220 protein-coding genes, 2 other RNA genes and 1 pseudogene (2 of these 223 running past the window's edge) are annotated in these 230,686 nt (G+C 49.7%); 135 read left to right on the top strand and 88 right to left on the bottom strand.

Annotation, left to right across the window (positions count from 1 at the left end; translation table 11 throughout):
* The 5 genes from QN379_RS01870 to QN379_RS01850 form a co-directional block, all read left to right on the top strand.
* On the top strand, positions 1 to 469 hold the end of the coding sequence (locus QN379_RS01870; protein ID WP_322235468.1) for a pyridoxal-phosphate-dependent aminotransferase family protein. It extends 752 nt beyond the left edge of the window; only the last 469 of its 1,221 coding nucleotides appear in the window; its start codon lies off the left edge, out of view; it ends in the stop codon at positions 467 to 469.
* Between the two features lie 210 nt (positions 470 to 679).
* Entirely contained in the window at positions 680 to 1,921 is a 1,242-nt protein-coding gene (locus tag QN379_RS01865; protein ID WP_322240405.1) for an MFS transporter, read from the top strand.
* Between the two features lie 131 nt (positions 1,922 to 2,052).
* Positions 2,053 to 2,847 (top strand): fumarylacetoacetate hydrolase family protein, encoded by a 795-nt coding sequence (locus QN379_RS01860; protein ID WP_323505835.1) that lies wholly within the window; start codon positions 2,053 to 2,055, stop codon positions 2,845 to 2,847.
* A gap of 89 nt (positions 2,848 to 2,936) precedes the next feature.
* Entirely contained in the window at positions 2,937 to 5,942 is a 3,006-nt protein-coding gene (locus QN379_RS01855; RefSeq protein ID WP_323505834.1) for an FAD-binding and (Fe-S)-binding domain-containing protein, read from the top strand.
* Positions 5,943 to 6,600: 658 nt separating this feature from the next.
* Entirely contained in the window at positions 6,601 to 7,476 is an 876-nt protein-coding gene (locus QN379_RS01850) for a hypothetical protein (protein WP_322235475.1), read from the top strand.
* Positions 7,477 to 7,514: 38 nt separating this feature from the next.
* On the opposite strand, the gene QN379_RS01845 is transcribed toward QN379_RS01850, so the two are convergent.
* Positions 7,515 to 8,045, bottom strand: a complete 531-nt coding sequence (locus tag QN379_RS01845) for an isochorismatase family protein (RefSeq protein WP_323505833.1) — start codon at positions 8,043 to 8,045, stop codon at positions 7,515 to 7,517.
* Between the two features lie 236 nt (positions 8,046 to 8,281).
* On the opposite strand from QN379_RS01845, the gene QN379_RS01840 reads away from it, so the two are divergent.
* The 4 genes from QN379_RS01840 (at position 8,282) to QN379_RS01825 (ending at position 11,840) form a co-directional block, all read left to right on the top strand.
* Positions 8,282 to 8,953, top strand: coding sequence for a glutathione S-transferase (locus QN379_RS01840; protein WP_322235479.1), 672 nt, complete (start codon positions 8,282 to 8,284; stop codon positions 8,951 to 8,953).
* Positions 8,954 to 9,095: 142 nt separating this feature from the next.
* On the top strand, positions 9,096 to 9,794 hold the full coding sequence (locus tag QN379_RS01835; RefSeq protein WP_323505832.1) for an aspartate/glutamate racemase family protein: 699 nt from the start codon (positions 9,096 to 9,098) through the stop codon (positions 9,792 to 9,794).
* Between the two features lie 315 nt (positions 9,795 to 10,109).
* Entirely contained in the window at positions 10,110 to 11,603 is a 1,494-nt protein-coding gene (locus tag QN379_RS01830; RefSeq protein WP_322235483.1) for an AMP nucleosidase, read from the top strand.
* A gap of 30 nt (positions 11,604 to 11,633) precedes the next feature.
* Entirely contained in the window at positions 11,634 to 11,840 is a 207-nt protein-coding gene (locus QN379_RS01825) for a DUF1653 domain-containing protein (protein ID WP_322235485.1), read from the top strand.
* Positions 11,841 to 11,929: 89 nt separating this feature from the next.
* Here the strand turns inward: QN379_RS01825 and QN379_RS01820 are convergent, their stop codons facing one another.
* Together QN379_RS01820 and QN379_RS01815 are read right to left on the bottom strand one after the other, a co-directional pair.
* Positions 11,930 to 13,147 carry a YbfB/YjiJ family MFS transporter gene (locus QN379_RS01820; protein WP_322235487.1) on the bottom strand — a complete coding sequence of 406 codons (1,218 nt, stop codon included), beginning with the start codon at positions 13,145 to 13,147 and terminating at the stop codon, positions 11,930 to 11,932.
* The gene (locus QN379_RS01815) at positions 13,147 to 13,347 is read right to left on the bottom strand and encodes a hypothetical protein (protein WP_322235489.1); all 201 of its coding nucleotides are present in this window, start codon (positions 13,345 to 13,347) and stop codon (positions 13,147 to 13,149) included. Before QN379_RS01815 ends, QN379_RS01820 begins: the two co-directional genes overlap by 1 nt.
* 359 nt (positions 13,348 to 13,706) lie before the next feature.
* Here QN379_RS01815 and QN379_RS01810 point away from each other — a divergent pair, with 359 nt between their 5' ends.
* From QN379_RS01810 to tatC, 28 genes are all read left to right on the top strand, one after another.
* Entirely contained in the window at positions 13,707 to 13,925 is a 219-nt protein-coding gene (locus QN379_RS01810; RefSeq protein ID WP_322235491.1) for a VF530 family protein, read from the top strand.
* Between the two features lie 150 nt (positions 13,926 to 14,075).
* Positions 14,076 to 14,456, top strand: coding sequence for a glutaredoxin (locus QN379_RS01805; RefSeq protein WP_322235493.1), 381 nt, complete (start codon positions 14,076 to 14,078; stop codon positions 14,454 to 14,456).
* A 188-nt stretch (positions 14,457 to 14,644) separates the two neighbouring features.
* Positions 14,645 to 15,352, top strand: coding sequence for a transposase (locus QN379_RS01800; RefSeq protein WP_322235495.1), 708 nt, complete (start codon positions 14,645 to 14,647; stop codon positions 15,350 to 15,352).
* A gap of 262 nt (positions 15,353 to 15,614) precedes the next feature.
* Positions 15,615 to 20,306, top strand: coding sequence for a glutamate synthase-related protein (locus QN379_RS01795; RefSeq protein WP_323505900.1), 4,692 nt, complete (start codon positions 15,615 to 15,617; stop codon positions 20,304 to 20,306).
* A 184-nt stretch (positions 20,307 to 20,490) separates the two neighbouring features.
* A complete protein-coding gene (locus QN379_RS01790) occupies positions 20,491 to 21,954 on the top strand; it encodes a glutamate synthase subunit beta (protein WP_322235497.1) in 1,464 nt (487 codons plus the stop codon).
* 391 nt (positions 21,955 to 22,345) lie between these two features.
* Positions 22,346 to 23,149 (top strand): ABC transporter ATP-binding protein, encoded by an 804-nt coding sequence (locus QN379_RS01785; protein ID WP_322235499.1) that lies wholly within the window; start codon positions 22,346 to 22,348, stop codon positions 23,147 to 23,149.
* The gene (mlaE, locus tag QN379_RS01780; protein WP_416186861.1) at positions 23,149 to 23,925 is read left to right on the top strand and encodes a lipid asymmetry maintenance ABC transporter permease subunit MlaE; all 777 of its coding nucleotides are present in this window, start codon (positions 23,149 to 23,151) and stop codon (positions 23,923 to 23,925) included. The genes QN379_RS01785 and mlaE overlap by 1 nt, the downstream gene beginning before the upstream one ends.
* A gap of 132 nt (positions 23,926 to 24,057) precedes the next feature.
* Positions 24,058 to 24,531 (top strand): outer membrane lipid asymmetry maintenance protein MlaD, encoded by a 474-nt coding sequence (gene mlaD, locus QN379_RS01775; protein WP_322235503.1) that lies wholly within the window; start codon positions 24,058 to 24,060, stop codon positions 24,529 to 24,531.
* Positions 24,528 to 25,223, top strand: a complete 696-nt coding sequence (locus QN379_RS01770; RefSeq protein ID WP_322235505.1) for a VacJ family lipoprotein — start codon at positions 24,528 to 24,530, stop codon at positions 25,221 to 25,223. The genes mlaD and QN379_RS01770 overlap by 4 nt, the downstream gene beginning before the upstream one ends.
* A gap of 177 nt (positions 25,224 to 25,400) precedes the next feature.
* Positions 25,401 to 26,030, top strand: a complete 630-nt coding sequence (locus QN379_RS01765; RefSeq protein WP_322235507.1) for an ABC transporter substrate-binding protein — start codon at positions 25,401 to 25,403, stop codon at positions 26,028 to 26,030.
* 164 nt (positions 26,031 to 26,194) lie between these two features.
* Positions 26,195 to 26,497, top strand: coding sequence for an STAS domain-containing protein (locus tag QN379_RS01760; RefSeq protein WP_323505831.1), 303 nt, complete (start codon positions 26,195 to 26,197; stop codon positions 26,495 to 26,497).
* 254 nt (positions 26,498 to 26,751) lie between these two features.
* The gene (locus tag QN379_RS01755) at positions 26,752 to 27,696 is read left to right on the top strand and encodes an ABC transporter ATP-binding protein (RefSeq protein WP_322235511.1); all 945 of its coding nucleotides are present in this window, start codon (positions 26,752 to 26,754) and stop codon (positions 27,694 to 27,696) included.
* Positions 27,693 to 28,448 carry an ABC transporter permease gene (locus QN379_RS01750; RefSeq protein WP_322235513.1) on the top strand — a complete coding sequence of 252 codons (756 nt, stop codon included), beginning with the start codon at positions 27,693 to 27,695 and terminating at the stop codon, positions 28,446 to 28,448. The genes QN379_RS01755 and QN379_RS01750 overlap by 4 nt, the downstream gene beginning before the upstream one ends.
* Before the next feature lie 255 nt (positions 28,449 to 28,703).
* Positions 28,704 to 28,967: a BolA family protein gene (locus QN379_RS01745; protein WP_322235516.1), complete on the top strand. Its 264-nt coding sequence runs from the start codon at positions 28,704 to 28,706 to the stop codon at positions 28,965 to 28,967.
* A gap of 11 nt (positions 28,968 to 28,978) precedes the next feature.
* Positions 28,979 to 30,229, top strand: coding sequence for a UDP-N-acetylglucosamine 1-carboxyvinyltransferase (gene murA, locus QN379_RS01740; protein ID WP_322235518.1), 1,251 nt, complete (start codon positions 28,979 to 28,981; stop codon positions 30,227 to 30,229).
* A 71-nt stretch (positions 30,230 to 30,300) separates the two neighbouring features.
* Positions 30,301 to 30,954 (top strand): ATP phosphoribosyltransferase, encoded by a 654-nt coding sequence (hisG, locus tag QN379_RS01735; RefSeq protein ID WP_322235521.1) that lies wholly within the window; start codon positions 30,301 to 30,303, stop codon positions 30,952 to 30,954.
* A 21-nt stretch (positions 30,955 to 30,975) separates the two neighbouring features.
* Complete coding sequence (gene hisD, locus QN379_RS01730) at positions 30,976 to 32,301, top strand: histidinol dehydrogenase (protein ID WP_322235524.1); 1,326 nt, start codon at positions 30,976 to 30,978, stop codon at positions 32,299 to 32,301.
* 28 nt (positions 32,302 to 32,329) lie between these two features.
* Positions 32,330 to 33,115 (top strand): site-specific DNA-methyltransferase, encoded by a 786-nt coding sequence (locus tag QN379_RS01725; protein ID WP_322235526.1) that lies wholly within the window; start codon positions 32,330 to 32,332, stop codon positions 33,113 to 33,115.
* 293 nt (positions 33,116 to 33,408) lie between these two features.
* Positions 33,409 to 34,005, top strand: coding sequence for an imidazoleglycerol-phosphate dehydratase HisB (gene hisB, locus QN379_RS01720; RefSeq protein ID WP_322235528.1), 597 nt, complete (start codon positions 33,409 to 33,411; stop codon positions 34,003 to 34,005).
* Between the two features lie 247 nt (positions 34,006 to 34,252).
* Positions 34,253 to 34,891 carry an imidazole glycerol phosphate synthase subunit HisH gene (hisH, locus tag QN379_RS01715; RefSeq protein ID WP_322235530.1) on the top strand — a complete coding sequence of 213 codons (639 nt, stop codon included), beginning with the start codon at positions 34,253 to 34,255 and terminating at the stop codon, positions 34,889 to 34,891.
* Between the two features lie 158 nt (positions 34,892 to 35,049).
* A complete protein-coding gene (hisA, locus tag QN379_RS01710) occupies positions 35,050 to 35,865 on the top strand; it encodes a 1-(5-phosphoribosyl)-5-[(5-phosphoribosylamino)methylideneamino]imidazole-4-carboxamide isomerase (protein WP_322235532.1) in 816 nt (271 codons plus the stop codon).
* Complete coding sequence (gene hisF / locus QN379_RS01705; RefSeq protein ID WP_322235534.1) at positions 35,862 to 36,626, top strand: imidazole glycerol phosphate synthase subunit HisF; 765 nt, start codon at positions 35,862 to 35,864, stop codon at positions 36,624 to 36,626. The genes hisA and hisF overlap by 4 nt, the downstream gene beginning before the upstream one ends.
* A complete protein-coding gene (gene hisI / locus QN379_RS01700) occupies positions 36,623 to 37,021 on the top strand; it encodes a phosphoribosyl-AMP cyclohydrolase (protein WP_322235536.1) in 399 nt (132 codons plus the stop codon). Before hisF ends, hisI begins: the two co-directional genes overlap by 4 nt.
* 16 nt (positions 37,022 to 37,037) lie before the next feature.
* The gene (locus QN379_RS01695) at positions 37,038 to 37,439 is read left to right on the top strand and encodes a phosphoribosyl-ATP diphosphatase (RefSeq protein WP_322235539.1); all 402 of its coding nucleotides are present in this window, start codon (positions 37,038 to 37,040) and stop codon (positions 37,437 to 37,439) included.
* Positions 37,440 to 37,531: 92 nt separating this feature from the next.
* Positions 37,532 to 37,903, top strand: a complete 372-nt coding sequence (locus tag QN379_RS01690; protein WP_322235542.1) for a histidine triad nucleotide-binding protein — start codon at positions 37,532 to 37,534, stop codon at positions 37,901 to 37,903.
* A gap of 208 nt (positions 37,904 to 38,111) precedes the next feature.
* A complete protein-coding gene (gene tatA / locus QN379_RS01685; RefSeq protein WP_322235545.1) occupies positions 38,112 to 38,330 on the top strand; it encodes a Sec-independent protein translocase subunit TatA in 219 nt (72 codons plus the stop codon).
* A gap of 68 nt (positions 38,331 to 38,398) precedes the next feature.
* Positions 38,399 to 38,896: a Sec-independent protein translocase protein TatB gene (gene tatB / locus QN379_RS01680; protein ID WP_322235546.1), complete on the top strand. Its 498-nt coding sequence runs from the start codon at positions 38,399 to 38,401 to the stop codon at positions 38,894 to 38,896.
* A 108-nt stretch (positions 38,897 to 39,004) separates the two neighbouring features.
* Positions 39,005 to 39,772, top strand: a complete 768-nt coding sequence (gene tatC, locus QN379_RS01675) for a twin-arginine translocase subunit TatC (RefSeq protein WP_322235548.1) — start codon at positions 39,005 to 39,007, stop codon at positions 39,770 to 39,772.
* 172 nt (positions 39,773 to 39,944) lie between these two features.
* On the opposite strand, the gene QN379_RS01670 is transcribed toward tatC, so the two are convergent.
* Complete coding sequence (locus QN379_RS01670) at positions 39,945 to 40,625, bottom strand: DUF2461 domain-containing protein (protein ID WP_323505830.1); 681 nt, start codon at positions 40,623 to 40,625, stop codon at positions 39,945 to 39,947.
* A gap of 10 nt (positions 40,626 to 40,635) precedes the next feature.
* On the bottom strand, positions 40,636 to 41,805 hold the full coding sequence (locus QN379_RS01665; RefSeq protein WP_323505829.1) for a Do family serine endopeptidase: 1,170 nt from the start codon (positions 41,803 to 41,805) through the stop codon (positions 40,636 to 40,638).
* 15 nt (positions 41,806 to 41,820) lie between these two features.
* Here QN379_RS01665 and QN379_RS01660 point away from each other — a divergent pair, with 15 nt between their 5' ends.
* The 10 genes from QN379_RS01660 to QN379_RS01615 all read left to right on the top strand — a co-directional run bounded on the left by QN379_RS01660 (position 41,821) and on the right by QN379_RS01615 (position 54,851).
* Complete coding sequence (locus QN379_RS01660) at positions 41,821 to 42,603, top strand: Nif3-like dinuclear metal center hexameric protein (RefSeq protein ID WP_322235552.1); 783 nt, start codon at positions 41,821 to 41,823, stop codon at positions 42,601 to 42,603.
* Between the two features lie 62 nt (positions 42,604 to 42,665).
* Positions 42,666 to 43,052 carry an RNA-binding S4 domain-containing protein gene (locus tag QN379_RS01655; RefSeq protein ID WP_322235554.1) on the top strand — a complete coding sequence of 129 codons (387 nt, stop codon included), beginning with the start codon at positions 42,666 to 42,668 and terminating at the stop codon, positions 43,050 to 43,052.
* A 510-nt stretch (positions 43,053 to 43,562) separates the two neighbouring features.
* Positions 43,563 to 44,234 (top strand): TetR/AcrR family transcriptional regulator, encoded by a 672-nt coding sequence (locus QN379_RS01650; protein ID WP_323505899.1) that lies wholly within the window; start codon positions 43,563 to 43,565, stop codon positions 44,232 to 44,234.
* A gap of 25 nt (positions 44,235 to 44,259) precedes the next feature.
* Complete coding sequence (locus tag QN379_RS01645; RefSeq protein ID WP_323505828.1) at positions 44,260 to 46,050, top strand: acyl-CoA dehydrogenase C-terminal domain-containing protein; 1,791 nt, start codon at positions 44,260 to 44,262, stop codon at positions 46,048 to 46,050.
* An 83-nt stretch (positions 46,051 to 46,133) separates the two neighbouring features.
* The gene (locus QN379_RS01640; protein ID WP_323505827.1) at positions 46,134 to 48,521 is read left to right on the top strand and encodes a 3-hydroxyacyl-CoA dehydrogenase/enoyl-CoA hydratase family protein; all 2,388 of its coding nucleotides are present in this window, start codon (positions 46,134 to 46,136) and stop codon (positions 48,519 to 48,521) included.
* A 14-nt stretch (positions 48,522 to 48,535) separates the two neighbouring features.
* Positions 48,536 to 49,732, top strand: a complete 1,197-nt coding sequence (locus QN379_RS01635) for an acetyl-CoA C-acyltransferase (protein WP_323505826.1) — start codon at positions 48,536 to 48,538, stop codon at positions 49,730 to 49,732.
* A gap of 176 nt (positions 49,733 to 49,908) precedes the next feature.
* Complete coding sequence (locus tag QN379_RS01630; protein WP_322235562.1) at positions 49,909 to 50,673, top strand: enoyl-CoA hydratase; 765 nt, start codon at positions 49,909 to 49,911, stop codon at positions 50,671 to 50,673.
* A 472-nt stretch (positions 50,674 to 51,145) separates the two neighbouring features.
* Positions 51,146 to 52,705: a sugar ABC transporter ATP-binding protein gene (locus QN379_RS01625; RefSeq protein WP_323505825.1), complete on the top strand. Its 1,560-nt coding sequence runs from the start codon at positions 51,146 to 51,148 to the stop codon at positions 52,703 to 52,705.
* 26 nt (positions 52,706 to 52,731) lie between these two features.
* A complete protein-coding gene (locus tag QN379_RS01620) occupies positions 52,732 to 53,715 on the top strand; it encodes an ABC transporter permease (protein WP_322235565.1) in 984 nt (327 codons plus the stop codon).
* Positions 53,716 to 53,897: 182 nt separating this feature from the next.
* Positions 53,898 to 54,851 carry an ABC transporter substrate-binding protein gene (locus tag QN379_RS01615; RefSeq protein ID WP_323505824.1) on the top strand — a complete coding sequence of 318 codons (954 nt, stop codon included), beginning with the start codon at positions 53,898 to 53,900 and terminating at the stop codon, positions 54,849 to 54,851.
* Here the strand turns inward: QN379_RS01615 and QN379_RS01610 are convergent.
* Positions 54,848 to 54,982: a hypothetical protein gene (locus tag QN379_RS01610; protein WP_322235569.1), complete on the bottom strand. Its 135-nt coding sequence runs from the start codon at positions 54,980 to 54,982 to the stop codon at positions 54,848 to 54,850. The genes QN379_RS01615 and QN379_RS01610 overlap by 4 nt on opposite strands.
* Before the next feature lie 96 nt (positions 54,983 to 55,078).
* Between QN379_RS01610 and QN379_RS01605 the strand changes: the two genes are divergently transcribed.
* The 7 genes from QN379_RS01605 to QN379_RS01575 all read left to right on the top strand — a co-directional run bounded on the left by QN379_RS01605 (position 55,079) and on the right by QN379_RS01575 (position 61,213).
* Positions 55,079 to 56,089, top strand: coding sequence for a zinc-binding alcohol dehydrogenase family protein (locus tag QN379_RS01605; protein ID WP_322240413.1), 1,011 nt, complete (start codon positions 55,079 to 55,081; stop codon positions 56,087 to 56,089).
* Positions 56,090 to 56,346: 257 nt separating this feature from the next.
* The gene (locus QN379_RS01600) at positions 56,347 to 57,243 is read left to right on the top strand and encodes a GntR family transcriptional regulator (protein ID WP_322235571.1); all 897 of its coding nucleotides are present in this window, start codon (positions 56,347 to 56,349) and stop codon (positions 57,241 to 57,243) included.
* Between the two features lie 121 nt (positions 57,244 to 57,364).
* Positions 57,365 to 57,697: a UxaA family hydrolase gene (locus tag QN379_RS01595; RefSeq protein WP_322235573.1), complete on the top strand. Its 333-nt coding sequence runs from the start codon at positions 57,365 to 57,367 to the stop codon at positions 57,695 to 57,697.
* 5 nt (positions 57,698 to 57,702) lie between these two features.
* Positions 57,703 to 58,914, top strand: coding sequence for a UxaA family hydrolase (locus QN379_RS01590; RefSeq protein ID WP_322235575.1), 1,212 nt, complete (start codon positions 57,703 to 57,705; stop codon positions 58,912 to 58,914).
* 103 nt (positions 58,915 to 59,017) lie between these two features.
* Complete coding sequence (locus QN379_RS01585) at positions 59,018 to 60,031, top strand: aldo/keto reductase (protein ID WP_322235577.1); 1,014 nt, start codon at positions 59,018 to 59,020, stop codon at positions 60,029 to 60,031.
* Positions 60,032 to 60,046: 15 nt separating this feature from the next.
* Positions 60,047 to 60,874, top strand: a complete 828-nt coding sequence (locus tag QN379_RS01580; protein WP_322235579.1) for an amidohydrolase family protein — start codon at positions 60,047 to 60,049, stop codon at positions 60,872 to 60,874.
* A gap of 24 nt (positions 60,875 to 60,898) precedes the next feature.
* Positions 60,899 to 61,213: an L-rhamnose mutarotase gene (locus QN379_RS01575; RefSeq protein ID WP_323505823.1), complete on the top strand. Its 315-nt coding sequence runs from the start codon at positions 60,899 to 60,901 to the stop codon at positions 61,211 to 61,213.
* 145 nt (positions 61,214 to 61,358) lie between these two features.
* On the opposite strand, the gene QN379_RS01570 is transcribed toward QN379_RS01575, so the two are convergent.
* The 4 genes from QN379_RS01570 to QN379_RS01555 all read right to left on the bottom strand — a co-directional run bounded on the left by QN379_RS01570 (position 61,359) and on the right by QN379_RS01555 (position 63,755).
* Entirely contained in the window at positions 61,359 to 61,508 is a 150-nt protein-coding gene (locus tag QN379_RS01570) for an entericidin A/B family lipoprotein (RefSeq protein ID WP_322235583.1), read from the bottom strand.
* A gap of 196 nt (positions 61,509 to 61,704) precedes the next feature.
* Positions 61,705 to 62,382: a MarC family protein gene (locus QN379_RS01565; RefSeq protein ID WP_322235585.1), complete on the bottom strand. Its 678-nt coding sequence runs from the start codon at positions 62,380 to 62,382 to the stop codon at positions 61,705 to 61,707.
* Positions 62,383 to 62,487: 105 nt separating this feature from the next.
* Positions 62,488 to 63,336 carry an FAD-dependent oxidoreductase gene (locus QN379_RS01560; RefSeq protein WP_323505822.1) on the bottom strand — a complete coding sequence of 283 codons (849 nt, stop codon included), beginning with the start codon at positions 63,334 to 63,336 and terminating at the stop codon, positions 62,488 to 62,490.
* 59 nt (positions 63,337 to 63,395) lie between these two features.
* Positions 63,396 to 63,755 carry an FAD-dependent oxidoreductase gene (locus QN379_RS01555; protein ID WP_323505821.1) on the bottom strand — a complete coding sequence of 120 codons (360 nt, stop codon included), beginning with the start codon at positions 63,753 to 63,755 and terminating at the stop codon, positions 63,396 to 63,398.
* A 297-nt stretch (positions 63,756 to 64,052) separates the two neighbouring features.
* Here QN379_RS01555 and rnpB point away from each other — a divergent pair.
* Positions 64,053 to 64,380, top strand: an RNA gene (gene rnpB, locus QN379_RS01550) — RNase P RNA component class A.
* Positions 64,381 to 64,598: 218 nt separating this feature from the next.
* On the top strand, positions 64,599 to 65,153 hold the full coding sequence (locus QN379_RS01545) for a fasciclin domain-containing protein (protein WP_322235589.1): 555 nt from the start codon (positions 64,599 to 64,601) through the stop codon (positions 65,151 to 65,153).
* Between the two features lie 328 nt (positions 65,154 to 65,481).
* Here QN379_RS01545 and QN379_RS01540 read toward each other — a convergent pair whose 3' ends face one another.
* From QN379_RS01540 to QN379_RS01525, 4 genes are all read right to left on the bottom strand, one after another.
* A complete protein-coding gene (locus tag QN379_RS01540; protein ID WP_323505898.1) occupies positions 65,482 to 67,425 on the bottom strand; it encodes an aconitase family protein in 1,944 nt (647 codons plus the stop codon).
* On the bottom strand, positions 67,425 to 68,099 hold the full coding sequence (gene leuD / locus QN379_RS01535; RefSeq protein ID WP_323505897.1) for a 3-isopropylmalate dehydratase small subunit: 675 nt from the start codon (positions 68,097 to 68,099) through the stop codon (positions 67,425 to 67,427). Before leuD ends, QN379_RS01540 begins: the two co-directional genes overlap by 1 nt.
* 11 nt (positions 68,100 to 68,110) lie before the next feature.
* Positions 68,111 to 69,511: a 3-isopropylmalate dehydratase large subunit gene (leuC, locus tag QN379_RS01530; RefSeq protein ID WP_323505820.1), complete on the bottom strand. Its 1,401-nt coding sequence runs from the start codon at positions 69,509 to 69,511 to the stop codon at positions 68,111 to 68,113.
* Between the two features lie 176 nt (positions 69,512 to 69,687).
* Entirely contained in the window at positions 69,688 to 70,623 is a 936-nt protein-coding gene (locus QN379_RS01525; protein WP_322235593.1) for a LysR family transcriptional regulator, read from the bottom strand.
* A gap of 374 nt (positions 70,624 to 70,997) precedes the next feature.
* Between QN379_RS01525 and QN379_RS01520 the strand changes: the two genes are divergently transcribed.
* The 9 genes from QN379_RS01520 (at position 70,998) to QN379_RS01480 (ending at position 78,896) form a co-directional block, all read left to right on the top strand.
* Positions 70,998 to 72,158 carry an acyl-CoA dehydrogenase family protein gene (locus QN379_RS01520; protein ID WP_323505819.1) on the top strand — a complete coding sequence of 387 codons (1,161 nt, stop codon included), beginning with the start codon at positions 70,998 to 71,000 and terminating at the stop codon, positions 72,156 to 72,158.
* A 20-nt stretch (positions 72,159 to 72,178) separates the two neighbouring features.
* Positions 72,179 to 73,321: an enoyl-CoA hydratase/isomerase family protein gene (locus QN379_RS01515; protein WP_323505896.1), complete on the top strand. Its 1,143-nt coding sequence runs from the start codon at positions 72,179 to 72,181 to the stop codon at positions 73,319 to 73,321.
* Between the two features lie 295 nt (positions 73,322 to 73,616).
* On the top strand, positions 73,617 to 74,084 hold the full coding sequence (locus QN379_RS01510; protein WP_323505818.1) for a DUF2244 domain-containing protein: 468 nt from the start codon (positions 73,617 to 73,619) through the stop codon (positions 74,082 to 74,084).
* Positions 74,085 to 74,116: 32 nt separating this feature from the next.
* Positions 74,117 to 75,286, top strand: coding sequence for a cytochrome c oxidase subunit II (coxB, locus tag QN379_RS01505; protein WP_322235599.1), 1,170 nt, complete (start codon positions 74,117 to 74,119; stop codon positions 75,284 to 75,286).
* A gap of 18 nt (positions 75,287 to 75,304) precedes the next feature.
* The gene (gene ctaD / locus QN379_RS01500) at positions 75,305 to 76,921 is read left to right on the top strand and encodes a cytochrome c oxidase subunit I (protein WP_322235601.1); all 1,617 of its coding nucleotides are present in this window, start codon (positions 75,305 to 75,307) and stop codon (positions 76,919 to 76,921) included.
* A 34-nt stretch (positions 76,922 to 76,955) separates the two neighbouring features.
* The gene (locus tag QN379_RS01495; RefSeq protein WP_322235603.1) at positions 76,956 to 77,063 is read left to right on the top strand and encodes a cytochrome oxidase small assembly protein; all 108 of its coding nucleotides are present in this window, start codon (positions 76,956 to 76,958) and stop codon (positions 77,061 to 77,063) included.
* Positions 77,063 to 77,641 carry a cytochrome c oxidase assembly protein gene (locus QN379_RS01490; RefSeq protein ID WP_322235605.1) on the top strand — a complete coding sequence of 193 codons (579 nt, stop codon included), beginning with the start codon at positions 77,063 to 77,065 and terminating at the stop codon, positions 77,639 to 77,641. The genes QN379_RS01495 and QN379_RS01490 overlap by 1 nt, the downstream gene beginning before the upstream one ends.
* A gap of 127 nt (positions 77,642 to 77,768) precedes the next feature.
* The gene (locus QN379_RS01485) at positions 77,769 to 77,981 is read left to right on the top strand and encodes a DUF2970 domain-containing protein (protein WP_322235607.1); all 213 of its coding nucleotides are present in this window, start codon (positions 77,769 to 77,771) and stop codon (positions 77,979 to 77,981) included.
* Between the two features lie 54 nt (positions 77,982 to 78,035).
* Complete coding sequence (locus QN379_RS01480; RefSeq protein WP_322235609.1) at positions 78,036 to 78,896, top strand: cytochrome c oxidase subunit 3; 861 nt, start codon at positions 78,036 to 78,038, stop codon at positions 78,894 to 78,896.
* A gap of 246 nt (positions 78,897 to 79,142) precedes the next feature.
* On the opposite strand, the gene QN379_RS01475 is transcribed toward QN379_RS01480, so the two are convergent.
* The gene (locus QN379_RS01475; RefSeq protein WP_322235611.1) at positions 79,143 to 79,343 is read right to left on the bottom strand and encodes a twin transmembrane helix small protein; all 201 of its coding nucleotides are present in this window, start codon (positions 79,341 to 79,343) and stop codon (positions 79,143 to 79,145) included.
* A gap of 39 nt (positions 79,344 to 79,382) precedes the next feature.
* Between QN379_RS01475 and QN379_RS01470 the strand changes: the two genes are divergently transcribed.
* From QN379_RS01470 to QN379_RS01450, 5 genes are read left to right on the top strand one after another with little or no spacing between them, the layout of a single operon-like run.
* Positions 79,383 to 80,141, top strand: a complete 759-nt coding sequence (locus tag QN379_RS01470) for an SURF1 family protein (protein ID WP_323505817.1) — start codon at positions 79,383 to 79,385, stop codon at positions 80,139 to 80,141.
* On the top strand, positions 80,107 to 80,769 hold the full coding sequence (locus QN379_RS01465) for an SCO family protein (RefSeq protein WP_416186803.1): 663 nt from the start codon (positions 80,107 to 80,109) through the stop codon (positions 80,767 to 80,769). The genes QN379_RS01470 and QN379_RS01465 overlap by 35 nt, the downstream gene beginning before the upstream one ends.
* Positions 80,769 to 82,040, top strand: coding sequence for a COX15/CtaA family protein (locus tag QN379_RS01460; protein ID WP_416348508.1), 1,272 nt, complete (start codon positions 80,769 to 80,771; stop codon positions 82,038 to 82,040). Before QN379_RS01465 ends, QN379_RS01460 begins: the two co-directional genes overlap by 1 nt.
* Positions 82,041 to 82,047: 7 nt before the next feature.
* Entirely contained in the window at positions 82,048 to 82,932 is an 885-nt protein-coding gene (gene cyoE, locus QN379_RS01455; protein WP_322235615.1) for a heme o synthase, read from the top strand.
* Between the two features lie 32 nt (positions 82,933 to 82,964).
* The gene (locus QN379_RS01450) at positions 82,965 to 83,645 is read left to right on the top strand and encodes an SCO family protein (RefSeq protein WP_416348507.1); all 681 of its coding nucleotides are present in this window, start codon (positions 82,965 to 82,967) and stop codon (positions 83,643 to 83,645) included.
* Positions 83,646 to 83,810: 165 nt separating this feature from the next.
* Here QN379_RS01450 and rpoH read toward each other — a convergent pair whose 3' ends face one another.
* The 7 genes from rpoH to QN379_RS01415 all read right to left on the bottom strand — a co-directional run bounded on the left by rpoH (position 83,811) and on the right by QN379_RS01415 (position 92,180).
* Complete coding sequence (gene rpoH, locus QN379_RS01445) at positions 83,811 to 84,710, bottom strand: RNA polymerase sigma factor RpoH (RefSeq protein WP_322235617.1); 900 nt, start codon at positions 84,708 to 84,710, stop codon at positions 83,811 to 83,813.
* 414 nt (positions 84,711 to 85,124) lie between these two features.
* A complete protein-coding gene (locus QN379_RS01440) occupies positions 85,125 to 85,553 on the bottom strand; it encodes a GTPase (protein ID WP_323505816.1) in 429 nt (142 codons plus the stop codon).
* Positions 85,554 to 85,559: 6 nt separating this feature from the next.
* Positions 85,560 to 86,276 (bottom strand): response regulator, encoded by a 717-nt coding sequence (locus tag QN379_RS01435; protein ID WP_322235621.1) that lies wholly within the window; start codon positions 86,274 to 86,276, stop codon positions 85,560 to 85,562.
* 499 nt (positions 86,277 to 86,775) lie between these two features.
* Positions 86,776 to 89,106: a sensor histidine kinase gene (locus QN379_RS01430; protein ID WP_323505815.1), complete on the bottom strand. Its 2,331-nt coding sequence runs from the start codon at positions 89,104 to 89,106 to the stop codon at positions 86,776 to 86,778.
* A 1-nt stretch (position 89,107) separates the two neighbouring features.
* Positions 89,108 to 89,638, bottom strand: a complete 531-nt coding sequence (locus tag QN379_RS01425) for a DUF4390 domain-containing protein (protein WP_323505893.1) — start codon at positions 89,636 to 89,638, stop codon at positions 89,108 to 89,110.
* Between the two features lie 340 nt (positions 89,639 to 89,978).
* On the bottom strand, positions 89,979 to 91,517 hold the full coding sequence (gene rsmB, locus QN379_RS01420) for a 16S rRNA (cytosine(967)-C(5))-methyltransferase RsmB (RefSeq protein WP_323505814.1): 1,539 nt from the start codon (positions 91,515 to 91,517) through the stop codon (positions 89,979 to 89,981).
* A gap of 18 nt (positions 91,518 to 91,535) precedes the next feature.
* On the bottom strand, positions 91,536 to 92,180 hold the full coding sequence (locus QN379_RS01415; protein WP_323505813.1) for a LysE family translocator: 645 nt from the start codon (positions 92,178 to 92,180) through the stop codon (positions 91,536 to 91,538).
* 391 nt (positions 92,181 to 92,571) lie between these two features.
* Here QN379_RS01415 and QN379_RS01410 point away from each other — a divergent pair, with 391 nt between their 5' ends.
* The gene (locus tag QN379_RS01410) at positions 92,572 to 93,813 is read left to right on the top strand and encodes an MFS transporter (RefSeq protein WP_322235629.1); all 1,242 of its coding nucleotides are present in this window, start codon (positions 92,572 to 92,574) and stop codon (positions 93,811 to 93,813) included.
* Between the two features lie 188 nt (positions 93,814 to 94,001).
* Here QN379_RS01410 and QN379_RS01405 read toward each other — a convergent pair whose 3' ends face one another.
* The 6 genes from QN379_RS01405 to ftsY form a co-directional block, all read right to left on the bottom strand.
* On the bottom strand, positions 94,002 to 94,346 hold the full coding sequence (locus QN379_RS01405) for a DUF1840 domain-containing protein (protein ID WP_322235631.1): 345 nt from the start codon (positions 94,344 to 94,346) through the stop codon (positions 94,002 to 94,004).
* Positions 94,347 to 94,527: 181 nt separating this feature from the next.
* On the bottom strand, positions 94,528 to 95,046 hold the full coding sequence (locus QN379_RS01400; protein WP_323505812.1) for a hypothetical protein: 519 nt from the start codon (positions 95,044 to 95,046) through the stop codon (positions 94,528 to 94,530).
* A gap of 127 nt (positions 95,047 to 95,173) precedes the next feature.
* Positions 95,174 to 96,127, bottom strand: coding sequence for a DMT family transporter (locus QN379_RS01395; protein ID WP_323505811.1), 954 nt, complete (start codon positions 96,125 to 96,127; stop codon positions 95,174 to 95,176).
* A 157-nt stretch (positions 96,128 to 96,284) separates the two neighbouring features.
* Positions 96,285 to 97,211 carry a permease-like cell division protein FtsX gene (gene ftsX, locus QN379_RS01390; RefSeq protein ID WP_322235636.1) on the bottom strand — a complete coding sequence of 309 codons (927 nt, stop codon included), beginning with the start codon at positions 97,209 to 97,211 and terminating at the stop codon, positions 96,285 to 96,287.
* A complete protein-coding gene (locus tag QN379_RS01385) occupies positions 97,208 to 97,891 on the bottom strand; it encodes a cell division ATP-binding protein FtsE (RefSeq protein ID WP_322235638.1) in 684 nt (227 codons plus the stop codon). The genes ftsX and QN379_RS01385 overlap by 4 nt, the downstream gene beginning before the upstream one ends.
* A 68-nt stretch (positions 97,892 to 97,959) precedes the next feature.
* Complete coding sequence (gene ftsY / locus QN379_RS01380; RefSeq protein ID WP_322240434.1) at positions 97,960 to 98,886, bottom strand: signal recognition particle-docking protein FtsY; 927 nt, start codon at positions 98,884 to 98,886, stop codon at positions 97,960 to 97,962.
* 645 nt (positions 98,887 to 99,531) lie between these two features.
* Between ftsY and rsmD the strand changes: the two genes are divergently transcribed.
* The 3 genes from rsmD to QN379_RS01365 are packed head-to-tail and all read left to right on the top strand — an operon-like array spanning position 99,532 to position 101,083.
* Positions 99,532 to 100,200, top strand: coding sequence for a 16S rRNA (guanine(966)-N(2))-methyltransferase RsmD (gene rsmD / locus QN379_RS01375; RefSeq protein ID WP_322235640.1), 669 nt, complete (start codon positions 99,532 to 99,534; stop codon positions 100,198 to 100,200).
* Positions 100,201 to 100,259: 59 nt separating this feature from the next.
* Positions 100,260 to 100,766, top strand: a complete 507-nt coding sequence (coaD, locus tag QN379_RS01370; protein ID WP_322235642.1) for a pantetheine-phosphate adenylyltransferase — start codon at positions 100,260 to 100,262, stop codon at positions 100,764 to 100,766.
* A 50-nt stretch (positions 100,767 to 100,816) separates the two neighbouring features.
* Entirely contained in the window at positions 100,817 to 101,083 is a 267-nt protein-coding gene (locus QN379_RS01365; RefSeq protein ID WP_322235644.1) for a YfhL family 4Fe-4S dicluster ferredoxin, read from the top strand.
* Positions 101,084 to 101,284: 201 nt separating this feature from the next.
* Here QN379_RS01365 and QN379_RS01360 read toward each other — a convergent pair whose 3' ends face one another.
* Together QN379_RS01360 and QN379_RS01355 are read right to left on the bottom strand one after the other, a co-directional pair.
* The gene (locus QN379_RS01360) at positions 101,285 to 102,154 is read right to left on the bottom strand and encodes an MOSC domain-containing protein (RefSeq protein ID WP_323505810.1); all 870 of its coding nucleotides are present in this window, start codon (positions 102,152 to 102,154) and stop codon (positions 101,285 to 101,287) included.
* Between the two features lie 66 nt (positions 102,155 to 102,220).
* On the bottom strand, positions 102,221 to 102,685 hold the full coding sequence (locus QN379_RS01355; RefSeq protein WP_323505809.1) for a LysR family transcriptional regulator: 465 nt from the start codon (positions 102,683 to 102,685) through the stop codon (positions 102,221 to 102,223).
* A gap of 113 nt (positions 102,686 to 102,798) precedes the next feature.
* Between QN379_RS01355 and QN379_RS01350 the strand changes: the two genes are divergently transcribed.
* Positions 102,799 to 104,025 (top strand): MFS transporter, encoded by a 1,227-nt coding sequence (locus QN379_RS01350; protein WP_323505808.1) that lies wholly within the window; start codon positions 102,799 to 102,801, stop codon positions 104,023 to 104,025.
* Between the two features lie 169 nt (positions 104,026 to 104,194).
* Positions 104,195 to 105,097, top strand: a complete 903-nt coding sequence (locus QN379_RS01345) for an SMP-30/gluconolactonase/LRE family protein (RefSeq protein WP_322235652.1) — start codon at positions 104,195 to 104,197, stop codon at positions 105,095 to 105,097.
* A 27-nt stretch (positions 105,098 to 105,124) separates the two neighbouring features.
* On the opposite strand, the gene QN379_RS01340 is transcribed toward QN379_RS01345, so the two are convergent.
* From QN379_RS01340 to moaC, 6 genes are all read right to left on the bottom strand, one after another.
* Positions 105,125 to 105,388, bottom strand: coding sequence for a DUF2164 domain-containing protein (locus QN379_RS01340; RefSeq protein WP_322235654.1), 264 nt, complete (start codon positions 105,386 to 105,388; stop codon positions 105,125 to 105,127).
* Between the two features lie 397 nt (positions 105,389 to 105,785).
* Positions 105,786 to 105,983: a hypothetical protein gene (locus QN379_RS01335; protein WP_322235656.1), complete on the bottom strand. Its 198-nt coding sequence runs from the start codon at positions 105,981 to 105,983 to the stop codon at positions 105,786 to 105,788.
* Positions 105,984 to 106,311: 328 nt separating this feature from the next.
* Entirely contained in the window at positions 106,312 to 106,524 is a 213-nt protein-coding gene (locus tag QN379_RS01330) for a hypothetical protein (protein WP_322235657.1), read from the bottom strand.
* Between the two features lie 301 nt (positions 106,525 to 106,825).
* Complete coding sequence (locus QN379_RS01325; protein ID WP_323505807.1) at positions 106,826 to 107,443, bottom strand: phasin family protein; 618 nt, start codon at positions 107,441 to 107,443, stop codon at positions 106,826 to 106,828.
* 85 nt (positions 107,444 to 107,528) lie between these two features.
* Positions 107,529 to 108,137 (bottom strand): hypothetical protein, encoded by a 609-nt coding sequence (locus QN379_RS01320; RefSeq protein WP_323505806.1) that lies wholly within the window; start codon positions 108,135 to 108,137, stop codon positions 107,529 to 107,531.
* A gap of 614 nt (positions 108,138 to 108,751) precedes the next feature.
* On the bottom strand, positions 108,752 to 109,276 hold the full coding sequence (gene moaC, locus QN379_RS01315) for a cyclic pyranopterin monophosphate synthase MoaC (protein ID WP_322235663.1): 525 nt from the start codon (positions 109,274 to 109,276) through the stop codon (positions 108,752 to 108,754).
* 283 nt (positions 109,277 to 109,559) lie between these two features.
* On the opposite strand from moaC, the gene QN379_RS01310 reads away from it, so the two are divergent.
* Complete coding sequence (locus tag QN379_RS01310; protein ID WP_416348512.1) at positions 109,560 to 111,080, top strand: M48 family metalloprotease; 1,521 nt, start codon at positions 109,560 to 109,562, stop codon at positions 111,078 to 111,080.
* A gap of 27 nt (positions 111,081 to 111,107) precedes the next feature.
* Here QN379_RS01310 and QN379_RS01305 read toward each other — a convergent pair whose 3' ends face one another.
* The 5 genes from QN379_RS01305 to QN379_RS01285 form a co-directional block, all read right to left on the bottom strand.
* Complete coding sequence (locus tag QN379_RS01305; RefSeq protein ID WP_322235665.1) at positions 111,108 to 111,707, bottom strand: DUF2946 family protein; 600 nt, start codon at positions 111,705 to 111,707, stop codon at positions 111,108 to 111,110.
* A gap of 217 nt (positions 111,708 to 111,924) precedes the next feature.
* Positions 111,925 to 112,896, bottom strand: coding sequence for a YheT family hydrolase (locus QN379_RS01300; RefSeq protein WP_322235667.1), 972 nt, complete (start codon positions 112,894 to 112,896; stop codon positions 111,925 to 111,927).
* A gap of 417 nt (positions 112,897 to 113,313) precedes the next feature.
* Entirely contained in the window at positions 113,314 to 113,745 is a 432-nt protein-coding gene (locus QN379_RS01295; protein WP_322235669.1) for a YybH family protein, read from the bottom strand.
* A 128-nt stretch (positions 113,746 to 113,873) separates the two neighbouring features.
* On the bottom strand, positions 113,874 to 114,074 hold the full coding sequence (locus QN379_RS01290) for a zinc-finger domain-containing protein (protein ID WP_322235670.1): 201 nt from the start codon (positions 114,072 to 114,074) through the stop codon (positions 113,874 to 113,876).
* A 109-nt stretch (positions 114,075 to 114,183) separates the two neighbouring features.
* Positions 114,184 to 115,104 carry a branched-chain amino acid transaminase gene (locus tag QN379_RS01285; RefSeq protein WP_322235672.1) on the bottom strand — a complete coding sequence of 307 codons (921 nt, stop codon included), beginning with the start codon at positions 115,102 to 115,104 and terminating at the stop codon, positions 114,184 to 114,186.
* Between the two features lie 529 nt (positions 115,105 to 115,633).
* On the opposite strand from QN379_RS01285, the gene QN379_RS01280 reads away from it, so the two are divergent.
* The 10 genes from QN379_RS01280 (at position 115,634) to QN379_RS01235 (ending at position 127,224) form a co-directional block, all read left to right on the top strand.
* Positions 115,634 to 116,827, top strand: coding sequence for a phosphoglycerate kinase (locus tag QN379_RS01280; protein ID WP_322235674.1), 1,194 nt, complete (start codon positions 115,634 to 115,636; stop codon positions 116,825 to 116,827).
* A gap of 271 nt (positions 116,828 to 117,098) precedes the next feature.
* A complete protein-coding gene (gene pyk, locus QN379_RS01275) occupies positions 117,099 to 118,532 on the top strand; it encodes a pyruvate kinase (RefSeq protein ID WP_322235676.1) in 1,434 nt (477 codons plus the stop codon).
* A 42-nt stretch (positions 118,533 to 118,574) separates the two neighbouring features.
* Positions 118,575 to 119,639, top strand: coding sequence for a class II fructose-bisphosphate aldolase (gene fba / locus QN379_RS01270; RefSeq protein ID WP_322235678.1), 1,065 nt, complete (start codon positions 118,575 to 118,577; stop codon positions 119,637 to 119,639).
* A 286-nt stretch (positions 119,640 to 119,925) separates the two neighbouring features.
* Positions 119,926 to 120,822, top strand: a complete 897-nt coding sequence (locus QN379_RS01265; protein WP_323505805.1) for a phosphoribosylaminoimidazolesuccinocarboxamide synthase — start codon at positions 119,926 to 119,928, stop codon at positions 120,820 to 120,822.
* A gap of 2 nt (positions 120,823 to 120,824) precedes the next feature.
* A complete protein-coding gene (purE, locus tag QN379_RS01260) occupies positions 120,825 to 121,331 on the top strand; it encodes a 5-(carboxyamino)imidazole ribonucleotide mutase (RefSeq protein WP_323505891.1) in 507 nt (168 codons plus the stop codon).
* Between the two features lie 39 nt (positions 121,332 to 121,370).
* Positions 121,371 to 122,576 (top strand): 5-(carboxyamino)imidazole ribonucleotide synthase, encoded by a 1,206-nt coding sequence (locus tag QN379_RS01255; protein WP_322235681.1) that lies wholly within the window; start codon positions 121,371 to 121,373, stop codon positions 122,574 to 122,576.
* A complete protein-coding gene (locus QN379_RS01250; protein ID WP_323505804.1) occupies positions 122,576 to 123,712 on the top strand; it encodes an L-threonylcarbamoyladenylate synthase in 1,137 nt (378 codons plus the stop codon). Before QN379_RS01255 ends, QN379_RS01250 begins: the two co-directional genes overlap by 1 nt.
* Positions 123,713 to 124,004: 292 nt before the next feature.
* Positions 124,005 to 124,730, top strand: coding sequence for an OmpW/AlkL family protein (locus tag QN379_RS01245; RefSeq protein WP_322235685.1), 726 nt, complete (start codon positions 124,005 to 124,007; stop codon positions 124,728 to 124,730).
* A gap of 213 nt (positions 124,731 to 124,943) precedes the next feature.
* Positions 124,944 to 125,474: a peptide-methionine (S)-S-oxide reductase MsrA gene (gene msrA, locus QN379_RS01240; protein ID WP_322235687.1), complete on the top strand. Its 531-nt coding sequence runs from the start codon at positions 124,944 to 124,946 to the stop codon at positions 125,472 to 125,474.
* A gap of 115 nt (positions 125,475 to 125,589) precedes the next feature.
* On the top strand, positions 125,590 to 127,224 hold the full coding sequence (locus tag QN379_RS01235) for a PAS domain-containing protein (protein ID WP_322235689.1): 1,635 nt from the start codon (positions 125,590 to 125,592) through the stop codon (positions 127,222 to 127,224).
* A 213-nt stretch (positions 127,225 to 127,437) separates the two neighbouring features.
* Here QN379_RS01235 and QN379_RS01230 read toward each other — a convergent pair whose 3' ends face one another.
* The 3 genes from QN379_RS01230 to QN379_RS01220 all read right to left on the bottom strand — a co-directional run bounded on the left by QN379_RS01230 (position 127,438) and on the right by QN379_RS01220 (position 129,960).
* Positions 127,438 to 128,649: a cyclopropane-fatty-acyl-phospholipid synthase family protein gene (locus QN379_RS01230; protein ID WP_323505803.1), complete on the bottom strand. Its 1,212-nt coding sequence runs from the start codon at positions 128,647 to 128,649 to the stop codon at positions 127,438 to 127,440.
* A gap of 115 nt (positions 128,650 to 128,764) precedes the next feature.
* Entirely contained in the window at positions 128,765 to 129,427 is a 663-nt protein-coding gene (pdxH, locus tag QN379_RS01225) for a pyridoxamine 5'-phosphate oxidase (protein WP_323505802.1), read from the bottom strand.
* Positions 129,424 to 129,960, bottom strand: coding sequence for a hemerythrin domain-containing protein (locus QN379_RS01220; protein ID WP_322235695.1), 537 nt, complete (start codon positions 129,958 to 129,960; stop codon positions 129,424 to 129,426). The genes pdxH and QN379_RS01220 overlap by 4 nt, the downstream gene beginning before the upstream one ends.
* A 487-nt stretch (positions 129,961 to 130,447) precedes the next feature.
* On the opposite strand from QN379_RS01220, the gene tcdA reads away from it, so the two are divergent.
* From tcdA to QN379_RS01205, 3 genes are all read left to right on the top strand, one after another.
* The gene (tcdA, locus tag QN379_RS01215; protein WP_322235697.1) at positions 130,448 to 131,317 is read left to right on the top strand and encodes a tRNA cyclic N6-threonylcarbamoyladenosine(37) synthase TcdA; all 870 of its coding nucleotides are present in this window, start codon (positions 130,448 to 130,450) and stop codon (positions 131,315 to 131,317) included.
* A 524-nt stretch (positions 131,318 to 131,841) separates the two neighbouring features.
* Positions 131,842 to 132,546, top strand: coding sequence for an MgtC/SapB family protein (locus QN379_RS01210; RefSeq protein WP_322235699.1), 705 nt, complete (start codon positions 131,842 to 131,844; stop codon positions 132,544 to 132,546).
* Positions 132,547 to 132,559: 13 nt separating this feature from the next.
* Entirely contained in the window at positions 132,560 to 132,916 is a 357-nt protein-coding gene (locus tag QN379_RS01205) for a hypothetical protein (RefSeq protein ID WP_323505801.1), read from the top strand.
* 39 nt (positions 132,917 to 132,955) lie between these two features.
* Here QN379_RS01205 and QN379_RS01200 read toward each other — a convergent pair whose 3' ends face one another.
* A complete protein-coding gene (locus tag QN379_RS01200) occupies positions 132,956 to 133,519 on the bottom strand; it encodes an NAD-dependent epimerase/dehydratase family protein (protein ID WP_323505800.1) in 564 nt (187 codons plus the stop codon).
* Here QN379_RS01200 and QN379_RS01195 point away from each other — a divergent pair.
* Entirely contained in the window at positions 133,433 to 133,837 is a 405-nt protein-coding gene (locus QN379_RS01195; RefSeq protein WP_323505890.1) for a LysR substrate-binding domain-containing protein, read from the top strand. The genes QN379_RS01200 and QN379_RS01195 overlap by 87 nt on opposite strands.
* A gap of 182 nt (positions 133,838 to 134,019) precedes the next feature.
* On the opposite strand, the gene QN379_RS01190 is transcribed toward QN379_RS01195, so the two are convergent.
* Genes QN379_RS01190 through QN379_RS01175 form a run of 4 tightly spaced genes read right to left on the bottom strand, consistent with a single transcriptional unit; the run spans position 134,020 to position 138,120 of the window.
* Positions 134,020 to 134,493 (bottom strand): spore coat U domain-containing protein, encoded by a 474-nt coding sequence (locus QN379_RS01190; RefSeq protein WP_322235705.1) that lies wholly within the window; start codon positions 134,491 to 134,493, stop codon positions 134,020 to 134,022.
* The gene (locus QN379_RS01185; RefSeq protein ID WP_323505799.1) at positions 134,490 to 136,919 is read right to left on the bottom strand and encodes a fimbria/pilus outer membrane usher protein; all 2,430 of its coding nucleotides are present in this window, start codon (positions 136,917 to 136,919) and stop codon (positions 134,490 to 134,492) included. The genes QN379_RS01190 and QN379_RS01185 overlap by 4 nt, the downstream gene beginning before the upstream one ends.
* The gene (locus QN379_RS01180; RefSeq protein ID WP_323505798.1) at positions 136,831 to 137,595 is read right to left on the bottom strand and encodes a molecular chaperone; all 765 of its coding nucleotides are present in this window, start codon (positions 137,593 to 137,595) and stop codon (positions 136,831 to 136,833) included. The genes QN379_RS01185 and QN379_RS01180 overlap by 89 nt, the downstream gene beginning before the upstream one ends.
* Positions 137,596 to 138,120 (bottom strand): spore coat protein U domain-containing protein, encoded by a 525-nt coding sequence (locus QN379_RS01175; RefSeq protein ID WP_323505797.1) that lies wholly within the window; start codon positions 138,118 to 138,120, stop codon positions 137,596 to 137,598. It lies immediately after the preceding gene.
* 1,089 nt (positions 138,121 to 139,209) lie between these two features.
* On the opposite strand from QN379_RS01175, the gene QN379_RS01170 reads away from it, so the two are divergent.
* The 5 genes from QN379_RS01170 to QN379_RS01150 all read left to right on the top strand — a co-directional run bounded on the left by QN379_RS01170 (position 139,210) and on the right by QN379_RS01150 (position 145,784).
* Positions 139,210 to 139,962 (top strand): TetR/AcrR family transcriptional regulator, encoded by a 753-nt coding sequence (locus QN379_RS01170; RefSeq protein ID WP_322235714.1) that lies wholly within the window; start codon positions 139,210 to 139,212, stop codon positions 139,960 to 139,962.
* A 1,006-nt stretch (positions 139,963 to 140,968) separates the two neighbouring features.
* Positions 140,969 to 141,937: a branched-chain amino acid ABC transporter permease gene (locus QN379_RS01165; RefSeq protein ID WP_323505796.1), complete on the top strand. Its 969-nt coding sequence runs from the start codon at positions 140,969 to 140,971 to the stop codon at positions 141,935 to 141,937.
* Positions 141,930 to 143,780: a branched-chain amino acid ABC transporter ATP-binding protein/permease gene (locus QN379_RS01160; protein ID WP_323505795.1), complete on the top strand. Its 1,851-nt coding sequence runs from the start codon at positions 141,930 to 141,932 to the stop codon at positions 143,778 to 143,780. Before QN379_RS01165 ends, QN379_RS01160 begins: the two co-directional genes overlap by 8 nt.
* A complete protein-coding gene (locus tag QN379_RS01155; protein ID WP_323505794.1) occupies positions 143,764 to 144,471 on the top strand; it encodes an ABC transporter ATP-binding protein in 708 nt (235 codons plus the stop codon). Before QN379_RS01160 ends, QN379_RS01155 begins: the two co-directional genes overlap by 17 nt.
* Before the next feature lie 62 nt (positions 144,472 to 144,533).
* Positions 144,534 to 145,784, top strand: a complete 1,251-nt coding sequence (locus tag QN379_RS01150) for an ABC transporter substrate-binding protein (protein ID WP_322235722.1) — start codon at positions 144,534 to 144,536, stop codon at positions 145,782 to 145,784.
* Between the two features lie 101 nt (positions 145,785 to 145,885).
* On the opposite strand, the gene QN379_RS01145 is transcribed toward QN379_RS01150, so the two are convergent.
* Complete coding sequence (locus tag QN379_RS01145; protein WP_322235724.1) at positions 145,886 to 146,779, bottom strand: LysR substrate-binding domain-containing protein; 894 nt, start codon at positions 146,777 to 146,779, stop codon at positions 145,886 to 145,888.
* Positions 146,780 to 147,026: 247 nt separating this feature from the next.
* Here QN379_RS01145 and QN379_RS01140 point away from each other — a divergent pair, with 247 nt between their 5' ends.
* The 3 genes from QN379_RS01140 (at position 147,027) to QN379_RS01130 (ending at position 150,678) form a co-directional block, all read left to right on the top strand.
* On the top strand, positions 147,027 to 147,839 hold the full coding sequence (locus tag QN379_RS01140; RefSeq protein ID WP_322235726.1) for a class II aldolase/adducin family protein: 813 nt from the start codon (positions 147,027 to 147,029) through the stop codon (positions 147,837 to 147,839).
* Positions 147,840 to 148,134: 295 nt separating this feature from the next.
* Positions 148,135 to 149,436: an MFS transporter gene (locus QN379_RS01135; RefSeq protein ID WP_322235728.1), complete on the top strand. Its 1,302-nt coding sequence runs from the start codon at positions 148,135 to 148,137 to the stop codon at positions 149,434 to 149,436.
* 336 nt (positions 149,437 to 149,772) lie between these two features.
* A complete protein-coding gene (locus QN379_RS01130; protein WP_322235730.1) occupies positions 149,773 to 150,678 on the top strand; it encodes a LysR substrate-binding domain-containing protein in 906 nt (301 codons plus the stop codon).
* Between the two features lie 138 nt (positions 150,679 to 150,816).
* Here QN379_RS01130 and QN379_RS01125 read toward each other — a convergent pair whose 3' ends face one another.
* Positions 150,817 to 152,346 (bottom strand): Rieske 2Fe-2S domain-containing protein, encoded by a 1,530-nt coding sequence (locus QN379_RS01125; RefSeq protein ID WP_322235732.1) that lies wholly within the window; start codon positions 152,344 to 152,346, stop codon positions 150,817 to 150,819.
* Between the two features lie 374 nt (positions 152,347 to 152,720).
* Here QN379_RS01125 and QN379_RS01120 point away from each other — a divergent pair, with 374 nt between their 5' ends.
* On the top strand, positions 152,721 to 153,737 hold the full coding sequence (locus QN379_RS01120) for a PDR/VanB family oxidoreductase (protein WP_322235734.1): 1,017 nt from the start codon (positions 152,721 to 152,723) through the stop codon (positions 153,735 to 153,737).
* A gap of 98 nt (positions 153,738 to 153,835) precedes the next feature.
* Here QN379_RS01120 and chrA read toward each other — a convergent pair whose 3' ends face one another.
* Complete coding sequence (chrA, locus tag QN379_RS01115) at positions 153,836 to 155,209, bottom strand: chromate efflux transporter (RefSeq protein ID WP_322235736.1); 1,374 nt, start codon at positions 155,207 to 155,209, stop codon at positions 153,836 to 153,838.
* A gap of 695 nt (positions 155,210 to 155,904) precedes the next feature.
* Here chrA and QN379_RS01110 point away from each other — a divergent pair.
* Positions 155,905 to 157,524, top strand: coding sequence for a glucan biosynthesis protein D (locus QN379_RS01110; RefSeq protein ID WP_323505793.1), 1,620 nt, complete (start codon positions 155,905 to 155,907; stop codon positions 157,522 to 157,524).
* A gap of 200 nt (positions 157,525 to 157,724) precedes the next feature.
* On the opposite strand, the gene QN379_RS01105 is transcribed toward QN379_RS01110, so the two are convergent.
* Entirely contained in the window at positions 157,725 to 159,323 is a 1,599-nt protein-coding gene (locus QN379_RS01105; protein ID WP_323505792.1) for a sensor histidine kinase, read from the bottom strand.
* A 212-nt stretch (positions 159,324 to 159,535) separates the two neighbouring features.
* Between QN379_RS01105 and QN379_RS01100 the strand changes: the two genes are divergently transcribed.
* From QN379_RS01100 to QN379_RS01085, 4 genes are all read left to right on the top strand, one after another.
* On the top strand, positions 159,536 to 159,967 hold the full coding sequence (locus QN379_RS01100) for a hypothetical protein (protein ID WP_322235742.1): 432 nt from the start codon (positions 159,536 to 159,538) through the stop codon (positions 159,965 to 159,967).
* 240 nt (positions 159,968 to 160,207) lie between these two features.
* The gene (locus QN379_RS01095; RefSeq protein WP_322235744.1) at positions 160,208 to 160,495 is read left to right on the top strand and encodes a hypothetical protein; all 288 of its coding nucleotides are present in this window, start codon (positions 160,208 to 160,210) and stop codon (positions 160,493 to 160,495) included.
* 164 nt (positions 160,496 to 160,659) lie between these two features.
* Complete coding sequence (locus QN379_RS01090; RefSeq protein ID WP_322235746.1) at positions 160,660 to 160,950, top strand: type II toxin-antitoxin system RelE/ParE family toxin; 291 nt, start codon at positions 160,660 to 160,662, stop codon at positions 160,948 to 160,950.
* Positions 160,951 to 160,959: 9 nt separating this feature from the next.
* A complete protein-coding gene (locus QN379_RS01085) occupies positions 160,960 to 161,253 on the top strand; it encodes an addiction module antidote protein (RefSeq protein WP_322235748.1) in 294 nt (97 codons plus the stop codon).
* A 10-nt stretch (positions 161,254 to 161,263) separates the two neighbouring features.
* Here QN379_RS01085 and QN379_RS01080 read toward each other — a convergent pair.
* The 14 genes and pseudogenes from QN379_RS01080 to QN379_RS01015 all read right to left on the bottom strand — a co-directional run.
* Positions 161,264 to 161,506, bottom strand: a pseudogene (locus QN379_RS01080) (phage virion morphogenesis protein); the annotation flags it as partial.
* A gap of 71 nt (positions 161,507 to 161,577) precedes the next feature.
* Entirely contained in the window at positions 161,578 to 162,180 is a 603-nt protein-coding gene (locus QN379_RS01075) for a PEP-CTERM sorting domain-containing protein (RefSeq protein WP_322235750.1), read from the bottom strand.
* A 142-nt stretch (positions 162,181 to 162,322) separates the two neighbouring features.
* Positions 162,323 to 162,814: a phage virion morphogenesis protein gene (locus tag QN379_RS01070; RefSeq protein ID WP_323505791.1), complete on the bottom strand. Its 492-nt coding sequence runs from the start codon at positions 162,812 to 162,814 to the stop codon at positions 162,323 to 162,325.
* Complete coding sequence (locus tag QN379_RS01065; RefSeq protein ID WP_323505790.1) at positions 162,787 to 163,272, bottom strand: phage tail protein; 486 nt, start codon at positions 163,270 to 163,272, stop codon at positions 162,787 to 162,789. Before QN379_RS01065 ends, QN379_RS01070 begins: the two co-directional genes overlap by 28 nt.
* Positions 163,250 to 163,477, bottom strand: coding sequence for an Rz1-like lysis system protein LysC (lysC, locus tag QN379_RS01060; RefSeq protein ID WP_323505889.1), 228 nt, complete (start codon positions 163,475 to 163,477; stop codon positions 163,250 to 163,252). The genes QN379_RS01065 and lysC overlap by 23 nt, the downstream gene beginning before the upstream one ends.
* Positions 163,371 to 163,790, bottom strand: a complete 420-nt coding sequence (locus QN379_RS01055; RefSeq protein ID WP_323505904.1) for a hypothetical protein — start codon at positions 163,788 to 163,790, stop codon at positions 163,371 to 163,373. The genes lysC and QN379_RS01055 overlap by 107 nt, the downstream gene beginning before the upstream one ends.
* Positions 163,781 to 164,248 (bottom strand): D-Ala-D-Ala carboxypeptidase family metallohydrolase, encoded by a 468-nt coding sequence (locus QN379_RS01050; protein ID WP_323505789.1) that lies wholly within the window; start codon positions 164,246 to 164,248, stop codon positions 163,781 to 163,783. Before QN379_RS01050 ends, QN379_RS01055 begins: the two co-directional genes overlap by 10 nt.
* Positions 164,232 to 164,525 (bottom strand): phage holin family protein, encoded by a 294-nt coding sequence (locus QN379_RS01045; protein WP_323505788.1) that lies wholly within the window; start codon positions 164,523 to 164,525, stop codon positions 164,232 to 164,234. Before QN379_RS01045 ends, QN379_RS01050 begins: the two co-directional genes overlap by 17 nt.
* The gene (locus QN379_RS01040) at positions 164,518 to 164,874 is read right to left on the bottom strand and encodes a putative holin (protein ID WP_323505787.1); all 357 of its coding nucleotides are present in this window, start codon (positions 164,872 to 164,874) and stop codon (positions 164,518 to 164,520) included. Before QN379_RS01040 ends, QN379_RS01045 begins: the two co-directional genes overlap by 8 nt.
* A gap of 26 nt (positions 164,875 to 164,900) precedes the next feature.
* Entirely contained in the window at positions 164,901 to 165,110 is a 210-nt protein-coding gene (locus QN379_RS01035) for a tail protein X (RefSeq protein ID WP_322236783.1), read from the bottom strand.
* A gap of 11 nt (positions 165,111 to 165,121) precedes the next feature.
* Positions 165,122 to 165,613 (bottom strand): head completion/stabilization protein, encoded by a 492-nt coding sequence (locus QN379_RS01030; protein ID WP_323505786.1) that lies wholly within the window; start codon positions 165,611 to 165,613, stop codon positions 165,122 to 165,124.
* A gap of 97 nt (positions 165,614 to 165,710) precedes the next feature.
* Positions 165,711 to 166,415 carry a phage terminase small subunit gene (gpM, locus tag QN379_RS01025; RefSeq protein ID WP_323505785.1) on the bottom strand — a complete coding sequence of 235 codons (705 nt, stop codon included), beginning with the start codon at positions 166,413 to 166,415 and terminating at the stop codon, positions 165,711 to 165,713.
* Between the two features lie 2 nt (positions 166,416 to 166,417).
* Positions 166,418 to 167,452 carry a phage major capsid protein, P2 family gene (locus QN379_RS01020; RefSeq protein WP_323505888.1) on the bottom strand — a complete coding sequence of 345 codons (1,035 nt, stop codon included), beginning with the start codon at positions 167,450 to 167,452 and terminating at the stop codon, positions 166,418 to 166,420.
* A 53-nt stretch (positions 167,453 to 167,505) separates the two neighbouring features.
* Positions 167,506 to 168,348 carry a GPO family capsid scaffolding protein gene (locus QN379_RS01015; RefSeq protein WP_323505784.1) on the bottom strand — a complete coding sequence of 281 codons (843 nt, stop codon included), beginning with the start codon at positions 168,346 to 168,348 and terminating at the stop codon, positions 167,506 to 167,508.
* A 144-nt stretch (positions 168,349 to 168,492) separates the two neighbouring features.
* Here QN379_RS01015 and QN379_RS01010 point away from each other — a divergent pair, with 144 nt between their 5' ends.
* The 6 genes from QN379_RS01010 (at position 168,493) to QN379_RS00985 (ending at position 174,450) form a co-directional block, all read left to right on the top strand.
* Complete coding sequence (locus QN379_RS01010) at positions 168,493 to 170,262, top strand: terminase ATPase subunit family protein (RefSeq protein WP_323505887.1); 1,770 nt, start codon at positions 168,493 to 168,495, stop codon at positions 170,260 to 170,262.
* On the top strand, positions 170,259 to 171,338 hold the full coding sequence (locus tag QN379_RS01005; protein ID WP_323505783.1) for a phage portal protein: 1,080 nt from the start codon (positions 170,259 to 170,261) through the stop codon (positions 171,336 to 171,338). Before QN379_RS01010 ends, QN379_RS01005 begins: the two co-directional genes overlap by 4 nt.
* Positions 171,335 to 171,544, top strand: a complete 210-nt coding sequence (locus tag QN379_RS01000) for a DUF2116 family Zn-ribbon domain-containing protein (protein ID WP_323505781.1) — start codon at positions 171,335 to 171,337, stop codon at positions 171,542 to 171,544. The genes QN379_RS01005 and QN379_RS01000 overlap by 4 nt, the downstream gene beginning before the upstream one ends.
* Positions 171,545 to 171,653: 109 nt before the next feature.
* Entirely contained in the window at positions 171,654 to 171,842 is a 189-nt protein-coding gene (locus QN379_RS00995; protein WP_323505780.1) for a hypothetical protein, read from the top strand.
* 267 nt (positions 171,843 to 172,109) lie between these two features.
* On the top strand, positions 172,110 to 173,534 hold the full coding sequence (locus QN379_RS00990) for a hypothetical protein (protein WP_323505779.1): 1,425 nt from the start codon (positions 172,110 to 172,112) through the stop codon (positions 173,532 to 173,534).
* Position 173,535: 1 nt separating this feature from the next.
* On the top strand, positions 173,536 to 174,450 hold the full coding sequence (locus QN379_RS00985; protein ID WP_323505778.1) for a DNA adenine methylase: 915 nt from the start codon (positions 173,536 to 173,538) through the stop codon (positions 174,448 to 174,450).
* A 58-nt stretch (positions 174,451 to 174,508) separates the two neighbouring features.
* Here QN379_RS00985 and fic read toward each other — a convergent pair whose 3' ends face one another.
* A complete protein-coding gene (fic, locus tag QN379_RS00980) occupies positions 174,509 to 175,645 on the bottom strand; it encodes a protein adenylyltransferase Fic (protein ID WP_323505777.1) in 1,137 nt (378 codons plus the stop codon).
* A 646-nt stretch (positions 175,646 to 176,291) separates the two neighbouring features.
* Positions 176,292 to 176,654: a transfer-messenger RNA gene (gene ssrA, locus QN379_RS00975) on the bottom strand.
* A gap of 289 nt (positions 176,655 to 176,943) precedes the next feature.
* Here ssrA and QN379_RS00970 point away from each other — a divergent pair.
* Positions 176,944 to 177,417: a hypothetical protein gene (locus tag QN379_RS00970; RefSeq protein ID WP_322235816.1), complete on the top strand. Its 474-nt coding sequence runs from the start codon at positions 176,944 to 176,946 to the stop codon at positions 177,415 to 177,417.
* Positions 177,418 to 177,768: 351 nt separating this feature from the next.
* On the opposite strand, the gene QN379_RS00965 is transcribed toward QN379_RS00970, so the two are convergent.
* The 6 genes from QN379_RS00965 to QN379_RS00945 form a co-directional block, all read right to left on the bottom strand.
* Complete coding sequence (locus tag QN379_RS00965) at positions 177,769 to 181,515, bottom strand: DUF748 domain-containing protein (RefSeq protein WP_322235818.1); 3,747 nt, start codon at positions 181,513 to 181,515, stop codon at positions 177,769 to 177,771.
* 273 nt (positions 181,516 to 181,788) lie between these two features.
* Entirely contained in the window at positions 181,789 to 182,460 is a 672-nt protein-coding gene (locus QN379_RS00960) for an HAD-IA family hydrolase (RefSeq protein ID WP_322235820.1), read from the bottom strand.
* 174 nt (positions 182,461 to 182,634) lie between these two features.
* Entirely contained in the window at positions 182,635 to 183,333 is a 699-nt protein-coding gene (gene ubiG / locus QN379_RS00955; protein ID WP_322240451.1) for a bifunctional 2-polyprenyl-6-hydroxyphenol methylase/3-demethylubiquinol 3-O-methyltransferase UbiG, read from the bottom strand.
* A gap of 341 nt (positions 183,334 to 183,674) precedes the next feature.
* The gene (gene ompA / locus QN379_RS00950) at positions 183,675 to 184,307 is read right to left on the bottom strand and encodes an outer membrane protein OmpA (protein WP_322235822.1); all 633 of its coding nucleotides are present in this window, start codon (positions 184,305 to 184,307) and stop codon (positions 183,675 to 183,677) included.
* Between the two features lie 295 nt (positions 184,308 to 184,602).
* Positions 184,603 to 184,890 (bottom strand): OmpA family protein, encoded by a 288-nt coding sequence (locus QN379_RS23630; RefSeq protein ID WP_416348511.1) that lies wholly within the window; start codon positions 184,888 to 184,890, stop codon positions 184,603 to 184,605.
* Positions 184,891 to 185,021: 131 nt separating this feature from the next.
* On the bottom strand, positions 185,022 to 185,276 hold the full coding sequence (locus QN379_RS00945; RefSeq protein WP_323505776.1) for a hypothetical protein: 255 nt from the start codon (positions 185,274 to 185,276) through the stop codon (positions 185,022 to 185,024).
* A 470-nt stretch (positions 185,277 to 185,746) separates the two neighbouring features.
* On the opposite strand from QN379_RS00945, the gene gyrA reads away from it, so the two are divergent.
* The 16 genes from gyrA to cysM all read left to right on the top strand — a co-directional run bounded on the left by gyrA (position 185,747) and on the right by cysM (position 207,993).
* Entirely contained in the window at positions 185,747 to 188,458 is a 2,712-nt protein-coding gene (gyrA, locus tag QN379_RS00940) for a DNA gyrase subunit A (protein WP_323505775.1), read from the top strand.
* A 188-nt stretch (positions 188,459 to 188,646) separates the two neighbouring features.
* Positions 188,647 to 189,768, top strand: coding sequence for a 3-phosphoserine/phosphohydroxythreonine transaminase (gene serC / locus QN379_RS00935; protein WP_323505774.1), 1,122 nt, complete (start codon positions 188,647 to 188,649; stop codon positions 189,766 to 189,768).
* A 308-nt stretch (positions 189,769 to 190,076) separates the two neighbouring features.
* A complete protein-coding gene (gene pheA, locus QN379_RS00930; RefSeq protein ID WP_323505773.1) occupies positions 190,077 to 191,150 on the top strand; it encodes a prephenate dehydratase in 1,074 nt (357 codons plus the stop codon).
* Between the two features lie 146 nt (positions 191,151 to 191,296).
* On the top strand, positions 191,297 to 192,403 hold the full coding sequence (gene hisC / locus QN379_RS00925) for a histidinol-phosphate transaminase (protein WP_323505772.1): 1,107 nt from the start codon (positions 191,297 to 191,299) through the stop codon (positions 192,401 to 192,403).
* Between the two features lie 56 nt (positions 192,404 to 192,459).
* Positions 192,460 to 193,359, top strand: a complete 900-nt coding sequence (locus QN379_RS00920; RefSeq protein WP_322235835.1) for a prephenate dehydrogenase — start codon at positions 192,460 to 192,462, stop codon at positions 193,357 to 193,359.
* Positions 193,359 to 194,711, top strand: a complete 1,353-nt coding sequence (gene aroA, locus QN379_RS00915; protein WP_323505771.1) for a 3-phosphoshikimate 1-carboxyvinyltransferase — start codon at positions 193,359 to 193,361, stop codon at positions 194,709 to 194,711. Before QN379_RS00920 ends, aroA begins: the two co-directional genes overlap by 1 nt.
* A gap of 6 nt (positions 194,712 to 194,717) precedes the next feature.
* A complete protein-coding gene (locus QN379_RS00910) occupies positions 194,718 to 198,314 on the top strand; it encodes a DEAD/DEAH box helicase (RefSeq protein ID WP_323505770.1) in 3,597 nt (1,198 codons plus the stop codon).
* A gap of 166 nt (positions 198,315 to 198,480) precedes the next feature.
* A complete protein-coding gene (gene cmk, locus QN379_RS00905) occupies positions 198,481 to 199,161 on the top strand; it encodes a (d)CMP kinase (RefSeq protein ID WP_322235841.1) in 681 nt (226 codons plus the stop codon).
* A 424-nt stretch (positions 199,162 to 199,585) separates the two neighbouring features.
* Positions 199,586 to 201,301, top strand: coding sequence for a 30S ribosomal protein S1 (rpsA, locus tag QN379_RS00900; protein WP_205322108.1), 1,716 nt, complete (start codon positions 199,586 to 199,588; stop codon positions 201,299 to 201,301).
* A gap of 23 nt (positions 201,302 to 201,324) precedes the next feature.
* A complete protein-coding gene (locus tag QN379_RS00895) occupies positions 201,325 to 201,630 on the top strand; it encodes an integration host factor subunit beta (protein WP_168051627.1) in 306 nt (101 codons plus the stop codon).
* Between the two features lie 348 nt (positions 201,631 to 201,978).
* Positions 201,979 to 202,293: a LapA family protein gene (locus tag QN379_RS00890; protein WP_322235845.1), complete on the top strand. Its 315-nt coding sequence runs from the start codon at positions 201,979 to 201,981 to the stop codon at positions 202,291 to 202,293.
* 230 nt (positions 202,294 to 202,523) lie between these two features.
* Positions 202,524 to 203,699 carry a lipopolysaccharide assembly protein LapB gene (gene lapB / locus QN379_RS00885; protein WP_322235847.1) on the top strand — a complete coding sequence of 392 codons (1,176 nt, stop codon included), beginning with the start codon at positions 202,524 to 202,526 and terminating at the stop codon, positions 203,697 to 203,699.
* A 207-nt stretch (positions 203,700 to 203,906) separates the two neighbouring features.
* On the top strand, positions 203,907 to 205,289 hold the full coding sequence (locus QN379_RS00880) for a UDP-glucose/GDP-mannose dehydrogenase family protein (RefSeq protein ID WP_323505769.1): 1,383 nt from the start codon (positions 203,907 to 203,909) through the stop codon (positions 205,287 to 205,289).
* Positions 205,290 to 205,300: 11 nt separating this feature from the next.
* Positions 205,301 to 206,266 (top strand): D-glycero-beta-D-manno-heptose-7-phosphate kinase, encoded by a 966-nt coding sequence (rfaE1, locus tag QN379_RS00875; RefSeq protein ID WP_322235851.1) that lies wholly within the window; start codon positions 205,301 to 205,303, stop codon positions 206,264 to 206,266.
* 122 nt (positions 206,267 to 206,388) lie between these two features.
* A complete protein-coding gene (locus QN379_RS00870) occupies positions 206,389 to 206,730 on the top strand; it encodes a helix-hairpin-helix domain-containing protein (protein ID WP_323505768.1) in 342 nt (113 codons plus the stop codon).
* Between the two features lie 360 nt (positions 206,731 to 207,090).
* Entirely contained in the window at positions 207,091 to 207,993 is a 903-nt protein-coding gene (gene cysM / locus QN379_RS00865) for a cysteine synthase CysM (RefSeq protein ID WP_323505767.1), read from the top strand.
* 102 nt (positions 207,994 to 208,095) lie between these two features.
* Here the strand turns inward: cysM and QN379_RS00860 are convergent, their stop codons facing one another.
* Positions 208,096 to 208,428: a hypothetical protein gene (locus QN379_RS00860; protein WP_322235856.1), complete on the bottom strand. Its 333-nt coding sequence runs from the start codon at positions 208,426 to 208,428 to the stop codon at positions 208,096 to 208,098.
* Between the two features lie 718 nt (positions 208,429 to 209,146).
* The gene (locus tag QN379_RS00855; RefSeq protein ID WP_322235857.1) at positions 209,147 to 209,716 is read right to left on the bottom strand and encodes a DUF1415 domain-containing protein; all 570 of its coding nucleotides are present in this window, start codon (positions 209,714 to 209,716) and stop codon (positions 209,147 to 209,149) included.
* Between the two features lie 265 nt (positions 209,717 to 209,981).
* Here QN379_RS00855 and QN379_RS00850 point away from each other — a divergent pair, with 265 nt between their 5' ends.
* Positions 209,982 to 210,518, top strand: a complete 537-nt coding sequence (locus QN379_RS00850) for a YaeQ family protein (protein WP_322235861.1) — start codon at positions 209,982 to 209,984, stop codon at positions 210,516 to 210,518.
* A gap of 171 nt (positions 210,519 to 210,689) precedes the next feature.
* Here QN379_RS00850 and mltB read toward each other — a convergent pair whose 3' ends face one another.
* Positions 210,690 to 211,721 (bottom strand): lytic murein transglycosylase B, encoded by a 1,032-nt coding sequence (gene mltB / locus QN379_RS00845; protein WP_323505886.1) that lies wholly within the window; start codon positions 211,719 to 211,721, stop codon positions 210,690 to 210,692.
* Here mltB and QN379_RS00840 point away from each other — a divergent pair.
* The gene (locus QN379_RS00840) at positions 211,690 to 211,866 is read left to right on the top strand and encodes a hypothetical protein (RefSeq protein WP_322240771.1); all 177 of its coding nucleotides are present in this window, start codon (positions 211,690 to 211,692) and stop codon (positions 211,864 to 211,866) included. The two genes, mltB and QN379_RS00840, sit on opposite strands and share 32 nt — an antisense overlap.
* A 79-nt stretch (positions 211,867 to 211,945) precedes the next feature.
* Here QN379_RS00840 and QN379_RS00835 read toward each other — a convergent pair whose 3' ends face one another.
* The 3 genes from QN379_RS00835 to QN379_RS00825 form a co-directional block, all read right to left on the bottom strand.
* Positions 211,946 to 214,096 carry a DUF3488 and transglutaminase-like domain-containing protein gene (locus QN379_RS00835; protein ID WP_323505766.1) on the bottom strand — a complete coding sequence of 717 codons (2,151 nt, stop codon included), beginning with the start codon at positions 214,094 to 214,096 and terminating at the stop codon, positions 211,946 to 211,948.
* Positions 214,093 to 215,085 (bottom strand): DUF58 domain-containing protein, encoded by a 993-nt coding sequence (locus QN379_RS00830; RefSeq protein WP_323505765.1) that lies wholly within the window; start codon positions 215,083 to 215,085, stop codon positions 214,093 to 214,095. The genes QN379_RS00835 and QN379_RS00830 overlap by 4 nt, the downstream gene beginning before the upstream one ends.
* A gap of 79 nt (positions 215,086 to 215,164) precedes the next feature.
* Entirely contained in the window at positions 215,165 to 216,091 is a 927-nt protein-coding gene (locus QN379_RS00825) for a MoxR family ATPase (RefSeq protein ID WP_322235867.1), read from the bottom strand.
* A gap of 259 nt (positions 216,092 to 216,350) precedes the next feature.
* Between QN379_RS00825 and QN379_RS00820 the strand changes: the two genes are divergently transcribed.
* The 3 genes from QN379_RS00820 to QN379_RS00810 all read left to right on the top strand — a co-directional run bounded on the left by QN379_RS00820 (position 216,351) and on the right by QN379_RS00810 (position 220,057).
* Positions 216,351 to 217,304, top strand: coding sequence for a histone deacetylase family protein (locus tag QN379_RS00820; protein WP_322235869.1), 954 nt, complete (start codon positions 216,351 to 216,353; stop codon positions 217,302 to 217,304).
* A gap of 93 nt (positions 217,305 to 217,397) precedes the next feature.
* Positions 217,398 to 218,363 carry a ribosome biogenesis GTPase YlqF gene (ylqF, locus tag QN379_RS00815; RefSeq protein ID WP_322235871.1) on the top strand — a complete coding sequence of 322 codons (966 nt, stop codon included), beginning with the start codon at positions 217,398 to 217,400 and terminating at the stop codon, positions 218,361 to 218,363.
* Between the two features lie 386 nt (positions 218,364 to 218,749).
* Positions 218,750 to 220,057, top strand: a complete 1,308-nt coding sequence (locus tag QN379_RS00810) for an MFS transporter (protein WP_323505764.1) — start codon at positions 218,750 to 218,752, stop codon at positions 220,055 to 220,057.
* A gap of 58 nt (positions 220,058 to 220,115) precedes the next feature.
* Here QN379_RS00810 and QN379_RS00805 read toward each other — a convergent pair whose 3' ends face one another.
* Complete coding sequence (locus tag QN379_RS00805; RefSeq protein WP_322235874.1) at positions 220,116 to 220,859, bottom strand: TetR/AcrR family transcriptional regulator; 744 nt, start codon at positions 220,857 to 220,859, stop codon at positions 220,116 to 220,118.
* 100 nt (positions 220,860 to 220,959) lie between these two features.
* Here QN379_RS00805 and QN379_RS00800 point away from each other — a divergent pair, with 100 nt between their 5' ends.
* Positions 220,960 to 222,528: a 4-hydroxyphenylacetate 3-hydroxylase family protein gene (locus tag QN379_RS00800; RefSeq protein ID WP_322235876.1), complete on the top strand. Its 1,569-nt coding sequence runs from the start codon at positions 220,960 to 220,962 to the stop codon at positions 222,526 to 222,528.
* Between the two features lie 203 nt (positions 222,529 to 222,731).
* On the opposite strand, the gene QN379_RS00795 is transcribed toward QN379_RS00800, so the two are convergent.
* From QN379_RS00795 to QN379_RS00775, 5 genes are all read right to left on the bottom strand, one after another.
* Positions 222,732 to 223,532 (bottom strand): MetQ/NlpA family ABC transporter substrate-binding protein, encoded by an 801-nt coding sequence (locus tag QN379_RS00795; RefSeq protein ID WP_323505763.1) that lies wholly within the window; start codon positions 223,530 to 223,532, stop codon positions 222,732 to 222,734.
* A gap of 201 nt (positions 223,533 to 223,733) precedes the next feature.
* Positions 223,734 to 224,387, bottom strand: coding sequence for a methionine ABC transporter permease (locus QN379_RS00790; protein ID WP_322235880.1), 654 nt, complete (start codon positions 224,385 to 224,387; stop codon positions 223,734 to 223,736).
* A complete protein-coding gene (locus tag QN379_RS00785; RefSeq protein WP_323505762.1) occupies positions 224,377 to 225,426 on the bottom strand; it encodes a methionine ABC transporter ATP-binding protein in 1,050 nt (349 codons plus the stop codon). Before QN379_RS00785 ends, QN379_RS00790 begins: the two co-directional genes overlap by 11 nt.
* Before the next feature lie 547 nt (positions 225,427 to 225,973).
* Positions 225,974 to 227,626 (bottom strand): chaperonin GroEL, encoded by a 1,653-nt coding sequence (groL, locus tag QN379_RS00780; RefSeq protein ID WP_322235884.1) that lies wholly within the window; start codon positions 227,624 to 227,626, stop codon positions 225,974 to 225,976.
* Between the two features lie 96 nt (positions 227,627 to 227,722).
* Entirely contained in the window at positions 227,723 to 228,016 is a 294-nt protein-coding gene (locus tag QN379_RS00775) for a co-chaperone GroES (protein ID WP_322235886.1), read from the bottom strand.
* 387 nt (positions 228,017 to 228,403) lie between these two features.
* Here QN379_RS00775 and QN379_RS00770 point away from each other — a divergent pair, with 387 nt between their 5' ends.
* Positions 228,404 to 229,054, top strand: a complete 651-nt coding sequence (locus QN379_RS00770; RefSeq protein WP_323505761.1) for a DUF1345 domain-containing protein — start codon at positions 228,404 to 228,406, stop codon at positions 229,052 to 229,054.
* Positions 229,055 to 229,248: 194 nt separating this feature from the next.
* On the opposite strand, the gene mgtA is transcribed toward QN379_RS00770, so the two are convergent.
* On the bottom strand, positions 229,249 to 230,686 hold the 3' portion of the coding sequence (gene mgtA / locus QN379_RS00765) for a magnesium-translocating P-type ATPase (RefSeq protein ID WP_322235890.1). 1,325 nt of this gene lie beyond the right edge of the window; 1,438 of the gene's 2,763 nt are visible here — the last part of the coding sequence; its start codon lies beyond the right edge, outside the window; the stop codon is at positions 229,249 to 229,251.

Raw genomic sequence — 230,686 nt, 5'->3', positions numbered from 1 at the left:
GCCGTACACCCCCAATACCAATCTTTTGTATGCGCTGTCCGAGGCACTGGATATGATTTTGGGCGAGGGTCTTGATAACGTGTTTGCACGCCATCAGCGTCTTGCCGCGGCATGTCGTGCAGCAGTTCAGGCGTGGGGACTGGAAGTGCAGTGCGCTGATCCCGCCGTGTATTCGCCCGTGCTGACCGGCGTGATGACACCAGTTGGTTTTGATGCGGATGCGATTCGCAAGACGATCTATGAAAATTTTGATATGTCGCTGGGTACCGGACTAGGCAAGATGAAAGGCCGTATGTTCCGCATCGGTCACTTGGGCGAAGCCAATGATTTGACCTTAATGGCGACGCTTTCCGGTTGCGAAATGGGGCTGAAACTTGCTGGCGTGACATTGGCGGGTAGTGGCGTCCTGGCGGCGATGGATTATCTCTCCACGCACAAGAGCGCATCCATGCTGAAAGCGGGCACATAACAAGCCACAAACCACAAACCATAAGTCACATCATTACTGCCCGAACCAAGCAGCCCACGTGCTCCATTAGCGACGCTGCCCGTTGACCACAAAATCGCAGAGACGATTTATGGTGAGCGGCAAGAAAAAACGCTTTAGCTTGACGACCAATACATATTGGAGACAACCTTGAAACACCTACGCTTTCGCGCGACCACCATCGTGCTTCTCATGCTTTGCCTGATGTATTTCATCACTTATCTGGATCGTGTGAATGTGAGTACCGCCGCGGCAGGATTCGGCAAAGAGTTCAATCTTTCTAAAACCGAAATCGGTCTAGTCTTTTCCGCCTTTGCTTATCCTTACCTTGTATTCCAAATTATTGGCGGCTGGGTCAGCGACAAATTTGGCGCGAAGCGAACGCTGATTTATTGCGGTATTTTGTGGGCCATTGCAACCATTCTGACCGGCTTTGCTGGCGGTCTGACGTCTCTATTGTTGGCGCGTCTTTTGCTCGGATTGGGTGAGGGCGCAACATTTCCCGCCGCGACCTCAGCGATGGCACGCTGGATACCGAAAGAGAAACGCGGATTTGCGCAAGGTATTACGCACGCATTCGCCCGTATCGGTAACGCAGCCGCGCCAGCGGCAATCGTTTTCGTCATGGTGCAATACGGATGGCGAGAATCGTTCTACATCTGCGGCGCGTTAAGCCTGGTTTGGGTGCTTGTATGGGCTTTTGTATTTACCGAAGATCCCACCAAGCACCCGCGCATAACGCCCGAAGAATTGGCTGCGATGCCAGCGCCCAAAACAGGCAATACCAAAACGCCGTGGGGGCCGCTCTTTAAGCGAATGTTGCCTGTCACTATTGTGTATTTTTGCTATGGCTGGACGTTGTGGTTATTCCTGAGCTGGATTCCGCAGTACTTTTTGCACAGCTATAACCTCGACATGAAGAAATCCGCTATCTTCGCCTCCAGCGTCTTTTTTGCCGGTGTCGTCGGCGATACGCTGGGCGGGATTGTCAGCGATAAATTGTTGATACGCACCGGCAATCTGAAGATCGCCAGAAGTTACATGGTGTCTGTCTGTATGTTGCTCACCTTGTTGTCGTTGCTGCCGATCATCTTTACCCATAACCTTTATGTCTCGATAATCTGTCTCAGCGCGGGCTTCTTCTTTGCGGAAATGACGATTGGTCCGATGTGGGCTATTCCAATGGATATCGCCCCCGAATCGGCGGGTACAGCCAGCGGCATGATGAATACGGGTTCGGCACTGGCAGCGATTATTTCACCGGTTTTGTCGGGCTATTTAATTGACCGATATGGTAGTTGGGAATTGCCATTTGTCGGCAGCATGATCTTGATGGCGGTAGGTGTGGTGCTGGCGTTCCGTATGCAGCCAGAGGCGAAGTTTGCCTCGGCCGATGGGCTCAAGGCGACGATGGCATCCAAAGTGCAGGTTTAGTCTGCACGCGTACGATGATTAGGTGGCAATATGACGTCCGGGGTGAGCGTGGCAGGAATAATGTTTTGCACGTTTTCCCGCTCGTTTCATCCGACCATTCAACCATCCACCATCTAATGTAGAGAGATTTTATGAGCACAATATCCGCGACCGATTCTGCGACTGATTCTGTAAATGCGTTAGCCGATATCTTGAGCGTCGCGTATAACGGCAACACCACAATATCGGTACCAGCAGCGCTGGAACCAGAGAATAGTGACCGCGCTTACGCGGTTCAGCAACGCATTCTGAAGAACTGTCATGTCAGCATCGGCGGGTGGAAAATCGGAGCGAAGTCCGATATCGGACCGATTCAGGGCGCGCCGTTGCCACAGCTGCGCATCTATGCGGCATCTGCTTCAACACCTGTTTCAATTGCGCGAAAAGACTATCCCGTGCTTGGTCTTGAACTGGAGATATTCTTTTCATTTAACAGGGATTTCTTGCCGCAATCTGAGCCGATTCCAGAGCAAGAAGTATTAGAAAGTATCAGCGGGTTTGGTGCTTCCATTGAGATCGTTTCAAGCCGGGTAAATGGTTGGCGCGATGCGCCCAAGCTAGTCCAGCTTGCAGACTTGCAAAATCACGGTGCATTGATGATTGGTCAGATGGTCGCATACCGTGGGGATTTTTCTACGTTGAATCCGGTTGTTGATTTGCGTCTCGACGGCGTTCCTCTGTTTAGCGGAGTCGGTCAAAATCCGGCTGGTGATCCGCGGCGATTGTTAAGCTGGCTAGTCAATCATTGCAGCCAGAAAGGGCTAGGATTGTTAGCCGGGACCATCATCACCACGGGTTCTTATACTGGCGTGGATTTTCCTACAAAAGGCGGCACGGTGGCTGGTGAAATTGCTGGACTTCCTGCCGTTACTTTCGAACTGATTTAGGCAATTTTTTAGCGCCAGTCTAAAGCTAATTTTGACCGCGCTTTGACGTTGCTTGCTTGTGGCTTTTTATTTATATCGTGAGTCCAATTATGTTGATTAAGCCTATTTTCCTCGCTCCACCAAGCAGTGGTAATGGTTCGGCAATAGCGACTCTATTGAAGCGTGAAATGCGTGGTGATGTTTTGTTTGGAAAAGCAGACCGTGGCAGATACGCTACGGATGCCTCCATTTATCAAATCATGCCGATCGGAGTGGTCGTGCCGCGCGATCAGAAGGATCTCTTGCTGGCACTCGACATCGCGCGTAGCCATAAGATGCCGATTTTAGCGCGGGGTGCTGGCACTAGTCAGTGCGGGCAAACAGTCGGTGACGCGCTGATTATTGATAACAGCAAGTGGCTCAATAATGTGATTGACTTTGATCTGGAAGCGCGCACTGTCACGGTCGAGCCGGGAATTGTGCTCGATCATCTGAATGCGTGGTTAAAACCGCATGGGTTATGGTTTCCTGTCGATGTATCGACCGCGGCCCAATGTACATTGGGCGGCATGGCGGGTAACAATTCTTGCGGTTCGCGCTCGATTGAATACGGCAATATGGTACATAACGTGCTGGCAATCGACGCGGTACTTGCCGATGGCGTGCAAGGTCGGTTTGGCCGGCTGGATCAGATGCCCGATAGCGGGCGCCTGCACGACATCGTGCTGGGTCTGCAACGGATTGCGCAACGTGAGCGAGATGAAATTATTGAACGCACACCAAAGGTTTTGCGTCGCGTGGCCGGTTATAACATCGATATCTTTGATTGCCAGAATCCACGGGCGTATACCGATGATGGCATGGCTAATCTGGCGCAGATTCTCGTGGGTTCTGAAGGCACGTTGGCCTATACCCGACAGATCACGTTAGCTCTGCTGCCGATACCGGAACACAAAGTATTGGGCGTGGTGAATTTCCCCACCTTTTATCAAGCCATGGATATGGCGCAGCACATCGTCAAGCTTGGACCGACCGCTGTGGAGCTGGTAGACCGCACGATGATTGATCTGGCGATCAGTAATCCGGCGTTTCGTCCAGTGATAGAAAAGGCATTGATAGGAAAGCCCGCAGCGATTTTGCTGGTTGAGTTTTCGGGCGAAGATCTGGATGTGCAGCGGAAAAAATTATCTGCGCTGGCGGAGTTGATGAGCGATCTGCATTTGCCCGGTTCAGTGGTGCAGATGTCGCAGGCTGGTGAACAGAAAGCTTTGTGGGAAGTACGCAAGGCGGGATTAAATATCATGATGAGCATGAAGGGCGATGGCAAGCCAGTGTCCTTCATCGAAGATTGTGCTGTGCCGCTTGAACATCTGGCCGAGTACACAAGTCAACTTACTGAAGTCTTTCATCAATATGGGACGGAAGGCACGTGGTACGCGCATGCCAGCGTAGGAACCCTGCACGTTCGGCCGATTCTGGATATGCGGCGAGAGGGCGCAAAGGACATGCGCGAAATCGCCGAAGCGGCATCGGCATTGGTGCGCCAATACAAAGGCGCGTACTCAGGAGAGCACGGCGACGGACTCTGTCGCGGTGAGTGGGTGGCGTGGCAATATGGGCCAAAACTGAATGCAGCCTTTGCCGAAATCAAAGATTTGTTCGATCCTGAGAATCGCTTCAATCCCGATAAAATCGTTCGTCCACCAAAAATGGATGACCGTAGAAATTTCCGTTACGCGCCGGGTTACCGTGAATTGTCTTTGGTTCCCGCACTTGATTGGTCACAGTGGAACGTCAACCGTGATCCGCTTACAGGCGAAGAGACTGCGCCCGGCACTGGCGATGATCGCACAGGCGGATTGGCCAAGTTGGTAGAAATGTGTAATAACAATGGCCATTGCCGTAAGTTCGATGCAGGAACAATGTGCCCAAGTTATCGTATTACCAAAGACGAAAAGCATGTGACGCGCGGTCGCGCTAACACTTTACGTTTGGCAATGTCTGGTCAGTTAGGAGAGGACGGTCTTGCTAGTGAGGAAGTGAAGGAAGTATTAGATCTGTGTGTTTCTTGCAAGGGATGTAAACGCGATTGCCCAACCGGCGTGGACATGGCTAAGATCAAGATTGAAGCGCGCGCCGCATGGACCAGAAAAAACGGTCTGCAACTACGCGATCGTCTGGTTGCTTTCATGCCACGCTATGCGCCGTATATGCGTAACGTTGGCGGAGCGCTGGCGCTGATAGAAGGGGTTCCGTATCTTTCCGGGTGGATAAAAAAATCGCTGGGATTGGCACCGCAGCGGTCCTTTCCACGCTTCCGAAAATCGTTTTTGGGCAATGCAAAAACGAGTACGCCGGACGTCCATCAGCGTAAAGAAGTTCTCTTGTTTGTGGACACGTTTAATAACTATATGGAGTCGGAGAACGCTGTTGCCGCACAGCAGGTTCTGGAAGCCGCTGGATATACCGTGCGGTTTAATATTGTTCCCGGTCAGCGACCGTTATGTTGCGGTCGGACCTATTTATCTGCGGGATTAGTCGAAGAGGCAAAGGCCGAGGCGCGGCGTAGTCTGGATGCATTGATGCCGTTTGTTAATCGGGGTGTACCGATAATTGGTCTGGAACCGTCCTGTTTGCTCACGCTGCGCGATGAGTTTTTGAGCTATGGTTACGGCGAGGAGGCAGAGAAGTTATCAGGCTCCGCTTATTTACTTGAAGAGTTTTTGGTAAAAGAGCAAAAGGCGGGGCGCTTCACGCTGGACCTGAAACCGCTACCGACTAACAAAGTATTGCTGCACGGTCATTGTCATCAAAAGGCATTTGATGCTTTTAGTCCGGTGCAGACTGTCCTAAAATGGATTCCCGAAGTTCAATTGTCGGTGGTGGAGTCGTCCTGTTGCGGAATGGCAGGAAGTTTCGGTTACGAAGCGGAGCACTATGAAGCATCACTGGCGATGGCGGAACTGGCATTGCTTCCTGCGGTGCGCAAGGCGGGTAAAGGCGCGATTATCGTGGCCGACGGGACCAGTTGCCGTCATCAGATTCATGACGGGACCGAGGGAGAAGCGATGCATGTCGCGTGCGTTCTTGCGCTGGCGTTGGCTGGTAGTCAATGATCGCAGGCTCGCCAGAAGTCCGTCGGACCTGCGCGGCGCGATTTCATGGGTCACCCGTATAACATAAATATCAGAGAAAACGGAGATTGCTTCATTTAGCGATCATCGTCGTGTTTTTTGGCTTCTCCTTCCCACATCAGGGTGATGCGCATCAACTTTTTGTTTGCCCTTGATCAAATAGATAGCTTCCAATTCCGGCGTCAGATCGTTGGATGCCGCGACTAGCGTATACTTTCCTATTCCAGGCAGGGTTAAGCGGTCTCACGTCGGCATTCCAAAAAATCCCAAGATAGCTAACTTCTCAGTAAATTCCGTATTAAAGCAATGTTATTTCGACATCGATCCTACGACCGAATTTTTTCAAGAGTTTCCTCTGCTACTATCATGTCCGAATTGTTCAATAGTCACCACGTTCCTAACTTTTTTAGCGTTTATTGCAGGGAGAAAAACCTGGTGAGGATGTGATTGATGGAAATTTTCGTTGGTGTAATCATTTTTTAGGCCCATTTAGGGGCTGAGCACGCAGCTACACTATGTTTCACAATTTAACGTGAAGAATTTTTGCGAATTGTTTAAAATCCATTTTTCGGATTTACTTAGACATTTCGAATAACATTTGTTCGGTCCCCATCAGGGGCAGTTGACCTCCATCGGTAAAATGAGTAAAAAGACAACGCAAACAACCAGTTCGCTGAAAGTACGTGCACGGCGCAGGACAGTGATCGGTATTGCCTTGTCGGTTTTACTTCATGTGGGTCTGCTGACGTTTGTATGGTTTCAGATGGATGAGGATGTGCCGCCTCTGAAGCCAGACGCCGCGCCGCTGGTGGTTTCGCTTATAAAAAGTAAGCAGGAGACACCTTCCAGAGTGGTTTCGTTGCCGCAGCCGAAAGCCGTGCCGCATCCGCCCGCCAAGCCGGTTGTTCGGCCTAAAACACCGCCTAAACTCGCCGCACGTCCTTTACGTCGCCCAACGCGTCCGACCTCGACAGCGCGGATAACGCCTGCACCCTCGCCAATACAGGCAACGTCACCGACCGATACGATTAAACCCGCGCCGCCAGAAATGGATATGAGCACGATGCTCAACTCCGCCCGTGATCGCCGACGTGCTGAAGCCGAAGCCGAGGGACGCCCTGACCCTGATCCGGGTGCGCCAGCAGAAAGCAATGCACCTGCTGATAATGCGGTTGCAAAGGCGAATATTCAATTTTTAGCGCGTAAAGGCGAAGGCGGTGGCGGAATATTCCAGATCATCAGCAAAGGGCCACGCGTCGCGCAATACGTATTCCGTGGGTGGGGCGCAACCGCCCGCGAGAGCCGCCGTCAGACGATTGATGTGGATGCTGGTTTAAATGGCGATATCAATGCCGCTATTATAAAGAGCATGATCGAACTGATTCGCAAGCGCTATCCGGGCGACTTCCAGTGGGACTCGCAACGATTGGGGCGGGTCATCACGCTGTCAGCCAGAGAAACTGACGCCCAGGCTTTGCAGGCATTCCTAATGCTGGAATTTTTCGGCCGGCCTTAAGCGTGATGGTGGGTCAGCACCAACCTACCAGTGGCGGGCTACTTGATCAACGGCAATAGTTGACGAAAAGCCGGGTGTTCACTATCGCGTACCCATTCGTAAGCCACCATTTCGACCGTAACGAGTTGCGCCCCGGCTTGCTGTAACCGCGCCAGTGCGGCGTCGCGGTCGCTTTCCCGGCGCGATCCGACGGCATCAACCACAACCCGTACCACAAAACCGTGCGCCAGCAGGCCGAGTGCCGTTTGCAGCATGCAAATATGCGCTTCGCAACCCGCTATGATAATTTGTCGCCGCGGGCGCGGCAGGATACCTAGCAATCCGTCTGCGCAGGCATTGAAATGGATTTTGCTGACAGTCGTCTGGCACAGTTGCTTAATAGCATCTTCATTCCCGCCAAGTTTGGTTGGGCTCTGTTCCGTTCCAATGATGGGCACGTTGACCAATTGCGCGATGCGGCCCAGACGCACCGCTTGCGCTGTGACCGTTTCACCCTGATGAATCGCAGGCATCAGGCGTGACTGGAAATCCACTAACAATAAAGTTGATTTTTCGACGTCGATCAGCATGGTGTTCTCCCTTAATTTTTATATTTTCTTGCGTTGACTTTATTTGCAAGCGCGGGGATCGGCGGCGGCGCTGGTCCTTACTTTTAATTATAGAACCACCACGCGATCAGTGAAGGATGTTTTGTATTCTGGTCGCATCTGTGGCGCTATTGTAAAGCGGTGTTCCAATGGCATAATCGGACAACGTATTGATTTCGCTAGCTAACGATTGCCCACACTTCGCAGGAACTTCAACCATGATTACTGTGCACCATTTGAATAATTCGCGCTCGCAGCGGGTACTTTGGCTGCTAGAAGAACTCGGCCTGGAATATGAAGTAAAACGCTATCAGCGTGATCCAAAAACCATGTTGGCGCCGCCATCTTTGCGCGCCATTCATCCGCTTGGGAAATCGCCGGTGATTACTGATGGCGATAATACAGTCGCAGAATCGGGCGCAATCATCGAATACCTGATTCAGCAATATGGCGGTGATCGTCTGAAACCGCCGATTGGGAGCAAAGATGCGCAACGCTATACCTATTGGATGCATTATGCAGAAGGTTCTGCGATGCCGCCATTGCTGATGAAATTGATTTTCGAACGCCTGCCGAAGCCGCCAATGCCGGCGTTTTTGAGGCCTTTTGCCAGACTGATTTCGGGCGGCGTACAAAAAAGTTTCATTGATCCGCAACTCGTCACGCATTTAAATTTCATGGAAGCCGAACTGGGAAAAAGCACCTGGTTTGCTGGAGAGGATTTTAGTGCAGCTGATATACAAATGAGTTTTCCGCTAGAGGCGGCGAATATGCGTGCCGGTTTAGATAAGACGCGCCCACGCCTGATGGCCTATTTGCAGCGGATTCATGCGCGGCCTGCTTATTTGCGTGCGATCAAAACAGGCGGCAAGTACGATTTTATGCAGTAACTTAACTGCTAGGTATTAAGTCAAACAAGCCTATGTCGGTTTGCATTTAAGCCTGTTATGTTTTTAAAACAGTGTATGCGCCACAATCAACGAGGACGCACCTCCAATAAGCGCTGACTGTTTCCACTTTAAGGGGTTTCGATTGAAAATCATTGGCTTAATCGGCGGCATGAGTTGGGAATCGACTGTGCCGTATTATCGTCAGATCAACGAGGCGATTAAAGAGCGTCTGGGTGGCTTGCATTCTGCAAAGATCATCTTGTATAGCGTCGATTTTCACGATATCGAACAGTTGCAGCACGTGGAAAATTGGGACGCAGCAGGAGCGTTGCTTGCTGGCGCCGCACGCTCGCTTGAATTGGCTGGTGCCGACTTTTTAGTTCTTTGTACAAACACCATGCACAAGATAAGCCCTGCCATCGAGGTAGCCGTGCGCATTCCTTTGTTTCACATTGCGGATCCAACCGCTCATCAAATCAAACAAGCGGGGATTACGACGGTCGGTCTGCTTGGTACCCGCTTCACGATGGAACAGGATTTTTATCGCGACCGACTGTGTACACAGCATGGGCTTAAAGTGCTGATCCCAACGTTCGAGGACAGGGAAACGGTTCACCGAATCATTTATGAAGAACTCTGCCTTGGGAAAATTGTTGCTGATTCCCGGGCTGAGTATCGCAAAGTGATGGCCAAACTGGTGACGCAGGGCGCGCAAGCAATTATTCTTGGCTGTACCGAGATAGCGCTTCTGGTCGGGCCACAGGATTCAGAGGTGCCACTGTTTGATACTGCTAGTATCCACGCGCGCGCGGCGGCTGATTGGGCGCTTTCAGCGACGTGAGCGTTTAGACGGATGTCATCATATTGTCGCAATTGAGACGATGATGTGGAAAGCGGCGCGCGCTGCTGCTTTGGTCGTTTGATCGCTTGGCAATCGTGTCTGGATTAGTCCTAGGACTATTCTCGACAATTTATGTGCGTTTAATGATATGGCGCTGTCAGAATATCGGCAATCCCAGTAGAATCAAAACAGACCGATTGAAATTGCTCCGTTCGGTCAGGCCGCTGTGCAGGCAAAGTTTTTAATGTGATTTTTTATCATTTGACCTGTTCGAGTATTCAGAAATTTGGGTATGCAGGTATCTAGGGAGAAGCAATGTTCAAAACTGAAAAATTTACAGACCCACAAGCCGCCGTTGAGCGTGTTTGCGCCATCTACGAACATAACACCGCGTTGTTGCGGGATGCTTTTAAGCGGTTTTCCAGCGGCGAAGTTTTACCGGGGCGGGTGCGTGCCTGTTATCCATTTGTGCGTATTACGACCGAAATCAATACGCGCGCGGATACCCGTCAATCGTTTGGATTTGTTGCCGGCCCAGGCGTTTATCAGACCACGTTGACGCGGCCTTCGTTATATACCAATTATCTGGTTAGTCAGTTCAAATTGTTGCGCGACAATCACGACGTGCCGCTGGAAATTGGCGTCAGTGAATTACCGATTCCCGTCCATTTTGCTTTTTCTGAAGGCATTCACGTCGAGGGTAATCTGGACCCGGAACATTTGCGCCATCTTCCAGACGTATTCGATTTGCCTGATCTGGCGTCAATGGATGATCGGATTGTTAATGGCACCTATCAACCGCTACCGGGCGAGCCACATCCGCTTGCGTTATTTACCGGGCCACGCATCGACTATTCGCTACATCGTCTGAAGCATTACACAGCGACCTCGCCGGATCGTTTTCAACGTTATGTGTTGTTTACTAACTATGCGTTTTATGTTGATGAATTTATCCGCATGGGACGCGAATTGATGCAAGCGACCGACGATCCTGAGCAGCGCGCCTATCGTCAGCAATACACCGCGTTTGTCGAGCCCGGCGATCTGACAACCTGGAACGCTAATCTGGATGACTTGCCTGCGGATCGCACCATCACGGGGATCGCACCTGCGCGTCAGCCCCAAATGCCAGCCTATCACCTGCAACGTGGCGACGGTACAGGTATTACGCTGATTAATATTGGCGTTGGACCATCCAACGCCAAGACGATTACCGATCACGTCGCAGTGTTGCGACCGCATGGCTGGATTATGCTCGGACATTGCGCGGGCTTGGCGGCATCACAACGCATGGGCGATTATGTATTGGCGCATGCGTATGTGCGGGATGATCATGTCCTGGATGATGACTTGCCACTTTGGGTGCCGATCCCGGCATTGGCCGAGGTTCAGTTGGCGTTGCAGGATGCAGTGGCACATATCACGCAGTTGGAAGGGTACGAACTCAAGCGCATCATGCGTACCGGCACCGTGGCGTCGGTCGATGATCGCAACTGGGAACTGCGCGATCACAGAGTGCCGTTGTTACGTTTTAACCAAAGTCGGAGCATCGCGCTGGATATGGAAAGCGCCACTGTTGCCGCAAATGGCTTCCGCTTTCGAGTACCGTATGGCACGTTACTATGCGTCTCCGATAAGCCGTTGCATGGTGAAATAAAATTGCCTGGAATGGCAAATCGCTTTTATGAACAACGGGTTAATCAACATTTGAAAATAGGGATCAAGGCGTTGGAATTATTGCGTAATCAAGGCGTCGAGCAATTACATAGTCGCAAGCTACGTAGTTTTAGCGAGCCTGCATTCCGTTGATATTTTTTAAAAAATTTGGAAAGGATACTAATGCAGTATCGGCATTTTAAAGGTGGCATTTATGACTTCATTTGCGAAGCCACGCTGGAGTCTGATCCGACGGTGACGATGATCGTCTATCGCGCGGCGAATGGCGCAATCTGGACGCGGCCCCGCAGCGTTTTTTTTGAAGAGATCGAACGCGACGGAAAAATCACACAGCGTTTTGTGGCGATTAAAACCGACGCTCAACAATAGCGATAACTGATAGCGCTAATGGCATTAGCAATACGCTTGATGGTTGAGTAAAAAAATCCTGGCAAAATATTCTGCCAGGATTTTTATTATCAGGTTTGCGCTTTTTTCGTCTTGTAGACCATCATTCCAAACAAGCATGCGCCAGCTAGCAACGCTAGGGCAGCAACACTGAGCGATGCTGTGAACGACCCAGTACGTTTTACCAGATAAGTGGCTAGCGGAGGTCCAATAATTTGGCCCAAGCCGTAAACGGCTGTCAACCAACCCATCAGGCTACGCGCATGATCGCCATACAAGCGCCGTGCTTCGCGCATCGCGAAAAGTGTGATGGCGGTGAATGGCAGGCCGAGTAACAGACAACCAATTGCAAAGCCTGATACCGTCGGCAACGCAGTTCCCATCATCACTCCAATCGCTTGCAGCACATAACAAATCGCGAGTAACAGGCGGTTGTCGTAGCGCATCGGTATGCGGGTACCGAGCAGCGCACCTATCGCAACACCGATGCCGAACAGAGGCCAGAGTAAATCGGGCCAATGCGAGTGGGGCAAAGCCTGCCGCGCTATGACTGGCAGGAAAGTGGCTGTGATGATGTAGCCAAATCCACCCACTCCATAGATCAGTACCAATTCGGTGGCCTGGCGTCTGACCTGAAGTGGTTCCGATGCATGAATGCTTTCGGCAAATGGTGCTGGCGTATCGGCAGACTTAGAAAAAGTGCGCCACACGCTTGCACTGAGGACGAGCGCTAACGCACTAAAAAGTAGCCATCCCTGCGCCGCCGACCAATCGTGCGCGACCATTGTGCTGGCCGGCAAACCAGTCACTAAAATGCCGATGCCAGGGCCGCAGTAAATAATGCCGCCTAAAGCTGGAGCGCCGAGTTGGGTCAAGCGCTGTAAACACCAGCCGGATGCAAATACAAATACGAGTGAACTGGTGATGCCGGATAGCGTGCGCAACAAGATGAGCAACCGCAGATCGGGGGCGTTCGACAACCCCATGCCAAGCGTCAGTAATACGGTGGCGATCAATCCGAAGCGAATAAAATGGGTTGGACTGCCGCGCAATATGACGCATAGCATTGCGCCAATAAAATAGCCGATATAGTTGGCGGTCGCCAGCCATCCGCCCGTGGTGAGATTGATCACGCCATCGTGCAGCATGATGGGTAGCAGCGGTGTGAAGGCAAAGCGCCCGATTCCCATGGCGACAGCCAGCGTTAGTGCTCCAGAGAGCGCAACCCACAATGCTTCCTTGCGCATGACTGCTGACGACATTTCTTCTGTTGACAGGACGGCGGGCATTATTTGCCCTCCCTCCGCTGTATGGTAAGGCTTTCTCTGCCGATTACCCAATTGTTGTTGCCGACTTTATCGTCAACGATCACGCGAGTGAGTGAATGTTTGCGCAGTCCATTGGCTAACAATTGGGATGCTCCGGTAATGCGTGCAGTTTTTTGTTTGGTGGTTCCGTCCTGAGTCATTTTAATGCTCACGTGAGGCATGGTAATAGTCCTGAAAAGTGCGTTGGATATGAGGATGCTGCATATACATTGACAAACGCATTCTTAAAATTGAATAATAAATAAAGTAAGAATGAAGGTAACAACGCTGGTAACAACTTGGGTAACAAAGCAGCTAAAAGCAGGTTGGGGCCGGACGAGGGCTTCATATCTATTGAGATGCTCCCCTTAAGTCGGTCATCGTTAAAGGATAAGTTCGACTGCTGGAAGAATTGGCTGTAGAACGATATGTTGCAGAGCGAACCTTGCTGCCACACCTTAAAACAAAGCATGAACCCACGCCGCTCCCTGCCGTTGACCATGCCACAATTTGCCATTTCCACAGTTTACCAGAAGCGACTATGTCCCAAGAAAATCCACAAAACCCGCTGCACGGCATCACCCTCGAAAACATTTTGATCGCCTTGGTCGATCATTACGGTTGGGAAAAGTTGGGCCAACTCATTGATATACGTTGTTTTCAGAGCGATCCAAGTATTAAATCCAGCCTGACATTTCTCAGAAAAACACCTTGGGCACGCGAGAAGGTGGAAACCCTTTATACCAAATTGAAGGCATGAAATTGATTCCGTAGTTAGCGCTGTGGTAGTTTATGTCAGCGCAATGGTTGGTATTTAGTCAAATGGATGCCGCGTCAAATACATTTTCCCGTCTAAACTCCCAGAATCTGTGGGCTTCCAACATCATCGCTATTCGCTAAGGAGTGCCAAATGGGCCGCAGTATTCTTGATGAATTACACATTCACCCCGCTATTCGGAGCAAAATATCGCAGGAAAATGTTGATATCGTGCAGGAGGTACAGACGGCAATTGCGGCGCATCCGGTGGTCGTTGTTGGCATGGCGCAGAATCCTTTTCCAAAGAAAGCACGCAAGGCGCTGGACGCGCTCGGCACGCCTTACATGTATCTTGAATATGGCAGTTATCTAAAGGGCTGGCGTCGGCGCAGTGCTCTCAAAATGTGGAGCGGATGGAGTACTTTGCCGATGGTGTTCGTGCGCGGCACGTTGATTGGCGGAGCCAGTGAGTTGCAAATTCTTATTGATAATGGCGGCTTCGGTCGCTTGCTTGCTGAAGACCCGATTAAGTAATGTTGCTGCGGTAGTGCGATATTGCTGGCAGATAAACATGCATACACGTCTGCCTGACAGCGCAATCCGGATCTGGTTGAACCATGATCCCGATCGGTTAATTGGGCAGAAATCAGATCGTAATTAATCAGGGTCAGAGTCAGTTATCCAGATAAAATGATGTATCTACAACTGAAGTGTTGCTCGTTATGGCTCGCCTTGCCCGTTTAGTAGCTCCTCATCAGCCACATTATCTGATTCAGCGTGGCATCGATCAGCAAACCATTTTTCGCGATAATCAAGACTATCTTGCCTTTTATAACTGGCTGAAGACTGCTGCGCGACAGTTTAAGGTGGGGATTCACGCTTACCTTTTGATGGGAAACCAAATCCAACTACTGGCAACTCCATCCGACGCAGAAGGATTAGCGCGCATGATGCAGTGGGTAGGGCGCTACTATGTACCGTACTTTAACCAACGATATGCACGGGTTGGTACGCTCTGGCAAGGGCGTTACAAGGCGGCAGTCATCGATCCCGAGCAATATTTGATGAAATGCAGTCTGGCAATTGATTGTTATCCGGCTCACGACGGTTTGGAAGTGGTGTTGGGGCAGTTTGCCTGGTCGAGTTATTTGCATCATGTCGGTGTTAAATCCGATCCGCTAATTTCCGATCATCCCCTTTACTGGGCGCTGGGGAATACCCCTTTTGACCGGGAAGCTACCTATAAAGAACTTGCTGAGCAAGTACTTACTCTTCCTTGGGATGATGGATTAATTAAGGCGGTCGGAAAAGGTTGGGTACTTGGATCGGAAGCATTCAAGTTTCGCTTGGAGCAACAATACAACCAGCGGGTGCGTCCGGCGAGGCGAGGGCGCCCCTTCAAAATAGTGGCCACTACTGCTGCGGATTGAACCATTAAAAATACAATGATTGGCACTAATACGCGCCTCCGAGGATGTCCGTTATGGCCTCTACGTCGCGGCTAATTAATCTGTGTTTATATTCACTCTGTCCCTAATTTAATATTTCAAAAAATTAAGCTTGCTTAATGCTACTCTGACCCTAATTATTCTAGTTGTAGTCTGTCCGACTCTGTTCTATTCTTATAACCTTACTGATAGAGTGGTGGAGCACGGAATGCAAAAGAGTCAATTGGGGCAAACGTCACATGCTGTGCCCGCACAAGGTTTATACGACCCGAAAAATGAACATGACGCTTGTGGTGTCGGTTTCATCGCGCACATTAAAGGCAACAAAAGCCACTCTATCGTTGAGCAAGGTTTGCTCATCCTGAAGAATCTGGATCATCGGGGTGCGGTTGGCGCGGATGAATTGATGGGTGACGGTGCCGGTATCCTGATTCAGGTGCCAGACCAATACTATCGTGAAGAAATGGCGAAGCAAGGTGTGACGTTGCCGCCACCGGGCGAATTTGGCGTCGGCATGGTTTTCTTGCCGAAAGAGAACGCATCGCGCATCGCTTGTGAGCAAGAAATCGAACGCGCCGTGTTGCTTGAAGGTCAAGTCGTCCTGGGTTGGCGTGATGTGCCAGTTGATGTCGATATGCCAATGTCGCCGACTGTGCGTGAAAAAGAACCAGTCATCCGCCAAATTTTCATTGGTCGCGGTCCTGACATCATGGTCACTGACGCGCTTGAGCGCAAACTATATGTCATTCGCAAATCTTCCGGTCACGCGATTCAAGCGTTGGACCTGTTGCACGGCAAAGAATTTTTCGTGCCGTCGATGTCAGCCCGTACCGTCGTCTATAAAGGTCTTTTGTTAGCGACCCAGGTTGGCGTGTATTACAAGGACTTGCAAGATCCGCGCTGTATTTCAGCGTTAGCGCTGGTCCACCAACGGTTTTCGACCAATACGTTCCCTGAATGGCCACTGGCCCATCCTTACCGCCTGATCGCCCATAACGGCGAAATCAACACCGTTAAAGGTAACTTTAACTGGATGCGTGCGCGCGAAGGTGTGATGAAATCGGCTGTGTTGGGCGACGATCTGCAGAAGTTGTTTCCACTGATTTATGAAGGCCAATCCGACACTGCATGCTTCGATAACGCGCTTGAGTTGTTGTTGATGGCGGGATATCCGATTGCGCAAGCGATGATGATGATGATTCCCGAGGCGTGGGAAAATCACACCACGATGGATGACAATCGACGTGCATTTTATGAGTATCACGCTGCCATGATGGAGCCGTGGGACGGCCCTGCCGCGATGGCGTTTACGGATGGTCGTCATATCGGTGGAACACTGGATCGCAACGGTTTGCGTCCGGCGCGCTATATCGTCACTGACGATGATCTGGTCGTGATGGCATCCGAATCCGGCGTCTTGCCGATTCCTGAATCAAAGATCATTCAAAAATGGCGTTTGCAACCCGGTAAAATGTTTTTGATCGACCTTGATGCCGGTCGCATCATCGACGACAAAGAACTCAAGGACATGTACGCCAATGCCAAGCCATACAAGCAATGGATTGAGTCGGTGCGTATTAAGCTCGACGCGTTGAAGGAAGAGCCAGCGCAATCCGGCTCGACAATTCCACTTCTGGATCGTCAGCAATTGTTTGGTTACACGCAGGAAGATTTGAAGTTCCTGATGTCGCCAATGGCCGCTAATGCGGAAGAGGCGATTGGTTCGATGGGCAATGATTCGCCGCTGGCTGTCATGTCCAATAAGAACAAGACGCTGTATAACTATTTCAAGCAATTGTTTGCGCAAGTAACCAATCCGCCGATCGATCCGATTCGTGAGGCGATGGTGATGTCGCTGGTGTCTTTTATCGGACCGAAGCCAAACGTACTTGATACCAACAACATCAATCCACCGATGCGCCTTGAAGTATCGCAACCGATTCTGGACTACGCGGATATTGCCAAGTTGCGCAATATCAGTGCCCATACCGGTGGCAAGTTTAAGTCGCATGAGCTGAACATTTGCTATCCCGTCGCTTGGGGTAAAGAAGGCATCGAAGCACGTCTGGCCTCGTTGTGTGCTAAAGCCGTTGATGCGGTTAAATCAGGTCACAACATTCTGATTATTTCTGATCGTAAGGTCGACGCTGAACAAGTCGCCATTCCGGCCTTGCTGGCAACTTCTGCAATTCATCAACATCTGGTTACCAAGGGTTTGCGCACTTCGACAGGTCTGGTGGTTGAAACTGGTTCAGCACGTGAGACGCACCACTTTGCATTGTTGGCCGGTTACGGCGCGGAAGCAATTCATCCGTACCTGGCGATGGATACGCTGAGTGAAATGGCGCACGGTTTGCCAGGCGCGTTGTCGCCAGAAAAAGCGATCTATAACTTTCAAAAAGCCATCGGTAAAGGCTTGTTAAAAGTCATGTCGAAGATGGGTATTTCGACGTATATGTCGTATTGTGGCGCACAGATTTTTGAAGCTATCGGCCTCAACAAAAACATGACCGACAAGTACTTCAAAGGCACCTCATCGAACGTTGAAGGTATCGGCGTATTTGAAGTTGCTGAAGAAGCGCTGCGTCTGCACCGTGCTGCGTTTAGCAATGATCCGGTGCTGGCTAATGCGCTTGATGCCGGCGGCGAATATGCGTATCGTATTCGCGGTGAAGAGCATATGTGGACACCGGACGCGATTGCTAAATTACAGCACTCGACCCGTTCTAATAATTTCAACAGCTACAAAGAATACGCGCAGTTGATCAACGACCAAACCAAGCGTCATATGACGCTACGTGGTTTGTTTGAGTTCAAGCTCGATCCAAGCAAGGCTATTGCGCTGGATGAAGTCGAGTCGGCAAAAGAAATCGTCAAGCGCTTTGCGACCGGTGCGATGTCTCTGGGTTCGATCTCGACAGAAGCGCATGCCACGTTGGCAGTTGCCATGAACCGTATCGGCGGCAAGTCGAATACCGGCGAAGGCGGCGAAGACGTGAATCGTTATCGTCAGGAGTTGAAGGGCATTCCGATCAAGAAGGGTGACACGCTGGCATCGGTGATTGGTCCTGAGAATATTGAGGTCGATACACCATTACTTGCCGGTGATTCGCTACGCTCAAAAATCAAGCAAGTCGCCTCTGGACGATTCGGCGTCACCGCCGAATACCTGACTTCTGCCGACCAGATTCAGATCAAGATGGCACAAGGCGCGAAGCCGGGCGAAGGCGGTCAGCTACCGGGTCATAAAGTGTCTGAATACATTGCGCGATTGCGTTTCTCCGTGCCGGGTGTGGGATTGATTTCACCGCCGCCGCATCATGATATTTATTCGATCGAAGATTTGGCGCAGCTGATTCACGATCTCAAAAACGTCAATCCAAAAGCGTCGATTTCGGTCAAGCTGGTGTCGGAAGTTGGCGTTGGTACGATCGCCGCCGGTGTCGCTAAAGCGAAGTCTGATCACGTTGTGATCGCGGGTCACGATGGTGGCACGGGCGCGTCGCCATTGTCATCCGTCAAACATGCCGGTTCACCGTGGGAATTAGGTCTTGCAGAAACCCAGCAGACACTCGTGTTGAATGGTTTGCGTAGCCGTATTCGGGTGCAGGCTGACGGTCAGATGAAGACCGGCCGTGACGTTGTTATCGGTGCTCTGTTAGGCGCGGATGAGTTCGGTTTTGCGACTGCACCGCTGGTCGTTGAAGGCTGCATCATGATGCGCAAATGCCACTTGAATACATGTCCGGTTGGTGTGGCGACACAAGATCCTGTATTGCGTGCCAAGTTCTCCGGCAAGCCGGAACACGTGGTTAACTTCTTCTTCTTTATTGCCGAAGAAGTGCGTCAGATCATGGCACAACTTGGTATTCGCAATTTCAACGATTTGATCGGACGCTCAGATTTCCTCGATAAAGCGAAAGCGATTTCGCATTGGAAAGCGCAGGGCCTGGACTTCTCAAGAATCTTCTATCAGCCAGCGCTGCCAGAAGGCGAAGTCTATTACCACACCAAAGAGCAAGATCATGGCTTGCACAAGGCACTGGATCATAAGTTGATTGCACAAGCCAGAGCCGCGATCGATAAGGGTGAGCGCGTATCGTTTATTTCGCCGATCAAGAATTTGAACCGAACCGTTGGTGCAATGTTGTCAGGTGAAGTTGCCAAGAAATATGGTAACGACGGTCTGCCGCACGACACCATTCATATCCAGTTGCAAGGTACTGCCGGTCAATCTGCCGGTGCGTTTTTGGCGCACGGGATTACACTTGATCTGGTGGGCGAAGGCAACGATTACGTCGGTAAGGGATTGTCGGGCGGACGCATTATCGTTCGTCCTAACACCGAGTTCCGTGGTCGGGCAGTGGATAACATCATTGCCGGCAACACCGTCCTGTACGGCGCAACTGCCGGTGAAGCTTTCCTGAACGGCGTAGCTGGTGAGCGCTTCGCAGTACGTAACTCGGGCGCCATTGCAGTGGTCGAGGGAACTGGCGATCATGGTTGTGAATACATGACCGGCGGCACGGTAGTGGTGTTGGGCGAAACTGGCCGAAACTTTGCAGCCGGTATGTCAGGTGGTCTGGCGTATGTTTACGATCCTGATGCGCAGTTTGCATCGCAGTGCAACTTGTCGATGGTCACGTTGGAGAAAGTACTGAGTCAAGGCGAGCAGGAAGCGACCATCGACCATGCGATCTGGCATGCGACAACCCGTGCTGATGAAGCGCAAACTGATGAAGCGATTTTGAAGGGCTTGATCGAGCGTCATTTCAAGTACACCGGCAGCACGCGTGCGCGTTATCTGCTGGATAACTGGGTCGCTTCGCGCGCAAAATTCGTCAAGGTATTCCCGACAGAATATAAGCGCGCACTCGGTGAGTTGAACGCAGCGAAAGACGCTGCGCCATTAGCCAAGGAAAAAGTCGTCGCTTAATTTTGAGGTTGGCTTCAGGCTGTTTGGATTCTCCGAATCCGGCAGTGTGAGGCCAATATAACGATATCGATTTACTGCGCGACCCCTTTGTAATGAACAGTGAGCAAGGATCCGGATCACAAAAATCCGGATGCCATGTGGATCAATGCAGGGTGGATCGCTTAGCTAAGAATGTGAGTGGAAAATGGGTAAAGTAACGGGCTTCATGGAATATAGCCGCATGCCAGAGACGTACGAGGCACCGCTGGCACGTAAGAAACATTACAAAGAATTTATTTTGCAGCTTGGCGATAAAGAAGCCAAGGTACAAGGCGCACGCTGCATGGATTGCGGTATTCCGTTCTGCAACAACGGTTGTCCCGTGAATAATATTATTCCTGACTGGAATGATCTGGTGTATCGCGGCGCGTATCAGGAAGCGCTGGACACACTACATTCGACCAATAATTTCCCGGAATTCACCGGTCGTATTTGTCCTGCGCCTTGCGAGAGCGCGTGTACGCTGGGGATTAACGATGATCCGGTCGGGATCAAATCGATTGAACATTTCATCATCGATAAAGGCTGGGAAAACGGTTGGGTTGTCGCACAGCCAGCGCTGGTAAAGACCGGTAAGAAAGTCGCGGTAGTTGGTTCCGGCCCAGCAGGTCTGGCGGCAGCGCAACAGCTAGCGCGCATCGGACATGATGTGACTGTATTTGAAAAGAGCGATCGTATCGGCGGCTTGCTGCGTTATGGTATTCCTGATTTTAAAATGGAAAAAAGCCATATTGACCGTCGCGTCGCACAGATGGAAGAAGAAGGCGTTGTTTTCCGTACCGGCGTTTTGGTCGGTAAGGATTTTCCTGCTAATGTGAATAATTGGTCTAAAAAAACAGTTTCTCCGGAAGAGTTGAAGGCAGAATTTGACGCAGTGGTGATTGCTGGTGGTGCCGAGCAGCCACGTGACTTGCCAGTGCCTGGTCGGGAATTGAAGGGCGTCCATTTCGCGATGGATTTCCTGCCGCAACAAAACAAGATCAATGCCGGCGACAAGGTCAAGGATCAAATTCTGGCTGGCGCGAAAAACGTGATTGTTATCGGCGGCGGTGATACCGGTTCGGATTGCGTTGGTACGTCTAACCGTCAAGGCGCAACATCGGTGTCGCAATTCGAGTTGATGCCAGAGCCACCAGAAACAGAAAACAAGCCGATGGTATGGCCATATTGGCCAATCAAATTGCGTACATCTTCGTCGCACGAAGAGGGCTGTGACCGTGATTGGGCGGTTGCGACTAAGCGTCTTGAGGGCAAAAATGGTCGGGTTGAAAAGCTGATTGCTGCCCGCGTCGAATGGAAGGACGGCAAGATGCAGGAAGTACCGAATTCCGAATTTGAAATGAAGGCGGATCTGGTATTTTTGGCGATGGGATTCGTCTCTCCTGTGGCCCAAGTGCTGGAGGCGTTTGGGGTTGATAAAGACGCCCGGGGCAATGCCAAAGCAACGACCGATGGCGATGGTTCGTATAAAACCTCGGTCGATAAAGTATTCGCGGCGGGTGATATGCGTCGCGGTCAGTCATTAGTGGTCTGGGCAATTCGGGAAGGTCGTCAGTGTGCACGTGCAGTCGATGAGTTCCTGATGGGCGCATCAGTACTGCCTTTGTAAAACAGGTTGTAACGACCTTTTTCCTTTAACTACGATTGCGCTGTAAACAATATAGAGCAATAGCAGAACTAAATGAATTTGGCCTTATTGACAAAAACAGGTTCGCATCTAGCATGCGGACCTGTTTTTTTATTTTTGTAGAACAGAAGCCGCAAAATCGGCCAATTAATAAATATAAATTGTATTATTAGCAATGTTTGGTGTGGATACCCACAGTCTTTTGTTACGATAGATTTATGCAGCGCAATTCAATCTTTATATTAAGATTGAATTGTTTATTTCTTATGAGAACTTGTTTTTTATATCTTTAAGGTGCATTTTATGTCGTCGGATCAAACTCTAATGTTGCAAGTGCACTACAATGTCGCCTTTGATCTAAACGGTGGGCTTAGTGGGTAATATTGTCGAAATCCGAGATGTGGAGTTTAGCTATGGTGATCGGCCGATCTTATCGTCCCTTAGTATGGACTTCCCGCGAGGAAAAGTTATCGCGATCATGGGTGGCTCCGGATCAGGAAAAACGACCATTTTGCGACTGATTGGCGGCCAATTGCAGCCAAACGGCGGGAAAATCGTTGTTAACGATCAATTAGTCGCTACGCTTAACAAGTCAGATTTGTACGCTATGCGACGTAAGATGGGTATGTTGTTTCAGAATGGTGCTTTATTTACCGATTTGTCGGTATATGAAAATGTCGCCTTTCCGATACGTGAGCATACCGATTTGCCAGATGAATTATTAAACAACTTGGTGTTAATGAAATTACAGGCTGTCGGTTTGCGCAATGCAGCACAACTTATGCCGTCTGAAATATCCGGTGGGATGGCGCGTCGCGTCGCGTTGGCCCGTGCGGTAGCGCTAGATCCATGCTTAACCATGTATGACGAGCCATTTGCCGGACTGGATCCTATCTCGATGCGCGTGACCGCGTCACTGATTCGTAAGCTCAATGATGCATTAGGTTCAACTTCAATCGTGGTGTCACACGATGTGGACGAGTCGTTCGCTATTGCAGATTATATTTATTTCCTATCGCAAGGGAAGATCGTTGCCCACGGCACGCCGGATGAAATGCGAGCCTCAAGCGACCCGTTTGTGAAGCAATTCGTTTACGCGGAAGCAGATGGTCCGGTGCCTTTCCATTATCCAGGTAAGTCGTTCGCGGCCGATCTTGGCCTGGAGGCGCGTCCGTGATCGTTAGACTATTTGAGTCAGTTGGCAGGAGTGTGCGTGAAACCGTATCTGGCATTGGTAGAGCGACGCGGATATTTTTTGCCATTTTGCGGGCTTCCGGAGGCTTGCTAAAGCGCCCTCGACTAATTACCGATCAGATCCATTTCATCGGTAATTATTCGATGCTGATCATTGGTGTGTCGGGTCTGTTTATCGGATTTGTATTAGGTTTGCAGGGTTACTACACGCTCAATAAGTATGGCTCCGAACAGGCGCTGGGTTTGTTGGTCGCCCTGTCGCTGGTACGTGAGTTGGGTCCGGTAGTGACGGCGTTGCTGTTTGCCGGGCGCGCTGGTACATCGCTGACTGCCGAAATCGGGCTGATGAAAGCTGGCGAGCAGTTGGTCGCGATGGAAATGATGGCGGTTGATCCTTTGCAGCGCGTGATCGCACCGCGCTTCTGGGCCGGAATTATTGCAATGCCGTTGCTGGCAGCGGTCTTTAGCGCGCTCGGTATCTTGGGCGGCTACGTTGTTGGTGTACGTTTGATTGGTGTTGATGAAGGTTCTTTCTGGTCTCAAATGCAGGCAGGCGTCGATGTTTGGAAAGACGTCGCTAACGGGGTCCTGAAAAGTGCCGTGTTTGGGGTAGCAGTGACTTTTATCGCGTTGTATCAAGGTTATGAGGCCAAGCCAACTCCAGAAGGTGTTGCGCGTGCAACAACAAGAACCGTCGTGATAGCGTCCCTGACTGTGTTGGCACTGGACTTCTTGTTAACTGCATTAATGTTTAATTAAAACGCCGCTTAGAGCGACGATCGATGTAGTTATTTGGTAACGCATTGTGTCGTTCGATACTTTTTATTAGTACCTATGGCAGTATATCGAGGCAGACAAAGTGCTTCGGCTGGCATTCTTAAGGTGATAAATATGCAACAAAAATCTGTGGATGGTTGGGTCGGCTTATTCGTCGTGTTTGGTGCGCTGGCACTTATTTTTCTGGCTTTTAAAGCCGGTAATTTGGGTGGCGCATCGTTTCAGGCCAGTTATCCCGTGATATCGAAGTTCGATAACATCGGCGGTCTGAAGCCACGCGCGCCTGTGAAGAGTGCGGGTGTTGTTGTCGGGCGGGTGGGTGCGATCAATTTTGACGACAAAAACTTTCAAGCTGTTGTAACGTTAAATATGGATGAGCGTTACAAATTTCCGGTAGACAGCTCGGCCAAAATTCTGACCGCGGGTTTGTTGGGTGAACAATATATCGGCATAGAAGCTGGCGGCGATACCAAAGATCTGGTCGCTGGAGAAAACATCAAAATGACACAATCAGCGATCGTGCTAGAGAATCTGATCAGTCAGCTTATTTATAGCAAGGCAGCGGACGGAAAGGATAGTTCCCAATGAAAACCACGACGCTCGTTAGTGCTTTAGCTGTTGTAGCGGTCATGAGCGGTTGCGCAACCACCGGTGGCGCCAGCAATCCACAGGATCCGCTGGAAGGCTTCAATCGGGCGATGTTCACAGTGAACGATAAATTCGATCAAATTGCCTTGAAGCCTGTGGCGACTGCGTATAGAAACTGGTTGCCGTCTTTTGTACAAACCGGGGTTAATAACTTTTTTGGTAACCTTGCTGATGTATGGAGCGCAGCTAACGGCTACTTGCAGGGCAACGGTGTGGATGGTACGACGGCCGTGATGCGGGTAGCAGTCAATACTACGTTCGGTCTGGGCGGTTTGCTGGATGTCAGTTCGGCAGCTGGCTTACAAAAAAAGAACAAAGATTTTGGTCAAACGCTAGGCGTATGGGGCGTCGGTTCAGGTCCTTATCTGGTGTTACCGTTGTTTGGTCCATCCAATATTCGTGATGCAGCGGCGTTGCCAGTAGATTTCTACGGTGATATCTGGACTTACAAATATCCAGTGCGCTGGCGTAATACCGGATCGGTGGTACGTTTGGTTGACAAGCGTGCTAACTTACTTGATGCCTCTACATTACTTGAAGATGCGGCCCTTGATAAATATGAATTTGTGCGTGATGCGTATACGCAGCGCCGTCAAAGTCAAATCGATGGTCCAAATAAAGAAGACAACTAATAGCGGTGATTTTTCGGTGGTTGCGTAGGAAATGGTTACAACTATTTTTATTAGGCAATCCTTACGCCGGAACAAGTTAAGGAATGCGGCGTCATAGTAAACGTTACAGTTCGCGTTACAGTTTGGATGTGAAATACATTCTGCCCATCAACAAACATTGCGTAAAGTTATTAAAATATGAATACTATAAAAAAATATTTGGCGTTAGCCATGACACTCGGTGCTATGACATTGGCTGGTTCTGCTTTTGCTCAGGAAGCGCCAGATGCGCTGGTTCAGCGCATTAGTCACGAGGTTATTGATACTGCTAAAGCCGATAAGAGCATCCAGGGTGGCAATCAGCAACGCATTCTCTCGCTGGTCGAAGAAAAAATTATTCCATACGTTGATTTCGACCGCATGACGTCGCTTGCTGCAGGGCGTTTTTGGAGAGAAGCAACGCCTGACCAGAAAAAACAGTTAACCGCACAGTTCCGTAGTCTGCTGATCTTTACTTATTCTGGCGCTTTGGCGCAAGTCCGTGATCAAAAAATTGACTTCAAGCCAATGCGTGGAAGTCCTACAGATACAGACGTTGAAGTTCGTTCGCAAGTGATTCAACCCCGTGGCGAGCCTATTCAACTTAATTACCGCATGGAAAAGCTGGCAGACGGCTGGAAAATTTATGATGTCAACGTATTGGGCGCATGGCTCGTTGAGTCTTATAAAGGGACCTTTGCTTCAGAAATCGGCCGTTCGGGGATGGATGGTCTGATTAAAATGTTAACTGACAAGAATAAATCCCTCGCCGCTAAAAATAGCAAATAATTAAATTGCCTGATTAAGTGATTAGAGATAATCACTTAATGTGTTTATCAGGCGTAACTAAATAAATTTGTATCAATAAACTTAAAATTAATAAGTGTCAGTAAGTTTTTGAATTAGTCACTATCTAGCAGTTAAACATAGTTAAATATTATTGATCGACCACCATGTTCAGGCCTTCTCATTCTCTTACTGTCAGTAACGCCAAACTCGCCCTTGAAGCGGGACTTCGGGCGATCGCTGGCGGCGAGACCGAAATTGATTTGGGCGACGTGGTGGCGGTAGATTCTGCCGCAGTAGCAACGTTGCTTGCGTGGCAATGTGCCGCGCTCAATCAAGGGCTTTCGCTCCACTTCTCCAGCTTGCCTGCCAATCTGGAAAGCCTGATTGATTTATATGGTGTATCGGATTTGCTGTCCCCTGCGACACAACCGATCATGATCGACTCCCCCGTGACCCCACATCACTGATCTTTAGCATTGCTTTTGCCTTCTGTTATCTCCTCAATTCTGCCCCTGTTTCCCTATTCATTTGTGCCTGAGTGCAATACGAATTTGCGGCAAACTGTGGATTAAAAACGTATTTAGTTATTCGCTTTCAGATTGGGTTTGTGCCCATAGCCGGTTGCCTTTCGGGAAATCCCCTATAATTGAGGGTTCCGCGCATCACAATTTCATTGTAGTGTCATTGCGCGCTATCCCTTTTAAGAGTAAATCGAGCCACTATGGCGGCCATACAAATTACCAACGTCAAAAAACGTTACCAGTCATTGCAAGCATTGGATGATGTTTCTCTTACTATCGAAGAAGGGGAGTTCTTTGGGTTGCTTGGGCCTAACGGCGCAGGGAAGACGACTCTGATTTCGATTATTGCCGGATTGAATCGGGCTGATACAGGTACCGTCAACATTCATGGTCACGACGTGATCAGTGATTTTCGGAATGCGCGTCGTAAGCTTGGCGTCGTACCGCAAGAATTAGTATTTGATCCATTTTTCACCGTACGTGAGACATTGCGTTTGCAATCCGGCTATTTCGGACTGAAAAATAATGATAAGTGGATCGACGAGGTAATGGAAAATCTCGATCTGACCAGTAAAGCCGATGCCAATATGCGCACGCTATCTGGCGGTATGAAGCGTCGGGTTCTGGTGGCGCAAGCACTTGTGCATAAACCACCCGTGATAGTGCTCGATGAGCCGACAGCAGGTGTTGACGTTGAATTACGCCAGACTTTGTGGAAATTTATTTCCCAGTTGAATCGCGACGGTCATACAGTGGTGTTGACCACGCATTACCTGGAAGAGGCGCAAGAACAGTGTAATCGCATCGCGATGTTGAAACGGGGCAAAGTAGTTGCTCTCGATACAACTGCTGGTTTATTAAAACGCATATCAGGTTCACAATTGATTGTGCATTTGCTCCCAGGTGTGTCATTGCCAGAGGCTTTGCATCCGCTAGTATTGCAAGCCGGTAGCCATGAAGCAGCGGGTAAGTTTGCCTTACGGGTTACCGCGTTTAACGAAGTCGAGCCGATTTTGGCGACCTTACGGACCGCTGGCGTCGTCATTGATGACATGTATTTGCAGCAGGCCGATTTGGAAGACGTGTTTTTGCAAATTATGGATGGTAAAAGCGTGGACGGAATAAACATGGGCGGTGCCCGATGATTGGTTTTCAAACGTTATTTTATAAAGAAGTATTGCGGTTTTGGAAGGTCGCCACCCAGACTGTTGGCGCGCCGATTCTGACGGCAATGTTGTATTTGCTGATTTTTGGTCACGCTTTGAAGGGTCATGTTCAAGTGTATCCGGGCGTGGAATACACCGCGTTTCTGGTTCCTGGTCTAGTGATGATGAGTGTGTTGCAAAATGCATTTGCCAATACGTCGTCGTCTTTGGCGCAATCTAAAATGACTGGTAACCTGGTATTCGTCTTACTACCGCCGCTGTCACACTGGGAATTGTTCGGCGCTTATGTACTGGCCTCGGTTGTCCGCGGTGTCGTTGTCGGCGGCGGCGTCCTGCTGATTACGGGATTTTTTGTTGATTTATCGTTTGTTGCGCCGTGGTGGATCGTTATTTTTGCGGTATTGGGTGCAGGATTCTTAGGCACTATGGGTTTAATTGCAGGGATTTGGGCTGACAAATTCGATCAGTTGGCTGCGTTCCAAAATTTCCTGATTATGCCGGCAACATTTTTGGCTGGCGTATTTTATTCGATTCATTCGCTGCCGCCATTTTGGCAAGCGGTCTCCCATTTCAATCCTTTCTTTTACATGATTGACGGATTTCGTTATGGATTTTTTGGTCAGTCCGACGTTAATCCGTTTATTAGCCTCGCTATTATTTCGGTGTTCCTGTTGGTTCTGGCTACTATAGCGGTCCAGATGTTGAAGCAAGGGTATAAGTTACGCCACTAATTTTGGCTATCACGTCGGGCAACTGCCTTAAGCCACAAATCTAAGCCATGACGTTCACTGCGTTAAGTCACTAGTGACTTAACGCAGTGACACCGTTAAACTAGGGCAGTTTTGAATTAAGCTGGTTTTTAATGAGGTTCCTCGAACGAACTCATCAAACAGTTGCGCCACTCCGTTCACTGAGATCAATCACTACTGACTGAATTCAGTGACACCACCAAATTAATGCAGTTTTAAATCAATCAGGTTCTAATTATGTTCCCCACACCCGAACTCGTCAAAAGCTACATTGCGGCCGGCCTTACTTGCTCGCACCTGGAAGTTGAGGGCGATGGCCAGCATTTTACGGCGGTAATTGTTTCGGAAGCCTTCGCCGGACAGCGTCTGATTCAGCGTCATCAAATCGTTTATGCCGCATTGGGTGACCGCATGCGCGAAGAAATTCACGCGCTGTCGATGAAGACCATGACGCCTGAAGAGTTTCAAAAAAAGAGTGCATTGGCCTCTGATCAAAGTTAAGAAGAGTAAATATGGATAAATTGTTGATTCAAGGCGGTAACCGTCTGTCTGGTGAAATCATTATTTCTGGTGCAAAAAATGCCGCGCTGCCGATTTTGTGCGCCGGCTTACTGACTTCGGATCAGCTGGAGTTGGCTAACGTGCCAAACCTGCATGATGTCTCGACCATGCTAAAGCTATTGAACCAGATCGGCTTAAAGACCAAGCAGGAAGGCCACTCAGTGATATTGCAGGGCGATGCCATCACCAATCTGGAAGCGCCTTATGAGTTGGTGAAAACCATGCGCGCATCGATTTTGGTATTAGGACCGATGCTGGCCCGCTTTGGTGAGGCGAAAGTCTCGCTGCCAGGCGGTTGCGCCATTGGTTCGCGTCCGGTTGATCAACATATCAAGGGCTTGCAAGCGATGGGTGCTGAGATCAACATCGAAGCGGGTTATATCCATGCAAGGGCCAAAAAGTTAAAAGGTGCGCATATTGTTACCGATATGATCACTGTTACCGGTACTGAAAATTTGCTCATGGCCGCAACGCTGGCTGACGGCGAAACCATACTCGACAATGCCGCGCGTGAGCCGGAGGTGACCGATCTCGCGCATTTGCTGGTCGCGATGGGTGCCAAAATCGAAGGTATTGGTACGGATCGTCTGGTGATTCAAGGCGTTGAACGATTGCACGGTGCGTCGCATGCGGTCATTCCTGATCGTATCGAAACCGGTACTTTCCTGTGCGCTGTGGCTGCGACTGGCGGTGATGTACTGTTGAAAAATACACGTAGTCATACCCTGGATGTGGCGCTCGACAAGTTGCGCGAAGCAGGTGTTATATTGACTTCGGGCGACGACTGGATTCGCGTTCAAATGGCAGCACGGCCTAAAGCCGTTAGCTTCCGCACTACTGAATATCCAGGATTTCCGACCGACATGCAGGCGCAATTCATGGCAATGAATCTGATTGCGGACGGGACTAGTCATGTGACTGAAACGATTTTTGAAAATCGCTTTATGCACGTCCAGGAAATGAGCCGACTCGGCGCTTCGATTGACGTTCAGGGTAATACTGCCATGGTCAAGGGTGTCGATAAACTGTTTGGTGCGCCGGTGATGGCAACTGATTTGCGCGCGTCGGCATCGTTGGTGATCGCTGGTTTAGTTGCGCAGGGCGAGACATTGATTGAACGGATTTACCATCTGGATCGTGGTTACGATCAAATGGAGCGGAAGTTGTCAGCAGTTGGCGCTAAGATTGAACGCATAAAGTAAATCGATTCATAAGCCGATACTCAAGCCGATTCTCAAGCCGAAATTCGGCTGAATGTGACTGAAAGAAACAAATGAGTCAAAAATTAACCCTGGCATTGTCCAAGGGGCGCATCTTCGAAGAAACCTTGCCATTGCTGGCGGCGGCTGGCATTGTCGTGACGGAGAACCCGGAAACGTCGCGCAAGCTCATTTTGCCAACCAACGATCCATTGGTGAACGTTATCATTGTTCGTGCATCTGATGTCCCGACCTACGTTCAATACGGTGCTGCCGATTTTGGCGTGGCCGGTAAAGATGTTTTGCTTGAGCACGGCGGTGAGGGTCTTTACCAGCCGATCGATCTGAATATTGCTAAATGCCGAATGTCGGTTGCTGTATTTGCGGGTTTTGATTATGAAAAAGCGGTGCGCCAAGGTGCACGTCTGCGGGTTGCTACAAAGTATTTATTGACGGCCCGCGACCATTTTGCGGCCAAAGGTGTGCACGTTGACTTAATTAAATTGTACGGCTCGATGGAGTTGGCGCCGTTGGTCGGTTTGGCGGATGCGATTGTCGATTTGGTTAGTACCGGCAGCACATTACGCGCTAATCATCTGGTTGAGGTCGAGCATATTATGGACATTTCTTCGCGCCTGGTTGTCAATCAGGCGGCGTTGAAATTGAAGCACAAGCAGCTTCAGCCAATTTTGGAAGCCATTGAGAAAGCATCAACCAGAGCACTTTAAGAAACTATCGCGAACACAATCATGACCCTAAAAATCAGAAAACTGAATGCTAACGATGTTGATTTTCAAGCCCAGCTTTCGGCTCTGCTGGCATTTGACGCGACTGAAGATGATGCCATTGACCAGTCGGCTGCGCAGATTCTGGCCGATGTAAAGGTACGTGGTGATGCGGCAGTTTTAGACTATACCAAGCGGTTTGATCGATTGGATGCGCAGACCGTCTCAGCGTTGGAAATTGGTCAGGATGAATTGCAGGCTGCGTTGATGCAATTGACACCGGAACGTCGTGTTGCATTGCAAACCGCTGCAGACCGCGTGCGCGCGTATCACGAACGTCAAAAGCAAGAATGCGGATCAGATGGCTTTAGCTACACCGAAGCAGACGGAACCGTTTTGGGTCAAAAAGTCACACCGCTGGATCGCGTCGGTATCTACGTGCCGGGCGGCAAGGCCGCCTATCCGTCGTCGGTCCTGATGAACGCGATTCCCGCCAAGGTCGCTGGCGTCCAGGAAATCATCATGGTCGTGCCAACGCCCGATGGTGTTAAAAATGAACTGGTGCTCGCCGCTGCTGCAATCGCAGGCGTTGATCGGGTTTTTACCATTGGTGGTGCGCAAGCTGTCGGTGCATTGGCCTACGGCACGGCAACTATCCCGCCGGTCGATAAGATCGTCGGACCGGGAAATGCCTATGTCGCGGCTGCCAAACGTCGCGTGTTTGGAACCGTCGGCATCGATATGATCGCCGGACCTTCAGAAATTTTAGTGATTTGCGATGGAACGACCGATCCGGACTGGATCGCGATGGACCTGTTTTCGCAAGCGGAACATGATGAGTTGGCACAGTCGATTTTGTTGTGTCCTGACCCAAATTACCTCGATAAGGTCGAAGCCAGCATAAATCGCCTGTTGGCGGATATGCCGAGACACGACATCATTCGCACGTCGCTGACCAATCGCGGCGCGCTGATTACTGTGCGTGACATGGAACACGCGTGTGAGATCGCCAATCTGATCGCAGCTGAGCATCTGGAGATTTCAGCCGCAGATCCGCAACAATGGGCCGATCAGATTCGTCACGCAGGTGCGATGTTTCTGGGGCGTTTCTCGTCCGAGGCTTTGGGCGATTATTGTGCGGGTCCAAATCACGTGTTGCCAACCTCGCGTACTGCCCGATTTTCATCGCCGCTCGGTGTCTACGACTTTCAAAAGCGCTCAAGCATGATCCATATCAGCGAAGCCGGCGCACAAACGCTGGGCAAGATCGCAGCCGAACTCGCTTATGGCGAAGGTTTGCAAGCACATGCGCGCTCAGCCGAGTATCGCCTGAAAGACAGCGCTAAATGATCGTGCAGATGACTACGCCGCGGTTGAAATGCTGAGCTGGCAAAACAAAATTTATGGCGAGGATGCCTTACAAGGCATGGCCCGTATCCCGGATGGCTCGGTTGATTTGTTGCTCGCGGACCCGCCATACGGTCTGGGCAAGGATTATGGCAATGATTCCGACAAACTGGATACCGCTGCTTATTTGCGCTGGACTGAAGAATGGATCGATGCGGCGCTACCGAAGCTGAAGCCAAATGGCAGCCTTTATATTTTTCTTACGTGGCGATACTCGCCAGAAATATTCGTGATGCTGAAGCAGCGCATGACGATGCTCAATGAGATTATTTGGGACCGCCGCGTGCCTTCCATGGGCGGCGGCACTCGACGTTACTCTTCGGTACATGACACCATTGGTTTTTTTGTACGCGGCAAGGATCATTATTTCGATCTTGATGCGATCCGGATTCCTTACGATGTCGAAACCAAGAAAGCCCGTTCGCGATCCATATTCGTTGGGGCAAAATGGCTGGAATTGGGCTATAACCCGAAGGACGTATGGAGCGTATCGCGGTTGCATCGTGAACATCGTGAACGCGAAGATCACCCCACGCAAAAACCATTAGAAATCGTCGAACGTATGATCAAAGCATCCTGCCCGCCTGGAGGAGTCGTATTTGATCCGTTTATGGGGAGCGGCACGACAGCCGTTGCAGCCCGACGTTGCGGTCGAAACTTCGTGGGATTTGAATTAAATCCCGACTATTGTGCGTTGATCGAGCAGCGCTTAGCCCAGCTCGACGGTGAAAAATCATTTGACCCGGCGCCAGTCTGAGATTGCTCCGTTTCATTAAGGATGCGTTAACGAAGGCGGTGTTTCGGGATAATCAGTCGTCATTGAAAACTTGGGCTGAAATACCGGTAAAATGGGGCGCAACCTCCGAATCGGGAAATTGGCCTGGATGCACCTGTTCAAGGACCTAATTTAAGGGCTTGGCGCAAGGACCCAATTCAACGCATACGCTTGTAATGTATCTGTGAGATGTATTTGTAACATGTATCTTGTAACTCCCTATTCTTGATGCCCCGAACAGGGGTCTTTTATCGTCACTTTGGTCCAATCTGAACATGTCTACCGCCCGTACTGCAGCGATTACCCGCAACACCAATGAGACGCAAATTCGCGTCGCTATCAATCTTGATGGTACCGGTCAGCAAAAGCTGAATACCGGTGTACCTTTTCTCGACCATATGCTGGATCAAATTGTGCGTCATGGTCTGATTGATATTGAAGTCGAGGCGGTTGGCGACTTGCATATTGATAATCATCATACGGTAGAGGATGTCGGTATTACGTTAGGACAAGCGTTTGCCCAGGCGATAGGCGATAAGAAGGGTATTCGACGCTATGGTCACGCGTATGTGCCGCTGGACGAAGCGCTGTCGCGCGTAGTGATTGATTTCTCCGGTCGTCCGGGCTTGGAGTTTCACGTGCCGTTCAAACGTGCCATGATTGGATCGTTTGATGTTGATCTGACCCACGAATTTTTCCAAGGCTTCGTCAATCATGCGTTGGTTTCGTTGCATATTGATAATCTGCGTGGCGATAACGCACACCATCAATGCGAAACAGTGTTCAAGGCTTTCGGTCGTGCCTTACGCATGGCAACTGAACTTGATCCACGCTCGGCTGGCACTATTCCATCGACCAAGGGCAGTCTTTAAACTGAAGACCGTGAATAGGCGCGGCACCGGTGCAGGTTAATCTGCAATGTTGCCAAATGTCTCATAAGTGCAAGGCACGGTAGGTTGTCTTTGTGTTAAGTTATGCTGCGTTTGAGATTGTTATTCGGCTGATTCTCTTGATTCCGTTATCGAAATCAAGATGCCTTAACAGATTACAATTGTCAGATATCGTGTGACGTCAAGCCTGACCGTGAATCGCATTTCCCGTCCGAATTTACTTTTTATTATGAAAAAAATTGTTATAGTTGATTATGGCGTCGGCAATTTGCGCTCGGTAGCGCAGGCCTTGCGTCAGGTAGCGCCAGAGGCTGACGTGCGTATTTCAGGTGATGTCGCCGAGATTCAGTCGGCTGACCGCATCGTATTACCGGGTCAGGGAGCAATGCCGGATTGCATGCGCAGCTTGCGTGATTCTGGTGTGCAAGAGGCAGTACTCGTAGCGGCACGCAATAAACCGTTGTTGGGCGTATGCATTGGCGAGCAGATGTTGTTTGACTGGAGCGACGAGGGCGATACGCCAGGTCTGGGTTTGTTGCCGGGCAAAGTGGTGCGTTTCCAACTCGACGAACAGTTGCAGGAAGATGGTTCGCGTTTTAAGGTCCCCCAAATGGGATGGAATCGGGTTCATCAGTCACGCTCTCATCCACTATGGCAGGACGTTGCTGACGACGCGTATTTCTATTTCGTTCATAGTTATTATGCGGTTCCGGCAGATCCTGCTCACACTGTCGGCGAGACCAATTATGGTGCGCCATTCAGTTGTGCGGTCGCACGTGATAATATTTTCGCGACGCAGTTCCACCCGGAGAAAAGTGCCTCTGCGGGTCTGCAGCTTTACAAGAACTTCGTCCACTGGAACCCCTGATTGCGTGATGTTAGCTGGCTAGCCGGTTCGGGTGTTTGGCTGATTTAGCGCCCTCTTGATTGGCTTGTTCAGTTTTTAGTGCGTAATATGCAGCGCTTATATCGGTTTCATATTTATTTTTACGTTTATTTTTTTAACCTACTTCTCAAATTGTAGCCATGCTGCTGATACCTGCAATCGACCTGAAAGACGGTCACTGTGTTCGCCTGAAACAAGGTGACATGAACCAAGCCACTGTATTTTCCGATGATCCGGGCAAAATGGCGCTGCATTGGCTAGAGCAAGGCGCACGTCGTCTGCATCTGGTTGATTTGAATGGCGCTTTTGCTGGCAAACCGAAAAATGAGTCAGCCGTTAAATCCATCATCAAATCAGTTCGCGAGTTTGCATTAGCGCACGGCATTGATGAAATTCCGGTGCAATTGGGCGGCGGTATTCGTGATCTCGACACAATTGAACGTTATCTGGACGATGGATTGAGCTACATCATCATTGGCACTGCTGCGGTGAAGAATCCTGGCTTTTTACACGATGCCTGTAGCGCTTTTCCAGGACAAATCATTGTCGGCCTTGATGCGCGGGATGGCAAAGTGGCGACCGATGGCTGGAGCAAACTGTCGGGCCATGAAGTCATCGATCTGGCGAAAAAATTCGAAGATTACGGTTGCAACTCGATCATCTATACCGATATTGGTCGCGATGGCATGATGGGCGGCGTAAATATTGAGGCAACAGTCAAGCTGGCCCAAAGTATGTCGATTCCTGTTATTGCCTCGGGCGGCGTCCACAATATTGATGACGTTGAGGCTTTGTGTGCGGTGCAAGACGAAGGGATTGAAGGCGTTATCTGCGGTCGGTCAATTTATGAAGGCACACTCGATTTGCGCAGCGCGCAAGAGCGTGCTGACGAACTGACGGAGTCAGCTGACGCGGAAGATGATTTGTCGGAGCAGCCGGACGCTGATCAATCATGACACTCGCCAAGCGTATCATTCCTTGCCTGGATGTGACCAATGGTCGCGTTGTGAAGGGCGTTAATTTTACCGAGCTGCGCGATGCTGGGGACCCGGTCGAAATTGCGCGTCGTTATGATGAGCAGGGCGCGGACGAGCTCACTTTCCTTGATATTACGGCTTCTTCGGACAACCGCGATCTGATTCTTGACATCATCGAAGCGGTAGCCTCGCAGGTATTTATTCCATTAACAGTCGGCGGCGGTGTACGTGTTGTTTCCGATGTCCGCCGTTTGTTAAACGCGGGTGCTGACAAGGTCAGCATTAACACTTCTGCCGTCACTAATCCGCAATTAGTCGCAGACGCGGCCAGCAAATACGGTTCGCAATGTATTGTCGTCGCCATCGATGCCAAACAAACGGCACCCGGAAAATGGGAAGTCTTTACGCACGGCGGTCGCACCGCGACTGGGCTGGATGCGATTGAGTGGGCGCAAAAGATGGAGCTACTTGGTGCCGGTGAAATTTTGTTGACCAGCATGGATCGTGATGGCACCAAGGCTGGATTCGATCTGGCGCTGACGAGTAGCGTCTCTAACGCGGTGAGAATTCCGGTGATTGCTTCCGGTGGCGTCGGTGGTTTGCAGGATCTGGCTGATGGTATCAAAATTGGTCGTGCGGATGCAGTATTGGCGGCGAGTATCTTCCATTATGGGCAACATACGGTACAAGAAGCCAAACGTTTTATGGCTGCACAACAAATTCCGATGAGGCTGGCATGAGTGTGACCTGGTTAAATAAAGTGAGATGGGATGAGCACGGTTTAGTGCCGGTCATCGCGCAAGAAGTCGGATCTGGCGATGTGTTGATGTTTGCCTGGATGAATCGTGATGCACTCGCAAAAACGGTTGCTCTGGGTGAGGCGGTGTATTGGAGCCGTTCGCGCAAGAAGCTTTGGCATAAAGGTGAAGAATCTGGTCACGTGCAAAAAGTACATGAAATCCGCCTGGATTGTGATGAAGATGTCGTGCTGTTAAGAGTTGAGCAAGCCGGTGACATCGCATGTCATACGGGGCGCCACTCTTGTTTCTTCCAAAAGTTTGAAGGTTCGGAAAAATCAGGTCTCTGGAATGCCGTAGAGCCAGTCCTGAAAGATCCGAAGATAATGTATAAATGAATAATGAGTCTGCATCATGAGTGAAACGTTACGGCGGTTGTCCGAAATTATCGAGTCGCGCAAGTTAATCAATGGCGGAGACCCGGAAAAATCGTATGTTGCCCGTTTGTTTTCGAAGGGCGACGATGCGATTTTGAAAAAAATCGGTGAAGAAGCGACCGAAACCGTGATGGCGGCCAAGGATGCGCGGGTCGATGGCGATAAATCACATGTGCTATATGAATGTGCCGACCTTTGGTTTCATTCGATGATCATGTTGGCGCAATTCGATTTGACGCCGCAGGATGTATTGGACGAGCTGGCGCGCCGCGAGGGTTTGTCCGGTATTGAAGAAAAAGCGAATCGCAAGCTGATTGCACGCGAAAAAGAAGAATTACAAGAAATTCCGGTTGTACAAGCAGTGCAAAACAAACAATAACGCGTGACAAAAAATTGCATCGTTAAAATCTGAGTTTTTGCGCCGTAGCAAAACTAATACCACTATGGCGCTATCAATCCGTGGAGATGAATTTGGACAACTGTATTTTTTGCAAGATCGCTTCTAAACAGATATCATCCAATCTCATTTACGAAGATGACGATGTAGTGGCTTTTCATGATCACAACCCGGCCGCACCGGTTCATTTTTTGATTATTCCAAAGCAACACATTTCTACTCTTGCAGATTGTAGCGAGCAACATGCAGCGTTGCTAGGTAAAATGATGTTATTAGTTCCGCGTCTGGCCGAAGAGCAGGGTTGCGGCTACAAAATCGATGCGGAAGGCCAGTCAAGCGGCGGCTTCAAGACTTTATTCAATACCGGTCCAGATGGCGGTCAAGAGGTATACCATTTGCATGTGCACGTTATCGGTGGGCCACGTCCCTGGAAGGGGCAACATTGAGGTGTAGCTGAACTGAAAGCTGAGCCTTTAGGCAAGTTCTAAAGGCGTCATCAACTGTCTTATGATGGCGGCGCAAGATTGCAGGACCGAATTTAGTAATTAAAATTTGTATGTGTACAAGTAAATAAGCACACAGTCCTGCCAGACTATTACTGTCTGGCACTGTGGTCATAGCGTTCCGGACATCATCGTTCGGCAAGGAGATAGTATGGGTTCGTTCAGTATTTGGCACTGGTTAATAGTGCTGGTTATCGTGATGTTGGTATTCGGTACCAAAAAAATTGGCAATATGGGCGCTGATCTTGGAAAAGCCGTTAAAGGCTTTAAAGACGGTGTTAAAGGCGAAGAAGAGAAAGAAGCCGAAGCGCAAGCAGTCAAACCGACCATTGACGTTGCAGCCAAAGAACAGGATAAAACCGGCCGTTGATTGAATGACTCCGGCATAGTGTTGTTTTGCCGGAGTTATGCACATTCAGCGTTTGCCGCAATCACCTCATGATTGATATTGGCCTCACGAAACTCGCAGTAATTGGCGTCGTTGCACTGGTTGTGATTGGACCGGAAAAATTGCCGACCGTAGCACGCATGGCGGGCTCGCTGTTTGGTCGCGCCCAGCGCTATATCAATGAGGTCAAATCCGAGGTCAGTCGTGAGATTGAGCTTGAAGGTTTGCGCAAGATGCAAAAAGACGTGCAGGACGCGGCCAGTGGATTTGAGGACAGTGTTTCACGGACAATCTCGGATACCAAAGATTCGTTGCACGCGGCATGGGATGACAATCTCACAGACACGCCGTTAGTGACAGGCAACGTCGAACAGCTTGCGCGTAAAGCCAAAAATTTTCGCAAGAAAAAACTCGCTAAAAATAGCGCTATTCCGGGCTGGTATAAAAGCCAGAATGGCCGGAAAGCGCGTGTTATCTCAGGCGCTGCGCGTGTTGCAAAATACCGTCCTGCCGGCCGGACCAAAAATAACTCTTCTTTTTACGCATGAGTTTGATCGTCGGTCACAATCTCGTTAATAATTCTGATGGTATGTGTCCATCGGGTTTTCCCTATTTACGCCAGCAGGCTAGTCTGCACAATAACGTTGGTGTGAACCATGACTGAAGAATCAAAAACCAGCGCCGTCGAGGAAACATTTATCTCGCATTTGGTGGAGTTGCGCAATCGCATCATGAAGGCGTCAATCGCGGTTATCGTGGTCTTTCTGTGCCTGATGCCTTGGGCGGCAAATATTTACGATCTGTTGGCCGCACCAATGATCGCAGCACTTCCGACCGGTAGCAAAATGATTGCTACCGGCGTGATAACGCCTTTTCTTATCCCGGTCAAGGTAACGTTGCTGGTGGCGTTCGTTATTGCCCTGCCGTGGGTTCTGTATCAATTGTGGGCATTCATTGCTCCAGGTTTGTACGCGCACGAAAAAAAGCTCATCGCACCGCTGGTGATTTCATCATCTGCCCTATTTATCACCGGGGTCGCTTTCTGTTACTTCCTGGTGTTTAAGGTCATTTTTCACTTCATTAACAACTTTGCACCCAAATCCATTTCGGTCGCGCCGGATATCGATAGTTATTTTGATTTTGTGATGACGATGTTCATCGCTTTCGGCTTGACGTTCGAGGTTCCAATCGTTGTGATCGTGTTGGTGCGTATGGGTCTGGTTTCGCTTGAAAAGCTGAAAGCAATTCGACCTTATGTCGTGGTCGGGGCGTTCGTCGTCGCGGCGGTGGTCACGCCGCCCGACATTATGAGCCAGTTATTATTGGCGGTGCCGCTGTGTCTGCTATATGAAGTCGGCCTTCTTGTTGCCCCTTTGTTCGTCAAGGCAACCCAAGCGCCGAAGGATGCTGAAGAAACTATCTGACGTTTTGTAGCGCGGCACGATGGCTCGTCCGCGCTTCAACTTGATAACTGAGTTATAGCGCTGCACGAAATTAGGCTGACCACTGCCGTCATCCCCATCATGCGCCCATCATCGTTGGTCTATCGTTACCCTAATTTTATGTCTTTCTTTATCTCTTTCTTTATCGCTCTTATCATTCGAATGTGTTGATTTGACGCAGCCAACTGACCAGCGGATAGGCATCCTTAAAGCTGGCGATAAGTTCTTTTTCCATTGCCTCGCCGAGCATTTTATTGATTGGCTGCTCTCGACGCACCAAGAAACTTTTCAGTCGAATATAGTCAATGTGAGGCGATGCAGCGTCAAAACCTTTGGGCGGCCGCACTAATTGTTCGCCAATTTGAAGGCCGTTGTAACTTTCAATTAATTTTTTATTTTTTATTAGCTTACTGAAGCCAATGTTATCGCTCACGATTTGTTGGCGGATAGCCCGTAAACGATCAATCGGCGGTATATATTCTCCTGCCGCGATGCGCAACATGCCATCGGCATTGACGTGAAAATAGTACATTGGCCCGCCGCCCTGGCTTGGTCGCTTTAGGCCGCTAGCTGTTATCGCGGCAGAAAACGTTGTTTTATACGGATTTTTATCGTGCGAAAAGCGCATGTCCCGGTTAATTCTAAACAGCGCTTTTTTAGGATTACAGGCCGCCACTGCAGGATCGAAACGTGTAATTTCCCCGATAAGGCGAATGACTAACTCGAGAAACTCCGCCCGCAAGATGTCGTAACGTGGTTTGTTCATCACAAACCACGCACGATTATTATTTTCCGATAATTCGGCCAAAAATTGCGTCAGGTCGCGCACGTGCATCAATTGCTCTCTATTCTTGTTCTTGTTGTTTGAGGAGCGGACGCTTGCCAATTAACAGATCAATCGCCATTTTTTTTGTTTTACGGATCACTTCCATTTTGACCTTGGTACCGGGCGCAAATTTTGCGACCACATTAAGTAGGTCCGTCGTGTCTGCAATCGGCGTCTCATTAATTGCCACCAGAATATCGCCGGGTTTTATGCCGGCCTTATCTGCTGGACCATTTTTCAGAACGCCCGCAATAATTGCGCCCTTTTTCTGCGCCAGGCCAAAGCTTTCCGCCAGTTCAGGGGTAATATCTTGTGGCTCAACACCAATATAGCCGCGCACCACGCTACCGGTATTGATGATTGATTCCATGACCGTTTTAGCGGTTGATACCGGAATGGCGAAACCGATCCCCAACGAACCACCGGTACGAGAGTAAATTGCTGTATTGATACCGAGCAGATTGCCATTGGTATCAACCAGTGCGCCGCCTGAATTGCCGGGATTGATCGCGGCGTCGGTTTGAATAAAATTTTCGAATGCGTTGATACCGAGATGACTGCGACCAAGTGCGGAAATGATTCCCATGGTGACAGTCTGACCAACTCCAAACGGATTGCCGATTGCCAACACGACGTCACCTACGCTGGCCTCATCGATATGGCCGAGCGTAATCGCTGGCAAGTTTGGCAAGTCAATCTTAATCACCGCCAGATCGGTGTCAGGGTCACTACCGACGACTTTCGCGGTGGCGGTACGCCCATCTGCCAGTCCCACTTCAATTTCGTCAGCGGCTTCGACCACATGGTTATTGGTCAGAATATAACCTTGAGAACTGACGATGACGCCCGAGCCGAGGCTAGACTGCTTTTCTTCTGGCTCTGATCGTTCGCCAAAGTATTTTTTGAATAATGGATCCTGCAAAAGCGGATTCGGCGAGGCCTTGGCTTCTTTTGTAGTGAAAATATTCACGACCGAAGGCATGGCGAGCTTTGAGGCATCGCGGTATGAATTCTGGGCCTTTGTGCCGGGAACTGCTTCTTGAATTGGCACCTTGGAGGTGGCAATATGTAATCGCGTGTTGGCGCTCAATCCGCCGTTAACCCATTCGGGTTTGAGGGTGGTTAAAATGAACCAGATCGCTAAACCGATGGTGACGGTTTGCGCAAACAATAGCCAGAAACGTCGCATATAAGAGGTCTGATAATGCATCAAAAGTTGGTGAGTAAAAAGCCGGTAAGCCGCGTGCAACTTGAAAAATATATGGCAGAAATGCTAAATATTACACAATACCGTGATTATTGCCCAAATGGCCTGCAGGTGGAAGGGCGCACTGACATATCCACACTGATTACTGGCGTCACCGCTAGTCAGGCTTTGCTTGAAGCAGCGCTTGAAGCCGGTGCTGATGCGATACTTGTGCACCACGGTTACTTCTGGCGAGGCGAGGACGCGCGGGTGATTGGGCCTAAACACAATAGACTGAAATTGCTTTTGACGCACGACATTAATCTATTTGCCTATCATTTGCCACTAGATGCACATGCGACATTGGGGAATAACGCGCAGTTGGCAAGCGAACTGGGACTGGTTGAAAATGGACGTTTTGGTGAGGATAACCTTGGCTGGCTGGGTTCCGTCGCTGATCCTGCGGTCCGGACAGTGGGTGATCTGGCGCAATTAATTGAGCGAAAACTGCGGCGTCAGCCAACGCTGATCGGTGACCCGTCGCAGCCGTTGGGGCAGATTGCCTGGTGTACCGGCGCGGCCCAAAATTTATTGGGTGCTGCGATTACGGCGGGTGCCAGCGTATATATGAGTGGTGAAATTTCGGAGCCGACTGTCCATTTGGCGCGTGAATCCGGCGTCGCCTATCTGGCCGCGGGACATCACGCCACCGAACGCTACGGCGTGCAAGCCTTGGGCCAGCACCTTGCGGAACACTTTGGCATGACGCATCAATTTATTGATATTGATAATCCAGTTTAAATATTCTGCTTAATCCGTTTAGTCGTCTTATTTGATTCCCTTAACGCTGTATCAGGGCTGGTATGCAAAATTTAGTAGAAACGGTACGCATCGATAAATGGTTGTGGGCGGCCCGATTTTTTAAGACCCGTTCACTCGCTACAGAGGCGGTTCTTACCGGCAAGGTCGCCCTGAACGGCGATCGGGTCAAGCCTGCGCACAATGTCAAAGTCGGTGATACGTTGGCTATCAACAATAGTGCCAACGAATGGGAAGTCGTCGTGCAGCGCCTCGCCGACGTGCGGGGATCGGCTGCGATCGCACAAACGTTGTATACGGAAACCGAACAAAGCCTCAAAAAACGCGAAGTTGTGGCAGAAGACCGAAAATACTTTCACGAGCCGACGATGCGCATAAAAGGACGCCCAACCAAGCGCGACCGGCGATTGATTGATAAAAATCAGACATGAAGTCCGAAGAAAAGCTAAATAATGAGCGGACTGGACGCCCCAAACGGACACCAGACCTGTTTTTTTTTGGCGATTTACCCATTTATTTTTAGAGCGCTTTGATGTTTTCGTGGCGCAATAAAATTGCTTTTATTTTAAGTAAATTGACTTGATTAAATTCAACAATAATGACTTATCACTGTCTTGGCAGAGGTAAAAGCGCATCACTAGAATTTGCCCTCTAACGTATGTCATAGGACTATTTTTGGTGCATAATAGAACGGTCGTTCGTATTATTTCTACGAGCAGATTATTAACTATTAGGACTTACGCAAAACCTTCCCAGCAATGGAATTGTCAAACCTGCCGACGACGTCGGTATGTTAGTTTTGGGCCGCCTAGGCCGGGCCGTGCAGGTCAGGCCTCGCCGGTGGCTAGAAGAGCACAACGCCGTTGGGGCGATTTTGCGTAAATCCTAAAAAAGATGGGAATACTGTGGGACATACAATCATGGGCACGCAAACTAAATTTATGCGAAAAGGCGAACTCACGCGCGTTGCCATTCTCGATGTAGCGCTTGATCTTGCCAGCCGCAATGGCCTGGAAGGGCTCACGATAGGTTTGCTGGCTGAAAAAATGAGCATGAGCAAGTCGGGTGTATTCGCGCATTTCGGCTCACGTGAAGATCTGCAAATTGAAGTCGTCAAACTTTACCATCGTCATTTTGAACAAGAAGTATTTTATCCAAGCATCAAGGAAGCACGCGGATTACCTCGCTTGCGCGGCATGTTTGCGCGTTGGATCAAACAAGTCACGATCGAGATTTCATCCGGCTGTATCTACATTAGCGGTGCAGTTGAATACGACGATCGTCCGGGACAAATCCGCGACCAATTAGTATCGATGGTCGATACCTGGCAAAAAGCTTTATGCCGTTGCGTGCGCCAGTCAATTGAATCACATCATCTGCGCACCGATACCGATGCCGACCAATTAGTCTATGAGATGTATGGCTTGATTTTGGGTTTACATCACGATGCCCGCTTTCTAAAAAAAGCTGGTAGCGAAGAACGTGCGCAAGCTGGCTTTGATCGCCTCATTCAAAGTTATCAAAGTAATCGCAGCAACATGCCAGAACAAAAAGACGCCAGCAACACGGTGTCAGCAAAAAATCAAACTTCGTCTGCGCATAAAGCAGTCTGACAAATTTAAATATCAGGAGAACACCATGGGTCAATACGTCGCGCCGCTGCGGGATATGCAATTCGTTATGCACGAGTTGTTACATGTCGAAGATGAACTGAAGCAGTTGCCGAAGCATGCGGAGATTGATGCGGATATCATCAATCAGATATTGGAAGAGGGCGGTAAATTTACGTCGCAGGTATTGTTTCCGCTAAACCATTCTGGTGACCGCGAAGGATGCGCGCACGATAAAGATCATAAAACTGTTACCACGCCAAAGGGCTTCAAAGAAGCTTATAAGCAATACGTTGAAGCCGGTTGGCCCGCGCTGTCGTGCGTGCCGGAATTTGGTGGCCAGGGTTTGCCGCTGGTGATGAATAATTCGTTTTACGAGATGATGAATTCTGCCAATCAAGCATGGACTATGTATCCTGGCTTGTCGCACGGCGCTTACGAGTGCTTACTTGAGCATGGAACGCCAGAACAAAAAGCGGTGTATCTGCCAAAGCTGGTATCAGGCGAATGGACCGGCACCATGTGTCTGACCGAATCGCATTGCGGCACAGATCTTGGCATGTTGCGCTCAAAAGCCGAGCCGCAGCCGGATGGTTCTTATCTGATTACGGGCAGCAAGATTTTTATCTCCGCTGGTGAACACGATATGGCCGACAACATCCTGCATTTGGTCCTGGCACGGTTGCCTGATGCGCCGCAAGGATCAAAAGGGATTTCGTTATTTTTGGTGCCGAAATTCTTGCCTAATGCAGATGGCACTCTCGGTGCACGTAATCCAATCACATGCGGTGCCATTGAAGAAAAAATGGGTATCCACGGCAATTCAACCTGCCAGATGAATCTGGATGGCGCGGCAGGCTGGATTATTGGCGGTCCGCATAAAGGCTTGAATGCGATGTTTGTGTTCATGAACGCGGCGCGTCTGGGTGTCGGCATGCAAGGTCTTGGTCTCACGGAAGTCGCTTATCAAAATGCCTTGGTCTACGCCAAAGACCGGATACAGATGCGTAGCTTGTCAGGTATCAAAGCGCCGGATAAAGCTGCCGATCCGATCATCGTGCATCCAGACGTGCGGCGCATGCTATTGACTGCCAAGGCCTACGCAGAAGGCGGCCGTGCATTCTGCACCTATGTTGCCTTGCAAATTGACAAGGAATTAAATCATCCCGACGAAGCGGTGCGTAAAGATGCGGCTGATGAGGTGGCATTGCTGACGCCAATCGTTAAAGCGTTTATCACGGACAACGCCTGGATCGCCACTTCAGAGTGTATGCAAGTCTATGGCGGCCATGGTTATATCGCTGAATGGGGCATGGAGCAATATGTGCGTGATGCCCGTATCAACATGATTTATGAAGGTACCAATACGATTCAGTCATTGGATTTGTTAGGCCGTAAAGTGTTGATGGATAACGGCGTCAAGTTGAAGAAATTCGGTGCCAAAGTGCAAGCTTTTATCGAAGAGAATGGCACGGACGAAGCCTTATCGGAGTTCATCACGCCGCTGGCCGATTTGGGTGATAAGGTCACTAAACTGACGATGGAAATCGGTATGAAGTCGTTCCAAAATAAAGACGAAGCCGGTGCCGCTGCGGTACCCTATTTGCGCGTAGTTGGTCATTTGGTGTATGCGTACTTCTTTGCACAGATGGCAAAAATAGCGTTGGAAAAGCAAGACAGTGGCGATACCTTTTACGTGTCTAAACTAGCAACGGCGCGCTTTTACTTTGCCCGTTTATTGCCAGAAACAGCCATGTTGATCCGCCAGGCACGCGCCGGTTCGGCTAGCCTTATGGCGTTGGATGCTGACCTGTTTTAAATTTTTTGCATAGCGGTTGGAAGCTTCCTCTATGCATTTTTCTGTATTTTTCGTACCAGAATTGTTAAATTAAGGAGACAACAGTGTCCAATTTTATCGTTAAAAAAGTCGCCGTTCTCGGTGCTGGCGTAATGGGTGCACAAATTGCTGCGCACTGTCTAAATGCCAAGGTGCCGGTCATTCTGTTTGATTTGCCAGCTAATGAAGGTCCGAAGAACGGGATCGTGCTGCGCGCCATCGAGAATTTGAAAAAACTCAGCCCCGCACCGTTAGGAAACAAAGACGATGCAGCGTTGATTGAGGTCGGCAACTACGAAGACAATCTGGCCTTACTTGGCGATTGCGATCTGATCATTGAAGCGATTGCCGAGCGCATGGACTGGAAGCACGATCTTTACAAAAAGGTCGCACCGCATATCGCGCCTAATGCTATTTTTGCCTCGAATACTTCTGGCCTGTCGATTACCGGATTATCCGAAGGTTTTGATGATGAATTGAAAGCGCGCTTTTGCGGTGTGCATTTTTTCAATCCCCCGCGCTACATGCATTTGGTTGAACTGATTCCTACCGCGTCGACGCGTCCGGAAATTTTGGATCAGCTAGAAGGCTTTCTGGCTACAACACTTGGTAAAGGTGTTGTACGCGCCAAAGATACGCCAAACTTCATCGCCAACCGTGTCGGCGTGTTCGGTATTTTGTCGACGGCGCATCAGGCCGAGAAATTTGGTCTGTCGGTCGATGTCGTCGATGATTTAACCGGCGCCAAATTAGGCCGCGCCAAGTCCGGCACGTTCCGCACCGCTGACGTCGTGGGTCTGGATACGATGGGACATGTCATCAAAACTATGCAAGATAGTTTGAAAGATGATCCATTTTACGGCGTCTATACAACACCGCCATTGCTCTCCAAGTTGATTGGGCAAGGCGCATTGGGCCAAAAAACCGGTGCTGGATTCTATAAAAAAGTCGGCAAGGATATTTTGCGTATTGATGCTGCGACAGGTGACTATGTTGCTGGCGGCGGCAAGGCCGATGACTTGGTGGCCCGCATCCTGAAAGATAAAGATCCAGTTAAGCGTATGAAAGCATTGCGCGAATCGACTAACCCACAAGCGCAATTTCTATGGTCGATTTTTCGGGATGGCTTTCACTATATTGCCATTCATCTGGATGCGATTGCTGATAACGCACGCGATATCGATTTCGCGATGCGATGGGGTTTTGGCTGGAGTGTTGGCCCGTTTGAAATCTGGCAAGCTGCCGGCTGGCAACAAATTGCTGGATGGGTGAAGGAAGATATCGATGCGGGCAAAGCATTGTGCAACGCGCCTTTACCGGCTTGGGTCTTCGATGGTCGCACTGGTGTGCACAGCGCTGATGGCTCTTATTCTCCAGCGAAGAAAGCGAACGTTGCACGATCTGATCTGGCGGTATATCAGCGGCAATTGTTCCGTGCTCCGTTGGTAGGTGAAGGTGTCGCTGACGGTACTACTGCCGGTACGACTGTATTTGAAGATGAATCGGTCCGTCTCTGGCATCAAAACGACGAAGTCCTGATTATTTCGTTTAAGACTAAGTTGCATGTCATCGGACCGGGTGTTATTGCAGGTCTGAACATGGCCGTGACTGAAGCCGAAAAGAACTTCAAGGGCTTGGTGTTGTGGCACGCGGATGCCGCAAATGGCGGTGCGTTCTCCGCCGGCGCAGATTTACAATCGATGCTTCCCCTGTTTATGTCAGGCGGCGTCAAAGCCATTGAACCGATGGTCGCGCAGTTGCAGCAGGCTTTCATGGGCTTGAAGTATGCGAGCGTTCCGGTGGTTGCTGCGGTGGCTGGTTTGGCGTTGGGCGGTGGCTGCGAATTGGCCCTGCACGCAGCCAAGCGTGTTGCGGCTCTCGAATCCTACATCGGTCTCGTCGAAGTCGGCGTCGGTTTGATTCCAGCCGGTGGTGGTTTGAAAGAAGCAGCAGTGCGCGCAGCGCATGACGCCAGCGGCAACGACATTCTGCAATTTCTTAAGTCCTCATTCCTCAATGCAGCGACTGCGAACGTGTCGAAGTCGGCATTGGAAGCCAAGAAGATGGGCTATCTGAAGCCGAGCGATGTCATCGTTTTTAATACGTATGAATTACTGCATGTCGCCAAGGTTGAGGCCCGTGCGATGTTCGATGCTGGATATCGTCCGCCATTGAAAGCCCTGATTCCGGTCGTTGGTCGCAGCGGTATTGCAACCATCATGGCGCAACTGGTGAACATGCGCGATGGTGGTTTTATCTCGGCGCATGACTACAAGTTGGGTTGTATGGTGGCTGAAATTGTCTGCGGCGGGGAAGTCGAAGAAGGCAGTCTGGTGAACGAACAATGGCTGTTGGATCTTGAGCGCAAAGCCTTTATCGAACTGCTGAATCATCCAAAAACGCAGGAGCGCATCATGGGCATGCTGCAAACCGGCAAGCCGGTCCGCAACTAATAACGGAGATTTAAATGACTAAACAACTTCAAGACGCTTATATCGTTGCCGCGACCCGGACGCCAATCGGTAAAGCGCCCCGCGGCATGTTCAAGAACACCCGTCCCGACGACTTGTTGGTGCGTGTACTGCAATCAGTGATGGCGCAAGTGCCGGATCTGGATCCTAAACTAGTTGAAGATGCGATCATCGGCTGCTCGTTTCCTGAGGGCGCACAAGGCCTGAATATGGCGCGTAACGGCATATTGCTGGCTGGCTTGCCGAACACTATCGGTGGCGTCACCGTTAATCGCTATTGCGCCTCCGGCATTACTGCCATTGCAATGGCAGCCGACCGGATTCGTGTTGGCCAGGCCGATGTCATGATTGCTGGCGGTGCTGAGTCAATGTCGATGGTACCGATGATGGGCTTTCATCCATCGGTCAACATGAACGTCTTCAAGGACGAAAATATTGGCATGGCGTATGGCATGGGTCTGACGGCAGAGAACGTTGCGAAGCAATGGAAAGTCTCGCGCGAGTCGCAGGATGCATTTGCTTTGCTGTCGCATCAGAAAGCGATTGCCGCTCAATTGGCAGGTGAATTCGATGACGAGACGACCTCGGTTGATATCATTGAGCGCTTTCCAAATTTGGCAACCGGGCAGATTGATATCAGTACCCGCACGGTTAATCGTGACGAAGGTGCGCGTGCCGAATCGACCTTGGCAGCGTTAGCTAAATTGAAGCCGGTATTTTCGCCTAAAGGCAGCGTCACAGCTGGTAATAGTTCGCAGACCTCGGATGGTGCCGGTGCGTTGATTTTGGTCAGCGAAAAAATTCTCAAGCAATTTAATTTGACGCCGCTGGCACGTTTTGCCTCGTTTGCAGTTCGGGGCGTGCCGCCGGAAATCATGGGAATTGGTCCGAAAGAAGCGATACCGGCTGCGTTGCGCGCTGCGGGTATTACGCAAGACCAACTGGACTGGATTGAATTGAACGAAGCGTTTGCGGCGCAGGCATTGGCGGTGATTCAGGACCTTGGACTTGATCCGTCGAAGGTCAATCCGATGGGCGGCGCAATTGCTTTAGGCCATCCGCTTGGTGCCACCGGTGCGATTCGCGCCGCGACCACAATTCATGCGCTACGTCGCAAGAATCTGAAGTACGGCATGGTCACGATGTGTGTCGGGACCGGTATGGGTGCGGCGGGAATTTTCGAACGTATGTAAGAAGCGTTACTGCTTTGACGTTGATCACATTAAAAGCCGTACTGCTGTTGCTGTGCGGCTTTTTTATTTGGTAAACATTAAAACTTCTTAAACAATTTTTGGCTAATTTTCGAGATAATGCATTCGACGAGAACCAGCATAATCGATAGTTATATTTTGCCTTACAGGAGAATAAATTGGATATTTTGACGAGCAAAGAAAGTGGCATATTGACGATCACAATTAATCGTCTTGAGAAAAAAAATGCGCTGACCGCGGCGATGTATCAAACCATGGTCGATGCGATGAAAGATGGAGAAAGCGATGCGTCCGTGCGTGTGATTCTGTTCGTTGGACAGTCGCAAATATTTAGCGCAGGCAATGACATCGAAGACTTTTTGAAAAATCCGCCGAATAGTCAAAGCAGTCCGGTCTTTCAATTTTTATGGCAAATCAGCCATGCCAGCAAGCCTTTAGTTGCGGCAGTCGCTGGCGCCGCAGTTGGTATAGGTACCACCATGTTGTTGCATTGCGATCTGGTTTACGCATCAGACAATGCCCGATTCTCAATGCCTTTTAGCCAGCTTGGTTTATGTCCTGAGGCGGCATCGAGTTTGCTGCTTCCCCAACTCGCGGGTTATCAACGTGCGGCGGAAAAATTACTCCTCGGTGAAGCCTTCGATGTCACCGAAGCGCATGCCATGGGGTTGGTGAATAAAATATTGCCAGCAGAAGATTTGCTAGCCTTTGCCCACGCTCAGGCTGCGAAATTGGTGGCGTTGCCTGCCACCTCAATTCGCATCTCCAAGCAGTTGATGAAGGGTGCGCAAACAGCCGCGATTGAAGCCCAAATGACGCAGGAAATCGCCCATTTTGGCGTAATGCTGAAAGCGCCGGAAGCTAAGGAGGCGTTCACAGCATTCTTTGAAAAACGCCGCCCGGATTTCGGTCAGTTTAATTAACGCTAAGGTTCTCAGAAAACAGAAATGCCTTTGGTTCGGTGGTGTTCTGGTTTTAACCGGTCACCATTTCTACGCGATAGTCGAACAACATTTTCTGCAATGCAACATGAATGTTTGTTGACTTTGGTTTTTTGGTTCTATATATTTATAAAACCAAAAAAAGAAACTTCATTTTAAATGGCGTTTGCATTCTTTAAAAGAGGATCAAAAGCACATTTTTCATTTTTTTGGCAATTATTAACACCTTAAAGCGGATGTCAGTTTCACTGTGGATCCGCTATTTATTTCTCATTGGCGGTACATTAAACATATAAAACCGTGATTCATTCGTAATGAGGGCGGATTCAAATGCAGCGGTTGAGCCAACAAATTGCCCGGTAGCTGCGAACGTCAGCCGCGATAATTTAATTGCGTATGTTGCATATGCTGGGTAAAAAAAGCTGTTAAACCCTTTAGCGTTTCTGAGAAAAATATGCAGCAAGAAGACACTGTTGAATCAGTTCAACGATTGCCGACCGATCCTGCCGAGGCGATTATTGCGACGATTCTTTCGTTGAGAGACATCACTAAGCGATTTCCCGGCGTGCTGGCATTGGATCGTGTCAGTTTCGATTTGAAAAAGGGCGAGGCGCATGCGGTATGCGGTGAAAACGGTGCAGGAAAATCTACTCTGATGAAAGTCATCAGCGGAGTATTTCAAGCCGATGAAGGGACTATTCTTTATAAGGGTGAGGTGCGCCAGTTTGGATCTAGCGTAGAGGCGCAGGCCGTTGGTATTGCCATCATCCACCAGGAACTGAATTTGGTGCCGCAACTGTCGGTTGCGGAAAACATCTTCCTGGCGCGTGAGCCGAAGAAAGGTTGGTTCATCGACAAAGCTAAAATGTGCGCAGACGCGCAAATGTATCTTGATCGTCTTAAGTTGCAGGTTAAGCCAACTGATCTGGTGAAGTCGCTGTCAGTGGCGCAGCAACAAATGGTTGAGATTGCGAAGGCCTTGTCATTAAACGCGGAAGTCCTGATCATGGACGAGCCGACTTCTTCCCTGACCGAAAGCGAAACCGAGCAGCTTTTCAAGATCATCAACGATCTGAAAAGCAAAGGTGTGTCGATTATTTATATCTCGCACCGCCTCGATGAAATGCAACACATCATTGACCGGGTGACGATCATGCGGGACGGGAAATATGTTAGTACCGATGACTTTTCATCCATTAGCGTAGACCAGATAGTAACCAAAATGGTCGGCCGCTCGCTTGATAGCAAATTTCCCGAACGGACCTCCGTCCCCACCGAAGAGACATTACTTTCGGTCAAAGAATTGACCCGAAATGACGGCATTGGCCCAGTCAGTTTTACTCTGCGACGTGGCGAAATTTTAGGGTTCGCCGGGTTAATAGGTGCGGGTCGGACCGAAGTCGCACGTGCGATATTTGGCGCAGACCCGATTACTGGTGGGCAAATATTTTTAGGCGATAGCGAGGTGATGATCGATTCACCGATTGACGCCATCAAGCATGGGATTGCCTATCTTTCCGAAGACCGGAAAAAAGATGGACTATTAATAAAAATGTCGGTGGCGAGCAATATTTCATTGACTAATATTGATGCTGTTTCGGACCGATTTGGTTTCATACAGTTTGCGAAGGAAGAAACGATCGGTCAGGAATATGTGCGAGTTCTCGATATCAAAACGCCTTCATGCCATCAGATCGTAAAAAATCTCTCAGGTGGAAATCAACAAAAAGTCGCGATCAGCAAATGGCTTTTTCGCGGCTCTAAAATTCTATTCTTTGACGAGCCAACACGTGGTATCGATGTCGGGGCCAAATTCGCGATTTACACATTACTCGATAAGCTTGCTGCCGACGGCATTGGCGTGGTGATGATCACCTCGGAGTTGCCGGAAATTCTCGGCATGACCGACCGTGTTGCAGTTTTTCATGAGGGAAAAATAGCGGCAATGTTGACGACAAAAAATACCTCTCAAGAAGAGATCATGCATCACGCATCCGGTCGATCCGGGATATAAAAATTAAAATAATCTGGAGACAAAGAATGAATGAAAAACAAAAAGATCTGGTCCAAAAGTTCGCCGCATTGGGCAGTTTATTGATTTTGTGCATTACGTTTTCGATGACTAGCAGTGCGTTCTTTTCGATGAGCAACGGGATGAGTGTTGCCTTACAAGTGACATCCATTGCGTATTTGGGTATCGGCGCGACCTGCGTGATCATTACCGGTGGTATCGATTTGAGCGTCGGCTCTGTGTTGGCATTGTCGGGCGTTGTCGCAGCGCTGGCGGTCAAGGCGGGCGTGGCGGTACCGTTGGGTATGTTTCTCGGAATCTTGGTTGGGGCGCTGTGTGGTGCGATAAACGGCTTCTTTATTACCAATCTAAAACTTCCTCCTTTTATTGCCACGCTTGGGATGATGTTGGTAGCGCGGGGTGTGGCATTGCAAATTACTGGCGCGCGTCCTGTCTCAGGGCTTGGTGACGCGTTCGGCGTCCTAGGAAACGGTGCATTGTTTCGGATCGTGAAGGAAACCACAAACGGGTTTCCTGATGTCGTGTTTCCCGGCATTCCTTATCCCGTCATCATCATGGTAGTTCTTGCGGTGCTGGTGTCAATTATGTTGAGCCGTACCACTTTCGGCAGACACATCTATGCGGTGGGATCAAATGCGGAGGCTGCACGTTTGTCTGGTGTCAACGTCGCCCGTGTCACTTTGTCGACTTATGTGATTTCGGGCGCGCTTGCGGGTCTTGCTGGCTGCGTACTGATGTCACGTCTGGTCACAGCACAGCCGAATGAAGGCGTCATGTATGAACTCGACGCAATTGCCAGCGCGGTCATTGGTGGCACGTCTCTAATTGGCGGTATCGGTACCATTTCGGGGACTGCAATTGGCGCTTTTGTCATCGGGATTTTACGTAACGGTTTGAACATGAATGGTGTTTCAAGCTTCGTCCAGCAAATCATTATTGGCGTAGTCATTCTGTTGACGGTCTGGATTGATCAGATGCGCAATCGCCGCTAGAACACTGCCTGATGCGGGACGACCGCTTTGGGCGTTGTAAATACGTAGTTTAATAAAATTGGACTCACGCCAAACCGTCCCAATAACGCGTGCCGACGAAGACAGTACGCTAGTACGGCTAGGAAAGCACAACGTAGTTGGGGCGATTTTGCGTAAGTCCTAAAATATAGAGGAGAACAAAGATGAATAACTTCAAGAAATTTTCTATCGGGCTATTGACCGCTACGCTGGCGTTTTCAATTCACTCAGCGCTTGCAGCCGGTGGAGAAATCGCGGTGATTGTGAAGTCGGCAAACTCCAATTACTGGCAGAACGTTCAAAAGGGCGCAGCAGCGGCGCTCAAGGACACCAAAGGTTACACAATGTCGTTTCAGGGACCGGCGTCGGAATCTGCGATTGCGGATGAAGTCAGCATGGTGGAGAACGCCGTGAACCGAAAAGTGGCCGGTATTGTGTTGGCCCCGTCAGATCCTGATGCGCTGATTCCGGCAATGAAGAAAGCCTGGGAAGCCAAAATTCCCGTGATCCTGATTGACTCTATGGTGTCGGATGGCGGTAAAAAATATTATCAGTCCTTCCTTTCCACGGATAACGATGCCGCTGGCGCGCTGTGTGCGAAAGAGTTGATCGCCAAAATTGGTACGACTGGCAAGATCGCGGTGATGTCGTATGTTGCGGGCGCTGGTTCAGAAATTGGTCGTGTCGGCGGCTTTAAAAAATATATTGCGGATAACTCCAAGCTGCACATTGTGAATACTTTCTATTCGCAATCGCAAATGGCGACCGCACTGAATCAAACCACTGATGTGCTGACTGCTAATCCTGATCTAAAGGGAATCTTTGGTGCCAACGAACCGACCGCAGTCGGCATGGCTCGCGCACTCAAGCAGTCGGGCAAAGCTGGGAAGGTCGTGGCAATTGGTTTTGATGGTAATCAAGATCTGCAAGAGTTTGTAAAAGATGGAACGATTGATGCGACGGCGGTGCAAGGTTCTTATCAAATGGGTGCGCTGGGAATCAAAACGTTGACCAGTGTGATCGAAGGAAAAACCGTGCCGAAGTTTGTCAATACCGGCGTTGTGATGGTAACGAAGAAAAATATTGATCTTCCCGAAGCCAAGAATGTTTTGTATTAATTGCCGGACGCAAATAAAAAGGTCGTTAAAGCATCCTGTGAGTCATGGCGGAGGCGTTGCATATTGATGATGGATTTGCAGGCTTCCGCATGCAATGCGATACCAATCTCGCCATGGCTAAAACGACTCATGGATACTCTTTCGTTTCTTTTTTAAAAGAAATGGGAAGGGTATCCAGGTAGTACTCAGGAAATGCAGATTTTGTAATGAAAAGAGATAAATAAATGATGAAAACCCTTGTCTGTGAAAGCCCTGGCATCCTGCAAATGGTGCAAAGACCCATGCCACAACGTGGGCCGGACGAAGTGTTGATGCGTGTCAGGCGGGTCGGTATTTGCGGCACGGATATGCATATCTATCAGGGCACGCAACCCTATCTTGATTATCCAAGAGTGATGGGTCATGAATTGTCGGGGGAGGTTGTAGAAGCACCTTGCACGTCTGCGTTAAAGGCGGGTGATACCGTCTACGTCATGCCTTATATATCTTGTGGCATTTGCGTAGCTTGCAAAAAAGGTAAAACGAATTGCTGTACCAATATTCAGGTATTGGGCGTTCATCGCGATGGTGGCCTGACGGAGTATTTGTCGATTCCGTTGGCATTTGCTTTTAAGACAGACGGCATCTCGCTGGATGATGCTGCGATGATTGAATTTCTTGCGATTGGCGCGCACGCCGTGCGCCGTGCCGCGATTCAAGCGGGGCAGAAAGTGTTGATCACCGGAGCCGGACCTATTGGTATTGCCACGGCATTGTTTGCGCGTCTGCGCGGCGCAGAAGTGTGTGTATTGGATACGCGGATTGATCGACTTCAGTTTTGTCGTGATGCGATGCAAATTTCCCATACGGTTGAGGTCGGTGAGACGGATAAGTCGCAACTGGCTGCGATGACTAACCAAGATTTTTTTGATGTGGTATTCGATGCAACCGGCAATACGAAAGCAATGGAAAGAGGATTCGAATTTGTCGCTCATGGTGGAACCTATGTGCTGGTTTCGATTGTTCGCGGTGATATCTCGTTTTCCGATCCTGAATTTCATAAACGTGAAATGACATTGCTTGGCAGTCGTAACGCAACCATGGAAGATTTTAAAGAGGTTTTAAAAGCAATGCGTGCCGGCTTGGTACCGACAAAACTGCTGAATACCCATCGCACCACCATGGATGCGCTTCCTGTGGTTTTTTCGGAATGGCTTAAACCGTCGGCAGGCGTCATCAAAGCGATCGTTGAATGTTGAGCTGGTGAATGCGTCTAATACTGTCATTTGACACAAGCCGCTTTCAAATCGCCTTCTTTAGGCGCACGCTGATTGGTACAAAAGTGAAGTGCCAAAGCGTAGAAAAACGTTTCACGGCATCGCGACGGTGCGAGCCAATGTCAAGAGTTTAGCATCGTGAGGACTCGTTTTTTAATGGTAAAATACTATGCAATTATCTTCCCAACCTTCTGTGGTTTCGACTAAGCGCGACACTGCGACTGCACGGTCAATATCTCATGTCAAAACCGCCAACCATCTTCAAAAAAACGACCAACTTTCTGTTGGGGTTTATTGCGCAAAACATGACTGTGTCAGAGGTACTGCCTTCGGAGCAGTATCTGGCAACGGTATGTCACGCGAGCAGAACGGTGGTGCGCAGTGTGATTGCTTATTTGGACGAACGCAGATTAATCAACGGTTTAACCGACCGTCAGTTGATCAGGCTTCCAATCGAGGACGATTATTTCGATGTCTCGGAATTGCAATCAGGACTGGAACGTATCCAGCAAGTGATGATGGAGCGGGTCTTCCAGAAAGATATGCAGCCGGGAGCCGAATTTTCGGAAGCAGAACTAGCGCGAGAAGCGGGGACCAGCACCGTGAGCATTCGGGAGTTTTTGATCGGTTTTTCTCGCTTCGGGTTGATCGAAAAAAAGCCCCGTGGCGGTTGGCGGCTGTGTGCGTTCGATCTTTCATTTGCACGCGAACTGGCAGATATGCGTCAGATGTTCGAGGTGGCTGCGGTCGAACATTTCTGCAGCTTGCTACCGACCGATCCGGCCTACAAAGAACTCGATCGACTGATTGTCAAACACGCACAATTAGAGCCGAAAATGAAGACCCGATATGGCGAGTTTCCCGCACTCGATCGCGAGTTTCATACGTTCCTTATCGGTCTGTTGCGCAACCGGTTTGCGCAAGAATTCTACGATATTGTTTCTTTCGTTTTTCATTACCATTATCAATGGGACAAAGGCGAGGAAATGCAGCGCAACAGTTATGCCTTGAAAGAGCATCTGGCGATTCTGCATGCGCTTTCCGAGCGCAATCCGGAAAAGGCGCTCGACTGTATGCGCAGCCATTTGGATTCCTCTCGCACGTCCTTGATGAAATCAATCCGTACGCGAGGATAGGTTTTTCTGCAGACTTAAATCGCTTTATCACTTTCCGTGCCGGTGCAGATTGCTTTCTGCGTCGGCTTAACATCGCCCAACTATTTTCTTTTCAATTTAACTTGCTTAAGGGGAATGCCGCATGGTGACCTCAACCAGACCCACGCCTGCGTCGTCTGTACTGCTGATGTCGGCACGGGATAACTGCGTGATAGCACGGTCGGCCTTGCGCGCTGGCGACGTGGTACTGATTGACGACCGGGAAGTCTTGTTGACGCAAAATATCGACATTGGCCATAAGTTGGCACGTTGCGCACTTCAGGTTGGTGACAAGGTATTGCGATACGGCGCACCAATTGGCAGCGTTTCGCAACCTATCGCCATTGGGCAACATATTCATACCCATAATTTGGAGAGTGATTACATTCCGACCTATACCCTGAGCGGTGAAGGTCATCATTTTATCGAGAGGTAATACCGATGAGTGCTAGCGAAATTTCTGGCTATTTGCGCGCTGACGGACGCAAAGGCATACGCAATATTGTAGTCGTCGCCTATATGGTTGAGTGCGCTCATCATGTGGCGCGGCAAGTGGTGAACGTGTTTCCTAATCAACCGGTACATCTGATTGGGTTTGCCGGATGTTTTCCCAACGAATATGCTGATCAAGTCATGCGGCGTCTGGTGACGCATCCAAATGTAGGCGCGGTTTTACTCGTTTCGCTGGGATGCGAAGGCTTCAACAAAAATGGATTAGCCGAGGTAGTTGCCGCCAGTGAACGTCCGGTGCACACGATTACGATTCAGGAAAACAAAGGAAGTCGGGCCAGTGTCAGTAGTGGCGTTGAATGGGTTCAATGGGCGCTTGACGACATTGCACGGCAGCCGAGAGTACCTATGGCGCTTAGTGAGTTGGTCGTCGCCACCATATGTGGCGGTTCAGACAGTACCAGCGGCATCACTGCAAATCCGGCAGTCGGCTATGCGTTCGATGTGCTGATCGATGCTGGCAGCACTTGTATTTTTGAAGAAACGGGCGAACTGGTCGGCTGTGAATATCACATGAAGAACCGCGCAGTGACACCAGAACTCGGCGATGCAATTGTGCAAACTGTTGAGAAGGCGGCGAATTATTACACCATTATGGGACACGGCAGTTTCTCTCCGGGCAATGCAGATGGCGGCTTGACGACGCAGGAGGAGAAGTCGCTAGGTGCATACGCCAAGAGTGGAGCGTCATCTATCTGTGGGATTTTAAAGCCGGGTGATCAAGCGCCAGGCGGCGGTTTATATTTGCTGGATGTCGTGCCTGATGGCGAGCCGCGCTTTGGGTTTCCCAATATCTCCGACAATGCTGAAATCGTTGAGCTGATCTCCTGCGGCGCGCATATTACTTTATTTACGACGGGGCGCGGTTCGGTGGTTGGATCGGCGATTTCACCGGTGATCAAAGTCTGTGCCAACCCGCACACCTTCGAACAATTGTCTGACGATATGGATATCAATGCCGGACGAATTTTGAATGGCGAAGCGACATTGGCAGAAGTCGGCACCGAAATTGTGACGATGGTGTGCGATGTGGCGAATGGTGGTTTGAGCCGATCAGAAGAGTTGGGACATCAAGAATTCATCCTCACCTATAAACGATTTGAGCCGTCCGGTCCGAGCTGTTTTCCGCTGCGCTCGCTGTGAATGAGTTGGGTAGCTTGAGTATGAAAGACTTAGCCTGAATTTATCTTTCGTTCGACGTTTAACCTCAAAAAGTGTTTTTTTACGTCTTTAAATTGGATCAATTATGCTTGCTAAAGCGTCTTCTGCGTTGCCTCGCAGCGGGTTATCACTGACAGCATTGGGAATGGGCTGCGCTGTTATTGGCGGGCTTTACATAGCGACTAGCGAAGCGGATGCGCGCGCTGCCTTGGATGAAGCTTGGGCGCTTGGACTACGGTATTTTGATACCGCGCCCTATTATGGTTTTACCTTGTCAGAACATCGCTTAGGTGCGGCATTGCGCGAGCGCCCACGCGACGAATATGTGATTAGCACCAAAGTCGGACGCCTCATGAAACCAGATAAGAGTGTGCGTGCGGGCGAGAGTGATTGGGCTGCGCCGCTGCCGTTTCGCCCGATGTTCGACTATAGTTACGACGGCATAATGCGCTCGCACGAAGATAGTTTGCAACGACTTGGGCTGACGCATATTGATGTGCTGTTTGTGCACGATATTGGGCGGATAACGCACGCTGACAGGCATGACCACTATTGGGGGCAACTGACTGTGGGTGGCGGCTTCAAAGCGCTCGATGATCTGCGCAGAAGCGGACAGGTTTCGGCAATTGGCCTCGGCGTCAACGAATGGGAGGTCGTCTACGCCAGCATGCAGGAAATCGATCTGGATTGCACGCTGTTGGCCGGGCGGTATACATTGCTGGAACAGGCAAGCCTTTCACCATTGCTCGACGCCTGCCAACGTGATGGAAATGCCATCGTCATTGGAGGGCCGTTTAACTCGGGCATACTTGCTGGCAATCCAAAATATAATTACATGGATGCACCAGCAGATATTGTTTTGCGCGTCAAAGAGTTGGAGGCGGTGTGTCTGGAATTTGCGGTCCCATTACCTGCTGCAGCGCTGCAATTTCCGATGGCGCATCCTGCCGTCGTATCGTGTATTCCTGGCGGCAAAGACGTTGCGCAGCTTCGTCAAAACGTAGCCTGGTTTGATATGCCGATACCGACAGAACTATGGACAACGTTAAAATCGCGCGGGCTGATCGACGAGCGCGCACCGGTTCCGGTCAATATTTAACCTGAAAGTATAAGCATGCGAATTGATGCCCATCAACATTTCTGGTTGCTTGCAGATCGCGGCGGCGCATGGCCGCCGCCTGAGCTGGCTGTAATTTGCCAAGATTTTTTGCCCGACGATTTGAAGCCGCATTTAGCCCGGAGTGGGATAGACGGGACGGTATTAGTACAGACTTTACCGAGCGAGGATGACACTACTTTTATGCTCGGGCTGGCGGCGCGTTATGCATTTATTCAGGCGGTTGTGGGATGGGTCGATTTGAAAGCGGCAGATGCCTCCGAAAGAATACAAATGCTCGCCATGCATCCGAAACTCAAAGGACTCCGTCCAATGCTGCAGGATATCCCGGATGACGATTGGATAGCCGACCCCGCACTTGCGCCAGCTATCGATACGATGCAGCGCTATAACCTCAGTCTCGATGCATTGGTTACGCCGCGCCACCTATCTTCTTTGCTGGTGTTTGCGAATCGTTTTCCGAACATGCCGATAGTTATTAATCATGCGGCTAAACCGTCGATTGCAAGCGGCGATATCACATTGTGGAAACAGAACATGACGCGGTTGGCGGCGTATCCGCAGATACATTGCAAACTATCCGGATTGGTAACGGAGGCAGCGCTGCAATGGCAGGTCGCTGACCTTCGGCCAGTGGTTGATCATGTGCTTGACGCTTTTGGTGCGGATCGGGTGATGTGGGGCAGCGACTGGCCGGTAGTGGATCTGGCGGCGGATTACGGACGCTGGACAGAGACGACCGATTTGCTTCTTGTTGGCTTGGGTGATTCCGACAGAAAAAAAGTACTCGGCCTGAACGCACAAGGTTTTTACCGCATCGATTAGGAATTAAAAATGCAAAGAATGGGAATGGTGATCGGTATCGATCCTGCTAGTATCGTTCAATACAAGGCTTTGCATACGGCGGTATGGCCGCAGGTGTTGGCGACATTAAAGGCAGCAAATATTCGCAACTATACAATTTTCTTACGTGAGCCGGAAAATCTTCTTTTTAGCTATTGGGAGTATTACGGCAAGAATTTTGAAGCTGACATGGCGCAGATTGCAGCGGACCAGATGACTCAAAAATGGTGGGCGGTGTGCGGCCCGTGTCAATTACCGCTGGCGTCAAGGGGCGATGGTGAGCATTGGGCAACGATGGAAGAAGTATTTCATATGGATTAATGATTCCGTCATTCGAGACGGAAGGTAAATGTCTATTTTATTAAATTTGTATCGGAGGGGAAATGAAAGCCCCAATAAAAAAACCCGACATAACGTCGGGTTTTTGTCGATGGCACGTACCTGACGCCATCTTGGGTATGGCTATTTACATTTTAGCTTTGGTATCTTGCGCAGCGTCTTGCACCTTCTGACCGCCCGACTGGACGTCTTTGCCCATGCCTTCGAACGTGTTACATGCTGAGAGGATACCGAACAAGCTGATTATTGCTGCGATCGAAACGATTTTCTTGATCATGGTTGGCTCCTGTGCTGTTAATAAAAGTGCTGCATCTACGGTGAAAATTCTGTTGTACTCATTTTGACTGATCTCATTAGTTGAGAAAAGACAGCCATAAGATTAACTTTTCTCGAAGATTGTGTCCATAGTCAACGCATATTTTTGTTGTTTCCAGGAAAATAGGGCCTGACATTTTCATTCGGCATGCGTATAACTATAAACCGATAGAGCGCAGCTGAAGCAGTAATCCACCTACGCCATCCCACAAAATCTGTACGCCGATACACAGTAAGATAAATGAATACATACGCAGCATGACTGTAGTGCCAGTGTCGCCAAGCAGCCTAACCAGCACACCGGCAAAGCGGTTACTGAAATACACAGCGACTGAAGCTAAGGCTAATGCGGCGACCGCAGCAACCAGTGTGATGATAACGGGTACCTGAGGAATCCGAAGGCCAGCACCAAGTGTGATGGCGACCGAAATTGATCCGGGGCCGACAGTAAAAGGGAAGGTGAGCGGGTAGAAGGCTTTTTTTGAAGCCAGTTCTTTGGTCCACAGCGATCCTGGAATGGTTTCTACCTTCTGAACCTCGTCCATGCCCAGCAATTTCCAGGCGGTGGCGATGACCAGCAGGCCTCCGGCGACCTTCACAACCGGTAGTGAGATGCCAAAAAATGCCAGAACATGCGTGCCGATAAACATTCCGGCAACCAGTAAAATAAACGTATTAACGGCGACGCGCCACGCCAGCGCGTTGCGGGTGGCATCTGAAGCGCCCGCCGTCAACGAATGAAAAATGGGTGCGTTACCGGGGGGATTCATGATCGGCAATAGCGCGGCCAGGACAAAGAAAACAGTTTTTACAAACGCGAGTAGGTGAAATTGCATGGGGTCTGGAGTGTCGTCGTGGGCTGACTAGCTTGTGAGGCGGCGGGATTTGCATTGTTTATGCACGAGCAGATTCTAGACCGACGAGGGTTATGCGGCAAGAGTTTAGGCACCAAACGCAAAAGGACTGCTCTCAATGCTGGGTGTCTCGCCATTAATCAATTGCAATAATAGCGTTGCGCTGCCGTGGGCAAGTGTCCAGCCGAGACCGCCATGCCCGACATTCAGATACAAATTGGGTACTGGCGAGGCGCCAATGATGGGAACGCCGCTTGGGGTAGCAGGACGCAAGCCGGTCCAAGGCGACAGCTCGGTGTCAGAAAGGTCTATGCTGCCAGGAAACAGAGCATTGACACCCTGTTTTAGCTCATCAATCGCACGATTGGGGATGTGTCGATCGAGGCCGACTATCTCCACCCGACCAGCGACGCGCAAACGTTCGCCAAGTCGCGCATAAACGATTTTCTTTGAAAGGTCGGTAATCGACACTTTGGGCGCTGCGGCTTGATTAGCACTGTTTCGGAGTGGGATCGTAATGCTGTAACCTTTGAGCGGATACACCGGCAAGTCGAATCCTGCCTGAAGCGCAAAGGCGGTGCTGTGTACGCCCATCGTCAGCACAAATTTATCAGCGGCGATTTGTTCGCTTCCGGCATGGACCGCGGTTAGCGCACGGTCACGCATTTCAAGCTTGCCGATGCGTTGGGAATGCGCAAAACGAAACCGTGGATTCGGCGACATCGCTGCTACCAGTTGTCTACAAAACATAGCGCAATCACCCGCTTCCTCACTTGGGGTATAGACGCCACCGACCCAATCGCGCTTTGCATTGGCTAAAGCCGGTTCAATTTCCATGCAGCGGATGGCGTCGATAACTTCTTGCTGGGAACCATATTGCGCCTGAAACGCCACTTGCTTACGCGCCGCAACTAAGCCTTTTTGATCTGTGAACATGACCAGTTTCCCCGCCGTTTTATGCTGAAAATCGAACGGCATTGCGTGAATGGTGCGTGCTAACTGATCACGACTAAAAAAAAAGCCAGGCGCAATAAATCAATCGTCGTTTTTTGCGTGGTGTTGGTATTACATGCTGCTAAAAATCGCAGTAGCCAGCGCCACTGTGCGGGATCAATTTTAGGGCGCAGCGTGAGAGGTGAGTCAGCGCCAAATAAATAGTGCGGCCAATGCGTCCAGACCGAGGGATCAGCCAGCGGCGCGACATAAGAAAAGCTCAGTTGGCCGCCATTAGCAAAACTGGTCTGTGCGCCGGGTTGCGCTTCGGCATCCACTAACGTGACCTGATGACCACCTTCCAGCAGGCGATAGGCAGACGTTACACCGATGATGCCAGCCCCTAAAACGCAAATATGCATGTTTGTTCCTATGACCAAAAGTGAGATGCAGTGTGGAAATGGATGTGAGCGTGGTGGAAGTATCAGCTACTCTGTCGCTATATTGTCTACAGCAGGGCAATCCGCCAGACATTATTTCATGTGTCTGCGGCTCACTATACGGATTGCGTCGGTAACTGTCACATGCCGTTTTGGCATGGTGCATAGCACCATTTTGCGCGTGAAAGCAGCGTGAGTGACCGCAAATAGCTGGTGTTATCTGATGGTTTAGTGGAATCTGCCTTTGCTGCTGGTCCACACTGAGGTAGAATGCCGCTTGAAGTAAGCCAGACAACCGCTGGTCATTCGGTGCAAGCTGCGTGGCGGGAGGAAGGTCCGGACTCCATAGAGCAGGGTGACGGTTAATGGCCGTCCGCCGTGAGGCGAGGAATAGGGCCACAGAGACGAGCGTATTAAGTTACGGTGAAACGCGGTAACCTCCACCCGGAGCAATTCCAAATAGGCACGCGTTGATGTTGCTCGCGGAGCGTGCGGGTAGGAAGCTTGAGCGCTGGAGTAATTCAGCGCCTAGAGGAATGGTTGTCATAACGGGCGGGCGCAAGCCTCATCGTCGTAACAGAATCCGGCCTATCGGCTTACTTCATTCTCTTTCAATTAATTTGCATATCTGCCAACTGCAGATATGCAATTATTTTTTTTCTGTACGACATTTCCCCTTTCAGTTTTCCTCTCAAGTGTCAGTTTCAGTTTTGGCTAGTCATTGTTTTTTTTCGTCAAACTTTTAAAACCGCTGAATCTAGTTTTAAATTACCGGCGTATATGACTCTGCAAGCTCCGAAAATTGACTCTCTTAAGGAAATTATCATGCGCAAATTCAGCACCGTAATCACACTCTCCGCCGCTTTGTTGGTCGCCAACGTGGCGTTTGCCGAAAACACCGTAATGGTCGGCGGACAAAGTATGTACCCAAGCAAAGATATTATCGATAACGCTGTCAATTCAGCTGATCACACGACACTCGTCGCAGCAGTAAAAGCGGCTGGGCTGGTTGATACACTGAAAGGAAAAGGTCCTTTCACCGTATTTGCACCAACCAACGAAGCTTTTGGCAAGTTGCCTGCCGGCACTGTCGATACGCTGGTAAAACCAGAAAATAAAGCAACGCTGACCAAGATTTTGACGTACCACGTTGTACCAGGAAAATATGATTTTATGGCGCTTTCGAATGCCATCACAAAAGGCGGTGGTCAAGCTGAATTGGCGACAGCTAGCGGCGGCAAATTAACCTTCAAGAAAAACGGAATGCACAACATTGACGTCATCGACGAAGGTGGTCACGTAGCCAGCATCAGCACATACGATGTCTATCAGTCGAATGGCGTTATTAATGTAGTCGACAGTGTTTTGATGCCAAAATAAGTCATTCGTTTTACCTCTCCTGATCAGTCGGTTCAATTCGACTGCAGGACCAGACATTGAACAGCAGCAGTGTATCGCGCATAGAGAATGCCGATTTCTGCTGCTTGCAAGCTAACCGATCCAAGGTGGCTGTGATTTGGACGACATTCCCATGTCGTCCTTTTTTTTGGTATGAATAGTTCGCTGGTGTGATCGAACGAATGATGGCGAATCCTATTATTTTATTACCCCAATGGCGCGCATTTTTTATCACGACTTTTAGTCGTGCCGTTAACTATGTTGCTGACCACCGTATTAAATATAAAGGTAAATTATTTTTTTTAACATTTTAATTTTGTGATGTTTGTAAATGAGCGAACGTCGTAATTTTTCCGGCGAGCGCGCTCGCAGCAACGGTGTAAGGACTCGCCAGCCAGACCTGGCCGGGACCGGACCGACCTGGAAAATTTCTGTTTATTGCGCTGATGGTGACATCATTCGCATCCGTTGATTGGCCCGGGCCGCAGTTGGCGCAAGAGCCGCAACCCGGTAGGATCATTATTGCGCCAGCTTTTTCAAACACTGTCATATAGCCTTGCTCTTCGCAGTAACGACGTACTTCGAGTGTGCCGAACTGCAAGAATAGTGTAGTGTGCGATGGCACGGTCATGTTGCGTGCAACGCCCCAACTCAGCACTTCGTGATAAAAATCAAAGTCATGCTGTTTGCCAGCGGTACAAGATCCGCCATAGGCAATATTGATAGGAATATCCTGCATCAAGCTATCGGCTGTGATTCCGTTGCCAGGATCGCCGGGGCGTGCCAACATCGCGGAAATAGCCGCTGCGTCGATGACAACGCGCTTTCGGTAATGCGCATCGGCATCGCTGACCATCCAGTCTTCGATTACAAAATCGATCCGACGTCGTTGCTTTAAGAATGCGACCGTTTTATCGTCGGGTTCCACAATGCCGGTAAAGCCGCCCAACTCCGCAACCATGTTGGTTAGTGTGGCGCGTTCATCGATATCCATCGCGCGAATGGCAGAACCACCGTATTCAAATACCAGGCCTATTGCATCGCCTGCACGAATAAAATCCATCTGTAATAAATGCAGTACGATATCTTTTGCCGTCACGCCTGGCCGCAAGCATCCATCGATTTGAATACGGATGGTTTCAGGCACTTTGCAGCGTACATAGCCAGTCATCCAGCTATTAGCGATTTCCGTTGCGCCTGCTCCAAAAGCGAGGCATCCCAGCGCACCAGAATGCGGTGTGTGCGAGTCGGTGCCAGCAATTACCTGACCGGGCAGCGCATAGTTTTCAGCCATCATCGCGTGACAGATTCCCTCTGAACCGGCACTGTCTGTTAGCTTTCCGTGCGAACGAACGGGATAGTCTTGCGTAAAGCGAGTATGCCCTTCGGTCAGATTGGCAACACCTTGCAATAAATTGTCGCGTACATGCGGCAGACTTTGCGCCGCCAGAACTAAATGATCCTGAAAAGCGATGATGCTTTCAGGATGATGCAACGTGACCGGATTGCCGAAAGCGCGGTGCATTAAATGCGTGCACATACCGGTGAAATAATCGTGGCTGAAACGCCAGTCCGTGGAAATAAATGTGCCTTGTCCACGTTCAGCATGCGCGATATCTGGATGTAAATGCCGATCAATAATTTTTTCAACCAGGGTTTTTCCATGACTTGCCGAAGTGGTATTTGATCGCTGTTCTGGGGCGGGCCACGATGCAGACTTACTATAAGCAAGCAGACCACCGCAACGAATAATATCTTGCGTCAATTGATCGCGCCCTTCTAAAAAGGCATCGATAGGAATAGATTCACCAGCGTTGATGCGATCCAGAATCGAAAAATCGGTCGTCGTCAAAATCCCGATATTGTCGCAATTTTGTTGATAGATACGCTCAAAACTTTCAGCGATAATTAATTTAATTCCGGCCGATAGTTCTGCCAACGGACTTGATTCACGTGATGAACCTTTGCCGTAACGTTTGCCAGCCACCGTCACCTGAAAACCACCGTCTTTAATCGCGTTTTTTTTGATTGGATGTTCGCCGCCCGTTTTGAATCCTACGTACGGAACATCTCCGAGACGCTCGTCATACACCATCATGACCGTAACGGGCGTGATTTCGTCCGTGGATACGTCATCACGCAACGGAAGGGCGTCTGCCAGGCGGATATTTTTACCCTTCAGTTGCGTCACAATACAATCGGCATCTTGCGACAAAAAGAGTACACGGCCATTAAATTGCATTAATTTTTCCATCATGCGCTTTTGCTTCCAATTGCTGTTTTGAGTGTTTTCAATAACCATGGATGTTTGACGAGATGGCGGTCTTCAAACTCGCGTATTTGATCCATCTTCCGTAACGTCAATCCGATGTCATCCAGACCTTCCAGAAGACAGAGCTTGCGGAAAGGATCGACCTCAAACGTATAGTTAATAACGCCATCTGCGCTGGTAACGGTTTGTTGCTCAAGATTGATGCTTAACACAAATCCGGGCGTGGCTTCAACCGCGTTAAACAGACAATCTATCGCTTCTTCGCTAAGAATAATCGGCAATAATCCGCTCTTAAAACAATTGTTGAAAAAGATGTCGGCAAAGCTGGATGCGATCACGGCACGAAAGCCGTATTGATCCATCGCCCACGGCGCATGTTCACGCGATGATCCGCAACCAAAATTTTGCCGTGCAAGCAAAATGGATGCGCCTTGAAAGCGCGCCTGATTGAGGACAAAATCAGGATTGAGCGGCCTGTTGGTGCAGTCTTGTCCAGGCTCGCCATGATCGAGATAGCGCCATTCATCAAATAGATTTTGACCGAAGCCAGTGCGTTTAATCGATTTCAAGAATTGCTTCGGGATAATAACGTCGGTATCCACATTGGCACGATCCAGCGGTGCGACTAATCCCACAAGGTGTTTAATTTTTTTCATCATTAGTGACCTTATAACGATCTGATATCAACAAAATGTCCGGCAATGCCAGCCGCTGCCGCCATGGCAGGACTGACCAGATGTGTTCGTCCGCCTGCGCCCTGACGCCCTTCGAAATTCCTGTTTGACGTGGAGGCGCAACGTTCGCCCGGTGCCAGACGATCGGCGTTCATCGCCATGCACATGGAGCAGCCGGGTTCGCGCCATTCGAAGCCGGCATCCAGAAAGATGCGATCCAGACCTTCTTGCTCGGCTTGTTGTTTTACCAGACCAGAACCGGGTACGACCATTGCCAGCACGACGTTGGCAGCGCGCCGTTTACCACGCACGATGGCCGCGGCTGCACGCAAATCTTCGATGCGCGAGTTAGTGCACGAGCCGATAAACACTTTATCGATGGCGATATCTGTGATCATGGTATTGGCGCTGAGGCCCATATAAGCCAATGCCTTTTGCATGCCGTCGCGTTTTGTCGCGTCTTGCTCATCCTCTGGATCGGGAATGTGTCCGTTAATCGAAACAACCATTTCCGGCGAGGTTCCCCACGTTACCTGCGGTGCTATCACACTTGCGTCAATGGTGACGGTAGCGTCGAAAATAGCATCGTGATCGGATTGCAGAGACCGCCAATAGTCAAGCGCCTGATCCCACTCTGCGCCGGTGGGCGACAGAGGTCGGCCTTTGACATAAGCCAGCGTGGTGTCGTCAAAGGCGATCATGCCAGCCCTTGCACCGGCTTCTATCGACATATTGCAGACGGTCATACGGCCTTCCATCGACAAATTGCGGATAGTTGAACCGGCGTATTCGATCGCATATCCCGTTCCGCCAGCGGTGCCGATGGTGCCGATCAATGCTAAAACGATGTCTTTGGCGGTGACGCCAACAGCTAATTGGCCTTCGACTAATACCAGCATTGATCGCATTTTTTTGGTTAGCAATGTTTGCGTGACCAATACGTGTTCAACTTCTGATGTGCCGATTCCGTGCGCGAGGCAGGCAAAGGCGCCATGCGTGGAAGTGTGGGAATCGCCGCAGACCACGGTCATGCCAGGCAGCGTGGCGCCTTGTTCCGGTCCGATCACGTGTTCGATACCCTGGCGCATATCCTGCAAGCCGAAAAAAGTCAGCCCGTAGGTTTTTGCATTCGCGTCAAGTGTGTCGACTTGCAGACGCGAAATTGGATCTTGAATACCTTGGCTGCGGTCGGTCGTTGGCACGTTATGATCGGCGACAGCAAAATTGGCAGCCACACGCCAAGGTGTTCTTTGCTCCAGTCTCAAGCCCTCAAATGCTTGCGGGCTGGATACTTCATTGATGATATGACGATCGATATAAAGAAGACTGGTACCGTCACTTTCGGTAGTGACGACGTGCGCGTCCCAGAGTTTGTCGTAAAGGGTTTTGGCCATGAGGTTTCATGCAGAATGATGTAGAGATGCAGAAATCATACCGGCAGCCAGTAGCGGGTGAAGTGATCACTGGCGATGACAGGCGTCTCGATTGGAGATGATTGCACAAACGCCATGCTTAAGATACGTAGTGAGGGTTAGAACCTATTGACGGTGGCCGATGGTGACCGATTCTTTTACTTATTCACCAGAAAGTTGACCAGCGACGTCGCCGTAGCGGTCAATTGGTCGCGCTGATTGAAAATAATAACCAGATGGCGAATAGCCCACGGATCTCGAATGGGAACCAATTTCACCGCCAATGTATTTAAATATAACTCGCCGATTTGTTGTGGTACCACGGCGATGCCGAGACCGACATGGACCATGCGACACAGCGCGTCCAGACTGCTGACTCTGATCTTGATTTTAAGTTGCGCACCAAGATTGATCGCTTCTTGTGCCAGAAGTTGGGTAAGCGTAGCGTCCGCACCGAGGCTAACAAAGTTCTCATTCACGATTTCCGTTAATCCAACCGATGTTTCGGCGCTCAGCGGATGGCTGCGCGGAACCATTAAGAAAAGGTGATCGGTGCGGTAGGGTAAATATTGGAACTGTTCCAGACCTGCGATAGCATTGCAAATGCCTAAATCGGCATTGTGTTCTCGAATGCTGCGCATTACCTCTGTGCTGTTTTGCTCTTCCAGATCAATATCAACATGGGGAAAAATGCGTTGGAACGCAGCGATATCCTCTGGCAAAAATTGTACGATGGAGGACAAATTTCCGACCAGACGTACTTTGCCCTTAGCCCCGCTGGAAAACTCAGAAAGCTCTGCGCCTAGCGCTTCTATGCTGGCAATCACCGCTAGCGCATGGCGTAGCACCGTTTCACCAACCGGCGTGACTGAAATACCACGCGATTCGCGGTGTATGACGGGTAATCCGATCATTGCCTCGATTTCACCGATACGACGGCTGACCGCAGAAGGCGCGATGAATTCGCGTTCGGCGGCGCGCGCGATATTCTTCTCCTGGCAAACAGCGACGAATAAACGGAGTGAAGTAAGATCGATTTTTCTGAGGAGATTATTCATGTAGTGAGTTTTGTTATAGGCATCTATCGATCTCATTCCTGAATCATTGCATGCAAAAAATGGCCTGCTTCAGGACCGACAGCTTGCAATATACCAAATGGCTGTCAGTCATTGCGGAGTTGATGAAATTTCGTTTAACGCTGAAGCTCAGCGGAGCTCCGACTAATCTTACCTTCGATGCCGAATAATGTGGTTTTAAGCGTGCTCTCGGTATGATTCGACACCGCTGATGAGGTTTCGGATGGTGCTTTTTAAGACTTGGGATTGCACCTCGGTTGAGGTTGATGCTGACGACGACGCTAGTGTGACGTTTACGTAAACGTCAATTCTTGCTATTCTTCAGAAAATAATTAGAGAACGTCGCGCCGCATACGCGCTAACAAAAATCACTCATCAGGAGACCGAACAACATGGATTTTGAACTGTCAGAAGAGCAACGAGCGTTTCAGCAGACGGCGCGCGATTTTTCCGTTGGTGAATTTGCACCGCACGCGGCGCTCTGGGATGCCGAGGGTATATTCCCCACAGATGCTATTGCCAATGCAGGTGAACTAGGATTTTGCGGTCTATATACGCCGGAAGAGGCGGGCGGTCTGGGCTTGTCACGTCTGGATGCGACTATCGTATTTGAGGAACTGGCGCGAGGCTGCACGTCCACGACCGCCTATCTGACCATACACAATATGGTGAGCTGGATGGTCGCAAACTGGGCGACCCCGGCATTTAAGCAGCAATGGTGCGAGCAGTTGGCGAGCGGCAAGAAACTGGGATCGTATTGCCTGACCGAGCCGGGTGCGGGATCGGATGCGGCGTCACTAAAAACCAATGCTGTTCTGGAGGGTGATACTTACGTTCTGAATGGTTCCAAGGCGTTTATTTCTGGCGCTGGTGCGACGGATCTGTTGGTGGTGATGGCGCGCACTGGCGGCGATGGCGCCGGTGGTGTCTCGGCATTTGTAGTGCCAGCCGATACGCCAGGAATCAGTTATGGCCGTAAAGAACAAAAAATGGGCTGGAACAGTCAGCCGACCCGTACGATTAGTTTTGATAATGTGCGTATTCCTGCGGACCATTTAATGGGGCAGGAAGGCGAGGGATTTCGGATGGCGATGCGTGGATTGGATGGTGGCCGCATCAATATTGCAACTTGTTCAGTCGGAACTGCACAGGCTGCGCTGGATGCCGCGCACGGATACATGAACGAGCGCCGTCAATTCAAGCGGCCGTTAGCTGATTTTCAGGCGCTGCAATTTAAATTAGCCGATATGCAGACGGAGTTGGTCGCGGCGCGCCAGATGGTGCGTCTGGCGGCGTGCAAACTCGACGCCAAAGACGCAAATGCCACGACCTATTGCGCCATGGCGAAGCGTTTTGCGACCGACATCGGATTTCAAATTTGCAATGAGGCGCTGCAAATTCATGGCGGTTACGGCTATATTCGTGAATATCCGCTTGAGCGCTATTTCCGCGACGTGCGCGTCCATCAAATTCTGGAAGGCACTAACGAAATCATGCGCGTTATTATTGCCCGCAATCTATTAAGTAACGGTTCAAACGAGGATGTACGATGAGTCAAATAATTTCTCCTGACATGCCGCAGCCGGTATTGTTTGAGGAGCGAACGGCCGAAAACGGTAAGCGTATCGGTATCGCGACACTCAATGTAGAGAAGACCTTAAATTCGATTTCGCTGGAAATGGTCGATTTGCTGGATCCGCAACTGCGTAAATGGGCGGCAGATCCCCAAATCGCCATCGTCGTGTTGCAAGCGGCTGGCGAAAAAGCATTTTGTGCCGGGGGCGACTTACAGCATTTGTACCACACGATGCTCGAACACCACGCGACGGACGACCCCGAAAATATCCAGGGAAACCCCTACGCTGGTGCATTTTTTGAGCGGGAATACCGGCTAGACTATTTGATTCACACCTTTCCCAAGCCAATTCTTGCCTGGGGACATGGCATTGTCATGGGTGGCGGGATTGGTTTGATGTCCGGCGCGAGTCATCGCGTGGTGACCGAAAAATCGCGTTTAGCAATGCCAGAGATCACGATTGGTTTGTACCCAGACGTCGGCGGGACCTGGTTTTTAAACCGGATGCAGGGACATGTTGGCCTGTTTTTGGCGCTGACCGGTGCATCGATTGGTGCAGCTGATGCGATTTTTGCCGGTTTGGCCGATGTCGAAATTGCTCAGGCGAATAAGCAAGTGGTATTGGACGCTTTGTTGAAGCAATCGTGGACGGGCGATGAAGATGGGGTTTTATTGACGCGGTTGTTGCAAAGCCATGCGTCTTTCTCGGCTACATCAGTGCCAACTCCATTGAGCGCCCACCTTGCATTGATCAATCTACTTTGCAGCCAGCCAACCTTGCCAGAAATTGTCGACGCCATTCTAGCGCTGAAAACGGACGATGTGTGGCTGCAAAAAGCAGCGGCAACGTTGCGTGCCGGCAGTCCGGGCTCTGCTGGCTTAATTTATGCCCTACTTCGTCGCGGTCGACATCTGTCTTTGGCCGAAATCTTCCGTTTAGAGTACGTCGTGACCTTGCACTGCGCGGCTCGCGCAGATTTTTCCGAAGGTATTCGGGCATTGATCATCGAGAAGGATCGTCAGCCAAAATGGCTGCATGCAGGTTTAGCAGACGTTAGCCGGGATTGGGTGAATGGATTTTTTGAGGGGCCATGGGCGGTGGTTGGTCCTTCAAAACATCCGCTAGCGGATTTGATTTGATGCAATGAACGCTTAAAGCAAGATTTCCGTGACGGCCACCGGCGGTCATGGAAAATTGAATTGTTTTTTTTGCATGAGATGCGCGTTGTTGCGAATTTTCGGTAGGATGGATATTGTTGAAGATGTGGGTTTTGAAATTTCATCAAATTTTATCGTGTCAGCAAAGCGCACAGTGTGTTTCAGGACTTATTACTCCTTGCTTATTACTCCTTGATAACAAGGCCTATTACCCTTTATACTTCGAAGGTTTTAGGTTGTGCGCACCGGTAGGTCACATGCATTGAGGTATTCCACAATGATCCGGCGTGAATGGAATTTGAAGCGGAATTGCGCAATAGCACCGCGACAACTTGCAAGTTTTTACGCGAGCATGTGTGTCACGTCACTATTGGTGGCCACTGTGTGGACCGTGCGCGGCGCTTGGTTTGTGTTGGTGTTTGCAATGCTTGAAATGCTGGCTGTTGGCTTGGCATTTTTGGCTTACGCACGACATGCAACAGATCGCGAGCACATTACTATGCAGGACGATTGCCTGGTAGTGGAAGTAGTACAGGCACAAGAAGTTCGACAGTACAGACTGGCATTACGTTCAATCCGGATTGTGGGGAAATCTTCTCGTAGAGAATTGATTTGTCTGGAAGCGGACGGTGTCCGGGTTGAAGTAGGGCGGTTTTTGACGGAATGGAGGCGGCGTGAATTTGTGCGGGAGTTGCAGCGAGAGTTGCAGCAAAACCTCGAGCACAAAGGCGCGTCTGGTGGTTGATAGAATTATAATTTTGGGCTTTTGGGGTAATCATGAAATATGCGAAGCGCCTTATATCGTTGATGCTTGCTGCGCTTTCCATCACGGCACTGCCGTCTTGGGCAGTGAAAGACAGCGTTGGCGGTCCTGCGGTACTGCAAATGAATTTTCAGCCACCGGTGACGCAAATTGCGCAGCAGATTTACGATCTGCATACCTGGATGCTGATTATCTGTCTGGTAATCTTTGTTGCAGTTTTCAGTGTCATGTTCTATTCGATTCTGAAACATCGTAAATCACGCGGTCACAAGTCGGCCAGTTTTCATGAAAGCACAACGGTCGAAATCGCCTGGACCGTGGTTCCGTTCCTGATTGTTATCGGAATGGCGCTGCCAGCGACCAAAACGGTCGTGGCTATGAAAGATACTTCGAACGCCGATCTGACGATCAAGGCGACGGGTATGCAATGGAAGTGGGGCTACGATTACCTCAAAGGCGAGGGTGAAGGCATTTCTTTCTTGTCTAATCTGGCCACGCCGCATGAGCAGGTTGTTGACTCAACAAAAGTAAAAAATGACAATTATTTGTTAGAGGTCGATAACGAAGTTGTCGTCCCGATCAATAAAAAAGTCCGCATCATCACGACTGCTAATGATGTAATCCACTCGTGGACCATTCCAGCATTTGGTGTGAAGCAAGATGCCATTCCTGGTTTTGTTCGCGACACTTGGTTCAAGGCCGAAAAAATCGGTACTTACCGCGGTCAGTGCGTTGAACTCTGCGGTAAAGACCATGGTTTTATGCCGATTGTTGTAAAAGTCGTCAGTGACGCCGATTACACCAAATGGGTTGATGGCAAGAAGAAAGAAATGGCTGCGCAAGCCGACGATCCGAATAAAGTCTGGACTATCGACGAGTTGAAAACACGCGGCGAAAAAATCTACACTGCCAATTGCGTTGCTTGTCATCAGGCGAGCGGTAAAGGTATCCCCGGAGCGTTCCCTGCATTGGACGGTGATCCAGTTGTGAATGGCCCGCGTGCAGAACAAATTAATGTATTGCTAAACGGTAAGATTAACGGCGCGATGCAGATGCCGGCGTGGAAAGCTGTGTTGTCGGATACCGAGATTGCCGCCGTAATTACGTATACCCGTAATACATGGTCCAACAAGGCTGCAGAAAACATTGTTCAACCGGCTGAAGTGCTGGCTGCGCGCAAGTAATTGAATTAGGAGATTGAGATGAGCACAACCGCAGTCGATCACGCACACGATCATTCTCACGATCATGACCACGATCACCACGATCACGCCCATGATGTACCGACGGGCTGGCGTCGCTGGTTGTTCGCGACGAATCATAAAGATATTGGTACCTTATATTTATGGTTCTCTTTCACGATGTTGCTTTCGGGCGGCGTTCTGGCAATGTTGATTCGTGCTGAATTATTTGAGCCAGGCTTACAGTTTTTTAAGCCAGAGTTCTTTAATCAGCTGACAACAATGCACGGCATCATCATGGTGTTCGGCGCGATCATGCCGGCTTTCGTGGGTTTTGCTAACTGGATGATTCCGCTGCAAATTGGCGCTTCAGACATGGCTTTTGCACGGATGAATAACTTTTCATTCTGGTTATTGCCACCAGCGGCGATTTTATTGCTGACATCATTTCTGGTGCCAGGCGGCGCGACTGCTGCGGGCTGGACTTTGTACGCACCACTATCGACCCAAATGGGCCCTGGGATGGACATGGCGATTTTTGCTATCCATATCATGGGTGCATCGTCGATCATGGGCTCAATTAACATCATCACTACCGTACTGAATATGCGTGCGCCGGGTATGACATTGATGAAGATGCCGATGTTCTGCTGGACCTGGTTGATCACTGCTTACTTGCTGATTGCCGTGATGCCAGTATTGGCCGGTGCCATCACCATGACATTGACCGATCGTCATTTCGGTACATCGTTCTTTAACGCGGCCGGCGGCGGCGATCCTGTGATGTACCAGCATATTTTCTGGTTCTTTGGTCACCCAGAGGTCTACATCATGATTTTGCCTGCGTTTGGCATCATCTCGCAAATCATCCCTGCCTTCGCACGTAAGCAACTGTTTGGTTATGCATCAATGGTGTATGCAACCGCGTCAATCGCGATTCTGTCATTCATCGTTTGGGCGCATCACATGTTCACCACTGGTATGCCAGTGACTGCGCAATTGTTCTTCATGTACGCAACGTTGTTGATCGCGGTGCCGACTGGTGTGAAGATATTTAACTGGATCGCAACAATGTGGCGTGGTTCGATGACTTTCGAGACACCTATGTTGTTCGCAGTCGGTTTCATTTTTGTGTTCACCATGGGTGGCTTTACGGGGCTGATTCTGGCCGTGACGCCAATCGATATCCAGATGCAGGATACTTATTATGTCGTGGCGCATTTCCACTATGTTTTGGTGGCGGGTTCGTTGTTCGGTTTGTTTGGTGGTTACTACTATTGGAGCCCTAAGTGGACTGGTTTCATGTACAACGAAACACGCGGTAAGATTCACTTCTGGGCGTCTTTGATCACATTTAACGTTACGTTCTTCCCAATGCATTTCCTGGGTTTGGCGGGTATGCCACGTCGGATTGCAGATTATCCAGCGCAGTTCACCGACTTCAACATGCTTGCATCAGTCGGTGCATTCGGTTTCGGTCTGAGCCAGCTTTACTTCTTGTTCTTCGTTGTCATCCCATCGATCAAAGGTGGCGTAAAAGCCCCTGCGAAGCCTTGGGATGGCGCTGAAGGATTGGAGTGGACGATTCCAAGCCCAGCACCGTTTCATACCTTTGAAGTGCCACCGATTGTAAAATGATAGGAAAGGCAGATGAGAGTCTGCCAACTCACCCATGTCAGATAGAAAAAAACCAAACAACCTGCGTACCGCGCTGCTGTTAGCAGCCGTTGCGCTGGCGTTTTTTGTAGGCATATTTGTTAACCGGGTCTGGTTCACCTGATGGATGCACCAAAGCCAAATGGTGAAGGGCGTGCTTACGCGCTACAGTTAAATCGAAAAATGCTCGGCAAGCTTATTGTGATTGCCGTATTGATGTTTGGTTTCGGCTATGGACTTGTGCCAGTGTACAAATCCATTTGCTCATTGACCGGAGTCAATTTTTTGACTCCGCAAGATAGTACTGTCGTTGCACCGACGAATACGCAGATTGATAAGTCCAGAACGATTACGGTCGAGTTTGATGGAAATGCGCGCGGACCTTGGCGCTTCCGTCCTGCGGTGAGTAGCATGCAAGTGCATCCCGGTGAAATGACGCAAGTCATTTACGAAGTCGTTAATAAAGAAGCGCGGACGATGGATGCGCAGGCGATTCCCAGTTATGCACCGATGCAAGCAGAAGCATTCTTTAAGAAAGTGGAGTGTTTTTGCTTCACGCAACAGACGCTCGGACCAAATCAGGCCAAGGAATTTCCGGTCGTGTTTTATATTGATCCTAAGTTGCCTAAAGATGTGAAGTCGATTATGTTGTCTTACACATTTTTTGAGATCAGCAAACCAGTAGTGGCAAAGCCAGCTTAGCATCCTGACAAGACTGTCATCATGTTGCAAGACAGGATTAGATGGCGGCGATGCGCTGTTTGGCAGAAAGAGTGCAAATTTGTGGTCTGGCTGTTAAGGCGATAAAAAGCAGGTTAAAGGGTATTACATGTCAGAACTGAAGAAGGCAAGTCGCCGTAAAGTGTCATTTGGCGCAACCGTCAAAGCGGTATTGTGGGGATTCTTCGGTGTACGTAAAAAGAAAGATTACGAAAGCGACGCAGCGGGTTTAAACCCAATCCATGTAGTGATTGCCGGCGTTATCGGTGCAATCATTTTCATCGTAATATTGATTACGATTGTGAAGTTGGTCGTCGCTTAGTAAGCTCCAAAAATAAGCTCAAAAAATTATTTAAATGTGTATCGGGAGATGGAAATGAGTTCTCAACAAGGTAATGTGCCTTACTATTTTGTGCCTGGTCCATCCAAATGGCCTGTGTTAGCCGGTGTAGCGCTGCTGGTGACAATGTTAGGTGCGGCAGCCTGGGTCAATAGTGTTGCCTTCGCTCCGGAAGTGTGTGTTCTCGGTATATTGGGATTGCTAGTCGTTTTGTACAAATGGTTCGGCGACGCGATCCACGAATCTGAGGGCGGACTTTATAGCCCCCGTATCGATACATCATTTCGGTGGAGTATGAGTTGGTTCATTTTCTCCGAGGTCATGTTTTTTGCTGCTTTCTTCGGCGCATTATTTTATGCACGTAGTATTTCCATGCCTTGGCTGGCAGATCTTGATCACAAAATATTGTGGCCCGATTTTGCTGCGCATTGGGGTAACACTGGCCCCGCTGGCACGATTGAAACATTCCGGACGATGGGGCCTTTCCCGATCCCAACCATTAACACTGCGTTGTTGTTGACATCTGGTGTGACTCTGACGATCTCTCATCATGCGCTACGCGCTGGTCATCGTGCCAAAACAGCTTTTTGGCTGGCGGCGACGATACTGCTTGGTGCTACTTTTATGTGTTTTCAGGCAGCTGAATACATGGAAGCGTACCAAGATTACAACCTCAGACTGACTTCCGGCATTTACGGTTCAACCTTCTTCTTACTGACTGGCTTTCACGGCTTCCATGTAACAATTGGCGCGATCATGTTGTCAGTCGTCTTGTACCGTGTGTTGAAGGGTCATTTCACACCGGATAACCATTTTGCGTTCGAAGGCGCCGCCTGGTATTGGCACTTTGTAGACGTTGTGTGGCTCGGTTTGTATGTTGTCGTGTATTGGCTGTAAGTTACTTACAAACAACCGTAGACATAAAGAAAGGCCGCACTTCGGTGCGGCTTTTTTACTGCCAGAAATTAAGTGGTAAATAGGTTAACTGTGTGCTTTGAAAACATCTGAATCGCTATGGTAGCTTCAGCATCCCGAGTCAGGCTGCTCCATCTACATGCTCGGCCCGGATACTGGATTGACGCACATGCATCATGGGCCAGTCGCACAAGTCAGCGCTACGCCGGATGGGCGTCCTGTCAGGCTCTAGCGGATGCCAGTTGGCTGGATATAACCAAGTTTGTAGGCTACCAATATCAGAATGAACAGGGTCACCGAGAAGCCTACGCGAAGCGCTAAAGCTTGTACGGTACGATTGCTTTTTCCTTTGTCACGCATCAGAAAAATGAGCGCGGACGCCAGACTAGCGATGATCAGAATGAAAGCGATGGCAACAATGATTTTCATGGAATGGCTTAAGGAATCAATAACTAAGGCGATATTGTAATGCGATTCAGTTTCAAATTCAGATTCCGTTTTAGGTTGATCCCGTTTGTGGCCACCGTGTTGCTGGTCGCGTTGGGTGTTTCGCTAGCGCAATGGCAGACGCGACGGGGTGATCAAAAACAAGCGATTGAAAATGCCATTAAACAGCGCGGCGCTGAGGCCCCGATTCGTCTTAGGGCTGCGAATGAGAGCGCTGATCAGCTAGAATACCGGCGCGTGACCGTCCGGGGTGAGTTTGCGCAGGAGTGGCCGATCTACCTGGATAATCGCAGTTATAAAGGTAAGCCCGGATTTTATGTGCTGATGCCTCTTAAAATCGAGAACTCAAAGGTACATGTTTTGGTCCAACGTGGTTGGTTACCACTCAATCCACAAAATCGGGCGATTCTATTATCGTACCCAACCCCAAGCGGCGTAGTCGAAGTGGAGGGTGTGGTGCGCAGTCGTGTTGGTCGGGTGTTGCAACTGGGTCAGCCGGCCACACTTAAGCCGGGCGCTATTGTACAAAATCTTGATATCGCTGCCTTGGCAACGGTAAGTAAATTTCAGTTGCAACCGCTTTTGATTGAACAGACAGGCAATAACCAAGATGGTCTTATTCGCGACTGGACCAGTCCATCGCTAGGTATTCAGATGCATCGCGGTTATGAATTCCAATGGTACGCGCTGGCCGTCATGGCCTTCCTCTTTTTTGTTGTAACAGGATGTAGACAGGGAATCAAAGATGCAAAAAGCTCCTCTGACCGTGAACATGAATAATCAGCCCGCAGAAAACCCGGTAAAACAGCCTTTGGCGCTTGATGGCAAAAAGGTGAAGCGGAATGGCCGCCTGAAAATGCTCCTCATCGTCGCTGTTTGTGCCGCGCCTATGATTGCTTCTTATTTCACCTACTATGTCATCAAGCCAGAGTCGCGTACCAACTATGGCGATCTGCTTGATCCGTCCCAATATGCAATTCCTGAGCTAGGGATTACGGAGCTCGATGGTACGCCAACAACGCTGGGTGCTTTTAAAGGCAAGTGGGTGATGCTGCAAATCGGCAGTGGTGATTGCCAGAAGAAATGTAAAGATACGTTGTTCGAACTGCGCCAGCTAAGATTGATGCAAGGCAAGGAGCGCGAGCGGATTGAGCGGGTGTTGTTGATTACCGATGACAAACCGTTGGATATGCCAGGCTTGCAACCTTTTGAAGGGACCCGGTTGTTGCGGGTTAAGCCGGATTTGTTAAAAGCCTGGTTGCCAACCGATGCAGGAACGACCGCGAGCGATCATATTTATCTGATCGATCCGCGCAGTAACCTGATGATGCGCTTTCCCAAGGACTCGGACCCTTATAAAGTGAAGGCCGATCTTTCTAAACTCCTGCGGGCTTCCGCGATCGGCTAATGTCAAATTTACTTCAGCTCGGTGCAATGGGGATACTGGTGGCGTTGTTGGCGCTCAGTGTCGTCTGGGCCTCCAAAGACACTAACAAATACCGCAAGCTTGTGTGGGTCACCCTGTTTTTGACATTTGACCTCATCATGTTCGGGGCATTTACGCGTCTGACGGATTCAGGCCTTGGTTGCCCCGATTGGCCCGGTTGTTATGGCCACTCCAATCCATTGTTGGCGCATGCGCATATCAGTGCAGCGCAAGAGGCAATGCCAACTGGTCCGGTGACGCTGATTAAGGCGTGGATTGAGATGACGCATCGGTACTTCGCGATGGGTGTGGGTGTCTTGATCATTGGATTAATGGCAGTGGCATGGATGCGTTGGCTGAAGCCAGTCGCAATCACAGCGTCCAGTGCATCCGATACGACGCTTAAACCTGCGCAAGGTGCAGCACCTAAAATCGTCCTTAAGATAGCATCCAATTCGGGCTCTGATACTGCTCAAGGCCGTGTTAAGTTACCTTCGGCGCAACGCGACCCCAAGTTTTCCCCTTGGTTTCCGACATTGTTATTTTTTGCAGTATGTTTGCAAGGCGTGTTCGGTGCCTGGACTGTGACGATGAAGTTGCAGCCGATTATTGTCACGACACATTTGTTGCTGGGCTTAACCTTATTAGCATTGCTAACGTGGCTGGCCGCACGACAAAATGATCACCGACCGGTTTCAGCGGCGGGACGTCAACTAGCCGTTCCGGCGTTGATTGGGATGCTGTTGTTGATTATGCAGATCGCGTTGGGTGGCTGGGTAAGTACTAACTACGCGGCATTGGCGTGTAATGATTTTCCACTTTGCCATGGGATGGTGATCCCGGACATGGACTTCGAGCATGGATTTACACTCTGGCGGCATTTAGGTAAAACCGCTGATGGTGAGTACTTGCCATTTCAGGCGTTGACCGCAATTCATTGGACGCATCGAATGTTTGCTTTCGTCGTGATCGCCTTTGTTGGTTGGCTTGCTTGCAAAGCGCGACGAGTCGATGGACTGCGCAAGACGGGTAATTGGCTGCTGATTATTATTGGAGTGCAACTACTGACAGGGCTGGCGACAATCTACTTTAATTGGCCGCTCGCCATTGCTGTTGCGCACAACGGTGGTGCGGCACTGATTCTGGTATTGCTGGTCATGTTAAACTATAAGACGAGACTTCCCGCCGCAAAGCAGTTCGTACCGGTGGTACAAGATAACCCAGCACAAGCTGACCGCATTACTTCAAATTAGTGACCGCATGACGACCATAACCGCACCTCGAAATCGCGTGGCCCAATATTGGGCATTGACCAAGCCCCGCGTGACCCAATTGGCAGTTTTTTGTGCCGTTATTGGTATGTTTCTAGCAACTCCTACACTTCCGGATTGGCAGCGTGTAGTGGCTGCGACGATTGGTATCTGGCTTTTTGCAGGGGCTGCTTTTGCTGTGAACTGTCTGGTTGAGCGCGAAATTGATTCACGCATGGCGCGTACTGCGCGGCGACCAATGGCGATGGGTGAGATCACTGTTCCCCAGACGTTAATCTTTTCTGGTGTCATCGGTGGAATTGGTAGCTGGGTTTTGTATACTTTTGTTAACGGTTTAACAATGTGGCTGACTTTAGCGACGTTTATCGGTTATGCCGTGATTTATACGATCATCCTCAAACCTGCGACACCCCAAAATATCGTTATCGGCGGCTTATCCGGCGCAATGCCGCCTGCCTTGGGTTGGGCAGCCATTGCAAATGACGTGCCGATGCAAGCCTGGATTCTGGTTTTGATTATCTTCGTCTGGACACCGCCGCATTTTTGGGCGTTGGCGATGTATCGCCGTGACGATTATGCTAAATCCGGATTGCCGATGTTGCCAATTACGCATGGATTGAAATTTACACAGTTTCATATCTGGCTTTACACCATCGCATTGGTTGCCACCACGATGCTGCCGTTTGCCGTCGGTATGAGCGGGTTGATTTATCTGGTGAGTGCAGCCATTCTGGGTGCTATTTTTCTATGGTACGCGTGGCAGATTTACAAACATTACACGGACTTGATTGCGCGCAAAACTTTTGCGTTTTCGATCATTTATTTGTCGCTGCTGTTTGCTGCTCTATTGGTTGACCATTACCTGAAATTTTGAGATGCACGGTGCGTCCGTTATTGAAAGTCTGAATGAAACGTTTCTTCTCAGTTTTAAGACCAATTGCCGCTTCTTGCATTGTTATTGCTATGGGCTTATCTGTGGCAGCATGCGGTGATAAGCCAGCAACCACTGGCAGTGCTGGCAGTGCTGGTATTTCTGGCGGCGGTAGTCAGGAAATGACATTGTCTCCACAAAACAGCAAATTCATTAACACGGATGTAACCGGCCTTGGTTATCCGCGCGATTTCGCTCTGACTGACCATAACGGAAAGCCACGCACGCTAGCTGACTTTAAGGGCAAAGTGGTCGTTGTTTTTTTTGGTTATACCCAATGTCCTGACGTCTGTCCTACGACGATGGCCGAGTTGTCGAGCGTGATGAAGGAGTTAGGGCCGCTGGCTGATAAAGTGCAAGTGTTGTTCGTGACGGTTGATCCTGAGCGCGATACGCAGGCGCTGCTAGCCCAATATGTTCCCGCTTTCGATCCACGCTTTCTCGGGCTGTATGGTGATTTGGCGGCGACTGAAAAAGTCGCTAAGGAATTCCGCGTTTTTTACCAAAAAGTACCAGGCAAGACGTCGGGTAGTTACACGATGGACCATACGGCGGGTAGTTACGTCTTTGACCCGGAAGGTCACATCCGCTTGTTTGTACGCAATGGCCAGGGACCAGATCCGATTGCGCATGATTTAAAAATGCTGCTGTCTTAATATTATTATTCTATAAATGTTAAGGGTGTAGGAATAAATATCCGAACTGGTATTTTGGTGATGCGTTTTAAATCATTGCTATAAACAAAAAGCGCCAGTCGGCGCTTTTTGTTTTTTTAGTGATTTAGTTAATTCAATTCAACTCAATCTTATTAATAAAATAAATTAAGAATAAGCCACTAAAGAACTTTTCATTTTCTTGAGTGCCACTGCTTCAATTTGACGAATGCGCTCGGCGGAAACACCGAATTCTTTTGCCAGTTCATGCAAGGTGGCACCAGAACCATCGTCATTCGCTAACCAGCGCGACTCCACAATGCGGCGTGAACGGTCATCCAATTTACCTAAAGCAGACTCAAGACCCTCTGATTGCATACGGTCGTATTGTTGGGCTTCCAGCACTTTGGTCGGCTCTTGCATATCGGATGACAAATAGGCGATAGGTGCAAATTTATCATCGTCGTCATCGGTTGGCGCTTCCAAAGCGATGTCACGACCGGTTAGTCGGGTTTCCATCTCAATGACTTCTTCGCGTTTTACGTTAAGCGTTTTTGCCAAGTCGTCAACTTGCGTCGGTGTCATCGCGTCGAGACCGATTTTATGGCTACGCAGATTGAAAAAGAGCTTTCGTTGTGCTTTGGTTGTGGCAACCTTAACCAGCCGCCAGTTTTTCAAGATGTATTCATGCATCTCGGCCTTGATCCAGTGCATCGCGTAGGACACCAGACGCACACCTTGATCAGGATCAAAACGCTTGACGGCTTTCATCAATCCGATGTTGCCTTCCTGGATCAGATCGGCGTGCGGTAAGCCATATCCCAAATATCCACGTGCAATAGAAACAACTAAACGAAGATGAGACAGTACGAGCTTTTGCGCGGCAGCCAGATCGTTATTTTCACGTAATTTTTGAGCCAGCGAAATTTCTTCGTCGTGAGTCAACATAGGCAGGCGGTTAACAGCCGAAATATAGGCGTCGATATTGCCTAAAGTACCCGAAAATCCAAGCGCTAAGGCGCCCGATTCGGCTGGGATTAACGCAGTCTGTACCGATGGATTTTTCATTGTTTCTCCTAGCTATCAGATGGAATTTTCTGCCAACAGGGTGTAAACCATACTGATTTGATCAGGTATTCTAGCACTCCCACTTGTAGAGTGCTAATCGATTTTATTAAATGGTGAGGATAGTTACTCACTATCAATAAAAGTTAATGATTTATACTTTTGAGCATGTTGGAGTGGCTTCATAGGGGGGAAGTTCGTCGCAACGATACTAAATAGTGTGACAGTGTGTAACGTGATTTTTTACGTAATAGATTGCGGATTAGATTCAAAACGGTACCAATAATCTTGGCGACGATGCCCCCGGTTTGGTGAAAGGCCTGGATAAGACCGCAAAGTGAGGGTGGTTGAGGATTAAGTCGACCGGGTAATGTCTGGAGAGTTTTCGATCGTGAGGGCTATTGGACGGATTGATATTTAAGTGGCGATATCGTCAGTCAGGGTGAGCCATTCGTCGTACGGGGAAGTGGAGAGCAAAGCGCGAATTTTATCGATGTGCGTGGCGTCCGCGATACTGATATAAAGCCGAGCAGGACGATCACGGAGCAAGCGATTCAGCGTTACCCGTAATGTAAGCAGGCCAATGCAACAAAGACAGCCAGGGGCGACACGTTTGATGTGAAGCGTGAAATGCGTTGGCTCCGGCGGTGATTTACCGTCTGGCAGGCCTTCGAGGATGACACCGATGATTCCTCGCATTTGCTGTAATGATGTTGCCTCGGTTTTGATCGACAACCAGACGGCACTTTCTCGTCTGGTTGCGGACGGGCCGGTTACCAGTGTAAGAAACGGTGGCAAAATCGATGACAGGATCGGTGGCACAAGGCATTGCGACGGAAGAGACAAATCGCTTTATCCGCCTTTTTTCGTTAATTTTCCCGGATCGACTCCCAATTGCTTGAGCTTTCGATACAAATGCGTGCGTTCAAGTCCAGTTTTTTCAGCCACGCGCGTCATGCTGCCACTTTCCCTAATTAAATGATACTCAAAGTAGGCGCGCTCGAATGCATCCCTTGCTTCACGCAATGGTAGACCAAACGAGGATGAAAACAGATTGTCTGACGTCAACATTGCCACGGGAAGTGGCGAGAGATGTGGCGTTTCCGCAGTCGACGCAGCACCAAAATTGTTGCCACTCACCAGATCAGGCATTTCATTGGAAATAACCGGTTGCGCAAACATGGTCGGCGCACGGGATGATTTAGGCCCTTGGGATAAGCCTTGTTGCACCGCTTTGAGCAGTTTCTGTAATGCAATTGGCTTTTCAAGAAAGTTTAAAGCGCCGATGCGCGTTGCTTCCACTGCAGTATCGATAGTGGCGTGACCCGACATCATGATGACTGGCATTGTCAGTAGCCCATCACGCTGCCATTCCTTAAGCAGGGTTACACCATCGGTGTCAGGCATCCAGATATCTAGCAGCACCAGATCAGGCACGCCATTTTGCCGAAATTCACGTGCTTGCTGCGCGTTTTCTGCGGTCGCGACAACATGCCCCTCATCTCCTAAAATTTCGGAGAGTAATTCTCGAATTCCCATTTCGTCATCAACGACCAGGATATTAGCCATGCGTTAGCTTTCCCATTTTCTGTTGCATTCAATCATAATTTTTTAGCCGGACATTCCGGTCAAATTTATGCGATTGCAGCACTATTTCTGTGCTTGTGTTTAATTGTTAAAAATTTGATTACACGCTTAAATTCTGACAAGGATCTTACTACGCAACCTTTAGGCTTGGTACGTGCGCCGCCCGACTTTTCTCATTTATCCCAGTTCAATTTGATTTCGGTATTCCTTCGTCGCAGTCTCCATACAGTCAGCAGCAACAGGATTGCACGTACGAAATGCTTTTTCTGGGCAGACTGGATGAAACCGACTCTTTAGAAACCGAAGTATCTGCTAAGCATGCCCACGCTTTTCAGTATCGCGCGGCGCTTGGGATCGTCCAGTATATTTTCACTGCGGCCGACGTTGCAGCATATCGCAGCTTCTATATCCAAGCATACATCCTATAACGCCGATGTCCTACTTTATAGAAAATCTGCCAAATAATAGGAAAGAGCGGACATCAAATAATTTTTTTGTCATCACCAATGAATGTACTAGGTGCTAACTTTAACAGCAAAATTAATATTTTTGCGCCCTTTGTGTCACTGCGATTGCGTAAGTCGATCCGTCCACCATGTTCATCAACGATTTTTTTGACCATGGGCAAACCCAAACCGGTGCCGCGTGGCTTCGATGTGATGTAGGGTTCAAAGGCGCGTGCCAGAATTTTAGATGAGAAACCTGGGCCATTATCTGTGATGGAAAAACGCACAGCGGTACTCGGTTGACCGTCCGAACCCTGATAACTGATCCGTTCGGTTACTACGTCAATCCGTGGTGCCGCGACCTCTGCGGTGGGATCTGTCACGGCATCTTGCGCATTTTGTAGGAGATTGTGGATCACCTGGCGCAATTGCGTAGCATCACCCATGATATGCGGCAGGTTTGGTGTCAATGAAGCATGGATCATATCGCGCTCATCACCGGCGACATAAAGGTGCAAAATTTCGGCCACCAGAACGTTTAAATCGAGTGCGCTTAATACTGCCGGCGGTGTTTTTGCGTAATCGCGGAAGTCATCCACCATTCGTTTCATGGCAGCAACCTGATTCACAATTGTCGAGGTACTTTTCTTCAGAATTGCGGCATCCTGCGTCATCAGTTTATCCTCCAGCTTCATTTGGAGTCGTTCCGCAGATAGCTGAATCGGGGTCAACGGATTTTTAATTTCATGCGCCAGACGACGCGCAACCTCGCCCCACGCAATCGATCGTTGCGCTGAAATAACGTCTGAGATGTCATCAAACACCACAACGTATCCATCCCGATTTTCTACAGGAAGGCGCGAACCACGTGCCAGCAACGATATATCGTCACTGTCGATATTATCGATTCTGCGGGGGATTTCAATTTGTTGCTGCCAATGCAGTCGGCTCTCGCCGATTTTTCCTGCTGCAAACTGGGCATTTTGTTCTGAAAATGCCTTTGTAATAATTTCCGCGAAATGGGCTAAACCGTCAATGATATTCAGCGGCTGGCCAATATGTGGGCTCAGATCGTATTGCAAAATACGATGCACCGATTGATTACTGGTGACCAAATGAAAGTCCTCATCAAGCACCATGACGCCTGCTGACATGTTCGCCAATACCGACTCCAGATAGGCTTTGGCATTTTCCAGTTCGTTACGATTTTTTTCGACAGATGCCCGTGCATCCGATAATTGTCGGGTCATCATATTGAACGATTGGGTCAACGTACCGAGTTCATCGGAGGTGGCAATGATGGGGCGCGGTGATAGATTTCCCTCCGCCACAGCTTTGGTACCCTCGGCCAATAACAAGAGTGGTTTGGCAAGATCGCTGGCAATCAGGAATGCGCTAATGATGGCGCCAAAAATGGCGAGTAGCAGTGTCAGAGTGAGCGTTACGAGGTAAATTTTACGTAACCCGGAGCGAGCCAGAGAGCGCTCCTGATATTCACTTGACGCGGCCCGTAACGCCTCCGCATTGGTCGCTAAATAAGAAGGTACGGGCTGCGAGATTTGCAGGAAACGCGTTTCATTTTGTAGTGATAACGTTTTGATCGGTGCTGGAATTTCGACGATGACATGCAAACGCAAATTGTTATTTGCCTCGTTGATCGATGAGGCAGACAAATCGGTTGGATTAGTTTTTTTAGGCGTTCCTATGTCATCACTATTTTCTAACTCGCTTTCGATAGCTGAAAATCCACGGCTTTGTCGCGCCTGCCTTAACATGGCAGATGTCGGGAGAACCGGCGAAAGCGTTCCGAGACGTCCTCCCACCGAAGCAATCAGTTGTCCATTGCTGGCAAGAATTGATGCTTCGATATTTTGGTCGCGCAATCGCGTCAACTGGGAAACCTGGCCGGAACTTGTCTCTTCAGATAATTCAAGGGCGATGCCCTTGGATTTGGTAATTAGATCTGATAAAGATGAGTTGAGTGCTGCTCGTCCGAGGTTCAAGCCAGATTCCAATGCTGCCTCGACCCGAACGTCAAACCATGACTCGATTGAGCGTGACACGAATTGAACCGATACCAAATATATGATAACGCCGGGCAAGATGCCGATCACGGCAAAGAGCAAGACCAGTTTTGCCATCAACCGCGAGCCGAACTTGCCGCGTTTGTAACGACTATAGAGTCTTCCCAGCAGAAGGCAGACCAAGCCTAATAACGCCACTGCGACTAGCGCATTGAGGCCAAACAACCAAGAGTAGTATTTGTCGAAAAAAACGGAATTCTCTGATGCCGAAGCGAGCAGAAAGAGAAGAATGCTGATGATCGCGCCACCGACGATCAGTAAATAGCGGATTGCACGTGGCACGTTACTCTGCCTTGTAGTTGAAGGTCTTCCAGTCGGAAGAAAGACGCCAGTCGCTATTATTCAACGCGTTTACCTGGAATGGCTTTGGTAGTTGCGCCAGATCAAGTCCCATTCGGACGGCAACGCGGTAGATTTCGCCAACTTGTAGCGCGCCTTTGTCAGCGATTATCCAGCGACTGGGACGGCGGATCAAGGAGAGCGCGTCGTCTAGCGAGTCGAAGCTTTGCTGCAAACTGCCATTGATAGCGGCTTGATAGCGACGCGTCAGAACATTATAGGAAATGCGGATGGTTTGTGCGGCGTTGATCGCTTTTTCATCAAACCAATACCAGCGCGGCCGTGTTAATTCGACCTCCGTGGTGAAGTACAACGGAACGCCACGATTGATGGCGTCTTCTAGTCCGCGATTGAGTTCAAACGAAAATGCGGCAGAAAGGCGGTAACCATCATCACTGGTTTCAATCCGCGCCCTCGTCATGTCGGCGCCATCAGCCGCGTATGCCGTCACAGTGCCAAAGGACACCGCCATCATGAAAGCGAATAGGAGCTTCAACAGCACGTTCTCAAGCAGCGACAGGCGCAAGAAATTCTGCGTAGTGCGGTGTTTGTCAACCGCATGTAGTGCAGTAACTTCCGATTGCTGAGAGCCGGACGCCTTCACATCGACCAGATTAGCATCGCTTGGGCGACGGTTTCGAAAGAGGTCTAATAGTTGTGCCAAAGGTCGCGTCACTGTTCTCGGGCCGGATCAAGTCCGGGAATAATGTGAGTAAATTAGAAAGATTGCATGCTTTCAAGCAGCGTCATTAATCTGTCATTAATGACGCTGCTTGCTCTAAATGATTTGTCGATCATCAGCGCTCAGTCAGAATTCAAGCTTTCTGGAAGAGGGCGTAAAACAGACCATCATGATCTTGCTCATCGCTCATTGTCGGTATTAACTGGCCCGGTGCGGTCAACCTGATAGCTTGATTGCGTTGTGCAAATGCCACAGCTTGAGCCTCCGACTCTTGCGGCCATAATGAACAGGTTACGAGCAACAATTTACCATCTGGTCGTAGCATCTGCCAAAGGTTGTCCAGTATATCTGCCGAAAGTGTTGCAAGTTGGTCGGTATCTGTCCCACGCCGCAGCCACCGAATATCGGGATGGCGGCGAACGATACCGGAGGCGGTACAGGGAACGTCAGCCAGAATACGGTCGAATTGTTGTCCATCCCACCAGCCGTTTGTCGTGCTCGATACGCTTTCCGAGTTGTCAGGATGAGCGCCGATGCGCGCGTCGCCTACTTGTAACGTTGCGTTCAGCTGCAGTCGTTGCAGATTTTGCGCTATGCGTTGCAGTCGCTTGGCATCGTGATCGAGCGCGGTAACCGTGACATCGGCCAGTTCCAGCAAATGACATGTTTTGCCGCCAGGCGCGGCACAAGCATCTAACACTCGCATGCCATCCTGAAGATCCAATAAGGGTGCTGCCAATTGCGCGGCCGCATCCTGAACTGACGCCAAACCATCTTCAAAACCGGGAATTTGGTTCACTGGTAATGGTTTGTCGAGACGTACCGCAACCGGACCAATTTGGCGGGCGCCAATATTATTTTCTGAAAGGAGCTGCAAATACTTTTGAACGCTGATCTTGCGTTGGTTAACGCGCAATGTCAGCGGCGGCGGCTGATTGCCGCGTGTCAAAATTGCTTGCCAGTCTTGTGGATAAGCCGCTTGCATCTGGTCAATCCACCACACTGGATAATTCCACAATGCCAAAGGATTTTTGTTTGCTTCCGTGGTAAGCGTATCGCGTTCGCGTAAAAAGCGTCTTAGTACCGCATTGACCATGCCTTTTGCATGCGCGATGTTAAAGTCTGAAGCAGTCGCGGTGACGGCTTGATCCACCACGGTAAAGTGGTCATAAGCGGGCTTGTCGACCTCGGCCAGCAAACTTAGTGCACAGCACAACAAGCCATGTAGCAGCGACGGTTCTGGTGCTTTGCTGGTCAATGCCGCAATCAGTACTTCGGCCAAGCCGACGCTGCGCATGGTCCTATATGCGATATCCTGGATCGCTCCTCGCGTCGCGGCGGGCGCGGCGGATTGGGCAAATACCTGTGATAACGCCTGCGGTAACGATGCACCGTCGCGTACCATAGCGATAGCCTGACCCGCACCCAATAATGCGTAAGCTAGCGATTCAGTTTTAAGGGTAGAAAAATTCAATCTGTTTTTTACGTCCGGCCGTAAAGAAGGAACCTTCGAAGCAGGTTTAGCTTGAAGTGCCGGCTGGTGGGACTGGTGCGACGACTGTAATGGGGATCGCGCCGGTGAGGGCGTCGGCGATCTTGCCGGTGAGCGCGTTGTTGATGGCGAGGCCGGTGTGATGGCTTTCTTTACGACGCGAATTTTATTTTTGTCCATAATTGGTGTTAAACAGCCTTAAACTTTAGTGAGAGCAAGCTTGATACCCAGCGCGATAAAAGCGGCGCCAACGGTGCGTTCCAGCCATTGCTTGATATGAGGATTGTTGCTGGCATGACGGCTAAGTGTGCCAGCTAACATTGCAGTCCCACTGTTCCAACACAACGACATCAGCGCAAATACCCCGCCCAGTATTAAGAAGGCGAGTATTTTATGCGGTGAGTCAGGTTTTACGAACAGTGGGAAAAATGACAAGAAAAACAAAATAACTTTCGGATTCAGTACATTGGTAATCAGCGCCTGGACGAAAATCGTACCATGTGCGCGCACATCTTGGGTTCGGACGCCTTTGGTCAATTGATCGGATTTTTTGAATAGCATTCTGAGGCCGAGGTAAATCAAATAACCGCCACCAACAAGCTTGATTATCATAAAAGCCGATGCAGAAGCGGCCAGCAAAGCCGTTAGGCCGAATGCGGAAAGCGTACCATGAACCAGACATCCTGCAGTAATGCCGAGTGCAGACATTAAGCCAGCGGAGCGACCTTGCGCCACGCTACGACCAATTATATAGGCAGTGTCCGGGCCGGGCGTGGCATTTAATAGCAATACAGTCACGCAAAACAGGCCCAAACTGGTGATGCCAAAATAGCTTGTCAACATTGGTTTTCGTCGCCGCATCGAATGTGAAGACGTGATTGTAACGGCATGCGTGGCGGCTGCGGGCAGAGACTGTCGATTTCCGCTAAAGTAACGCGTTATCTCATCTATTCCAAGAGCCTGTCGGACTGTAGGGTAATCGCCTAAAAATGATCTGGACGGCCCCTATTTCAGCATTTTTCTGGCCATTAGCTCCTTATGGTGCTTCGACGCGGGGAAGCGTGTATCCACGCTTAGCCCACCGCTTAGCCCGTTTTTTGCTGCGATTCCGTAAATCCGTTTACCTCTTAGGCAATTCTTGTTTGTCATCGTCATGCGATCACGTTACTTATTGCGCAGTAGTAAAAGAATTGAAGCATCGCATGCGTATTATATTTATCTTAAAGGCAACTGTATGACTGCAACATCGGCATCACCGGCCAGCACTTTGGCACCGGCCGCGATTCCCACCTGGATTACGCTATTACTGGCGATCGCTTGTGGCGCTATTGTGGCTAACTTGTACTATGCGCAACCACTCATTGGCCTGATCAGCGCGACAATCCATTTATCGCCAGCGGCGGGTGGGTTAGTCGTCACGTTATCGCAAATAGGTTATTGCCTTGGGCTGCTGTTTGTTGTCCCTCTGGGCGATCTGATTGAAAATCGTCGTTTGGTTGTTATTGCGTTAATTATCTCTGTCATCGCGCTAATCGCCGCGGCACTTTCGCAAAATGCATGGCAATTTTTGCTGGCCGCGTTAGCCATTGGAGTGAGTTCGGTTGCCGCGCAAGTGCTGGTTCCGTACGCTACTTATCTGGCGGCACCGGAAAAGCGCGGTCAAGTAGTCGGTAACGTGATGAGCGGCTTGTTGTTGGGTATCCTGTTGGCGCGTCCGATGGCGAGTCTGATTGCCAATTTTTGGGGCTGGCATGCCGTGTTCGCTATGTCGGCGGTGGTGATTTGTGTTTTGGCGATAGTTTTGACGCGGCATTTGCCGCCACGCTATCCAACTAGCGGAATGGCCTACGGTCGCTTGCTTCACTCGATGTGGGGATTGCTTACCACTACGCCGATATTGCGCCGTCGTGCCGCTTATCATGCCCTGTTATTTTCGGTTTTCAGCATGTTTTGGACAGTGGTTCCGATGGTACTGACAGGGCCGATGTACAAATTGTCTCAATTCGGTATTGCGTTATTTGCGTTAGCCGGCGTGATGGGTGCCATTGCCGCTCCGATCGCCGGGCGATTGGCTGATAGGGGTTTGACGCGACCGGCAACTGGGGTGGCGATAGTATTGGTATTGATTTCCTATCCCGTTGCACATATTGGCACGGCTGGATCGCACTTTTCGCTCGGTATGTTGGTTGTGTCGGCGTTGCTGTTGGATATGGGTATATCGGCCAATTTAGTGCTCGGTCAACGCGCTATTTTCTCGCTTGGCGGAGAGGTGCGTAGTCGATTAAATGGCTTGTATATGGCTATATTTTTTGCAGGTGGTGCAGTTGGCTCTGCAGTGGGCGGTTGGGCTTATGCGCACGGTGGTTGGAATTTGGTGTCTTGGTTCGGTCTTGCAATGCCTTTGGTGGCGTTGCTTTATTTCTTTACCGAGCTCAAGAAGGAAAGTCCATCGAGCGCCAATCTGGACGCTTGTTAGGTGCTTAGTGGCCTAGTGGCCGATTTTTGCGACTTATTTGCTATTTTGGTATTGGTCGTGCATGGGATGACTTTACATGCAATTGATACCGATGTTGGTGCCATTTCAACAAACGCCATGATACTGCCTGGCAGTGGGCGGTTGTTGAAAGTGAGTTTTGGTCGCTTAAAAGACTAATCTTCTCGTTCTCAAATACCCCAGAGTACGTCGTTTCCAGCCTTGTTGGCTGCCACTAACATATCCAGCAATGGCCGCGTGCGTGCTGCGTAAGCCACGCGTTCTGTCGTTTCGTGACCGTGGTCATCGCCATTTTCTCCGTGATGGGCGACTACGTCGCGCTCAACTTCGGCCGATTTTTCGTGCGCCGATGTTCTGGCGATTTCACCTTGCAGCAACTCGACTGCATGACCGGTTTCGGCGGCGGTGATGACACCAATTTTGGCTTCTTTGTGCAGCAATTCAAAAATGCGTTGAACATGTTGCTCATACATCGTGACGTCGGGTGACGCCTTGCATTTAAAGGTAATTAACATAAAGCCTCAGCATATATTATTGTTGATGAAAGACGACTTCAGGATACCTGTTTGTTCTTGTCGTCGCCACTATTGTGACTTTTCGTTACATCCGAGCAAGGTTATTCAGTCTTGTATGAATACTATGATATTGGTTTTCTTGAGGTGTCGCAACACGACAATCAAACCAAGCAGGGCGCCTTTAGCTAGCTTTGAATGATTGCATAAAGGTTTCCACGCTCTCGGTTGATACCGCTTTTTGCGGACCAATCACAATGACCTGATAAATGTATTGCCCCTTAGCTTCTAAATGGGCGAACAGCACTTTCGGTTGACCGTTATTTTCTGGGGGACCGAGCGCTTCGATATCAATTTTGCTCACATTGCCCTGTGGACCACCGGAAACAGCGCTGGCAGACTCGGACTTAACGCTACCATTAATATTTTTGACGAGCGCTATTTTCATCGCTTGAATTGCCGAAGTTGCCTGATTAACATCATTTAGTTTTGCGCTGCCCACAGCGAATACGATACCGTCAACTTCAGTTGCAGTCATCGTCATGTTCAGTTTGATGCCATCCAGATCAACCGAGCGTGAAAAGGTGGATGGCTTGGATGGTAGTAGAACACTAAAAGGGGCATCATTTCCTTGCACCTGACGCCAGTTAAATGTGGGCGAGCACGCGCTGATCAATAGGATAAGCGATATACCTACTGACACATACGCTGCACGCCTGGATGAAGCGAAAGAATTTTTAAAAGACATTTTTAACAGAATAAGTATCGAAGTAAATATCAGATTAATGGCAAATTGTGGGTGGTTCACCTTACCTAAAGGTGTCTCATTTTTACGGTATCTGATGCTGAAAAGTCCGGACGCCCAAAATCACGCCCGTGCCCAATAATATTATCCCCACTATAACTGCCGCACTCGGTGCAGTGCCGCGCAGTATGAACGCATACAGCAATGCTGCCAAGGTTTCGAAAACAATGAGTTGCGCTAGCAACGTGGTCGGCAAATGTTGGCTTGCCTTATTCCAAAGAAGCGTTCCGATCCACGACGCGCAAAATCCGATCAATAGCATCAGCCCGATGAATAGCCCAGGGCGCGGTCCGAACGGAAATGGGTAGAGATCGCCAGATAATTTCAGATAAACAAAATAGCCGAGAAAGCCAATCAGCGCGAGTGGCAACGTGGCCAGTCCCTGCGCTGATGCCCACGTTGTTGAGCTGATATGTGGATTCGCCTTGAGGTAGCGTGAATTGACAATCGGATACCAGGTCCAGGCGGCGACAGCGGCGATAGCGATCAGACAACCGAGGACATAATCGGATACAGAGCGGTGATGGGTGGCGATTTTCATGTGCGCTAATTCTGCGCTATTGACACACAGCAAGCCGATCAGAATGATGGCGACGGAGGGCAATAGGAGACGCCACGCGACGCTGTCCGCACCATGTCCGGGTGACCAATTTGAACATACTGAAATGACGACGGGAAGGGTGCCGATGATCATCGTCGGCAGCGGTGCATCCGCCAGTTGGATGGCTGTTGCCAGCGCCGCGTAATAGAGCAAATTACCGACCAATGAAAGTTTTAACGCGGCCCACCAATCGTCCCGCCTAAGCGTTCCGATGCGTTTGCGGTCGACTAACGCCGGGATAATGGCAATCAGACCAAACGCTAGATAACGCCCAAGCGACAAAACAATGCCTGGATAGTCGGCGAGTAGCAACGGCGTTACAAACACCATGCCCCACACTAATCCAGCGCCTAAAGCGCAGAGTACGCCGATTAACAAGAGCGCTCTTGCAGGTGACTATTTTTTGGAGGGAATTTCACGCAGCACAATTTAAATAGTTTAATTAAAAATCGATAAAATTCTATTGGAAGAGTTTGCTTGGATGCAAGGACTGAACGTCGCACAGAATGCCACATTGCGCCACGTTGCACCAAGTTTAAGATAACCGTGCCAAATGACGCCGCACCGACAATACCGCGCCAATTAATCCCAAGCCTGCGCTGATAGCCAGTAACGCCACCGTAAAGTTGAGGTCTAGCGGCAGCAACAAAAACTCGGAGGCGTACAGTCGCGCGAATTCGGCGATGGCCTGATTGAGCGGCTGCAATCCCAAGGCGACGCCGCCCAGTGCCACGCCGCCAGCACACAAGCCAAGCAAAGCGCCGGAATAATAGAAAGGGCGGTGGATGTAGGCATTCGTCGCGCCAACTAATTTTGCGACGATGATTTCTTCGCGTTGCGTCAGGACCTGCAAACGAACTGTATTGAATACGACTGCGACCACCACAACCGCCAGTGTGACGGCCAGAAATAGCAACATCAGGCGGGTAATGTGTAACAACGCCGCCAGACGTTTTACCCAGTCTGAATCGACTTGAACGTTATCAACTCCGGGTAACGCCTTTAATTGCGTGGTGATGGAGTCGATCTGATTGGCCTCGGTCAGATTATTAAAGCCGGACAATTGCAACACGTACGCATCTGGCAGCGGATTTTGCCCGAGCGTGGTGAGTGCGTCAGCCAAACCGGTTTTGCCTTTCATGTCGTCCAGTGCCTGTTCGCGTGGGACGAATCTGACTTTAGCGTTCTTATCGTGCTGCTGCAAAATAGACCGGATAGGTGCGCCCAGCGCGGTGGCTTTCTCGCGCGAGATGTCCATCGCAGCGAACACGCTGATTTCCGGCTGTACCGCTAATTGCTCGGATACCGGACGCACGTTTTGAAGCAGTGTTAAGCCAGCGAACGGTAACGCGAGCGCAATGGCAACCACTAAAACGTTCATGGCGAAGCTACCGGGCGCCTTGCCTAAATGTGAAATCGCACCGGCAATTGCCGAGACGTGCTGTCGTAGCCATGTTTTCATTTGTTGCCTCGTGCCCCGGAATTTTGCCAATGGTCGACGATTTGCCCTTGATCCAGAAATATCACATGGTTGGCGCTGTGTAAAAACTGTTCATCATGGGTTGAAATCAGGCACGTCACACCCGCTGCATGGAAGGACTTCAATGCATTAAGAACGTGATCCGCGTTGTCGCGATCGAGGTTGGCGGTGGGTTCGTCTGCCAGAATAATTTGTGGTCGATTGACGATCGCACGGGCAATCGCCACGCGTTGTTGTTCGCCGCCGGACAGCGTCTGAGGCTGGGATAAGGCTTTATCGATCAGGCCAACTTTGTCGAGCGCGGCGCGCGAACGCGTTTCCGCTTCGATGCGTGTCGCGCCGGTGACGAGCAAAGGCAGCATCACATTGGCCAACACGGTGCGATCTAGCAGCAACCGTTGCTCCTGAAAAATCAAGCCAAGATTACGTCTCAGATAAGGGATGCCAGACGCCTTTAACTTGCCAACGTTCTGACCACTGACCGTCAATGTGCCACTACTTGGCCGTTCGATTGCACCAATCATTTTTAATAACGTGGATTTACCCGCACCTGATGGACCCGCCAAAAAGATCAGGTCGCCTTTATTGATCGTTAGTGTAATGTCGCGTAAGGCAAAAATGTCGCGTTCATATTGTTTTGAGACTTGGCTAAATTTAATCATTATTTAAAAATATGTTAAAAATGCGTAAATAGTTCATCAAACACAAACTAACTCAGAATAAAAGAGCGTTAGCGCAACAATGCATCCACAAAGTCGGTCGCATCAAATGGTTGCAGGTCCTCGATTTGCTCACCCACGCCGATAAAGTACACAGGAATTGCGCGGTTTATCGCTATGGCGGCCAATATGCCGCCCTTTGCGGTACCGTCCAGCTTCGTGATAACCAGACCGGTCAGGCCAAGTGCATCATCGAAGGCTTTGACTTGCGCCAGTGCGTTTTGACCGGTATTGCCATCAATCACCAATAGAATTTCGTGCGGAGCAGATGCCATCCCCTTGGCGATAACTCGTTTTACTTTTTTCAACTCATCCATCAGATGTAGCTGGGTCGGTAGACGGCCCGCTGTATCGATCATCACAACATTGGTTCCGCGTGCCTGTGCTGAATGCACTGCATCAAAAGCCACCGCTGCCGGATCGCCGGATTCCTGCGCGATAACGCTGACATTATTGCGTTCGCCCCAGATGGTTAGCTGCTCGCGGGCAGCAGCGCGAAAGGTGTCGCCTGCGGCCAGCAAAACCGATTGCTTATGTGCTTGCAAATGTTTGGCGAGCTTGCCTATTGTGGTGGTTTTGCCAGCGCCGTTGACGCCCGCTATCATCATCACCAGAGGTTGATGTTTACCGATTTCCATCGGCTTTTGCAGCGGCTTCAGCATAGAAATCAAAATAGAGCGCAACGCGGCTTTGACTTGAAGGGCTTCGGTCAGGCGTTCATCCTTAACCGTTTTCTTCAGTGCCTTCAACACAAAGTGGGTCGCTTCGACGCCTGCATCGGAGACCAAAAGCGCGGATTCCAACTCTTCGTACAGGTCATCATCGATTTTTGCGCCGACGAATAATGTGGTGAGATTGGAAGACGTTTTCGATAGGCCGCTTTTTAAGCGGGTGATCCATGAGCGCTTCTGTTCGGCAGCAACAGCCGCGGGAACGATGAACTCTTCCTCGTATTCTTCCTGATATGCTGTCGTTGCAGCGACGGCATCTTGCGGCGCTGGCGAGACAAAGATCGGGTCCGGTTTGGCTGGTATGACGGGCGCAGTGCTGATCGTCGGTGCGTCCGGCTTTGTTTTAACGGTCGGCAGAATCAAGTCTGCTTGAATAGACTTTTCAATCGTATCGACCGCATCAGAAGGGAGCGCCTCACCCTCTTTCGAAGAGATGAATTCTGTTGGCGTCGATGATGGCTCTGACGCAACAACTTGTTCTGGATCAACCGCTTTATTAGTGAGGCGATCCAGCCATGAGCGCTTGGGCGCAACTATTGGCACTTCCTCTGAGGGCGGAATGTCAATTTGTTGAGAGATCGGTTCGGAAATGTCTGTTTGCGATGGGTCCGGCAAAGGTGCTGGCGCATGAGGTTGCAACTCAGGCAATGAATCGACGTCAACTTTGGGTTTTTTCTTGAAGAAACTAAACATCAGTGGCCTGGGGTCAGAAAGGCATTCAAATAGGGGCAGTGCGGCGGCAGTAACGACACACCGCGCAGAAATTAATCGCAAGGTACAATCCCGGCATTCTATCAGAGCAATGCCCATCGAATTCAACATGGCTTGCAGTCCAACCAGCGAAGAAAGCAAATGAAGCAAAGTAAAAGACCAGCTCCGGTGCATCGTCAACCACCGGTTCAAGCGCGTCAGGTACGCATCATCGGCGGCCAATGGAAGCGTACGCCCTTGGCTGTGATCGATAGCGAGGGATTGCGGCCGACCCCCGATCGGGTACGCGAAACAGTATTTAACTGGTTGACGCATATACTAGATGGCCGTTGGTCCGAGATCCGTTGCCTCGATTTATTCGCAGGTACCGGCGTTTTGGGTTTTGAAGCAGCGAGTCGTGGTGCCGCAGCGGTCATGATGGTGGAGCATAACACCCCGGCGGTGCGTCAATTAGAGGCGACCAAGTTAAAATTAGATGCAAGTGTGGTAACAATCCAACGCGCAGATGCCTCGACTTTTTTGCAAACGTTGATCGCAAAGCCGCTAACTGATGTCGAGAGTAGCACTGAAAAACCGCGTTTTAACCTGATTTTTCTCGATCCACCGTATCATCAGGGTTGGCTGGGCAAAACACTGCCTCTATGTGAACGCTTGCTTACAGAGGGCGGTCTGATATATGTTGAGGCGGAATGTTCGCTAGTGGAAGCGGACGGAACAGCCTCGCCAGAATGGATGTCGGGTTGGCAAGTGGTGCGTGCTGACAAGGCAGGAATAGTGTTCTATCATTTGTTGCAACGACAGCAACGCTAAATTTGCGTATTTATCAGGCATAATGCGCGCTCTGATTGGGGCACTTGAGAGGAAACAAGATGGTCACAGCTGTATATCCAGGAACATTCGATCCACTAACGCGTGGTCATGAAGATTTAGTGCGCCGCGCATCGGGATTATTTGATAAGTTGGTAGTCGGCGTCGCTGACAGCAAAAGCAAAAAGCCTTTCTTCTCTTTGGAAGAGCGCTTATCGATCGCCAATGAAGTGTTGGGACATTACCCGAATGTACAGGTGGAAAGCTTCTCCGGACTGCTTAAAGACTTTGTGCGTCAGCATGATGCCAACGTCATCATGCGTGGTCTGCGTGCTGTGTCGGATTTTGAGTTTGAATTTCAGATGGCCGGGATGAACCGCTACTTGCTGCCAGATGTAGAAACCTTGTTTTTGACGCCATCGGATCAATACCAGTTTATTTCGGGCACGATCGTGCGGGAAATTGCAACGCTGGGTGGCGATGTGTCTAAATTCGTTTTCCCATCGGTTGAAAAGTGGTTAAAGGAAAAATTGACTGCGCAGGCTGCGGTTCAGCAAGGTAAAGTATAAAATAGGGGTCATGGCGGCGTTTGGCCGCGCAAGACTGAATAGAGCAATTCATGGCATTAATTATTACTGATGATTGTATTAATTGCGACGTATGCGAGCCAGAGTGCCCGAACGGCGCGATTTATATGGGGCCGTTGATTTACGAAATCGATCCGCATAAATGCACCGAGTGCGTCGGGCATTTTAACGAGCCGCAATGCCAGCAGGTTTGTCCTGTGAGTTGCATTCCTCTCGATCCCGCATGGCATGAAAGCAAGGAGCTACTGCAAGCGAAATACGAGCGCTTGCAGGCTGAGCTGAAAGTCGGCCTTTCGTAACTGCCGCAGTGGTGTTTGGTTTTCCTATTCAGCTATGTGGGCCAGCCTATTCCCGACCTTGAATACTGTTCTCTTCGGCATCTTTTGCAAGCCCGTTATTAGGGCGATTTTGTGTAAAGCCTCAACGCAAATGCTTAATTTGTTAAGAGATTTACACTGTGAGGTCAAATGTCGGGTCCGGCATGTCAGCTGCGGACGCCGTCAAAATGCCAATTCAATCTCAATTTCCTGTCCGACTCGCAACACTTCCCCCTCTCCCTCTAGCAAAATGGTGTTCATGCCAAAGGTAATGCCGCCATCAACTTTTGGATTTGCGCGATAAGTTTGCAAAATATCGATTGGGTCAGGTCCGGGTTTGCCGGTGGCCTGGTCTACTGATGGGATAGGGCAGCGCGGGCAAGGTTTTACGGGTTGCAAGCGTATTTTGTCGATGCTGAAAGTCTCGACAAAATCTTCTTCAAATGGCTCCACGCCATCAATCACAATGTTAGGTCGAAAGCGATTCATCGGTAGCGCAACGCGTCCCGTAATCCGTAATTTTTGATTTAAATCATCCAGTGACGCTTGTGATATCAGGAGGATGGGATAGCCATCAGAAAACAGCGTCGGCACCTCTCGTCCCCCGGTCCATTTTTTGCTCGCCAGACGTTTAATGGCTGGATCAAAATGCACCAATCGACAAGGGATGCCAACTGCTTCAGAAAACCAGTTAGCAATAACGTCGCCACAGTCCTGTGCGCTCAGGCTATCGTCCCAGACAGTGACCGTTAGTGAGGTCGGCATTGGTAGAGTCGACTCGGCTCCCGAATCAACCACCGCGTGCGGCACATTCAGCGTCTGCATTCCCGGCGCTGTCACACGCATACCGTGTGAGTATAGACTAGGTACGATTAATGCCATCTGCGGTATCTCGCGCTGGGTTAAAAATTGCCCGGCCAAGTCCACCACCATCCATTCGCGATCGCTCGCCTGCGCATATCGCAAGCCTGCGGGCGTGACGGTCGCCTCCGTCAATACGATGCCAGCGCAGGATTTGATCGGATAAATACTCAATGAAGTGATAGTTGGCATACGAGGATTACTTTCAATCTGTTGTTTTTGGCTGAAGTTTATAGATAAGCTTTCATAGCTAAAATTTTATAACGGAACGACCTCGGCTAATGCTGCGCCGGCATGCGCATTGCCAATGATTTGGTGCAACCATGCGCGCAATAAAACTAACGATGCTATTTTGGCAGAGTGGCGGGGCCATACTGCAAAATAAGCACCACGCGCCGGAGCCTGTATATCAAATTGGCTGCCGACGGCAAATAACCGCACCAGGCGACCGCTGGCTAGATGGTAATGGACGAGACATGAGCGTGCCAGTGTGATCCCCTGATTCACAGCGGCAGCTTCGAGCAGATGCATCGGATCGTCGAACATAAGCCGACCTTGGCGCAGGAATAATGTGCGACCAACGCTTTCTTCAAGTGGCCGAATTTGAGGGCTGACCGCGCTATGTGCCACGCGCAATTCTTCGCTGGCCCGGGTATAGTTTCCCCACGGCGCAGCTGCCTCAAAGGCACGCAAAGTTTGTAGCGATGGCAAGGATTCAAACATTGGGATTACTTTATCTGTTATTTTTATTCACATATAAGGATAAAACACTTCGTTGGTGTTTGCAGCGTTAGCTGCGTACCATGACGCTATCTCCTCCTTTTCGGATACTGTGCATGAAGCTTTCATTACGTATTTTCGCCATATTTTCATTAGGTTATTTTGTGTCTTACCTGGTGCGGGGTATTAATTTACCGCTTGGACCATTGTTGAGCAGCGAACTTGGATTGTCGCCAGCGCAACTGGGTTTGTTGACGAGCCTGTATTTTTTCGCATTTGCTGGTTGCCAATTGCCACTGGGTATTTTTCTCGACCGTTTTGGTCCTCGCAAGGTGCTCGCAGCACTGCTACTCGTGGCGGCATTGGGTGCGCTTGTTTCAGCAAATGCGCATAGCTTTGGGTCGTTGCTGATTGGTAGGTTTTTGTTGGGCATGGGGACTTCAGCCTGCATGATGGCTGGCCTTAAGGCGATTATTGCTTGGTTTCATCATGAGCAATTGCCGATGATGAACGGCGCGTTATATGCCATCGGTGGCCTTGGTGCGATGGTGACTGGCACGCCTGTCACTTTGGCGCTGAGCGTGACAAGCTGGCGCATGTTGTTCGTCATCATTGCTGTCGGAGTTGGCGTAATTGTGTTGGCTTTATTATTTCTGGTTCCTGAAAAAGACAATCGGCATCCTAAAAGTACCTTGTCCTCGCAAGTGCGCGGGGTACGCGATATTTTTCGGAGTGCACTGTTTTTGCGTACAGCACCTTTAGTGATGATTAGTCAGGGTGTATTTTTGGGCGTTCAAGGTTTATGGGCTGGTCCTTACTTGCGTGATGTCTCGCATCAGTCTCCAGCCGCAGCCGCAGCCCTTGTAACGGTAATTGGGTTAGCGATGGTGATCGGTGCTGCAGGGTTTGGATTGCTGGCGCGCCGCCTGCAAAAAAATGGTATTTCCATTCATGCGACCGCTGGTGCGGGCATGTTGTTATTCATGGTGTCGCAGTTACTGATTGTATTGGGTGCGCCAGTTCCTCTTTGGCTGTTATGGGGCTTCTACGGTATGACCGGTACGGCAGGCGTACTGACGTACGCATCGTTAACTAAAGAATTTCACGGACATCTTGCCGGGCGCGTCAGCACGGGGCTGACACTGGTCATGTTTGTTGGTGCTTTTATCGTGCAATACGGGTTTGGTTTATTGCTAAATGCGTGGCCGCATGAAGATGGAAGTTATGCTGTCAGGGCGCATCAAGCCAGTTGGTTGATCGCTTTGGCGGTGCAAGTCTGCGCATTCTTTTGGTTTTGCCGGAAATTGCCAGTGCTTGAGGCGGACGTTCGTGTCCAAGCTTAAGCTCGGCAAGCTTAGACAAACGCAAACAAATCGTTAGGGTAGTTCTCAATGTTTTTGCTGAACGCCACAATCATCGTCGCGACCAAAATAATGGAAGCCGTGCAAAAAAATATTAGTGCCGAAATCGCTTCTCCAGTAACGCGTCAAGACAAAAAGAAGGAGTAATATCATGAGCAACTTTACCTGCGTCATCAGTGTGCCTGCAAAGTTAGGTGAGTGCCCGCGTTGGGATGAAATGACCCAACGCTTATACTGGGTCGATATTCTGGCACCAGCGATCCATTTTTTTAGCCCGACCAGTGGTGAACATCAAACCTTGCCGGTCGCAGAGCATATTGGTTGTTTCTCGCTGGCAGATGATGGTGGATTTGTAGCCGGTATGCGCTCGGGAATCTGGTTATTAAACGCAGAAGGGAGGCAAGTCACAAAGCTGGCCGATAACCCTGAAGATCAGGCCCATAGCCGCTTCAACGACGGACGTTGCGATAGTGAAGGCCGGTTCTGGGCGGGTACATTGGATGAGCCGAAAGCGGGTAACAACGCCCATTTATATCGCTTCGATACACGCGGTCTGGCCGTAATGGACGCCGGTATACTTACATCGAATGGTCTTGCGTTCAGCCCTGATCAACGCTGGATTTATCACTCGGATACGCCAAATTTTGTGATCTACAGGCATTCCTACGACGCCGCTAGTGGCGCGGTCGGGAGCAGGGAAGTATGGGTGCAATTTACACCTTCAGCCACCGATCGGGGACGTCCTGATGGCGCTGCGATAGACAGCGAGGGTTACTATTGGAGTGCGCTATATGAAGGTGGTCGGGTAGTGCGGATTTCTCCTGCGGGAGATATTGTGGAGACCTATCCGTTGCCAGTGCTTTGTCCGACCATGTGCGCGTTTGGCGGCGACGATTTAAGGACCTTATACGTTACCAGCGCGAGCCAGGGTCGTCCCGACGCTGAGTTGCTGCAACACCCGCAATCCGGCGGCGTCTTTGCTATGCAGGTAGATGTGCCCGGTTTGAGGGAACCACGTTTTCGGACCGCGGGCGCTCAGGCTGCTAATCGATAATCGGAAGCGCGTTGTTTTGCGCTTCATTTAGCGTGCTCGTTTGTGTTCGCCCCAGTAGCCAAACTCGTCTTCATGCACGTCAATATCTAGCTCCAGAACGCGTTGCTGAAGTTGATCTTGCGCGTCCCGAACTGCCTTGTTATAAATGGATGGTCCTATCTCATCGAGTATGAAAGCCAGTAATGCACCCGCTTGAAGATTCCCGATTGACTCTTCCATGTGTTCGTCGAAATAACGTTCAATTGATTTAATCGCCTCGTGACGTGTTTCTTTTTCCAGTTCAATAGTCATTTGTTGCCACACTTAACGATTTTCCAGCGTGAATTATGCCATTTTCCGCGGAAAAATTGGATCCATCACTGTTAAAACCGCATGTCAAACTTCGAGGAAGAGGAGTGGTAGTTAAGATGTTGGCACAATATCGTGTCGAAAATACTGCGCAGAGGGACGGAGAGTGACCGATGCGGCTTGGCCGAGAAGAAGTACGCGAGGTGACGTGCTTAAGTCATCTTAACAAGCGTAACTTCGTATCAAAAAAATGTATTAAATATCATTTGTATTTCAAGCGTGAGCGGCGGTACTAAGCACTGAATACCATCCTCTAAGCCGATGGACGACCATGTCGCTCTATCGGGAAAGGCATCAAACTAACCGCCCAAGCTTATAAGTCAGAACATTTTCAGACAAATTACATTTTATGTTCCATGTGGCGATGGTGCTTCATCTTCATCCGCTTTTGAACGGCATGGTGGCGCTGTACTGCTGCCGCATGCTCTGACTCCATACGGCGATCATTACGCGCGTCTGGATGGTCGGATAAGCCCTGCGCTTGCGCAAACGGTGAAAAAGCCAGGATTAACGCAGCAACGGCAAGTAGTTTTTTCATTTTCAATCCTTCGAAAAGTGGGAAATCACAATCCGCATCAACAGCGGCCTGACTTAAAAACGCTGCTAACGATATTCGGTTGACAGCTTTGGCGCGACACATGATCGTGTCCTATGGGAATAAATCGCAAATATAATTATATTTATACCAAATAAATATGGAAAAAACATCTTTAATGCGCCAATAACCGCATCGCATAATCTTTCTTTTTGTCCGAATAACCGGACGCAAAGAAAGATATTTACATAACGAGGTTGGCTAGAATACGTTTAATCTCAGGCCGCTCTCATTTCAGGAGGACGATAGCGGATTGCAAGAAAAGAGATCGTTATCCCATTCCCCTTCCACCATCTTTTCCCGTCGCCAATTCAAACAGATCAAATGCATCGTTGTATAAGAACGATTTTTTTACTGGCTGGCGATATTCTCCGGAGGTGGCGTAAGCGATGACGTTTTGTTCGCAGTCATGCTTGGTCCTTGCAATAATTGAGTCGGTTTTATCACCATCTATATTTTCAGCTACCCAATAAGTTAACTTCATTCGCTCTCCGCGGTGTGATGTCAGTTTTGCCGTTCTTTAGGCTGCCTGAAATCATTATCCGCTTTACTGAGATATGGGTGGGGCATTTTAAAGGGTGAGAAAGGCTCTTCGCCTTCGCTATTGCAGCGAGGGTTGGATCAAAGCCAATTATTGATGTGCTGCAAAATCTAAAGTCGCTAATGGTCACGCCAACAGATTCCCGCGCGGACACAATCAGACAATGACGACCACGCGCGCATACCGAACTGCCGGAGTAGGTTGAGGCGCGATGCACTCGCGTCAAATCGACGTCAATGCATCGCTATTTTGAAACGTTTAACAAGCTGGCGATACGATTAATGTGTCGTCCTGGCTGTTTGATCTGCGTTATTTTTGCGCCCTGCCTGACTGCCTGACTGCTTGAAGTTGGAGTTGAAGCATCTTTTTGCTGTTGCTTGTCCGGTGTCTCTGGGCGCTCATTAATAGTTTTCAGAATGGCGTCGCTTGACGACTGCCACGTGCTTTTGACGATATCGACCACCTGTTCAGCGGTAGAAGGTATATTTTTGGTGAGCTCTGTCAACAGCCCCGAGCCATGACGGCTCGCTTCAGCGATGTTTGAAGCAATCGCCTTATTACATGCATCCTTAGTGGCAGAAGCAATACGCATTGCTTCGTTAGCGTAATAAGTTGCGCTTTGCATTTCGCGCTGATTGTGCGAGGCGCTGATGGAAAAAAAATCCTGCGAATTTTTCGCATCCATAAGCTCCTTGGCAAAAACCATCGATTCTGCCAGAGTCGCTTTGATGACATCCATATTGAGCCTTGTCAGTTCCTCAATACGCTCGTTTAATTTGTCGCTTAAGGTCGATGCTATAGCGTGCTGCGCTTCAGCATGTGCTTTGATGGTCGCGGAAACCTGTTCGGGAATAGTAAGCATGACCTGCTCCTTAATAGTAGATAGGATGTAAAGAATTCCGGTGTTGGATGTATTTACTCGTTCGGCAGACTACGTGAGGCGCAAATTATTGCGAATACGCATATCCGCTCACGACCAGCGAAATAAGCGGATCCGATAATATGACGTTACGGGACTCCACTTTGGTAGGTTTGATATGGTTAGTTTGACGACGCATTTTTTTTGGTATATCGGTTGCCAAAAAATGGGCGCCCATCGCAAACCATTCGTCGTTAGATATGATGCGCTGCGCCAAGGGTAGTAATTCCTCCTCTTCCATCGCGAGTCGTTTCAGCAAGTTGTTGCAAGAGCGCTCAATGGAAGAATACAACTCAGTCGTATCGTTGGAACTTCTCTCGGAGCTGACTTTGGCCCAAGCTTTCACTTCATCGAGTATCTTCCTTCCAATCACCTTAGATGATTCCATCTCGGATAAGCGGCGATCAGCTTGATGCGTGACACTCTGGATTGCGGGGATGACGTATGTCTCAATTTTGCGCTTGCGACATCCAGCGGCAAGTCTGGAGAATTGCTTGATGACAGATTTGCGCGTGGCAACGTCAAGACGCTGGCGGTCTGCATTGATCTGCAGTAGTTGTTGTGCAGCGGACAACATAAAATGCAGTCTCTTTTGCTCCATCGAAAGACTGAGAAAAGCATAAGTTGTCGTTAGCATATCTTCTCCAGAGTTTCATCACGCGAATGAGCGGAAGGCCTAGTGATGCATGGCGCATCAACGACCAGTTTAAAGCATAGAAAAAATTATAGGTCGGAAAAATGAAACCACAAGCAAGTTTATGGGCTTATTTTATGTCCCGATTTTCTCCTTTTTTTATGCGGGATCTGAGTGATTTTTTATCTTAAAGATGGTCGCAAAAGTCCAAAAAAGTGCAGATGTGATCCTTATTGGCTTGACCTTGTATTTATTGGTGCGTTAATACCGTGGGCTACAAAAGAGTCGAAGAGGGTTGCTGCGAGTAAAGAATTATCGAAAACGCCTTTGATAATTTACATCTTTATTTCTTATGAGAAATTAATATGCTGTCTAGCAATTAACATAGTCCAAAATGAGGTGTCTAAAGCAGGCGCAGCTTGACCGAAACCAAGCTGCGCCCATCTTAATAAAATCCTCGATCGTTTAGAAAAGCCAAAATGGTTGAAGTGTGGCAATGGCAATGGCGCTGACGCTGAAGCAAGTGCCAAGTACCAAGTACCAAGTACCAAGTACCAAGTACCAAGTACCAAGTACCAAGTACCGCGTTGTAGTTGGTGCGCTGCATAATGAATATCTCATGTAGTAATTGGGTGACCTTCCGATTGCGCAGCCGACCAATCCCCCGACTTCCCACCGTGCTTTTCCAGAACCCGAACATCTGAAATGATCATCCCTCGATCGACCGCCTTACACATGTCGTAAATTGTCAGCAGCCCGATTTGAACAGCGGTCAGCGCTTCCATTTCGACGCCGGTTTTGCCGATTGTTTCTGCCTGCACGGTGCAACGAATACTGGACAGTGGAACATCGATAGAAAAATCGACCGTGACTCGCGTCAGTGCTAGTGGATGGCACAGCGGTATCAGGTCACTGGTGCGTTTGGTGGCCATAATGGCGGCAATGCGGGCGATCCCGAGGACGTCACCTTTCTTGGCGCTCCCGGACGTAATGAGCGCCAATGTTTCCGCCTGCATGCGGATGGTGCCACCGGCGATGGCGATGCGATGCGTGTCTTGCTTCGCGCCGACATCGACCATGTGCGCCTGACCGCTTTGATCAAAGTGGGTTAAAGAAGAATCTGGGGACGTTTTATGTGTCATGGGTTGATAGTTTCGTAAGTCGCGAGGCGGTCTGTTGACGGTCATCCTGCGTGTAATAATTGTTATTTAAAGGCGATTATAAAAATCGCGCTTTAAGCTTGCGCTTTAATACAGTAATAATAAAAGTGCCGATTGAACTGAGTGTGTCATGTTGGATTGGGATTACCGATAGGGAACAAAAATTCTCTGTCGGTATCATAGCACCGTGGTTTTTATATTTTATCCTTCCCTTATTTAATCGCTGAAAATTTTTTGTTCCGATGTCAGGAGTTGTTCATTGTCAATACGTTCTTTTTACCTTAACGCGCGCCCACGCCGATTCTTTTTATTGGGTTCAACCTCGGTGAGTAGGGCGCTGTTGCTATTGTTCGCACCTGCGTTTGTTGCGGCACAAAATTTACCCGTATTGGGCGATGCTGACCGGTCTACGCTGTCGCCGTTGATGGAGCGCAAATTGGGCGAAGAAGTCATGCGGGATATCCGTCGTGACCGTGATTATATGAACGATGGGCCGCTGCTCGAGTATTTGAATAATTTCGGAAACAAGTTGGTATTGGCGCGACCTGACGTGCGCGGTGAAGCAAATTTTGATTTCTTCTTTTTTGCGGTGCGAGACCCGGTTTTAAATGCTTTTGCATTGCCGGGTGGATTTATCGGCGTGCATTCCGGCTTGATATTGGCCGCGCAGAGTGAGTCGGAATTGGCTGCAGTGCTTGCGCATGAAATAGGGCACGTTACGCAGCGTCATCTGGCGCGCATGCTGGGCCAGCAAAAGAACGATTCAATGATTGCATTAGCCTCGATGTTGCTGGGTGCGTTGGTTTTACGCGGCAGCGGCGATGCTGGCGCTGCGATCATGATGGGCGGTACTGGTTTTGCGATGCAGCGACAACTCAGTTTTAGCCGTGATGCCGAGCGTGAAGCGGATCGAATCGGCTTAGCGATTTTGGGGGAGAGTGGTTTTGAGACTTCAGGAATGGTGGCTTTTTTTGGTCGGCTGCAATCAGCATCCAGAAACTATTCGGATGCCGTACCCGCATACTTGTTGACCCATCCTTTAACTACGGAAAGGATCGCCGATATTGAGGCCAGAATAAGGGATCAACGTTATAGACAGCACGCGGACAGTCTGGATTTTCAGTTGATACGCGCACGCGTGCGCGTGTTGCAGGATACTTCCGAAAAAGGCCTGCGAGATGCGCATTTAGTGTTTGAAAATCAGCTTAGATTGCATGTAAAGCAGCAAACCGTCGCTGCTAAATACGGTTTGGCTTTTATTGCGTTTAAACAGAATGCGTACGATAAAGCGGAACGTCTTTTAACGGAAGCGAGCGCGTCGGCAGCACCTGCGAAATCGAGCCTTGCATTGAGCGACCTTGATATCGAGATTAAGTTGGCATCGAACCGTACAGCGCAGGCGTTGAAATTGATTGCTACCGCAATGGATGAGTTCCCGCTAGCGCGTAGCATGGCTTATCAGTATGCGAACGCGTTGATCGCTGATAAGCAGTTGGCTGAGGCCGCCGCTTATCTAAGAGAGCAATCGCAGCTTTATCGTCAGGACGCGGAGATACAGGATCTATTGGCCAAGGCATACGCTGCACAGGGTAAGCAAGCGCTGCAACACATGGCGCTGGCTGAGTCGTATGCATTAACCGGCAGTCTGCCTGCAGCAATTATTCAGTTGGAGATAGCGCGCAAAGCACCGGACGCGCAATTTTATGAGCAAGCGGTGATTGATGCTCGTTACCGAGAATTGAAGGAACGCTGGAAAGATGAGCAGGAAGATACAAAAAATCGGTGACACCCGTGATGCCGAGTTGGATTGTGGTTATTCCAGCTGGCGCGGCCGTTGCTCAAACTTGAATTTGCCAGGTAATTCAGCCGTTGAAGTCCGCTCGACGTTAAAAGTTTTTTCTGCAATCTGCCAAATCAGCGTGGCTTGGTCTGCTGAAGAGGCAATCCATTCCAGCAGGCGTTCGTCAGCAACCGCTAGCCCATTCATGCGCAAGCCGGTCATCCAGTCGGCGATGTCACGGTCATCGAGCGCTGAGACCTTGTTGCCGGCTACAAATAGTGGTTGCCCTTGCTCGGTGAGCAAAACCTGATCAATCTCGGTCAACACTTCTCCGGTCTGCAGTACGATCCCCAGCGCAGGATCGGTGTGCGCTATGTAAGGCGTCAGCGCCAGATCCACATAGACGCATTGCGGACCATTTTGAAAATATCCGCGCCCTAGCGCGTCGATGCTGTAATTACGGTTGATGAAGGCGCACAAAGCGGTGTGCATAATCTTGTTGCCGGGCAAATCATGTCGTTGCGTTTCTTCATCACGCATGCGCCAGGCACCGCGTGCATCGAGTGCCAACCAGCCGAAACACGCTGGCACATCGGGCCATTTTTGCATTGCTTTTTTGACGATGTCATCCATGTTGATGCGGTCCTTTATCGATCTGTCGCATGTTAATAGTATACTTTTCAGCTTCTTAAGAGAGCGCTAAGTGCGCCCTAAAAACCATAGTAAGCGCGCTTGATGCTCAAAGCCAGAATCGTCTTGAGAAATTATCCGTGCGTTATCGGTGCGACCACAGGTGGGTGAGCATCGGAAATGCGAGATTGATTCGTGTATCAGGCTTTTAAAGATCGTCCTACGCGGTCAATAGAAATTGTACAACGCGCCGCGGTAACCAGTCGACGCGGCCCGGTAGAGAACCTACCGGAAAGCCCACGTGTCCACCTTGTGCCGGATATTCTAACGTGACGCTAGAAGCTGCGCTGCGCGGCAAATGGCGCGGCGGAAGAAATGGGTCATTCTGGGCATTGAGTATCAACGTTGGTACGACAATGTCGCTCAAAACATGCTTTGCACTAGCCCGATTCCAATAATCGTCTGCATCACGAAACCCGTGTAACGGCGCGGTGACGACGTTATCGAACGCATGCAAATTAGTAGCGCTAAGCATGCGTTCACGATCAAATAAACTTGGAAATTGCGCCAGCTTATCAAGCGCTTTAGTTTTCATGGTGCGCAGAAAAACACGTGTATAAAGCATATTAAAGCCCTGCGATAACGCGTTTCCACCGCCCGCCAGATCAAGTGGCGCTGAAATAGCGCAAGCAGCATCAATCAGGTTGGCCTGTTGTTGTGATTCGCCAAGCCAGCAAAGTAATGCATTGCCGCCCATAGAAGCGCCCGTCGCGTAGAGTTTGCTGAATTTTTTTTGTGAACGTGAGTCAGCTAATCGTCGCAATATCCAATCTACTTCTGCCGTATCGCCGGAGTGATAAAAGCGTGGGGCTAGATTAATTTCACCTGAACAGCCGCGAAAATGCGGGGCCGCGCCGGACCAGCCAAGAGAAGCCGCATAAGCCATCATCGCGCGCGAGTAATGGCTGGCGGACGAGCCCTCCAGACCATGAAACATGACGATCATGGGTTTGCCCGGCTGTCCGTCAACGAAGTCAATATCAATAAAATCGCCATCCGGAGCGGTCCAGCGCTCGCGGCGATAAGCGACCTCCGGTTTGGCAATGCACGTCGACGGATAGATTGTTTGCAGATGTCCACCCGGTAGCCATAACGGGGCGATGTAAGGGGAATAGGGAAGGGCGGATATCATCTGGTTTTAGTGAGCATGCAGTTGTGCGCATAGGTACACTGCGCAACAGCCCGGGCCAGGTATTGGATTACTCGGCTATTTGGGGTTTATTGCACTGTTTATTATATTGGTTATTACATCATTTTATGACGTTATTTCCTTAGTACTACCACCACTGTACCGCAATGCGGATGTTCCCGTTACCGTCGACTAATTTTGATGATCCATACATTTGTGCGGGCTGACCGAAGCGACTATGCCGATCTGCAAAAACCGGAATGGCGATGACCGATACTGCAACGCTGGATAAATGTTTTCAGGTCGATTGATCAGTATTACTAGGAGGTACAGAGTTTTTTACAAATTGATCGCTACCGGGTGAAAGACATGAATACAGACGAGCGCGACTCCATGCGGCCTCACCTCCGCATTGCAGTTTTAATGAAGCAGGTTTGCCGCCAAAATATCTTCGGGTGCCTGACCGGGTGCAATCGACGCGTGGTGCAATACGATGCGCCAACCGCTTGGCGTTTTCATGTAGGCGTTGGTGGTCAGGATATGCATCTCCTGGCTTTGTTCGCCGCTTCGGTTTATATCTTCAACGAGGTTATGAATGCTGGTAGACATGTTGTGCGAGACGTGAACTTGGCGGGCTCTGATATGCACGCCACCGCGTTCAAACAAGGTCTCATACGCGCCACGAATTGCCGCGTGGCCGACCAGACGCGGGGCGCCTGGATGGACACAAACGATTTCTTCATCATCTGCCCACAACGCCATCATTGCCTCAATGTCGGCGCGGCTCAGTGCGTCGTAAAATGCGGTTTCGGCGTCATCGGCCGTGCCGTGTATTAGTTTTGCGCGTGGCATGCTTACTCCTGTTACAACATAAATCAGACTCCAAATAACGACCGAAAATGCCGTCCGTTAATCTTTATCAGTGCGTTGTCATTCGTGATTTTTAACGGTCTACATCTGATATGCCTTTAGTGATCTTTTTAGTGACCTTTAATGACAGCGCCAGCCTTCATTGCATAATTTGTGCCGCAATATGGACATTTGGCACTTCCGGTTTTACTCATATCCAAAAAGACCCGGGGATGTGAAGACCATATCGGCATCAGCGGGTTCGGGCAATGTGCCGGTAAATCTTTTGCATCGAGTTCGACGACTGCTTGCGGGTTTGTTACTGTACTCATTTAATTCTCCGGATTGCCGTTTGCTAAGTGGTGATGATAATGTGCTATGCCACGTAACAACTAACCTTCACAAGTCGGTTCTCACGTGACACTACCTATTGGGGCTGATTTAAACTAACGTCAGCCATTCTTTATATTTGGACGATTTACCCCCAACCACATCAAAAAACATACTTTGAATTTTCTCCGTGATCGGACCGCGTTTGCCTTCACCAATGGTGCGGTTGTCCAGCTCGCGGATCGGTGTGATTTCGGCAGCCGTGCCGGTGAAGAATGCTTCGTCGCTGCAATAGACTTCATCGCGGGTGATACGTTTCTCGATGACCTCGATACCGCTATCGTGGGCCATCGTCAACACGGCGTCACGCGTGATGCCGTCGAGACAGGATGCGAGATCGGGAGTATAAATTTTGCCGTTCTTGACGATAAAAACGTTCTCGCCAGAACCTTCGGATACATAGCCGTCGGTGTCCAGCAGTAAAGCCTCATCGTAGCCATCGGTCAGCGCTTCCTGATTTGCCAGGATCGAGTTGATGTAATAGCCGCTCGCCTTTGCCCGCACCAGCGATACATTGACATGATGGCGGCTGAATGAGGATGTCTTGACGCGAATACCTTTAGCCAAACCATCGTCACCCAGATACGCACCCCATGGCCACGCCGCGATGGCGACATGGATAGTGTTGCCCTTTGCCGAGATACCTAATTTTTCCGAGCCGATCCAGACTAGCGGGCGCATGTAGCAGGATTCCAACTTATTTTCGCGAACCACTTGCAGCTGCGCGTCGATTAAAGTCTGTAAATCGTAAGGCACCTTCATCTGAAAAATTTTAGCCGAGTTCAACAGGCGCTGTGTATGCTCCTTCAGCCGAAAAATCGCCGTTCCTTCCGGCGTCTTGTAAGCACGTACACCCTCAAAGACCGCCATACCGTAATGCAACGAGTGCGTTAATACGTGAATATTGGCATCACGCCAATCGATTAATTGACCATCCTTCCAAATTTTCCCGTCGCGGTCTGCCATAGACATAGTGAAATCTCCGGTGATTCTGTCATTGGGGATTGTCGAACCGTGTTTAGCGCGACAAGCAACAACATTGTCTGAACATTTTAACGGATTCAGAACACCGTCACCCTTAAGAATCGCAGTTCCGCCGCAACTTTGTTTGGCTTTTCTTTTGTTGTGACAATGCATTGTTGGGGCCAAGGCGTTTTAAAGTTGATAACGCTAAATAACGCGGTAAAGTTGGTTTAGGGCTAATTTGTTCACATTGATAACGCTTCCTGACTGGCGTGATGATCCTGCATCGTTGATCGAAACGACGCCATCTTCCCTTATTGTCGTAGCAACGTGGGGTGGTGGGAAAATATTAGCAAAGCCCTTGGTTAGGTGACTGTTAACCTCACTTTGATCGGCGTAATTAAAGCAAGTGGGGATTTTGGTTTGGATTATGTTGCTTAATCGTAATGCTCAAAGGCAAGTCAAGCCAAAACGGTGTTTTTGATAGGGCGAGTGGGGTAAAATAACGCCTTTTCCTCCGGACATCTGCCTGATCGACATGAAATTTAATCGACTGAGCGACTTGATCGCGCAAGACCAACTTCAGGGAAAGCGTGTGTTCATCCGCGCTGACCTTAACGTGCCACAAAATAACAACGGTAGTATTTCTGAGGATACCCGCATTCGCGCCTCAATTCCGGCGATCCGCATGGCGCTCGACGCTGGTGCGGCGGTGATGGTGACCTCTCATTTAGGGCGACCGACCGAGGGCGACTTTCAGCCAGCTGACACGCTTGCACCGATTGCTGCCCGTATGGCGGAACTATTAGATCAGCCTGTCGAATTGCGTCAAAACTGGGTTGACGGTGTTGAAGTGGCGCAGGGTCAGGTTGTATTGCTAGAAAATTGCCGGGTCAATAAAGGCGAAAAAAAGAATGACGACGCGTTGGCGCAAAAGATGGCCGCCCTTTGTGACATTTACGTCAACGATGCATTTGGTACCTCGCACCGGGCTGAAGCAACAACGCACGGAATCGCCAAATTTGCACCAATTGCCTGCGCTGGCCCTTTGCTAGCTGCAGAACTGGACGCGCTTGGCAAGGCACTCAATCAACCCGCTCGTCCTTTGGTGGCGATTGTCGCTGGCTCTAAAGTGTCGAGCAAACTGACTATACTCAAAGCGTTGTCGGATAAGGTCGATAATCTTATCGTTGGCGGTGGCATTGCGAACACGTTTTTGCTGGCAGCTGGCTTCAAAATCGGTAAATCTTTGGCAGAAGTCGATTTGGTCGATGATGCGAAGGCTATTATTGATCTGATGGCCCAGCGCGGTGCATCGGTGCCAATTCCGGTTGACGTCGTGTGCTCTAAAGAATTTTCGGCGGCAGCAACTGCCGTTGTAAAAGACGTTAAAGACGTTGAAGATGACGATATGATTCTGGATATCGGGCCTAAAACAGCCGCTATATTGGCCGAGCAAATTGCGAAGGCTGGTACCGTGGTGTGGAATGGTCCCGTAGGCGTATTTGAATTCGACCAGTTTGGCGAAGGCACAAAAGTACTGGCGTTGGCGATAGCAAACTCGAAAGCCTTTTCGATTGCTGGCGGTGGCGACACGCTGGCGGCGATAGCGAAATACCAGATTGCCGACAAGATTGGTTACATCTCGACCGGCGGCGGCGCTTTTCTGGAATTTTTGGAAGGTCGGACATTGCCTGCGGTAGAAATTTTGGAACAGCGCGCTGCCGGCTAGAATGCTGTTGACGTTCCGGCGCGTTGGTCATGCATTGGTAATATTTATGCGCCGGCGCTTTAGATGATGTTTCTCTTGGCGCGTGGTTCCTGACTGAATAAATGTTAAGACATTGCAGATCTTAGCGAGCAGTGAGGTAGCAATACTTAAGTAGCAATTAGTAGGTGGGAGTGAAAATAGGGAGTAAAACTAAAATCTGCCGAAGCAGATGACTTAGCATTAACGTGGTTTTTAACGTAGTTTTAAGTACTCACTTCACATAAAGGTTGTCATGCAAAGAGCTACCAAGATCGTCGCCACTATCGGACCTGCATCAAGCGATGCCGAGACTTTAACGCGGATGTTTAACGCAGGTGTCGATGTAGTACGTTTAAATTTTTCGCATGGCAAGGCGCAGGACCATATTGATCGCGCCCTGCTGGTGCGTGAAATAGCGGCTAAGTGCGGTCGTCAGGTAGCGATCATGGCCGATTTGCAAGGTCCGAAAATTCGCGTTGGTAAGTTCGAAAATGGCAAGATTGAGCTGGTAAATGGGTCTAAATTTATACTCGATTCCGATTGTGAACTTGGCAACCAGGATCGAGCCGGACTTGACTACAAAGCACTGCCGCGCGACCTGAAAGTTGCTGATGTGCTGTTATTAAATGATGGCCTTATCGTGTTGGTGGTTGAGCGGATAATCGGCAACGAGATTCATACCGTGGTCAAGATTGGTGGTGAGTTGTCAAATAACAAGGGAATTAATCGTCAGGGTGGCGGTCTATCTGCACCGGCGTTAACTTCTAAGGATATGGACGACATCAAGACGGCAATGAGTTTCCAGGCAGATTATGTCGCCGTATCATTCCCAAAAAACGCCACCGATATGGAAATGGCGCGGCAATTGGCGAACGTGGCTGGCGAAGCCTACAACCACAAACCGATGATGATCGCCAAGATCGAACGGGCCGAAGCGATTCCTGTTTTGCAATCGATTCTGGACGCTTCCGACGGTATTATGGTGGCGCGGGGCGATCTGGCGGTAGAAGTTGGTAATGCGGCGGTACCGGCGTTGCAAAAGCGTATGATCAGAATGGCACGTGCATCGAACAAGCTCACGATTACGGCAACCCAGATGATGGAGTCGATGATTGTGAATGCAGTGCCGACACGGGCTGAAGTATCGGATGTTGCTAATGCGGTACTGGATGGCACCGATGCCGTTATGACCTCGGCAGAAACAGCATCCGGGCGTTATCCGGTAGAGACGGTGGAAGCCATGGCGGCCATTTGTCTGGAAGCGGAAAAATCGGAAGACTGCAAGCTCGATGCCGATTTCCTGAATGTGACTTTTACCCGCATCGATCAGTCGATTGCTTACGGCGCGCTATTTACCGCGCATCATTTGCGCGTCAAGGCAATTGCGGCGTTGACCGAATCCGGTTCGACCGCGCTGTGGATGAGTCGGCATAACATCGATATCCCAATTTTTGCGCTTACGCCAAGCGTTCAGACCCGTCGCAAGGCCGCGCTGTATCGCAACGTAACAAGCCTGGAACTCGCCAAATCAACAGACCGTGAAGCGGTCCTGAAAGATGCGCAACATCTGCTGGTGGCGCAAGGCGCGGTACAACCCGGTGATCTCGTGGTGTTGACGTGGGGTGAGCCAATGGGCCAGATCGGCGGCACGAATGCATTCAAAATCATGAAGATCGGTGAATACTGATTCATCGACGCACACCTATTTTATTACTATCGGAGTATCAATATGCCTCTCGTATCCATGCGTCAATTGCTCGATCATGCAGCTGAAAATAGTTATGGTATCCCAGCGTTCAACGTTAATAATCTGGAACAAATCACCGCGATCATGGAAGCTGCCGATGAAGTCGGCGCACCGGTCATCATGCAAGCTTCGGCTGGCGCACGCAAATATGCTGGCGAAGCATTTTTGCGTCACCTGATTGAGGCAGCGGTTGAAGCCTACCCGCACATTCCCGTAGTGATGCATCAGGATCACGGCCAGACGCCATCGGTCTGTATGGCGGCGATTCGTTCGGGCTTTACATCGGTGATGATGGACGGCTCATTGACCGCAGACGGTAAAACGGTTGCGAGTTACGAATACAACGTCGAAGTATCACGTAAAGTCGTTGAATTTTCGCACGCCATTGGTGTGACGGTTGAAGCGGAATTGGGCGTGCTAGGCTCTTTGGAAACCATGATGGGTGACAAAGAAGACGGTCACGGCGCCGATGGCAAAATGACGCGTGAACAGTTGCTGACTGACGTTGCTCAGGCAGCAGATTTTGTTCAGAAAACACAATGTGATGCACTGGCAATTGCGATTGGTACTTCGCATGGCGCTTACAAATTTTCGCGCAAGCCAACGGGCGATATTCTGGCCATCGAGCGTATCAAGGAAATCCACGTACGTATCCCAAATACCCATCTGGTGATGCACGGCTCTTCGTCGGTACCGCAAGAATTGCTGGCGGAAATTCGTGAATTTGGTGGCGATATGAAAGAAACCTACGGCGTTCCAGTCGAAGAGATTCAGGAAGGTATCCGTCACGGCGTTCGCAAGATCAATATTGATACCGATATCCGTCTGGCAATGACCGGTGCGATTCGCCGCTATTTGATTGAAAATCCAAGCAAATTTGATCCACGTGATTATCTGAAGCCAGCACGTGAAGCGGCTAAAGCAGTGGTAAAGGCGCGTTTCCTGGCGTTCGGTTGTGAAGGTATGGCCGCCAAGATCAAACCAATGTCATTGGAAAAAATTGCAGACAAGTACAAAAAAGGCGAACTTTCCCAGATCGTTCAATAAAGACTGATTTAAGATCGGACACGCGTGGTGAGCGGAGCGCGATGGTAGAAGCAATAATGGAGAATGCGGAATAGGCCTTAATGTGAATTTTTATGTGGCCTATTTTGTATTTTATTTATCCTTCAATCTGTCGCTTTTGTGCCTACCCGCAAACCGATCTTAAAAATGTCAGTGAACGTGTAACAAGCTGGTGAACATGCAATAAATCGTTGAATGCGTAATAATCGACATTAAAAGACCAGGCGGAGATTATTCTCCCCGCCTGGTTTCTACTTTTGGAACCACCATGACAAGCCTATATAAATCTTCCATTAAGTCGTTGCCACTGCTGGGTACCGGAAAAGTGCGCGACAACTACGCGGTCGGCACTGATAAAATTTTGATACTGACCACAGACCGCTTATCTGCCTTTGATGTCGTGATGAGTGAGCCGATTCCCGGCAAAGGCAAGGTATTGAATCAGATGAGTGATTTCTGGTTTGAGAAACTGGCTGGCATCGTACCGAACCATCTGACGGGCATTGCACCCGAAAGCGTCGTTGCGCCGGATGAAGTGGATCAGGTTCGTGGCCGTGCAGTTGTTGCAAAGCGTCTGGAGCCAATCATGGTCGAGGCGGTGGTGCGTGGTTATATCATTGGTTCGGGATGGAAAGATTACCAGGCAACCGGTGCAATTTGCGGCGTGACTTTACCCGCTGGATTGCAACAGGCAGCAAAACTGGATGAGCCAATTTTCACGCCAGCGGCCAAAGCCGAAATGGGTGAGCATGATGAAAACATTAGTTACGACGATATGGAGCGCCGGATCGGTACTGAACTCTCGGCTAAAATTCGTGAAATCAGTATTCAGTTATACAAAACCGCAGCCGAATACGCTGCCACGCGTGGCATTATCATCGCTGATACCAAATTTGAATTCGGTCTCGACCAACAGGGCGTGTTGCATTTGATGGATGAAGTGTTGACGGCTGATTCGTCGCGTTTCTGGCCTGCAGAAAGTTACGCGGTCGGCATTTCTCCGCCATCATTTGACAAGCAGTTTGTGCGTGATTATCTTGAGACAGTCACAAGTTGGCACAAGACAGCACCCGCGCCAGCATTGCCGGTCGATGTCATCGAAAAAACCGGTGCGAAATATCGGGAGGCGTTAGAAAGCCTGACCGGTCAAAAACTGAAGGAGTAATGATGGACGCAAGCCAAAAAGAATCACCGCTGATCGGTGTGGTCATGGGTTCGTCCTCTGACTGGGATGTGATGCAACACGCCGTCGCGATATTGACGGAGTTTGGCGTCCCGCATGAAGCGCAGGTGATTTCCGCACATCGCATGCCGGATCAGATGTTTGCCTATGCCGAGACAGCGCGTGAGCGTGGCTTGCGGGCGATCATTGCTGGTGCGGGTGGCGCTGCGCATCTGCCCGGCATGATCGCGGCTAAAACCATCGTACCGGTGCTGGGTGTGCCGGTGCCCTCAAAGTATTTGCGGGGCGAAGATTCGTTGTTGTCGATCGTCCAGATGCCCAAAGGGATTCCGGTGGCAACCTATGCAATTGGTGAGGCCGGTGCGGCAAATGCAGCTTTGTCTGCGATAGCAATGTTGGCTTGCACTGATGATGTGCTAGCCGAAAAGTTGCTGTCGTTTCGCGCCAAACAGACGCAGTCAGCACTTGACATGACATTACCTCCGGCGTGAGCCGTTAGCAAAACTCGATCAAACTAACAAGAAGCAAGTATGAAGCAAACTTTACCTTTGAATGATACGGCCTTGATTCCAGCGACGACGCCGGCTACATGGCTTGGTGTGATGGGTGGCGGTCAGTTGGGGCGCATGTTTGCACACGCGGCGCAAGCAATGGGTTATAAGGTTGCGGTGTTGGAACCTGCTCAGGATTGTCCCGCCGCTCACGTTGCGGAGCGGCACGTTTTGGCAGATTACGATGACGAAGTTGCTCTGGCAGAACTGGCCGCGTTATGTGTGGCCGTAACGACAGAGTTTGAAAATGTGTCGCATCATAGTCTGGCATTTTTAGCCGAAAGTACCTTCATCGCACCGAAGGCTGCGTGCGTTTCCATCGCGCAGGATCGCATCGTAGAAAAAGAGTTCTTCACGCAATGCAGCGTCCGTTCAAAAGTACTTCCTGCACCCTATAAAAGCATTGCGTCACTGGCTGACATTGACAGCGTACCTGCCGATCTCTTCCCCGGAATATTGAAAACAGTCCGCTTGGGTTATGACGGCAAGGGGCAATCCCGGGTGACTGATTTGGATGCGTTACGTGCAGCCTATTCGGAAATGAACGGCGTCCACTGCGTCCTAGAAAAAATGCTGCCATTGGCATATGAAGTGTCGGTATTGGTTGCGCGCGGCGTGGACGGGCAGGCCGTCGTGTATCCGATTGCGGAGAACGTCCATCGCGACGGCATCTTGTTCACGACGACTGTGCCAGGACCAAATGTCGGTGTGGAAGCGGCGGAGCGCGCACAAAATGCGGCGCTGGCAATCATTGAGCAGCTTGGTTATGTTGGCGTACTATGCATCGAATTTTTTGTGTTGGCAGACGGTTCGCTGGTGGTCAACGAGATGGCGCCGCGTCCGCATAATAGCGGTCATTACACTATCGACGCATGCATTACGAGCCAGTTTGCACAGCAGGTTAGGGCGATGGCACGGATGCCACTGGGGGATGTAAGACAGCACTCTCCTGCGATCATGCTAAATATTTTGGGTGACGTTTGGTTTGACGCGGGCAGCGATGAGGCTCGCGAACCAGCCTGGGATAAGATCGCGGCGCTTCCCGGTGCAGCGCTGCATTTATATGGCAAAACGGAAGCCCGCCGCGCCCGCAAGATGGGCCATATCACCTTCGTCGCCCCGAGTCTGGCCCAGGCAAATGCGCAACTGGTTACCGCTTGCGCTATTCTAGGTATTGTTTTGTAATGAATGTGCCATCTGATCCTCGTTTGAACTCTGGCATGCCTGAGCTTGCTTCTAAAGCCGCCCCTAAAGACGCTTCTAAAGCTGGCTCTACAACCTCAACCGACGCTTTGATCATTGATATCAAGGCGATCCAGCGTGCGGCGCGCATGTTGGAAGCGGGTGAGTTGGTTGCGTTTCCAAGTGAGACGGTCTACGGTCTTGGTGCAGACGCAGAAAATCCCGCAGCGGTAGCGAATATTTACGCAGCCAAAGGGCGCCCTTCAAATCATCCTGTCATCGTGCATATCGCACCGGAGGCAGATCTTGGCTTTTGGGCGCAGGCTATTCCACCGCAAGCGTATCAGTTGATTACGGCATTTTGGCCTGGACCGCTGACGCTGATTTTGCAGCGTGCAGATCATGTTTCCAGTGCGCTTTCCGGCGGGCAGACTTCCATTGGTATTCGCTGTCCTTCGCATCCTGTTGCGCAAGCTTTGCTGCGCGAGTTCAAAGCTGGGAAGGGCGGCATTGCGGGTCCATCTGCCAACAAATTCGGTCACGTCAGTCCCACCACTGCGCAGCACGTACGCGATGAATTTGGTGACGGGGTCAACAGCCCCATTGCGTATGTGTTGGACGGTGGGCAGAGCGAGGTCGGGATTGAGTCCACCATCATCGACTTATCCCGAATAGCGACTCATGGACCGGTGCTTTTGCGACCTGGCGACATCAGTACAGCAGAAATCGCCGCAGTGTTAGGCGCACCCGTTCACGCCGCAGATAGTGGTGCACCGCGTGCCTCAGGGACGCTGGAATCACATTACGCGCCACTAACACCGGTATTACAGATAGCGCCGGTGGATTTGCTGGCAGCTTTATCGCAAATGCATCAAGATGGACAACGACTGGCTTTGATTTCTTACTCGGCTGGCGCGGAGAAAACTGTCCCGCTAGTCGCTCACTATCCGATGCCTGAAGCTCCGCATGGCTATGCTCATAATTTATACGCCGCCTTGCGTGAGCTTGATCAAGCCGGGGCCGATATGATTGTCGTCGAGGCACCGCCTCAGGACAATGCCTGGCAGGGCATTAACGATCGCCTGCGCCGCGCCGCATATGCTTTGACAGATAAATTTTCCCAATACAAGCATCTGTAGTGGCTTTGAGGAAAAAATACCACACCCCAAGTATAGTCAAAAAGATTTAAAGCTGGCATAGTGCTTAAAGAAGAATAGCACGCACGTTCTTTTTAATGGCAAAGTGTAATGATGAATTGCGACAATATCATCTAATAGCTATATGCCTATAACTAAAAATAAATAATAATAGAGCGCCGCCGGATTAATCCTTGTTCATTGGCAGGCGCCGAAATAGTAATGACAGTAGTTGCAGGGAACAAAACCCAACGCACTATTTACATTTGATTTAAGTCAATCCTGGAGAAGACGCATGAAGAAACATTTTTCTGTACTACCAAAAATCGCAGCGTTAACCTTGCTGACAATGGCTGCTTTACCCGCTATGGCGCAGCAGGCTGGCGATAATATTGTTGGCTTGGGTTGGTTTCATTTGGCACCACAGGACTCAAGTCAAAACCTGAGTGTTTCTGGCCAAACTATTCCCAATACTGGCGCTGGTGTTGGCAATGCAGACACTCTCGGTTTGCAATTCAGTCATTTCTTTACCGATAATTGGGTGTTATCTGCCGATGCCGGAATACCGCCAAAATTCAAACTGGATGGCCAAGGCATTCTTCAAGGAACCCATATCGGTTCGGCTAAGCAGTGGAGTCCAGCGGTTTTGGTCAAATATTACTTCGGTGATAAAAATAGCCAATTTCGTCCATTCGTAGGTGCTGGTGCTACGTATGTCTGGTATACCGATGTGCAATTGGATAATGGTTTTCAACAGAAGTTGAGCGGCGTTATCAGTCGCGGTCAAACCGGTGCTTTGCGTACCAGCGCTGATTTAAGCAGTTCTTTGGCACCCGTTATCAGTGCCGGTGCTAGCTACAATTTCGATGCGCATTGGTCTGTGGGTCTCTCGGTTTCTTACATTCCGTTGAAAACAAGAGCCGACTTGACTACAAGTACGCCAAGTGGCGATGTGCACAGCACTACGAAGCTGACACTAGACCCTATCGTCAGCTTCTTGTCAGTTGGTTACAAATTTTAAATAATTGCTCAAGTTCGGCCCTGAAAGGGCTGAAGTAAAGGCTGGAACAACGGTTGAACTTAGGGCCGGACTAAAAAACCTCGATCATATCGAGGTTTTTTTTACGCCAGATTTCTGGAATACCGAAATCTGTGAAATCATGAGGGAAAGTATGCACGTGGGCACGGAGTACGTTAAAGTCACTATTAATGATAAATCCACAGGGGAATGCGTATGGCTAACGAAACTGCAGTGTTAGGCGGTGGTTGCTTTTGGTGTCTTGAAGCTGTTTATCAGGAAATCAAAGGAGTCGAACATGTTGAGTCCGGTTATACCGGCGGGCATATCGTGGAGCCGACTTATGAACAAGTGTGCGATGGCACTACTGGCCATGCAGAAGTGGTGTTAATCAACTTTGATAATGAAATCATTTCTTTTCGTGCATTGCTGGAGATATTTTTTACGATACATGATCCCACTACACTTAACCGGCAAGGCAACGATATCGGGACGCAATATCGTTCGGTTATCTATTATCAGTCGCCGGAACAAAAAGAAACCGCTAAGCATGTATTGGCAGAGATGGCGTGCGTATGGGATGCACCAATTGTGACAGAACTATCGCCTGTTGAAATCTATTTCAAGGCCGAAGACTATCACCAGAACTATTTCAAACAACACCCGCTTCAAGGATATTGCGCGTTTGTCGTGGCGCCAAAAGTTGCCAAACTGCGGAAAACCTTTATGGATAAGGTCAAAGCTTAATAGCGTGCTGTTTGACGTACGACGCAACCATTTTGTAGGAACAAAAATCTGACCAGGATTCATCCGGTCAGCACGTCCATACCGACTAAAAAACAAGCTCCTATTAGGAATTGACTTGGTCTTTGCATCGAACGTCTGGCCGCCGGAGGGGACCGAAATGGGGGCGCTTGTGCGCCATCTGGACTGGTCCAAAACCGCGCTTGGCCCAATGTCTGATTGGCCTCCGAGCCTTCGTATTGCTGTCACGATGGCGCTCGATTCGCCGTTGCCGACAATCGTACTTTGGGGACCTGATTTAATCCAAATTTATAACGATGCCTATCGACCGATTCTTGGGCTGCGCCATCCCGCAGCGTTCGGCCAGCGAACCAGGGATTGCTGGCCCGAAGTGTGGGACTTTAATGCGGTCCTCTATAACCGTGTACTCAGCACAGGGGAGCGCGTACATCTGGAAGACCAAGAGTATGTGATTGCTCCTTCCGGCATCTCTGAAACGCGCTACTTTACGGTCATCTACGCACCAACGCGGGATGAAGCGGGCGATGTCCGTGGCGTATTTGTGATCGTTGCCGAAACCACGCGGCGGGTTCTCGCCGAGCGTGAAAACATCACTTTGTTAAAAGCCACCCAATTTGCAGCCGGTCAATTACAGCATATGTTTGATCACGCACCCAGCTTTATGGCGCTTCTTAAAGGGCCTGAATATGTGTTCAATATTGTCAATGCTGCCTTCATGCGCCTTTTTTCGCGGTATGACGTACTCGAAAAAACGGTAGGGCAAGCGGTACCAGAGTTCGAAAGTCAGGGCTTGGTGAAATTGCTTGATCAAGTTTTCGCTTCTGGCGAGCCATTTTTGGCTTATGAAATGTCGGTGTATTTGAGAGATAGCGTAGATGGCCGCATCAAGGAATACCATCTGGACTTTGTATTTCAACCGATCAAGGATCACAACGGTGATGTTAGCGCTATTTTTGTAGACGGCAGTGATAAGACCGAACAGCGCCATGCGCGCCTTGAGCTGCGTCGATTGAATCAAAAATTGACTGACAAGGTGGTGTGCCTCGAAGAGGCGCAAACCGAGCTGTTTCAGTCTCGATCAACGTTGCGGAAGCTCATCGATCATCAGGAAAGTATTAAGGAAGACGAGCGCAAACGCATCGCACGCGACATCCACGACGATCTAGGAGCGGTCCTTACCGGTATCAAGGCAAATGTCTCCGTTTCCATCGACCGTTCTGCACGCGGTGGGCTTCCTGAAGATCCGCTGCTGATAGAAGCGGTTGAGCAAGCCGATGCGGCCATCGGAGCGGTCCGTCGAGTGATAACCGAACTACGTCCAAGCGTTTTGGATCAGCTGGGCGTCTGGGCCGCGTTGGAATGGTACGCCGGGATAATCGAAGAGCGCACTGGGCTGCAATGTCAGTGGAGCATTAGTGAAAGTGCCGCTGGAGTCGATTTGGATTCCGACCGCAGTACCATGCTATTCCGCATCGTTCAGGAAGCGCTCACCAATGTGGTACGTCATGCTGGCGCGAAGCAGGTAAAAATTAGAATTTTTCACTATAAGCGCACGATCATCGTCAAAATTAAAGACGATGGAAAAGGAATTGGTAAGCAACAATTACGCGACGGAAAATCCTGGGGAATTCTTGGCATGCATGAACGTACCCGGCATTTTGGCGGCGAGTTGAGTATCTCGGGCGCCTTGGGTGCGGGCACCGCGGTCATATTGCGACTGCCACTTAATTAGTCTGATATAACAGTGGCGAACCGTTTCATAGACGCCTGCTTTTGAGGCCGAACCCACGGCCGACAATTGTCGCAGACGTCCGCTTTAGCCAAGCGGTTACCGTCTCATTGTTGCCATGGGGTAGTGTGTTTACAACGACTGAACCGAAACGATTTTATCGCATACGGATATGGTCAGACGGCGTTGTCAGCCACTCCTTATCAGATAATATCTTTACTCACTATCGTAAATATATTTGCGTGACCAGGGTAGCGTTGCAGCGCTGCGACCAGACTTTCGACAGATGACCTGATATAGCGACATCCAGTCGCGCTCAAAACCATATGCACTGCCGGCAAGATACAGACGCCAGATACGAAACCGACGATCATCGGAAGCTTGCCTGACTTCGTCCGAGCGGGCCTCGATATTATCGGCCCATATGCTGCACGTTTTAGCATAATGGCGACGCAGGTTTTCGACATCCATGACCTCAAGGCCGCCTTCCTGCATTGTTTTGAGAACGAATCCAATATGGGGTAATTCACCATGAGGAAATACATATTTTTCGATAAATTCGCCACCACCGTATGGTGACTCACCGTTATCGATATCGGTTGAGGTGATGCCATGATTCATGGCCACGCCATCGTCTGCCAGCAGTGATTGGATACGCGAGAAATACATCGGGAGATTTTTGAGGCCAACGTGTTCAAACATGCCAACGCTGGTGATCCGATCAAATTTTCCGGTGACATCACGATAGTCCTGTAAACGGATCTCAATTTGGTCAGTTAGTCCAGCTTGGGCCACGCGTTCTTTGGCTAATGCGTATTGATTTTCTGAAAGAGTTACTCCCACACATTTTGCGCCGAATTTCTGCGCAGCACGTAACACCAGCGCACCCCATCCACAACCAATATCTAATAATGTCTGACCCGGTTGTAGTTGAATTTTGGTCAGAATATGATCAATTTTTTTAATTTGTGCAGTGTACAGATCTTCATCGCCGTTCTCAAAATAGGCGCATGAATAGACCATATTTTGATCTAACCACAATTGATAGAATGCATTCGAAACGTCGTAGTGATAATGGATCGCTTCAGCATCTTTAGCCTTGTTGTGGCGAATACTGCGCGTGACTCGGCCAAATTTTCCTTCGGGCTTCAGATAGGCGGCGGCTAGTCCATTTGCGACGGTAATGATTTCCTTGAGCTTGCCTTCAACCTCGATTTTTCCTTCCACATACGCTTCGCCCAGATTTGATAATGAAGGTGTCAGCAGATAGGAGAGAGAAGAAGCATGAGGAACGCGAATGGTAACGTCGGGAGAGGGCGCGCTACTGAAGTCGAAACGCTGCCCGTTCCACAATTCAAGCCGCAATGGCAAAGCAGCGTGAGTGCGGATTTCTTCCACCCAATTTTCAAGTTTTTTTTCCCAGAACATTTTCTATTCTCCTTAGAATAATAACTGCGACTATCGAAAATACGCTTTTGCAAGCTTCATTCAGTCATTGTTCGTGGGCATTCGCGATCGCTTTATCATTTGTTTTTATTCGCTGTTATGGCTGCAACCGTTCTCGTTGCCAAGTACCATTTATATTTAGCCGATACACAATGCGATCATGCAATCGAGATCGGCGACCCTGCCAAAATTCTACCGTATCTGGAATAAGTTTGTATCCGCCCCAATTTTTTGGACGTTCCGGGTGATCACCAAACTTTTTTTCGGCCTCTAAATAGTGGGCCTCAAGTAATGCGCGATTTGCGATTGGATGACTCTGATCGGAAGCAATCGCACCTATCTGACTACGCAATGGACGACTGGAAAAATAGGCATCGCTCTCGGCTTCCGAAACACGTTCAACACGTCCTTCTAGACGTACCTGACGTTCTAATTCAACCCAGTGAAAGAGCAGCGCTGCAAACGGATTGTGTGCCAGATCTTGACCTTTTCGACTGGCGTAATTGGTGAACCATGTGATGCCCTGTGCATCGAAATTTTTTATCAGTACGATGCGCGAGGATGGCCTTCCGCTTTCGTTGACAGTGGCCAGACTCATCGAATTTGGTTCCGGGACTTGTGCCTTGATAGCCTCGCCTAACCATTTTTCAAATTGCGCCAGCGGCTCACTGAGCGTGTCCGCTTTCGATAAGCTGGCTTGACTATAGTCGGTGCGAAGATCGGCGATTGACGTGGTGATCTTGTTAGTGTCGATACTCATACGGAAATTCCTCTACGGCGTTGCATAGCTGTTCCTAACAGGGTCATTTGTGCGGCGCTAAAAATACGTTTTGCCATTGGCGCGATCCACGTTTCTTCCTTCTCCATATGTGCCAGATAGAGAGTCGAAAAAAGTGAGACGTCGTCACCGGAAAGCTCAGCACTTTGACCGGATTGCACCGCTAACAGTTGCGCGCTCAACTGATGCCAGAGTTGCGCCATTTGCTGGTGCTCATCAATAATTTCCGGCCCTAATCGTCGCAAAACCTCAGCATCTTCATCTTTCGCAGTGGCTGTCAGCATGGGAAATAAATCCTGCTCTTCATCGTCGTGATGATGTGGTGCAGCTTTATTGAAGTAGCGCAAAATACTGGTTGCCGCTTCTTGCGCTTCTTGGTTGGCGCCATGTTCTGACAAGTGTGTTCGCAACCGCTCAAGCGTCGCAAGTTGTTTGCGGATTCGCTCATGGCAGTGTTTGAGGACGGCAATCGGCTGACCAAAATCGGGCGCTGTTTCGAAAAGTGAATTTTCCATAGTTATCCTGGTGACGATTAATTAAGATGATTGATGATCATTGTGCGTCATGTTTTGTGTCATGTTGCAGGAATACGTAATTGATGAATAGATCCTATTAGAACACTTGTGCTGATGCAGCGTAAATGGCGTAAAAATAGGTCAGGATGGTCGTAAAAAATGTGCAACATAGTGTTTATCAATTGATTCAGTCAGAGGCAGTATCCGCGATCAGAATCAGACTGATATGATAGAAATACGCTGGTAAGAATGTATCGGTAAAATAGGGACGCTAATCATCAGTCCTGAATCGGCGCATTGCAGAACACAGAACGCTTTGGTCAGCCTTCAACATTATGTCGCAATAGTGGCTTTTTCATCACTTGCCCATGCTTTTATGTTGTCGGTTCATTTTCTGTTACTTGCCTGTTTTTGCCACAATTGTTGCAAAATAGAATTTCAATTGTTGTTTAATCGTCATTTATTATCCTACTCTTTGTAAACACTTATGTCTTCATCCGTTTTGCCCGTCAACGTGTCTGTTCATCCCGATTCCACCAGCGCAGAGGAGTTCGATTTCGACCGTCGCTTTGGTGGTATCGCTCGCCTTTACGGTGCGCCAGCGCTGGCGCGTTTTCGGCTAGCGAATGTCTGCATTATAGGGGTCGGCGGTGTGGGTTCGTGGGCGGTTGAAGCGCTGGCGCGTAGCGCAGTCGGCCATCTGACCATGATCGATCTGGATAATTTGGCGGAGTCTAACGTCAATCGCCAGATCCATGCGCTTACCGATACGCTAGGACAGGCCAAAGTGACCGCGTTGGCAGAGCGCATTAAACAGATCAATCCGTATTGCCAGGTCACTGAAGTGGAAGATTTTGTGACGATCGATAACCTCGAGGAAATGCTGGGTGGCAAGCGCTATGATTATGTGATTGACGCCATCGACAATGTACGCGCCAAGACGGCAATAATCGCCTATTGCCGTGATCACGCTATTGGCTTGATTACCATTGGCAGCGCGGGGGGGCAATTAGATCCAACCCGCATTGAAATTCGCGATTTGGCACGCACGGAGCAAGAACCGTTGCTGGCCAAGGTACGTAAGCTGCTTCGCTCGCAGCACCGATTCCCGCGCGGTGAAAAAAGTAAATTTGGTATTGATGCTGTATTTTCGACTGAACCTGTGCGCCTACCTGTTAATGAAGATGTTTGCGCAATTGATGACAAGGCAAACACTTCTGTTAATACCTCAGTCACGGGTTTAAATTGTGCGGGTTATGGCTCTGCAGTCGTCGTCACGGCGAGCTTTGGGCTGGCCGCCGCGGCCTACGTATTACGCAAGCTTGCCGTTGATACCGATTCAAAAGCTGCATTATGAACAAGTATTGATAGGCGTAATCGAACAGTATTCGCATTGATGCAAGCGGGTTTCAGATCACTGACTAATTGGGTCGGTAAATTGGATTATATTCGCCACCTATTCTTACACGGCGTTGCGGCGGTGAATGATTGAGGGTTGACATGCATGGCTCAGCTAACTAGAATTCGCCTCATTATGTTTCTTGGAGTTTCAATTTTGGACAGTAGTTCTAGACCCTGTGGATGGGCAAACAGCCTGTCACAATTCGCGTAAGCATTAGCAGACCTCATTCCGCTTCAGCCCGCGACTTGTGACGATGAATTACACATTTTTGTAATTTGTTGCAATGCATTTTGCAATAGCGTGCTGTGGTATCGCATTTTCCGGTGATCGTTATCGTCATCGCACATTCGTATACTCCCATCCTTTTTGATTGATCTTAGTCGTTTGCCGGCGCGCGGAATCGTTGCGTCGCTCAGGACTAAATGTTGTCTACGCATACCGTTTCGGAATGTGTGGCAGCTGACGCTGAGGTGTGGATTATGGAATGGCAAGTTTTTTTAGTGCGGGTTTTACTCGCGCTCACTCTAGGTGCGTTGATTGGCGCAGAGCGTCAGATGCGTCAGCGTATGGCAGGATTGCGTACTAATGCTTTGGTAGCTATCGGCGCTTCGCTGTTTGTGATGGTGTCAGCGTTTGAAACCGATCCGCAAGGGGCGACGCGCATCGCCTCCTATGTTGTATCCGGTATTGGGTTTTTAGGGGCTGGCGTGATCATGCGCGAAGGCGCGAGTGTGCGTGGCTTGAATACGGCGGCAACCCTATGGTGTTCAGCAGCTGTCGGCGTGTTATGCGGCTTGGGGCATCCACTTGAAGCGGCGATTGGTGCGGCAGCGATTCTGGGCACCAATGTCTTGTTACGCAGCGTCTCACATCTGATCAATCGGCAAGACCTGCAAGGCGCAACCGAGATTGAACAGGTTTACCGTCTCTCTATCGTTTGTCGCCCTGATGACGAGGTACAGGTCAGGACATTGATGTTGCATATGCTAAATGGCATGCCGCATCTGGTGGTGCAATCATTGCATAGCGAAGATCTGCCTTCCGGTACGCAACTAGAGGTGCGCGCGGACCTTATCACGTCGCCTAGTAATCATTTACAGCTTGAACAGATCGTTAGCCGTGTCAGCCTTGAAAAAGGCGTCAGCGCAGCGCGTTGGGCCGTTCTCAGCGATATAGAAAACTAGAAAGGAGATTGATATGACTCTCGAAAAATGGGGAAAATTCTTCAGAAACCATCTTCCCCTTGCTACCGCAGCGATGTCAGCCAACGTCGTAGCCGAACAGCGATTACCGTATCGTGTAGTCACATTGTGTCGCACGGCCGATGCAATTCAGGTCGAGCAGTTAATTCGGCAGCAGTTGGGGCGCGGTTGTACCGCACAATATTATCCGGTCGTGGCCGTCGGCAAAGGCAATCTGACTAACATTACGGTAGAAATACGCTGTTCGATACATGAGCGTGCTGATGTGGTGCGCCTGGTGACGCGATTGGGTCTGGAAAAATGCGTGCGTAGCGTCATGTGGGAAAGTATTCCGAAGAAGCTAGCTGCCTGAATGCACAGCTTCATCAGTCAAAGTATCGGCTAAAAAGTATTAGCTGGCATCTGACCGCCAGATGCCAGCTAGTGTCGCAGAAGATATGACCAGCCTGAATCTGAAAGGGCAGCAACAGGACGATCCGGCGGGTGCTTTTTTGAGTGCGAGCAAATATAAATCTACGACATCTTCGATATGCATGTTGGACCAGATATTGACGCCCTTTCCGACAAAACGTCCAATGCCGCTTTTGCGTGCTTGCGCCACCAACGGCGGTATTTGAACGCTGTACGGATTTAGTTTTAGACCATTGCCATAAATCATCGTGTTGCACAAGATGACCGAACGCACACCGCGCCCGGCAGCATCAATGATTAGCTTATCGAGCGCGGCGCAGTCAGCTTTTTCGGGCGCAGGTGCATAGGCAGTGTCTTCATCAAAAATTTTCTCAGAGGCCCACTCGCCACGTGCATCGTCCCCAACGACACTTGATCCGCTGGTATGAATAAACACTTTACCCGAACCAGTTAGCGCATTGAGCAAAGTCTCGACTGCTGGCAGATTGTCGGAACTAGCAGCATTGATTACCGCATCTGCACAGGACGCTTCTCGTGTCAGCATCAACTACTGGGATTTTCTCAATATGATGCGGGCAATATCTGGCCGCTACGTCACAAAGATGGTGAAAATCTGGCGATTGTGCCGACCCTGGTTGCCTCCAGCGGAGAGACGCTACGGCAGCTAGCTTTGCATGGGCTGGGAATTGTTTGTTTAGCTGACTTTATGACGCGGGGTGATATTGTTGCAGGACGGTTGAAGTCACTGTTAACCGATGCTTACAATGGTGATGATCAAAAAATTCATGCTGTCTATTATCGGAATACGCAGTTGTCACGCCGGATTAGTTGTTTTTTAGAATTTTTGCAGCAAAAGTTATAAACGTCGCGTTAGCGGATGCTTGGGGATGATTGCATTGCGGCGATCCGACGAAGCTCCCAACTCGCCGTTCGATATCGGGTGAGATGGAGAGTCAGCAAATGTTTTGGGATGACCCACAATGGTCTGAAAAAAATGACCGTAGCTAAACCATGCTGCATTTTCATAGCGCATTAATTCTTTGCTCAATAAGTAACGGTTACCGCCACCGTGTCGGTGTAAGTGCTGGCTGGCTTGCTCTGGCCTGGAGGTATGCGACCATACACAGTGTAATGGTGCGTTGTTGGTGTTAATAGGATGAGGTAACTATCGGTCACGGTTTGGGTTCCGGCGCTGCCATCTCCCCAGACGATCAAACGGGTAGGATCGCTATACAAATTATAGTTGAGGAAGTTCGTCCCGGAAATCAGTGTTCGATTGATATAGGTTCCGCTGCCAGTGCTGAGACCTATGGTGTAACTACCAATACCAGCCGCTACTTGAGCGGTGCATGTAATGGCGACATCACCGATACCATCGTTGTTGGTCGCGAGAGTTGCGAAATAATTGGAGAATGATGTCGCCGTAGCCGCCACGGTGCAGGTGGAAAGCAGCGCGTTGGCGCTTAAAGGGAGGACTAATAGGCTAATCGAAATAGTCGATTTTAAGTTGTTTTTCATTTGGCCTCCTGATGGCACGTAAATGGACCGAGCCTCGGCAACATCTGTGGGTGGCTTGTCGCTGCAATTTGAATGCTACAACGGGGTTGTGCATCGTCGTTAAGTACAACGATGGTGGCCGGATAGATTATCTGCGGTATAAAGAGTTCCCCGTGTAATGCTATTTCTTGTTCTGCCTGATCGCCATTTACCCGAACCCGCGTACCGTTCGGAAATGGCGTGCCAGTTTCATCCACGAGAATCACAGTTGCGCTCTGACTCAGACGTGCGGTGAATTTCAGCAGACTACCTGAGCGTGGGCCCGGAACGACCGATTTTTGTTCCAATTCTAGGGTCATCGATAACGGCAGACCCGCGTCATCCAGATACACATTATTTTTCTCATACGGAATCAGGCGCGGTACGAAGCCGACACCGTTTTTGTCAGTCTGGCCCACCTTGACATTATTGGCATAGATATCGATCGGCTGAGTGACCGGCACCTCAATTATCGCGAAACTTTGATCCAGCCAACGCGATGCGCGCACATGTCCACCCATCAGCGCAATGCCACCACGCGCCTCCAGTTGCAGATTGCTTTGACCATTTATGCGATTGGCACTCGCGTTATATTCGCCTGTGGTTCCGACGTAATTAACGCCGATATCCTGACCACCGCTTACGAATACCGACTCACGTGCGCGATAACCCCAACCGCCTTCTGCAGGTGCAGCTTGCTGGTATTCGGCGCTCAGGAACTTACTACCCTTTTGTCCGCTTGCTGTCATTTGAAACGTGTTCTGGTGCGACAGTGGAATGACCCAAACGACATTAACTGATATTGGACGATCATCAGTCAATGACTTTAGCAATCCAACGCTGACATTACCGCTTCTATGCAAATTGTAATTTGCACCGACATTGATAGCGCGTACGTTGTCCTGGCCGCGATTGATTTGGCTGATGTAGCCGAAAGCAACGTTGGTATTGGCCGTTATAGAGACATTGGCCTGGGCTTGGAATTGTTCCGCAGGCGGAAGCGTGTCATGGTCCAGGCCAAGTTGCCAAAAGCGCGAACCGGCAAGCTGCGAGCGCAATGTAAATGCATACCTGTCGCCTTGCCGGTCGAACTGAAGGTATTGCGAAGTGTCGCGCCCACGTTCGGAGCTGCTGGCGGCAAGGCCAGCACTGAGCAGGCCAATATTGCCAAGCGCGGCAGCCGCACCGAAGCCAAACGATTGACGTCCGCGCATGATTTCTCCGTGGCCTTCTACGGTAGTAACATTACTGATGCCATAACGTAAGGTGCCAGAACTAAAACTCTCTCCGTAGTAACTATTCCGACTCCCAAAATTGTTGCGCATCGCGCCGATTTCGTAAGACTCGTCCTTGCTTCCCTGTTTCAGCAATTGCGTGCTGGTGATATAACTTTGGGTGTAAACCTGCTGGCGTCCGAGTACATCATGAACCACCATTTGCACGTTGCCCTGACCCGCAGATACTGGCACATTGTTGATCGCGAACGGCCCGGTGTCGACCGGCTGCTGAAGTCTCAAAATATTATTAACGTAGATATCAACAACTGACGGCACTGCTGCGGTACCGTTGAATGTCGGAAGCGGGATTGCCTGAAAACCAGGAGTGGTAGAAAATTTTGTATGCCATTGCACTCCGCCGAAATACACCTGGCGCGAAAAAGAGCTGGTTCCCGTAATGCTATCGCCGACGACCAATGTTGCCTGCTGCGTTGGAAAATCACGTGTGTACTGGCTATCAAGGCGGAAGACCGAACTTTTCTGGATCAGATCTAGACCCACGAAGCGGCTGGTAAAGGTGCCTCCGCCAGAAAAAATACCAAGTTCGGCTACGCCAGAAAGATTATTTTGATTTATCCCGCGTGTGTAATTGACATCGTAGTTTAAAAAAGCGCCAGTTGTTGACGGCTGTTCGACTAACGGTGACTGATCGCCAAAATTGAATTGGGCACCGACGAAGGCGGCCGGTGGCGCAAGGATGTTCAAGGTTTGGGTTGCCTCCTCGATCTCGATCTGTACACCCGGTATGGCGTCCAGCGATATGTAGCTGACTTGATTGCGCTTGATTGGCACAACGTCATGTAAGCGCAATCGTGCATTGGTCAATACCTCCAAAGGTATTAGAATTTGATTTGTCGCGGTACGCACGATAAGTGTTGCATCTGCAACTTTTTGGTTGTTGACGACGACATCGAGCAACAAGTCCTGGTCCGCCTTTTGGCCTGACACTTGTACGGGTTTCAATTCTGCCGCTGATTGTTGCTGTGCGAGTTGTGAGACTTGTTGTGGTGTCGCCAAAGCCGGTCCCTGACAGGCGATAAGGCTAGCGAGAAGGTACTTTATCTTCCAACGTGAGATTTTCTTCAGACTCTCCCTTGTCCGTTTGTATCCGTACACGAACCTTTCCGGCATGAATTTTTCCGTTTCCCAGCGACCACCCTTTGTGTTGCCCAGATAAAACATATGCAGGCGTTCCAATATCAAGAACGTTACTGCTATCGATGTTATTTAACTGCAGGCGAACAATTTTTTGATGAAAGTTACCTTTATTGATCGCCGTTAACATGACACCGGTGGGTCCCTGCGTTAATTGCCAGGACATTTTTTCTTGTTTTATTGGTGGTGCGATAAAAATGGGAATACTGACCTTTAGCAAAGTCTTTAATCCAGGTGGTTGTGGACCACTTGGCGGTACTTCTTCGATCAATAGCCGGTATGTTTTTTCAGATGTTGCGTTAGCAGGGTCACGTTCGCCGAACCGCAAAAATTGTGTTTGCCCTGGAGCAATTGTAAATATAGGCGGATTTAACAGCAGCGCGTCGGTCGCCTTCAATACTTCTACGCTACCATCGGTACTCCAGTCGATTGCGCCGACTTGTATACGCACCGGGTCATCTCCGGTGTTTCTGATGCGCAACACACCTGATGGGCGCTCTGTAGTCAACTCGAATCCGACCGGGTTGACGTTAAACGACGCGCTCATGGCAATCTGGGGCAGGGCGGCAAAAATGACAGCACACCCAAGGGTAAGTGCCCCAACTGATTGCCTACTATTGAGTCCTTTTTTTAGCGCTATACGTGGTGTCATTTAAAAGGTTACCGTTGCCACAACTGAATCGGTATACACCGCCGCTTTTGTGGACGTCTGACCGAATGGAACACGTGCGTAAATTGTACTAATCGTCGGCACAGCGGTAGCCACGACTGCTGTTGGTGCAGTAGCAGCGGTATTGCCCCAGGTTACCGTACGTCCAGTGTCGGAAAATAGGGAATAGTTAAGGAACGACGGTGTGCCGCCACCGCTGGTCAGACGCCGCAATGGTATAGCGTCTGTGGAACCCGTATTTGAATTAGCGCCTTGCCCAAGGGTAATAACCGGCGTGGCACCGACCGTGCAGTTCGTGGTGACAATGGCTGTTACGTCCTGATTGGTGGTGGCATTGGTCACAATCGGGTCATAGGTCGTCGTGAAACCAACTGCCACGATGCTGCAACTGTTAGTGATTGTTACCGTATTGAGCATAGTGGAGGTTGCCGTTGCGGCTTGGACGTTTGCATACCCAATGGACAATATGGCAATAAGAGTTGCACTAGGGATAGATTTTTTTATCATGACGTTAACTAGCTCGCATTTCAACGGTTTATTTCGATCGGTTTCTACTAGGTAGATACAGTCATGTTTTCGAAGTTAGCTATGTCCCAATGACTCCTTGAAATGTGCTGATGTGGAAATTATAGTTTCTTGTGTTTAATTTTTTAAGGTGAGTGCATCAAAGCAATGTTAACGATCGTTAACTAGTGGTGTATTTGCGACAATTCGCGCAATTCCCAGTCGCCTGCAATGAGATAAAAAATGAAGAGAAAATGGCGTTGAACTGCGATCATATTTATGCGTCAGATTACTTCTTTATATTCATAGAAGGCGGCCATGAAATCCTTCGCTAATTTGATAACCCTAGCTGCACTGAGTGTGGCCTTGGGCGGCTGCGTAGCAGTTCCTTACGCAGATTGGTATAGGCATGATGACGGGTATCGGCATGATCATGAAGGGGGTCGAGATGATCGTCATTATTAAGCTTTGAAGCAAGGAAAAAAATTATTGTTTGCGCGTCAAATCGCGTTGGCGAATAGCGCTCCTGAATTATCGGGAAATAATAGGAATTTTTACTTTTATAATTTATTTTTTTAGAAAATTAAACCTGTCTTCGGGATCTAAATTAATAGCTTTTTACATCTGATTTATTGCCCACTTTTTGAGCTTATTGCGCGCTTATTGTCAGATTTAGCGGCAGGTCTGGATAGATAAAAAGACTGATGCGCGTTGGACTATTTTTGGCGTATTTAACACGTTGGCGTGCCTACGCAATCGATTATAGATATCGATCAATAACTTTTAGCAAAATTGTCCCATCATTAACGTCAGCAGCGCTGCGGCGACGGCAGCGAATAAGCGGTTTCAGGTTGGAGCGAAACGTGCTGTCAGCTAAGAGGCGCAGTCGGATATCTTGCTTTTACATCATCTTAGTGTATGTATCGGGCAGACAATAGCGGTAACTACCTGATTTTGAGAGGGATTTCGGCGGTTGGTATTTCTTGTGGGATGTATTCCGCTGTACAATTATGCAAGTATCCAACTACACTAAACAGTATGAAAAATATACCAATTCGTAAAAGTGCCCCTGCCAGCGCTGAAAAAAATAAAATGATCGCCAAGCCGCTGGCAATATCCAAGCCTAAGGCGGTTACCAAGCCGAAGGCAGTGGCAAAACCGAAGACTGTTGCAAAACCCAAGGCAGTCACCAAGCTGAAGGCAGCTGTCTCCGTTTTAACCAAAGCTGGTGTGCCAGAAAAGCCCAATATGATAGAGGGCATACGTGACGCCGTTTCTCGCCTCAAGCGCGAACGCATTATCGCGGTGGCCGCAGAAATGTTCTACAACAACGGCTTCAACAATACAACGTTGGAAGCGGTGGCAGAGAAGATGAGTGTCACCAAGCCCTTTATTTATTCCCATTTCAAATCCAAGAACGACTTGCTGGCAGAAATATGCTCTCTTGGTATCCGCGCGTCTTTGGATGTGTTGAATCAGGTAGTCGCATCGGAAGGGTCAAACACTGAAAAAGTGAGAGCGATGGTGCGTGATTTTATGCTCGCCGTACTCGAAAATCAGGAGCACATTGCGATCTACACGCGTGAGCAAAAGCATTTGTCCAAGGAGGACTCCGATGCGATTGAAAACATGCGTCGCGAATTTGATCTCAAGCTGTGCAAACTATTAACCGACGGGGTCACCGCTGGGGAATTCAAGGTCGATGACATCAAGATGGCATCGCTCGCTGTTGGTGGCATTGTGAGTTGGTCGTACGCCTGGTATCGTCCCCATGGACGTTTAACGGGGGCTGAAACGGCCGAACGTATGGCGGATCTGGTTCTTGCTATGATCCAGGTTAAATGATGCCAGTGTAACCAACTGACGATGCACATTGAACGGGTCTGCCGTTCGATGTTGTCATAACGAGACTGCTTTGGCTGCCTTTTAGTCGCCTGCCAAATGCCGTTATGGATGCTGAGCCCAACCCGGTAATTCCTACACGGTAACCGCGCCTATTTGTCTATCAGGCTGCTGGATTGCGGCTGTCAATAGTTTGGCGTCGCAGGCTGGCATAGATAACATTCGCGGGTCTCGTTGGTGTGGTCAACTATACTTCGCCTTATCTCTTGCCTTAAATCTCGCCTTAATCGATTCATTCTTTTATTTATCCATCCTTCTAAATTTCGCGTTGATCCTATCTATCCTTATCGATTAATCGATTGCAATTCGCTCTAGACACCCTTTCTGCGTTTTCTCACAATGCCTGCATTTACGGTATCAGTTCGCGGTGTTTTTCTCGCGTGGTTTCAATCAAATTCATTAGCGGGCATCTCACCTTAGTAAATAGGAATGAAATATTTATACTTATTGGTATAATAAAATACTAATAAAATATTTAAATATACTATTTAGTAGTGTATTATTCTTTTTCGGATAATGTGACGTAGCACGCGCTTCCGCTTAGCGTTTTAAGCGTCGGATGTCGAATACATCGTCGGCAATTCATTGCTCCCAGAGAATTCATAGAGTGTGCTGAGGACGAATAGATAAAAAACACCCAGACTAAAAACGATCCAGCTTATACCGTTGTCGGTGCAATCAAATCAGGATCTGGTAAAGAAAGCGCAGATGTAGCGATTCGACATATTTTTTAAAATTCAATAATTATTTCAATAATTATGTAAGTAATTAATAATTATGTTGTGAAATGCCAAGTATCATTCGCCGATTATTTTTGTATTGTGATGTATAACGAGTGTAAGTTGCTAACGCGCAATGGCCTAATTTGTTTAGCACGAAAGCTATATGCGCTTAGTAGCGATTCAACCAACAGAAGGAAACGTCACATGTTTTTATTGGAGTGGTTCGAATGAATCCTCATTTGGTGCTTGTTGAAAATGCACTTCAGGTGCTGCTTACCGGTATCGTCGTCGGCGGCGTCTATGGTTTGATGTGTGTCGGACTTGGACTTATTTTCAGCATGATGCGGGTCATTAATTTTGCTCAGGGTGAGTTCCTCATGCTGGGCATGTATGTCGCCCTGTTTATATTTCACCAGATTGGTAACGCGTTTGGATCTGCGCTGGGACCGTATGCCGGCCCCGTGATCAGCGCGCTGATAGCGGGCGTGGTGGTATATGTTTTTGCCATCATTCTTCACCCATTAATACTGGGTCGAGTTTCAGGAACGCGGGTGGCGGGTGTGGACGGAGATGGCCATTATCCACAACTGACTATCACATTGGGCCTGTCACTTGTGCTGTCAAACGGTGCGCTCATCCTGTTCGGGTCCGAGCCACGCACAATCCAGACGGCACTATCTTCCACTGCTTGGGAGATCGGTCCATTGATCGGTCCCGACGTTTCGATATTTTTGAATAAGGCGCGTGCGGTCTCATTTGTGGTGGTGTTGTGCGTCGTGGCAGCGGTTGCCTTGCTGATTACGCGTACGCGCGTCGGTAAGACTTTACGCGCCGCAGCCGATAATGCAGAAGCCGCAATTTATATGGGTATTGATGTGGGACGATCGCACCGGTTTGCATTTGGTTTGGGGGCGGCGATTACCGCCATCGCAGGCGGTTTGCTGGCCAGCTCCTACCCGTTTCAGCCGTACGTTGGTGTTGAGTTCGTGGTCATCATGTTTGCGGGCGTAGTGCTCGGTGGTATTGGCAGCATTACTGGCGCCTTTTGGGGCGGAATGACAATCGGTCTGGTTCAACAGCTGTCTACATTGGTGTTGCCGGTGCAGCTGCAAAATGCGGCGATCTTTGTGGTATTCCTGCTCATCATTATCATGCGGCCCCAAGGCCTTTTTGGAAGGACTGTTGACCGTGCCTAATACTGTGCTTACCTCTGTACTTAATCCTGTATTCAATGCAATACCCAAGTTTCTTCAGCCCGCCAAAGGCGGCGCAGTCAAATTGATCGTGTTGTTGGCAGTGCTATATCTTGGGCTCACGATGCTGGTAAGCGATCCTTACTATGGCCAGATATTGACGCTGACGCCCATATGGGCAACGTTGGCGGTGTCATGGAATCTTTTCAGCGGTTATTCAGGATTGATGTCGTTTGGGCATGCCGCATTCTTTGGCCTGGGCGCCTATACGGTGGTTCTGCTCGAAGTGAAATTCGGGATATCGCCATGGATCGGCATTCCCATCGCCGCCTTTGTCGGTGGTTTGTCCGGTGCATTGATCGGCGCCTCAACTTTTCGTCTGCGGGGTCATTACTTCGCATTGGCTATGTTGGCCTATCCGCTCGGAATACTATATGTTTTCGAGTGGCTGGGTTTGCAAGAGGTGACTTTTCCAAGGCATCTCAATTCGCCGATTCTGCACATGCAGTTCGCAGATGTGCGTTTCTACGCCGTCTTGGCTGTCATCCTATTGCTGATTGCGATAGGCATTAATCTGCGAGTTGCGCGCTCACGTTTTGGATTGTCGCTACTTGCGATCAAGCAAAATGAGCTCGCCGCAGAAGCGGCCGGGATTGATCCATTTAGCTGGAAGTTGCGCGCGATTGTGCTATCGGGCGCGATTGCTGGCGCTGCTGGCGGTCTGTATGCAGTCGTCATGCTGATCGTCACGCCGAACGCCGTATTTGGCATGTTGATATCGGCCCAGGCATTAATTTTCAGCCTGTTCGGTGGTGTGGGAACGATTGCCGGGCCTGTCATCGGTGCAATGGTGTTAGTGCCGGTTAGTGAACTTCTCAATGCAGAATTAGGAGATAAATTGCCGGGCATCCAAGGCGTGGTGTTCGGACTCGCGATTATCCTGACCGTTCTGCTAGCGCCCGAGGGCATTTTGCCGAAGATACTCGCTGTTTTTGCAAAGCGAAAAACGCTGAACCAACGTGCTGGTATCAGTACCAATCCCGACGCAAAGCTTCCTGCTAATATTTCCATACCGACGCCGAAGGTCAGCACCGCTGGGTGTCACAGCGAAGTCGCCTTAAGCGTGAAAGCACTGTCCAAATCGTTTGGCGGTCTGCATGCGGTCAGCGAGGTATCGTTCGATGTTTTCCGAGATGAGATTCTTGGCGTTATCGGACCTAACGGTGCCGGTAAAACCACGCTATTTAATTTACTCAATGGTATTCTCCCTGCAACCAGAGGCGAGGTCATATTCGACGGTCGCGACATCATCGGTCTCAGGCCTTATCAAGTCTCCAGATTGGGAATCGGCAGAACGTTTCAGGTAGTGCGGGCATTCGGTCGTCTGACTACGTTGCAAAATGTCGTGGTTGGGGCCTTTGCCAAAGAGCATCGGGATGAAAAGGCGTATGCGCTCGCCCATGCAGCGCTGATCCAGGTCGGTATGGAAGCGGACGTCAATGTTCTCGCTGGAAGTTTGACGATGATGCAGTTGCGGTTAATGGAACTGGCACGTTGTCTGGCATCAAAACCAACACTTATTTTGCTGGACGAAATTCTGGCCGGTCTAGGTACAGATGACGTTGAGCACCTGATCCCCATCATACAAAATATTCGCAACACTGGTGTTACCGTGGTCATCATTGAACACACGATGCACGCCATGGTGCGCCTTGCCGATCGTTTGCTGGTCCTTGATCATGGGTGCGTTCTGTCGATTGGCGAGCCGTCCGCGATCACCAATGATCCTATCGTCATCGAAGCATATCTCGGCAAGAAATGGAGCGCCCGTGCTACAAATAAATAACCTATCGGTTTCCTATGATGGGTTAAAAGCCCTGGTCGATATCAATTTAGAGGTAGCTGATGGAAAGTTTGTCGCCATTGTCGGCCCCAATGGTGCCGGCAAGACGACGCTTTTCAAAGCAATATCCGGTGTGGTCCCGATTGCTGCCGGATCCATATTTTTTGACGGTATCGACTTGTCCACCTTAGCGCCCGCGCGCCGCCCCCATTTGGGTATCGCGCACGTGCCGGAAGGTCGTCAAGTATTTAAAAGTCTCACAGTATTGGAAAACCTGGAAATGGGTGCGCGTACCAAGGACGCAACCCAGCACTGGACGCAAAGCCTTGATCAAATCTATGCACTATTTCCGAGATTGGCTGAGCGCAGCAATCAGTTTGCCGGCACGCTCTCAGGTGGGGAACAACAGATGGTGGCAATCGGTCGCGGTCTTGCGTCCAGGCCGAAGTTATTGATGTTTGATGAGCCATCAATGGGTCTGTCACCGGCAATCGCCGATTCCATCTTTGAATGTATAGAAAAAATTTATCGTGAGAGTAAGGTCGCCGTTTTGCTAGTGGAGCAACGGGTCGCCGAAGCCTTGCAAACCTGCGATCACGGTTACGTCCTGGGATCGGGAAGGGTGATCCTTCAGGGACCCCCAGACGTGCTGATCAATGATCCTAATGTTAAACGCGCTTATCTGGGCATGTAACAAATTGGTTGCTGATTTTTTCTGTAATCGGTTTAGATGTTTATTTACTATAAGGAGACTGTATGAAGACCAATAAAAAAAATAATCTATTGAAGGCAGTGGGTTTGTTTGCATCCGCCTTGCCGCTCATGGTGATGTCGTTACCGAACGCTTATGCCGTACCTGAAGACGTAAAAGTCGCGTTGATCGTTCCGCTTTCAGGTGCTTGGGCGCGTAATGGTGAGTTGCAGCGTAAGGGTGCTGAAATGGCGATTGATGATATCAATGCGTCCGGAGGTATTAAAGCGCTTGGCGGCGCGAAAATGCGGTTGGTGGTCGCTGACACCGGCGATTCAGTTGAAAAAGCAAAGAATGCGATCCAGCGACTCTTGTCGCAAGAGCCTAGTCTTATCGGTGGATCCGGTGCTTTTCTTAGTTCATTGACGCTTGCCGTCACCGAAGTTTCTGAACGTGCCGAACTGCCTTGGTTATCGCTCTCCTACAGCGATCAGATTACCAATCGTGGTTTTAAATATGTGTTTCAGACTTCACCGATTGCGAGTGTTCAAGCTGAAACCGTCTTGCCGATTCTGGTGAAACTGTCGACCGATAGCACAGGGAAAGCACCGAAAAACGCCGGAATCGTGATGGACAATACCGCGTCTCCGGCGAGTTTTACAAAAGGTATGCGCGAGAGTGGTTTCGCCAAATACGGCATTAACCTGATCACTGATCAGGTGTATACGCCGCCTTTGGCTGATGCCACTTCCTTGGTGCAGAAGCTGCGTAATACGCGTCCCGATCTGGCTTTTATGCTGACGACAAACGTGCCTGACACCAAGCTGCTGTTGGAAAAAATGAACGAAATGGGCGTCGGTTCAGGCAAGATTCCTGTCGTTACAAACGGTGGACACATGGGCGCGCCAGAATTGCTTAAGGTTGTTAAAAAAGAGATGCTGGAAGGCGTGATGGTCGTGGTGGCAAACTGGGGCGGGAAGGGCGACGAGAAGCTGTCGGAGCTATTTAAGAAGCGTACAGGTGAGTCTTGGATGACCCAGGACAGCCTTTCAACCTACGGCGACATGTGGATATTTAAAGATGCGTTGGAGAAGGCTGGCGTTGCTGACCGGAAAAAAGTGGCGGCTGCAATCCGGTCAATGGATACGTCGGAAGGCGCAGCGAAATATTTTGCTGGTGGACATTTGAAATTTGACGAAAAAGGCCGACGTGTTGGATCGGGGATCGTTATTCTGCAGTGGAGAAACGGTGTGCCGGTTCCGGTATATCCGGCTTCTCTTGCCGTGGCTAAACCGGTCTGGCCAAAGCTGCCTTAAATAATTTTAACGCGTTGTAATTGGTTTTAAATCGCCCCATGATGTAAATAAAGCCTCCGCTTGCTACTTGCAGGGAGGCTTTATTTTTTTGGATCGGATGATTAAACGATTTCCGTTTGACTGAAAAGCCAGTCGCGGAATGCTTTGATTTTTCTACTGTTCATCCGCGCCGCGCGATAACACACAAAATGCATTTCTCTGGCAAGTGGGCGAAACGACGTTTTGCCTAATTGCACCAACTCGCCGCTCGCGATCTCTTGCGTGGCTAGTCGCGTGCTTTCAAGCGAAACGCCAAGACCGTTGAGCGCCGCAGAAATAGCCAGCGACCCGCGATCGAATGACAAACGTGGTCTGTCTGGAAGCGTTAGCCCGTGTAGGTCGAACCAGTTTTGCCACGTTACCGGGCTGAGTTGTGAGTCGATCAGGGTGAAATGCGCCATCTCGTTGAGGTCAATTTCCGCGCTGCCTTTGAGTAGCTTTGGGGAACATAGCGGAGCGATGACCTCGGTTCCGAGCGGCTCAATGGTGACGCCCGACCTTTCTTTCGCCGAGCCGTAAGCAATCGCAATATCAATCTCTTCATGCTGGATCAGATCGATTGGATCGGCACTGGACGACATCCGAATGGTAATCAATGGATGTTCCTGCATAAAATGGGGCAAGTGCGGGCCGAGCCATTTTGACGCAAAACTTGGTGTGCAATGCACCGCAAGGGATTCGGTCTCTTCCGGCAAACTCAGATCAGCGCAGGAAGACTCAATCAAGTCAAATGCACGCGATAGGCCAACCAGCAATTGTTTGCCGTCTGGTGTGAGCTCGACTCGCCGCGTGAGTCTGTCAAATAATGGTTTCCCAAAATAGGTTTCAAGTCCATGAACCTGATGGCTGATTGCGGACGGTGTGAGATGCAATTCTTTTGCTGCGAGCGCAAAGCTTCCCTGCCGGGCAGCGGCCTCAAAAGCGCGTAGTGAAAAGAAGCTTGGAAATTTTCTCATGTGTTATAGGTGAATTAGATTCATCATTCGTGAAAAGGTATCGTTTGTCAAGGTGTCTCGCAAGTTGGATCATGATAATAACCATCACCGTAGTGGACCAGACCGGAGTCTGCTTAGCATTATCGCAGGACCGGCAGCATGTCCGTTTGATGGTGAATTATTGCTATAGTCGCAACAATTAAAAATGAAATTAAAAATCACAGTATTTAAAAATCACGTCTAAAAACGAAGTAATAAGGAGAAGATCATGTCTGAAGTTATCGAGCGCGTATCGCTATACCAGCCAAAACAAAAAGGGCTTAAATTCCCGAGCATTCCAAAATTTGATAACCACGCTCAAGAGCGCCAGCATCGCAAAGAAAGACTCGTTGCGTCATGCCGCGCGTTTGCAGTACACGGTTTGGATTACGGTTTTGCAGGTCATTTAACAGTGCGCGATCCAGAGTTCCCAAATCTGTATTGGACCAATCCAATGGCAGTCCACTTCTCCCAGGTAAAGGTATCAAACCTGATCCTGGCCGATCATAAAGGCGAAGTGGTCGAGGGCGATTATGCATTGAATCGCGCTGGATTTGTGCTGCATTCAGCGGTGCACGAATTGCATCCAGAGATCATCGCAATGTGTCACGCGCATACGATCTATGGCACGGCTTGGGCCGCGACCGGACGTTTATTAGATCCGATCACCCAAGATGCAGCGGTCTTTTTTGAAGATCACATCGTCATTAATGACGAAGCTGGCGCGGTAGCGGTTGAAGAAGGCGCGGGATATTCAGTTGCCGGTCAATTCAAGGACGTTAAAGCGGTGATTCATCAGAATCATGGCTTGATGACCGTCAGTCGTCACAGCATCGAATCTGCAGCGTTCTGGTTCATTGCGCTGGAACGTGTTTGTCAGCAACAATTATTGATTGAGGCGAGCGGTATCAAGCCGACATTGGTGACACCAGATCGTGCCCGTTATAGTCGCGAGCATGTTGGCAGTCCTTACATCGGCTGGTTGCATTTCCAGCCGCTTTACGAGCATCTGGTCGCGACACAACCCGATATGTTTGACTAAAATTTGCCTGACGTGTGGGGAAGTACCTGCAAATTTTGCTTCCCCCGCCGTAATACAGGTTAGCCTATTTATTTAGCGAAATGGATGAACCTGAATAAAATGACTAAAAAATACTAAAACCTACGCGAAAACGTCCCAACTAAGGAGTGCAGACGAAGACAGTACGCTAGTCCCGGGACGGGTAGGTGGCTAGTAAAGACAACGCAGTCGGGGTGATTTCGCGTAAGTACTAATTAAGTATCTGAGATGCCCACGGCATACCCAGAACATAAGCTAAAAACCAGGAGATAACATAATGTATAGCCCAACGGTTGACGAAGTCAGCGCGCGTACGGACGAGTCCGCAACTTACGCTAAGGTCATGTGGCGGCTGATTCCCTTTTTGTTCTTGTGCTACGTGTGTTCCTATCTGGATCGGGTGAACGTCGGCTTTGCAAAACTGCAAATGATGAGCGATCTCAATTTAAGCGAAGCCGTTTATGGGCTTGGTGCAGGAATGTTTTTTGTTGGCTATTTGCTCTTCGAAGTGCCGAGTAATCTCATCATGCAAAAAGTTGGTGCGCGTCTCTGGATCGCCCGAATTATGGTGACGTGGGGTGTGATTTCTGGCGCAATGATGTTCGTCACGACACCAACAAGTTTTTACATCATGCGCTTTGTTCTCGGCGTTGCCGAGGCTGGTTTCATACCCGCCATATTGCTCTATCTCACTTATTGGTTTCCTGCATCGCGACGCGGCAAAGTGACGGCGCTTTTCATGACCGGTATCCCTATGTCAGGCGTTATAGGTGGTCCACTGTCAGGCTGGATTTTGCACGCGATGAGTGGGTCGCATGGTCTAGCCGGATGGCAGTGGCTGTTCTTTCTGGAAGGTATTCCCACTGTGATATTGGGCGTCATGGCGTTCTTTTATCTGGACGATAAAATTGCGGACGCTAAATGGCTTTCACCAGCGCAGCGCACGATGCTGGAAAAAAATCTAGCGGCAGACAAGCATGGCAAGACCTTACATTCACTACGCGACGGATTTACTAATCCCAAAGTATGGTTATTGAGCTTCATCTACTTATTTTTCACGATGGGATTGTATGGCGTTAGTTTCTGGCTTCCGACCATCGTCAAGGCAAGTGGTGTATCCGACCCCCTCAATATTGGTCTGCTCACGGCTATACCTTACGCAGCAGCAACGGTAGCAATGATCGTGGTTGGTCGCAGTTCGGATATGCGCGGAGAGCGCCGTTGGCATCTTGCCATAGCTGGCTTTGTCGGTGCTGTGGGCTTAGTATTTAGTGTGATGTACGCGCAAAATACGACTATCGCGATGGTTGCCTTGACGTTTGCAACGATGGGAATCATGACCACAATTTCACAATTTTGGGTCTTACCTCCAACGATACTTACCGGTGCGGCAGCGGCAACAGGCATCGCCCTTGCTAACTCGATTGGCAGCGTCTCCGGCCTGATCAGTCCATATCTGCTTGGATGGGTAAAGACGGTGACCGACAGCACCAACAACGGCGTGCTCGTTCTCGCAGCAAGCCTGGTTATCGGAGGATTGCTGGTGTTCACAGTTCCGGCAAAGTTGGTTAATCGTTAGACACCTATGCGGCGTAAAAATAATCTGAGTCGCTAACGATCAAAAATTTTTTGATCGGAAAATACGTTAGAGCAAGCCTTTCCTGGCGCGATAAAAACCAGGCTGGAACAGATTTGCAAACTAATCTGATGGATGCAAGACAATGAAAATGACAAAGCTCGCTCGGCTTCATCGCCGCAGGCGATCTTTGTCATTTTTACATTTTAGACACATTCAGACCGGTCCTTCACTTGATAGAATTGCGCAAGCTCGCCTTGTTATTCAAAGAAGCGAACCATTACAGCGAAGAGTCCTCTACAATTCGGCCATGCAAGGATCAAGGAGTGTCTTTTGGCCATGAATTTTCATCAGTTACGCTGCTTTCACGCGGTTGCCCTACACGGTAGCTTTACGGCGGCTGCGCGTGCGTTATTCGTCGGGCAGCCAAGTATCACCACGCATGTGAAAGCGCTTGAACAACGGTTTGGTGTGGAGCTGTTTTCACGGCATGGGCACATCGTCGAATTGACCGATACGGGGCAACGCTTGTTATCGATTACTCACCGTATTTTTACGCTGGAAACAGAGGCTGAAGAAACTCTGCGAGCCGCTGGCGGATTGCTGGAAGGACGCATCAGGGTGGCCGCTTTCGATCCGGTTCAGGTTACCCAAATGGTGGTTGCTTTTGGCAAGCGCTATCCAGAAGTCCGGGTGTCGGTGTCGTTTGGCAATTCCGGTGAATTGAGTGGAAGTTTGTTGGAATTGCAGTCAGATGTCGCGGTATTGCCGCGCCTGGGAGACAAGCGGTTTTTCTCGGTCCCTTATCGTCGGGCAAAGATCGCATTACTGGTAGGAGCAAGCCACCCTTGGTTTGAGCGCAGTGATATTCATGTCGGAGAGTTGGAAGGGCAGCGAATCGTCACTCGAGAAAGTGGCTCAATGCAGCAAAAGGTCTTTGATGATTATTTGGCCGATTGTGGCGTCAGTGTGCGTCGAGTATTAGAGATCGATAGTCAGGACGCGATACGCGAAGCCATTGCTGCGGGTGTCGGCGTGGGTATCGCGCTGGATGCCATTTATCAGGATTCGCGGCTTCGGATACTCACGATTGCAGAGGCACCGATGTTTATTGATCTGGAACTAGCCTGCCTGGCAGAGCGCAAAGAAGCGCCGGTAATCAAAGCCTTCTTCGAGGTAGTACAAGACTTACGCAACGATCTTGATTGCTTGAAGGAGGCGGAAGAGCAGAAAGTCGGCGGTTAAGCCGGTTCATCACCGCGCACAGCATGGCCGGGTAATGAAAAAGACAGCGTCAGGATGATGATCCTGACGCTGTCCCTTTATTGAAAGACGAAGAGCGCAGAGTTGCTCTTTCGCTTTGCCGATTTTCCTTTGCAGGAATTACTTCTTGGTCGATTGCTCCAGCGCCTCAAAGCCTTCCATCACAAACTGCGTCCGTACATCACCTTTCAGATTGTCACTCTCAGTCAATATCTGAACAATCTTTCTGGTCACCATGCGACGTTGTGCGATTTCTTCTTCGATAGTTGCGCCTTCTGCGACTTCCATCACATTACCGCTACAGTAACTATTTGGCGCGCCATTGACGGATTGTAGCCAGTCGTAGAAGTTTTCTGCACTGGCTTTCGGGTTAGTGCCTCGGACAGCATCACGCAAAAGCTTACGGAACATAAAGACACCAGCATCGAACTTGGTTGGATTTTCCAGCGCGTGCACAGCAATAGGACGCTGACTGATAATCGCTTCATAGTCGCCAGGCGCTTGTTGCGCGTCTTTATAGCAATCGCGTTCACGATGGTTTGGAGGAATCGGCGGGAAATCTTCCAGCTTGTATTTTCCAAAACGTTCCGGACGGCGCATCGCAACCTGGCCTTCCAGAAAATCAATCGTCTCGTAACCAACCATTTGCTCATCACCAATACCGCGGGTATCGATGTTTGGTCCCATCACGCGCCAGCCGATCATCTTGCTGTTTTCGTCATCCACTGGAACAGTCCAGCGTACGATATGAAAGCGGCTGAACAATTTCTTGGCAGCACCGTCTTCTGACGTGTAAGCATGTAAGCTCAAATTGGGCAATGCTTGATGTTGTACGCGAATGAAAAGACGATCCTTGTCTACGCGTCGTGCACCAGCGCATGCCAATCCACGGCCCTCATGGATGGGAATAAATTGCATGTCGGGCGCGACTTCCATCGACGCAGCACCAACTTCGTTAAAAGTAGTGCCTTGAAAGTTTTCATCCACCACGTTAGACGAATTATGCAGCGCTGTCGGATGATAATTATCCGCAGCATTGTCCTGAACTTGCAACCAGTTGCAATGCTGGAAGTTGCTGTAAGGAACTAGCTTATCGGTCGCATGGACGGTGAAATTTGATTCCCACTCAGGGAACGGTGGTTCTTTTTCTGGTGAGCCCATGTAAGCAAAGACGAGACCGTGGCGCTCGAAGGCTTTGTACGCACCTTGTTGAATCGAGCATGCAAATTTTGCGGCTTCTTTCTCTTCGCCCTTTGGATATGGAACATGCAGGCAAGTGCCATCAACATCAAATACCATGCCGTGATAACAGCAACGAATGCCGTGTTCTTGAATGGCACCGTATTCCAGCGACGCGCCGCGATGGACGCAATGGGCGTGCAGAACGCCAATGGCACCGCTCTTATCGCGGAAAGCCACTAATTCTTCATTGAGAATTTTTATAAATTTTGGCGTATCGCCCAACTCCATCGACATGCATACCGGATGCCAGAAAGTGCGCATGTATTCGCCCATTGGCGTACCCGGCCCGGTTTCGGTCAGCTCTGGATCATGCCCTGGCGTTTTGCTCGTAAAGTAGCCACCGTATGGGATGAGCTTCTTCGGCTTCGAAGATTCAACCAGCTTCGCATTATCGACTTTCGTATCCATCAATTGTCTCCTCAATCAACCATTATTCGGTGGGATCATTTGTCCCTGAGCTAACGATACGTGGCAGCCTTATAAATGTCGAATTCAATTTTTGGATGAACTTCATCTGTAAATCCGAATGTGTACTTCAAAATTTCTTGTTTGGTCCCGAATGTCCTTATTTGTAATCCAGATAGGGTTCATACATTATTACCATTGGACGTATCAATGGCTGGGATTTACGATTTATCATCAGGAAAAAGCTTGGTTTTCATACGCTTTCAATCCTTTTCATGGTTGGTGTCATTAAATCCAAAATGAAGCCCAGAAGAATAGCATCAGCCAATCGTAATGATGCATTGCAGCATAAAAACACTAGAGACTCGAGGCCCACAATGCAAGATATACCATCACAAACGCGTTCATCCCCAACATCCTTGTCGCTGCTTGTCCGGCAGATCAGGTTTGAGGCCGTTGGCATTAACTCCTTCGAATTGGTACACCCTGCCGGAGAGATGTTGCCAGCCGTCACCGCCGGTGCGCATATCGATATGCATCTTGAGGGCGGTGTGATTCGGCAGTACTCGCTGTGCAACGATCCGATCGAACGTCACCGGTACGTTATTGCGGTTCTACGCGAGGAAATCGGTCGCGGTGGATCGCGCTTGATGCACGACAATCTACGGGTGCGAGATGTGGTATCGATCAGCTACCCGAGAAATAATTTTGGCCTGATTAACGACGCAAAAAAACATGTTTTGTTAGCGGGTGGCATCGGAGTGACGCCATTAAAGGCGATGGCCCATTATCTGGAAAGCACAGGTGAGGATTACGAACTGCACTATTGCGCCAAAGGTGAAGACCATGCCGCGTTCCGTGAAGAATTTGCTGCTCAGGTTGAAAAGGGAAAGGTCATTTTTCACTTCGATGGCGGCAATCCACGGGATGGTTTAGATATCGTTAAACTGTTGGAAGAACATGTTGAAGGCACACACGTTTACTATTGTGGCCCCGCGGGCTTCATGGCAGCTTGCGCAAAAGCCGCTCAGCATTGGCCGCGTGACGCAGTTCACTTTGAACATTTTAAGGCCCCAGAACCGGTCAAGTCGGAAGCTGTCGCTGCGAATTCCGCGATCTTATCGGATACATCGGCTACCTCTTTTGTGAAGATTGCCAGCACCGGGGCCTTATTCGCCATGTCGGAAGATAAAAGCATCATCGAAATACTCGCTGATAATGGCATCGAGGTGGAGACCTCATGTCAGTCTGGATTGTGCGGTACTTGTAAAATGCGCTATCTGGAAGGGGAAGTCGACCATCGCGACTTTATTCTCTCTGACGAAGAGCATCAGAACTATTTAACGGCTTGCGTTTCACGTCCTAAAAGTCGGTTGTTGGTACTCGATTTGTAAACTGTTTTCAGGTGAGTTCTGAAAAATTATTTTCCTGAAAAACACATAAGAAACACGTCTGCATAAGCTCAGCCGGGAATATTGCTTCCCGTCTGACCTTATAAAATCACCGTTTTCAGCAATAGACCAATCACCGCACACGCAGCAATGACGTGAATGACATTTCGTTTGAAACGAAATAAGGCAATCGTTGCCGCCAGAGCGATCAACGCCGATATCCAGTCAAACGGTGCGCCAAAGCCTTGCGGCCAAAGCACGTGGTAGCCGAAGAACACCGCAAGATTGAGAATCACGCCCACCACAGCTGCCGTGATGGCGGTCAGCGGCGCGGTAAATTTCAGGTCGCCGTGCGTCGATTCAATCAGCGGGCCACCGGCCAGGATGAACAAGAACGAGGGCAGGAAGGTGAACCACGTTACCAGTGACGCCGCCACCGCACCGGCCAGAAACAACGATTCTGGACCGAACAGCGCTTTCACATAGCCGCCCACAAAACCAACAAAAGCCACCACCATGATTAGCGGCCCCGGCGTGGTCTCGCCCAGTGCGAGGCCATCAATCATTTGCGTTGATGTCATCCAGCCATAGTGGCTGACGGCACCTTGGTAAACATACGGCAATACGGCATACGCACCGCCGAATGTCAGCAACGCCGCCTTGGTGAAGAACCAGCCCATTTGCGTCAACGTGTGATGCCAGCCATAGATCGCGGTTAGCGCGCCCATTGGGATCACCCACAATAAAGCACCGACGATGATTATCTGACATAGTCCAAGCCAACTGAACCGTGCGTGTTCCGGTGTCGGCGTATCGTCGTCAATGAGCGCTGCGCCAAACGATTTTACCGCTTTGCCATGACCACCCATCGTGAACTTATCCGGTACCATCCGACCACCGAAATAGCCGATTATTGCCGCTGTCAAAATGATTGCAGGAAACGGCACGTTGAGGACCAACAGCGCCAGAAAAGATGCTGCGGCAATTGCCCAAAGTATCTTGTTTTTAAGTGCGCGCGAGCCAATGCGGTACGCCGCCTGGATGACGATGGCGGTCACTGCCGGCTTAATGCCATAAAACAACCCAGCTACCAGCGGCAGACTGCCAAATGCAATATACAACCACGACAGCGCAATCAGGATCACCAATGATGGCAGCACAAATAATGCACCCGCTACGATGCCGCCCCACTTGCGGTGCATCAACCAGCCGATATAGGTCGCCAACTGCTGCGCCTCTGGGCCTGGTAAAACCATGCAATAGTTTAAGGCGTGAAGGAAGCGTCGCTCAGAGATCCATCGCCGGTTTTCAACCAACTCCTGATGCATGATCGCAATTTGACCTGCGGGTCCACCGAAGCTGATAAAACCTAATTTCAACCAAAAAGTGAATGCCTGCCAAAAAGGGATAGGCAACGGTTTGGTATTGAGGCTTTCATTTGCAGGATCAATGAGAGATGTTTCCGAAGTAGTCATATCAGATGTGCCATTCGCTTGTAAACAGTGGAAGCAATCCGTCAGGCATGATCGTTGCTGATCGCCCAAAAAAACGCATTATTAGTACAGCTGGGAATCAGAGTTATTTACATTTAACCTCGCAGAAGCCTAGGTAGGAATAGCAATGTCGCAGGTGTTTCGGTCAGTGAGCAACACGGATTTGTCCCAAGATTCGCCTAACCGTGATTATAATCGTACTCGTATTGTCGATGCGTCATCAATCTTGATTTTGTTGTTGATTTGCAATTCATGGTTGATTTGTAATAGAACGACGCAGGAAGACAAACTCAGGGCTCTTCTGATTGAGAAAAGTGGGTGCGATCAGTGGGAACGGCGGTCGGATGGGTGGATTTGCGTTTCTTGCGACGCATCGTTTAGAGGCGGATAAAAGATAGATTATAAAAGGTAGATTACCGACGCATTTGCAAGATCGCAGGGCTAAGCCGACCGACGCATCTGAACGTTTCTCTTTTTTGCCTGACTAAGTTACGCATGAAGGTTTCGCTAGTTGCATTTTGTAAAGTATCAGTGAGCGCCGTTACGCCGCGTCCGCGTTATCGGTCATATTAGGTATACGTACACAGAATGGAGGGCCATACGGTCCATTAGCACCACAATCTGTTTCGGTTAGCCCATGACCATTCTTCCCCTATTTATTGGAGATTGCCCCGCCCATGATAAATCGCCGAACTTTTCTCCATTCCGCCGCTGCCACAGCCACGCTTGTAGCGCTCGGCGTTCCGATGGAAGCCATTGCGGACAATCGCGTTAAGCTTGGCTCCGCATCAACTTTTTCTTTTGATACGCTCATCGCGCAAGCAAAAGTGTTAGCGCAAGCACCGTATAAACCGCAAGCGACCGCCCCGCGTGCGATTCTCGACAAAATCGATTACGCAGCCCACGGCAAAATAAAATACAAAACCGATTACGCCTTGTTTGCTGAAGGCCCTGGACAATTCCCGGTCACTTTTTTTCACCTTGGCCGTTTTTTTCAGTCACCGGTACACATGCACCTCATCGACGACAGTGGCAAGGTTCCCAAGGCGCGTGAGATTGTCTACGACGAGAGTTATTTCGATATGCCGGTAGATAGTCCGGCGCGAGATTTGCCGCGCGGCAGCGGGTTTTCGGGTTTTCGTTTCCAGGAAAGTCGGCGCGGTGATCAGGACAAGCTGGACTGGCATAAGAACGACTGGGTGGCTTTTCTCGGTGCCTCTTATTTTCGCGCGATTGGTGACCTTTATCAATATGGTTTATCTGCCCGTGGTATTGCCATCGACGTTGCACAAGCCGGAAAGTCAGAAGAATTTCCTAACTTCACCCATTTCTATTTCACCGTTCCGGACGATAACAGCGACACAGTGACCGTCTATGCCATGCTGGATGGGCCAAGTATCTGTGGCGCGTATAAATTCGTTATGCAACGCGGCGCAGGCGTCACCATGGAAATCGATACCGCTTTATTTTTGCGGCGCGATATTGACCGATTCGGCATCGCGCCAGTGACGTCGATGTACTGGTTTTCTGAATCAGTAAAAGGGACGGGGACCGATTGGCGACCTGAAGTCCATGATTCCGATGGTTTAGCGTTATGGAGCGGGGCGGGTGAACACATCTGGCGACCACTGAATAATCCCGGACAAACCACCGCTTCAGCCTTTGGCGACACCAATCCGCGTGGTTTTGGTCTGCTACAGCGCGATCGCAATTTTGATCATTATCAAGATGGCGTCCATTACGAACGCCGTCCCAGCCTTTGGGTGCAACCGTTAGAAGGTTGGGGCCAAGGGACAGTGCAATTAATCGAAATTCCAACCGATGATGAGATTCACGACAACGTTGTAGCGATGTGGGTGCCCAGCGCCAAAGCGGTTGCCGGTAACAGTTATCGCCTGCGCTATAAATTGGATTGGCAGAAGGACGAACCATTTCCGAGCACGCTTGCCCGTTGTGTAGCGACGCGCCTTGGCAATGGCGGCGTACCCGGTCAACCGCGGCCGAAAAACGTGCGTAAATTTATGGTTGAATTTTTGGGCGAGCCGCTAGAAAAACTAGCCTTTGGTGAAATGCCGGAAGCGGTACTAACTTCATCGCGTGGCACCTTTTCTTATATCTTCACCGAAGCGGTTCCCGATGGCGTAGGAGGTCATTGGCGGGCCCAGTTCGATCTGACAGTCGAAGGCCCGGAACCTGTTGATATGCGTTTGTATCTGCGTCTTAAAGATCAAACGCTTTCGGAAACCTGGCTGTTCTTATACAATCCATTTGAAACGCGATCAGTTTACGGCAGTTGATGATGACGTGGATGTCAGTATAATTTTCTCCGACATTTTTGAGATGGTTTTCAGCCCATCGATCTGCGACGTGCATCTTGCAGCGATGGGTTGATATTTTTGAATCGCATATTGTGAGGGATTATTTCGGTCGCCAAGATGAACCGATCTCATCCTCACAGCAACTGGCTGGCACTGTTAAAACGCGATCAGCGCGTCTTCTAGGTCAATGGTAAATGTAGTATTACTGCAGTCCCGTTGAGGGATGATCCTGCAATATTAAGTTCACCGCCAAACTGACGTGTGCGCTCGTGCATACCCAGAATACCCCACGCTTCACCGCCGAGTAATTGTTGGGGTTTGATGCCTTTTCCATCATCTCTGACTTCAGCAATAATGACGTTTTCTTCGCACCGCACGTCAATCGTCACCTTTGATGCCGCTGCGTGGCGGACCACATTTGTGAGCGATTCTTGCACGATCCTAAACAGCATGGTGCTGCGTTCTGGATCGAGCTCGACATCCGCGGCGCTTTGATTAATGTGGCATCTGCATTCCAATCCTGAACTCGCCTGAATCTGGTCGGCATGCCACTCCAGCGCGGCCCATACGCCAAGGTGGTCCAGCACACTAGGGCGTAAATCGGCGATGACCCGCCGCATGGTTTCAATAGCTGTATCGGCTTGTGCCGCCGCCTCGTTGAGGAGTGGATCTGATGCATTACCAGCCAACATGGAACGTTCATTAGAGACTGAAACATTGGCTTTGATGCTAGTTAGCAAGCTGCCCAATTCGTCGTGAATTTCACGCGCGATACGCTTTCGCTCATCCTCTTTTACTTTTTCCTGATGGTCCGATAGTTGCCGCAGCTGCGTATAAGATTGCTGCAATTCGACTTCTGCCCGGGTTTGATCCGCGCCTAATTTGTCGACCGTCAGCATGCTTTGTTGATGAGAACGATTAATTTCTTTCAAGTAGACCAGCATCATCACCGATGAAGAAATCAAGCCACTGAAGCGACCAGCGTACCAACCCAAAGATAAGCGGCTGCTACCCGCCATGGTGATAGCGTTATCGCATAACAGCGCTATCAAAGCAGTGCCAAGCCACACATGCAAGACATTACGGAAGCGACTCGCTCGCCATAAAAAAAACAGCGACAGCACAATCAAAACCTGCAACCCGGGTGCAATGCCAGTGCTGGTAATGCCGCTATAGTCACCATTCGTATCCAAAACAGGAAGAAAATCGCGGAATATGGTGACCATTGCCACCGTCGCAGCCAGGGCAGCGATCAAAACAATGGAGGCGCGGCGTAACGATTGCTGGTGATCCGTGGTGACATGGTTGGGACGGCGTAGTTCGCTCCAGGCAAAAACCAGGATACCAATGGCAGGACCGGCATGCCAAAACAGCCACAGCCAACTACTGGTTTGCGTGCCACCGAACAGCACACGTCCCTCGATAAATATTCCCGGAAACGACAAAAACTGCAGCACCAATATAACAGCAGTATATAAACATCCGGCGCTGAGATGCAGCAAAGCGACTGATCGCGTCGCCTTATAGTGACCGTATATCTGATAAGCGGTGATCAGGTAGGTGCCAATCACCGTGGTCTGATAAGTAGCCAGAAACGCTGGAATTTTAGGCCATTTTATTTGCGCGAATGGAAGCAAAATCAACGTAACGAGGATCAACCCTGCGCAGATCCTCAGTGCAATTTTTCGCTGTCTTAGCGTAGCCATACGAATGGCTGGTGAAGAATCGACGCGATCAAAAGGGGTCAACGGCAGATCGGTTGCGAGCCCGGTATACATGATGGCTAATCTCCGTATTTGAGTTATCGGCAGCAATAGTGGCGCAAATACAGGGCCGCAACTCAGAGGCGCAATGCCGGCACGCATGAACTGGCTAGTGATAAATAATTATATTTTTGCCTATGATCGCTTAAATCCCGCACTATAGATAGATTGAATTTTAGATAACAAGATTAAATTAGTCATACCGATGCTTTGATAGACGGAAATCGATGGAAATAGACAGAAATACTTCTTTTCTATGTGTTAAAAAAACAACCATTGAACCTTCAATCCTTTCATCGGCGACCGTCGGTGACACCGGGACCTATGTGGAGAATCTGCCGTGGCGGGAATGTATGACGCGCTATGACCGTCCGCATTCGTTCTTTTATCTGTATCCGCCGTACTGGCAGACTGAAGGGTATGGCGTCGACTTTGGTTTCCACGAGTATCAGCAGATGGCGGATTTTATGCGCACTTGTAAGGGCAAAGTCATGGTTAGCATTAACGACCATCCGGATATCCGGGCGGTGTTTGACGGCTTTACGATGATGGGGCTGGATATTAAATATAGCTTGGGTAGCGTGCACGGCCAGCCGGAGAGTAGTCGGGAACTGGTAATTACCAACTGGGATGCATGGTCTGTAGGGCAGCTTTTTTGAAATAATGACCTGATGTTGGCCTTTCAGGCGAGCGGTCAGTGGCTTCACCGCAGGCACGATTATGCGCATCCGCTGGAGCAAAGTCGATACGCTACTTTCAGTAGCGTATCGCTCTTTTGCTTGTGAGTAATTTTCATACTGATAATTGTTTTGAGCGCATTTTATGCTAAATTATTACATCATTCGAAGTCTTAGAAGCAAAGCGAAAGGACCGCTTATATTTTTTTGATTGGAGTGCCCATGTTAATAACTCACGATGAAAGTTTAATCCGTCTTTTTGTTTTTAAAGTGCAACGCTTAGCCGGGCGGGCAGATGCCGGGCATAACGTCGCTGCAGAAATTAAAACACTCGTTGAAGAGGCATGCGATTGTTTCGCCACAACATTAAACACTGATGCAACGGCGAATCGGGACGCCTTTAAGTACCGGTTAAAGCTTTACGCGGCGCTGGCCCACAGCAGCCGTCCTCAGCTTAAAAATGCGTTTGAATTTGCGGCCTCACTCCTCAATCCATATCAACCTCGCTAACACCAAAACAGGTTGTAGCTTGAACAGCATCCATTATCAGCAGTGAACTAGCATGACGCTGGTCCTCACGATTGGAGATTGTTGCTCTTTGAAAGAAGCGTTTTAATATCAGTCGGTCCTTTAAAGTAATTTGACAAAATGTAATTCATAGGATACAGTTGTGTATGAAGACTATTCAGACAACTGCCACTTTTGATCACTGGTTTGTAAGCTTGCGAGACAGAACTGTTAGAGTGCGCGTTCAAATGCGTATTGATCGTGCTGAATTGGGTAATTTTGGTGATTGTGAGCCAATCGGCGAAGGGGTTTCTGAAATGCGTATCCACACGGGTGCTGGTTACCGCGTGTATTTTGTACAACGTGGTAGCGAGATCGTGATTTTGCTCGCGGGTGGCGATAAATCTACACAGAGCAAAGACATTAAAACTGCGCTCGAACTCGCACGACTACTTTAGGAGAACCTTATGGAAAACATCACACTACATAAATGGGATTCTGCCGAACACCTGCAAACCGAAGAGGATATCGTTGCTTATTTTGACGCGTGTCTGGAGGAAGCCGGTGACGATGCGTCTTTCATTGCACACGCGTTGGGGACGATTGCTCGTGCGCGGGGGATGAGTCAGGTCGCACGGGATACCGGGTTGGCGCGGGAGAGCTTATATAAAGCGCTTTCCGGTGAAGGGAATCCGGAATTTAGTACCATTCTGAAAGTAATGAAGGCGCTCGGACTCAAGTTACATGCCAGCGCGGCATAAATCGTTTCCCTCAAAAACCGCTTAAATGCCGTAATAGCGAGTCTCGAATTAACGCATGATCTTCCGCACTAAAACCGAGTAAAGGCCGGGCCGCATAGCGCACTTCCGGCCCTTTTTTGGTTACCTTGTCCGTCAATCCCTCCTGATGCACGCGCGCAATGCGCGCCACGCGTCCAAAGAAACCCAGCGATAATTGATTTTCATCCTGATGGATGTTGAGGCTTTTTTGTTTGCGTATCTTGGCAAACATCGCGGCCTTTTGCCGTTTGAATGCTTAACTAAGCGGCATTGCGCACTTGCCAGTTTTCGACAAGATTAGGCTGCTTAGGTATTCTTGCTTATTGCTGACTTGCGCCGTGATGCAACGAAGCCCAGAATACCAAGGCCGAGTAGCGCTACGCTAGTCGGTTCAGGAACGGCCGCACTGGTAACGAAGTTAAAATTGTCTACCCCATATGGATGAAAACTGCTTCCAGTCCCCGTCCATGTAACGCTCGTTATGTCTGCGCTTGATACAGATAGCGTTGTCCAATTATTAATTGCGCCAAGCGCCACACTAACTGAGTCTACAAGAATGTTGCCGTCATATGCGTTAAACTGGATTGTCTCGCTAGAGGAGCCATTCGACCGTGAAAAATCAGCAGAAACGTTTGTTGCGGAAGAGGCAAACGTTACGGTCTCGCTATAGCTGCTATTGAATCCTAAAAATTGACTACCGTTTGTTCCCTCTAGACCCCAGTTTCCCGGGTTACCTTTGCTATTTCCACCGACTGTCCCGAAATTGGTAAGACTAAATGCAGCTGCAGCTGTGCCAGCATAAGCAACACCGCTAGCAGCGGGGGCTTCGTCAAAAGTGATGACGGTTGCTTGGGCGCAAAATGTGCTCAAACTTAGAATGAATAAAAATGCTGCGTTCTTGATTTTCATGGTTTTGTTCCTGTTTAAGTAGGGCAGATTGATTTCCTTAGACAGTAAGCAAAAATAATGCCATTTGTATAACCCATTGATATGTATGATATTTTATTTAATTCGTTAAAAAAATCCTTACAGTGTGTAAAGTTTACTGACACTAAATATTGATTAACTGACGCAACACCGACTCCCGAATCAACGCGTGATCCTCAGCACTAAATCCCAACAAAGGCCGGGCCGCATAGCGGACTTCCGGCCCTTTCTTTGATACCTTGTCTATCAATCCCTCCTGATGCACCCGTGCAATGCGCGCCACGCGTCCAAAGAAGCCGACCGATAGCTGATTTTCATCCTGCTGGATGTTGAGGCTTTTTTGTTTGCGTATCTTGGCAAACATCGCGGCCTTTTGGCGTTTGATGTGACCGCTTTTGCCGCGTAGGTTCTTGCGTTGTTTGCGCGCCGTATAGGCCTCGCCGTCCGGTGTTTGCTGGCTGACAATGCGTTTCACCTGACTGCGACGTAAATCCTGCGCGACCTGTTTGTTGACGGCGCGGCGCTGGGCCGGTGCGAGCTTTAACAGCAGTGCGCCAGCCCACTCTTCAATCGCTTGCAGATCGTCGCTCATGCGGGTTGGGCAGGTGTATGCCATTCAGCCAATAACGACTCGCCTTGGTACAAGGTCCAGAAGCCGTCGCTGTAGTCGGGTGTGGGTTGTGACTCGGGTGGATGGCTTATATTAAGTCTGCCGCCATCACGTTTGACGATGACGCGTTCGGTCAGGTCCAGCTTGAGCGACAGATCAATCGTTTCATGATTATTAAAATCCACGTCAAAGCCGATCCCGGTTCGTCGGAGTTCCGCATTATTGAGTAAGTCGTTTTGGTGGAGCGCAATCCACGCCAGCAGCGGCACCATGATCGCGTCCGGATCGCCGCTGTAGTCGGTGATGATGATGTTCAATTTGTAGCGGTATTCATACGACAGCGATGCAGTGCCGGTGGCGACGACATTACCTTGGTCGGCAAAGATCAATAGCTTATCCGGATTCTGCCGCAGGTCGGGATTGGCCGTTATTAAATGCTCTTTAAGGCTGTTTGGTTTGTACATCGCTAATCTCCTGTTGGCACTCCACAATCATGTCGACCTGTGCCGCACACATGGCCCATGCGGCTTCGGTGCGTTCGAGCGCAAGGTGCAACGCGCCGTTAGTGGTCGGTGCCGTCGCTGGTAATTGGCAGCGGGTGACTGGCGGACAGCCAGTGACGATAAGCGTCGGCACCGATGAGGGAGGGACGCTGGCGCAGCCCGGCAATAGCGTCAGGCAAAGGAGCAACAGCCCAAGGGCGAATGGAGAGGTCATGGTGAAGTTGCTCGATCAGGGTTTCACGTTCGGACAAGGTGACGGCCATACTGACCCGCGCCGCTTGTAGTTTGATGGTCGCCTGACGCTGTTTGACGTCGGCGGCTTTTAAGGTGGCGATGAGGCGGTCACGCTCATTCACTCCTTGTTCTGCGCGAGCGGCCTGTTCCCTGACGGTAATCAGGCTGGCGCGTTGACTAACAATGACGGTTGCCATGCTACCCATTAACAACACACCAACGAGAATTTTGACGATCAGCTCCATAACCCGGCCCTCGTCCCTTTGTGATCGACGGTCAATACCTGACGCCGTGGGGTCACTCCTTCGGCCGCAATACCCAGATGGACCCAGACTGCGGACCCGGCGCGTTCGTAGATCAGTTGATCGAACTGTAAATAGGAGTGTTCGAGCTTGCGACAGATCGCCAGCGGCGTGCCGAATTCGCCTGCCGTAAAATCATTCGCCAGCCCGTCGAGGTGCGCACTGTTGCGTGCGCCGCCGACCGCACGGTTCAATGCCGTGCAGCGAAACCCGCTTGAAATACGCATCGGCGCACCGCCCAGTTCGAGCCGGACCAGTTCATCAAACTTGGCCAGACGCCGTAGGTTCACGGTGATGGCTGGTGGCGGTGTGTTATCGATGCCGAGGGTGCGAGCGGTGTCGCTGTGCACGAATTCTGTCAGCGTAAAGTGTTCAGTGAGGTGGTCAGTCGAGATAGCCATACGGATCTTTCAAAAGGTGGGCGACATTGCCCCTGGCACGGCAAACGATGACGCATAAGGCAAGCGCCAGTCCGGCTTGCGCCAGCGACACCGGCGCGTGCCCGAGCAGAATATCCAGCGCACAACTACCGGTCAGGGCAATCAGCAACCATGCCAGCGACGACAGGTGGATCCGGTAGTTCGCCAGACCGCGCCGGTAGCACAGCAGTTGCCCGCACGCCGCGAGATAGCAGCACAACGCGATAGCAGTCACGACTTGTTGCACGGTATCAATCATGGCGGCTCCCCTTGCGCAACCATTCCGGCAACGCAATGGATTTGATCAGATCAATACCGTGCAGGGTCAGCGCGATCACCGCCGCCGAAGCTAAGAAGGCGGCCACACCGGATTGCCTGATCGGCGTGTTGTGCATGACTTCCGGCGCGGCCAGATAACCAATCGCCAGCGAAATGACCATGTAGACCAGTCGCTGCAACAGGGGCAAATTCTTACTGGTGATGGCCACCAAGGTGGCACCGGCAAAGGCACCGATGAGTGCATTGCCATCGATCCCCGGAAAGATCGAGGACAGACCGATGCCTGCGGCGGTGGTCATGAATAACGAGGTGCTGCCAGGTTCGGCCATAGTGTTTCTCCCTTAAAAATCACAAGTTAATCCCACAGACTAATGGTCTGGCGGGGAGGTGTGGCGGTAGCAGCAGGTTCCGGTAAGGTGATGAGCCGACCGTGGGCAATAAACGGTCCGCCGTCGGCCAGACCGGGATTCATTTCCAGCACGGCTTCGACCACGCTGGCGGTTGCGCCCAGATGCCGCCAGCACAGCAAATCAAGCGTGTCGTATTGTTGAGCGCGGACCAACATGGTTATCCTTGTTAAATCAACTCGACCGTTAAATGATGCCGTTGCAAGATGTCGGCAATCGCCCAGTGCGCGTTACGCCGTTGTTCACCGGGACCGTCGTCCAAATACCCCATGGATTTCTTGTCGGCCATGGATGACGCGGTGGTGTCGTAATCTCGGTATTTTTCCAATAGGTCGGCTTTGGCGATGCTGTAGACGGCACGCCGGTAATGAATCAATAACTTACTTTCACGGTTGATCTTTTTAGCGGGGACAACTTCCAAGGTGCTGAAGCCGTTCTCTAGCTGTTCGTCCTGCCATGCGTCCAGTTCACCATTCACGTACAGGATCGCTTCGGCCACGGCCTGGACTAACCGTGGCGTGGTGACCGTGCCGTCGAGCCGCATCGCGTCGCGCATGTGATGCAGAGCGATAGCCGGGAACCAGCCGTCGTTTTCGACGATAGTCGGATCCGTGGTCTCGTTGGTGGTCAAGGGCATGGGGGACCTGGCGATAAAGCTCATGATGACTTTCATAGTAGACGGCGGTGGGCGGGAGTCAGAGCTGTTACATTAATGTGCATCTCATCGACCCGCGCCGCCGTGCGCCGTTGGGTGCGCGTTATGCCTTGACCGCTTTTTTAAGGCGCAGTGTCAGGCGTTCAATGTCTTTTTTAACTCCGACCCGGCTGTCGAGCGCGAGGGCGCGGGTCAAATGCGGTAAGGCCAGATGGATCGCCGCGGGTGCGGCATCGGCGACGTTATCGGCGGCGATGGCACTTTTGTCCAGGAATGCATAGGCCAGTGCTTTATGCAACTTGGCCCGCGCCTGATCCGGTGCATCGCGCCCTTCGGTGAGCGTAATAACCGAAGGTAAGATCGTGCGACCAATTGCGGGCGTCATCTGGCCCGACAACATGGCTTCGGCAAACTCGTCCATCAGCATGGTCGGAATATCGCGGTTGTACTGGTCCGGTAAGGTCAACTTATGGGTGATCGCATAGGCAGCAATCCGTAGCGCCTGCGCATAGTCGCCGACATCGATGTGCCATACCAATAGCGTAGTGAGTACGTCATCCTGTGCGCCTTTCCCCGCGCTCAACACCCCGTCGATCCAGTCCTGGTACTCGGGCAGGATTTCTGCTTTCAGCGCGATCTTTTGTTTCACGGACTGGATCTGCTTTAAGCGTCGGCGATCCTCGGCCAACTTGTAGAGCATCAGCTCGTAGGCGCTGCCTGCGGTCAGGTGCCCTTCCGGGGCGTTCGCTGCGGCTTTCGCAGCAAGCGCCCTTGCCTTGTGCCGCAATGCGGGGGAAAGGTGGGCCATGGTTATGCTTTCGGTGTCGTTGCGTCAACCAGCACAATGTTTTCTATCATGGCACCTAAGCCAAAATCTTCGACGACATACGCGTCATTCGACGACTCGTAGTTTTCGATCCGATCGCGCTTGGCTTCATCGACCACGCGACGGCGGCGGGCCGACTCCTGCCAGTAGATCGACAGATTATCGAAGCGGGTGATCAGGATCGCGTTGTCAGGGAAATACGGCACGCTGACTGCTTGCAACCCACCGAGACGCTTTTGGCTGACGATGATGTCGGCGGCGAGTGTTTCGGTCGGAGCCTGATTAATGTTGATCAGTGGAAAATATTTGTCGTGCAGCAGAGCCCGACCGACGATGGCGACTAAGCCATTGTCTTTCTGGTACCACGGATCGAGCAGGTGGATTGCGTCATATACGGCGGCGTCCAGATTGACGTAATCGCCGATGATGTCGGCATTGCTGCCGATGTACATTTTGCCGGGAGTATGACCCTCTTGCATCACGCGCTCGGGCGCTTGTTCACGGAAGTGCTGCGGCCAGCCTTTGTTCACGTCCTCCAACATCGGATGGGCGACGATATCCGTATCGGTGGCGATGCTGATGCCATTAAAACCGATCACCATGCGGTCGAGCGCCTGACGTTTCAAAATGGTGTTCGCAATGCGGCTCTGGAAGTCCGGAAATTTGGCCCACGCATCCAAGGTCTGGTATTTGATGTGGGTATCGAAATTGGTCTTTTCACAGCGGTATTTATGGCCGTCGAGCGTGGTTAAGTCGCGAGTCTGGCGATCTTTATTGGCGGTGTTGGTGCGGCTGGCTATCGGGCCGGAGATGCCGAGGCCCAGCTTTTCGCCTTCCTGTTCGGTGACACCAATGATGTTGATTTTCTTTAAAAATTCGCTCGACTCCTGCATCTTGGTTTCCAGCTTTTGCTGGATGGTCGGCGCGACTGCAAAGGTCGATGCAGCGCTGGCCGTGTCGTTCAATACTTGCAGGCGGGCGGTGTAATGGTCAAAGGCAACGCGGGTAATTTTTTCAATTTGATGCTCCTGCAATACGATTAATAGGGAAACACAGCGGGACAGGAGTGTGCTTAAAACTCAGTCTGTTCCATGCCGCTGCCGCCGGTCGCCGGTGGCCGTTTGGACGGGTTGCCGTCCTGGGTGTCCATCTGCTGTTTGAAGGTCGCCAATTCCGTCGTTACGACCGCCAGTTCATCTTGAAGCGCGGCGATCTTTTTTTCTGCGGCGGCGAACTGTGTCGTGAACGACTGCGCGGTGTCGCTGGCATGCAGCGCGACGGCTTCTAATGCTTCGCTGACATCGTTAAAACGGGCGTCGTCGCCGCTTTCTTTGTGCGCGAAACGTTTCATAATATTTTTGATGGTGGTGGTAAATTTGCTGTTGGTCAGTTCGGGCGCGCTATCGTCTTCAAACTCCATTTCGGCTTCGATCGCTTCCGAAAACAGATTATGGGCATGCTGTTTGCGGGCCATAAATAAATTGACGTTGCTATTCGCGGCGAAGGTGAGAATTTCAGTGCCGAGACTGGCCGGACTGTCGGTGACGCCGAGGCCCACCAGATAGGCTTGCTTGGTGTCCGAAAAGTCGGGATTAAGTTCGATGCTGGTGTAAATTTTCTGCCGGTCACGGTTCATCGCGATCAGGGACGGCGTCGGCGATACCTGGGCAAACAGGGCTAACTTTGTTCCGCTGTCGGTCTCGACTTCGTCGGCTTTGACGGCCAGCACATCGCCGTAGGCTTTAAACGGGCTATCCGGCAACAGGCTACGTTTGTGCTCCAGCCAGACTCGTGCACCATAGGTATCGCGGTTGAAATTTCGGGCGATCTGTTCGATGGCTTTACGGTCGATCTTGCGTCCATCGGTCGTCGCTCCTTCAAGGGCGACACGGAAAAATTTGGATTTGGTAGACATGGTGTGCGCTGGTGAGCGTAAAAGTGGTCAGATGTCGCCATGGTCAACGACAGCGCGACCGTATTCAATGCGCAGGGGGTTGCTAACGCGCTTAGTGACGCTTTGCCAGAAGCGTTCTACGCGCGCGACCCCTACGCTTGCGGCATGTCAGAAACAGCCCCTTTCCTTTCCGTTGAAACCGATCCGCGACGACTCGCCAAATTTTTGTATTGGCAGGGATGGCAGATATCTGCGGTCGCCGATTACCTGAAACTGAAACGTTCCACCGTCGAAAGCTGGAAGCAGCGCGATAGCTGGGACAGCGCGCCCGTATTGGAAAAGGTGGAGGCAGCACTGGACGCCCGCTTGGTCCAATTGATCGCTAAAGACGGCAAATCCGGCGGTGATTTTAAAGAGATCGATTTGCTGATGCGCCAGGTGGTGCAGACCGCCCGCGTGCGCCGTTATGAAGCACCGGGCGGTAATGAGGTGGATCTCAATCCGAAGCTGGCGAACCGGAACGCGGGACCGAAGAAAAAGCCGATCCGCAATGAATTCAGCGACGAACAGCGTATCCAGTTGCTGGACGCCTTTCAGGATTCCCTGTTTGATTATCAAAAGGTCTGGCACCGCAACAGTGACCAGCGTACGCGGGTGATTCTCAAATCGCGGCAGATCGGCGCGACCTGGTATTTTGCCCGCGAGGCGCTGGCCGATGCGATTGAAACCGGACGTAATCAGATTTTTTTATCGGCGTCCAAAGCGCAGGCCCATGTCTTTAAGCAATACATCCTCCAGTTTGCACGGGAGGCGGCGAACCTAGAATTAACGGGTGACCCGATCATCTTGCCAAACGGCGCGCACCTGTATTTCCTCGGCACCAATGCGCGCACCGCACAGGGCTATCACGGCAACTTTTATTTCGATGAATTTTTCTGGACGCATAACTTTGCCGAGTTAAACAAAGTCGCGTCCGGCATGGCGCTGCATAAGCAATGGCGCAAGACCTATTTCTCGACACCGTCGTCGGTCACGCATCAGGCCTATCCGTTCTGGTGCGGCGACGCGTTCAACAAACGCCGAGCTGTGGCCAATCAGATCGCCATCGATCTGTCGCACAAACGCCTCGCAGCCGGCTTCACTGGCGAGGACAAAATCTGGCGCCAGATCGTCACCATTCTGGACGCCGAGCGCGGTGGCTGCAATCTGTTCGATATCGACGAATTGCGCAATTTCGAATACAGCCCCGACCAGTTCGAAAACCTGCTGATGTGCAATTTCATCGACGATACGCAGTCGATCTTTCCGCTGATGGAATTGCAACGCTGCATGGTCGATACGTGGGTCGAGTGGTCCGATTTTATTGCGACACGTCCGTTTGGCAACCGGCCAGTCTGGATCGGTTACGACCCGTCATTGACGGGCGATAGTGCCGGGTGCGTAGTGCTGGCCCCGCCCTTGGTCGCTGGTGGCAAGTTCCGCATCCTGGAACGCCATCAATGGCGCGACATGGATTTCGAAGCACAGGCCGAGGCGATCCGGCAAATGACGCTCCGTTATAACGTGGAATACATCGGCATCGATACCACCGGCATGGGGATTGGCGTCTTTCCGCTGGTACGCCAATTCTTTCCCGCCGCAACCGCGATTCTCTATTCGGTCGAAGTGAAGACCCGCATGGTGTTAAAGGCTAAAAATATTATCAGCAAAGGACGGCTCGAATTCGACGCCGGATGGATCGACATCGCGCAGGCCTTTATGGCGATCCATAAAACGCTCACCGCCAGCGGTCGGCAAGCCACCTACGAAGCAAGTCGCACCAATGCCATCGGCCACGCTGATGTGGCATGGGCCTGTATGCACGCGCTTGACCACGAGCCAATCGAAGGCGGTCATTCGAACAATCAATCCTTTATGGAGATTTATACCTCATGAGCAATAAGCAGCAACGGGCACGGTTTCGCGCCGACGCCTTGGCACCTTCCATGGCGACAACAGCGCCACCGGCCGCATCCGGATTCGAAGCCTTTACCTTTGGCGAACCGACCCCGGTACTCGATCACGCCGAGATCCTCGATAGTCTGGAATGCTGGTCGAACGGGCGCTGGTATGAACCGCCGGTCAACTACGCCGGGTTGTCGAAATCGTTTAACTCCAGCGTTCACCACAGCAGCGCGATCTATTTCAAAGCCAACATTCTGACCTCGACGTTTGTGCCGACACCCCTCTTATCACGCGATGGCTTCAAACGATTGACCCTGGACTTTTTAACCTTTGGGAACGCGTACCTGGAGAGGCGGGTCAGTCGTAGCGGCAAGCTGTTATCGCTGGCCCATGCGCTAGCCAAGTACGTGCGGCGCGGGCGCGATCTGGACCAGTATTATTTTGTGCGTGGCTGGCAGGAAGAATACGCGTTTCGTACTGGATCCCTATGTCACCTGATGGATCCGGACGTGAATCAGGAAGTCTATGGCGTGCCGCAATATCTGAGCGCATTGCAGTCGGCATGGCTCAATGAAGCAGCGACCCTGTTTCGGCGCAAATATTACAAGAATGGCTCTCACGCCGGATTCATCTTTTACATGACCGACGCGGCCGCAAACAATGCAGATGTGGACAACCTGCGCCAAGCCATGCGCGACAGCAAGGGACCGGGCAATTTCAGGAACCTGTTCATGTACGCACCGAACGGTAAGAAAGACGGGATTCAGATTCTGCCGGTCTCGGACGTGGCGGCGAAGGATGAATTCTTCAACATCAAAGGCGTGACCCGCGACGACGTGCTGGCTGCACACCGCGTGCCGCCCCAGTTGCTCGGCATCATGCCCAATAACACCGGCGGCTTCGGAGCCGTCGAACCGGCAGCGCGGGTGTTCGCCCGCAATGAACTGGTCCCGCTGCAATCGCAGTTTTTAGCCATCAATGATTGGGCCGGACAAGAGGTCGTGAAGTTTGACGACTATGTACTGGTAACTGGCGAATCCAAGACCAATGAAAGGGCCGCATCATGAGCGACATTGCCGACCGTGCCGACTGGCGCATTGCCCACGAGATGACGACCGCGCTGGCGAAAGTGCGTCGCACACCACTGCTGCACGCCGATCACCACTGTCATTTCTGTCAGGAACCCATAGCATCCGCGTTGCTATTCTGTAATGTGGACTGCCGCGATGACTACGAGCGGGAGCAGGCAGCGCTGAGACGCGCCGGGCGATAACCCGCCTCCAGCCCTATGCCGCGCACGCTGCGAGTGCACCACACCCCAATTGACCGCCTTGCGCGGTCTTTTTTACGTCCCGCGTTACATTGTTTTTTTGATCTTATTGATGTCCGCCAGACCCAGCGCCGCGCACTACCCACCACGCCTGCGGGCTTCGTTAGATGGACTGGTATTAATGCACCGTGGTACGGCGCTACAGCCACGCCCTCTGCGGGGCACGGAGGGGAATGATCCCTGCAATAGCCTGACGCAGTTTGATGCACTTGGAGCAGGAACTCTAGAGTTGGCGTTTTGATACAAAATGAGTCAGAACCAATCTGTCGCAAAGTTAAAATCCATCGAGATAAATGATGCGAAATGCCACAGTTGAGGAAAAATTAGGACAATTGGGAGTGGTATTATTAAAGTTGTCACGGAAGTATTGTTTTATTATTACACTAATATAATTCGTAGAATCTCATGCATGTGTTGTCGCGAGAGCGCAATGCAACGTTAAAAATCAAGGAGCAGGAATGGCATACAGCCGGTATGGACCACTAACGATTTAGAACCGAAGAAGATTATGCTAGATGTACGAAATCCTCGGATAGAGCTTTTAGAGAGCGCTTCACAACCATCAATTCGGTTAAAACTCTTAGATTTGGAGGGAGTTCTGGAATTGGCGCGAAGCATAGAAAAGTCAAACGGTTTGTTTTACGGCGAGCGAATTATTACTGTAATCGAATCGGGAAAGTCGATCGTGCTGGAAGGCAACCGACGAGTCGCGGCTTGCCAGATGCTTCTTACCCCATCCCTCGTCCCTCAGCAATATCGTTTACGGTTTCCGGTAGCGTCTGCCGCCACCAAGTTGCGAATAAAGCGAATCTCTGCTGACGTTGCGCCGGATCGGGTCTCTGCGGAACCTATTTTAACTAAACGTCACACTGAGCAAGGTGCAAAACCATGGTCACCGGTGGCAAAAATGCGTCGAGCTGTAAGACTTCTTAATTCATTATCAGTAGATGAGGTTGCACAGGTATTAGGCACTTCACCAGCGCAGGTAAGAAAACTTGTCCGTCCGTATAAATTGCTAAGATATGCATTTGGAATAACGGCTTGGAATGAGGATGAAAGACAAATTCTGGAAAATGAAAAGCTTAAAACTAATCCATACACTCGCTTTTTTACGTTAGCTAAAACACTAGAAGTTCTACAAGCCCGGTTTGATGATGATCAGAACATCATCAGCGCGCTTCCTGCAAACGTTTTTCGAGAGCAGATTGAAAAAATCGCACGGGACTTTTTGATACCTGATGCGATGAGGGGCCGTCCTCGATGCGATACTCGGACAGATCCAGTAAGCTATTTTAGTGACTTTGTAAATTCACCGGCTGGTAAAATTGCGGCCGCGGAAGCATTACTTGTTAAACAAAATGGCTATGAAAAAAAAGGCGAAAAAACTGCCGTAGTTACTTCAGAAGCGGAAACGAAGGGCAATCGGGACCCCGCTAAAATTTCGAACGAAAAAAATGAGTCGGAGAATCTGGGAAATAAAAAAAATAGTAGCCCTAAAGGTCCGAAAGCATCTATTTTTTTTGAACATCTAGAGTGTCACGTCATAGATAACAATCTGATAAAGCTCACACTTGAATTGTGCAAAATCAACCATGAAAAGATGCCGATCGCGGCCTCCCTTCTCACCCGGTCAGTATTCGAGTGCGCCTTGGTCCATAAAATAAAAGCCATGGATAAATGGAACGACCTCATCACCGCGGAGGGCAAAGATCCAGGACTTACTGCTCTTATCAAGTTTTGTGCGAAGTTTACTAATGGCGTGTTTGCTGAACAAAATATTTGTAAAACGCTCCAAAGCCACACGACAATGGAGGCTAAAAATTATCTAGATGCAATGACTCATTTGAAGTATCAAGAGGCGGACTCTAGTACACTAGAGTCCGTCGCGAATAATCTTCGGCAAGTGATTAAATACATACTAGATGGAAATTGAGATGGTAAAAAAAGGTGGGCGGCGAGAAGCTATGAGCCCGTTACGTTATCCGGGTGGAAAAGCCCTCTTGGCTCCGTACATCAGTGGAGTGGTCGAAGAAAATTTCCTTGCTGGTTGTACGCTTTATGAGCCTTATGCTGGAGGAGCTTCGGTATCATTAGAATTACTCAGGCTTGGTTTTGTGTCGAACGTGGTGTTGAACGAGCGCGACCCTCTCATATATGCATTTTGGTGGTGCGTATTGCATGAATTAGAGGCGCTCTGCGCCGCTATCAATGCTTGCCCTATTAATATCGACACTTGGAATGACTTACAGCCCTTAAGGGATGTCACAGACATCGAAAGCAGTAAGTTCACGTTACTTCAACTAGGAGTAGCTGGTTTGTTTTTTAATCGAACCAATTTTTCTGGAATTATTGGAGCCGGACCTATTGGCGGCAAAAGACAAACCTCAGATTACAAAATTGATTGTAGATTTAATAAGCAAAAAACAATAAGACAAATAAGAGCAGTTGCGCAATATTCCAAGCGGATTTCAGTTCATTGTCATGACGCGATAGATTTTTTGACCCGTAATGCCGAGCAAATATCGGTGGGATTTTCCTTTGTTTATATTGATCCGCCATATTATATTCAGGGGCCAAAACTATACCGCCATTCGTATACTGATAAAGATCATGTTAAATTGTCAGCATTCGTGACATCGCAAGGCTATCCTTGGTTGCTAAGCTATGACGATCATCCTCGAATTCGAGAGTTGTATTGCGGAAACCAAGTTCAACCAATTTACTTAGATTACAAAGTAAAGTCTAATCGGACTGCGCAGGAACTTGTAATCTCAAATCTTGTTATACCTCCACCTGTTTACGACGGAATCGCCGAAGTGATCGCGGATAAGATAAAAGTTCAAGCATAAAAACAGGCCATAGAAAAAGTTTCTCCGCATGATGCATTGTCGTCGTCGATATTGAACACTAAATTATCGTAAGATCAGCGTAGGGAATAATTTCATTGGTCTCTTGGGTAACCAGTTTCATGAGCTTTGGATGGATAAAGATTTTTTCCTTACCAACTTCCACTTCTCGCAAGACTCCGATCATCACCAAATCCTTCAAGTATCGAGATGCAGCTTGGCGCTTAGCGATATTTTTATCGACTAAATTCACGATTCTGCAGTAGGGTTGTTCAAAAATGACATCAACCAATTCACGACTATAGGTCCTGGGAATTTGTTTTTTTACATAATCCACAGTGACATCTGCCAAGTCGCGAATTGCAGATATTTTTGCTGTCGTCCATTTTGATGTTTCTTCGACCGCTTGGAGCATATACATGATCCAAGGCTCCCAAGCACCATCTTTCGTGACACCCAGTAGCAAGCGATAGTAGTCTGCCTTGTTTGCAGTGATGTATCGACTCAGGTATAAAATCGGGAGAGTAAGTAGTTCTTCATGGATAAGATAAAGGATATTGAGTACGCGGCCTGTACGGCCATTACCGTCACCGAAAGGGTGAATTGCTTCGAATTGGTAATGTCCTACGGCCATTCGTATTAAGGGATCAATATCGACTTCGTTGTGAAGAAACTTCTCCCAATTACTTAGTAAATTGCGCAGATTATCTGCGCCGACTGGCGGTGTGTATATTACCTCGCCCGTCTGATCGTTCGCCAATTGAGTTCCCGGAACCCGCCGAATATCCATATCAGCACCTTTCAAGGTGCGACAGATTTGGATCGCCGTGGCGGTACAAAGTGGCCTTTCTTGAATCGAAGCAAAACCGGCACGAAGCGCGGTTCTATAGCGCAATGCCTCTTTCGTCGCGCCGTCCACGTGGGCATCACTTCCTTGAGCATGCTTAAAAATTAGGTCAGTGGTTGTCACGATACCCTCTATTGCAGAGCTATCTTTGGACTCCAGCAGCGGTATGATATTCACCAACATTCTCTGATTGGGAATCAACTCTGCAGCTTGTTTTAGCTCTGCAAGGGCAACACGTGCTGCAATACAACGCTTCAAAACTAATTTGGTTTCGAGGTCGGTTATCGGCGGCAATTGTGGAAGTGCGTTGTATGGTTGATCAGGTTGCCAAGCAGAGATATTTGTTGTCATGTTCTTAAAAAGTGATTTGAGCGACATAACTTGAGGATATGTCGTCGGTGGCGACATGTCAAACAAATGTGTCGCTCAAATTGCATTTCGACGACAAATGGCGGTATGAGGGAACCAGAGAAGTTATGACTACCATGTTTTCTAGAGGTATTTTCTTATAAAAAAAGCATCGTGTCGCAATCGTTACTCTATAGTGACATATGATGAGTACATGTCGTTTCTTTTGCTAATCAGCGACATATCGAACCCAACGATGGCCCTTGCTTTGTGATCTGAGCTTACCTATTTCTGCTCCGCAAAAAATAAACGAGGCATGTAGCGCAAGGCTTTCGAGCGAGGTCGTTTTGCGAATTGCGGAGCAAAAAGTACCCTAAGTATTTGTTATCTTTATGTATTGCTTCGGACTTGTAATCAGTAGCGTTTCTCGTCTCACAAGAAAGACTTGTCACTTACTAAATAGTTATGAATTGGTATCTTGCAGGGGCATCGTACAGCCAGCGTAGTCCAAGAACTAGGGCTTAAGGCTACCGCCCAAGCCTGGGCGAAATTTGGGCGAAAACGGAGACATTTTCAGCCATCGCCAGACCTCGCAGTATTTGTAGCCCTTGTATTTGCAAGGCCTGCGATGGTCTGGTGTGGTGTATCTTGGTGGAGGCGGCGGGAATCGAACCCGCGTCCAAAAGCCCTCTACAGACAGTTCTACATACTTAGTGCTGTCATTTGATTTAGCCCAACCGACGCGGACGCACACGCTTCGTTCAGACGAGTTACCTAAATTTAACTTTTAGCCAAGTAACCCGACTAAAAGCGATTCTCTGTAAATGACTCTACTGCTGTTTGACCAGCCCACCCCAGAGACGAGATGGTGTAGAGCTAACCGGTTATTAAGCGGCTAGTGCGTACGAGTTATCGTTTGCAGTTATAGTTTTTCTGGTTGTATTTACGAGGTAGCCAGCCCTCGGTATGCCCTGCGCTGCTTTGTAGCCCCTGTCGAAACCAGGTCGCCCCCAAGCAGTTGCTATTGTAGCGCAATTCGGTGTCTCTCAGTAAACGCGTGGTGGCGTAAAAAGTGGACATATTATTAGCGCATGCTTTTTGTTTAAAGAATTGGCGATGAATTTGATGTGTATTTGCTGGCTTAAAAAACTTCTCGATGCGGAGAAGTGACATAGTTTTGGTAAAATTGTGGCTATCGAAATATGATGCGTCCGCGCATTTCTGTGCGGTAGTACTATTCATTAGACCGCGAAATAATTTGCTGTGATAGCGCCCTTCACGTACTTAAAAAAAAGTAAATAATGAAGCTCATACTATTTTCTATACTGATTGCTTTTGCAGTCGCCGGATGCGGGTCATCGACTTCGGGGCCTTCTGAGAAGGTTGCTAAAGTGCAGCGCGACCCTGTTGCGGTAAGCTTGCCACCCATCCCTAAAAAAATTGAAAAGTCACCTGATCCAAAACCGGAAGAGGCCGGTTTTGGGACCGTGGTGATATTGCGTGATCCTGCGCATCCTAATCCTGGCTGTATGATCGGTGTGTATTTGAATAAACAATTAGTCCACCAATTTGATGCAGACCAAAAGGCGACATTTATTCTCCATTCGGGAGATCAGGTGGTGGCTGTGGATAACTCGGACGGTCGCAGCAGTTGCGCGATTGTTGCAGGGGAGCGGCACCAATTGCTGTTTACGCTGAAGGCTGGCGATGTGAAAAATTTGCACGCGCAGTTGTTACCGGGAAAAGGGGCTGTGGTTGAGGCGAGCGAGCGCTAAACCGCTGATGCATAAATCCGGCAGCTATTCTTATCGCTTATCGGACGATTGTGGTCAATTCAATGGGCCATTTGAGGTCCGTTGTGTAAACAATCGCATTCAGCAGTGAGCATTCGGCCTTGATGCAGCGGTCAATCCTGCTGCAAGGCTAGCTTAAATGCTTGAACGGTCGCTTATGATGTGGTTGGTGATGATTGCACCAACTTTATGCGCCTTCATCGCTGTTCATTGGGGATCGGGTTGCTAGCCCTTCTAACGCGCGGCGAATGAAATTCACCTGCTACAAGAAGTCGCTTATTATTCCATCCCGATCTTCCTTGATCAAAACACAAGACTGTTTCTGTAGGCATTTTATTTCAGCGCAAAATCGACACGACTTGGGGCGCCTTTATCTTTGATGCCATCGGCTGTGAGCTTGGGCGCGATTAGGAAAATCCGTTCCAGAGGAATTTTGCCTTTGATTTCTAAATAGATACGGACGGCTTGCGCACGTTGATCTGCCAATGACCGCAAGTCATCCGGTGTCACTTTGGTATTAGTGAGTATTAGCTGTTCCATTTCGGGCACTGGTAAAGACTTCGAGAATCCAATGACATTTTTTGGCTTGTCGAATTTTTCGTTTTTGTAGACTTTCTCCATGTATTGCGTTTTATCCGCATCGGTCAGGGCGATTGCAGTCGGTGCTGATGGCGATGCTGCATCAGCGTCATCAGCCTCTGCATCCGATTTTCCTTTCGTGCCGGTGTTCTTTTGTTTTAATGCGATGATTTTGTTATTGAGTATCTCTTGACGCAAACCGACATTGTCGGTTGCAGGATCAACCCGCCCGATGATGTCTAGTTTCAATGCAGGACGATCCAGCAGTGCCTTGGTGAGCGTATTGAGTTTGGTCGTGGTCGCAGCGGTCAACATCGCTGAACCTGGCTTGAACTCGGCATATCCCAGTTCGTCGCCGCCACCGAATGCGGAGCTGAGTAACGCAAACGGAGAGGTAACGGCTTTTGCGATCAGGTTAATGAAGACGCGCAAGATAATGCCGCCAACAGAAAACTGCGGGTCTGATAATGAGCCAGAAATTGGTAGATTGATGTCGATCTGACCGTTGCGGTCTTTCAGTAACGCGACGGCTAACCGAACGGGAAGTTTGGTGGCGCTGGGGCTATCGATTTTGTCACCAAATGTCAGTTGATCTATGCGGACATGGTTTTGCGCCGTCAGTTGCTGTTCTTCGATTTTATAATTTACATCCATCGACAGCTTGCCTTTGACGATCGCATAGCCAGCATATTTAGCGGCATACGGTGTCAGGCGCGGTAGTTCGACGCCGTCCGCGCTGGCTTTGATATCCAAAAACATGGGTTTGAATAAGGGATTGAGTGATCCGGAGATAGCCACCGGCGCATCATTATCGATCTTGCCTTTGAGGTCAATTGCAGCTGGCGCAGGTTTGTCCGATGCAACAGCGCCCACGCTTCCGGTCATGCCGGTCATGTTGGCCGTGTAGTTCGGCTTAACAAAATTATCGGTGAAATTAACGTTGCCGTTGTTTAAGACGACTTGGCCGATCCGAATAACCGGTGTATTTGCATCGTCTTGTGTTGGTGGTGTTGCGGCGACGACCTTGCCATCACCTTTGATGGGGTTGTTCACACCACTTTCCGGTGCGGCCGCGGCTTTTATTTCCGATGCCGAGCTGTCGGTTTTTTTGGGGCCGGATGTCGTGGCGGGTTCGGTGACGATCGATTTCTTGCCTGATTTCGAGACCACGATATCTTGGAAGTTTAATTTTCCCTCGGGCGATAGGATGGCGCGTGTATAAAAATCGTCAAGGGCGATTTTGCCCAGGTTGATGGTCTGATGTGATCCGTCGATGTTGGCATTGATTCCGCTCACATCAAGTGATTTCCATTTCAAAAAGTCCGCACCATTCTCTTTATCAATAACGCGGAAATTGGTCAAACGCAGCATCCCGTTATAGCGTGCAATCAGCGGATTTTTTCCTAACGGTGGCGTCAGCAGAAGTTTGCCTTTGGCGTTGGCCTGGCCGGAAGATAGAGTGACATTTAACAGATCTGCGAAATAAGGCTGCAGCGCTGCAACCGGCAGACTTTGCGCATCGATGGCAAGGTCAAGGGTCTTAAACTGTGGCGACGCATTGCCATTTACGGATAATTTTCCACTTTTGTTAAGTTGGGTTTGTAGCGCGATTTTGACTGTCTTGTCACGCTTGCTGGATACGTTGTCGACTTTTAAGTTAAATCCATCAGCACGTAAATTAACGGGTGGCGTAACGGATTTGTCGCTATAAATAAGCGTGCTGTCAGTGACTGCAATGCTATTCAGATTAGCTACCCATTCTGGATCTGTTGTTTTTGTTTTTACAGTTGGTGCTTTGACTGTTTTGGATTTGGATTCGCCAGCTTTGATGAATTGCTGAAGATTGATGTTACCTTTCGCGTCACGACGTACGTCAGCTTGCACGCCCGCCAAGGTGAACGCGGTAGCATTGAAGGTGCGCGATTCGGTATCGATCGTTGCGTCCTCAAGTTTGATTTTTTTAATTTGCACACTACCGTTCGCGCTCGATTTAGCGGTAAGTTTTACGTCGCCCACCTCGGCGTTGAGTTGCGTTAACGCCACTTTAGCACCGCTGATCGCGACGGCTGTTTTGAGTGTTAACTGGCCGGATAAATTTGCGGCTAGTGTATTGTTAAGATACGGTTGATATTGCGCCAGTGGAAGTGCATCAACGCTTGCTTCGCCGTTGATTGAGGCAGTTGCGGGTGTGACTTGACCATTAAATTTTATTTCCTGCGCTTCGGCGGCGACTATTGATGCGGAGATCGTGGCTGGCTTTGCATCGGCAGCGAGTGAGAGATTTTTGACATCAACAGTGAGGTTTTTTAATTGTGTGTTGAAGGTGGGCGCGGCGTTTGCGGCATCTGACCAATTAATAATACCTTCATGAATAGTGAACTGGTCCAAAGTGAATTGAGGTGATGGCTGTGCGGATTTGGCAGCTTTTACGTCGGCTTTGTCAGTGCCTGGCGTGTTGCTGGAAGACGACTTGCTGGTGGCGAGTGCGGCCCAATTGAGAGCGCCGTCTGCATTCAACGCAGCCCATACTTCGGGAGCTTGAATATTTACTTTTCCAATAGTAGCGCTCGCTGTGAGAACGTCAAATTTATTGATGTGCGCGTCTATGGTCTGGGCTTTGAAAAGCGGTGCGGCGTGCTTGTCGGCGAGCGAGACGTCGCTGAGTTTAATGTCGCCAGAGAGGTTAATTTCTGGTTTGTCCTTGGCGCGGACGAAAGTGAGGTCGAGGTTGGTCGATAGTTTACTACTCTGAATCATGAGAGGTAACGGCACTGGTGAAAAGGCCACATAACTGGCAACATCGAGTTGATCGATATCGATTACCAGCGCTGTATCGAGGCTGCTGGCAAAAGGTTTAGAGCGACCTTTCAGTTCGAATGGCGATCCATTCACTTTCATGGACAGGCTCGGTTGTACGAAGGAATTTATCGCGCTGTCAAAATTGGAGATGTACGGCACGCCAATATTAAGCGCTGTGATATTGACCTGTTTATCCGTCACTTTGTCGTCAAAGGTAATAGCACCGTTTTCCAGCCGAATATTTTTTACTGAGAAATGTGTTTCTCCCGCGGTCTTCGGTTTGGCCAATATGCGATCAATAATGTCGGAGTAATTATAGCGGCCGATGCCTTCAGCACTGGTACGAATAATGTGTACGTTGGGACTGGATAAAGTCACCTCCTGAAGTACCGGCGCTAACCTAAAAATCGACGTGACGGAAGCATCGACCAACAGATTTTTTGCTGCAAAGGCGGGTGTTATTTTGTCAATTTCGTATAGCGTGAAGTCTGAAGCGTTGAGGGTTAGGGTGAACGGATTGAAGCTTATGTTTCCGATCGTCGCCTTGCGACCAAGTTGCTGTTCGATTTGTTGCTCGGCCAGATGTTTTGTCAGCGGTATTGCAACCCAGCTTAAAGCAGCTAAAACCGCAAGTACAGCAACGGTAAAACCTGTCCAGCGAAGAGTACGGCGAAGCCAAATGGTGCGATTCGAATTGGTCATAGAGGTATCCTTGCTGAGCGACGACTATCAATATACCGCCAGAGTGGATTGTTTGCCAGAGTGTTAGTTGGAGTCGACTTCGTCAACGATGAAGTTTGGACGCGGCAGCACGGGCCAGATTTTTGCCTGACCGGGCATGATTTTGATATTTAACGGTGCCTGAATGTGAGCTGAAAGCGCGTCGAAAGCAGCCGGGCGTGAGACCCCGCCCAATCAAGTGCGGTATGCATTTGCAGACTCACATGCCGCTCTTGATAGGTGTTTGGGTTGTGCTTATTGCGCCAATGATGTCTGTATCAGTCCCATTAATGCGGAGGGTGTATCGGCGAGTGCATCTGCGTTCCATGTGACCGGCTCTGCATGGCCGCAATAACCCCACGCTGCCGCAACCGTTGGCATTCCCGCGGCACGTCCGGCTTGAATATCGCGCAGATCGTCACCAACATACCAGCATTCGTGCGGCGCCAGATTCAAGCGTCGGGCAGCTTCTAATAGAGGAGCGGGGTGCGGTTTCGGATGCGCCATTGTATCGCCAGAAATCACGCAACCAGCGTGTTGTAGGCCTATTTGTGGGATCAAAAGATCTGTAAATCGCGCGGCTTTATTGGTGACGACGCCCCATGTGAGACCGTGTTGGTCCAAATCCAGGAGGAGTGCCGGAACGCCGTCGAATAAACTGCTTTTTTCTGCGAGCGAAGCCGCATAGTTATCCAGGAATGCAACGCGCAAGTCTTCATAACCATCGTCACCAGGTTTAAGACCGAATGCGACTCCAATCAGGCCACGTGCGCCGGCAGATGCAAAAGGCCGCAACGCATGATATGCGGTAGTTGATAAGCCGCGTTCAAGTTGAAGCCGGTTCATCGCCGCGGCCAGATCCGGTGCAGTATCGGCAAGCGTGCCATCAAGATCAAAAAGAATCGCACGTGGTATTGGCAAAGGCATAAGATTTTGTGGAGATTATCGAAAAGTAGTTAGTACGACTGACGCTAAGGTATCCCCGCATAACGAATGGTCATTGCATGGGTTATCTAAATCATTACAGCAAAGAGTTTCCGCCCGGAGTGAGGCGGAGGATAAGAATTGTGAGGTTGGCTGAAGACGTTGGTTTAAACAACGTCATTTTTCCGCTCGGGTGCAAGCAATCAGATAGTTGACGCTGATATCTTGATTGAGTGAATAGATGCGGGTAATCGGGTTATAGCTCATCCCTTTTAGGCTATCCACCGTTAATCCAGCGTTGCGGGCAAACTGTGATAATTCGGCAGGCGTGATAAATTTTGCGTAGTCGTGCGTGCCTTTTGGCAGCATTCGTAATAGATATTCAGCACCGAGGATGGCGAAAAGATACGATTTTGGATTTCGGTTCAGGGTGGAGAAGAATACTTTGCCACCAGGTTTCACCAAAGTAGAGCAAGCCCTGACAATGGATGCCGGATCGGGCACGTGCTCCAGCATTTCCATGCAGGTAACGATATCAAATTGACCCGCTTCACGCACTGCCAGGTCTTCGGCTGCAATTTTTTCGTAATGCACTTGGACGCCGGATTCCAAGCCATGCAAATCAGCCACTTTGAGGGCTTTCTCTGATAAGTCGATCCCGGTGACAATGGCGCCTTTTTTTGCCATTGATTCTGCCAGGATGCCGCCACCGCAGCCGATATCGAGGACTTTTTTTCCAGTAAGGGCGGCACGCGCGTTAATCCACTCAAGACGGAGCGGATTGATTTCATGCAATGGGCGAAACTCAGCATCTGGATCCCACCAACGGTGAGCAAGATCGCTAAATTTTTGGACTTCTGATTGGTCAACGTTCATAGACATAATGATAGCTGGAATTAAGTAGTTTGCGGAATTCCTTTGGCTGGCAGTCTATTTTGTCTAAATCGCCATTTTGTGGGTGACTAAACGAAGCATACATCTATCAGGAATCTGACGCAAAAATATGACGCAAGCGAGCAATCGCGAGGGGAAGGCAAAGCAAAGATGCACCATTGGATGTTATTACGGAATGTGAACGCCTGTAGATAATGTTAAAAGGCAATACGCACAAGTAATAACGGAGGGAGGTGTTGGAAATAAAAGTCAGACACAGAGTTGCAAAAAAGGACGAAAAAAAACCCTGCCGAAGCAAGGTTTTTTGATCGTGCTTAAATCGATTACTTGGATGTACCAACGACTTCGATTTCAACGCGACGGTTTTTAGCGCGGCCAGCAGCGGTCTTGTTATCAGCGACCGGTTGTGACTTGCCTTTACCTTCGGTGTAAACACGATTTGATTCAATACCTTTGTGAACCAAATATGCTTTTACAGCTTCAGCACGACGGATCGACAGTTTCTGGTTGTAAGCAACCGAACCGATAGAGTCAGTGTGACCGACAGCGATAATGACTTCCAGGTTCAATCCACCCAGTTTAGAAGTCAAATCGTCAAGCTTCGCTTTGCCTTCTGGCTTCAGGACAGCTTTGTCGAAGTCAAAGAACGCGTCAGCAGCGAAAGTAACTTTTTGTGAAGTTGGAGCAGCGGCGACTGGAGCAACTGGTGCAGGAGCTGGAGCAGGAACTGGAGCAGCTTGTGCTAATTCACCATCACAACCCGGTACTGAATCAGCAGGTGTCCAGTAGCCAGTGTGCCAGCACAGACCGTACGGATCACGAGCGATTGTGCCGCGCGCATCTTGTACATAAGCACTGGTAGGGGTTTTAGCTTGGATATCTTTAATTTCCTGCGCGGAGGCAGTCAGTGCGACGACTGCGGACGCAGCGAAGACGAGTTTTGCTAATTTATTCATGTTTCTCCTCTCGGTTGAGATATCCGCAGATTAACTGCGCAACTAATATACGACATCAAAAATTGGATAATACCACGTGGTTCGAGCTGTTACATGTGAAATTGGCTACATGCAATGGCACTAGGCATCATTCTGCCACAGGCTTCTATTGGTAGCTAAGTATGGCAAAAGCTAGCACCACGTTTTTCTCGCTTCGTTGTTTTCGCACAACATGCTAATTTGAAAACATCTCTGCGGACATCATCATATATTGGTTTTCAGAACTATACGAATTATTTATGACTGGAAGCTTGTTTTATTGCACTTTAATGACTACTCGTCGATTGGGTGCCAGGCATTTCAACAGATTGCTGCGACTTGATTTTTCACTGCAAATCGTCACTGCCTGAGATTTTCCTGCACCTATGATGGTTATTCTGGTAACAATTCCTTTGTTCTTTAGATAATTAGCTACGCTTTTTGCCCGTTGTTCAGATAATTGTTTGTTGTAGTTGTCTGTGCCGAGTCGGTCAGTATGTCCTGTTATTGTTATAGCATTTATTATCCCGCAGTGACGTAATTGCGGCAGAACATCTTTGTCAATTTGCTCGCCAGCAGCAGGCTTGAGCGTACTTTTTCCGAAAGTAAATGTTTGGTCACCGTTGAGAATTGTAGAAAATTTGCACTGAATAGGGGCAATTGGCGGCTCTGTTGGTTCGGCTGTTGTTAGCTTGATCAGTTCAGGTGCCGTTCTTTCATAATGGGCGGTGCGAGTTGTCCATCACAGCCGGTCATGGCGGCTTGATCGTCCCAATATCCAGAGCGCCAGCAAAGGCCAAATTGGCTACGTGCGATGGGACCGCGGTTGTCCTGAAGATAAGCGTTACCTGAAGGAGGCACTTGAATGTCGGCGCTCTGGGCAAACGCAATGGTTGGCGCAAAATGAGAGGTGGCGCCTATTAATAGACTAAGCGCGAATACTTGACGCATAAATATGTTCCTGAGCGAAATGGCGGTTGTGACATTGTTTCGGACTTTGGTAACGGTGTTCTGCGCTCAATGGAACGAAATGAGACTTGGCGCAAACGCCGACCTAAAGGTAGCTACTAAAAAGTGAAAAGATGGTGGTGCTGAGGGTGATACCAAAAATAAGCGGACATGATGATTAATTTGATGGGCGTGATGATTTTGATGGGTTGCATTTAAGCATATTTATTGTGGGCAATACATCCATTTAGCGTGTTATGTCTAACTGCTGACTTTGGGAAAAGCCGAACAGCGAGCGTCACGTGCTAAAATCACGCGTCTTAATGTGAACCTTTGGCTGCATTCCCGGCTGAACTTGATGATTCTTAGTGAATCCATCAAAGTCACCCGATAGTTATTAAAAAGGAATGCCAGGCCATGGTCAGCTTTTATCCGTGATCTATCAACCTAAGTAAAGACTCGCCGACTCGCTAATGGATCAATTCGCTAAAGAAACAATACCGATTTCCCTCGAAGACGAAATGCGCAAGAGCTACCTCGATTACGCTATGAGCGTCATCGTTGGGCGTGCGCTGCCCGATGTACGCGACGGCCTCAAGCCGGTGCATCGTCGGGTTTTGTTTGCCATGCATGAAATGAATAATGTCTGGAACCGTCCCTACGTGAAATGCGCGCGTGTAGTCGGTGAAGTCATGGGTAAATATCACCCGCATGGCGATCAATCGATTTACGACACCCTGGTGCGTATGGCCCAGAGCTTTTCCCTGCGCTATATGCTGGTTGATGGGCAAGGTAACTTCGGTTCCATCGACGGTGATGGCGCTGCTGCGATGCGTTACACCGAGTGCCGACTAGACAAAATAGCCAGCGAAATTTTGGCAGATATCGATAAAGATACTGTTGATTTCGTCCCTAACTATGATGGCAAGGAAAAAGAACCATCGGTATTACCGACGCGGATTCCCAACCTGTTGATCAATGGTTCGTCTGGTATTGCCGTAGGTATGGCGACCAATATTCCGCCGCACAACATTACCGAAGTCATCAACGGTGCGCTGCATGTATTGCGCAATCCCGGTGTGACCATTGATGAACTGATCGAAATTATTCCAGCACCGGACTTTCCGACCGCCGGAATTATTTACGGCGTTACTGGCGTGCGCGATGGTTATCGCACAGGCCGTGGCCGCGTGGTAATGCGTGCCAAGACGCACTTTGAAGAATACGGTCGCGAAGGCAGGACTGCGATCATCGTCGACGAGCTGCCGTATCAGGTTAACAAGAAGGCGTTGCTGGAACGCATCGCTGAATTGGTCCGCGACAAAAAGCTCGAAGGTATTTCTGACCTGCGTGATGAGTCCGACAAGTCAGGTATGCGCGTCGTGATCGAACTCAAGCGCGGTGAAGTCGCTGAAGTCGTACTTAATAACCTGTACAAGCAAACGCAGTTGCAAGACACGTTTGGCATGAACATGGTGGCGCTGGTTGATGGTCAGCCGAAACTTCTGAACCTGAAGCAAATGCTGGAATGCTTTCTCTCGCATCGTCGCGAAGTGGTCACGCGCCGTACCGTTTTTGAGTTGCGTAAGGCCCGTGAGCGTGGCCATGTATTGGAAGGTTTGGCAGTCGCATTAGCCAACATCGATGATTTCATCGCTATTATCAAGGCAGCGCCGACGCCACCAGTGGCGAAAGCTGGCTTGATGGAGCGCTCATGGGATTCATCGGTAGTGCGCGATATGTTGCAACGGACCGGTGCAGAAAATACGGCTGGTATTAACGCATTCCGTCCCGAAAATTTACCTGTGCATTACGGTATTCAAACTGATGGCTTGTATAAGCTGTCGGACGATCAGGCGCAAGAAATTCTGCAAATGCGTTTGCAACGTCTGACTGGCCTGGAGCAAGACAAGATCGTCAACGAGTACAAAGATGTGATGATTACTATCGCTGACTTACTCGATATTTTAGCGAATCCAGAGCGCGTTACCGTCATCATTACTGACGAAATGAACGCTGCCAAAAATGAATACGGCATTGGTAACAAAGACGAGCGTCGTTCGCAGATTGAGTTGAATCCAACTGATCTCGGCACTGAAGATCTGATCACGCCGCAAGATATGGTGGTGACGTTGTCGCACACCGGTTACATGAAATCACAACCGGTTTCTGAGTATCGCGCGCAAAAGCGTGGCGGCCGCGGCAAGCAGGCAATGGCAACCAAAGAGGATGACTGGATTGATCAGTTGTTCGTCGGCAATACGCACGATTACATCTTATGCTTTAGTAACCGTGGTCGTTTGTATTGGCTGAAAATTTGGGAAGTGCCACAAGGTTCGCGCAATTCACGCGGCAAGCCGATTGTAAATATGTTCCCGTTGCAAGATGGTGAAAAAATCACTGTTGTATTGCCGTTGTCGGGCGATAACCGGACTTTCCCGGAAGATCGTTACATTTTTATGTCGACTAGCCTTGGCACAGTCAAAAAGACGCCGCTATCCGACTTTAGCAATCCGCGTAAAGCAGGAATTATTGCGGTGGATCTGGACGAGGGCGATTTCTTGATTGGCGCAGCGCTGACTGACGGTCAACACGATGTCATGTTGTTCTCGGACTCCGGCAAAGCAGTGCGTTTTGACGAAAATGATGTGCGCCCGATGGGTCGTACCGCCCGTGGTGTGCGCGGTATGAATCTGGAAGATGGACAACAAGTTATCGCCTTGCTGGTTGCTGAAAACGAACAACAATCGGTCTTGACCGCGACGGAAAACGGTTACGGCAAACGTACTCCGATTACTGAGTACACGCGTCATGGTCGTGGAACCAAGGGAATGATCGCGATTCAGACTAGCGAGCGCAACGGCAAAGTTGTTGCCGCCACGCTGGTTGAGCCTAGCGATGAAATTATCCTGATCACAACCGGTGGCGTACTAATCCGCACGCGGGTTGCTGAGATTCGTGAAATGGGACGCGCGACGCAAGGCGTTACCCTGATCGCAGTCGAAGACGGCACTAAGCTGAGCGGTTTGCAGCGGGTAATGGAAAGTGACGTTGAAGAGAGTATTACGGAAGAAGGCGCAACAGCTGATGGTTCGCCGGAAGCGCAAGCACCTTTTGCTCCTGACGTTGCAGGTGATAATGTTGCTGGTGACAGCGATGAAAGCGGTCCTGCCGATCCTGCGTAATTTTCGTTAGAAAATCCGGTCAATCAGGAGAAGGCTTCTCTTACTTGACCGGATTGTTGTTTGGGAGAGTTGGATCATCACGGTGGTGTGCGTGGTGAAGATACCTCTTCGGTTGCTTGTATTTCTTCTGCAGTTTATTAAATTTTTCAAAATCTCGCTGTCCCCAGCTTCCCTTGCCGAGTGTCAACATGCCTATTTATAATTTTTCTGCTGGTCCTGCTGTATTGCCTAAAGAAGTGCTACAACAAGCTGCTGCAGAAATGTTGGATTGGCACGGTAGCGGCATGTCGGTCATGGAAATGAGTCATCGCGGCAGCGAATTTATGTCGATACTGAACGCCGCGCAACGCGATTTTCGCGAACTGCTGGCCGTTCCTGATAACTATAAAATCTTGTTTCTCCAAGGTGGTGCCATCGCCGAAAATGCGATCATCCCAATGAATCTGGCTGCACGTCTGAGCGCGGATAACTTACTCCCCGGAACTGCCGATTACATCAATACCGGATCTTGGTCGACTAAGTCGATCAAGGAGGCCAAGCGTTATTGCGAGGTCAATGTGGCGGCGTCATCAGAGTCGCAACAATTTGCACAGATTCCGCCGCGCGCGAGCTGGAAATTGTCGCAAGACGCTGCCTATGTACATATTTGCACCAACGAAACTATTGATGGTGTCGAATATCAATTTACCCCTGATGTCAGGTTAGAAACCAACGGTGCGCCATTGGTGGCGGATATGTCGTCACATATTTTGTCGCGTGTGGTGGATGTCTCAAAATACGGTGTGATCTATGGTGGCGCGCAAAAAAATATCGGTCCAGCCGGTTTAACCATCGTGATAGTACGTGAAGATTTGCTCGGTCACGCAATGCCGGGTTGTCCCTCCGCTTTCGACTGGAAAATCGTTGCCGACAATGATTCCATGTACAACACGCCACCGACTTACGCGATTTATATCGCTGGTCTGGTATTTCAGTGGCTCAAGCAGCAAGGTGGCGTGGCAGCAATGGAGCAGCGTAATATCGCTAAAGCTGGTTTGTTGTACGACTATCTGGATTCAACCAGTTTTTACCAAACCAAGATTGCGCCAGATTGCCGGTCGCGTATGAACGTTCCATTCTTTTTACAGGACGAGTCTCGTAACGACGAGTTCCTGATCGGCGCAAAAGAACGGGGTTTGGTGCAGCTCAAAGGACACAAATCGGTCGGTGGAATGCGCGCCTCGATTTACAATGCGATGCCAATCGCGGGCGTAGAAGCGTTGGTCGCTTATTTGAAAGAGTTCGAAAAACGGGCTGAGCCGACCAAATAACGACTAAAGTGAAAGAGCATGACAATTGGGTTGGTTAAACGGTAAGCTTAGTGTTGGCCCAAAGCAGCGGACGAGGCAAATAGCACCTCAATCTCTCGGTCGCCATGAACCTAAGCCACATGCTCCAATTCTGGCAATCAAAACTTTGACAGCATTTTAGTCGTTTTAATAAAGTGTCAGAAATGACATTAGGAACTTCAGAGCAAAAACGAAGCAAAAACAGAGTAGCAATGCGGTAATAGCACAGCAAAGCAGGCAAGAAACCGATTCCGCAATAAAGACGCAAGAAAGCGACGCGACCGACCACCATGATCCAGCAAAAACTTCTACCGCTACGCCAGAAAATTGACGACATTGACGCGCAAATTCTGGTGCTGTTAAACAGTCGTGCACAGTTGGCGCAAGAAGTAGGGCATGTAAAAGCTGAAACCAACGCCCCCGTGTTTCGACCGGAGCGTGAGGCACAGGTATTGCGCAGTGTCGCGGACCGCAATCAGGGCCCTTTGCAATCGGGCGATGTGCAAACGATTTTTCGGGAAATAATGTCGGCATGCCGAGCGCTGGAAAAGCGCGTCACGGTCGCCTATCTTGGACCAGCTGGCACGTTTAGCGAGCAAGCTGTATATCAGCAGTTCGGGCATGCGGTTGACGGCTTGGCCTGTGCGTCGATTGACGAAGTGTTCCGTGCTGCGGAAGCAGGAACAGCGGATTTTGGCGTAGTACCGATTGAAAATTCATCCGAAGGCGTTATCAACCGGACGCTCGACTTGCTTTTGCAAACGACATTGCGGATTAGCGGCGAAGTGGCTATTCCGGTGCATCACAGCTTGATGACCAAAGACGGAACCACAGATCACGTCACGCGGATTTGCGCACATTCGCAGGCGCTGGCGCAGTGCAACGCATGGCTCAATCAGCATTATCCGAATATTGAGCGGCTCGCGGTGGCGTCGAATGCTGAAGCGGCCCGCATGGCGAGTGAAGATCCGACGGTGGCCGGAATTGCTGGTGAGATTGCTGCGCAGACTTATGGTTTGCAAATTGTCAGCGCGCATATTCAGGATGATCCGCACAACCGTACACGTTTTGCAGTGGTTGGCCGACTACACACAACCCCGAGTGGCAAGGATCAAACTTCGTTGGTGTTGTCGGTACCAAACAAAGCCGGTGCGGTGTACAGCCTGTTGTCGCCACTTGCAAGTCATGGAGTATCGATGAGTCGTTTTGAGTCGCGACCAGCGCGCATGGGTGCATGGGAATATTATTTTTATGTTGATGTCGAGGGCCACGAGCAGGACGAAAAAGTGGCCAAGGCACTGACCGAACTTAAGCAAAATGCGGCTTTTTTCAAGTTGCTCGGATCATATCCGCTGAGTCTTTAGCGTTTGATTTTATTACTGACTTTGTGCCTGACTTCGCTGCTCGTATTGAATGATCAGTGGCGAAGGCTAAAGGCTGAGACTGTCATGGCTTGCGCCACGCAATACAATGACTGAAAATTTACTACTATTTTTATAGAAAGTGCACGATGTCGATTCAATTGGGGCCAGATTACGTTCGTGCCATCGCGCCTTACCAAGGTGGCAAACCAATAGCTGAAGTTGCGCGCGAGTTCGGGCTTGATGAAGCGAAGATCATTAAGCTAGCTTCTAATGAAAATCCGCTGGGTATGCCGGAATCTGCCAAATTGGCCATGCAAGCAGCGGTCGCTGATATTGGCCGCTATCCGGATGCTAACGGGTTTGAATTGAAGGCCGCTATTACGGCCAAATATGATGTACCAGCAGAGTGGATTACGCTGGGTAATGGCAGTAACGATATTCTTGAACTTGCTACCCATGCGTTTGTGCAGCCGGGTCAAGCCGCAATGTATGCCGAGTATTCCTTTCTCGTGTACGCGCTGGCGACTCAGGCGGTCGGCGCGCGTGCGATTGTGGTGGCTGCTAAAGATTTCGGTCACGATCTGCTGGCGATGGCGGCGGCGATTACGGATGACACGCGTTTGATTTTCATCGCGAATCCGAACAATCCAACCGGGACCTTTATTCCTGCCGTGGAACTTGAGGCTTTCTTGCAGCAAGTACCTGCCCATATCGTGGTCGTTCTGGATGAGGCGTATAACGAATACTTACCGCCGGAATTGCAATACGAATCAATTGCCTGGGTGCGTCAATACCCGAATTTATTAGTCTCACGCACGATGTCGAAAGCGTATGGACTTGCGGGGTTGCGTATCGGTTTTGGCATTGCACAACCTGCGATCACCGATTTGCTGAATCGTATTCGTCAGCCGTTCAATGTCAATTCGTTGGCACAGGCGGCAGCCGTTGCAGCGCTGAACGATAAACCATTCTTGCAACGCAGCGCAGAAATTAATGCCGCTGGGTACGCGCAGTTGACAGCCGCGTTTGACGATCTGAAACTGAGTTACGTGCCATCGTTCGGTAATTTCGTGATGGTTAAAGTGGGTGACGATGTTGACGCCGGTTCACGTGTCAATCTGGCTTTGTTGAAGCAGGGCATCATCGTTCGGCCGGTGGGAAATTATGGCTTGCCGCAATGGTTACGGATCACAATAGGATTGCCGCATGAAAATGCTGCTTTTATCGCAGCGCTAAAGTCCTTGTTAGCTTGATGTAATCGGGACGGTTGTCACTTTATCTTTTTTCCATTCCTGTCGAAGCCTTCATCGTGTTTAAGAAAATTGCTATTTTTGGGGCCGGCCTGATTGGCGGCTCATTTGGATTGGCGCTCAAGCAAGCGGGCATGGTCCAGCAAATTGTGGGTGCGGGACGGAGTCTCGCCTCATTGCAACGTGCGCTAGAGCTCGGCATTATTGACGCCATCGCAACGTCGGTGGCGGATGCCGTTGCGGACGCCGATCTGGTATTGATTGCGGCACCTGTCGCTCAAACCGGAGCGATCCTTGCCAGTATTCAGCCTCACTTGCAAATCGGCACTATCGTCACCGATGCGGGTAGTACCAAAGGCGATGTCGAAGCATCGGCACGCTTGGCTCTGGGTGTAAAAATCGGGCAGTTTGTGCCCGGTCATCCTATCGCAGGACGAGAGAGTAACGGTCCGGGCGCTGCCATTGCAAGTTTGTACGTGGGTAAAAAAGTCGTGCTGACGCCGTTGCCGGAAAATAGCGAAGCAGATATCCAGCGCGTTGCTAATGCGTGGAAGCAATGCGGTGCCCATATTCACCGTCTTTCCAGCGCTCAGCACGATGTGGTATTTGCGTCGGTGAGTCATTTGCCGCATGTGTTGGCGTATGCGCTGGTCGATGATATTGCCAGTAAGCCGCACGCTGATGTGTTGTTTCAATATGCGGCCAGCGGCTTCCGGGACTTTACACGTATCGCCGGATCATCGCCGGAAATGTGGCGGGATATCTCACTGGCAAATCAGGACGCATTGTTACAAGAGCTTGATGCTTATCAGATAAAGTTGTCGGAAGTACGTGCTTTGCTGGCATCTCGCGACGGTGCGGGTCTTGAGGCTATTTATCAGAATGCGCAACAAGCGCGCCAACGTTGGATCAGCGCCATCGAAGCGGCGGAAAAACAGAACAAGGAAGGTGGAGATTAATGCAGAACCAGCAGACAAAACAGACCAAAAAGCACTATGCGAAATATATCGACTTACATCCGGTCGTGAAATGTCAGGGCACGGTGAAATTACCCGGCTCTAAAAGTATTTCCAATCGCACGCTATTGTTGGCCGCGCTGGCACATGGCACGACAGAAATTCACGATCTGCTGGCCTCTGATGACACGCTTGTCATGCTGATGGCGTTGAAGCAATTGGGAGTCGACTGGGAGCAAGCGGAGGGGTCGCAAAACTACACCATTCACGGCTGTGCCGGACGTTTTCCGATCCATCATGCAGACTTGTTCATGGGCAACGCGGGTACCGCGATTCGGCCATTGACGGCCGCTTTGGCAGCGATGGGTGGCGACTATACGTTGCACGGCGTATCGAGAATGCATGAGCGACCAATCGGCGATCTGGTCGATGCGTTAAATGCTATCGGTACCCGGATCGATTACACAGGCGTTCCGGGTTATCCGCCATTGCACATCCATCGCGGTCAGTTACATGCGCAACGGATGTCGGTGCGCGGCAATGTGTCGAGCCAGTTTTTGACCGCTTTGCTGATGGCTGCACCGTTAATGGCGCAAGATCATGCGGTAACGATTGATGTCATCGGTGAATTGATTTCTAAGCCATACATTGAGATCACATTAAATCTGATGCAACGGTTTGGCATTTTAGTTGAGCGTGAAGGCTGGCAGTCGTTTTTCATTGCAGCCGGTCAACAATATCAAAGCCCCGCCACGATTCATGTCGAAGGCGACGCCTCATCGGCATCCTATTTTCTGGCCGCTGGCGCTATTACGGGTGGTCCGTTGAGAGTGGAGGGGGTCGGCAATAATAGTATTCAGGGCGATGTCCGTTTTGTTGAGACCTTGCAACAAATGGGGGCCAATATTACGATGGGCGATAATTGGATCGAAGTGTCATCCAACGGTGGCTTGAAGGCTATCGATGCCGATTTTAATCATATCCCGGATGCGGCCATGACGATTGCGATCGCTGCCCTATACGCGGACGGTCCCAGTACTTTGCGCAATATTGCCAGTTGGCGGGTCAAGGAAACTGATCGCCTGAGTGCCATGGCAACGGAATTGCGCAAGTTGGGTGCGACCATCGAAGAGGGCGAAGATTATCTGCGGGTTACGCCGCCGACGACTATGCAACCGGCCACGATCGATACATATGATGATCATCGTATGGCGATGTGTTTTTCACTTGCCTCTCTTGATGGTGCGGCGCTGCGTGGTACAACGGTACGGATTAACGATCCAAAATGTGTGGCAAAAACATTCCCGGATTATTTTGATGTTTTTGCTAAGCTCGCTGAGCAAACGTTACTGTAAGGCGACATGCTGACTATTCCTTTTGCTATAGAAGATATCGCCAGATCGGTCTCGGACGCGACCATCGCACGTGCTCAGGAATACGTCCAGCAGCAACGCGTGATGGTCCTTGATGACGACGGCCGAAATGGCCTGACGAGTCGCGTGCGAGGAAGTCGGAGCAATACATACGATCAAAAAATCACACTCGCTGACAACGGCGGAAGGCTCAATGTCGAGGGCATTTGTTCCTGCCCCGTAGGCTATAACTGCAAACACGTTGCAGCGGCGTTGATCGAGTATTTGGAACGTGTCAAACCGTCGACTAGCGTAGCGTCAAATCACGCCAACAGCCAAACAAAATCGGGTGCGCAACTGCCACGCGTGATTGGAAACTGGTTGCAACGGGTAGAGGAAGAGTTGGTTGTCAAGCCGATGGCGATCTCGATGCATCGTGCGGCAGTATCATCCGATTATCAAATTGTTTTTGCGCTCGTGCCGACACAAAATGGTAAGCAGGTTCTGCTCTATCTATGCAAAGCAAGGCTGCGAAAAGATGGCCGCTTCAGTGCGATCAAACCGCTTGGCGACAACTATAATTTCTACAATGCAATCCGTGATTTTTTGCCTGAGATTGATCACGATACGGTGAGTTTATTTATCGCGCTGGTCAGCCGAAAAAATCAAGGTACGCCGTACTATCAATCTCAAGTTCAGCAAAACAACTGTGAGCTAACCGGAAAACTGGGCGCGCAATTATTGCGGTTATTATTAGAACAGAAGAGTTTGATGTGGGCCAATTCGTCTACCGACTTAAGTAAAGGACAGGCGCATTTTCTATCATTGTCAGAGGCGCGCGATGCGACTCTGCAATGGAGTGAGCAGCGCCAGCAAGAGTCCCTGGATGAGCCGCGTGAAGCGCCTCATACAAAATGGGCACGACCTCTCGGTCAATCGACTAAGACAGCAATCGAGGTGCCGCGAGAGGTGTTTAAACTGGTTTGGCAATTTGCGTCAAATGGATCGGATAGCACGGATTCCACCGCTGAACATGGCGAGACAATTGACTACGTTTTACCGACCGCACCGCCTTGGTACATCGATAATCTTTCTTGCGGCGAACTGAGGTTACCTTCGGCCTTTCATCATATTGCGCAAGAGGATTTGATTAATGTGGTCGCGCAAGCACCGCTGATTGACGCCGGCAACAAGCGGCAAGTCGCACAATTATTACTCAGCCAGGGTATCAGTGATGTGATCCCGATGCCGGTCGATATTCCTTTTTCTGTGCTGGAGGCAATAACGCCGCAGCCGATATTGGTATTGGACAGCGTGTCTGACGATAACGGGGTGATACACGATTTTGCGCAACTATTTTTTTCCTACGATGGCGCGATTGTCACGACGGAATTTAGTCCCATATTTCAGCGCAATAGTCCAAAGGGCGTTGAAAAGATTTTGCGTAATCAGAGTCTGGAAAATGCAGCTATTCAAACATTACTGGATGTGAAGCTGCGTGAGGTCAGTGACGATAATCATTTTCTGATGCGCCGTAATCCTCCTTTCGTGATGCAAAGCGAAGCAGCATGGCTACACTTTGCTAAACAAGATTTGCCTGCGTTAATTGCGGCTGGCTGGAAGATAGATAAATCACCTGACTATCGTTTTGATGTCGCTGAAATTGAGGATTGGTACGCTGATATCAATGATGCGAATCATCGGGAAACACGAGAAGATGATGGGCAAGATGGTGATATGCAAGGCAGTCACACGCCCGAAGTGGATGCCGATCCGGCTGGCAATCCATGGTTTGATCTGGCGCTGGGCATAGTCGTCAAGGGAGAGCGTGTTTCTCTGTTGCCACTGTTAATTGATTTGATCCGGCAAGCGCCGGATGACTTTAATCAGCGCGCTTTGGCGCAACGCCCTGATGATGAAGAGTTTTTGATGCAACTGGAAAGCGGACTACGTGTAGCGTTACCGTGGGGTCGCATCAAACCTATTTTGAGTACTTTAGGTGAGTTGTATTTTACCGATAGAGTGGGCGATTCTGTCCGTCTTTCAGTGCTCGATGCAGCACGTCTGGCGGAGTTGGAAGGTCATGCCGAGTTACGCTGGATGGGTGGAGATCGTTTGCGTCAGGTCGGCAAAAAACTCAACAGTTTTGGCGGCGTTCAGCAAGTGGCGGTGCCGGATGGTTTACAGGCGACCTTGCGCGATTACCAGCGCGAAGGTTTGTCCTGGATGCAGTTTTTGCGCGAATATGATTTTGCGGGTATTTTGGCTGACGATATGGGCTTGGGCAAAACCATTCAGACACTTGCACATATTTTGATCGAAAAAAATGCGGGTCGATTGACATCGCCTGCGCTAGTTGTCGCGCCCACCAGTCTGATGTCGAATTGGCAGGAAGAGGCAGAACGCTTTGCGCCAGGATTGAAAGTCCTGGTATTGCAGGGAAAACAGCGGCTGGCCTATTTCGATCAAATCAATGACGTCGATATCGTGCTGACTACTTATGCACTGTTGCCGCGCGACGAAGAGCGTTTACGTGCATATCAGTATCATTTGTTGATTTTGGACGAGGCGCATTATATAAAAAATCCGCGTTCGAAAGCGGCACAAAGTTTAAGTCTGTTGAAAGCACGGCATCGGCTATGCTTGACTGGAACGCCACTTGAAAATCACTTAGGTGAACTGTGGTCGCAGTTCCATTTCTTGTTGCCGGGTTTGTTGGGATCAGAAAAAGACTTCAATCGAGATTTCCGTACGCCGATAGAAAAATACGCTGACGATAGTCGAAGAGCGCTGCTGGTACGACGAATCAAGCCATTTTTGTTGCGCCGAACCAAGGATGCCGTGGCGAGCGAATTGCCGCCCAAAACGGAAATGGTGCGGCATGTCGAACTCTCCGGTCCGCAACGTGATCTATACGAGACGGTGCGGCTGGCTATGGATAAAAAAGTCCGTGCAGCAATTGAGAGCAAAGGCGTGGCCGGCAGTCACATCATTATTTTGGAGGCATTGCTTAAACTGCGGCAGGCATGCTGCGATCCACGGTTGGTAAAGACGTCGACCGACGAAAGTGCCCGATCAACGCATGTTCCTTCCGCTAAGTTGTTAGAGTTAATGGAGATGGTGGACGAGTTGCGTCAGGAGGATCGGCGAATTTTGATCTTCTCTCAATTTACCAGCATGCTGGCACTGATCGCTGAAGCGCTGACCGCCGCAAACGTTAGCTACGCATTACTTACAGGCGAGACAAAAGATCGTGGCGCTGTAGTGCGGTCCTTCCAAGACGGTGACGTGCCGGTTTTTCTGATTAGTCTGAAGGCCGGTGGCGTGGGTTTGAATTTAACCGCAGCCGATACAGTTATCCATTACGATCCATGGTGGAATCCGGCGGCTGAACTGCAAGCAACCGACCGCGCCTGGCGAATTGGCCAGGATAAACCGGTATTTGTATACAAGCTCATTGCTAAAGGCACGGTAGAAGAAAAAATTCAGGCCTTACAAGGCAAGAAAGCAGCGTTGGCTGAAGCCATCCTTGGCACCACCGGTGAAGCGCTAAATGTGAAACTGACAGCGGAAGATTTGCAAGCCATCTTTGAGCCGTTGGTTTGAACTACGGTTGCGACAGTGGCGATTGCGCTGGTTTTTGTTTACGCGATATTTTTCGATAGGATTCCCTAATAACGTTGCATGCGCGACAATCTGATGTTGTACGTCGTTTTTTATATTAAGAGCTACGACAACCCCATTTTCCTATTTGTTAACAATTTGACTCTTCATGCCTAATTCTCAGACACCCGTCATTACTATTGACGGACCAACCGCTTCAGGAAAAGGGACGGTGGCACAAAAAGTAGCACAGCGCCTGGGCTTTCATTACCTTGACTCAGGTGCGTTGTATCGCCTCACCGCGCTGTCAGCGATACGCCGAAATACGGCCCTTAATGACGAGCATGCGCTTGCAAAGGTAGCTGAGCATTTGAACTGCCAATTCGATGGCGCGCACATATTTTTATCTAAAGAAGATGTTACTGAGGCCATTCGAGTAGAAAAAGTTGGTAACACTGCATCAAAAATCGCTGCGTTGATGCCAGTCAGGCAAGCCCTTTACGGATTACAACTGGGCTTCCACAAGGCACCAGGCCTGGTCGCGGACGGTCGGGACATGGGATCGGTGATTTTTCCGCATGCTGTGCTGAAGGTATTTCTGACAGCGAGTGTTGCAGCCAGAGCGCAAAGACGTTACAAGCAATTGATTGACAAGGGAATTTCTGCTAATATGCAAGACCTCACAAATGATTTGAGTGAGCGTGATGACCGTGATACCCATCGCAGTTCTGCGCCACTTAAAGCTGCTGAAGGGGCATTTCTTCTGGATACTTCGGAACTCACCGCGGAACAAGCGGTTGAGCAAGTACTTGGTTGGTATGCGTCAGTGAAGCCAGTCATCAAGCTGTAATGTGTTGCTGGTTGTGTGGCTGAGCGGATGGTGCGGCAATATGTTGGTTGCCTTGCACGCATTACTTAAGGATTATTTAAGAATTACGTCAGCATCAACCGCAATCGCTTTTGATTTTTATCGCGATGCCTTGGCAATATTGCAATATCTGATGAGTAAAGCGTCAAAAAACATTAAAAGTAGCGCCTGTTAAATAAACATTCGACACATGTCGAACGCTATTTAAACCGGTGGCATCACAATATTTGTTCAGTAGATGTTGTTTAATTCGTTGTACCTAGCTGTTCGATCCGTCGCAAAGTTGGATCGGACATTTAAAAACCTAACCCTTTATTGATCGTATTCTGGTTGTTGTGCTTATCTAAGAGTTTATTATTTAGGTCGTTTGAATGCGTCGCAATACTGGCAAAACTAGTCAAATCCTATGTCAATCACTGTTCTGTCCTCTACCTCTGGCGAAGCGAGTGCTTTCGCCGCACTATTTGAAGAATCGCTGTCACGTCAAGACATGCGTTCTGGTGAAGTGATTTCTGCTGAAGTCGTTCGTCTTGATCATAACTTCGTTATTGTCAACGCCGGCCTGAAGTCAGAAGCGTTCATTCCAATTGAAGAATTTAAAAATGACCTCGGCGAACTCGAAGTAAACGTTGGTGATTTCATCTCCGTTGCTATTGAATCGCTGGAAAACGGTTTCGGCGACACAATCCTGTCGCGTGACAAAGCTAAACGTCTGGCATCTTGGCTCTCGCTTGAAAAAGCGATGGAGTCTGGCGAGATCGTCACTGGTACTGTCAATGGTAAGGTTAAGGGCGGTCTGACTGTTCTGACAAACGGCATTCGTGCTTTCTTGCCGGGCTCGCTGGTCGATACGCGTCCTGTTAAAGACACGACGCCTTTCGAAGGCAAGACCATGGAATTCAAGGTCATCAAGCTAGATCGTAAGCGTAATAACGTTGTGTTGTCACGTCGCGCTGTAATCGAAGCATCGATGGGCGAAGAGCGTCAAAAACTGATGGAAACGCTGAAAGAAGGCACCATCGTTAATGGCGTAGTCAAAAATATCACTGACTATGGCGCATTCGTGGATCTGGGCGGTATTGATGGTCTGTTGCATATCACTGATTTGGCATGGCGTCGTGTGCGTCACCCATCAGAAGTGTTGACAGTCGGTCAAGAGATCACTGCTAAGGTTCTGAAATACGATCAAGAGAAAAACCGTGTCTCGTTGGGCGTCAAGCAATTGGGCGACGATCCTTGGACCGGTTTGTCACGTCGTTATCCACAACACACACGTCTGTTCGGTAAAGTCACTAACCTGACTGACTATGGCGCATTCGTTGAAGTCGAGCAAGGTATCGAAGGTCTGGTTCACGTTTCAGAAATGGACTGGACTAACAAGAACGTGGCACCAAACAAAGTCGTTCAATTGGGCGATGAAGTTGAAGTCATGGTTCTGGAAATCGACGAAGACCGTCGTCGTATCAGCCTGGGTATGAAGCAATGTAAAGCTAACCCTTGGGACGATTTTGCGATCACCCACAAGAAGGGCGATAAAGTCCGTGGCGCGATCAAATCGATCACTGACTTCGGCGTGTTCATCGGCCTGGCCGGTAACATCGATGGCTTGGTTCACCTGTCGGATCTGTCATGGACAGAAACTGGCGAAGAAGCAGTCCGTCGCTTTAAAAAGGGTGACGAGCTGGAAGCCATCGTATTGGCTATCGACGTTGAGCGCGAGCGTGTTTCTCTGGGCGTCAAGCAATTGGAAGGCGATCCATTCAACAACTTCGCAGCAATGAACGACAAGGGTTCACTGGTAACTGGTACGGTTAAGTCGGTTGAGCCTAAAGGTGCTGTGATTCAATTGTCTGAAGAAGTTGAAGGCTACTTGCGCGCTTCCGAAATCTCCCGCGATCGCGTGGAAGATGCCGGTACTCACCTGAAAGTTGGCGATGTGTTGGAGACAATGGTCATCAACGTTGATCGTAAAGCACGTGGTATTCAGCTTTCGATCAAAGCAAAAGACAATGTTGAAACACAAGAAGCAATGCAGAAGATGTCTACTACAGACTCTAACGCTGCTTCCGGTACAACAAGTCTGGGTGCGTTGTTGAAAGCTAAATTCGACAACAAGAACTAAGAAATAGTTAAGCGAGCACGCTAATGACAAAGTCGGAGCTGATTGCCCGCTTGGCCGAGCGTTATCCGCAGCTGGTTGCTAAGGATGCGGATTACGCGGTCAAAACGATACTTGATGCAATGGGCGATGCTTTATCGACAGGTCAGCGCATTGAGATTCGTGGTTTTGGCAGTTTTGCGCTAAACCGCAGACCGCCGCGGATTGGTCGCAACCCGAAATCAGGGGACAAGGTAATGGTGCCGGAAAAGCGGGTGCCACACTTCAAGCCTGGTAAAGAGTTGCGTGAACGAGTCGATGCTATGGTCGGGCAACCAATCAAAGAAGACTAAGTTGTGCGTACGAAATAAAAACGGCATCTTCGGATGCCGTTTTTTTTCACGTACAATTTCAGTTATTTACGTAATTGTGTATGTGATCGTGTATTTGGCGTCATAACTGATCTATATAAATTAATCTATATAAATTAATCTATATTAATTGATTGATATAAATTGATGGGTATATACAGTTGAGTTACGTATGTTGGGAACATCAGAACACGCCGGAGGTGCTCTGATCGTTGTAAAGTTGTGCATTGGGTTTATCGGAACAGGTATAAAAGCGATGAACGGGCAGCACGCCAGTTTGTCTGACGCAGAGGCAATGCTGTCTTTACATCACCAATCAGGAACCGCATTATGAAAATTATTTCCCGAGTTATTGCAATTTTATTATTCTTGGTTTTCTTTGGTTTCGCATTGAAGAATACACAGGAAGTGACACTCGAATTCCTCCTAAATTACCAAATCCGTGGTCCACTAGTTTTAATCCTCTTAGGCTTCTTCGGTTCTGGTGCAATTCTAGGTGTATTGGCAATGGCGCCAGCTGTGTTCCGCCACCGTCGCAGCGCCTCCAAATCCCAAAAAGCACTTGCATCGATGCAGCGGGAGCGTGAAGCCCAGCGGCTCGCGAGCGCCGAAGCACCGCCACCGGACAGTATCCGGAATAGTTAATGCCGTGCAACATCGCATGTGGAATCGTCAGCTTCTATAAAAGGCTAGTGCGTATCATGTGCGATGTGCGAGTGCATTAATGTGTCAGCAAAACGGAGCGCAAAAGTCGAGAGTGGAAATAGTTAACAAACTTTCTATTGAACGAACTGGCGCCATAGTTCTCCCCCGAACTATTACCGATCTTTTAGCGATCTATTAATCGTCACACTATATGCAGATAATACGTCCGTATGGAATTTGAAACCTGGTGGTTGTTGGGTATCCCAATCTTTTTTGGTTTGGGTTGGATCGCAGCACGCGTGGATATCAACCAATTGATATCCGAGTCGCGCAGCCTGCCGCGCGGCTATTTTAAAGGGTTGAATTTTTTATTGAATGAGCAGCCCGATAAAGCGATTGATGCTTTTATTGAAATTGTAAAACTTGATCCTGAGACTGCAGAATTACATTTTGCACTTGGCAATTTATTTCGTCGTCGAGGTGAAACCGAACGCGCTATTCGCGTGCATCAGAATTTACTTGCTCGCCCCGATTTGGAGCAGGAACATCGGTTCCATGCACAATATGAATTGGGTCAGGATTACCTGAAGGCCGGCTTGTTGGATCGTGCCGAAGAAAGCTTCAATTTATTGATCGGGTCCACGTACGGTGCTCAAGCTGGACGCGCATTACTCGAAATTTATCAACGTGAAAAAGAATGGCAGCGAGCGATTGAAGCTGCACAAGCATTGCAAGAAGCCGGTGCTGGCGGACGTCAAAAAGAGATCGCCCAGTTTTACTGTGAGTTGGCTCAGGACGCGTTGGTTGATGGCCATCCTGACGATGCCAAGGTATTGTTGGACAAAGCGTTAGCTAACGATCGTAATAGTGTCCGAGCGACAATGTTGTTGGGTGATGTTTATCTGGCAAAAGACGATGCAGAGGCCGCGTTAGTGGCCTGGCGTCGGGTTGAGCAGCAGAGTGTGCCGCACGTCGCGCTGGTTGCTCAGCGACTAATGGATGGTTATCGTACCGTTGGTCGTCCTCACGAAGGTGTCAATTTGTTACGCTCTTATTTGGCAGAAGCATCCTCGATCGATCTGTTGGAAGTGGTGTTTAAGGCCGTGCTTGAATTGGATGGCGTTGAAGCGACAAATAGTCTGGTGAGTGATGAACTGCGCCGTACTCCGACACTGCTAGGCCTCGATAAGCTGCTAGAGGCACGGCTCATGATCGCTGCACCAGAAATGCATTCAGAGCTCTCTGTAGTTAAAAATCTGGTGCACGGTTATACCCAGAAACTGGCGCGTTATCAGTGCAGTCATTGCGGTTTTAAGGCGCGTCAATTTTATTGGCAATGCCCAGGTTGCAGTCGCTGGGAAACCTATCCGCCGCGTCGTACTGAAGAATTGAATGTGATGAATTAAATGCAATATATTAAGATTGGTTTCATATTTTCACTATCTAACGACGACGCTAAAGAATGCGGAAGATAGGTTATGACGCTGCAAAGCAGCAACCAAGTATCGGGGTATATTTAGCGGCGTTCGAAGTGACGGTCGATAGGTCACGGGTAGTTAACCTTCAATCGTATTTTTACGGTTGAAATACAGTAAAGCGCAATACGGAAAAATATGAAAATAACAATTATCGGAACCGGTTATGTTGGTTTGGTCACGGGCGCTTGCCTAGCTGAACTTGGCAATGACGTTTTTTGTCTTGATTTGGACGAAAAGAAAATCGCTATCTTAAATAGCGGTGGCATCCCAATACACGAACCAGGTTTAGCCGAAATCGTTGGTCGCAATCGGGCGAACGGTCGCTTACGGTTTTCGACTGATATTGCCGCCAGCGTTGCCCATGGTCAGATTCAATTTATTGCAGTTGGTACGCCGCCTGATGAAGATGGTTCGGCCGACTTACAATATGTGCTGGCAGCTGCGCGTAATATCGGTAAATACATGATTGATTTCAAGGTGATTGTTGATAAGTCGACGGTGCCGGTCGGTACCGCAGACAGAGTTACTGCCGCGATTCGGGCTGAGCTGGCGAACCGGACACCAGGCGATGCAGGTATGAAATTCTCCGTAGTATCCAATCCGGAGTTTTTGAAAGAAGGCGCTGCGGTGGACGATTTTATGCGTCCGGACCGTATCGTGATTGGGTGTGATGATGGTGCCGACGGCAAGACTGCTCATGCATTAATGACGCAGCTTTACGCACCGTTTAATCGGAATCACGAGCGCACGTACTGGATGGATGTGCGTTCTGCCGAGTTCACTAAATATGCTGCGAACGCAATGCTGGCAACTCGCATTTCATTCATGAATGAATTGGCCAATCTTGCAGATAAAGTCGGTGCTGATATTGAAGCTGTGCGTCATGGTATCGGGTCAGACCCGCGTATCGGACATAGCTTTTTGTATGCCGGTTGCGGTTACGGAGGTTCGTGCTTTCCTAAGGATGTTCAAGCGTTGGAACGTACTGCACGCGGTTACGATCAAGAGTTGTTGATTCTGCGGGCAGTAGAACAAGTTAATAATAATCAAAAACACGTGCTGGGAAATAAAATCGTTGACCGTTTTGGCGGCGATTTGACTGGGAAACACTTTGCATTATGGGGTTTGGCATTCAAACCTAATACAGACGACATGCGCGAAGCATCATCGCGTGTTTTGTTGAGTGAGTTACTGGGCCGCGGCGCGTCGGTAGCAGTGCATGATCCGGTTGCCATGGTGGAAGCCAAGCGTGTCCTTGAGTTGGACTTTGCTGCCACACCGGAGTTATTGGAGCGACTGCATTTCTGCGAAAACCAAATGGCAGCCTTACAGGACGCCGATGCACTGGTCATCGTTACTGAGTGGAAAACATATCGTAGCCCTGATTTTCATCAGGTTCGCACGTATTTGAAGGCACCGGTGATTTTTGATGGACGTAATTTATACGAGCCAACAGTGATGAGCGAGATCGGTTTCGAGTATTACGGCATTGGTCGCTCGGTACTGGCGCGTAAGTGAGGGCAACCAGTATGAAAGCCAATCAGAAAGTGGAAGTCTCACAAGTTTCACAAGTGGTTCCTGCTTCGTTTGAAAGCGTTCAAATATTGGTGGTCGGCGATGTCATGCTAGATCGCTATTGGTTTGGCGAAGTAAGCCGGATTTCACCAGAAGCGCCGGTACCGATAGTACGCGTTGAAAAGCGTGAAGAGCGCTTAGGTGGCGCGGCTAACGTTGCCCGTAATATCGCTACGCTTGGCGGTGGTGCCGGTTTGCTTGGTGTGGTTGGCCAAGACGAGGCGGGCGACGTTGTGGATAGCCTGTTGACTGAGTTAGGGATCAATAGCTTCCTGACGCGCGACCCGGCCATTTCGACCATCATCAAGTTGCGTGTGATTGGGCGTCAGCAGCAGTTGCTGCGGATCGATTTTGAAGAACCACCAACCGACACTGTTTTGCGCGATAAATTGACTCGTTTCAACACATTATTGCCGCAATATGGTGTGATCGTTTTATCGGATTACGCTAAAGGGAGCTTGGTCAATGTCGCTGATATGATCGCAGCCGCCAAGGATGCGGGGAAATGTATTCTCGTTGATCCCAAAGGAGACGATTTTTCACGGTATGCGGGCGCTACGATATTGACCCCGAATAAATCTGAATTGATGCGGATTGTCGGTACCTGGAAAAGCGAAGAAGAACTCACCACGAAGGCACAAAACCTACGTCAATCGCTAGCACTGGAAGCACTTTTGGTGACGCGGTCAGAAGAGGGAATGACCTTGTATACGGATCACCAAGTGGTTCATTTTCCGACCATGGCGCGTGAAGTGTTCGATGTCTCCGGTGCAGGTGATACGGTGATTGCGACGATGGCGGTCATGATGGGTGCGGGTTTTCCGATTGCTGAGGCGGTGGCTCTGGCAAATCGTGCTGGCGGTATTGTGGTTGGTAAGCTCGGGACTGCAACGGTCACGCATAAAGAACTGTTCCCATAAGCCAAGTCCTAGAGTGTGATGAGAATGGCCGTTTTTAACAACAACGGCTTCCTATAATGAGCACGGCGTATTTACGTCAGGTTCATTAAATGAACTCATCACACTAAAAGAAAGAGGACTGCATGCTAAAAAAATTATTCCAGATCACGGCAATGTCAATTGTCACCATGAGTATGGCATTCGCGCAAGTTGACGTGAATAAGGCCGATAAGGCTGCGCTTGATAGTGTGAAGGGCGTAGGATCATCGACGTCTAAACGCATTCTTGACGAACGTACCAAAGGTGGCAACTTTAAAGATTGGCCTGATTTTGAAAAGCGGGTTAAAGGGATTGGCGGCAAAAGTGCTGTTAAATTGTCGACGGCTGGATTACAAGTCAATGGTCAATCGAAATCGAATGTCCCAGCAAAACCTGGAGTGAAAGCCGAGCCCAAAAAAGAAGCGGTTAAAGTACCTGTCAAATAGTAGAAAAGAATTTGGCGACATGGTGTCGTATTAATTAATTGTATTGCTCATCTTTTGAAAGCTCCTTGGAAATAAGGAGCTTTTTTATTTTTTTGCGATCAAATTGACCGTGATGAATAGCTTTTAATTAATCGCTTCTGACATCATAAACGTGACTTGGTGATGGCTTGAACTTAGCTGACCCATTAGCGTAATTAGCGAGTCACTTAGTGGTGCATTGAACAATGCAACTAGGGGCCCATTTCACGCGAATAGTAACGGCTTCTGAATCGTATTCGTATTTGATTTGGTCGTACTGCATACGCACAATAAAGTCTCATATTAGAATAGGTCTTTTGCCTCTTCTGCTAAGCGTAAACTATGCCCTATCTCACTATCGAAGACACAATCGGAAACACGCCGCTGGTTCAGCTAAAGCGCATTTCAGCCGACATTACCGCCCAGCGTAACAATATTATCCTCGGCAAGTTAGAGGGAAATAATCCAGCCGGCTCAGTCAAGGATAGAGCTGCGCTGTCGATGATTAAACGCGCCGAAGCACGCGGTGACATAAAGCCAGGCGATACTCTGATTGAAGCGACTAGTGGCAATACTGGCATTGCCTTAGCAATGGTAGCGACAATGCGCGGTTACAAAATGGTGTTGTTAATGCCAGAAAATTTGAGCGAAGAACGTCGCCAAAGTATGGCTGCGTACGGTGCCAAAATCATATTAACGCCTAAGACAGGCGGTATGGAGTACGCGCGCGATCTGGCGCAAAAAATGGAAAAAGATGGTGAGGGCTTGATTTTGGACCAGTTTGCTAACCCGGATAACGCGTTGGCGCATTACGAAACCACAGGCCCTGAAATATGGCGTGATACCGGCGGAAAAATTACCCATTTCGTCAGCGCGATGGGGACCACCGGCACAATCATGGGTGTATCTCGATACCTGAAGGAGCAAAATCAGGCCATACAGATTATCGGTGCACAGCCGGAAGAGGGGTCACAGATTCCAGGCATCAGAAAATGGCCGGAAGCATATATGCCGAAAATTTACGATCATGCACGCGTAGATCAAATTGAGTCGGTTAGTCAATCTGCAGCCGAGCACATGGCACGCAGACTAGCAAGTGAAGAGGGTATCTTTTGCGGGATATCCGCGGCAGGCGCCTGCGAAGTAGCGTTGCGTATTTCTCAACAAGTAGAAAATGCAACAATCGTGTTCATCGTCTGCGATCGCGGGGATCGATACTTATCAACGGGTGTTTTCCCTGCGTAGCTGTTATGAGTGCATATTACATTAGTGCGCTTGCAATCTTGTAATGTTGCAAGCGCACTAAACCAAACCAGATAACAAACGCAGGGCGTAGCGACGACCACATTACTTTTGTTGTTCTGCCTCGATTTTATCTTTTGGCTTAAATTGTTTGTCGCTGATACGGAATTTTTCACGACGATCACCCATCAAGGCGCGTAGTTCACTAATAGTGAGGCTGCTAACTTCATGCATACGAATCAACAATGAAGCGCCGACCGGCAGGCGGTGGTGGCGAATCTTGCTAATTACGGGTGGAGCAACTTCTAACGCACGTGACAAGGCGGCATCATTTTTCAGATGTAACTTATCTATGAGAGAGTCAAGCAAATGGTTTGGGTCGTAAGACACTTGCTCATCCAATTTGTTGCTTTTTGGCGCTTCTAATGAGGTATTCATAGTTCGATAGATTCCATTTATTCTGATGTTGAATAGGGAAGGTTTGCGCTAAGTATGTCGAAATATTGCGCGGCGGTAACCTTCAGCTTATTGGCGAAGTTGCAAGTAGCTTTATTTTATACCGATTCTATGTATTTTTTGTCAAAAAGAAACACTTTAAAACAATTCAAAATAGCGGTAGTAAAAAAACAACAAAATTGGATTTTAATAACTTACTTTGAACTCTAACAACTTCTAGCAGGTTGGATGATGATTTCTAGTAAAAAGTTGCAAAAACTTAATTTTATTTTTTGCTCAATGATTTATAGTGCTTTTCCGTCACTTTATTCTTCTTAAAGTATTTTGACAACATCTTTAAATTCTGCAGTTTCCTTCCAAATTTGACACCTTTTACCTCGCTTTGTGTTGACGGCTCAGGCTTCAATGCCCGATCTTTATCGATTGTGAATTCTTGCGTGTGTTTGTGTTTCAGGGGATGGCTTGCTTTCACCGCATTTTAAAAAACTCTGTTGGGCGACATGAGCACATGGATCCCAACTGGAAATATTACATGCTTGCTTTAACGCTTATCCATGGCAAATACGATGAACGCGACATACCGATTGATTTTGCGTTTATGTCGACTGAAAAAAGGAAAATCCTGTGGTCCTTTGATTGGTGATGTGCAATTTTCAAAGCGAAAAATGTTGCTGTGATAGATATTCTTCCAGATATTATTTCAGGATTTCTTTTCTTCCAAGGTAGCTGCGACGTCTAGTTTCCCCCAGCCTAAAATACCCAAGTCCTCCATGGTTTGCACATTTTTTTCAAAAATCTCAGCAGCTTCAGGGAACGCTTCTATCGCATTATCTAGACTTGCTTCGCGCAATAAATGCAGCGTCGGATAAGGCGAGCGATTGGTGTAGTTGGCGATGTCTTCCGGTTCTGTGCCGGCGAACTGATAATCAGGATGAAAACTGGCTATTTGAATTTCACCTTCGAGATCGAGGGTTTGAAGCAGGGCATCAGCGTCGTCCAGAAAATCGTTGTAGTCCAAAAAATCTTGTAATACGTGAGGGTGAATTAATAGCGTTGTATCAATTAAAGCCGGATCTGCCTGAAATAGAAAATCCAGTTCAGTTTGTAGGTCAGTGTGCAGGTCTGCAACATTTTGCGCACCGCTGACGACGAAGCGAATTTGATTTTTGACATATACCGCCTTGGCGAAAGGGCACAAATTCAGGCCAATTACGGCGCGCTCAACCCAGTGTTTAGTATCGGAAATGACTTGCTCAGTGAATTGGGGCATGGTGATTAATAATAAAATGAATAAAAAATCAGCACTTTGGGCGCAAATTTGCCCATCTGAAGTGCAAAGCGTAGAAGTGATTAAAGAGCAATGGGCGGCGCACAAAAGCCATTTGCCTAAAAAAGCACACTATATATCGTCCACAAAAAAACAAAACGGGTTATTCTTCCGGTCGCGAACCGACCACTGCGCACGCAAGGTGCGTATGTTGGGGTTTGTGTTGTCATGTTGATCCACGCAACCACCACCAATAAAGCTCCGTATCATGGCCCTTAAAGCAACTATTTTTAAAGTCGATCTGCAAATTGCGGATATGGACCGTCACTATTATCAAGAGCATGCGCTTACTATCGCCCGACATCCATCGGAAACCGACGAACGGATGATGGTGCGTGTGTTAGCTTTTGCGCGTCACGCTTCTGAAGCACTGGTTTTTAGTAAAGGATTATGGGATGTTGATGAGCCGGATATCTGGGAGAAAGACCTGACCGGTGCCATCAATTTGTGGGTTGAGGTTGGGCAGCCGGACGAGAAGCGTATTTTGAAAGCTTGTGGGCGTGCAGGGCAGGTGGTGGTTTACTGTTACAGCAGCACCAGTCATATCTGGTGGGCGCAAATAAGTAATAAAGTGGCGCGTGCCCGTAACCTGACTGTCATCAATCTGCCTGCTGGCACGAGTATCGCGTTGAGCAAACAGGCTCAGCGCAATATGCAATTGCAATGCACTATTCAAGACGGTCAAATCTGGATGAACGCCAACGACGAAACGGTTCAGGTAGATTTAACGACCCTTCAGGGTTAACTTTCAGTCGCTGGGCTTCTGCTGTCTGGTATCTGACTAGCGTGTATTGGGCGTAGCAAAGAAATCGATGATCCTGATGGCGATTTTTTCTCTCTGATCGCGCAGTAGATATCATCAATCATAGAGCATTGTTTTGCCACGATGGACCACCGTGGCAGCCAAAGCAGGGAACTAGCGGCCTGCACGTGCCGCACTAACTGAGCGCCCCAAATCAATCACCGACATAGCGTAAAAGAAACTGCGGTTATATTTGGTAATGGCGAAGAAATTATCCGTGCCAAGCCAATGTTCGGTCGGTGCGTTGCCATTTTGCAGGTCGACCAGACCAAAGCGCATATTGCTGCCGCCAGCCAGCGCTGCTTTTGACATCACGCCCGCGGCCGTCAATTCATCCAGAGAAAATTTTGCTTCCAGACCTTGTCCGATAAACGCTTGCCAGCGGTTTTCGCTACTGGTATCGGTCGCCACGGTTGCCGGAAAAACGATCGGCTCGCCCGTTTTCCAGCCGTGCACCTGCAAGTAATGGGCGACACTTCCAATGGCGTCAATCGGCGAGTTGCGCAGGTCAATTTTTCCGTTTCCATCAAAATCGACTCCGTATTGACGAATGCTACTAGGCATAAATTGTGGCCAGCCGATGGCACCAGCGTACGAACCTAACAGCGAAAAGGGATCGATATTCGACTCACGGGCAAACAGCAACGTGTTTTCTAATTCTTTACGGAAAAATGCCATACGCGCGTCGCGGGTTGGTGTGTTTGGATAGTCGAATGCCAATGTGGTAATCGCATCCATTACGCGAAAATTGCCAGTATTTCGGCCATAGACGGTTTCAACGCCAATGATACCGACAATGATTTCAGCTGGAACACCGTACTGAGCTTCCGCGCGAGCAAGCGCATCACTGTAGGTATCCCAGAATTTGACGCCAGCTTTAATACGGATTGGCTCAACGAAACGTGCGCGATACGCGACCCAGTTTTTAGGCTTGCCCGGAGGACCTGGTTTCATTAACTGGATTGCGCTATCGACTAAACGTGTTTTGTTAAACACGGCTTCTAATTCTGCGCGGGTAAAATCGTTCCTGGCGACCATTTGATCAATGAAAGCAGAGACAGTTTTCCATTGTCCGAAATTGGTGAACTCATTATCGTCACCAGTAGCCGGCGCAATGCCTGAGTCCACTAATCTTGGCGGCGGCATCGTAGCGGCGACACTATTCGGGAGATTGCCCGACGTAGCGGTTGGAGCTGCAGGAGCGCCCGCATTGAGGGGACTTGATGGCTTGGTTATTGGCGGATTTACGGCGCAGGCAGCAGTTAACATTGCGATCGCCAACGCTGCGTAAAGTCGAGACCGTTGCAGTAATTTTGGCAAGGAACATGGCAGTAAAAGAGCGGGTAACGTGGCGCGAATGAGAGGTTTCATCAAGATTTTGAAAGAAAAGGTTTAAGTTTTTTAAATTGTATTTTTAATGATGCCAGCGAGACCTGGTCAACACCACTGTTGGTGCTATAGCGCAATGTTTCATAAGCAGTAAGAAAGAGTGCCACCGCCTTTTTTGCCTGTGGCGTCAGTGGTGATGCATCCTTACACAGGCGATCACGATACGCGCCTGGACCTTCGTAAACTTGTCTGGTCATGTCTATGCCATATCGCGCCATTCGACTGCAGAAGCCTGAGTATACCTCATCAATTGGATCAATCTTGTTTCGGACCCACAGTAAGGGCAATGCAACAACTGCCATGGCGAGTGAACCAAGGCCGATCATTAATCCAACCAACATACGCCAGTCAAGTTGTTGAATACCAAAATATTGCAGCAGATTTTTTTGCCTGTCCGGTGTGTAATTCAGCACCCATTGATTCCAGTTATTGCTGAGTGCCTCCCAATTTTCCCGGACAATATGCAGCTTATTCCACCAACTGTTGGGCGAAGTCCCGATATTAATCAAGCCGCCTAAAAAACTCCGTGACATGACTTGGTTCAGAGGTTTTTGAATGCGTTCGGGTGCAACCGCGGCGGTGGGGTCAACCCGTGTCCAGCCGCTCTCCTTCAACCACACTTCGGCCCATGCGTGTGCGTCCGATTGTCGCACTGTCATAAAATCATCTACGGGGTTAAATTCACCACCTTGATAACCAGTAACCACGCGTGCAGGGATGTTTGCAGCACGCATCAAGACCACGAAGGCGCTTGAGTAGTGTTCGCAAAAACCAGCGCGGGTGGAAAATAGAAATTCATCTACGCTATCGTGACCGAGAAGGGGTGGTTCCAGCGTGTAGTTAAAATTTTCATTGTGAAAAAAATCAAGCGCCGCATGGACCACCTCGGCATCATTAGCCGCTTTGGATCGCAGGGTCTCGGCAAAAGCGAGGGTACGTGGATTGAAACCTTCTGGCAAACTACGGGCTTCACGCAGAACCGCTGCTACATCGGTGTCAGCTGCTGGCAGAGCACCTTGGTTATGAATAACAGATCTCACGTCGTAACGTGTCCGTTCGGTAATCGGCCGATCCGATAGGATTTCACGGTCAGCGTTGATGAAGATGTGAGCGGCGGGATTAGCTTCTAATGTAGGCGGTATTTCCGGGGTTTCCAAGGCGAATAGCCAGCGTTGATTACTCGCTTCCATAGTGACCTGCTGACGCACGATCTCGGTACTTGTCTTATTCGCTGTGAGGGCATTCGGTTGTGGCAATGGGAGCGTTGATGCCGACCTCCGCGTCCATGTGCGTCCATCGAATTTGCTCAACACTGCGCCACGCCAATAGCGTTGAGCAGGTGCGGGTGCGGGATCAATAAATTTGATACGAAACGCAATATCATCGGACATCGCCAGTTGTGAAATCGTGCCCGGTGCCATGCTGTCAGACATCCCGGTGTGCCCGCCAGATGCATCTCCGGGCATACTCCATAGTGGCCCTTGAATGCGCGGAAATAACAAGAACAGCACCAGCGTGAGCGGCACTGCAAGCATCAGAATAAACCCGCCCATACGCAGGCGCTGTCTCAGATGCGGTATTGCACCTGTAAATTGAAAAGATAATTGTGCCGTTAATAGCACGACCAGCGTGGCAATCACCAAGAACGCGGTAAATATGGATTGAGAATAGAAAAAGGTCGTGAGGACGAGAAAGAAGCTCAGAAAAAGCACTACAAAAACGTCACGGCGAGCGCGCATTTCTAATAATTTGAACGTCAGTAATAGCACCAACATGCTGACCCCGGCATCGCGCCCAAACATCGTGTGCTCGTTCAGATATACGCCCAGCATCGTCAACGATGCCAATGGCAATAACAGACCTAGCGGCGGCAGGCGATTGCCTCTCCAGGTTATCGTGCCACGCCACATCAACACTAGCGTGCATGTTAGTGACGTCCAAACAGGTAGATGGGCAATATGCGGTAACAACACCATTGCGCAGGCAAGCAGCAATAGTAATGTGTCGCTTTTGTCGCGGGCTAAAGCGTTGAAATGATTGCTGAGCCAAAAAGCGCCAGCTTTAGTATTTGTTGACGTTGGCAAAGATGTTGAGCCAGATTCTGAATTGTTTTGCTCAATGACGTCACTCATGCGTGGCCCTCGAACAGCGCAAGCGCTTGCAAACATGCTTGCTGATGGCTCGCACCGATAGCCGCAGAATATGTGATATCGCCAATGCGAAACGCGTACGGCAAACCTAGCATCTCGGCCTCTAATATCCAGCGCGTCATCCGAGATAATTTTGCCTCCACATCCATCGTATAGGGCAGTGCTGCATAATCGATGGTCAAATCGCTGGCAGCGCCATCGTCGAAGTATTTGGTAATTAAATGTGCGTCGTCACCAGAGCTGAGCTTAGCAATTTGTCGCCATGCCAGATGCTTGAGTGAGTCGCCCGGTTGATAGGCGCGCACGCCAGCAAAGTCCTCGTGACCAGCGTGTGCGTTGCCGGTGCTACTTTCGCGTGCGGTTACTGGTAGTGGCGGTGCCGATGCTGCGTCCTCCGGTTGCGGATAGACCAAAACGGTTCCATCTGGCTGCCAATAACACCAGGCTCGCAAAAATCCTAGAGGAAAGCGTGTTTGCAGGCGCACCCGCGGCGCTGCCAAGAGGCCCCGCCTTGGCGTAGCTGTCGTCAGTATCACGCCATAAGCGGTCGATGCGGCGACATCAACGGGCTGCTCCAACTCCGGCAAGTCTTTACCGATAAAACCCAGCCAGATGGCATAACGAGCGTGTTTGCGGCGATTGATCAGGCGTAATGCGAACAGCGCCTCTTGGCCGGAAAATACAGGCGCGTTATGATCTGACGTCAGATATAAAAAAGCCAGATTACGAAAAGTTAGATGCATGTCGATCGTCGCGCAAGCAGCAAGTACAAACGTCAGTGCAAAGCCCAGACTGAGGTTGTAATTAATCGATCCAATGAACAGCAGAACGAGAATGCCAAAAAAGGCACAACCGGCGCGGGTCGGCAATATATAGACGCGTCGCTGGTCGAGAAAAACTTCGCCATCCTCCGCTTGCCCTTCACGCGGCTTGAACGGAAACCGTAACGGAAGCGTAAGATGAAACGGCATCCGGGGTTTCGCCCTGCGCTCTGATTTTCGGGGCGCCCTGGTGGATTGAGTCGTCGGCATAGTCATGAGCCGGTGGCGCTTAAACGGGTACGGATTTTAATAATTGCAAGACCAAATCGCGACTTCCGATAGCCGTTCCACCACCATTGCGTGATTTCAGCGGGCGTAATCGATGCGCGGTTACCGGCACCAATACCGCCTGCACATCCTCGGGAATCACGTGGTTGCGCCCTTCCATGGCGGCCCATGCCTTGGCGGCCTGCACTAACGCAATTGCCGCGCGAGGGCTCATCCCTTCTACAAAAAAAGCTTCCTGGCGCGATGCTTGGGCCAATGCCTGAATATAGTCGATCAATGCTGGAGAAGTATGGATTTCTCGCAAACTTTGTCGGGCCGTAATCAATTCTTCAGGTTCCATCACCTTTTGTAGCGACTTGAGTAATGTGCGACGATCTTCTCCCATCAACAGCGCGCGCTCTGCCACTGCATCCGGATAGCCTAATGAAAGACACATTAAAAAACGATCAAGCTGAGACTCCGGCAGCGCAAATGTACCGACCTGATGAGAGGGATTTTGTGTCGCAATGACAAAAAACGGTTCAGGTAAGTCGCGCGTCCGACCTTCCGCAGTCACTTGCCGCTCCTCCATCGCCTCTAACAATGCTGATTGGGTTTTTGGCGTTGCGCGATTGATTTCATCAGCGAGCAAAACTTGCGTAAAGACTGGACCAGGGTGGAACAGAAAATTATTCTTTTCCCGATCAAACACCGAAATACCCACAATATCGGCAGGCAGCAGGTCGCTGGTAAACTGAAGTCGGTTAAAGCGCAATCCCAGCGAGATCGCCAACGCGTGCGCTAGCGTCGTTTTGCCAACCCCCGGAACATCCTCAATTAAAAGGTGTCCACCAGCCAATAGACAGACTAACGCCTGCCGAATCTGCATCTCCTTACCGACGACAATTTGATTAACTTGTTTAGCGACTGCATGGAGTTTTACGAGCATGAGACCTTCGATGTGGTGCAAAGGGGGTGAAAAAGCGAGGTGACCTGTAATTTAATTAATCTGTTACTGAGATTAGCGCGGTTCGTATATTGATTCGGAATTAAATGGGTTGAGCGCCACAAATCGAGAATAGTCTGATTGCAAATAAAGCAAGTATCTTGTTCTTCAATTCTGCATTTTCTTGGGTACACTGTACGTAAGAGATTATAGATTTAGAAAATAGATTTTAAGCTAGCAATTCGATAACTAGAAAAATAAAATGACAACAGCCTTTTATACGCATCCCGATTGTAAATTGCATGAAATGGGGGAATGGCATCCGGAGTCTCCGCAGCGGTTGCAAGCCATTGAAGATCAGTTGATATCCAGTCGTATTTCACAGTTACTGGATTATCGAGACGTCCCAAATGTCGCCGAGGCCAGTCTGGTAGCGGCTATCGAACGCGTGCATAGTCCTGAAGCAATCGAACTGGTGCGGGCCAATGCATTGGCTTTGGCTAAAAGCGGCGTGGCCCACTATCCGCTTGATGCAGATACTTTTCTTAATAAATATAGCTGGCAAGCGGCCTTGCGCGCTGTGAGCGCAGCGCTGACAGCGACTGATGCCGTCATCGCTGGCGAACTCGATAACGCTTTTTGTTCGGTCCGACCACCGGGTCACCACGCCACCAGCGCGGCTCCGATGGGGTTTTGCATGTTCAATAACGTCGCGATTGCCGCCCGCCATGCGCTCGAAGTGCATGGTTTAGAGCGTGTAGCGATTATTGATTTCGACGTGCATCACGGCAACGGCACTGAACAGGCTTTCCTGGACGACCCACGGGCGCTGATGGTCAGCTTCTTCCAACATCCGTTTTATCCGTTCAGTGGCATCGAAGCGGCACCTGCGCATATCATCAACGTGCCCGTTCCTGCATATTCCGGCGGCGACGTCGTGCGAAAGTTGGTGACCGAGCAATGGTTACCGGCGCTGCACGCGCACCAGCCACAAATGCTGTTTATTTCGGCAGGATTTGACGCCCATCGCGAAGACGATATGGGGCAAATGTCGCTAGTGGAGGCGGATTATGCGTGGATCACTCAGCAAATGACGCAAGTGGCAAAACAGTACGCGCAAGGGCGAATAGTCAGCTGCCTTGAGGGGGGCTATCATTTGTCGGCGTTAGGGCGTAGTGTTGTTGCTCATTTGAAAGTATTGGCTGAGCTAGAATAATCTGCGAAAACCGTTGTTTGTGGCACAAGTTCGTGATGATTCCGCAGGGAAGTCCGTACAATAGCGGTTTATTTTCGTCAGACAAGAAAACGCATGTCCATACAATGGTTCCCCGGCCACATGAACGCTGCCCGCAAAAAGGCGGCGGAAGCCATGGAAAAGGTCGATATGATCATCGAAGTGCTGGATGCCCGCATTCCGCAGGCCAGCTGTAATCCGATGATCGAGCAACTGCGACTGTTTCGTCAGCGTCCTTGCCTCAAAATCCTGAACAAAAGTGATCTTGCGGACCCGGTTGCAACACAGACCTGGATCAACCATTACAACAGCCAAAAAGATGTCAATGCTGTCGCGCTAAGCTGCAAGAAGCCATCTGATGTGTTGAAAGTGCCGGGTTTGGCGCTGGCGCTGGCGCCACATCGTGGCACACCGCTGAAACCGCTGCGGATGATGATCATGGGCATTCCTAACGTCGGAAAATCGACATTAATGAATGCATTGCTGAAAAAGCGCGTTGCCGCAGTCGGCGATGAACCTGCTGTCACCAAAGTACAGCAGCGTTTGTACCTCAACAAAAACATGGTCCTGATCGATACGCCAGGTATGCTATGGCCCAAGATTGCGTTGCCAAGCGATGGCATGATGTTGGCCGCTAGCCATGCAGTCGGCGTCAATGCACTCATCGAAGAAGAAGTCGCAACCTATCTCGCCGACGTCTTATTGCAGCGCTATCCCGAGTTGGTAGCGGCGCGGTTCGGCATGAAAATCACCGACACCACCGACGGCGTGGATGTAATTGAAGGTGTGGCAATTCGTCGCGGTTATCGTCTCAAAGGCGGTGGCTATGATATTGAAAAAGCCGCAAACACGCTGTTGCAAGATTTTCGTACCGGCGCGCTGGGACGTATCTCGCTGGAAACGCCACTAAGCCGCGCAGACAGCCTCGCACAACATGCGCAAGAGCTTCTGGAAAAGCAACAAGCCAAGGATGACATCATCGCCGCGGCAGAAGCTGAAGAACGCTTTTATAATCCGCCTCGGGATGTACCTGAATCGTAATGGATAGATGCCAAATGATAGGGTTGGTTATTTCTACCGGCCCTGTCTGGTTGTCAAACATGCGGGTGATCGTGAGGGCGCGCTTTGAGGATAATTACGCGCAGTCACGGTAACGGGTCTAGTTTGTGGCAAAGACTTGGCCCGTTACGCGAACCGAAACCATTCTGTTTGCCAGTGGAACACTGCACCATCTCGCTTCGCCAGAGTCGTTACTACTAGTTTGCCAGCGTAATCATCCTCCTCAGTCGCCGGTTCTCCTCTTCACACTCCTCATCCTCTTTATTAGAGACGCCTCAGTGCTATCGAATTTAGATCGTCATTTGTACACGGTTGCGTGTTATCTCGCTTGCGTCGAATATTTAAAGCACAAAAATGCAGGGGCAGTAATGGACGGTGAGCTAAATAAAATGCCGACCTCAAATTGGAGATTGTGGCGTTTTCAATGGAGCTTTTTTCTTTTAACTGTTGGCGCTAGGTGCAATCAACTAGCTATAGCTTGGTGGGCGCTCAAGGAAACCGGTTCTGTCAGTTTTTTTTCGATAATAATAGCCTGCACCATTGGTGCTGAGGTACTAGCTAAACCTTTGTTGGGCTGGACCGGAGATCGTTATCCGAAAATGAAAATAGTCCGTGTTTGCAATGTTTTATCAATGACTGGTGCTGCTGGACTGTTGATACTTTCGTTCCTTGATCATTTTTCAGCAATTCTAGTAACAATGGCGATGATGGTTCTTGGAGTGGCAGTCGGGATTAGAGATCCAATCCAATCAAGTATTATTCCGCAGCTAGCATCTCCCGGCAGGGCTAGCGCGGCTTTCAATCAGAAAGCATTATTGTCATCTATTGCAATGCTTCTGGGGCCGGCTATTGCTGGATTACTTGTATCCACATTTGGGGTAGTACAAGCCTTGAGCATTGATTTGATTATTATCGTTGCTGCCCTAATCATGATATGCAAGTTCAATGTAGATGAGTCAGCAACGACAGGCCGAACTATTGCAGACGTGGACAAAGTACCATTCATTACTCCTTGGCATGTACTAATTAGTTCCGGGTTTAAGGTCGTTTTTAAGGTGAAAATGGAGTTCTATCTTGCCTTGCTCGCAATGATGATAAATCTGGTGCTTTTTCCCTTTTTTGCTGTAATAGTTCCATTCTACGTGCAAGAGACTGTTCATCTTCCTGCTTGGTATATAGGATTGCTAGATTGCTCATTTGGGATTGGCATTTTGCTGGCAAGTAGAATAATGGCACGATTGGCCAGGCAACGTCTATTTAGAGACCATCTGATAATGGCAGGGTTCGGACTACTTGGTCTGAATTTATTAGCCGTTGGATTCAGCTTTGCGCCTTTTGTTTTACCAATCTTTTTTATTTTAGGCGGGATGGGATTAATTTTCATTAATGTGAACACATCAATGGTCAGAACCTTAGCAACACCTGCGGAGTTTAGAAATCGAATGGCGGCTACCGTGTCATTTTTCTCATCATTGGCGATCCCAATAGGCAGCCTGATTATGGGCTTTGCGATAAGCAACTATGGAGTAGAAGCAACATCTAAAATTACAGGAATGGCTATATTAGTGCTGATGTTTGGTGTGGCAATCATCCCGAATATTCGCCTATTTATGAGAATGTCAGAAGATGAACTTGATGAGGCTTATAGTCGAATATATCCAGCTGCTTTTCAATGACTTTGCATTTATCGACATACAGAGGCGCGGGACAGCGGATACCGCTTGTAAGTGTTTACTATCCCGCCCGCTTAATCAGCTCTTCAACATACATCGCAAATAATTCGCGCCCATCCTGACCAAACATCCTAATGCGCCCTGTGTGCGTCAACAGCAGCAAGCCGACGCAATGGCCGAACAGGGCGGTGGTTTCTCTGGCGGCTAGCGCATCCGAACATCCCAATTCTTGAAGACCTGTCGCGACACCGCTTAACGCATCCTGCAGACGTTGATTCAGATGCTCGTTGAGTGCTGGCGTGAGGCCGAGCGGTTTCATTTCCTGGAAAAAATAGAATCCTAAATCGAGTTCTCTTGGATTTTTCAGATAGAAATCGTAAAACGCCATGGCGTCGTGGGATACGCGCCTGGCTGCGGGAAGGTCGTGTTGATGGCCTTCGTGGACCGCTGAATTGAGCTGCTCGAGCGATTGCTTGAGCAGGTCGCCGTATATTTCTTCCTTGTTTTCGTAATGATTATAGATGGCGCTTGCGGTGTAACCTGCCTCGCTGGCAATGGCGCGGACATTTGCTTTCAACAGGCCATCTTTTTCGAATACCCGCCGCGCTGCTTGCAAAATCATCTGACGTTTTAAATCATTTACTGCGCGCAAACGTACCGCGCTGGGTTTGTCCGTTTTTTTTGCTGTGACCACGTCGAAGTCCAATGAAGCATCATTCGCACCGTTGTCAGTGTTCTCACTGTTGTTAATCGGGTTTGAAATCGATGCGACCGGCAATATTTTCATGTTTGTTGGCTTATTCATGAAAGAAGTTTATCACGTGAAAGACCGTTATGTGAATGCTTGACTTTAAAATGAACAGCGTTCATATTAATGATCATTACTCAAAAATGAAAGAAATATCATGTTGATGTCTTCTGCTGAATATCGCGACTCGCTCCGCAGTTACAAGCCAACTGTGTATGTCAATGGCCGGTTGGTCGAGTCTGTTGCCGATGAGGCGGCGTTTCTGCCGGGCATTAACGCGCTCGGGGTGACGTATGATTATGCGTTGGAAGAGAAGTACGCTCCGATCATGTTGGCCAAACAGCACACCTCGAGCAAGCAAGTTAACCGGATGCTACACATCAACACCAGCAGTGGAGATTTGCTCAACAAGCTGGAAGCGGTGCGTCTCTTATGCCAAGAGACCGGATGCGCGCAGCGCTATTTGGCGCATGACGCATTAAATGCGATTTACCAGGTAACGCATCGGATCGATGCCGACAAAGGCACCACTTACGGGCAACATTTTCTCAACTATTTGCATGACGTGCAGGACCGCGATCTGTCGTTGGGCATTGCTATGACGGACGCTAAAGGTGACCGTAGCAAGAAGCCGCATGAGCAAGCTAATCCCGATAGCTACGTGCATATAGTTGAACGCACTGCGAAAGGGATCGTGATTTCCGGTACCAAAGCGATTGTGACTGGCGCGCCTTATATGCACGAATTTCTGGTCATGCCGTGTCGGAATATGACGGAGCAAGATGCTGAGTTCGCTGTATGTTGTGCGGTCCCTTGCGATGCGCCAGGATTGACCATTGTGGCCCGTCCTGCCGGCCGTCCGGGCGAAAAGGCGGCACTGTTTAGCAACAAATTTGGACAATCTACCGGCGTCGTGATTTTCGATAAAGTTTTTGTTCCGTGGGAGCGGGTGTTTTACGCTGGTGAATGGGAACATTCCGGTTATATGACCTATAACTACGCCACGCATCATCGCCATAGTTGCATTGGTGCGCGTGCTGGCTTTGGCGATTTGCTGATCGGCGCTGGTGCGCTGATGTGCGAAGCGAATGGCTTTGATCCGGGTAAAGAAAATCATTTGCGTGAACAAATGGTGGAACTGATCAAGATAACCGAAGGTTTTTACGCCTGTGGCGTAGCGTCGTCGGTCTATGCCAAGATGGATGCGGGATCGCAGAGTTTTGTGCCTGATCCAGTATTTTCCAACATCGGCAAGTTGTTATTATCGACCCAAATTTACGACATGCATCGCATCGCGCATTACGTTTCTGGCGGGCTGATTGTCGCCTTGCCGGGACCGGATGAAGATCATAATCCAGCGACCGCTGCATCGCTTGCCGAGGTATTGCGCGCCAATCCGGACGTGCCTTACGAAAAGCGGATTCAGACTGCGCGTTTTATCGAGGACCTAACCGCATCCTATCAGGGAGGATGGTATTCGGTCATCAGCTTGCATGGCGGTGGATCGCCCGCAGCGATGAAACAGGAAATTTATCGTAATTATCCCATCGGTAGCAAGGTGGAATTGGTTGAGCGATTGCTGGATCGTGGTTTGGTGGATGAACCGGGACGTGCGATTACCGCAAACAAGCAGCCGGGAAAATGTTGCGATACAGGCTGTACGCCGCCAGGAAAGGCCGTCATGGTGGACATGCCATTGACGACTAAACGATTGGAAAACGAGTGACTTTAGCGGCCTTCTGCGTGGACGGTTTGAGTGAACCGCGCATGAAGGATGCGTATGCGCGCTACGCTAAATATTGAAGGGTAGGGTGTGTAGCTGAAATGCCGGTCCAGTATTGCCAACTAATGACAACTCAACCACCGGCGGTCACCCAGCGAAGATGGCATGAATGCACATCAACTTCGCTGGCGTTAAAAGCGACCTACTTACCAGGACGGAATGACCGAACTTTTGTATCGCTCTAAAACGTATTGTTTCACTTCAGGGCTATGGTAAGCCTTCAGCAACTTGGCGACCCAAGGCTTGTTTTTATCTTCTGTACGTACTGCGATGACGTTGGCATACGGGCCACGGGCGGCTTCGATTGCGATGCCGTCTTTGGTTGGGCTAAGGCCTGCTTTTTCTGCAAAATTGCCGTTAATAGCAGCTGCGTCAAGGTCATCTAACGAACGCGGCAATTGCGCTGCATCGATTTCGACAATCTTCAATTTCTTTGGATTTTCAGCAATATCCAGCGGTGTCGCTTGTAGTCCTGCGCCCGCTTTCAGTTTCAATAATCCTTGCGCTTGCAACAACAGCAATGCGCGGCCACCGTTGGTTGGGTCGTTCGGAATACCAATACGTGCACCGACCTTTAGGTCTTTTGGCGACTTGATTTTTTTCGAGTAAAGACCCATTGGGAACGTAATGGTGTAGCCGACGTTGCTCAATTTGTAACCACGATCCTTGATTTGCGCTTCCAGATACGGTAAATGTTGATAGCTGTTTGCATCAAGATCACCAGCCGCCAATGCAGCATTTGGCTGGATGTAATCGCTGAATTCAACAATTTGAATAGTCAGGCCATCTTTGGCAGCTATTTTTTTGACCACTTCCAGAATTTCTGCGTGCGGACCGCCGGTCGCACCGATCTTGATCGGCTTGTCCTGCGCCAGGACAGGAGTCGATACCAAGCTGGCGATGACGCTCAAGCCAGCAAAAAATTGGACTAATTGACGTCGGTTCATTTCTTTCTATCCTTTTGTAAATGGGCTTGTAGGTATCCGATTTTGTCAGAAACTTTACTTGCATTGGGTATTGATGATTGAATGCGGGTATTGCGTGAAGACAGAGATTTTACCAACGGCTATATCAACGGCTATAGCGATGGCTATAGCGATGGCCATTCAGCCTATCCAGACTGCATTATTTAAAAATGATCACCGATACTATTTGTGACTCAAGCGGCGTACAAGAACATCGCCTAAAGTTTGAACCAACTGCACAAACACAATCAAAATCAGTACGACGGCAAGCATGACTTCGGGCAAAAAGCGCTGGTAGCCATACCGAATTCCTAAATCGCCGAGACCGCCGCCGCCAATCGCGCCAGCCATCGCCGAATAGCCAACCAAGCTGACAAACGTAATCGTCAGCCCGGCAATAATACCGGCGAATGCTTCCGGGATCAGCACTTTATAGACGATTTGCCAGGTGGATGCGCCCATCGCCTGTGCCGCTTCAATCAAACCGCGATCCACTTCACGTAGCGCCGTTTCGACCAGTCGGGCGACGAAAGGGGCTGACGCCAGGGTCAGTGGCACAATTGCTGCCGCAGTGCCGATTGATGTGCCAACAAAAAAACGGGTAAAGGGAATGACTGCCACCAGCAAAATGATAAACGGCGTTGAACGGACCGCATTGACGATCAATCCGGCAATACGGTTAAATGCCAGATTCGGCAGCACACCATCGCGACCGGTCAGGTGCAACGCAATCCCTAATGGAATGCCTAGCACCGCGCCCAGAACGCCGGAAATGCCGACCATCATCAAGGTCTCGCCGAACGACGATAGGAATAGACTGAGCATTTCAGATGACATGGTTTAACTCCTCCACGGTAACGCCTTGCGCGCTTAAATAAGTCATGGCGGCAGCGATATTGTCGCCGCTACCATTGGCTAAAATTGCCAGAGAACCAAATGCCTGGCCTTGAATTTCATCAATCTGACCGTGCAATATGCTGAAGTCCAGATTGAATTTGCGCACGACTTCGGACAGCAACGGTTGATCCACGCTATCTCCGGTAAAGGCAAGCCGGAACAGATGGTCAGTGCCGTCAGCCGCATCGCTGCGCGCCAGGCGCGCACGCAAGCGTTGTAGCACGCCAGCGGGCAGATCTTGCGCAATCACGTCACCGATCATGGCGCGGGTCACAGGATGCTTAGGGGAGCGGAAAATATCGATGACTTCGCCATGCTCTATCACTTCACCAGCTTCCATAACGGCCATCCGGTCGCAGATCATCTTGATGACTTCCATCTGATGCGTGATCAGCACAATCGTCAGACCAAGCTCCTGATTGATTTTGCGTAATAATTCCAGAATCGAACGCGTCGTTTCAGGATCAAGTGCAGAAGTCGCCTCATCCGATAACAATACTTTCGGCGCATTTGCAAGCGCGCGCGCAATGCCAACGCGCTGTTTCTGACCGCCGCTAATCTGTGCCGGATAGCGATCTTTTAACGCTGTCAGGCCGACCAGTTCCAGCAATGGTGTCACTTTTTTGCTGATTTCGGCTTTTGACAAACCTGCAAGTTCCAGCGGTAGCGCGATGTTGTCATAGACCGAGCGGGACGATAGCAAATTAAAATGCTGAAATATCATCCCGATTTCACGCCGTGCTGCCCTTAGATCGGTGGCGTTTAACGCAGTTAAATCTCGGCCATCAACAATGATATTGCCCGAAGTAGGTCGATTGAGAAGATTAAGCGTACGCACAAGCGTACTTTTACCAGCCCCGCTACGACCAATAATCCCAAAAATTTCGCCCTTGTTAATCGTCAGATCAACATTGCGCACTGCATCTACCGGCCCATTACTGCCTTCGAATCGCTGAGTTACTGCTTGTATTTTTATCATTTCGGAATAAAAAAAGGCAGCTGACTGCCCCAACTTCGACAATCCGCCGCCAATATAATTTTTATGTAAGTGCTTATTTTATAAGGATTTTGTCTTCCGGCAAAGTATCTTTTAGGTATTCCCATATTACCCAACCGCATAAGTGTCGGACCTACGCAAAAACGCCCCAGCTGCTTTGTGCTTTTCTTGCCGCCAACGTGGCCCGGCACTCGCGTGCTGTCTGCGTCGGCACGCCTTGCTGGGACGGTTTTGCGTAGGTCCTGCGTACTCGGTTCAGTAACAGCCTCTCAGGGGCTTGGTGTTCTGTAGCTTTCATCGAGATTAAACCAGCAAACGCAAAAAAGCCCGCAAAAAGCGGGCTTCATATCCAAAGCAACCATCCACCCTCAACAAAATAAAGAAGATGATACAGCGACTCTGTGGGATCGCTGAGAACCGTAGCGAGCGCCGTAAGGTTGTAGCCGAGAAGCGCAGCCGTACGCAGGTACGGCGAGCATCGCAGACTACAAGATTACGGTGCGCAGTAGGTTATCAACGATCAATCTCACTACATCATGCCGTCCATGCCACCCATGCCGCCCATACCACCCATACCACCAGGCATACCACCACCTGATTTGTCGTCTGGTAATTCAGCGATCATTGCGTCAGTTGTCAGGATCAGGCCAGCAACAGAAGCAGCGTTTTGCAATGCTGAACGTGTTACTTTTGCTGGATCAAGAACACCCAGCTCAACCAAGTCACCGTAAGTACCGTTAGCAGCGTTGTAACCGTAGTTACCTGTGCCAGCCAATACTGCATTGATGACAACCGATGGCTCGTCGCCTGCGTTAAATACGATTTGACGCAATGGCTCTTCAACTGCGCGCAGCACGATTTTGATACCAGCATCTTGATCGGCGTTGTCGCCTTTCAGATCTTTAACGTTAGCACGTGCGCGCAAGAAAGCAACGCCGCCGCCAGGAACAACGCCTTCTTCAACTGCAGCGCGCGTAGCGTGCAATGCATCTTCAACGCGTGCTTTCTTTTCTTTCATTTCGACTTCAGTAGCTGCGCCGACTTTGATCAGTGCAACGCCGCCAGCCAACTTGGCAACACGTTCTTGCAACTTTTCACGGTCGTAGTCAGAGCTTGCTTCTTCGATTTGGGCGCGGATTTGCTTAACGCGTCCTTCGATCGAGATTGCTTCGCCAGCGCCATCGATAATGATAGTGTTTTCTTTGCTGATTTCGATACGTGCAGCTTGGCCTAGTTCTGCCAATGTTACTTTTTCCAATGTCAGGCCGACTTCTTCAGCAATCACTTGACCACCGGTCAGGATAGCGATGTCTTCCAGCATTGCTTTACGACGATCACCAAAGCCTGGTGCTTTAACAGCAGCAGTTTTTAGGATGCCGCGGATGTTATTGACGACCAAAGTTGCCAGTGCTTCGCCTTCGACGTCTTCTGCAATGATCAGCAGCGGACGGCCCGACTTAGCGACTTGCTCCAATACCGGAAGAAGATCACGGATGTTAGAGATTTTTTTGTCGAACAACAGAACGTAAGGCTGTTCCAGAGCAACAACTTGTTTTTCTTGGTTGTTGATGAAATATGGTGACAAATAGCCACGGTCGAATTGCATACCTTCGACGATGTCTAGTTCGTTTTCCAGTGACTTACCATCTTCAACAGTGATAACGCCTTCTTTACCGACTTTGTCCATTGCCTTAGCAATGATTTCACCGATGTCGGTGTCGGAGTTAGCTGAAATCGAACCAACTTGTGCGATTTCTTTGCTAGTAGTCGTTGGCTTAGCCAATGCTTTGATTTCAGCAACGATGGCGACAACAGCTTTGTCGATACCGCGCTTCAGGTCAGTTGGGTTGAAACCGGCTGCAACATACTTGAAACCTTCGCGCACGATAGCTTGTGCTAACACGGTTGCAGTAGTAGTACCGTCACCAGCGTTATCTGAAGTCTTGGAAGCAACTTCTTTAACCAGTTGCGCGCCCATGTTTTCCAGCTTGTCTTTCAGTTCGATTTCTTTAGCAACTGAAACACCATCTTTAGTAACGGTAGGAGCACCGAAGCTACGCTCCAGAACCACGTTACGGCCTTTAGGGCCCAGAGTGACTTTAACTGCGTTGGCTAGAATATTGACGCCATTAACGATCTTGGCACGTGCATCATCACCAAAAATTACTTGCTTTGCTGCCATGTTGATTCTCCTGAATACGGTTGAATGTAGAGCGTAGAGATCGAAGCGGCCTTATTGCGAAAATTGCAATGGGCTTCGATCAATCTGAACTATGAATTACTTACCTTCGACGATAGCGAAGATGTCTTCTTCGCGCAAAATCAGTAGTTCCTGGCCATCGACCTTTACTACCTGACCTGCATATTTGCCGAAAAGAACGCGCTCACCGACTTTAACTGCCATCGGGCGAACTTTGCCGTCTTCCAGAATCTTGCCGTTACCAATAGCCAATACTTCACCTTGATCAGGCTTTTCGGCTGCTGCCTCTGGCAGAACAATACCTGATGCAGTTTTTGTTTCAACATCTAGACGCTTAACGACGAGGCGGTCATGCAAAGGACGAAGATCCATGTGTAACTCCTTCAAAATTCAACAAGTTATAATTTTTGCAGCAACATTGCAGCAACGACTGCACCGATTAGTTTGGCTTTTACAATGTGCCGCACAGAAAAAGTGACTAGGTCAGGGAGATTGTTAGCACTCTCACCTAACGAGTGCTAAGTATAGGGGTGGTTAGTTGATTTTTCAAGAGTGATGTTCTGTACTCTCTTTTTTATTTACCAAAGCCGCTACAATTAATCACAGGCGGCGATATTAATTTTTTGTCAATAAAAATACAAAGAGGTTTTGTTACAAGGGAATCTTGTCGTGAAAGCAGGGTTGCCGCTATGATGATCTGGCATGAACGTTTGGGCGTGGTCTCCAAATCTGCCACTTCTATTTTTAAGGTCTTAAAGAATGCGTATTCGTAATCTGGTTTTTCATACTCATCCACGTCTGGTGCTCGCTGTGATCTTTGGTGGCGTCATCTGGGCACTCTTGCCGAATGGGTCGACCATTACCCGTGGGCTCATCAGCTGGAACGCCGGTGTGTGGGGATATCTGATCGCCATCTGGTGGATGATGGTGAGAGCTGGATCGGCACAAGTTAAAAAGCGGGCCGCGATTGAGGACGAAAACGACAGTATGATCCTGATGTTGATTTGCATTGCGGCGATGGCCAGTATCGCCGCGGTCGTTTTTGGGTTGTCTCAGGCCAAGGACTTTTTGCCGGGGCCGAAGGAAGTCCGCTATCTATTTACTGGATTGACCGTTCTCGGATCGTGGTTTCTGGTTGGCACCATGTTCACCTTGCACTATGCGCGACTGTTTTATAGTTCTGGTATTGGACCGGCACCTTTACGGTTTCCTGAGGGCGAAGAAAACCCCGATTATTGGGATTTTCTCTATTTTTCGTTCACATTAGCGGTGGCAGTACAAACCTCGGATGTGAGCGTCATGACCCGCTCAATGCGTAAGACAGTATTAGTGCAATCGATATTGACGTTTTTATTTAACTCGGCGATTCTCGGTTTGTCGATCAATATTGCTGCGGGTTTGATCTCCTAAGATTCTCACGAGCGTGGTGCAAAGAGTGTCCGAAAACACCGCATGTCGGGGACGCTTGGCCCACCATATCTCTCTACGGTGCCGGCATAAAAAAAAGCGGCCAGCAAATGCTGTCCGCCTTCTAGACGCTATTTCTATCGGCTTATTCTCAAGCCATTTTTAAGCCATCCTAAGCCATTCCTAAGCCCACTTTTTTACTGCCAGCCATACCGTTTGGCATACCAACCCTTCATCATCTGCGTCAGCACCGCATACGCACCCAATATCAGCAATAGCCATGGGAAGTAGCTCAGCGGCAGCGCTTGCAGTTTGAAGTAATGCGCCAAAGGCGACATCGGCAGCAAGATTCCAATCGCCATGATGATGACGGTCATGCTGATGAGCGCCCACGAAGCACGGCTTTGGAAGAACGGTATCTTGCGGGTCCGTATCATGTGTACGATCAACGTTTGCGACAGCAAGCCTTCAATAAACCAGCCCGACTGGAACAGGGTTTGGTGCTCGTTGGTATTGGCGCCAAATACGTACCATAGCAAGGCGAAAGTGGCGATGTCAAAAATCGAACTGATCGGACCAAAAAAGATCATGAAGCGACCGATTTCTTTCGGGTCCCAACGCTGTGGTTTTTCTAAGAATTCCTTATCCACATTGTCGAACGGAATCGTAATTTGTGAGATATCGTAAAGCAGATTTTGCACTAGCAAATGCAGCGGCAACATGGGCAAAAAGGGCAAAAATGCACTCGCTACCAGTACAGAAAAGACATTGCCGAAGTTGGAGCTGGCCGTCATCTTGATGTACTTCAGCATGTTCGCAAACGTCTTACGACCTTCCAGAACACCCTCTTCCAGCACCATCAAACTCTTTTCCAGCAGAATGATATCGGCTGCTTCTTTCGCGATATCGACCGCAGTATCGACCGAAATACCGATGTCTGCTGCGCGTAACGCAGGCGCGTCGTTGATGCCATCGCCCATGAAGCCGACCACGTGGCCGTTGTCATGCAGTCTACGCACGATACGTTCTTTATGCGTCGGACTGAGTTTGGCAAATACGGTGGTCTTTTCGACTGCAATCGCCAGGTCTGCGTCGCTCATATCTTCGACGTCAGAACCCAGCAACATGCCATCGACGGTCAGGCCAACCTGACGGCAAATTTTGGCCGTTACCAGTTGGTTGTCGCCAGTCAAAATTTTGACCGTCACGCCGTGTTTTTTCAATGCATCCAATGCGGGTTTGGTCGATTCCTTTGGGGGATCGAGGAAGGCAATGTAACCGATCAGCACCAAATCCGACTCGTCGGCCACGCCATAGACTTCCTTGGTCGGCGGCAAATCTTTAGCGGCCACCGCGACGACGCGTAAACCTTCTGCGTTGAGGCTGGCAGTAGTCTCGTGGATTTCTTTGAGAAGCTCAGCACTAAATGGCACTACCGTCCCGTTGTGGCGGGCGTGGGTACAAATGGAGACGATCTCTTCGACCGCGCCTTTGCAAATCAATTCATGATGATCCTCACGTTCGCTGACGACCACCGACATCCGGCGCCGCTGAAAATCGAACGGGATTTCATCAACCTTGCGGTACGCAGAAGCCAGCGCCATTTCGCGTTGCAGCTCGGCATGATCCAGGACC

It is taken from the genome of Glaciimonas sp. Gout2 (genome assembly GCF_035018905.1).
In the GTDB taxonomy this organism is placed as follows: domain Bacteria; phylum Pseudomonadota; class Gammaproteobacteria; order Burkholderiales; family Burkholderiaceae_D; genus Glaciimonas.
Note: the sequence above shows the minus strand (reverse complement) of the source record. Positions and strands in the feature narration are given on the sequence as shown.

Coding starts and splice junctions, on each gene's coding strand:
- QN379_RS01865 (WP_322240405.1), top strand. CDS start 680: ATGCTTTGCCTGATGTATTTCATCACTTATCTGGATCGTGTGAATGTG.
- QN379_RS01860 (WP_323505835.1), top strand. CDS start 2,053: ATGAGCACAATATCCGCGACCGATTCTGCGACTGATTCTGTAAATGCG.
- QN379_RS01855 (WP_323505834.1), top strand. CDS start 2,937: ATGTTGATTAAGCCTATTTTCCTCGCTCCACCAAGCAGTGGTAATGGT.
- QN379_RS01850 (WP_322235475.1), top strand. CDS start 6,601: ATGAGTAAAAAGACAACGCAAACAACCAGTTCGCTGAAAGTACGTGCA.
- QN379_RS01845 (WP_323505833.1), bottom strand. CDS start 8,045: ATGCTGATCGACGTCGAAAAATCAACTTTATTGTTAGTGGATTTCCAG.
- QN379_RS01840 (WP_322235479.1), top strand. CDS start 8,282: ATGATTACTGTGCACCATTTGAATAATTCGCGCTCGCAGCGGGTACTT.
- QN379_RS01830 (WP_322235483.1), top strand. CDS start 10,110: ATGTTCAAAACTGAAAAATTTACAGACCCACAAGCCGCCGTTGAGCGT.
- QN379_RS01825 (WP_322235485.1), top strand. CDS start 11,634: ATGCAGTATCGGCATTTTAAAGGTGGCATTTATGACTTCATTTGCGAA.
- QN379_RS01820 (WP_322235487.1), bottom strand. CDS start 13,147: ATGCCCGCCGTCCTGTCAACAGAAGAAATGTCGTCAGCAGTCATGCGC.
- QN379_RS01815 (WP_322235489.1), bottom strand. CDS start 13,347: ATGCCTCACGTGAGCATTAAAATGACTCAGGACGGAACCACCAAACAA.
- QN379_RS01810 (WP_322235491.1), top strand. CDS start 13,707: ATGTCCCAAGAAAATCCACAAAACCCGCTGCACGGCATCACCCTCGAA.
- QN379_RS01805 (WP_322235493.1), top strand. CDS start 14,076: ATGGGCCGCAGTATTCTTGATGAATTACACATTCACCCCGCTATTCGG.
- QN379_RS01800 (WP_322235495.1), top strand. CDS start 14,645: ATGGCTCGCCTTGCCCGTTTAGTAGCTCCTCATCAGCCACATTATCTG.
- QN379_RS01790 (WP_322235497.1), top strand. CDS start 20,491: ATGGGTAAAGTAACGGGCTTCATGGAATATAGCCGCATGCCAGAGACG.
- mlaD (WP_322235503.1), top strand. CDS start 24,058: ATGCAACAAAAATCTGTGGATGGTTGGGTCGGCTTATTCGTCGTGTTT.
- QN379_RS01770 (WP_322235505.1), top strand. CDS start 24,528: ATGAAAACCACGACGCTCGTTAGTGCTTTAGCTGTTGTAGCGGTCATG.
- QN379_RS01765 (WP_322235507.1), top strand. CDS start 25,401: ATGAATACTATAAAAAAATATTTGGCGTTAGCCATGACACTCGGTGCT.
- QN379_RS01760 (WP_323505831.1), top strand. CDS start 26,195: ATGTTCAGGCCTTCTCATTCTCTTACTGTCAGTAACGCCAAACTCGCC.
- QN379_RS01755 (WP_322235511.1), top strand. CDS start 26,752: ATGGCGGCCATACAAATTACCAACGTCAAAAAACGTTACCAGTCATTG.
- QN379_RS01750 (WP_322235513.1), top strand. CDS start 27,693: ATGATTGGTTTTCAAACGTTATTTTATAAAGAAGTATTGCGGTTTTGG.
- QN379_RS01745 (WP_322235516.1), top strand. CDS start 28,704: ATGTTCCCCACACCCGAACTCGTCAAAAGCTACATTGCGGCCGGCCTT.
- murA (WP_322235518.1), top strand. CDS start 28,979: ATGGATAAATTGTTGATTCAAGGCGGTAACCGTCTGTCTGGTGAAATC.
- hisG (WP_322235521.1), top strand. CDS start 30,301: ATGAGTCAAAAATTAACCCTGGCATTGTCCAAGGGGCGCATCTTCGAA.
- hisD (WP_322235524.1), top strand. CDS start 30,976: ATGACCCTAAAAATCAGAAAACTGAATGCTAACGATGTTGATTTTCAA.
- QN379_RS01725 (WP_322235526.1), top strand. CDS start 32,330: ATGCTGAGCTGGCAAAACAAAATTTATGGCGAGGATGCCTTACAAGGC.
- hisB (WP_322235528.1), top strand. CDS start 33,409: ATGTCTACCGCCCGTACTGCAGCGATTACCCGCAACACCAATGAGACG.
- hisH (WP_322235530.1), top strand. CDS start 34,253: ATGAAAAAAATTGTTATAGTTGATTATGGCGTCGGCAATTTGCGCTCG.
- hisA (WP_322235532.1), top strand. CDS start 35,050: ATGCTGCTGATACCTGCAATCGACCTGAAAGACGGTCACTGTGTTCGC.
- hisF (WP_322235534.1), top strand. CDS start 35,862: ATGACACTCGCCAAGCGTATCATTCCTTGCCTGGATGTGACCAATGGT.
- hisI (WP_322235536.1), top strand. CDS start 36,623: ATGAGTGTGACCTGGTTAAATAAAGTGAGATGGGATGAGCACGGTTTA.
- QN379_RS01695 (WP_322235539.1), top strand. CDS start 37,038: ATGAGTGAAACGTTACGGCGGTTGTCCGAAATTATCGAGTCGCGCAAG.
- tatA (WP_322235545.1), top strand. CDS start 38,112: ATGGGTTCGTTCAGTATTTGGCACTGGTTAATAGTGCTGGTTATCGTG.
- tatB (WP_322235546.1), top strand. CDS start 38,399: ATGATTGATATTGGCCTCACGAAACTCGCAGTAATTGGCGTCGTTGCA.
- tatC (WP_322235548.1), top strand. CDS start 39,005: ATGACTGAAGAATCAAAAACCAGCGCCGTCGAGGAAACATTTATCTCG.
- QN379_RS01670 (WP_323505830.1), bottom strand. CDS start 40,625: ATGCACGTGCGCGACCTGACGCAATTTTTGGCCGAATTATCGGAAAAT.
- QN379_RS01665 (WP_323505829.1), bottom strand. CDS start 41,805: ATGCGACGTTTCTGGCTATTGTTTGCGCAAACCGTCACCATCGGTTTA.
- QN379_RS01660 (WP_322235552.1), top strand. CDS start 41,821: ATGCATCAAAAGTTGGTGAGTAAAAAGCCGGTAAGCCGCGTGCAACTT.
- QN379_RS01655 (WP_322235554.1), top strand. CDS start 42,666: ATGCAAAATTTAGTAGAAACGGTACGCATCGATAAATGGTTGTGGGCG.
- QN379_RS01650 (WP_323505899.1), top strand. CDS start 43,563: ATGCGAAAAGGCGAACTCACGCGCGTTGCCATTCTCGATGTAGCGCTT.
- QN379_RS01645 (WP_323505828.1), top strand. CDS start 44,260: ATGGGTCAATACGTCGCGCCGCTGCGGGATATGCAATTCGTTATGCAC.
- QN379_RS01635 (WP_323505826.1), top strand. CDS start 48,536: ATGACTAAACAACTTCAAGACGCTTATATCGTTGCCGCGACCCGGACG.
- QN379_RS01625 (WP_323505825.1), top strand. CDS start 51,146: ATGCAGCAAGAAGACACTGTTGAATCAGTTCAACGATTGCCGACCGAT.
- QN379_RS01620 (WP_322235565.1), top strand. CDS start 52,732: ATGAATGAAAAACAAAAAGATCTGGTCCAAAAGTTCGCCGCATTGGGC.
- QN379_RS01615 (WP_323505824.1), top strand. CDS start 53,898: ATGAATAACTTCAAGAAATTTTCTATCGGGCTATTGACCGCTACGCTG.
- QN379_RS01610 (WP_322235569.1), bottom strand. CDS start 54,982: ATGAGTCGTTTTAGCCATGGCGAGATTGGTATCGCATTGCATGCGGAA.
- QN379_RS01605 (WP_322240413.1), top strand. CDS start 55,079: ATGAAAACCCTTGTCTGTGAAAGCCCTGGCATCCTGCAAATGGTGCAA.
- QN379_RS01600 (WP_322235571.1), top strand. CDS start 56,347: ATGTCAAAACCGCCAACCATCTTCAAAAAAACGACCAACTTTCTGTTG.
- QN379_RS01595 (WP_322235573.1), top strand. CDS start 57,365: ATGGTGACCTCAACCAGACCCACGCCTGCGTCGTCTGTACTGCTGATG.
- QN379_RS01590 (WP_322235575.1), top strand. CDS start 57,703: ATGAGTGCTAGCGAAATTTCTGGCTATTTGCGCGCTGACGGACGCAAA.
- QN379_RS01585 (WP_322235577.1), top strand. CDS start 59,018: ATGCTTGCTAAAGCGTCTTCTGCGTTGCCTCGCAGCGGGTTATCACTG.
- QN379_RS01580 (WP_322235579.1), top strand. CDS start 60,047: ATGCGAATTGATGCCCATCAACATTTCTGGTTGCTTGCAGATCGCGGC.
- QN379_RS01575 (WP_323505823.1), top strand. CDS start 60,899: ATGGTGATCGGTATCGATCCTGCTAGTATCGTTCAATACAAGGCTTTG.
- QN379_RS01570 (WP_322235583.1), bottom strand. CDS start 61,508: ATGATCAAGAAAATCGTTTCGATCGCAGCAATAATCAGCTTGTTCGGT.
- QN379_RS01565 (WP_322235585.1), bottom strand. CDS start 62,382: ATGCAATTTCACCTACTCGCGTTTGTAAAAACTGTTTTCTTTGTCCTG.
- QN379_RS01560 (WP_323505822.1), bottom strand. CDS start 63,336: ATGTTCACAGATCAAAAAGGCTTAGTTGCGGCGCGTAAGCAAGTGGCG.
- QN379_RS01555 (WP_323505821.1), bottom strand. CDS start 63,755: ATGCATATTTGCGTTTTAGGGGCTGGCATCATCGGTGTAACGTCTGCC.
- QN379_RS01545 (WP_322235589.1), top strand. CDS start 64,599: ATGCGCAAATTCAGCACCGTAATCACACTCTCCGCCGCTTTGTTGGTC.
- QN379_RS01540 (WP_323505898.1), bottom strand. CDS start 67,425: ATGGAAAAATTAATGCAATTTAATGGCCGTGTACTCTTTTTGTCGCAA.
- leuD (WP_323505897.1), bottom strand. CDS start 68,099: ATGAAAAAAATTAAACACCTTGTGGGATTAGTCGCACCGCTGGATCGT.
- leuC (WP_323505820.1), bottom strand. CDS start 69,511: ATGGCCAAAACCCTTTACGACAAACTCTGGGACGCGCACGTCGTCACT.
- QN379_RS01525 (WP_322235593.1), bottom strand. CDS start 70,623: ATGAGATCGATAGATGCCTATAACAAAACTCACTACATGAATAATCTC.
- QN379_RS01520 (WP_323505819.1), top strand. CDS start 70,998: ATGGATTTTGAACTGTCAGAAGAGCAACGAGCGTTTCAGCAGACGGCG.
- QN379_RS01515 (WP_323505896.1), top strand. CDS start 72,179: ATGCCGCAGCCGGTATTGTTTGAGGAGCGAACGGCCGAAAACGGTAAG.
- QN379_RS01510 (WP_323505818.1), top strand. CDS start 73,617: ATGATCCGGCGTGAATGGAATTTGAAGCGGAATTGCGCAATAGCACCG.
- coxB (WP_322235599.1), top strand. CDS start 74,117: ATGAAATATGCGAAGCGCCTTATATCGTTGATGCTTGCTGCGCTTTCC.
- ctaD (WP_322235601.1), top strand. CDS start 75,305: ATGAGCACAACCGCAGTCGATCACGCACACGATCATTCTCACGATCAT.
- QN379_RS01495 (WP_322235603.1), top strand. CDS start 76,956: ATGTCAGATAGAAAAAAACCAAACAACCTGCGTACCGCGCTGCTGTTA.
- QN379_RS01490 (WP_322235605.1), top strand. CDS start 77,063: ATGGATGCACCAAAGCCAAATGGTGAAGGGCGTGCTTACGCGCTACAG.
- QN379_RS01485 (WP_322235607.1), top strand. CDS start 77,769: ATGTCAGAACTGAAGAAGGCAAGTCGCCGTAAAGTGTCATTTGGCGCA.
- QN379_RS01480 (WP_322235609.1), top strand. CDS start 78,036: ATGAGTTCTCAACAAGGTAATGTGCCTTACTATTTTGTGCCTGGTCCA.
- QN379_RS01475 (WP_322235611.1), bottom strand. CDS start 79,343: ATGAAAATCATTGTTGCCATCGCTTTCATTCTGATCATCGCTAGTCTG.
- QN379_RS01470 (WP_323505817.1), top strand. CDS start 79,383: ATGCGATTCAGTTTCAAATTCAGATTCCGTTTTAGGTTGATCCCGTTT.
- QN379_RS01465 (WP_416186803.1), top strand. CDS start 80,107: ATGCAAAAAGCTCCTCTGACCGTGAACATGAATAATCAGCCCGCAGAA.
- QN379_RS01460 (WP_416348508.1), top strand. CDS start 80,769: ATGTCAAATTTACTTCAGCTCGGTGCAATGGGGATACTGGTGGCGTTG.
- cyoE (WP_322235615.1), top strand. CDS start 82,048: ATGACGACCATAACCGCACCTCGAAATCGCGTGGCCCAATATTGGGCA.
- QN379_RS01450 (WP_416348507.1), top strand. CDS start 82,965: ATGAAACGTTTCTTCTCAGTTTTAAGACCAATTGCCGCTTCTTGCATT.
- rpoH (WP_322235617.1), bottom strand. CDS start 84,710: ATGAAAAATCCATCGGTACAGACTGCGTTAATCCCAGCCGAATCGGGC.
- QN379_RS01435 (WP_322235621.1), bottom strand. CDS start 86,276: ATGGCTAATATCCTGGTCGTTGATGACGAAATGGGAATTCGAGAATTA.
- QN379_RS01425 (WP_323505893.1), bottom strand. CDS start 89,638: ATGATGGCGGTGTCCTTTGGCACTGTGACGGCATACGCGGCTGATGGC.
- rsmB (WP_323505814.1), bottom strand. CDS start 91,517: ATGGACAAAAATAAAATTCGCGTCGTAAAGAAAGCCATCACACCGGCC.
- QN379_RS01415 (WP_323505813.1), bottom strand. CDS start 92,180: ATGTTGACAAGCTATTTTGGCATCACCAGTTTGGGCCTGTTTTGCGTG.
- QN379_RS01410 (WP_322235629.1), top strand. CDS start 92,572: ATGACTGCAACATCGGCATCACCGGCCAGCACTTTGGCACCGGCCGCG.
- QN379_RS01405 (WP_322235631.1), bottom strand. CDS start 94,346: ATGTTAATTACCTTTAAATGCAAGGCGTCACCCGACGTCACGATGTAT.
- ftsX (WP_322235636.1), bottom strand. CDS start 97,211: ATGAAAACATGGCTACGACAGCACGTCTCGGCAATTGCCGGTGCGATT.
- QN379_RS01385 (WP_322235638.1), bottom strand. CDS start 97,891: ATGATTAAATTTAGCCAAGTCTCAAAACAATATGAACGCGACATTTTT.
- rsmD (WP_322235640.1), top strand. CDS start 99,532: ATGAAGCAAAGTAAAAGACCAGCTCCGGTGCATCGTCAACCACCGGTT.
- coaD (WP_322235642.1), top strand. CDS start 100,260: ATGGTCACAGCTGTATATCCAGGAACATTCGATCCACTAACGCGTGGT.
- QN379_RS01365 (WP_322235644.1), top strand. CDS start 100,817: ATGGCATTAATTATTACTGATGATTGTATTAATTGCGACGTATGCGAG.
- QN379_RS01360 (WP_323505810.1), bottom strand. CDS start 102,154: ATGCCAACTATCACTTCATTGAGTATTTATCCGATCAAATCCTGCGCT.
- QN379_RS01355 (WP_323505809.1), bottom strand. CDS start 102,685: ATGTTTGAATCCTTGCCATCGCTACAAACTTTGCGTGCCTTTGAGGCA.
- QN379_RS01350 (WP_323505808.1), top strand. CDS start 102,799: ATGAAGCTTTCATTACGTATTTTCGCCATATTTTCATTAGGTTATTTT.
- QN379_RS01345 (WP_322235652.1), top strand. CDS start 104,195: ATGAGCAACTTTACCTGCGTCATCAGTGTGCCTGCAAAGTTAGGTGAG.
- QN379_RS01340 (WP_322235654.1), bottom strand. CDS start 105,388: ATGACTATTGAACTGGAAAAAGAAACACGTCACGAGGCGATTAAATCA.
- QN379_RS01335 (WP_322235656.1), bottom strand. CDS start 105,983: ATGAAAAAACTACTTGCCGTTGCTGCGTTAATCCTGGCTTTTTCACCG.
- QN379_RS01330 (WP_322235657.1), bottom strand. CDS start 106,524: ATGAAGTTAACTTATTGGGTAGCTGAAAATATAGATGGTGATAAAACC.
- QN379_RS01325 (WP_323505807.1), bottom strand. CDS start 107,443: ATGCTTACTATTCCCGAACAGGTTTCCGCGACCATCAAAGCACATGCT.
- QN379_RS01320 (WP_323505806.1), bottom strand. CDS start 108,137: ATGCTAACGACAACTTATGCTTTTCTCAGTCTTTCGATGGAGCAAAAG.
- moaC (WP_322235663.1), bottom strand. CDS start 109,276: ATGACACATAAAACGTCCCCAGATTCTTCTTTAACCCACTTTGATCAA.
- QN379_RS01305 (WP_322235665.1), bottom strand. CDS start 111,707: ATGGATGACATCGTCAAAAAAGCAATGCAAAAATGGCCCGATGTGCCA.
- QN379_RS01300 (WP_322235667.1), bottom strand. CDS start 112,896: ATGATATCCGCCCTTCCCTATTCCCCTTACATCGCCCCGTTATGGCTA.
- QN379_RS01295 (WP_322235669.1), bottom strand. CDS start 113,745: ATGCCACGCGCAAAACTAATACACGGCACGGCCGATGACGCCGAAACC.
- QN379_RS01290 (WP_322235670.1), bottom strand. CDS start 114,074: ATGAGTACAGTAACAAACCCGCAAGCAGTCGTCGAACTCGATGCAAAA.
- QN379_RS01285 (WP_322235672.1), bottom strand. CDS start 115,104: ATGTCTATGGCAGACCGCGACGGGAAAATTTGGAAGGATGGTCAATTA.
- QN379_RS01280 (WP_322235674.1), top strand. CDS start 115,634: ATGAAATTTAATCGACTGAGCGACTTGATCGCGCAAGACCAACTTCAG.
- pyk (WP_322235676.1), top strand. CDS start 117,099: ATGCAAAGAGCTACCAAGATCGTCGCCACTATCGGACCTGCATCAAGC.
- fba (WP_322235678.1), top strand. CDS start 118,575: ATGCCTCTCGTATCCATGCGTCAATTGCTCGATCATGCAGCTGAAAAT.
- QN379_RS01265 (WP_323505805.1), top strand. CDS start 119,926: ATGACAAGCCTATATAAATCTTCCATTAAGTCGTTGCCACTGCTGGGT.
- purE (WP_323505891.1), top strand. CDS start 120,825: ATGGACGCAAGCCAAAAAGAATCACCGCTGATCGGTGTGGTCATGGGT.
- QN379_RS01255 (WP_322235681.1), top strand. CDS start 121,371: ATGAAGCAAACTTTACCTTTGAATGATACGGCCTTGATTCCAGCGACG.
- QN379_RS01250 (WP_323505804.1), top strand. CDS start 122,576: ATGAATGTGCCATCTGATCCTCGTTTGAACTCTGGCATGCCTGAGCTT.
- QN379_RS01245 (WP_322235685.1), top strand. CDS start 124,005: ATGAAGAAACATTTTTCTGTACTACCAAAAATCGCAGCGTTAACCTTG.
- msrA (WP_322235687.1), top strand. CDS start 124,944: ATGGCTAACGAAACTGCAGTGTTAGGCGGTGGTTGCTTTTGGTGTCTT.
- QN379_RS01230 (WP_323505803.1), bottom strand. CDS start 128,649: ATGTTCTGGGAAAAAAAACTTGAAAATTGGGTGGAAGAAATCCGCACT.
- pdxH (WP_323505802.1), bottom strand. CDS start 129,427: ATGAGTATCGACACTAACAAGATCACCACGTCAATCGCCGATCTTCGC.
- QN379_RS01220 (WP_322235695.1), bottom strand. CDS start 129,960: ATGGAAAATTCACTTTTCGAAACAGCGCCCGATTTTGGTCAGCCGATT.
- tcdA (WP_322235697.1), top strand. CDS start 130,448: ATGTCTTCATCCGTTTTGCCCGTCAACGTGTCTGTTCATCCCGATTCC.
- QN379_RS01210 (WP_322235699.1), top strand. CDS start 131,842: ATGGAATGGCAAGTTTTTTTAGTGCGGGTTTTACTCGCGCTCACTCTA.
- QN379_RS01205 (WP_323505801.1), top strand. CDS start 132,560: ATGACTCTCGAAAAATGGGGAAAATTCTTCAGAAACCATCTTCCCCTT.
- QN379_RS01200 (WP_323505800.1), bottom strand. CDS start 133,519: ATGCTGACACGAGAAGCGTCCTGTGCAGATGCGGTAATCAATGCTGCT.
- QN379_RS01190 (WP_322235705.1), bottom strand. CDS start 134,493: ATGAAAAACAACTTAAAATCGACTATTTCGATTAGCCTATTAGTCCTC.
- QN379_RS01185 (WP_323505799.1), bottom strand. CDS start 136,919: ATGCCGGAAAGGTTCGTGTACGGATACAAACGGACAAGGGAGAGTCTG.
- QN379_RS01180 (WP_323505798.1), bottom strand. CDS start 137,595: ATGACACCACGTATAGCGCTAAAAAAAGGACTCAATAGTAGGCAATCA.
- QN379_RS01175 (WP_323505797.1), bottom strand. CDS start 138,120: ATGATAAAAAAATCTATCCCTAGTGCAACTCTTATTGCCATATTGTCC.
- QN379_RS01170 (WP_322235714.1), top strand. CDS start 139,210: ATGATCGCCAAGCCGCTGGCAATATCCAAGCCTAAGGCGGTTACCAAG.
- QN379_RS01165 (WP_323505796.1), top strand. CDS start 140,969: ATGAATCCTCATTTGGTGCTTGTTGAAAATGCACTTCAGGTGCTGCTT.
- QN379_RS01150 (WP_322235722.1), top strand. CDS start 144,534: ATGAAGACCAATAAAAAAAATAATCTATTGAAGGCAGTGGGTTTGTTT.
- QN379_RS01145 (WP_322235724.1), bottom strand. CDS start 146,779: ATGAGAAAATTTCCAAGCTTCTTTTCACTACGCGCTTTTGAGGCCGCT.
- QN379_RS01140 (WP_322235726.1), top strand. CDS start 147,027: ATGTCTGAAGTTATCGAGCGCGTATCGCTATACCAGCCAAAACAAAAA.
- QN379_RS01135 (WP_322235728.1), top strand. CDS start 148,135: ATGTATAGCCCAACGGTTGACGAAGTCAGCGCGCGTACGGACGAGTCC.
- QN379_RS01130 (WP_322235730.1), top strand. CDS start 149,773: ATGAATTTTCATCAGTTACGCTGCTTTCACGCGGTTGCCCTACACGGT.
- QN379_RS01125 (WP_322235732.1), bottom strand. CDS start 152,346: ATGGATACGAAAGTCGATAATGCGAAGCTGGTTGAATCTTCGAAGCCG.
- QN379_RS01120 (WP_322235734.1), top strand. CDS start 152,721: ATGCAAGATATACCATCACAAACGCGTTCATCCCCAACATCCTTGTCG.
- chrA (WP_322235736.1), bottom strand. CDS start 155,209: ATGACTACTTCGGAAACATCTCTCATTGATCCTGCAAATGAAAGCCTC.
- QN379_RS01110 (WP_323505793.1), top strand. CDS start 155,905: ATGATAAATCGCCGAACTTTTCTCCATTCCGCCGCTGCCACAGCCACG.
- QN379_RS01105 (WP_323505792.1), bottom strand. CDS start 159,323: ATGTATACCGGGCTCGCAACCGATCTGCCGTTGACCCCTTTTGATCGC.
- QN379_RS01100 (WP_322235742.1), top strand. CDS start 159,536: ATGGAAATAGACAGAAATACTTCTTTTCTATGTGTTAAAAAAACAACC.
- QN379_RS01095 (WP_322235744.1), top strand. CDS start 160,208: ATGTTAATAACTCACGATGAAAGTTTAATCCGTCTTTTTGTTTTTAAA.
- QN379_RS01090 (WP_322235746.1), top strand. CDS start 160,660: ATGAAGACTATTCAGACAACTGCCACTTTTGATCACTGGTTTGTAAGC.
- QN379_RS01085 (WP_322235748.1), top strand. CDS start 160,960: ATGGAAAACATCACACTACATAAATGGGATTCTGCCGAACACCTGCAA.
- QN379_RS01075 (WP_322235750.1), bottom strand. CDS start 162,180: ATGAAAATCAAGAACGCAGCATTTTTATTCATTCTAAGTTTGAGCACA.
- QN379_RS01070 (WP_323505791.1), bottom strand. CDS start 162,814: ATGGCATACACCTGCCCAACCCGCATGAGCGACGATCTGCAAGCGATT.
- QN379_RS01065 (WP_323505790.1), bottom strand. CDS start 163,272: ATGTACAAACCAAACAGCCTTAAAGAGCATTTAATAACGGCCAATCCC.
- QN379_RS01055 (WP_323505904.1), bottom strand. CDS start 163,790: ATGGAGCTGATCGTCAAAATTCTCGTTGGTGTGTTGTTAATGGGTAGC.
- QN379_RS01050 (WP_323505789.1), bottom strand. CDS start 164,248: ATGGCTATCTCGACTGACCACCTCACTGAACACTTTACGCTGACAGAA.
- QN379_RS01045 (WP_323505788.1), bottom strand. CDS start 164,525: ATGATTGATACCGTGCAACAAGTCGTGACTGCTATCGCGTTGTGCTGC.
- QN379_RS01040 (WP_323505787.1), bottom strand. CDS start 164,874: ATGGCCGAACCTGGCAGCACCTCGTTATTCATGACCACCGCCGCAGGC.
- QN379_RS01035 (WP_322236783.1), bottom strand. CDS start 165,110: ATGTTGGTCCGCGCTCAACAATACGACACGCTTGATTTGCTGTGCTGG.
- QN379_RS01030 (WP_323505786.1), bottom strand. CDS start 165,613: ATGAGCTTTATCGCCAGGTCCCCCATGCCCTTGACCACCAACGAGACC.
- gpM (WP_323505785.1), bottom strand. CDS start 166,415: ATGGCCCACCTTTCCCCCGCATTGCGGCACAAGGCAAGGGCGCTTGCT.
- QN379_RS01015 (WP_323505784.1), bottom strand. CDS start 168,348: ATGTCTACCAAATCCAAATTTTTCCGTGTCGCCCTTGAAGGAGCGACG.
- QN379_RS01010 (WP_323505887.1), top strand. CDS start 168,493: ATGTCAGAAACAGCCCCTTTCCTTTCCGTTGAAACCGATCCGCGACGA.
- QN379_RS01005 (WP_323505783.1), top strand. CDS start 170,259: ATGAGCAATAAGCAGCAACGGGCACGGTTTCGCGCCGACGCCTTGGCA.
- QN379_RS01000 (WP_323505781.1), top strand. CDS start 171,335: ATGAGCGACATTGCCGACCGTGCCGACTGGCGCATTGCCCACGAGATG.
- QN379_RS00995 (WP_323505780.1), top strand. CDS start 171,654: ATGTCCGCCAGACCCAGCGCCGCGCACTACCCACCACGCCTGCGGGCT.
- QN379_RS00990 (WP_323505779.1), top strand. CDS start 172,110: ATGCTAGATGTACGAAATCCTCGGATAGAGCTTTTAGAGAGCGCTTCA.
- QN379_RS00985 (WP_323505778.1), top strand. CDS start 173,536: ATGGTAAAAAAAGGTGGGCGGCGAGAAGCTATGAGCCCGTTACGTTAT.
- fic (WP_323505777.1), bottom strand. CDS start 175,645: ATGACAACAAATATCTCTGCTTGGCAACCTGATCAACCATACAACGCA.
- QN379_RS00970 (WP_322235816.1), top strand. CDS start 176,944: ATGAAGCTCATACTATTTTCTATACTGATTGCTTTTGCAGTCGCCGGA.
- QN379_RS00965 (WP_322235818.1), bottom strand. CDS start 181,515: ATGACCAATTCGAATCGCACCATTTGGCTTCGCCGTACTCTTCGCTGG.
- QN379_RS00960 (WP_322235820.1), bottom strand. CDS start 182,460: ATGCCTTTGCCAATACCACGTGCGATTCTTTTTGATCTTGATGGCACG.
- ubiG (WP_322240451.1), bottom strand. CDS start 183,333: ATGAACGTTGACCAATCAGAAGTCCAAAAATTTAGCGATCTTGCTCAC.
- ompA (WP_322235822.1), bottom strand. CDS start 184,307: ATGAATAAATTAGCAAAACTCGTCTTCGCTGCGTCCGCAGTCGTCGCA.
- QN379_RS00945 (WP_323505776.1), bottom strand. CDS start 185,276: ATGCGTCAAGTATTCGCGCTTAGTCTATTAATAGGCGCCACCTCTCAT.
- gyrA (WP_323505775.1), top strand. CDS start 185,747: ATGGATCAATTCGCTAAAGAAACAATACCGATTTCCCTCGAAGACGAA.
- serC (WP_323505774.1), top strand. CDS start 188,647: ATGCCTATTTATAATTTTTCTGCTGGTCCTGCTGTATTGCCTAAAGAA.
- pheA (WP_323505773.1), top strand. CDS start 190,077: ATGATCCAGCAAAAACTTCTACCGCTACGCCAGAAAATTGACGACATT.
- hisC (WP_323505772.1), top strand. CDS start 191,297: ATGTCGATTCAATTGGGGCCAGATTACGTTCGTGCCATCGCGCCTTAC.
- aroA (WP_323505771.1), top strand. CDS start 193,359: ATGCAGAACCAGCAGACAAAACAGACCAAAAAGCACTATGCGAAATAT.
- QN379_RS00910 (WP_323505770.1), top strand. CDS start 194,718: ATGCTGACTATTCCTTTTGCTATAGAAGATATCGCCAGATCGGTCTCG.
- cmk (WP_322235841.1), top strand. CDS start 198,481: ATGCCTAATTCTCAGACACCCGTCATTACTATTGACGGACCAACCGCT.
- rpsA (WP_205322108.1), top strand. CDS start 199,586: ATGTCAATCACTGTTCTGTCCTCTACCTCTGGCGAAGCGAGTGCTTTC.
- QN379_RS00895 (WP_168051627.1), top strand. CDS start 201,325: ATGACAAAGTCGGAGCTGATTGCCCGCTTGGCCGAGCGTTATCCGCAG.
- QN379_RS00890 (WP_322235845.1), top strand. CDS start 201,979: ATGAAAATTATTTCCCGAGTTATTGCAATTTTATTATTCTTGGTTTTC.
- lapB (WP_322235847.1), top strand. CDS start 202,524: ATGGAATTTGAAACCTGGTGGTTGTTGGGTATCCCAATCTTTTTTGGT.
- QN379_RS00880 (WP_323505769.1), top strand. CDS start 203,907: ATGAAAATAACAATTATCGGAACCGGTTATGTTGGTTTGGTCACGGGC.
- rfaE1 (WP_322235851.1), top strand. CDS start 205,301: ATGAAAGCCAATCAGAAAGTGGAAGTCTCACAAGTTTCACAAGTGGTT.
- QN379_RS00870 (WP_323505768.1), top strand. CDS start 206,389: ATGCTAAAAAAATTATTCCAGATCACGGCAATGTCAATTGTCACCATG.
- cysM (WP_323505767.1), top strand. CDS start 207,091: ATGCCCTATCTCACTATCGAAGACACAATCGGAAACACGCCGCTGGTT.
- QN379_RS00860 (WP_322235856.1), bottom strand. CDS start 208,428: ATGAATACCTCATTAGAAGCGCCAAAAAGCAACAAATTGGATGAGCAA.
- QN379_RS00855 (WP_322235857.1), bottom strand. CDS start 209,716: ATGCCCCAATTCACTGAGCAAGTCATTTCCGATACTAAACACTGGGTT.
- QN379_RS00850 (WP_322235861.1), top strand. CDS start 209,982: ATGGCCCTTAAAGCAACTATTTTTAAAGTCGATCTGCAAATTGCGGAT.
- QN379_RS00840 (WP_322240771.1), top strand. CDS start 211,690: ATGCCTGAGTCCACTAATCTTGGCGGCGGCATCGTAGCGGCGACACTA.
- mltB (WP_323505886.1), bottom strand. CDS start 211,721: ATGCCGCCGCCAAGATTAGTGGACTCAGGCATTGCGCCGGCTACTGGT.
- QN379_RS00835 (WP_323505766.1), bottom strand. CDS start 214,096: ATGAGTGACGTCATTGAGCAAAACAATTCAGAATCTGGCTCAACATCT.
- QN379_RS00830 (WP_323505765.1), bottom strand. CDS start 215,085: ATGCCGTTTCATCTTACGCTTCCGTTACGGTTTCCGTTCAAGCCGCGT.
- QN379_RS00825 (WP_322235867.1), bottom strand. CDS start 216,091: ATGCTCGTAAAACTCCATGCAGTCGCTAAACAAGTTAATCAAATTGTC.
- QN379_RS00820 (WP_322235869.1), top strand. CDS start 216,351: ATGACAACAGCCTTTTATACGCATCCCGATTGTAAATTGCATGAAATG.
- ylqF (WP_322235871.1), top strand. CDS start 217,398: ATGTCCATACAATGGTTCCCCGGCCACATGAACGCTGCCCGCAAAAAG.
- QN379_RS00810 (WP_323505764.1), top strand. CDS start 218,750: ATGGACGGTGAGCTAAATAAAATGCCGACCTCAAATTGGAGATTGTGG.
- QN379_RS00805 (WP_322235874.1), bottom strand. CDS start 220,859: ATGAATAAGCCAACAAACATGAAAATATTGCCGGTCGCATCGATTTCA.
- QN379_RS00800 (WP_322235876.1), top strand. CDS start 220,960: ATGTTGATGTCTTCTGCTGAATATCGCGACTCGCTCCGCAGTTACAAG.
- QN379_RS00795 (WP_323505763.1), bottom strand. CDS start 223,532: ATGAACCGACGTCAATTAGTCCAATTTTTTGCTGGCTTGAGCGTCATC.
- QN379_RS00790 (WP_322235880.1), bottom strand. CDS start 224,387: ATGTCATCTGAAATGCTCAGTCTATTCCTATCGTCGTTCGGCGAGACC.
- QN379_RS00785 (WP_323505762.1), bottom strand. CDS start 225,426: ATGATAAAAATACAAGCAGTAACTCAGCGATTCGAAGGCAGTAATGGG.
- groL (WP_322235884.1), bottom strand. CDS start 227,626: ATGGCAGCAAAGCAAGTAATTTTTGGTGATGATGCACGTGCCAAGATC.
- QN379_RS00775 (WP_322235886.1), bottom strand. CDS start 228,016: ATGGATCTTCGTCCTTTGCATGACCGCCTCGTCGTTAAGCGTCTAGAT.
- QN379_RS00770 (WP_323505761.1), top strand. CDS start 228,404: ATGCGTATTCGTAATCTGGTTTTTCATACTCATCCACGTCTGGTGCTC.